The sequence below is a fragment of the Singulisphaera rosea genome (assembly GCF_054877945.1).
In genome coordinates, this window is record NZ_JBTYIP020000001.1 from 403,701 (window position 1) to 634,386 (window position 230,686).

Genomic DNA, 230,686 nt, shown 5'->3' on the forward strand with positions numbered 1-230,686 from the left:
CTGACCACGCTCTCCATTTAAGATCATGAACGTCTCGACCCTGTTCCTGGTATCCGCGGCCATGCTGGCCGGGCCCTGGCTTCTCATGAGGAGGCTAGGGCCGGCGCCGGAGATCCACGGGGGACTTCGGATCCTCTCCGGGCTCAACAAGATCTATTGCCGACTCTGGCATCAACTCGAGCTCGTCAATGCCGCCCCGCTGCCGGAGCGTGGCCCGGCGATCCTCATCGCAAACCACACGTGCGGCATTGATCACATGCTCCTCCAATCGGGTTGCGAGCGCGTGCTCGGCTTCCTGATCGCGAAGGAGTATTACGACTTCTGGCTGATCCGCCCGATCTGCCGATGGATCGGCTGCATCCCCGTCAAACGCAACGGGAACGACCTGTCCGCGACCCGAACGGCCTTGCGAGCGCTCGAGGAAGGCCGAGTCGTCCCGATGTTCCCCGAGGGACGGATCCTGCCGAAATCGGGCCGAGAGATCGGCGAAGGCAAGCACGGGGTGGCGTTCCTCGCGATGCATTCGAGGGTCCCGATCATCCCCGCGTATATCTGCGGAACTCCCGAGACCAACGACATCGTCAAGGGTCTGCTGACCCCGTCGAAGGCTCGAGTCGTCTTCGGTCCTCCGATCGACCTCTCCGATATCCCCGCCGATGCCTCGTCGGATCGGGCCACGCTGACGCTCATCACCGAGCGATTGATGGGCGCGATCCATGCGCTCAAGGATCAGTCGATGCCCATGCCGACGCCCCCGAGTTCCGCCGTCGCCTCTCGCGCAGTCTGACCCCGCGCGAGCGGCGGGCGAACCCGGAATCTCACCGAATGGGCCGAGGATCTCGACGTCGTTCTAGATCGTCGAGGTGTCTGTGAGGAGCCGTTGCGTCTCGGCCTGGTCGATGGCGACCCTTCGAATCGAGAGGGCCTGCCCGGTCGTGGGATCGACCTCGACCAGCGCCCCGTTGAGCCGGGTGTCGCCGGTCGCGACCTCGAAGAAGTGGGGGATGAATGTGAGCGAGGCCGCGAGGACCCGGTCGTATCGGCGACCGAGGATCGAGTCGTGCGGGCCGGTCATCCCGACGTCGGTTTGATAGGCCGACCCTTTGGGGAGGATCGTTTCATCGGCGGTGGTGACGTGGGTGTGCGTCCCGAGCACGGCGGAGACTCGACCGTCGAGGTATCGCCCCAGGAGTTGCTTATCGCTCGTCGCCTCGGCATGGATGTCGACGAGGATGACCTTGGCGAGGTGGCCGAGCCGTTCCAGGACGCGGTCGGCCGCAACGAACGGGCAATCGACGGGCCGCATGAAGGTCCGGCCGAGGAGCGTGAAGACGCCGACCTTGGTCCCGTCGCGGGCCTCGACAACGACTGATTCCTCGCCGGGCGAATCGCGCGGGAAGTTGGCGGGACGAAGGAGCCGGTCCGTCTGCTCGAACAGCGTAAAGACCTCGTCCTTGCGGTAGACGTGGTCCCCGAGCGTGAAGACGTCGACGCCCGCCTCCGCGAGCTCCTCGTGACACTTGATCGTCAAGCCCGATCCTCCGGCGGCATTCTCGGCGTTGCACACGACGAGCCCGAGATCCCAGCGCCGGATCAGTCGCGGCAGGACCTGGCCGACGATCCTGCGGCCCGGTGAGCCGACCACGTCGCCGATGAATAGGATCTTCAGGGGCATGAGACACTCACCTCGGATCAACTTGGCCACGGACTGAGCGGGACGGACCGAGCAAGGACGAGGGGCAATTTAGCGACGAATTGGACACGGATAAAAACATCAATTATTGAACTTTAAAACTCAACAATTACTAAATTTAATAGATTCTTGCTTCTCTTATCCGTGTTTCATCCGTGTCCAATCCGTGGCTAAATTGCCTCTCCCATCCGTGTCCAATCCATGGCGATCACCACTCATCGCGCGAATTCGACGTTGCGTGTCTCGCGGAGGACGGTGACCTTGACCTCACCCGGATAGGTGAGCTGTTCCTGGATCGCGCGGGCGATGTCCCGGCAAAGCTTCGCGGCGGCTTCGTCGCCGAGTTGATGGCTATCGGCGATGACCCGGATCTCACGCCCGGCCTGGATGGCGTAGGCCTGCTCGACCCCGGGGAAGCCGCACGCCACGGCCTCGAGCTCCTCGAGGCGGCGGACGTATTTGTCCAAGGTCTCGCGACGTGCCCCGGGCCTGCTGGCGCTGATCGCATCCGCGGCCGCGACAAGCACGGTGTAGGGGGTCTCGGGGCGGAGGTCGTCGTGGTGTCCCAGCGCGGCGTGGACGACTTCCGTACGCTCGCCGTAACGCTTGGTCAGCTCACCACCGATGACCGGGTGGCCCCCCTCCATCTCATGATCGGCGGCCTTTCCGATGTCGTGCAGGAGGCCGCAACGACGCCCGATCGACCCGCTGAGGCCGATCTCCTCGGCGAGCAGCCCCGTCAAGTAGGCGACCTCGATCGAGTGTCGGAGCACGTTCTGGGAATAGCTCGTGCGGAACTTGAGCCGGCCGAGCAGGTCGAGCAGCTTTTCATGAAGCCCGGGGACGTTCGCCTCCTGCGCGGCGGACTGGCCGACCTGTCGGATGTGTTGCTCCATCTCCTCCTGGGTCTCTTTGACGATCTCCTCGATGCGGGTCGGATGGATTCGGCCGTCGAGGATCAGCTTCTCGAGCGAGAGCTTCGCAATCTCGCGCCGGACGTTGTCGAAGCCGGTGACGATGACGATCCCGGGCGTGTCGTCGACGATGACATCGACACCGGTCGCCTTTTCGAACGCCCGGATGTTCCTCCCCTCGCGGCCGATGATGCGGCCCTTCATGTCGTCGGAAGGGATGTCGACGGTGCTGACCGTCGTCTCGGCGGTGTGGGAGGCGGCGTAGCGTTGGATGGCGGTCGCGAGGATCTCGCGGGCCCGTTGCTGGCTCGTTTCCTTGTAATGCTGCTCATGCCGGAGGATCAGCCCCCCGACTTCGTGTCGAAGCTCGTCGTCCAGCCGCTTCAGCAGGAGGGTACGGGCGTCGTCGGGCCCGAGCTGCGAAATCCGGTGCAGCATGTCGTTCTGGTCGGTCAGGAGTTGCTTGACCTCGACGTTCTTGCGCCGGACTTCTTCCTGTTGCTCGGCGAGGTATCGTTGGATGTTATCGAATTCGCGTTCTTTTTTGTTGATCAGATCGAGCTTCTGATCGAGCAGGTCGGTGCGCTTTTCGAGGCGTTTCTCCTGTTCGCGGAAGTCCTTGCGGGACTCCTCAGCCTCGAGCTCGAAGGCCTCGCGACGGTGGAATGCATCTTCCTTGGCGCGGAGGTCGGCCTCCTTGCGGATCGTCTCGGCTTCGCGATGCGCCGAGGAGAGGATCTCTCCGGCGAGGCCTCGGGCCGTCTGGGCCCTGACTCGCGCATAGACCAGGACCCCGCCAATCCCACCGATAGCCCCGACGAGCAGTCCGATCAGGCCCCCAATGGTTGCCCCGTCCACGTCGGCTCCTCGCCTTTCGACTTAATAGAATTCTTCCGAGGTGGGGTCGATCGACCTGGGTCGTGGGCAAGGGGACCCGGGCGGGTCTATCGACGCTCGGACCGACACCGACAACGACAACGACTCAGACGGGCACCCGCTCCGCTCGACGGACTCGAAGTTCCGGAAAGTCAGGAAGGGGGACCACCAGGGTCCGAGGTCCATGGAGGAGCGTACCGAACGTCAAGGGCGGACCCTCGCTCGTTCGAGGACACTTCGGGCGCCATCGAGGGTCGGGACCGCTCCGGCTCACGCCGTTGGGGGCACCGTACCGTCTGCGACGCTCAGGACCTTGTGAGTGGAAACCCCATCCCGAACCCGGGTCGGCCGACGTACTCGACGAAGGATGTCGAGCGGCGGCCCGGACGATCGTGACGATCGGAGGCACCAGAAGCGCCAGGATTAGGCCGATCAAGAGACTCGTCACGCCGCCACACCTCGGTCTCGGGAGGGAGGATTTGTCGTTATCAGCGACGGTCCGCTTCGCCTGATCCCGCCTGCGCCGAATCGGCCAGAGAAATCGGACCACGCCATCGAAAGTGGAGTTCAAGACCAATGCTCGGGCGAGCCCGACGTCGGCCACGTCCTCGACGCGACCGACGCGAAAATCTCGGCCCTCGCCGCACCCCGAGGCGAAACCGCCCTGGGAACGGACCCCTAATGTAACAGAACGACCGGGGGGGTCAATCACCCGTCGAGTCGATCGCCGACCCGTCGCAAGGGGTTACGGCATCTTCCATTCGAATCCGCCGCGATGTCGTGTGGGGGGAGGGGGCGAAGGAGGGTCGTCGGTATGATTCGACGGCCCCTCGCACTGACATGCACTCCGGGCCGCTCGAGGTTCTCAACCCTCGGAGCCAGGGACGGCTCCTTCGCTTTTGACCTCGACGGTCGGCGCGTGAAAGTAGGCCTGGTCGCGACGTTCCCAATCGGTGTAGCCGAGGAGGTCGTAGAGCTCGGCACGCGTCTGCATTCGTCCGAGCAGGTCCTGCTGGGTGCCGTGATCGCGCAGGTGCCTCAGGGTCGTTTCGGCCGCTCGCATCGCCGCTCGGAAGGCGGTGAGGGGATAGAGGGCCGCCCGATACCCGATCGCATCGAGGTCCGTCAGTGTGAGGAGAGGGCCCCGGCCGAACTCGGTCATGTTGGCGAGCTTCGGGCCTGGGACGAGCTCGGCGAACCGCGAGAACTCCTCGCGGCTCTCGAGGGCCTCGGGGAAGATCATGTCGGCGCCGGCCGCAACGTACTCCCGGGCGCGGGCGACGGCGGCGTCGAAGCCCTCGACCGACCTCGCGTCGGTCCTCGCGACGATCACGAAGTCGCGGTCGCGACGCGCGGAGACCGCCGCGCGGAGCTTCGCGACCATCGAGGAGGTGTCGACGAGCCCTTTCCCCGAGAGATGGCCGCAACGCTTGGGTAAGATCTGATCCTCGAGGTGGATCCCGGCCGCCCCCGCCTCCTCGAACAGCCGGACGGTCCGCTCGGCGTTGATCGCCTCACCGAAACCCGTATCCGCGTCGCAGAGCAGGGGCAGCGTCGAGGCGCGGGCGAGGACGGCCGCTTGCTCGACGAACTCGGTGAGGCTGAGCAGGCCGATGTCCGGCAGCCCCGCCCAACCCGCGGAAAGGGCCCCGCCCGAGAGGTAGATCGCCGGGAACCCGAGACGCTCGGCGAGCCTGGCGGTCAGGGCGTTGAAGGTGCCCGGGATCATGATCGGGCGCGAGGCCCACGCCGCGCGCAGGCGGGCTCCGGGTGAGGACATCGATCGACCTCGACGGCTGGAGAGGAACGGACTACCGGCCTTCGATCGTATCCCCGGACCGGTCGAGGAGGAAGGGCCCCTCGCCCGGCATCGCCTTGGCAAGGATACTCCCCCTGGGGCACACCCCCCTTGACGTTGACGGAACGTCGAGCGGTGGATAACTTTCGCAAACGATCACCAAGGACGGGGATCACGCGGACACGGAGGTCGTCAACGTGCGCATCGGTATCGACATGCTCGCCGTCCAGTCGCCGCACCACGGCCACCGGGGGATCGGGCGCTATAGCCGTCACCTGGTCTCGGCCCTCCTGGCTCGCGACGACGGCCATGAGTTCTTCCTCTACGCCCACGAAGGCCTCACCGAGGATCGGATCCCGCTCGCCCCCCACGCTCGGATCCGCAGGCTCGAATCAGGCCCGCGATACCTCGTCCCCTTCGCATCGAGGGCCGGCCGACGCTCGAGCACTCGGCAAACCGCAACATCCGCAACCCAGGCGATGGACCACCTCGTCCGCACGAACCCCGACGAGCTCGACCTCCTGCTCGTCCTCAGCCCGTTCGAGCACTGGACCGGCTACATGCCGCCGTCGAAGCCGCTCGAGGGCGGCCTGAAGCTCGCCGCGGTGGTCTACGACATGATCCCGTTCCTCTTCCAGGACGAGGATCAATTCAGCTCCGGCCTGATGCGATTCTACCGGATCCTCGAAGACCTCCGCCGATACGACGCGCTCCTCGCGATTTCCGAAGCGACGAGGGCCGACTGCCAGTTGCTCTTGGGCTTGCCCGAAGGACGGATCGTCAACATCGGCGCGGCGAGCGACCCGGAGTACTTCACGCCCATCCTCCTCGGCCCGGAGCGGGAGCGATCGAACCGCGTCCTGAGCGAGCTCGGGATCACTCGTCCCTTCGTCCTCAACGTCGGAGGGATGGACAAGCGGAAGAATAGCTGGGCCCTGATCGACGCCTTCGCCAGACTCTCGGAATCGCTGCGCACGGAGCATCAACTGGTCCTGACTTTCACCGTCCTCCCGGAGGATGCCGAGAAGCTCAGGCAGTACGCGAAGGCGGCCGGGGTCGGCGACGCGCTAGTCGTGACGGGCGAGGTCACCGACGATCAGCTCCTCGCCCTGTACCGGACCTGCAAGGTCTTCGCGTTTCCCTCGGTTTACGAAGGGTTTGGGCTGCCGATCCTCGAGGCGATGCACTGCGGCGCGGCGGTCGTCGCGGGCAACAACTCGTCCCAGATCGAAGTCGTCGGCGACGCCGGACTGCTCGCCAACGTCGGCGACCCCAGCGACGTCTCGGCCAAGATCGGCCGGATCCTCGAGGACCGCCAGCTCGCGGAGGAGTTCCGCGCGAAGGGCGTGGTCCAGGCCCAACGGTTCTCCTGGGCTCACACGGCGGAGCGGACCGCGGAAGTCTTCCAATCGCTTCCGCAGACCTCGAGCCCGAAATCCTCGCGACGGATCCGGGCCGATCACGCACACCCGACCAAGCCTCGGATCGCGTTCTTCTCGCCGCTCCCGCCGAGGAAGTCCGGGGTGTCGGACTATTCGTACCTCCTGCTCCAGGAATTGAAGCGGACGTACACGATCGACCTCTACCACGACTCCGGCTACGTCCCCGAGCTGGCCCTGGCGTCCGAGGACTTCCGGGCCCGGGACGCCCGCCTCTTCTCGAGCTTCGCTCCGCTGGAAGACTACCACGCCGTGGTCTACCAGATGGGCAATTCACGTTATCATAGTTATCTCTATGAGACGATGTTGAGCCATCCGGGCGTCGTCACGTTGCACGACTTCTGCCTGGCCGGCTTCCACCTCCATTTCGGCCACACGCGAGGCATGTCGCGCGACTATACCCGCAACGAGATGCTCCGCTGGTATCCCGAGGACGCCGAGGCGATCGAGGCCGGCTGGAAGTCCTGGCCCTGGGACTGGGAAGTCATCGCCAGGGAGTGCGCCCGGTCGGGTTGGTATCTCAACCGCAGGATCCTGGCCTCGCCCAACCATGTGGTCGTCCACTCGCCCTGGTGCATCGACCAGGTCGTCGCGAAGCAGCCGGAGATGGCCGAGCGGATGGTGATGATCCCGCACGGGATCAAACCCATGAAAGTCTCGGCCTCGCGTCAGGCGGAGATCCGCGACCGCTTCGACATCCCTCAAAACGCGTTGCTCGTCGCCAGTTTCGGCTTCATCCACCCCGACAAGATGAACCCGGAGGCGCTCGAGGCCTTCGGTGAGGTGGCTCGTCTGGACCCCTCGGCGCTCTTCTTCCTCGTCGGCGAGGACAACGACGGCGGCATTGCCCGACGACATGCAGCGTCGCTCGGCCTGCTCGACCGAGTCCGGTTCGTCGGGCGGACCTCGATCGAAGACTTCGCCGACCTTGCCTCGGTGACGGACCTCGGAATCAACCTGCGGAAGCCTCCCACCAACGGCGAGACGTCCGGGGCGCTCCTCTATCTCCTCTCGGCGGGAATCCCCACGATCGTCACCGACGTCGGGACGTTCTCCGACTATCCGAGCGAGGTCGTCTACAAGGTCCGTTGGGAGTCGCAAGGGATCGATGGCCTGAAGCGTGCCGTCCGCGAACTGGCCGGGGACCGCGTGGCCCGCGAGGCCCTCGGAAGGGCCGCGTGGTCGTACGTCGCAGAGCACCATGAATGGTCTCGGGTTGCGAGCCGCTACGTCGAGGTCATCGAACGCAGCCATCGCGACCGAATCGCGTCCCGAGCGAAGGGCGCCCTATCGCCCTCGGGCCAAGAGGCCTCTGCGAAATAAACCGCTCACGCACACGGACCTGATACGAACGTCCCCCCGGGGTCCACTCCCCAGACGAGGGGCACCCCCGGGCACCCGAAAGTCTTCGGCACGAATGCCATCCCGCGACGACCACGTTCAAGAGGCCCACTCATGAAACGATATCTGAAGGCGTGCTTGAAGACGATGTGGGGGTGGACCGAGCCCATCCGCCACCCGATCCTGATGAAGCTCGAGAACTTCTTCGGACGCTGCCTCAGCAACCACGACCGCCACGGCAACGACGAGTCGATGGCCCTGATGGACCAGGTCGTCCGGGAGCTCTTCCGGCTCCAACGGCAGGTCGAGATCCTCCAGGACATGGTCGAGGCGCAGTCGCAATCCCTGCCTGCCCCTTCGATCGCCGGAGCGATCGACGCGCCCGTCGAACATCTCAAGGCCGGCTGAGCTCCCCCCCCGGATCAATTCCAACGACCCGGCCTTTCAAGCTCGAAGTCGGGTTGTTGGTTTGCCGAAGACGGATCGAAGACAAACCAGAAAACTGAATCCATCAACGGATTACGCAGATCCACACAGATATAAACAAAATTACCATTTCAAAATTTCTTTAATTTTCTTGTATTATCCGTGTTCCATCCGCGTTCAATCCGTGGCTAAAAACTATCTTCGTCTCCGCTGATGATCGCCGCCCAACCCCACCGCCAGCCTCGACATCTCGATATCCTCGAGGCCTCGCCCGTCGTCGCCCGTGGCGGACCGATAGTCGGGGAGCGTTACCCATCTTGAATCGAGGGCGGCGCGGGAGCCCCGATCCAGGAGCGTCGCGACCCCGTCGGTCAGCCCGACCGATCCCGTGTGGTTCAGGTGAAGCGGGTCGATGAAGAGCTCGTGTCCATAGCCCGAGCGTCTGCCGTCGATGACGGTGAGTCGGGGATGCCGTTCGAGGAGTTGTTCGAGGAACCGGTCGAGTGACGCTTCGAGCCCAAGCTCGTCGCGACGCGCCTGGAACCGCGGCACCACGGGGGGGAGCAGCCAATAGACCCGGATTCGCTCCTGCGCGGCCAGATCGAGGAGCCTGTCTATGTAGTCGAGGTTGACCGGGTGGCACTTCCACTTCTTCGGGAAGTAGGCCGGGTTTTCCAGTTCGACCTCGCCTTGATACGACGGCCTCTCCGGAAAGAGCATGGCCCCGCGATTTTTTCGCCAATGGTGGCGATAGGCGGCGACCTCGCCGCGATGCGACTCGACACGCCCGTCCAGAGAAGCCTGGATGGCCACTCGGATTTCGTAGCGGTCCTTGAGCGAGGGAAAGATCATCCCGAGCGCCAACTCGCCGCAGAACCGCGCGTTCTTGGTGGCCCATCCGAGCTCGATGGCCTCGGTGGTGTCGAAAAGCTCCGGCCATTGGCGGAGATTATGCCTCGGCTCGGCGGAGAGCAGGTGGGGGGCGGCGTCGAGCACGACGGCCGAGGGCCGTGCGCCGGCGTCTAGTGCCCGACGCAGCATGTAGTAACTCGAGGTGACCTGGCCATCGCAGAGGGCGAGATTGTAGGCCTTCGAGCCCAGTCGAGCCTCCAGGACTCCGGGCGAGATCCCGAACTTGACCAAGCTGTCGCCGAGGCAGAGGACGCCGCAGTCGGTCGTCACACGACGGGCCGCACGGCCGTTGAACTTCCAGTCGTGGATCGGGAATCGGGTTAGCTCGCGACCGTGACTGGCGACGACGACCTCGACGATCGCGATGATTGCGAACGTGCCGAGCAAACCGCAGGGCAACCGGCGAGGCCTCATCGTCGCACCGTCCCGGCTTTCCCCAAGACGAACATCGACTCGGAGAAATCCTCGACGGGAAGATCACGATCGAGCGCTCGATAGCCAGGGAGGTCGATCCACCGGGAAGTCCCAAGCCCTGACGCGAAGGTTTGGCGGATCGCGGACCCGACGTCGAGACTGTAGCGCCCGCCGCCTTCTCGGTTCAAATGAACCTTGTCGACGAACGCCGACCGTGGATAGCCCGAACGCCTGGCATCGAGGACCACGAGATCCGGCGAACGAGACAGGGCCCAGTGGGCGACCCGGGTGAAATACTCGTCGATCCCCTCGCGATCGCGCTCGAATTGGGCCTCGGGCCCGACCGGCGGGATCAGCCAGAAGACCTTGATCCGGTGGGCGGCGGCGAGGTCGAGCAACCTCTCGCTGTAAGCGAGACTCAGCTTGTTCCGCACCCATCGGCTCGTCGAAAAGTCTGCGTGCGGCCCCGGCCCGGATGGCTCGGTCGGCGAGGGAGGCGGCACGGAGTTTCGGGCAACGATGTGCGTTCCCCGATTCACGAGCCAGTTGCGACGAAACGTGAGGATCAGGCTCCGCGACGACCCGACTTGACCCCGCAAGGCCGCCAGGACGTCGGAGCGGATCTCATAGCGGGCTCGATAGGACGGCAGGAGACGAGCCAGTGCCAACTCGCCGAAGAGCGATGCATCACTTGTCGCGACGGAGAGGTCGAGGAGATCCGCGAGGCCCAACAACTCAGGCCAGCACCGAAGGTTCGCCTCCACACCCTCGGGCCGCTGGTCCCGGAGTGGGCGGGGGACCGGCCCGTCCTGGCAATCGATGAGGATCGCGTTCGGCGTGGCCCTCGAATCAATGGCTCGCTTCAGCAGGTAGTAGCTCGAGGACATCTGACCGCTGAATACGGCGAGGTTCAGGGTCGACCGACCCGTCTCCCGTTCGACGACCCGCGACTGGAGCCCGTGCTTCACGAGGCTCGTCCCGAGCGCGAGCAGCTTGATCCCCTTGGTCTCCCGAGACGCCGACCATACCCCATACCGCCAGTTGGAGGGGCCCGCCAGCGAGAAGTCGACGTCGTGGCAGGCCACGTACCATTCGACGACGCCGACCAGGACGACCATGCCGAGGAGCCCTAGGGGCCATGAGGCCCGCTTGGCCGGGCGGACCGTCAGTTGCATAGGTCCATCGCCCCCGTTCAGAACTGGAAGTAGATGAACTGGCCCCCGCCGAACTGTCCGCCGAGGATGATCGCGTAGAAGCAGCAGGTGTAGAAGACGCTTCGGACGTACCACGGCGTCTTGGCCATCACGTCGAGGTCGCGTGAGAGATACTGGAGTGCCTGATAGATGATGAGCGGCAGGGTGACGATGGCCACCGGAAGGATGTAGGCCGACGCCGGAATGGCCGGTCGGAACACGATGGCGTCGATCATCCCTCGAAGTTGCTCGATCGACGAGGCGCGGAAGATCAACCAGCCGAAGCACACGAGATGGAAGGTGACGACGATTCGGACCGCCTTCCAGCACGCACGGTCGATCGGCTCCGTCGGATGGATCCGGTCGAGCCAAGGGCGAGACAACCGGTGGAGAACCAGGATCACCCCTTGGTAGAAGCCCCACAGGACGAAGGTCCAAGCGGCCCCGTGCCAGAGCCCGCCGATGATCATGGTCAGCATCAGATTGCGGTAGAGCTTGACCTGGCTCCCTCGACTCCCTCCAAGAGGGATGTAGAGATAATCACGCAGCCAGGTCGAGAGGCTGATATGCCAACGGCTCCAGAAGTCCTGCGGGCTCGTCGCGAAGTAGGGGAGGTTGAAATTCAGCGCCAGCTCCATCCCCAGGCATTTCGCGATCCCTCGGGCGACGTCCGTGTAGCCGGAGAAGTCGCAATAGATCTGGAAGGCGAAGCCGTAGATCGCGATCAACGCGAGGCCGCCGTCGATCGTCTGCCACTTTCCGAATAAGTCGTTCACGATCACCGCCAGATTGTCGGCGATGACGATCTTCTTCGTCAGGCCCCAGAAAATCAGATACGCCCCCTGATAGAACTGCATCAGGTCGAAGCGCCTGGGCTTCTCGATCTGGGGGAGGAGCGTCGTCGGCCGCATGATCGGGCCCGCGACGAGGTGGGGGAAGAACGAGACGAACGCCGCGAATTCGATGATGTTCCGAGTCGGCTTGATGTCGCGTCGGTAGACGTCGATGACGTAGCTCATCGACTGGAACGTGTAGAACGAGATCCCGATCGGGAGAACGACCTCGAGGTGGGCGAGCGGGACGGAAATACCCGCCCGACCCAGCGCCGCCTGGAGGCTTTCCGCGAAGAAGTTATAATATTTAAAGAAGCCGAGCATGCCTAGATTCAAGAACATGCTCAATGCGACGAACAGCTTCCGCTTTCGCGCGTCCTCGATGCGGTCGACCGCGAGGCCGCACGCGTAATCCATGACCGTCGAGAGGATGAGGAGCGCGAGGAATTTCGGTTCCCAGCACGCGTAGAAGTAGTAGCTCGCGATCAGCAGCAAGAGGTTCTGGGCCCTGTGGCGGAGCACCCAGTAGAGCGGGAAGAGGAGGGTAAAGAAGTAGGCAAAGTGGAATGAATTGAAAAGCATGCCCCGCCCTCATCCTTGAGAAGCCCTGGGGAAGGCCGAGGTCCCTCGGACCGTCCGACCGTCGCGCGAGGATTCTGACGACTCTCGCGATCATCCTCAAACTATCGGCAATCGAGGGGCGACGCCTTCAGCGCCCCACGCAGGGGTTCATACCCCGTCCGCCCGATTTCGACAATCCGAATCGCCCCCTCGTCAACAATCCGTGAGGGTGTCCTGGAGGCCGCCGACCGTGGCAAGACCTCCAGGCCGGGATGCGTCGCGGGGGATCAATTCTTCTTGAGCAGGGCGATGGCCTCGTGGGGACGGTGATCCTCCTCGAGCCTCGTCACGCGATCCCAGAGGAGCTTGGAGTCGACCGCGCCGAGGACCGGGTCGGCGAGCCCGTGGAATTTGACCGCGAGTTGATCGTCGGTCAGGGGGTTCTTGTCGTGGCCCGGGGGGAACGCGACCTCGGATTCGAGGACGGTCCCGTCGTCGAGCGTGACCCGGATCCGGTTGGGAATCCCCGCGGGGTATCCTGCCGTCAGCGCGGGGTCTTCGATCACCGTGGTACGAGCGACCAGGTCGAGCAGGGCGGGGTCCGCGAGCCGCTCGGGCTCGAACTGGGCGGCGGAGACCACACCGTCCACCAGCGCGACGGCCGTGCAATACGGGAGGCTATGGTCGGCCGTCTCCCTCGTCTTGGGCCGCCACTTTTCGGGGTCCTTGCCGATGATCTCGACCGCGGTCCGAAACGTCGCGATCTCGAGAGACTTGATCCGCGAGGGGTCGCCGATTCGGGGCCGCAGCTCGAACGCCGCGGCGATCGCCGACTGGCTGTGATACTCGGCGGGGACGAATTTGATCGACGTCTTGGGGAGCATCCAGTCGGCCGCCGTAGGTCCCCCGAGTTTGGGGAGTTGGAACGGTCCCGAGACCTGTTGCCAGAAGCCCATCTCCCCCTCGAAGAACGGGGCAGGGCCGGTCATCCCCTCGCCGGCCAGGAGCGCGGCGAAGACGCCATTGCGGGCCGCGTGGGCGAAGGCGCATCCCTTCCACATCGAGAGCTCGCCCGCCCTCGTCAGGCGGAGCGCCGTGCCGGTCGTCCCGGCGATGCCGAGGGCGTGGACGGTCTTCTCGTGCGAGTGTCCAAGTAACTTGGAGGCGGCCAGGGCCGACGAGATCGCTCCGTAGGTCGTGTGGTCCCAACCCCGGGCGCGGATGCTCGCGGCGTCGCAGAGGCGGCACTGGACCTCATACGCAACACTCGCCGCAACGATCCAGGCGCGGCCGTTGGCCGAGGCATGCTCGCCCGCCGCCATGACCGCCGCCCAGTTGTCGCTCGGGTGCGCCGGCTCGAGCGACAGATAGGTGTCATTGCAGTCGAGGTAACGGATGTGGACGCCATTGGCGAACGCCGCCCAGTCCGCCGACGACCGACCTCCGCCGATCAACGCCCCTCCCGGCTCGCCACTCATGCTCGCCGCAACGCGCCTCGCGATCATGGGGGCGGGTTCCCCCATCGCCGCCGCCGCACAACCAAAGGCGTCGATGAGCCGCCGCTTGGCCTCCGCGACCACTTCCTCCGGAAGGTCCTCGTACCGCGTCGCGATCGTGAAGGCTGCCAGGCGGTCGGCCAAAGTCTCGCTCATCGTGGAAGCTCTCTCTCCAATTGCCGGTTCACAACGACCCTATTGAGAATGGAAAGCTTGGCACAGCCCCCCGAGATTCTCAATCCTATTGGGACGTCCACGGCGAGTTCGTGGGACGGACGCACGTCGTCGGGCGAGTCCGAAGCTCGCCTTCTCCGCAGAAACCGGGATTCGGGGCGAAACTCAGTCGAGCTTCGGCGGATCGGCGAGCGCGTCCCGCCGCGGATTATTGGCGACGACCGCACCATCGTGCTCGAGGAGGATTCGGCGCACTTCCTGGATCGCCTCCGGGGCCTTCTGCACCCCATGATCCGAGTGGACGACCAACTCCGAGGCGGCCTCTTCCAGGTGGGAGCTGCTGTAGGGGACGACACCGTCGGTCGATTGCCCCACTACCGTCCCTGGTCGCACCGAACCGATGATCGAGTGGAAGACGACGCCGTCGGCGGGCTTCATCATCAGAATGGATCGGAGGATCGACGGGGTGCTGGGAGAAATCGGCTCGAGCGTTTCGATGCTCGAGGGCATCCGCCGGAACTTCCGCCGATCGAAGGCGGTCGGGTTTTCCTTGATCAACTGGGCCAGGAGGTCACTGATGTGGTCGGGCTCCGAGATCAGGCCCGAGCTCACGCGACCGACGAGCCGACGGCTCAGGTCCGAGCCCCGGTGCGGGGTCGCCAGGAAGACCACGCGACGGACGAACGGCAGAGGCCGGAAGAACAGGTAGCTCTCGATCTCCTCGAGGACTTCCTTCGGCCCTTTGATCTCTTCGAAGCGGCGATACGAGTTCAGCTCCCAGAGCTTGTCGCCGCTCTCGACCACGGTGGAGTGGCTGAGGAGTCCGCCCATGCTATGACCCAACAGGACCATCTTGTTGAAGGCGGGGTCGGAGTTCCCGGGGTTGTAAAGCTCTTCGGCGTGGTGAAGCGCGTCCCGCAAGCCGGCCGAGGCGATCGGAACCGGCACCCCGGTCGGGTACATGTAGAGGAGGAACTGGTAACGGTCCTGGATGGTCGGGTCGTGGAGCAGCTCGTTGATCATCGGGATCCAGGCGAGCGGGCTCGAGATCAGGCCGTGGACCATGACGACCGGGATCTTCCCCGGCTCATACGGCCTCAGGAGCATCAGGTTCGCCCGGCCTAGTGCCTCGCCCGGACGCAACAGGCCGGTCCATCGATAGCGATTGAGGTCGGTCTTGGACCACATATAGGCAAGTGGCGTGGTCACGTCCGACTCGGCCGGGATCTCCAGCGGCGGGGGACTGACCAGGCGATTGCGGAGCGGGTCGATCAACTCCAGGGTGCATTCTCTCGGCCCGTCCTCGCCGTTCGGCTCGTCCCGGAGGCGCGAGGTCGGCTTCAAGAACGCGGTGAGCGGGAATGCCATCTCGGGCGGGTAGAACCGTCCCGCGTCCTCCCCGGCTTGATCCGACGTGCGGATCCCGATCAAAGGGACGCCGAGCCCGTATTGGTACGTCAGGGTGGGCAGCCCCAGGACCTCGAAGTCCGACGAGAGGATGATCTTGTCGACGTCATCCGTGGTCCACGGAGAATCTTTGAGCGAGACGCGGAGCTTCTGCTCACCGCTGCGAACCCTCAGGGTGATCGTCCCCTCGGGCATCACCTGATTGTTCGACTTCGCCTGCGCCGCCCGGATGACCTTCTCGAGGCCCGCGTTGTAGAGCTCCATCGCGGTCCGATAGCGCGGGTCGGACGCGCGTTGCGGATTCACGAGCTCAGGGTCGGTGAGGAAGTCGTGCGCATAGGCGACGGCGTCGAGGTAATAGTCGATCGAGCCGGCCCTCCTCCAACGCTCGAGCCGACGAGCCTCGATCCACGAGAGTTCGGCGAGCGCATACACCAACTCGGGGTCGGGTCGGGCCTTGGCCTTCTTCTCGAGCGAGGCGACGGCGCGGTCGACGTTGCGTCGGTACTCACGCTCGAGGTCGTAGCGCTTGAGCGTCTCGGCCGTGCGTTCCGAAGGCTTATCGAGGGCGTTCACGCTCCGGTGATACGCGGAGTGTGCCCGTTCCCCTCGGGTCGGTTGTACGGTGATCTCGGCCCAGCCGAGCAGGGAGGACGCGACGATCGTCAAATGGGCGAGCAACATGGGCGGGCCACTCCATCGACCCAGGCGTGCGAAGTGCCAGGCCCGCCGCCCGATACGATCCGGCGGGCCCGCGAATCATACGTCGATACCGTGACGCGTCAAGGCCGCCCCGAGCGTCGACGTTTCCGCGACGTCCGAGACGGCCTTGGGATCGGCAGGGGCGGATGACCACCATGCCTTCAAATCAGCAGCCTTCGACGAGATACTGATCGATGATCTCGTCGATCGGGCCGTCGCCCACGACCTGCCCCTTGCGCATCCAGATGCCTCGCGTACACATCTGCCGAAGCGCGGCCATGTCGTGCGAGACGATGATGACCACGTTCGAGCGGTCGAGCAGCCCCATGATGCGGGCCTTCGCCTTCTCGACGAACGCCACGTCGCCCGTGCCGAGCGACTCGTCGATCAGGAGGATATCCGGGTCGATCTCGGTGGCGATGGCGAACGCGAGCCGCATGTACATGCCGCTCGAATAATACTTCAGCGGCAGGTCGGCGAACTCGCGCAGGCCGGTGAACTCGTAGATCCCGTCGACCCTGGCGAGCATCTCGCGCTTGCTGAAGCCGAGCATCGCGCCATTGAGCATGATGTTGTCGGCGCCCGAGAGCTCGGGGTTGAACCCGGCCCCCATCTCGATCAGAGGGGCGACGGACCCTCGAATCGAGAGCTGACCCGACGTCGGAGGGTAGATCTTGGCGATCAGGCGAAGCAGGGTGCTCTTCCCGGCACCGTTCGAGCCCACGATCCCGATCCGCTCCCCTTTGCCGATCCGGATGTTCACGTTCTTGAGGGCCCAGAACTCCGAGTTCGGGACGGGCGCCTCGCGTTGCAGCAGGAGGTCGAGGACCGCCCGCTTGATCGAGTATTGCTTGTCGAAATAGCTCACGAACTTGAGCGAGATATCGTCGAGCTCGATCAGCGCACCGTTCGCCGCCGCCGGGGCGCGGTCGCCCCGGAGGACTCGCCTAGAGTCGGAAGATGAGCTTGTTTTCATGAGACTTGAATGTGACATATCCGATCCCCAGGCTCGCCGTCGCAATGCCGGCAGCCGCCAAGAAGAGATACCAGGACGGCCAGTTCCCCTCGTATAGGATCACCTGGAAGAGCCTGATGAACGGGAAGGCCGGATTGATCCAGAATCGCCAGAGCGTGGTCTTCGGGCCGAGTTGGTAGAAGATCGGGGTGGCGAAGTACCACGCCTGCAAGAAGACCGAGACCAGGTGGCCGCAATCTCGGAAGAACGTATTCGTCGTCGCGACGACGAGGCCCAGGCCGAGGGTGAAGGCGGCGAACATCGTCACCACGAACGGCAGAAGCACCAGTGGCGCCGTGAATCGTGCGCCCATCGGCTTCAGGAGCACGAACAGGACCGACATCGACAGCAGCAGGGTGGTGAAGTTGATCAGGACGCGCGTCAGCGGAAAAATCAGTTTCGGCAGGTAGATTTTACGGATCAAGCCTTCGTTCGAGATGATCGAGAATGCGCTGTCGTTCAGGCTTGAGCTGAGGAAGTTCCAGGGGACCATCCCCGCGAAGAGATAGACAATGTAATTGGGTATCGGGCTGGGCCAGACGGTCGAGAAGACGAAATACAGGGTGGTCATCATCATGACCGGGTGCAGCAGGGTCCAGAAGAACCCGAGCACCGAGCGCTGATAGCGGACCCGAAGGTCCTGGACGACCATATTCTTGATGACGGGCCAGAACCGGACGAGTTGCTCGCGGTCGTCAGCGATCCGCGTCAGCCAAAGGTTCGGACCACGCGCGGCGCGAGGGGGCGGGAAGAACTCCGTATGCGGGATCGAAGGGCTTGTGCGAACATCCATGTCTTTACTTCGTCCGATGAACGCCACAGGTATGGGTCGGCCGGCATCCAGCCACGCGCGCCCCTGCCTGCATTCGGCGGGGCATCTTACGCTCCCCACCTTATTCCAGGAAGTCCAACCACCTTCCGATCGGTCCTTGGGTCCTCGCCAAAACTCCTCGCCGACCCAGCCTCTCGATCTCCCCGTAATGACATCGCCACGACCATTTTCAGATCGCACCGATGTTACAGGAGACGTTGTGTTTATCGGTCACTTGGTTCGGCAACTTTGACAATTGCTTGCCCTGACCCACCTAGTTCGCCAAAACTCCGCGAAACCCGCCATCTTCACGGTCTCAATCATTGTCATCGTCCCGATTCAACGAACGGACGCCCACTCTCGTCGCCATCCGTACCTTCTGCTCGGTCGAGAGGCGGCCGAGGTAGGTCGTCTTCAACGCATTCAGCCAGCGGATTTCTCGCCCCTCGTAGCTAATGACCACGCGGGTGAGCACCGGCCCGGGCATCGCCAGGGCTCGAGCGATCCCGCCGGGGACGTCGGGGTTCACGCAGACCTCGTTGTAGCCGAGGCCCACCCCCTGCGCGAACGCGGCGTAATCGATCCGGGCGATCTCGGTGGCGGTGGTCCGGCGATACACCGGTTCCTGGAGCATCTGCATGTAGTGGTAGCCGCCGTCATCGAACACGAAGAACTTGACGGGCAGGCCGGCGCGGGCGGCCGTCGAAAGCTCGATGGCGGACATCAAGAAACATCCGTCACCGGTCACCGCCACGACCTGGCGATCGGGACGGACCCGTTGCGCCCCGATCGCCGCCGGGAGCGCCCAACCCATGCTCTGGTTGTTCGCCGGGGTGAAGTACCGCCTCGGGCCCGGGACTTCGATCGCTTCGGACGCCCAGTGGGTCGACGCCGTCACATCCACGAAGAACAATTCCTCCGGCCCCAAAGCACATCGGAGCTGGACGAGGAAGAACATCGGGTCGACCCCGTGCGTGATCTTCGGGACCATGTTCTCCCGACGATCCACGGCCCTCGCATCGCTGATCTTGCGAACCAGCGGGTCGGATTTCGGTCGACAGACGGCCTGGGCATCGGCGAGCAGGCGGTCGAAGAAGACTCGAGAGTCGGCGTGCACCTTCACGCAGGTCGGAACGTTGCGTCCCAGGTTGTTCGGGTTCGCATCGACGTGGATCACCCGGCGCGGCGGGATCGCGTAGTTCGCGGTCGAGACTTCGCTGTAGCGGACTCCGACGGCCAGGACCAGGTCGACATCCTTGAAGACCTTCTCCGCCGCCCGAGTCCCTTGCTTGCCGTATCCCCAGCCGACGGCGAGAGGGTGGCCATCGGGGATGCACCCTTTGCCGCTGACCGAAGTCGCCACTGGCGCCTGGAGCATCTCGGCGGCCGCGACGAGTGCGGGACCCGCCTCGACGCAACCCAATCCGGCGTAGATCCCAACCCGGTATTTCCGATTCGCCAAGACGCCAAGCGCTTGTTGGTATGCGACCTCGTCGAAGGGGAGGGGAGGAGGGGGGGGCACCGGCTGGTTGTAGTCCCAGCTCTCGGTGAAGAACGGGAAGGGGATCACCACCGCGACCGGCCCCGGTTCGCCCGTCATCGCGATGCGATGGGCCTGATGGATCGCGCCGGGGATCTCGGCCTGGTGCCGGACCTCGATCACCGCCTTCGAGATCGGGCGGAGCAGCGCCACATTCGCGAGAGAATGGACCTGGCCGATCGGTGCCCCGTGAGACGTGTTCACGTCGGTGATGATCCCGACGATCGGCACACTGTCGAGGAGGGCCTCGCCGATGCCGGTCATCGCGTTCGTCAGGCCGGGCCCGGGGACGACGCTATAGACACCGACCTGACCGGTGACTCGAGCGGAGGCATCGGCCATCACGCTCGATGATGACTCGTTCGTAACGAGGAGGTAGGGGACTCGCCTGGCCTTCAAGGCATCCCAGAACTCATTGTTCTGGGCCCCGGGCACGCCGAAGACGCAGGGCACACCCTCGCAGCAGAGGGCTGCCGCCGCGGCCTGCGCCCCGGTCATTCGCCCCTGGACGCCCGGGCGTCGCACATACTTACCAACCTCGACGGGGCCGGCGCTGGCGGGGGAAGGGATGGAGGCCGAAGTGGCGACCGCACCCAACGCACCGAGGACGCCCAGCGCATCGCGCCGGTTCAGGTTCGGGATCACGATGTCGCCCCCTCCTTAGAGCTCGAGCCCGGATCGTCTCACTGTCTCGATCCGTTCGCCGCCCCTCGGCCTCCGATGCCGGTTCGGCTCTCGCCTTCATATCGGCACCGGCCGCGCCACCGCTTAGTCCGGCAGAAGCCCGCGCGAAGGGTTCGTCGAGCCCCTCCGTTGCAGCCCGCAAGGCCCGCAAGGCTTCACTCCGACAACCGGCAAAACCCCGATAATCCCGTCCCTCGAAAAGCCCGGCCGGGGCTCTCAGGCCGGGCCGATCCGGCACAATCGGTCGAGCAAATCCCTTCGGAGGCTCTCCGGATCCCTGCGGAGATATCTAATGCACTCCAACATGATCGGACCTTCATAACCAACCTCGTCCAGGCTGGCGGCCCAGGCATCCCAGTCGACGGTCCCGAGGCCCGGGGGATGATGGGTATCCTGTCGGCCGTCGTTGTCGTGGACGTGGGTCGTCTTGAGCCAACGCCCCGCGGCACGGGTCTCGGTCGCGGGATCGAGCGAGATCTGCGCATGACCCGTGTCGAGAGCCAGCGCGATCCGGTCGTGCCCGAGCTCGGCGACCAACCCCGCGAGCTCGGCCATCCGGCTGCCGGGGTAGACCCCTGGGGGCATGTTCTCGACGCAGACGATCACCTCGGAGCCCCGGGCATGTTCGCCGAGCGCCACCAGCCCACTCGCGAGTACGCCTCTTCGCTCCTCGGTATCCTCGGGGGCCGAGAGGCCGCCCGGATGGACGACGAGGCAGGTCCCACCCGCCTCGGACAGCCAGTCGATGCAGCTTTTGAGATCGTCCACGGACTCTCGACGAGTCCGCGAGTCTGGTCGGCCCAGGTCGACCCGACTTGCCCGGATCGTCTGGCCCCCCCAGCATCCGTGGGCGCTATGGATGGAAAACCCCGAGTCGGCGAGCCTCGAACGTAATGCGCGAGGGTCGGGTTCGGACTTCCACTCCGGGAAGATCTCGAGGACGGTCGCCCCGAAACGCCTCGCCAACCGCAGCTCAGCGTCGAGTTCGAGACCCTCGAAACCGTAGGCGATCATGGTGCCGAACGCTCGACCGATCACCGGTTGTATCCTCATGTCCGTGATGCTCTTGCGTCGTCTTGAGCGTGTAACCCCTTGTCGCCGGGGCGCGAGCAAGTCATGATAGCAAAAATCAGGCGCCGGCCTTGGGCTTCCCTCCGTGGATTGCAACGATCGCCGCGGCCTCGCCCTCGTGTTTTCTCGTTAATGACTCCCTGCGCCCGGGGAGTGCCGCGACGACTCTACCCGGTCCCCGGAAAGGACAGTTAGGAATGCCGCCCGTTGCCTTGGTCGATCCCGCGACCATTGATACTTCCCGAGTCCTCGTCGATAGGGAAGGGATCCGTCAGGGAAACCTGCAACGGTTCGAGATGGAGCAACTGACGGCGATCGTCGAGATCGATCCCACCCGACATCTTATCATCGGATACAAGGACGTCGATGAGTCCGAGTTCTGGGTCCGGGGCCACATGCCCGACTACCCGCTGATGCCCGGCGTGATCATCTGTGAGGCCGCGGCCCAACTCGCCAGCTATTATTGCCACGCCATCAAGCTCAACGAGAATGGCTTCATCGGGTTCGGCGGACTTGAAGCGGTGCGGTTTCGTGGGCAGGTCCGCCCGGGCGATCGGCTTGTCCTCGTCTCCCAGGCGACACGCGTCCATCGTCGTCAGACGATCTTCGAAACCCAGGGGTTCGTCGATCAGAACATGGTCTACCACGGTCGAATCATCGGCGTCCCCCTCACAAGCCGGGGAATGTAACCGCAACGTGCGAGCCGACCTCCCGATCAGCCAAGCTATCGAGGCTGAGGGCACAGTCACCACGAACGCGATGCCGGGCCAGAACCTGTGGGCTCGGGAGGACCTCCGCCGAAAGAATGGGGCTCACCCATCGGCGTTTCGAGGGATGGCTCGCCCCTGAGATCCGCTATTCCACTCGTCCGGTCTGGCGAGGCGCCGGGGCACCTCGCCACGTCGTTTTTTCGTTCCGGTTCCCCGCGCCCGCTCGGTCTCGAGTCGCCACGAGGTAAGCCCATGACCCAGGATTCGGGTCCCGATCAGGAATCCGCCCCGTTGCCCGAAGCAAGACCGCCGCGCCCGTCGGCCCCCGCCCGCCCCGGTATCGATGCCACCCCCTACACGTTCCTCCTCCAGGATTCCCCCATGCCGGTCTCCTGGCCGGATGTCTTCGGGAATGACCATCCCGTGGAGCTTGAGATCGGATCGGGAAAGGGGCTCTTTCTCGCAAATGCCGGGACGGCGATCCCTGGACACAACTTCTTCGGCATCGAGATCGCCAAGAAGTACGCCTGGAAGGCCGCGGAACGTGTCGCCAAGCAATCGCTGACCAACGTCAAGGTCCTGGCCGGCGACGCCCTCGTATTCATGGCCCGATACGTCCCCGATGCCAGCCTCCGAGCGGTCCACGTCTACTTTCCCGACCCCTGGTGGAAGAAGCGCCACAAGAAGCGTCGCGTCTTCGCGGACCCGCTGGTCAACGACATCGAGCGAACCCTGATCCCAGGCTGTGACCTCTGCGTCGTGACCGACGTCGAGGAGTACTTCGGCGTCATCCGCGAGCTCATGGCCTCGCGGACGAGCTTCGAGGACCTGCCGATCGAGGAACCGAAGGATCCGGAGCACGAGCTCGACTACCTGACGAACTTCGAACGCAAGTACCGGATCGAAGGCCGGCCGATCTACCGCGCCCACTACCGTCGGGCCTAATCCGAGGAGACCCGATGACAACGCCTCTCGGTCCAGGCCCGGGCGGACTTCGCCGCCAGATCGGGGAGTTCCTCAACCGGCTGGCCACGAGGTGGGCCACGCCCGGGACGGGACGGGTCGCCATTTGTAGTCCGCTCGTCGGAGTCGTCGCCGGCCTCGGGGCCGTGGCGTTTCTCCTCCTCCTGGACCTGGCGATCCGAGTGTTGCTCGGAGGCCTGATGCACTTCCACCTACCGCCGACGGGCGAAGGAGGTCCCCAGGTCATCACCTATCCGGGCCCCTGGTGGATGGTGCTGATCGTCCCGACCCTCGGCGGCCTCGTCTCGGGCCTGATCGTCTACACCTTCGCCCCCGAGGCGGAAGGGCATGGGACCGACGCGCTCATCCGGGCGGTCCATCGCGGTGGGGGCCGCATACGCACGAGGATCCCGATCATCAAGGCCGTGACTTCGATCCTCACCATTGGAAGCGGCGGCTCGGCCGGGCAGGAAGGTCCCATCGCCCAGATCGGGGCGGGGTTCGGCTCGGTCCTCGGCCGCCTCCTCCGCCTCTCGACCAGCGAACGCCGAGTGCTCTGCCTCGCAGGAGCCGCGGGAGGGATCGGTGCCATCTTCCGGGCTCCGCTCGGCGGAGCGCTCTTCGGCATCGAAGTCCTTTACTCAACCTCCGCCGTCGAGGCCGGGGCGCTCCTCCCCTGCCTGGCCAGTTCCATCGTCGCGTATACGACGTTCTCCCTGTTCATCAGCCCGAATCCGGTCTTCATCGTCCCCGACTTCGCCTTCCACGGATTGAAGGATCTCCCTCTGTTCACGGTCCTCGCCCTCGCGTGCTCGGGGGTCGGATGGCTCTACGTGCGGGTCTTCTACGGCCTCCGCGACCGAGTGTTCCACCCCCTCCCATTTCCGAACCAAATCAAACCGGCCATCGGCGGCCTCGCGGTAGGGTTCTTGGCCCTCGCCTTCCCCGAGTTGATGACCGGCGGCTACGGGTGGGTCCAATGGGGAGCGATCGGGCTCCCGCCGGGCCTCAACCCCGAAGGCATTTCTACGTTCACCCCGCCACAGCTCGGGATCACCTACCTGCTGCTACTGTCATTGCTAAAGATCGTCGCGACCGGGCTGACGATCAGTTCCGGCGGGAGCGGAGGCGTCTTCGGGCCCTCCGTTTTCATCGGGGGAATGTTGGGAGGAGCCTTCGGGCAGATCTTCAAATCCCTATTTCCCGCCTGGCCGATCGAACCCGCCGCGTTCGCCCTGGTCGGGATGGGCGGGTTCTTCGCGGGAGTGGCGAAGACGCCCCTCACCTCGATCGTGATGGTCTGCGAAATGACCGGCTCCTACAGCCTGCTCGTCCCCTTGATGCTGGCCTGCGGGATTAACCTCGGATTTTCCCGGCGCTGGAGCCTGTACGAGGAACAGGTGCCAAGCCCCGTCGACAGCCCCGCGCACCAGGGCGACTTCGTGATCGACGTCTTGGAACGCTTGTTCGTCGCACAAGTGCCCGTCCGGGTCGCAGGCCTTGAAGTGATCCCCCAAACGACTCTGTTCGAGGACGTCATCCGCAAGGTTGCGAATTCGTCGGAGTCGCTCTTCCCCGTCGTTGATGCCGCCGGGAAGCTCACCGGGATCTTCAGCCTGCGTGACGTGCGTCTTGCGTTGCTCGGATCCGACTGGGGTCCGCTCGTCATCGCGGCCGACCTCGCGAACCCTCGCGTGTTGACGGTCACCCCGCGCGACGACCTCCACACGGCCCTGCGCAGGTTGACCGAGCTGAACGTCGATCAGATCCCGGTCGTCTCACCGGAAGACCCCGCGCAACTGATCGGGCTCCTGGATCGGAAGGACGTGGTCGCCGCCTATTCGGAGACGATCCTATCCCTCCGCTCGGAGGAAGCGCCCTCGGGCGACACGCCCGCCAATCGACGCGCGTGACACCTCGCGGGATCGCCTCAAGCGGTCATCTCCCCGTCGGCGAGGCCTGGAGTTCGTAGGCGCGAACCCCACCCGAGCCGTTGGCGTGGTTGGATTCGTTGGCGTCGAGTTGGTAGAGACGCTGGCCGGTCGGGCTGGGGTAGGAGCCGGTGATGCACGCCCGGCAGAGATGGTCGGACGATAGCCCGACGGAGCGGGCGATCGACTCGACGGGTAGATACCGCAGGCTGTCGGCGCCAAGTTCCTTCGCCATCCTGGCCTGGGCCTCGATCGAGACCATGCCGTCTGGGCGGTCGACGAACCGGGCGGCGAAGAGCTCGGAGCGGCGGGACATGTCGATGCCGTAGAAACAGGGCGCGATGATCGGAGGACATGCGACGCGGAGATGGATCTCCCTCGCACCTCCTCGATCTCGGATCTCGTGGACGAGGGCACGCATCGTGGTCGACCGGACGATGCTGTCCTCGACGAGCAGCACACGCTTGCCCGACAGGACCTCGGGCAGCGGGGTGTACTTGAGCCGAGCCTTGGCCGCTCGGTCGGCGTTCCCTTCGATGAACGTCCGGCCGACGTAGCGATTCCGCATCAGACCTTCGACCGATCGGACGCCCAGGGAGAACGCCATCGCATCGGCGGCGGCCTTGGCGGTGTCAGGAACGGGCACGACGATCGTCTCGGCGTCTCGGGGGACGTCCTCGAGCCTCGCCAGCTCTTCGCCCAGGACGGCCCGGCTCAGGTACACCGACCGGTCGTCGAGCGTGCTCGCCACGTTGGCGAAATAGATCCATTCGAAGAAGCAATGGGCCCGACGCGTGGGCGGCGCAAACCGCTCGACCCGGACCCCCTGGGAGTTGGCGACGACCAGCGTCCCCGGTTCCAACGAGCGAACGTTCTTGAATCCCAGGTTGGCGAGGGGCACACTCTCGCTCGCGGCGGCGAAGAGCGGACCTTGCTCGGCGATACAGAGCGGGCGGAAGCCCTGGGGGTCCCGCGCGACGACGAGGTCCCCCTCGGCGGTGATCAAGACGATATTGTACGCCCCGTCAAGGCGGTCGGCGAGTCGGCTGAAGACCCCTCGCCAGTCGGTCGAACTCCCGGTTTCCCCCTGGAGCTCGTGGCTCAGCAGGTGCATCAGGATCTCGGTGTCGGTGTCTCGCTTGAGGTGGTAGTCCCCCTGCTCGAGAAGCTCCCGCTTGAGTTCCTGATAATTGGCGAGCTGTCCGTTGAACGCGAAGGCGAACCACTTCGCTTTCCGGCCGTGCTCACGCTCGAACGGTTGGGCGTAGCTGCGGTCGTCGCCCCCGCAGGTGGCGTAGCGGACGTGGCCGATGGCGGCCGGGCCGTCGCTTCCCTGCATGATGGCTTCGAACTTGTCCTTGTGGTTGAGCCGGAATGCCTCGGCGACGGTCCCGACCTCCTTGTGGGTCCGGATCAGTTCGTCGCGACCGGGGTGGAAGCTGCTCATCCCTGCGGCGAGCTGGCCCCGGTTCTGCATGTCGAGGAGCATTCGCGGGACCATCCGCGCGATGCTGTTGATGTCCCCTGAAATCGGGGCCAGCGAAGAAACAGGCTGGCCGAGAGCGTGGAAGACAGCCGCCACGCCGCACTCGTGGTTCAATTCGCCCATGAGCGTGATTTTGCCCCGTTGGCCAGTCCCCGCCCGGGTCGGGGAGGGGCACAACAAAAGGGTAGAGGAGACGCGGCCCTGCAAGACGCAACACAGAGTTGATCTAGGGCCAACCGCGCGTTGTGATTATAATGTCGACAGCCCCTACCGACAACCTTCATAACTCTCGGCACGCCCGGCGAACGACGCCGGGCGTGGGGAACCGGACGAGGATCTTCCGGCCCGGAATCGAGGGGCGATACCCCGGCGACGCGATCTCGACCCTCGGCCGGAGCCGACTCGGCGAACCCGTCCCGCGGTGAAATGAAGGGGCGGCGGCCGCGAGACCACCCATGGCCCTAGTGCGTGATTTGGTTCGAGACGACGTCGTCCTTTCGGCGAAAACCTGGGTCGTCAAGGTCGGGACCAGCGTCCTGACCGGCCCCGACGGCGTCCTCGACCCGGCCAGGATCGGTCACCTGGCCGAGCAGATCAGTGCCGTCATGCAAACCGGCCGGCGCGTGGCGCTCGTCAGCTCCGGCGCCGTCGGAGCCGGGATCGGCCAGCTCGGCCTCCCCCGACGCCCCGAAAACCTCCCCCAGCTCCAGGCCGCCGCGGCCGTCGGCCAGTCCTATCTGATCCGCGCCTACGACGAAGGACTCCGGAAACACGGACGACACGCCGCCCAGCTCCTCCTGACCCACGAAGACTTCGACAGCCGGCCGCGCTACCTCAACATGCGCAACACCCTCACGGCGCTCTTCGAATGGGACGCCGTGCCGATCATCAACGAGAACGACACCATCAGCGTCGACGAGATCAAGTTCGGCGACAACGACCGGCTCGCGGCGATGGTCACGAACCTGGTCCGGGCCCCCTTGCTCGTCATCCTCAGCGTCGTCGACGGCCTCTATCGCACCGACCCGGGATCGGGCGAAATCTCGGGCGAGGCTGTCCCGCTCGTCCCCGACCTCGACGAGCACGTCTTCGGACTGGCCGGCGACAGCAAGAGCAGCATGGGGACCGGCGGGATGCGCAGCAAGCTCCAGGCGGCCCGGCTCGTCACCCGCGCCGGCGGTTCCGTAATCATCGCCTCGGGGAAGAAGAATGAACCTTTGACTCGGATCCTGGCCGGCGAACCGGTCGGCACCCTGTTCCTCGCCAATGGCCAAACACAGGGCGCCCGCAAGCGCTGGATCGGCCTGACCGCTCGGCCGAAAGGCCACTACGTCGTCGACGCCGGCGCCCGACGCGCCCTGGAGTCAGGCACCCGTAGCCTGCTGGCGATCGGCATCGTCGAGGTCGTGGGCGAGTTCGACAAGGGAGACGTCGTCGGAATCCGCGACGCCGAAGGCCACGAATTCGCCCGAGGGCTCACCAACTACACGACCACCGAAGCCCGACAGGTCCGCGGCCTCCGCACCGAGCAGGCCCGCGAGACGCTCGGCCAGGCACTCTACGACGAGGTCGTCCATCGAGACAACCTCGTCCTCCTCGGCTGAGCTTGAGCAAAGCCATAAGATGGGGAGGATTCACCACAAAGACACAAAGAATGGCGAGAAAGAAATTCTAGGTTTCATTCTTCGTCTATTCTTCTTTGTGCCTTTGTGCTGAATCTTCCCTCATCTTCAAGGCATCGGGACGTTGGTGAACTCGAACCGGACCTCGGTCGCGGCCTTCGCCATCGTGTAGTAGCGGATCTCGGAAGGGGCCGCCTGATTGTGGGGGGCCAGGGTCAGGGTCATCCTCGACCCCTCGGCGTCGTTCGAGTGGTACCAGGGGATCGGGCGACCTTGCGCGTCAAGTACCTCGATCTGCTGCGGCTGGGCTTCTGTGCGATGCATCCCGGGCTCGACCTCGAATCCGGGAGGAGGATTAACCCCCGCCGGTGCATCCTGGCTCGCACGCAGCGAGATCTCGATGCTCGTCTGCCGCGTGGTCGGGTTCACCTTGATCTCCTGGACCCCCAGCGTGACCTCCTCGTTCCGGAACGACTTTCCCGCCGCATCGGTCAACGGGATCACGAGAGGCGACGCCTTACGGGTCGCCACGGTGACCGGGAGTGAGCCGCGAAGTCGTCGGATCGTCTTGCCCGGCTGTTCCGGTCGTCTCAAGGGCGCGTTCACATGCAGCGTCGAACCGGCCGTCATCCCGAAGAAACCTGAGTAACGCTGCGTCAGAGGTCCCCCCGAAGAGGCGACCATCAGCGACTGCCCGCGGTCGTCGACCGCCTCAAGGATCTTCAGGGCTCCGCTCTGGCTGATGGTGAGCCGGGGCTCGGCCGCGAATTGGATCTGGGCGAGGAAATCCTCGTTGACAGCGGGACCACCTCGCAACGGGCTCCCGACGGGATCCCCGATCGGCCCGATCCCGGCCCGGTTCGGGAAGACCGGCTGTGCCCCCATCCCGAACGTGAGATTCTTCTGATAGTTGAGGCTGATGAGGTTCGCTCGGAACGGGCCGCTATCATAGACCGGGCAGGAGGGGCGGCCGTTCCCAGGGAAGAGGGGGAAGACCGGCTCTCGAGAGTTAGGACTCCCTTGCATCCCGACGAAATTGTACTGGAGATGGCCCGCCTCGCACAGTCGGTCGAGGGCCTTCCAGAAGGGCAGGGGGCTTCGGTCCACCAGCGTGATCCGAGCGTCTCGAGACGCGGGGGCCGTCTCGGGATAGATTGCCAGTCGCATCCCGGATTGTTCGCCGATCGACTTCAAGACCTCGCTCAGTGGGCGATCCTGAAAGTTGAGGGCGATCATCGTCGGATGGGTCAGCAAGGCCCCCTCGATCTTCGCGATCAAGGCGGATGCCCGCGACCGGACTTCGGGGTCATTGACCTCCCGGGCCGATCGAAGAGCGGGCAGGGCACGCTTCCCGAGACCTTCCAAGGAAGACGCTGCGGCCTGCCGCTCGGCGTAGCGCGTCGCGCCCAGTTGGACGACGAGGCGCGAGGGGTCGGGCGAGGTCGGCGTCGGCGGGACCTGCCCAATCAGGATGACTAACGCGAGGCTCGCACCGAACATCACGAATTCCCCTGGGTGGCCCGTCCTTCGGCGAGGCAGTCCTCGAGTCGACGCCCACGAGTCAGGACGCGCGTCGACCCTCGTTGAGGTCCCACCATCATAGCCCATCCGCCCGCGAATTCCACCGCCTCAAGAGTGCAAGGAGGTTTCTCGACGCTTCCCTCGTCCCTTATCGAGGAGACGGACTGGACGGGAGCGTGGCTGCTCTGAAGGCGTTAACCGTTGCCCTCCAACGTCGAGATTTCCCCAGGGTCGTAGGATTCTGACCGAGCCCACCGAATCCGAGAGACGATCGCCAAAAAGGGTGAGTTAGATGAATGGTCGGATTTTCGTTGCGAGACGCGATGACCTCGACGCCTGGCAAGAACTCGGTCGGGCGGTCCAGGAGTGGGAGCCGACCCTCGAGCCCTACATTCTCCCTCCGCACGCCCAGCTCTTCGAGCCCGACGGGACCCTCTACGCGATCGCCCTGTCCGCCAATCACTCCGTCTCTCACAATCGTCGTGTCCGGTCGATCGGCCTCGGCGACATGATCGTCATCCCGAGAGGGCTGGCATTCGACGTCGAGCCCGAGGTCCGGATGCTCGGGATCCGACACGATGGGCCCCAACCGATCCACTTCCGGGAGCGTTTTATCCAGGTCTGGGGCTTCGAGCACGTCCCCATCCCTCGGACAGAGTCCGAAGCCTCCGTCAAGGGAAACATGGCGGAAGTCATCCCCACGTCCGACGTGAGGCACCGACTCATTTACGACGTCTGGAATTCCTCGGGGGGGTGCTCCGACACGTTCACCACGGAATTCAACGTCGTCCTCCTGATCGGCCTCACAGAGGAGACGCGGGTACTTCCGGCCGAGGGAGAGTCCACCGAACTTGCTCCCGGCGATTGCGTTGCGATCGGCCCAGGCCGGGGTTATCGCCTGGAAGGCCGCGGATCCCTGGCACGGGTCACGCTCTCGACGGAAATGGCACAGCAATCGCAAATACAAAAGTATCAGGCGACCGTCGACGCGTCGTTGAGCCCCGAGTATCGACCGGCGCCACCCCTCGAACCGGACGATCCCACCGAGTGTTCCGGGCAGAAATGATGTCGTAATCTGACGGACCGGCCTCGATATGCTAAGATACCAGATGGGCTTGGTATCCGGAGGGATTCAAACGACCCTTTCGCGAGCCGGCCGATGCGTTTGATCGACGGAGCCTCGTTTTCAAGGAGAGGCCAATGGCCGCGTCCCGCTCGACGTTCTCCCGGTCAGGCGTCCGGTTCTCGGCCCTGGCGACGATGATCTTCGGTCTAGGGCACGTGGCCTTGGGCCAGGATCACACGCCGGATCCCTACAAACCCTACAACGCCGCTTACGAATCCTTCGTTTACCCCGTGTATCCCACCGACGGGTATTACCCCAATCAGAGCGTCCTGAGCGGCCAGACCTCGATGAGCCGCGCCAACCAATTTCAGGACTTTCTCGACGACCTCGACGGGGCCGGGCGCTCCAGCCAGGGCGGGAGAAGACGAGGCGGGCTCGGCACTCCTTACTACGAAGCCTCTCGCGACGCCTATGATCCGAAGGCGGGTCGCGGCGGTAGCTCGAGTGCGGCACGTGACGACCAGTTCTATTCCGACCGGCAAGCCAGGCACGACAGCTACATCAATTACCTACGAGAACGCGACCCGAAAAAACGAGCCGAACTCTATCGCGAATTCACGCAAGGTTCGAGTCGACTCTCTCGCGAGTTGTCTAGTGTCCGAAACCGTCCCGAACCCCCCTTCGCGAAGAAATCGGCAACCAACCGTCCTTCGACCGAGTCCGGGGCATTGCGGTCCACCATGACCAAGCGAGGGGTGAATTCCAGGCTGCGAGGCTTGGACTCGCCCTCCGCGCGACGGGGGTCCGACTCCAAACGGGAATCCCCCACCGACATTTTGAAGCGAAGCAAAGAACTGGAGAGCAGACGAACGACCTCTCCCTCTCCTTCGGGTTTCAAGCCCCGCCCGACCGCTCCAACGTCGCTGACAGCCCCGCGTTGACCGCTGGCAGTTCCGAGCGCGGCCTCGCAGCAGCAGGGGAGATTGCGTCTCCTGGTTCATGCGAGGCCCGTCGGGATCTCTGCCATTCCCACCGAGGATCAGACAGGGTCCTCAGCCAAGTGGGCCGACGACGTTGTCGGTCCCCCCCCAACCATTCCTGAGAATGGTCGAACACCAGAGGTAACATCCCGGCCGTCAGGACGGAAACCCAACGGGTTTCGGACGCTACTGCGTTGACGGGCCGATTTCAGGGCTTACAATACGCTCCATGTCGAGAGCGTTCGACCGACGAGACACTCCCCCCTTGCGATTGCAATCTTGTCGCGTATGATCGAAGGCGTCTTCCGACGACGTCGTCCCGGCTTCATTGTAAGCTGGGATTTTTTTGGTCCGACTTTGTGAAACACTTCACAAAGATGGTCGCCGGCCCGAGGCGGGACAACGGGTCTCGCGAGCGATGGATACGGAATTCACACCGATTTTTCTCTTCATCCTGGTGGCGGTTTTCACCGCGATCAGCATGGTGGTTCTGAGCGCCATCCTCGGACCGAGGAAGACGACGGCGGTCAAGCAGATGCCGTACGAGTCGGGTATGGACCCGATCGGCGACGCCCGACAACGGTTCGACGTCCGGTACTACCTGATCGCGATCGTCTTCCTGCTCTTCGACGTCGAGCTCCTGTTCCTGTATCCTTGGGCCGTCGCCCAGTGGAGCCGAGAACAGCCGGTAACCGTGATCGTGCCGGCCGTCGCCGGGGCCCCGGCCACACCGGGGGCTGCGGCGGTCACCACCACGGTCCTCGCCGGGATCCCTGCCGACTTCCGAGGCGTGGTCTTCTTCGAAATCATGATCTTCGTCGTGATCCTGGTCGCGGCGTTCGCCTATGCCTGGCGCAAAGGGGTGTTCGAATGGCGATAGGACCGACCAAAGAGACCGGCGTCCCCACGACCTCTCCGCTGACCAAGGGCTCCATCCTCGAGGCCCAGCCCAAGGGCTCGGTCGAGGTCCCTCAGAACACGATCCTCACCACGATCGACTCGGTCGTGAGCTGGTGCCGTAAGTACAGCCTCTGGCCGATGCCGTTCGCGACCGCGTGCTGCGGGATCGAGCTGATGGCCGTCGGCGCCAGCCGATTCGACCTCGCCCGGTTCGGTGCCGAGGTCATGCGGTTCAGCCCAAGGCAGTGCGACCTCCTGATCGTCGCCGGCCGCGTGACCATGAAGATGATGCCCGTGCTCCAGCGCATCTGGCTCCAGATGCCCGAGCCCAAGTGGTCCATCAGCATGGGGGCCTGCGCCTCGACGGGCGGGATCTTCGACACCTACGCCGTGGTCCAAGGGGTCGACCGGTTCATCCCGATCGACGTCTATATCCCCGGCTGCCCCCCCAGGCCCGAGCAGATCCTCAGGGCGATCATCGACCTCCAGGAGAAGATCCAGCGCGGCGGGACGATGGCCGGCAACGTCGGCCTCCCCGAACTCCGCGAGCGGGAGCGGATGCTCGCCCAGAAGCGAGACCTGCCCCCCGGCTTCGCCCTCGCCACCGAACGCGGCGACGAAGACCGATTCGGTTATCGCCTCCCAGGCGGCCCCGGCTTGCTCGGGTCCGACGAGACCAAGTAACACCGCCAGGACCGGACCGTTCCCGCTTCGTACCGCGAGGGAGATCGTAGACCGAGATGAGTACCGCGAATCCGACGGATACCGGCTCTCACGCCGAAACCCTGACCACAATCCGGCGCGTCCTCGGCACCGAGTCCTTGACCACCGCGCGGTTCGAAGACAACCTTCGCGTCTACGTCCCGGCCGAACGACTCCTCGACGTGGCCCGGGCCTTGAAGACCGAACGCGGTTACGCTTTCCTCTCCGAAGTCGGCGGGGTCGATTATCTCGGCTACCCGGAGAAGAAAGCCAACCGCTTCGAGGTCCACTACGTCCTCCGCAACCTCGAGTCCGGCGAATGGGTCGTCCTGAAGGTCGGCCTCGATGACCCGGAACCGAAGCTCGACTCCGTCGTCTCGCTCTGGAAAGGGGCGGACTGGATGGAGCGAGAAGTGTTCGACATGTACGGGATCACGTTCGTGGGGCATCCCGACCTCCGCCGGATCCTGATGCCCCCGGAGTTTACCGCGTTCCCCCTGCGGAAAGACTATCCGCTCCGAGGACGCGGCGAGCGGCACAATTTCACCCGCATCATGCGAGGCGATTCGTAAGCTCCCATCCCTTCCAGTCGGCCCTCGGGCCGGCACCGAAGACGGACGAGCGTGGATCCTGGCGAACTCTTATCCGCAGGCGCGAGACCTATGCCGGCCAACTTGCTCGATGAACCCGAAGTTGGGGCCGAGTCCAAGCAGTTCACCTGGACCCTCAACTTCGGGCCGCAGCACCCCGCGACCCACACGACGCTGCGCCTGATCCTCGAGCTCGACGGGGAGCGGATCGTCAAGGCGACCCCCGACATCGGCTATCTCCACTCCGGGTTCGAGAAGCTCGGCGAGCACCTAAACTTCAACCAGTACGTGACGGTCGTCGACCGCAAGAACTACATCAGTCCCCCGATGAACGAGGTGGCCTGGCATAACGCCGTCGAGAAGCTCCTCGACATCGAGCTGACCAAGCGTTGCCAGTACATCCGCGTCATCATCGGCGAACTCTCCCGGATCAGCGACCACCTCCTCTGCACGGGGGCCGCCGCGCTCGACCTCGGGGCGTTCACCGCATTCCTGTTCGCCTTCAACCTCCGCGAGCAGATCTACGACGTCTATGAGGAGATGTCCGGGTATCGCTTCCACCCGGGCTTCACTCGCGTCGGAGGCGTCCTCTACGACTTCAACGACCGCGTCCTCGAGCGCATCAAGAGGGTCATGGAGAGCTTCCCCAAAGTCTATGCCGACATGGAGAAGCTCCTCTTCCGCAACCGGATCTTCCTCGACCGGACCCGCAACGTCGGCGTCCTCACCAAGGAAGACGCGATCAACTACTCGGCGACGGGGCCGATCGCTCGGGCGAGCGGCGTCACGAACGACCTCCGCAAGGACAAGCCTTACCTCGCTTACGCCGACTTCGACTTCGACGTCCCGTACATGACGGAAGGGGACTGCTTCGCTCGCTTCTTCGTCCGCATGGAAGAGATGCGGCAGAGCTACCGGATCCTCACCCAGGCCCTCGAGAACCTCCCAACAGGCCCGGTCAACGTCCCGATCGCCGACAAGTTCCCCCTGCCGGACAAGGGGACCGTCTACAACAGCATGGAAGGCTTGATCCAGCACTTCGAGCTGATCATGCCCAACCGTGGCTTCGAGACCCCCAAGAACGAGGTCTACGCTGCGATCGAGAGCCCCAACGGTGAGCTAGGTTATTACCTCGTCACCGACGGCAGCCAGACGGGTTGGCGGACCCGGACCCGGCCCCCTTCGTTCATCCACTTCCAGCTCTTCCCGCTCTTGATCAAAGACCACCTGATCGCCGACGTGGTGGCGATCCTGGGGAGCTTGAGCATCATCGCCGCCGAGCTGGATCGTTGAGTTGATCGGGACCTCGGTCGTTCCGCCAGGGCTTCAGACATTCGAGATTTGAGGAAACGGACTGATGGCCGCCGACGCGACATCCTCGACGCCGATGCTCTCCGACGCGATCCGGGAGAAGATCCGGGCCTATATCCCCCGGTACCCGAGCAAGCGGGCCGTGACCCTGCCCGCATTGCACATCGTTCATGAGCATCTCCGGTGCGTGCCGTACCAGGCCATGGCCGAGATCGCCGAGATCCTCGAGATCACGCCGGCCGAAGTCCACGACACGATGAGCTTCTACGGGTTCTTCCCGCAGGCGCCGATCGGCGATACCCGGGTCTGGATCTGCCGCTCGATCTCCTGCATGCTCACCGGCGGCGAGGAGGTCCTCGAGCTGGCCTGCAAGAAGTCCGGCATCCACCCGGGCCAGACCACGCCCGACGGCAAGCTGACCATCGAGTTCGCCGAATGCCTGGGGATCTGCGACTTCGCCCCAGCCGCGCTCGCCGACGACGGCCGGATCTTCGGCCCGCTCAACCCGGACAACGTCGACGCCATGCTCAACGAAGTGAAATCCGGCCCGAAGACCGGCGCCTGAGACAAAGACGCGGATCGTCGGATCGTCTCCCTCCGGTCGTCCCGAAAGCCGGGCCGAGGGCGACACCCAGGACCTCACCGAAGCGACAGAGAACCGTCCGAAACGATTGCAGGAGTCGAAGGCCGTGGCCCAATTCGAACCCGTTCTCACCCGCAATTGGGACGTGCCCGACAGCCACACGCTGAAGGTGTACGAGTCGCGCGGCGGCTATAAGGCGTCTCGCAAGGCCCTGACCGAGCTCGACCCGGACAAGGTCGTCCAAGTCGTCAAGGACTCCGAGCTCCGGGGCCGTGGCGGCGCCGGCTTCCCCTGCGGCCTGAAGTGGACCTTCCTTCCGAAAGATCGGAAGGAAACCCTCATGTGCATCAACGGGGACGAGAGCGAGCCGGCGACGTTCAATAACCGGATCCTGATGGAAAAGGATCCGCACCAGTTCATCGAAGGCATCCTGATCTCCTGCTTCGCCACCAAGGCCGCAACTGCCTACCTCTACCTCCGCTTCGAATACATCAACGCCTACCGGATCATGGAGGCGGCGATCGCCGAGGCGAGGGCGGCGGGCCACCTCGGGAAGAACATCTACGGGTCGGGCTTCGACCTCGAGATCTACCTCCACCGGGGTGCCGGGGCGTACATCTGCGGCGAGGAAACCGGGCTGATCGAGTCGCTCGAAGGGAAGCGAGGCTGGCCCAGGATCAAGCCGCCGTTCCCCGCGATCGAAGGGGCCTTCCGCAAGCCGACGGTCGTCAACAACATCGAGACCCTCTGCTGCGTCCCGCACATCATCGAGCGAGGCGCCGACTGGTTCAAGTCGATCGGCACGCCGAAGAGCTACGGGCCGAAGCTGTATTGCGTCTCGGGCCACGTCAACAAACAGGTCTGTGTCGAGCTCCCGCTGGGCGTGACGACCCGCGAGTTGATCGACGTCCACGCCGGCGGGATCTGGAAAGGCCGCAAGGCCAAGGCCGCCGTCCCGGGCGGGATCAGTATGGGCCTGCTGTCGGCCGACGAGCTCGACGTCCCCCTCGACTTCGAAAGCCTCCGCAAGCCGGGCTGTCTCGGGCTCGGGACCGCCGCGGTCACGGTGATGGACGACCAGACGAGCATGGTCGACTATCTCTACAACTGTGCCCGGTTCTTCGCCCACGAGAGCTGCGGCCAGTGCACCCCTTGCCGCGAGGGGACGGCCTGGATGTACAAGACGATCAAGCGGATCAAGGCCGGCGGCGGCCGGATCGAAGACCTCGACATCCTCCTCCAGATGGCCAACAACCTGGGGATCATCCCCGGGACCACGATCTGCGGGCTCGCCGACGGGGCCGCCTGGCCGATCAAGAACGCCCTGGCGAAGTTCCGACCGGAGTTCGAGGACTACATCAAGACGAATCAGTCGGCCTCCTACGAGGTCACCCCGCTCCAGTCGCGGATCGCCGAGGGCGTCACCGCCGTCTCGGGGAACTCGCCCTTGCTGCCGGTCCTGAATGGCCCGGCCGCCGTCCTGCGATCGCCGCACGCGGACTGAACCGAACCGAAGTGTCTCGGACCGACGAATTCACCGAGGTGACGTCACTGTAGGGCGTGGGATTTCACGCCGGACTTTCTCGCCGATTGGCGTGCGCGACACGCCCTACAAACGACTAAGGAAGCCGATGGCGACGATCATCATCAACGGCCTGGAACACGAGATCCCCGAGGGCGAGAAGCTCAACGCGATCCAGATGGCCTCGCGCGCCGGGGTCGACATCCCCTATTACTGCTGGCACCCCGCCCTGTCCGTGGTCGCCAACTGCCGGATGTGCGAGATCGAGGTCGGGAGCAAGGACCCGAAGACGGGCGAGATCAAGATGCTCCCGAAGCTCGTCCCCGGCTGCCAGACCCCGGCCAAGGACGCGACGGTGATCGTCACCGACAGCGCCAAGGTCAAGGAACATCAGCGGATGATCATGGAGTACCTCCTGATCAACCACCCGCTCGACTGCCCCGTCTGCGACCAGGCCGGCGAGTGCGGGCTCCAGGACTATAGCTACGAGTACGGCCAGGCCAACCACCGCTTCGTCGAAGAGCGGACCGTCAACCCACGCAAGGACGTCTCCGACGCGGTCCAGCTCAACCAGGACCGCTGCATCATGTGTACCCGCTGCGTCCGATTCACCCGCGAGATCACCCAGACGGGCGAACTCCAGGTGATGCGACGCGGCAATCATGCCGAGATCGACATCTTCCCCGGCCACCCGGTCGACAACCCCCTGGCCGGTAACGTCGTCGACCTCTGCCCGGTCGGTGCCCTCCTCGACAAGGACTTCCTCCACACCCAGCGGGTCTGGTTCCTCTCCAAGCACGACGGGATCTGCACCCGCTGCTCCACCGGTTGCAACGTCAATTCCGAGGAGAACCGCGGGGCGCTCTGGCGGTTCAAGCCCCGATACAACCCGCACGTCAACGACTACTGGATGTGCGACGAAGGTCGCTACGGGTACAAGTCGGCCAACGATCCGTCGCTCCTGAACGCGATGTACGTCCGCAAGAACGATGACCTCCAGCCGGCCCCGATGGATCAGGCCCTGAAGGCCGCCGCGGTGGGCCTCGAACGGATCGTCAACGCGAACGGCACCGTCGCCGGGCTCCTCTCCCCGTTCCTCACGGTGGAAGAGGCGTATCTGATCGCCTCGTACTTGAAGCACCTGAGCCCGACGAGCGTCCTCGCCCTCGGCCCCGTGCCGACCTCGGGCACCGACCAGACCTTCACGCCCGACCAGCACAAGGGACGCACCGGCGACACGAGCTTCGTCGTCCCCCGGCCGTTCACGATCCACGCCGAGAAGTGCCCGAACCGGAAGGGCGTTGAGGCGATCCTCGAGCACTTCCAGGGCGAAGTCATCTCCTACGACTCGTTCGCGACTCGCGCCGCCGCCGGTGAATTTCGGGGGGTCTTCGTCGCCTCCGACGCCATCGACCCGGCGTTCGGCGAGACCGACGTCCCCAAGCTCCGCAAGTCCGTCGAATTCCTCATCGTCCAGGATACTCACGTCACTCCGCTCGCCCAGGCGGCGGACGTGGTCCTGGCGGGGGCGACCTTCGCCGAGAAGGCGGGCTCCTACGTCAATGCCGACGGTCGGCTCCAGCACGCCGAGGCGGCCCTGCCGCCCCGAGACGGCTCGCTGCCCGACCTCGACCTGTTTGCCATCCTCCTCGGCCGCTCGCGAGGGCCGATCGCGTCCCGAGACGTCCTGGCCGAGCTGGCCGCAGCCATCCCCGCCTTCGCATCCGCGTCGGGCGGGACGCTGCCGGAATTCGGCGTGGCCCTGGAGAGCCCCGAGCCGGTCGGTGCCGGGGTCGGCTTCAGCGACCCCTGGTTGAAGCCGCGAGGCGCGAAAGGCGACCGGCCCGGCGAGAACAGCCCCAAGGGGGGCAAGGACGCCTGAGGACCGACGCCAACGAGTCGTCACCAGCGGTCTCGGAGAAGCGTGGTCGACACACCCTTCTCCGGACCGACTCGGGACCCCCGGCCTCGAATCACTTTGTCACGATCCCGGACGCCCCAGCCGCGGTTCCTTTGGCATCCTGAGGGAAGAGGTCTATGTCAGCGTTAATTGTCCTCGTCGGGATCATGATCAAGATCCTCCTCGTCGTGGGCATCACCCAGGGCGCGGTGGCCTATCTCATCCTCGTCGAGCGGAAGGTGGCCGCCTATTCGCAAGACCGGATCGGGCCGAACCGTTGCGGTCGCGACTTCGGCTTGCCGATGGCGCTGCTGCAACCCCTGGCCGACGGCGCCAAGATGCTCCTCAAAGAGGACATGGTGCCGGGGTACGTGGACAAGCCCCTGTACATCCTCGCCCCCATGATCGCGATCATCGCGGCGACGATCTCCTTCGCGGTCGTCCCGTTCGGCGTCGTCGGCCCGAACGGGCCCGACCTGTACAACGGGCCGATCCAGTTCCAGATCGCCCCCGGGATCGACGTGGGGATTGTTTATATCTTCGCGATCGGCAGCCTGGGTGTCTATTCGATCATCCTCGCGGGATGGTCGTCCAACAGCAAATACGCCTTCATCGGCGGCCTCCGCTCCAGCGCCCAGCTCATCAGCTACGAGATCCCGATGGGGATGTCGATCCTCGGGATCGTCCTGCTGACCAAGTCGCTCGACCTGAACACCATCATCAACTGGCAGGACACCAACCACGTCTGGGGCATCGTCGTCCAGCCCTTGGGATTCCTGCTCTTCTTGATCAGCGCGTTTGCAGAGACGAATCGTCTCCCCTTCGACCTCCCCGAGAGCGAACAGGAGTTGGTCGCGGGGTTCCACACCGAATACTCGGCGATGAAGTTCGGGATGTTCTTCCTCGGAGAATATCTGAATATCATCACAACCAGCTATCTAATCGTCATCCTCTTCCTGGGCGGTTGGGACGTCCCGTTCTTGACCGACCAGCACCAGACCGGCTTGCTCTGGGCGTTCGTGAAGATGGGGGCGATGATGGCCAAGGTCGGCTTCCTGATCTTCTTCATCATGTGGATCCGCTGGACGATCCCCCGGTTCCGCTACGACCAACTGATGGACCTGGCCTGGAAGTCGATGATTCCCCTGTCCATCGTCAACCTGGTCGCGACCGCCGGCATCGTCCAGTTGCTTTGGGGTTGGGGCAAGTAACCACAAACGGGTCGGCGGTCCCGAGGGCTGTACAGCCCGGGATCGTCCGCCATCCATATGAACACTCGTCCTGGCCGAGTGCGAGCCGATTACCGTGAGGGAGAACGCGACGTGCGTCCCGACGACCCGAGCCTGAAGCGACTGACGCCTCCGAAATTGACCCCGTTGGAGAACCTCTACATCCCCGCGATCCTTACGGGTCTCGCGGTGACGGCGAAGCACATGCTCGGGGTCGTCTTCGCGAATAAGGCGATCACCGTCCAGTATCCCGAGGAACAGCACGTCCCGAGCCCCAACTATCGTGGCGTGCACCGGCTCAACAAGGACGAACAAGGCCGGGTCAAGTGCGTGGCTTGCATGCTCTGCGCCACCGCATGCCCCGCCCACTGCATCGACATCGTCGGGGCGACCGCACCCGACACCTGGCCCGACCGTGAGAAATACTGCGAGAGCTTCGTCATCGACGAGCTTCGCTGCATTTACTGCGGGATGTGCGAGGAAGCCTGCCCCGTCGAGGCCATCGAGCTGACCGGGCTGTACGACTTGACCGGCCTCTCCCGCGAGCAGATGATCTTCGACAAGTCGAAGCTGCTTTCCGTCTTCGACGCGACCAAGGACGCCGAGCCGATGCGATTCGGCAAAGGTCCCCAGGGGATCGCCCACGACACCACCCAGACGACGTCCTGACCCTACGCCCGCTTCGAGAAGGACACAGGAAACGTGGAACTTCTGGCATTGAATGATCTGTCGCAGGCCATCGGGGTGGCCCTCGGGGCAACAGGCACTTATCTGTTGCTCCCGTACCGGCATGGCGGCGCGAAGCCGAAGCGGGTGCACATCACCGGCGGGATCCTCACAGCCATCGCTCTCCTCCTGCTGGCCATCCTCTGGAAGTCCCCCGGGCCGCTCCTGAGCAGCGTCTTCTTCTACGCCTTCAGCCTCGCGGCCATCGCCTGCGGGATCCTGACCATCACGTCCAGGAACCCGATCTACAGCGCCCTCTGGTTCGCGTCGGTCGTGCTGTCGACCTCGGGCCTCTTCCTCCTCGCAGGCGCCCAGTTCCTCGCCGCGGGGACGATCATCGTCTACGCCGGTGCGATCATCGTGACCTTCTTGTTCGTCATCATGCTCGCGCAGATGGAAGGGCGGGCGATCTACGACCGGGCCTCACGTTCGCCCTTCCGGGCCACGATGACGAGCTTCCTGCTTTTCTGGGCCGTGCTCTACAGCCTCGTGAGCATCACGCCGGGCGCGAAGGTCTTCAATGCCCCGCCCGGCCTGCTCCCCAACACCGCCGCCATCGCAGGGACTTCCCCGTCGGTGGAGGCGGTCGTGGCCCGGGCCGTGCGGCCGACCGCCAAATTCGTCGACGAAAACGGGGTGACCAAACCTCACGTCGCGAGCCTGGGTGAGACGCTCTTCACCGACCACCTGATCACGGTCGAACTGGCGGGGACGCTGTTGTTCGTCGCCTTGATCGCGGCCATCGCGATCGCGACCCCGAAGGCGCCGATCCGACCGGGCGACCGCTCGCCCGCCTGACGTCACCAACGCGACGGCCTCGAGACTGCAACCTCCCGAAATCGATCGACAGAGTCGGACCGGAACCGATCACGAAACGAGTACCGATATGCCCCCGGAAGACGTCCTCTTCGGCATCCTCAAGAACTATCTTCTCGTCGGCGCCGCGTTGATGAGCCTGGGGATGCTCGGGTTTCTCGCCCGTCGGAATATGATCGTCATGTTCCTCTCGGCCGAGATGATGCTCCAGGGGGTGGCCCTGACCCTCGTCGGCTTCGGCGCCTATCACGGCAACTGGACCGGACAGGTGTTCACTATCGTGATCCTGACCGTCGCCGCGTGCGAAGCGTCGGTCGCGCTGGCCTTGATCCTGATCCTGTTCAACCGGAAGTCGTCGCTGGACGTTACCCTCTGGCAAGAGATCCGGGAGGCGGGGCAGCCCGGCTTCTCCCCCGCCGCGGAGGAAGCCGAGGCCGAGCCGGTGATGGCGACCAACGGGCCCGACACCTACCCGCACCTGATCCCCGCCGGCCACGAGCCGGAACACCCGACCCTGCCGTGGACCGAACGGCGCGACTAACGGCCGAAGGGGCCGTGGGCCACTCCGTCCTGGACCGGGCGAAACCTCAGCGACTAGACACGAAAGAACGTTGGGAGCCGTGACGTGCCGAATTCTTTGGTGAGCAACGCCTGGCTGTTGCCCTTCTGCCCCTTGCTAGGGGCGCTGGTCGCGGCCGCTTTTGGGAACAAGCTCCGAGAGCGGGCCCACCTCCCGGTCGTCATCGGGATTTTCCTCGCGTTCCTGGTCTCGCTCGGGCTCCTGGCCTCGGCGAAGCCCGAGACCACCGTGGTCGTCTACGACTGGTTCGAGGTCAGCCGCCTCCACGTGCCGATCGAGTTCCGGATCGACGGCCTCACGACGATGATGCTGTCGATGGTCACGTTCGTCTCGACCTTCGTCGCCATCTTCGCCTCGGGCTACATGGCCGGCGACCCGGCGTATCCGAGGTTCTTCGCCTGCGTCGGGCTCTTCGTCTTCTCGATGACCGGGCTCGTCCTCTCGAACAATTACATTCTTACCTATGTCTTCTGGGAAGGCGTGGGTACGTGCAGCTACCTCCTGGTGGGCTTCTGGCACGCGAAGCCGTCGGCCGCCGCCGCGGCGAAGAAGGCGTTCCTCGTCAACCGCGTCGGCGACGTCGGGTTCGCCATCGCCCTCTTCTGGCTCTGGGTCGTCTCCAAGGGGAATGACCTGAGCTACGGGAACGTCCTGAGCCGAGAGAACCTCGAGCAGATCCCGGCCGCCGCGCTCGCGGGAATCGCCCTCTTGTTCGTCTGGGCGGCCACCGCCAAGAGTGCCCAGGTCCCGCTCTACGTCTGGCTCCCGGACGCGATGGAAGGCCCGACCCCCGTCTCGGCCCTCATCCACGCCGCGACGATGGTCACCGCCGGCGTCTATCTGCTCGCCCGCTCCGCCCCGATCCTGGTCCATGCACCCGGGGTGCAGTTGCTGATCGCCTCGATCGGCTGCCTCACCGCACTCCTCGCGGGAGCGATCGCGGTCACCCAGACCGACCTCAAGCGGGTGCTCGCCTACTCGACAGTGAGCCAGCTCGGCTACATGTTCATGGGGCTCGGCGCCGGGGTCGGCGAAGTTGCCCAGTTCGCCGTCGTCGCCGCGATGTTCCACCTCTTCACCCACGCCTTCTTCAAGGCCCTCCTCTTCCTCGGGTCGGGGAGCGTCATGCACGCAATGGGCGGGGTGCTCGACATGCGTCGCTTCCGGGGCTTGAAGAAACGCCTCCCCTACACCTACCTGACCTTCACGATCGGTGCCCTCACCCTGTCGGGCCTCCCGCCGTTCGCCGGCTTCTGGAGCAAGGACGAGATCCTCGCCGCCCTCAAAGCTGCGTCACACGCCTCGGGACACGACGGGTGGGGCGGCGGAGCCTACATGGCGATCTACTGGGTCGCCGTCTTCACCGCCTTCCTGACCGCCTTCTACACCGGACGGGCCTACTTCCTCACCTTCTGGGGTCCCGAAAAGCTCCCCAGCCCTGACGACCCCGAAGCCGTCGTCGAGGCCGACGCGGGTCACGGTGCGGCCCACGACGACCATGGCCACGGCCACGACGCCCACGGCGATAGCCACGGCCACGGACACGACTCCCACTTCGGGCACGAGTCGCCGCCGATCATGACCATCCCCTTGATGGTCCTCGCCGTCTGTGCCACGTTCGTCGGACTCGCCTTCGGGCCGACCGGCTGGTTCGAGGGCCATATCGAGCACACGCTCGGCTTCGAGGAACTCCCGACCTTCGCCCACCCGCACTCGTTCGATTACGCGACCGCCATCGTCGGCACGCTCGTCGGGGTGATCGGCATGGGCTTGAGCTTCGTGCTCTACGCGAAGCCAAGCCCGATCCCGGGCGACCTGGCCGCCAAGCTGAAGCCGCTGTATCTCGCCTCTTACCACAAGTTCGGGGTCGACGAGTTTTACGTCGCGTTCGTCGTCAAGCCGTTCCTTGTGCTCGCGAAGGTCTTCGCGTTCCTCGACCAGTATCTCGTCCACGGCGGACTCGTCCGAGGCACTGCGGGGATCCCACGGCTGATCGGGCGACGTGCGCTGGCCCCCCTGCAAAACGGCCTGGTCCAGTTCTATGCGGCCGCGACCGCTCTCGGCATTGCAGGGCTGCTCTGGTTCCTGCTGCTCTTCACCTGATCCATCGATCCTATGTCGGCCGGCGACGCGGCCCTCGCCGCGTCGGCCGATCGAATGGCCCGCCGGGCGGGCCGTTCGGAACTTGACCTCGCACGAGAGACCACGGATTCGTCGGGCGACGAGGACCTAAAGAGATGGCGACCCTGTTGGTGATCACGGCCTTCCTCCCGCTCGTCGGGAGCGTGGCCCTCTTCGTTTCGCCTCGGCTCGAGGTCAAGACGGCGCGGGTGCTCGCGCTCGCGACGGTCCTGGCCACGCTCGCCTTGAGCCTGATCCTGGCCTTCGCGTTCAAGCCTGGCGTGGTCGAACCCCAGTTCGCCTTCTCCGAAGGGGGCAAGCTCGGCCTTTCCTGGCTCGGTACGCCCGACATTCGGTTCGCCCTCGGCCTCGACGGCCTGAGCTTCTGGCTCTACATCTTGACCTCGGTGCTGATGATCCCAGCCGTCTTCGCGTCCTGGGAGTCGATCACCGAACGGGCCCCGCTCCACTACGCCTTCCTCCTGATGCTCCATTCGGGCTTGCTCGGGCTGTTCGCCAGCCTCGACGTCGTCCTCTTTTACATCTTCTTCGAGTTCTCGCTGATCCCGCTCTTCTTCCTGATCGGGCTCTGGGGAGGCTCGGAGCGCCGGCAGGCGTCCGTGACGTTCTTCCTCTACACGCTGGCGGGAAGCCTCTTGACGCTCCTGGGCGTAATTGCCCTGGTGATCGTCCACCAGCAACACTCGCCGAATCATACGCTGACCTTCTCACTCCCCGAGCTGACTCAAGGGCTGGCGAACCTCCCCTGGAACGACTGGAAGAAGACCACGCCCTGGTCGGCCAGCCCGCAGGTCCTGATCTTCCTGCTCCTGTTCGCGGGCTTCGCGATCAAGGTGCCGATGTTCCCGTTCCACACCTGGCTCCCCCTGGCGCACGTCGAGGCCCCGGCGGCGGGCTCGATCCTCCTCGCCGGCGTGCTCCTGAAGGTGGGGACCTACGGGCTCCTCCGATTCAACTTCGCGATGACGCCGATCGGAGCCCAGGTCCTGTTCCCGCTCCTGGCCACGCTCGCCGTGATCGGCATCGTCTACGGAGCACTCGTCGCACTCGCCCAGACGGACATCAAGCGGCTGGTGGCGTATAGCTCCGTCAGCCACATGGGCTTCATCGTCCTCGGCCTGTTCTCGCTGAACGCGACCGGGATGGACGGTGCCGTCATCCAGATGGTCAACCACGGGATCACGACGGGGGCACTTTTCGCCTGCGTCGGCGTGATCTACGAGCGATATCACACGCGGGAGATGGCCGAGTTGGGCGGGCTCTGGGAGCGGCTCCCGCTCTTGGCCTTCTTCCTGATCATGGCATCCCTGGGCTCGGCGGCGGTCCCGGGTCTCAATGGATTCGTCGGCGAGTTCCCGATCCTGCTCGGCATGTACTCGAAGAGCCCGAGGGCCGCAATCATCTCCGCGACCGGAATGGTCCTGGGGGCCTGGTACCTGTTCTGGATGCTCCAGCGAGTCGTCTTCGGGCCGCTCCACGAGCCCCACGGTCATGATCACGGTCACGGCTCGGACCACGGTCCCGCGGCGCCCGCCGAGGTCGTCCGCCCGATCGGCTGGCACGAAATCGCCGGCCTGACGCCCCTCATGGTCCTGATCGTCGGGATCGGCATCTACCCGCGGCCCTTCCTCGAGCGGATCCGTCCCGCGATCGCCCCGATCGCCGCCCAGTTCCCAACCCAAGAGGCCCAGAAGACCGAGTCGGTGGCGAAGGCCAAGACTCCGAAGGTTGCGCTCGAATCGGGCCCGACCCCGGCTTCTGTCACGTTCACCCAAGTTCCCACGAAGGGCCGCCGTTAATGCCTCCTCCCATCGCGTTGGACGTCGCCAAGCAAACGCTCCTGGTCTTGCTGCCGGAGTTCGTGATCCTGTTCGTGGCGGTCGCCATGATGACGGCCGGTGCCTTCGTCCGGCTCCCGCGACGCGTGTGGTCGGGGGCGTCGGCGGCCGCCACCGTCGTGGCCCTCTTGGTCTTGATCAGCCTGAAGGGCCAGGCGACCGGCTTGTACTCGGCGGTGGCTCTGAACGATGCCCTGTCGTTCGACTCGAGGCTCTTCCTGCTGCTCACGGGTCTCATCGTCCTCGCCCTGGCCCATGACCAGGTCGACGACGCGAGGGCGCCCGAGTTCTTCGGTTCGATCCTGATGATCAACGCCGGCGCGATGCTCGTCGCCGCCGCGAACGAACTGGTCTTCCTGTTCGTCGGCCTCGAGCTGGTGAGCATCCCGACCTACCTTCTCCTGTACCTCTCGAGGCGGAACGCGGAGACCCAGGAAGCGGCGACCAAGTATTTCTTCCTGAGCATCTTCTCCTCAGGGCTCTTGCTCTACGGTTTCGCCTTCCTCTACGGGCTGACCGGTGTCACGAACCTCAAGGCGCTCGCGTTCCTGGTGCAGCATGCCCCGAACGTCCCGCAGCCGCAGTTGGCCCTCATCGCGGTCGTCTTCATCATGGCCGGCCTCGGGTTCCGAGTCGCGGCGGTGCCGTTCCACTTCTACGCCCCGGACGTGTATCAAGGGTCACCGACGATCGTCTCGGCGCTCCTCGCCTGGATCCCCAAGGCGATCGGCTTCCTCGCGATCATCCGGACCCTGACCTCGGTCATCTCCGCGGACGGGATCTCCGGCGAGCTCTTGCACCGGGTCGTCATCCTCTCCTGGATCATTGCGGCCATCACGATGACCCTGGGCAATACCGTGGCCCTGGTCCAGAACGACCTGAAGCGACTCCTCGCATACTCGTCGATCGCCCACGCTGGCTACCTCATGATCGGCGTGGCCGCCGCTTTCTACAACACGCCGACCTCGTTGAATTCGCCGGGCGCGTCTCCTCCCTCGTTCCTCGGGGCTCAGGGGATCCTGCTCTATCTCGTCGCCTACGCCCTGATGACGCTCGGGGCCTTCGGGATCATCATCGCCTTGAGCACGCCCAAGCGAGAGATCGAGACCATCGATGACCTCGCGGGTCTCGGTTCGACCCACCCGCTCCTCGCCCTCGCGATGGCGGTTTGCCTCTTCAGCCTCGCCGGCATCCCGCCGATGGCCGGGTTCTATGGCAAGTTCGCGATCTTCATGTCCGCGTTCAACGCCACGGCCAACGAAGATGCAACCCTCTTCCAGTGGCTCGGCGTCGTCGGCGTGCTGAATGCCGCGGCTGGAGCGTTCTACTACCTGAGGATCGTGGTCCTCATGTATCTCGGGCCGACCCCCGCCACTCCGATCGCCTGCAAGGTAAGCTGGCCGACCGCCGCCGCCGTCGGCGTCTGTGCGGCCTTCTCGCTTATCCTCGGGATCTACCCGGCCCCGATTTCGCAGGCCTCGCGAACGGCGGCCGAAGCGGCGTTGTCCCTCCCCGACCCTTCCCCACAGCCGGTCGCCGCGGTCAATCTCAAGTAAGAAACGCACACGTCCCGGTCGAGAATCCTCTCGCCCGGGACGTTCCTTGCGCATCGCGGTCGTGCAACCTCGACTCTCCCTTCCACTAGCCTGGCCTGGCCTTCCTCTCTTCGTGTCATCTCGCACACGGGCTCATCCTTCGACTTGAGGCGACGAACGCGTGGCTTGAACGCGGCTCGGCGTGTCTTTGGCCCGCATTTGGAGGCGAAAGCGAGACAGGCTCCGCAGCGCGGTGGCCTGCCTCCAATTTCGCCGCAAAGGTCGATGGGGCTCCGGACGTTGGAACCGGTCACCCCACCTCGGTGTCGATCCGAGTGGGGTCCATTCTGACCCGCTGGGATCCAGTCCCAATTTCCTCCGACAAATACAGCACGTACGACAACCGCCGACCTCCGTCCGTCCCGGTTTCGATGTCGCCCCATCCAATTCGCTAATCTTCGGCGAGGCTGCGGCCTCGAGAACCTTTCGCATCTGAGAGATCCTCCCTCAAGTTGTGGCTCCTGATGTCCTGACGACGCCCGGGCGCTTTGTCCGTGCATAACGATCACGTCTTGCGTGAATGACCCGTGGATGCGTCGCGCCATGTTCTGTTGGCAAACCGCAGAGCCGTGGGCTGGCGCACGGTCGAGTCCCTCATGTCGCCCCATTCAGTTCGGCGGATACCGAGCACTCATTTCCTTCGCTTCGGTCGGGGTTGAATCCACCGTCTTCGAGGTTTGTATTCGCGCCGGCGCTCATGATTGCGTCGGAAACCGTCCGCGTGGGATCGGATCGTTCTCGGGGTGTGCATAACCTTGGATAGCACCAACAGCACGCACCCATGAGTCGATCATTGGAGTCGAGGACGCATTATTCCGAGCCGATGGGACAGGACAGTCGCGGAAGACGCTCCTTAGGAGGGGAGCTCTGTGATGGATCCTTTGGTTGGTCGGTCTGCGGAGTTTGATGACCCGATTCCCGACCCTCGTGGGAGTTCCTTTTTCCCACCATCCGCAAAAAAAAACGAGCGTCTTAGGATTTTTCTTTGGACACTCTCTGAAACCATTAGGTGATCCAGGCCTATTTATTTCGTCGACGACGATTTTGGGCTCTCCCACGAAAGTTGCTGTCGATTTGACCGATGAAAAAATTCGTCGAAACCTCATGGTGACCCCACCGAAAGTTCATCTCCAAGCCTCGTCATCGAGCCGTCTCGAGCATCCCGTCGGGACGATCCGCCCCTCAATGGGTTGCCCTAACACTTTAAAAAGCAACGAGATCCGTCGACTCGTCCGGCGTCTCTTTGGTGTGTTCCTCGGTCCGCGTGAGTTCCCTCGAGGACGATTCCACCCGTCGGCTCCGACCCTCGACATCACTGTTTTCTGAACACTTAATCACACATAGATTTCGAAATATTTCGTGAATTTTCTCTTCGACATACGGTTAACTTCCTAGGTTTATGCGCGTTGTTTTTCGACATGCGTATCGATGATCTGCGATCAGAGATGGCGTTCCACGCCCAAATTCTCCTTGACCCTGTCGTCGACGGAGTCATAAAATCCACATCGTTCAAGTCACGCTGTTCGGGGGCTGATTCACTCTCACTCCTCCCCTGGACGCCAGCCGATCCTGACTGATTGGTTCTACGCATCTTTCATCACGTTTCTCGTCCTGGGCCGCCCATGTCTGGTCGGCCGCCGTGTCGTCTCGTCCGAATTCGTTCGTGAATCGAGTCGTCTCCAATCCGCGACTCGGTCCTGCGTTAACCGCTCGAAGGGTTAATGAGGATGGTGTTGCGCCGTTCGTTCTCGTCCGTCCGCCTCATCTCGCGTCCGATGTCCATTCGATCCGTCATTTTCTGAAAGGGTCATGCATGCTCACGTCGTGTCAGGTGAAGGCCAAGCGAGCGTTCACGCTCATCGAACTGCTGGTTGTGATTGCCATCATCGCGGTCTTGATCGCCCTGCTGCTGCCGGCCGTCCAGAGCGCCCGCGAGGCCGCCCGCCGCATCCAGTGCACGAACAACATGAAGCAGATCGGCCTGGCACTGGCCAACTACGCCGACCTGTACCAGACCTATCCCCCGGGCGGCATCACCCAGGCGGGGAACCCGTGGGCCAAGGGTGCCAACTCGCTCAACTGGCGAGCCATGGTCCTGCCGCTCATGGAAGGGACGAACATCTACAACTCCTTGAACTTCGTCCTGAACGCGAACGACGGTGGTGCCTCGTCGGCCTCGTTCTTCACGGCCTACTCGGTCACGATGACCTCGTGGATCTGCCCCTCCGACGGCGAGAACGGCAACGGCAAGCTCCCCAACGGCCAGCTCGCCGCTTCGAACCCGAAGGGCCAGTTCTGCAACCAGGTCACCGACCCGAACACGGGTGTTGCCACCGCCATGGTCCCGGTCTCGAACTACGCCGGTAGCTTCGGCGACAACTACTGCGGCGGCGTCCTCTGCGGCAACCTGCCCTGGGAAACCGCTTGGAACGGCTCGCCGGCTCCGGGTGCCCCGCGCATCGGTTGGAATGGCTACTGGGGCACGAACTTCGGCCTCCCCGACGGGTTCACCGCCGGTGCCGGCACGATGCGTGGCTTCTTCGACTACCGCCTCACCCAGCCCCCGGCGTCGCAGGCCAGCGTGACCGACGGCACCAGCAACAGCATCGTCGTCGGCGAAATGATGCCGAGCCGAGCGGGTGACAGCAACTTCTGGTTCCAGAACGGTGGCCTCGCCGGCATGACCGTGCCACTCGGCTGGAACTCGAACACCGTCGACGCGGCCTCTGCTTCATGCAACCAGGCCTGGCAGGCCTCGTCCGCCCCGCTCGGCTGCCGCTTCGGTGCAGCCGCCAAGGGCTTCGTCAGCCTCCACCCGGGTGGGGCTAACTTCCTGTTCGCCGACGGCTCGGTCCACTTCCTCAAGACCAGCATCAGCATGGCGACCTACTGTGCCCTCGGCAGCCGGAACGGCGGCGAGGTCATCAGCGCCGACGCCTATTGATCGCGATCTCACCCACACGCGATCGGGGCCCCGGCCCCGGTCGCGGCCCGATGAATCCTGTTCCCCTCGGGCTTATGCCGCCCGGGGGGCTCCTCATTACGGACAGGGCCTCCGAAGGCCGACCACACCAAGGAAATCATCCGTCCATGTTTAAGACTCGCCTGCACGGGCCGTCCGGACTCCGGTCGGCCGCGGTTGTTTTTTCGTGGTCCCTGATCACCTGTCTGGGTTGCGGTGACGACTCCGGGCTCCCCCCCAGAATCCCGGTCTCGGGCAACATCACTTATAAGGGGACCCCCGTCGAAAACGGGATGATCAACTTCGCTCCGGTCGATCCCGAAGGCCGAGCGGCCTCCGGTCAGATCGAGAACGGTCGATATGCACTGACCACCATCAAAAATGGTGACGGCGCCTTGCCGGGCAAGTACAAGGTGACCGTGACGTCCAAGTCCATCGACACGACCGAGCTGAAAGCGATTGCGAAGGGGGGCCAGTTCCATCATGATAAGGCCTTCGCGAAATCCGTGAAGAACGCCAAGAATCTGGTTCCGTCGAAGTACTCTCTCGCCGATACCTCGGGTCTCGAATTCGAGGTCTCTCCGAGCACAAATAATTTCGACAAGGACCTCACGGACTAAGGTCGACGGCCGTCCTCTGCCCGAGGCTGGCCAGTCGGCCGGTGCCGGGCGGTCGGACGGCGGATCCTGACTCTTGGCTGACCCGTCCTTGGAGCTTCCGATCGATGTCCCGATTCGGTGCCCTCTTCACTCTCCTCCCCCTCCTTGCCACGGTCGGATGCACTTATGAGCCGGACGGCACGAAGGTCTTCGTGCCCGTGACCGGGAAAGTGACCTACCACAACTCCCCGGTGGAACTAGGAACGATCAGCTTCCTCCCCTTCGATCCGAAGGGAACCCCCGCCACCGGTCAGATCGCCGGCGGGGTCATTCAGAATGTCACCAGCGTGACCCAAAGCGACGGGATCAAGGTGGGACGCTACCGCGTGGCGATCTCCGCCTACAACAAGGAGTACCTGGAGGGGCAGTCCGAACGGGGACCCGAAGGACCCGATCCCGCCATCGTGACCAAGGCGGCGAACAAGGCGAAGATCGTCATCCCCGTCCGCTACAGCAACGCCCGGGACTCGGGACTCGTCGCCGTGATCAAGCCCGAGGGGACTGACCTCAATTACGTCCTAGAGGACTGACTCGCGGGGTCACGACGTTGAGATCGTCGTGACATCCCCACGGCTTTCCATTCGGGTCGGTTGTCTCGTAGGGTTGTCGCATCATTACCCCCGAGATCAACCGACCGACTCCGCTACTTCGATCCCGGGTCTCGGATCAGCCGCGCGATGAACATCGCGTCGGTGTCGGAATCCTGCGGCCAAATCAGGACTTTGCCGTCAGTCGATCCTTCCAAGAGTGGGTGTGGGAAGGGATCGAGGTGGAAGTCCGGGTGTGACTCCAGGAACGCACCGACGACCCCGGTGGTCTCGGTCGGGGTCAGGGTGCAGACCGAGTAGACGAGGTTTCCGCCGGGCTTGACGCCCGCGGATGCGGCGTGGAGCAGCTGGGCCTGGATCTCGGCGAGCCGCCGAATCGCCTCGGGCTCGGTCGTCCAGCGTGCGTCGGGATTACGCCGCCAGGTCCCGATCGCGGAGCAGGGGGCGTCGACGAGCACCCCGTCGAAGCTCTTGGGCTTGCCCGCGACGTGACGCCCGTCCCATTCCTTCGTGGTGATGTTCCGGAAGGGACTGCGACGGGCCCGTCGGACGGCTTCCTTGAGCCGGTAGGGATTGGAGTCGGTGGCGACAACCAGTCCCTTGCCGCGCATCAGCGAGGCGAGGTGGAGCGACTTCCCTCCGGCCCCCGCACAGGCATCCCACCAACGCTCGCCCGGATCCGGGTCGCAGGCCAGGCCGACGGCCTGGGAGGCGAGATCCTGAATCTCGAGCTCGCCCCGAGTGAAGGGTCCGAGATGATGGACGTCCGCCTCGGCGTCGATCTTGGCGGCGGTCGTGAGGCGGCGGTGGATCCAGGGGCGTTGCCCCCCTTCGGCCAGCTCGGCCCAGGTCTTCTTCTCGTCGGCCCCTTGGGCGCGGAGCCAAAGCGAAGGACGTGTCTGGAGACTGCGAATGAGCTCGAGGTATTTCGTCTTCGGCGAGGCCCCCCCGGGGGGAAGCGGCAGATGTTCGCGGAGCCAACCGGGGAAGAGCCGCCAGGGATCCGCCGTCACGGGACGGCCATCCATCCAGCGTTTCAAGCCTTCGGCGCGGGCCGTCCAGTTCGGGGCGTCGCCCAGGGCGTTGAGCCGCGCGGGGTCGTGACCGGTGGCCCGGGCCCAGGCCCGGCAGACGGGGTGGACCGTCGGGGCGTCGAGCAGCCAGGAGAGCAGGAGCCGATCCTCCGCCCGAGACAGGCGGAGCGGGTCGACCCACCCTCGCCAACGGAACAGGGCGAAGACGCAGTCGCTGATGAATCGATGATCGGGGGTCGCGAGGTCTCGCCTGGTCCGCAGCACGGTGGCAATCGCGCGGTCGGCTCGCTTCCCCTCCTCGAGCACGGTCCGCTCGACCCGAAGGGCGATCGACACGGCCGTTTCCGCCAGGACGTCGACCGAGGCGACGTGCGTTGCGTCGCGCACGCGGCCTCGATCCTTCGCGGGGGGAACACTCTGTGCCCGCCCGCGAGCCGCCTTTGGCTTCGGGGCTTCCGGCAATCGGACAAGATCGGGCTCGGGTGCGCCCCTCAACCGCCCTCCCGCCGACGGCGGGCGGGTCTTCTTCGGGCCGGGCTTGGATCGGGGAGCGGGTCGGGTCGGACGTCGGGTCATCGGAGGATCATCGATCGTGAAGAGAGGTCGGGGCGGGGAATGTCGGGAGTCACGACGAAGGTTTTAGGGAACCTGAAGACAAATCCCACTCTCGTCGTTCCCATCCGTCGGTTATAGCACGAGCGTCGGTATGCCGCCTTGCGAAACAGGCAACAATCGCCGTCGGTGAGACTGGGAAGGGAGACGTCCCGCGGTTCGCGGCAACTCGATCTCGTGGACATATCACCCCAGACCCAACGCACTATTATCTTGTATTTATACGTAATCACAAGTAACCACCACAGGGTCGACTAGATTGGGACTTAGATGCGAGGCTGATTGCGAACCTCGTGAACGAAGGTTTCGACAAACGGTTCGGCAACGTCTCGCGCAACCCTGGTGGCGTAATTTGCGCTGTTCTCGAACTTGCTCTTGTCGGCCAAACTCAGCACCGGAAGAGGCCTCTCATGCCACGAATCCAGAATCGTCGCATCGAGTGGATTCTCATTTTCGTGGTTTCGGTTATCTGTAAAGAGAACCCAGCCATGTCGCTGACAGTAGTGCCAGAGCGTCCGGTCATCCATACCCGCGTCGAGACCAAGGTCGGGAAAGTTCGCGAGAGAGATCCCCAGTTCCGTCAAGAATTCCAATAGGCCTTGCTTTTCCACAAGCCGTTTCAGATACGTCAAATGTCCCTGGACGTTGACATCGGCCAGCAAGCCTTGCATCCCGTGCCCCTTCACTCAATCCGTTTCTCTTTCCGCCAACCATTCGCGGAAGGTCGGGTACTGGTGGGGACTCGCCCGTCCCTCCATGTCATCGGACGCCGCGGCGTCCCGCTCGTTCAGCCATTCCTTGAACATCTTGAACGTGGACTTCGTCCGCTCGAACTGCTGTTTCACCTCCGGCGGATTACCTGCCGCAATTCTTTCTTCGATCCTGAGATGCTCCGCCAGGACGGTGTCAGGATTACTCAACACATAGGCACGTGCGGCGGCCACTTGTTCGGGCGTCAACTCATAGACGCGGCAGATTTCCATCTCCGTCGCGTTTGGATCCGGGAACGACTGAAGCAGGTTGTAGACCGTGATTCGAGTTCCTGCAATTTCGGGTCCCCGACCACGATCTTGGATAAGAGTTGCCGTCATGATACCCCCCATAGAACAGGGCCGACTCTATTCTTCTCCGATCACGCCTGGCAAGGCCGAGCCATCTTCGCCGGCTTACAGTCGAGGCCCGCCAGCTACAACGGAGGTTTTCTTGCGTTCCTCGTGAAGGATAAGGATGACGACCAAATGGGATCTAGCCTCATCCAGAGGCGACCCTACCGCCCAGTCCTCTTCCCCTGTCGCCTTTGGGCGGACTTCCGGCCGGGACGATAACCACCGTTGGAGGGGCTGGGCGTTCGATCACCCTCAATCTGGTGAACATACTTCCCGTCTCCCAGCGACTGATTCGCTTTTTCGATCCGGGCGCGGAGAGCTTCCTTCGGAGGGTTCGCCGCAATCAGGCAATCGCACCCGGAGCCGATCAGATCCTGACGACCGGCCTTCAGGAGGGCCTCGCGAACCATAAAATAGTTCTCGGGCTTGAAGAACTGCATCAACGCCCGCTGCATCTTCCTGTCGCGTAGCCCCTTGGCGACGTAGACCTCAGCCCCCGTAAAGGGATCGATCCCGGCGTAATACATGCACGTGGCGATGTCGAAAGGTGCGGGGATGAAGTCCTGGACCTGGTCGGGCCGGTAGCCGTTGCGCTTCAGGAAGAGGGCGAGATTGATCATCGCGTCGAGGTCGCTGCCGGGGTGCGACGCGATGAAGTAGGGGACGGTGTACTGGGCCTTGCCCGCGCGATTGCTCGCCTCGCGGAATGACCGATCGAACGACTGGTAGTCGTTGATCTCGGGCTTCTTCATGCGTTGGAGCACTTCGGGGTCGGTGTGCTCCGGGGCGACCTTAAGGTGGCCTCCGACGTGGTGCGCGGCGAGTTCCTCGAGGTATTCCGGGGAGAGTTGCGCGAGGTCCATCCGGACGCCCGAGGCGACATGGACTTTGCGGATGCCCTCGACGGCCCGGCTCTCTCGCATCAAATCGATGAGCGGCCCGTGATCGGTCCCCAGCAGCTTGCAGACCTTGGGATGGACGCACGAGAGACGTTTGCACTTGACCTCGACGTCGGGCCTGGTGCAGCGCATCTGGTACATGTTGGCGGTCGGGCCGCCGATGTCGGAGACGATCCCGGAAAAACCCTTGTCCTTCCCGAGACGACGGAGCTCGCCGAGGACCGACTCCTTGGACCTCGACTGGATGATCCGCCCTTGGTGGGCCGTGATCGAGCAGAAGGTACAGCCACCGAAGCAGCCTCGCATGATCGTGACCGAGTCCTTGACCGCCTCGAAGGCCGGGATCGCCTCCGACTTGTACATCGGGTGAGGCCGTCGAGTGAACGGGAGTCCGTAGACCCGGTCCATGTCGTCCTGGCTGATCGGCAGACACGGCGGGTTGACGACGACGGCCTGGCGGTCGTGGAACTGGACGAGGCGCTTCGCGTTGAGCGGGTTCGTCTCCTGGTGGATCAGGCGCGTCGCCCTGGCAAACTTCGTCTTGTCGGACTTCACGTCCTCAAACGACGGGAGGACGAGCGCATCGGTCGGGGGAGTGTCCTTGGCGCCGAGCGCATAGGCGACGCCTCGCATGTCCCGCAGGTCACGGACGGTCTCGCCGGCAGCGAGTCGTCGCGCGATCTCGACGATCGATTGCTCGCCCATCCCGAACGCGACGAGGTCGGCCTTCGAGTCGAGCAGGATCGAGCGCTTGACGGTGTCGCTCCAGTAGTCGTAGTGGGCGAGCCGGCGGAGGGACGCTTCCACCCCTCCCGCGATCACCGGCACCCCCGGGAAGGCCTCCCGGGCCCGCTGGCAATAGGGCATCGTCGCGCGGTCGGGCCGCAAGCCGATGCGGCCCGCAGGGCTGTAGGCGTCGTCGTTGCGGACCTTTTTATTGGCGGTGTAGTGGTTGATCATGCTGTCCATGTTCCCGGCGCTGATGCCGAAGAACAGGCGAGGCCGGCCGAACTGCCGCCAGGGGTCGGCGCTCCGCCAATCCGGCTGGCTCAGGATCGCCACCCGGAACCCGGCCGCCTCGAGGACCCGGCCGAGGATCCCCATCGCGAACGCGGGGTGATCGACGTAAGCATCCCCCGAGACGAGGACCACATCGACGTAGTCCCACCCCCGACGTTCCATCTCCGCGCAGGACGCCGGCAAGTGCGGCAGCATCAGCGGCACCAACGGCAGGATCGGCAACTGCGTCGGCGCGACGTTGGCCTCGGCCTTGCGCGAAGAGCAGGGGGGTGGGCTTGTCGTTTCGATGCTCATGACGTCGCCGATGGCCTTCCGCGGATGGCAGATCAATCCTCAAACTGCTATTATGGACAGATCCCACGGACGGCTACAAGGGAGGTTCGTACTGATGGCTACCGCGTCCCCGACCCGCCACTTGCCTGAAGACCTCTTGTCGACCGCCGATCGTCCCATGCCCGAGCTTATCGAAGGGCAATTCGTGGAGCGCGAAGCGATGGGACAAAAATCCGACGCGGTCGCCGCGAGAATTCTTATTCTCGTCGGTTATTTCGTGATGGAGCAAGGACTCGGACTGGTCAACGGGGCCCAGGGTAGTTACCAGATCTTCCAGGATGACCCAGACAAGGTCCGGATTCCCGACGTCTCGTTCACGAGCCGAGCACGACTCCCTAAGGGCGGCGAAGCCGACGGGCATGGCCGGGTCGCCCCCGACCTCGCGATCGACGTGATCTCGCCGAACGATAAAGTGGTTGATGTGAGCATCAAAGTCAACGATTTCTTGAACGCGGGCGTCCGACTCGTCTGGGTCGTCAATCCTTATTCGCTCGAGGTTCAAACGCACCACGCGGAGCGAAAAAGCCGGATCCTGCGCAAAGGGGAAATCCTGGAAGGTGAAGACGTCCTCCCCGGCTTCCGATGCCCGATCGATCAACTTTTTGACGTCTGACCGGAGGCATGCGGGACGGTCATCGGTTCGAAAAGACACGCCGCGCCACACCGGGTGCAACAGCCAGGACGGCCATCTGGGGGGCGAGCCGGGGGTCGGACGCGATCGTGGCCAAGATCGCGGGGCGAAGCGTGACGGCACGAAAGAGACACGTCCTGGCCAACGCGGGGTCACCGTTCTTAAGGGCGTCGTAGGATCGATTCAGGAACGCGCGGGCCAACCTCCGATCGGCGGCCTTCCTGAGAAAGTCGCCGTCAGCCCAGGACGCACCCTCTCGGGCGAAAAGTTCATTCACGAGACGGATCGTCTCGTCGAGGTCTTTCGTCCCCGTCTTGAAGCGATGGGTTTCGCTCGAGGAATGCCAGCGAAACGCGACGGTCGAGGCGGACCGCCAGACGATGGGCCACTCCCTCGCGACGCGGAGCCAGAATTCCCAATCGACGACGTACCGATAGGACGGGTCGAATCCGCCGAGCCGTCGATGGGCTTCCTCGGCGATCGTGACGCCCGAGCATCGGAGTGGGTTCGAGCCCGCCAGGAGGGGTAACGCGTCTCCCGCGGGAAACGTACGGTCCGGCCCAAGCCCGCCGCGTTCGATGAGCGAGTCAGGGACCGCCTCTCCGTTCTCGTCGACGATCCGGGCCGAACTCGCGATCAAGCCTGCCTCCGGAACGGCCTTGATCGCATCGAGGTGCGAGGCCAGGTGGCCGGGATCCATCAGGTCATCCTGATGGAAGATCGCGACGAATGGGGTCCGGCTCATCGCGACGCAACGGTTCCAGTTGCCCGCGAGCCCGAGTCGTTCGGGATTCACCACGACGCGGGCCCGGTCCCCGAGCTGCTCCGTCGCGAGCGCGACCGTGTCGTCGTCGGAACGGTCGTCGCAGAGGAGGAGATCGAAGGTCACCCCCTGCTGCGCCTCGATCCCTCGCAAGGCCTCGGCAAGGTGACGTGCGCCGTTGTAGGTCGGGATGGCGACCGTTAGCTTGGGGCGTTCCACGGCGCGCTCGGATTCTCTTCGTTGGGAACCTGATCCGATCGACTCGAGTTTCAACGGGAGTCGGGGGACGCGAGCCGCTTGAGGGCGTCCCACGTGTAGAGGCCCGAGGAATGGCCGTCGTTCCAGCTCAAGCGAACCGCGTAGTTGCCGATGAGCTCCATACCATCGAGGTTCAGGTCCTCGCGGATCGTCGCCGGGTCGAGGATCCGTTCGCCGGTCCACTCGTTCTGGCAGACGGCGCAGGGGCATTCGCCCCGCAGTCGCCGATACGGGAGGCGATCGACGGTGCCGCTCTCCCAGGCGAGCTCGAGGGTCTGGTCGTTCTGATGGGCGCGAATATTGGTGGGCGTGTCGCTCATCGCGGGGCTCGGCTCGGGAGTTCGGTCGGATCCGGTCGTCCGAGCCTAACACACGCAAGGCCGACAGGGGAACGGGGGTGGAGTATGGGTCGATTCTACGTGAGGGCACCGAGCGTCAACGCCGTGCGAAAGGCCCTCGGCCGGGCGCCGGGCGGCGTGCGGGTCGTGGGGAGGTATGACCGCGAGAAGATCGAATGCTCTCACACGATGGATTCGCATAGCTACGAGCGTCACTGGCCGGTCATCATGAGCCGGCTATCGAAGGCGGGGCTCAAGGCGATTGATCCGGGAGGGACGAGCCAGGGAGAACTCAAGGGAGGGGACTGAGGCGAGGAGGGCCCTCCAGGGACCGGTGAGGTCGACTTCGAACGAAGAGCGGGCGGCCCTTTCGGGCCGCCCGCTGGCGATTCATGGGTTGTTACTGACCTCCGACGCTCAGATGAAGCGATGGAGCAGGTGGGAGTTCATCGACGGGTGGGCCTGGGCATGCACCATCGTGGTGTGCATCTTGAACCGGGGCACCCTGACATGGGCCTTGGGACGAGCCACTCGCCGCACCGGGGCCTTGCGGATCACCTTGTGGACCGGGGCGTGCATCAGAGGACGATGACGCAGGCCACGGAAGGCACCGAAGAAGATCGGGGCCGAGACCGGGGCCGGGGCGGCCGGCGGGGTGTTCTGCGTGACCGTGATGGTCGAGGACGGAGTCGGCGTCGGGGTCGGGCTCGGGGTGGGCGTCGGGGTCGGAGTCGGCGTGGGCGTCGGGGTGACGCTCAGCCGGATCGTGTCGGAGTACCCACTCACCTGAGAATTCGTCTGGCTCAGGACCGAGCCGCCGGCGATCGACATGTTCACGACGCCGGACGTCTTGAAGCCTCCCGCGAGGTTGAATCGGACCGTGTGGTTATCGATCCACGTCAGGCTCGTGGCGTGGGCCGGGGAGGCCGAGTTCAGGCCGGTGCCCGAGAGCACCAGGTCGGCCGCGGTGACCGAGTTCCGGTTCACGTTGCCCGAGAAGTCGACGGTGATCGACGTCGGGGCCGTGGTCAGCGTGGCGCCCGCGGCCTGGGCCGCCCCGCCCACGGCGAGGGAGGTGGTGACCACCCGGAAGGAGCCACCGGCGGCGATGCCCGCGGCACCCTTGTACTCGAAGGCTCCGACGTCCGCCGGACCGGTGCCGGGGAAGCCTCGGCCCGGGATCGTGACGCGAGTCCTCGAGAGGAAGTCGGTCGCCGGGGCGGCCGAGTTGTTGCCCGAATCGATCGCCGCGGAGCCCACGGTCAGGTCGAAGTTGGCCTCGTTGTAGAAGACCGCCGGGCCGTCGACGGTCGGCCTCGGGTCGCGAGCGGAGACGAAACCGGGGGAACCGATGAAGTTCCCGAGCGAGTCCGGAGTGCCGGTGAGGGCCGCCGGATTGAAGCCCGAGCCGACGTTGATGGTGTCGTCCGTGTAGTTCGTCTCGCTCGGGCCGTTGCCCGAGAACATGTTGTAGCGCGGGACGATCTTGTTGGCCACCGTGGCCTGGATCGCGGAGCCTGCCCGGGATGTGGACAGGTCGTGGTTCTCCCAGAAGATGTTGTTCTCAGCCTGGGCCAGGAGCGGCGAGGTCGCCAGGGCGTTCACCAGGATGCCGGTCGTGTTCAACGCGATCGTGTTGTTCACGATGTCGATGAGCGACCCCGAGGCGAACGTGGTGCTGCCGAGGTCGTCGACCTGGATACCGATCAGGTTGCCGATCACGCCGTCGTCTTCGATCGTGGGCACCGCCGCGTTGGCGCCCGTGACCTGGACGTCGATGCCGATCCCCGAGTCGATGAAGTAATTCTTGTCGACCAGGACGTCGGAGTCCTGGATCAACATACCCACCGAGGAGGGGTTGATCGGACCCGCGGCGGAGCTGCCGATGAGGGAGTTGGCGATCGTGAACCCGCGGATCTCGGTCGAGAGGCCGGGGACGCTGAAGAGGCCAGTCGCCGTGACGGCCGGAGACCCGGACGACCCGACCGAGGGACGGATGATCGTCGCCTGGGCGTTGCCCGGCACCACGTTCGAGTCGGTGCTGCTCGGGTCGGCGGAGACGACCTGGACGAGCGACTTGAGCGTGATGTTCTCGCTGTAGACGCCCGGGAGCACCGCCACCACGTCACCGGCACCCGCGTCGTTGAGGGCCGCGGTGATCGTCGTGTAGGGGTTGGCCCTCGTGCCGAGGGCGGCCGTGGTGCTGGTCGCGGAGCCCGCCGGGCCGACGAACAGGGTCGCGGCGGTCGTCGGGTTGTTCACCACCACGGTCGTGCTGAAGTCCGAACCGCCACTGCCGGACTGCCCGTCGAGGGGGTTGCCGGCGATGTCGATGATCGGTGTCGCACCCGTCCCCTTGAGGACGATGGAGTAGAGGTTGCTCGCCAGTTGGCCGCCGATCGAGAAGGTGATCTGCTCGGAACCGAACTGGCCGGTCTTCAGCGGGGTCACCGTGACCGAGGTGGAGGCGACCGGCACCGCGACGTCGTCCGCCGTCCCCAGGACACCGTCGGGGCCCGCGCTGGTCACGATCAGAGAGTTCGTGTTCAGGCTGGCCGGGTCGATGTTCTTGTTGGTGACGAAGGTGAACTTGATGTTGCCGGACGAGTCGGGCTGGACCAGCGTCCCGGACGACGGGCTGAAGCTGGAGATTGCAGGCCCGCTCGTGTCGACGATGAAGTTCGCCTGGGCGTTCGGGTCGGTCGGGGTCGACGAGTTGCCGCTGCTGTCGATGATCCGGACGCGGACCTTGGAGTTGCCGGTGACGGTCGTACCGCCCGACCCGATGAGGGCGGAGTTGGCCGGGGAGTTCAGCAGGCCGTTCGCCCCGACGTTGTAGGACGAGTTCGGCAGCGGGCTGGTGTTGGTCACCAGGCCCGTGCCTGCCCCGTCGGTCCCGACGGTGACGGTGAAGGTCCCGTCCGCGTTCGTGAAGGCCGTGCCCGCGTTGGTGCGGTCGAAGACGCCGTTGCCCAGGGTCGAGATGTCGATCACGACCGTCTGGTTGCCGAGCGGGACGATCTGCGGAGCCACGTCCGTGATCGCACCGGTGAAGCTCGGCTGGTTGTTGTACGTGATCTGGTCGATCCGGTTCGTGTCCGAGGTCGGGGCGAGGGAGAGGCTCCCTTGCACGACCGAGGACGCGCTGGTGTTGATCACGAACGTCAGGAAGAAGTTACCGCCCGGCTTTCCGTCGCCCGACGGGAGGGCGAGCTGCGGATTGCTGGGATCGTCGTTGAGAGTGTTGTCGCCGTCGAGGGCGTTCCCCTGCGGGTCCCGGATGACGTTCGCGCCGCTGCCGTTGAGGAAGATGCGGTACTGGTCGGTCGGCAGGACGACTCCCGACGACCCGAGGCTGATCGTCAAGACGTTCGTCGCCGAATTGAAGGAGAGCTTGCCGGTCAGGTCGATGAAGTGGTCGAGAGGGCTGTTGTTGTTCCCGTAGATCCCGTCGCCGCCCGACTCCTCCAGCAACACCGTCTTGCTGTTGATCGTGCTCGGGTCGATCGCGTGGTCGAACTGGAACTGGATGGTCTGCGGCGTTTGGGCACTGCCCGCGATGCCGCCGACGTTGTAGATGTTGAATGCGGTCGTCCCGGTCCCCGAGGAGCTGGGCACGGTCGCGGTGACGGCCGTGACGTGAGGCGGGAAGAACTGCCGGAACTCGTAGGCACCGATGTCGTAGTACGGGTTGCTGCCGAACCCGACGTTCGCGCTCCCCGTGTCGTTCTGCCGGAGGAACCCGAACTGGTCGCTCACGCCGTTCACCGACTTGACGTAGGCGTAGGTCGCGAGGTTGAGGAGGTTATTGGGACCGAGGTTGGTCGACGCCTGCGCCACCGGGGTCCACTGGTCGATGTAGCCTCGCAAGGCGTAGCCCGGCAGGCTCAAGAAGGTCGAGGTGCCATTACCGCCGAAGAATCGGCCGCCGTTGCGGTCGTTCCCGTTCAGAATGCCGCCCGCGATCGAGAGCTGCTGGCTCGTGAGCGGCACCAGGTCGCCGAAGACTGTGGCACCCGAGACGCTGCTCTGGGTCGGGTCGAGGCCCAACTCGCTCCGGGCCGCGTCGATCGCGGGGGAACCGGCCGAGAGTTGGAAGTTGCCGGTCGTCGGGTCGACGAACATCGGGTTGCCGAAGATCGGCTGGGCGTTGTCGAACGGCCCTTGGAGAAATCCGGTGCTATTGACGATCGTCCCGTTGTTGAAGAACAGGCCGTACTGCGACATGCTGCCGTCGATCTGGCCCACGGTCTTGAAGACCGTGTCCGTCCCGGTGCCGTAGTAGATGCTGTCCATCGACACGAAGCTGACGGTCGCCCGTCCGTTCGTCCCGTTGAAGGCGACGGACTGGATGTCGTGGGCGAGTTGCACCTGGTAGAAGGTGTTGTTGAGGACGAGCAACTCCATCGAGTCGGGGTCGCTCGTGTCGGCATCGTTCTGCCCGACGACTCGGACACCCACCGGCATGTTCGAGAGGGTGTCGTTATACATCAGGAGCTCGACGTTCGTCCCGTCGATCGGGGCGCGGACACCGTCGAGGACGAGTTGGAAGCCGGGGTGGCTGAAGACGCCGACCTGCGAGAAGTTGGCCAGGTTCGAGTTCGAGATGGTCAACTGCTTGTTGGTGTTCTGCTGGTAGGCGGCGTTGGACTGGAACGTGCCGCTGACCGGGTCGAACCACTCTTGACCCGACTTGATCGCGTCGTAGAAATCGGTCAGGGCACTGGGATCGGCGGTCGTGGCGGCCGGCAGCGGCGGGACCGAGTCCGCCGTGATCAGGCCGTCCGTCAGGGCGCTACCGCCCTGGACCTCGATCCGGGTGATGTAGCGGATATCCGCGTTGTCGATCTTGCTGCCGTCGCGGATGTCGAAGGCGTTGTAGGTCGTCTGCGAATAGCTGCCGAAGTAGATCACACCGCCGTCGCCCTGGGCCGGGGCGGTCGTGTCTCCGGTGATCGTCTTCGACATGTCGACGCCGCGGACGTTGAGCGGCACGGTGGTGTCGTGGATCGAGGTCAGGACCGCGGGGATGCGGTCCTGGCCGGTCGTCTCGTTGCCGGGGATGCCGAGGATGCGGAGCTCGCTCTTATTGCCCTGGTCGATGATCTGCGACGGGACACCGTCGTTGCCATCGTCCACGCCGAAGAGGAAGCCTGCACCACCGAGCTCGGTGTTGCTTGCCGTGCTGTTGCCGTCGCCCGCGGGGGCGCCGTTGGTCACGTTAAGCAGCTTGACCACGACCGACTCGCCCGGCTTTGGGATCGAGGTGCCGTCGGCCAGGAGCGTATTGGGGAGGGCACTCTGGATCGTCAGCGTGATGAAGGGCTTGGACGAGGCGACCGAGCTGGACGTCGGTGCCGCCCCCACCGTCAGCGGGGCGTTCCTGGGAACGATCGTGCCGTAGAGGATGTACGGCAGGTCGGTCGAAGCCCAGACCGAGTTGACCGAGAGGTTGGTCGCGTCGATAGGCATCGGCCCGGTCAGGACTTCGAGGCCGTTCGCCCCGTTCCGCTGGAGGACGTTGCCGCGGAAGTACGGATCGCCCGAGTTGAGCGGCCGGAGCGGGTCGCCCGCCAGCAGGCCGTTGGGGTCGATCCCCATCGCCGAGTTGGCGTTGTCGAACAGGTTGTTGTTGGTCACCATGACCCTGGTGCCGAGACCGGGCAAGGCGACGATCGACTGATCCTGGGGCAGCTTCGGCAAGAACGCCTGGGTGTCGGTGGTCGCACCACCGTTGAAGCCGCCGGACGAGGTGGTCCCGACGATCTGGCCCGTGGTGTTGTTGACGATCGCGGCCCGGCTGTTCCCGCTCGCCCCGAGGAATGAGAGGACGTTGCGAGTGACGGTACCGCCGACGACGTTGGTCGGCCCGCCGCCGTACTGGAAGGTGGCCGAAGACACCGTCCCGTAGGAGCCCGAATCGTAGGTCACGCTGCCCCAGCGGGCGATGGAGGGCACGTTCCCCGGCGTCGGCTGGTTGGCACCATTGCTGTTGGTGGCGTCGTTCGCCGCTACGATGGTGTTCGTCTTGCCGGTCGTCGGGTTGGTGTAGGTCGTGCTCGACGTGTTGTCGTACAGCGAGGTGAAGAGCACCTGGGCGACGTCGGTCGAGTTCGCCTTGAAGTTGACGTTGGGAGTCCCGTCGGCGTTGACCGGGGCGTAGTCCGAGACCGGCAACGAGGGGAGGCCCGGCGTGTTCGCCGTGTTCGACATCGTCGCTCCGGCCTGCCAGCCCTGGATGTAGGTCTGGGGGCCGATGATCAGGCTCGAGCCGTCGGTGACGACCTCGATCCCCGCACCACGCTGCGACTTGATCATCCGGCCCGGCAGGATGCTGAGCCGGTTCATCACGCCGAAGATCGAGCCGAGCGGGAGTTGGCTACCGTTGTTGTCGACCTGGAGCTGCGTCCCGACATTGATGAGTGAGGTCAAGATATAGGGAAGAGTCGCGTCGAACACATAGTTCTGGACGCCTCCCATCTTGACCGGGTTGTTGGGATAGACGATCGCGTCGGAGGCCTGGGCCACGCCCGAGGCGTCGGGACGGACCCAGACGCCGTTCAGGCTGTTCTGGCTGACCGTGTCGTCGCGGATCAGCGGACCCCGGGCGGTGTCGTCGGCGCGGAACGAGTCGAGGTCGGCGGAGATCGCGGCCTGCGCCGAGCTGCCCGCGCTGCCGGTGAAGCTGATGTTGGTGTTGGTGATGACCGGCCGGCTGTTGGCCAGCATCACCGCGTCGAAGTGGACCGTCGGGTTGTTGGAGATCGCCCCGCCGGCGTACCGGATGTTGGCGTAGTTGAGGATCGTCAGGGCGTCCTGGGCCCCGGAGACCGCCGCCGCGCCGTTCACGCCCTTCAAGAGTCCGTCGACGGGGAAGGTCGTGAAGCCTCGGAGGTGGTTCGCCGAACCCTTGTCGTCGAAGTTGGTGATCTTGATGCCGCCCCAGTCGCCCGACTTCACCGGAGTGCCGGTCGTGGTCGAGCCGAGAGGCAGGGTGTCGTTCAGCGAGGTGAAGGTCACCTGCTGGTTCGGGTTCGCCCCGCCCAGGAGCTGCAGCGAGCTGCCCTGGTTCTGGACGTAGAGCGTGGCGTTCTGGAGCTTGACCGTCGTCCCGGCGGTCATGACCAGCATCGTGTCGAACGGCACCGATGCGCTACCGTCGTTGTAGCTGTTCGACCCGGCCGGAGCCTGGAGGACGTAGGTCGCCTGCTGGGACGCCCCGGTGATCGGGTTGCGCTGGAGGATGCCGGGCAGGGCGATGATGACCACGGGGCTGTTGTCCCGGGCCGTCAGTGCCTGGGCGGCGTAGAAGGCCGACCGCTCGAACTTCCCGTCGCCGTTGCGGTCGTAGTTCGCGTTGAAGGTCGTGTAGTTCGAGATGTCGTTCGGCCCGCCGAACGGGTCGGTCGGGTTGGTCGCGGTCTTGATCGACTCGGGGGCGAAGGTGGCGAACGGCGAGTCGACTGTCCCTTGCGCGGGGTTGGACAGCGTGTCGATGGCGTCGGGCCGGGTGTAGATGACGTCGCCCTGCTTGGCGACGACGAACCCGGTCATGAAGGCACCGCCGGGGGTGCCGTCGCCCGAGAGGCCCGCCCGTTCGTCGCCGGTGTCGAGCTCGTCCTGATAGGAGCCGTTGGCGGTCAAGGTCCCGAGGAACTCGCCGTCGAGCTGGTTGCCGTAGATGTCGGTGACCGTGCTCGCGCCGGCGTTCGGGAGGTAGAGCCGGTAGTTGTCGGCCGCCAGGTCGCTCGCCAGCGTGACGAGCAACTGGTTGGGGTTGATGAGCTTGACCGTCACACCCTGGAGGACGGTGAAGCCGGTGCCGGTGCTCCCGAGACCCGCGACGCCGAGGGTCCCGAAGTCACCGTCAGCCGTGCCGTTCGCCGAGTCTCGCGAGGCGATGACCTGGACCGAGTTGTTGTTGATCGAGGCCGGGTTCAGCGGGTTCGAGAAGCTGAGCAGGAACGACTTCGGCGGAGCATTGATGTACGCCGACTCGGCCGAGGTGGGGTTGATCTCATAATAGGACCTGGGCCCGCCGACGACCGCGGAGTTCGCCGTCGTCCCGGACAGGGCCTGCATCCCCGTGATGTAGACCGCCTGGGTCTGCACGCTGAAGGTGATCTTGAAGTCCGGCGACTGCGTCGCGTTCGTGTTGTTGAGCGCGTTGCCGGCCGCGTCGAGGATCCCGGTGTGGGTCGCGTCCTTCGTATGCGCGGTGAGGGTGTACGTCCCGGCGGGAAGGCCCGAGGCGAACGTCAGGAGGATCTGGCCGAGGTAGCTGTCGATCGGCAGGTTGTTCTGGGCGAGCAGGTCGTAGTTCGTCGTGTCGGCGAAGGTCGCACTGAGGAGGAACGAGCTCTCGTCCGTCTGCGTGGTGGTGTTGAAGAGGGAGTAGTTGGCGACGTTGGTCGCCGTGGCCGGGTCGAGGGGCCCGAGGTGGAGGCTGTTGGGGGTCGCGTGGCCGCCCGTCGAGGGGCTGCTGAGGTCCTGGACGTTCAGGACGATCGTCTGCAACGGGCCCGTGATGACCGAACCCGCGATGGGCAGGTCGGTGGTCCCGCCGTTCGCCATCGCCCCGAGGATTCGAGGGGCGCTCGTATCCACGCGGAAGGAGAAGGTCTGGGTGGCGGAGACGCCGGTCCCGCCGCTCGTCCCGGCCAGGCCGGTCACCGTCACGGTGACCGAGTAGTAACCCTGGGCGAGCGAAATCGGGGTCTGGAAGGTGAACGAGCCGTTGATGTCGGTCTTCGTCGTGACCGTCGCCCCGGTCGAGTCATTGAAGACGGCCTTGACCGTCAGTCCCGCCACGGCGCCCGGGAAGCTGGAAACGACCTGGCCGACGAACGAAGGCTGCGTGACCTTGGTGTTCGCGTCGCCAGCGAGCTCGGTGTCGGAGGTCGGCTGGAGCGTCAGCGTCGTGATGATCGGGGCGCCAAGCGTCTGGACGCCGAGATCCTGGACGAACTGCAAGCCGGCCGTCGTGCCGTTGGTCGGCGAGCCGGACGGGAAGACTCCGCTCGAGAACGACCCGTTGAGGGTGTTGCCGACCATGTCCGACGCACCCGTCCTCACCACGATCTCGTAGTGGTCGGTCGGGAGCGACGTCTGGGCGATCGCGGAGAGGTCGAGGGTGGCGGTGTTGGTCGTCGGGTCGTAGTTGATCTTGAAGTTCGGGTCGTTGCTCACGACCACCTGGCTCGACGTGCCGAACGGCGTGTTCGCACCGCCGGCGCGGATCACCTGGAGGTTCGCCGCGGTGATCGTCGACTCCCGCATCGGCTCATTGAACTGGATCGTGATCGTCCGGCCGGTGATGGTCGTGTTCGCGATCCGAGGCGCGGTGGTATCGCTAAGAGTGAAGCTGATCGGATTCGACGGGGTGAGCTGCTGGCCCGCCTGAGCGGTGATCGCCCCCTGGATCTTGTAGGTGTAGCTGCCGTTGGCCAGCGTGCCGGCCGAGGAGTTGATCGAGATCGGGAACGAGACGACCGTCGGGAAGGTCGGGTCATCGACGCCGATCGGGGCTCCGGCCGAGGTCACCGTCACGCCGGTGGGCAGGTTGGTGAAGACGAGGTCGGCCGCGGTGATCGAGGAGAGGACGACGGGCTTGCTGAACGTCACCGTGATGACGCCCGGTCCCTGGGTGATCGTCGAGCCGGCGGACGGCGTGGTGGTGACGACGCTCAGCGCGTTCAGCGACGCGAGGGCCTTGACGGCATTGATCATGCCGTAACCGCCCTGGGGATTCCACGAGTTCGTGCCGGCGCCGTTGAGTGGCGTGGCCGAGGCGATGAGGGCGTTGCGGATGTCGGTCGGCGTGGCGGCGGGATTCTTCTGGAGGATCAACGAGGCCACGGCCGCGGCGTTCGGGGCGGCCGAGGAGGTCCCGAAGAAGCTGGGGAGGTTCTGGGACAGGTTGGTGGACGTGGCGGGCTGACCGGGGAAAGGAGGCTGCGAAGTGCTGACCACTTCGCCGAAGAACGAGGTGTTGCCGCCGTCCGGGGCCGAGATGACCGGCGTCTGCCGCGACTGGGCCTGGGGCAGCTTATTGCCGAGAGAGTCGTATTCGATGAACGCGGGACCGAACGAGCTGTACGGCTCCGAGGCGAGGGGCGAGCTCGGCGTGGCCGTCGGGCTGGTGGCCCACCAGGGGACCGCACCGACGCCGATCGCGTCGTTCGAAGTCGGGTGTCCGTAGGTCGTCGGGTAGGTCGTCCCCCCCGCGCTGCCGTACGTCTGGGAGACCGAGGCGAGGACGTTGTCGCCCCACTGGATGAACTGGACGTGGCCCGGGGCCGACCCCGAGGCCACCTTGATGACGACCTGGTACGTCGTGTTCGGAGACAGGGCCGACAGGTCGACGAACTGGTACGGCGTCTGGGTCGCGACGTTGTTCGAGACGCCCGAGGCGACGGTTTTGCCGCTGGCGTCGAGGATGTAGATATCAACCTCCGAGGTCACGCCCGAAGTCGTGTACCACGGCTGGTCGAACTGCATCGTGATGCCGGTGCCGGGGGAGATCGCGAAAGGGCCGGTCGTGATCGCGAGCGAGGTCGCGACGCCACCGGAGTTCGGGTTGAAGTTCATGTACGTGCCGGATCCGAGCGACCCGACCGAGGCACTGACGGCGCGGAACTGCGACTGGTAGCCCAGGTTCCCGGCGTTCCCCGCGGCGCTGAAGTACGTGACCCCGTACTGTTTGGTCACGTCGGTGACGGCCTGGGAAACGATCCCGTCCTGGAACATCGGCTCCGTCAGGTAGCCCACGTCGTCGACGATGATCTTGGAATTCGCCTGGGAGGCGAGGGCGCGGATGTTGTTGGCGAAGTCGAGCTCACCACCGGAGCCGTAAGCGGTCGCGAAGGCGAGGTTGGCACCCGGAGCGATGTCGTAGATGTTCTCGAGCATCGCCCGCCCTTCGTCGGTGCCGTCGGTAGGCCCGTCCTGAAGGACCTTGACACCCGAGGGGAGGTCGCCCGAGGCCACCGACTGGGCGAGCCCCGTCCCGTTGTTGAGCTGGCTCACGCTGTCGGAAAGGACGCCGATGTTGACCCCGGCCCCGTTGACGCCGAACTGGGAGACCGCCGTGTCGGCCTTGATCGTCGTCGCGGCCTCGTTGTTGGCGACCCCCTTATAGTTGACCGACGGGGTGTAGACCGGGTTGAGGCCGACCGTCTGGGTCGCCTGTGCGACGTTCACCATCGCATTGATGGGCAGCCAACCCTCGGCGATCTGGCGGTTGGAGTCGGCCGCGGTGACCTGCATGCCGGCCGACTTGAGGGTGCTGAGGAACGTGGTGAAGTTCCCGTAGCCCTGGACGTCGACCCCGACGAAGTTCCCCTGGAACCGGATGCCCGGATACTTCGCCGCCACCTTGGAGCCGTCGCCGCTCGCGGCCTGGAACGCCTGATAAACGTTGATCAGGTCCTGGCCGGCATTCGCCAGCGGACCGTTCCTCACGTCGGAGACATTCAGATTCGTCGCGTGCCAGACGGGGGTATCCCCGGCGGTCGCGTTCAGGAGGGTCCGCTCTTCGAGCGCCTCGAAATTGAGGATTTCTCGCTCGCGACGGCTATGGCCCGGTCGGCGGCGATCAGGCCCTTGATTGCGGCTGTTCTTATCTCGGCTGTCCATCGACAAGCTCTCCGGAAAGCTTTCGGAGCCCCCCTCCCCGCAGTGCGCTCGCCGGAAAGGCGGCGACTCGACCCGAGGAAAGAACTCCAGATGATCAAGGTGATTCGACCTGTTTCTCGTTCAGGATCCGTCCCGGTGGAGATCGACGCCCCTCGCGACCGGCTTGGTCGCGTTCGCCCGCCTCTCCAAGGCAAGTCGCCGTCTAGCAACCCATCGACAAATGCAAATAATCTGAGACAGTGAGTCGCGGCCTTCCGCCCCAATCCCATGGGAGGGCCAGGGGGCCAATCCCCTTAGAAGCCTACCACGCCTGAGTGATTGGCTACATGCACGCAGTCAATCATCCACCGCGGTGATTGGGATGTCAAGAAGTTGGGGGAAAGAATTCGAAAGGTGTGGGTTCTGAGGGGTCGAGCAGGCGAATTCTGGCGCCCGCGATAGACACGGGCGACCGATCACTACGAGTGTGGACTCTGCCAATGGGAAGTCAAACAGGGCGTCGGAGGGGGCGCCATTTTTCTTAACATCGAGGTTGGGTCGCATCATGGCTCGTGCGTCACATCAAGGGTGCTCAGATCGCTCGGACGAGCCCATGCCGGTCTCGTCCGCGCGAGTTCCACGTACTCGAATCGACTTCGATCGGCCCCGGGTCGCCGTCGACGAGGGGGCGAGGCTCCGCCTGGAGCGGGCGAGGTGGACGCTGTTGCAGGCCCCAGGAGACCCTCGAGTCGCAACGCTAACGAGGGCAGACGACATGACCCTTCCGAGGCGCGCACCGCGTCTGTCCCCGGACAAAACACCGGGGCTCAGCGCCCTTGGCGCCCGAAACGGGCACACCGACTCCCGCCTTGGCGTTTCCGACCCTCGGGCGGCCTGGACACCGCCGATCCGTTGCAACCAGGCCCGACGCGCACGATGAGGATGGGGGAATCCCTTCCTAACGGCATCAATCGTTACAGATTCTTGATCATTAGAACCCGGCGCCGCTCCATTTGCAACGGACTATGTCCATCGGTTTGGCTATCGCCTCCGTCGATGGGAACCCAACCGTCGCGTCGTGGACTGATTACGTCGCGATCTCAGTTTTGGATCGGTGGGATTTCGACGCCGAGTCCGAGGAGCTCGGAGCGGAGAGTGGGGACGTCGCGAAACAGGAGGGATGAGAGACCGGCCGCCCGCGCCCCCTCGACATTCTCGGCCAGGTCGTCGATGAACACGCACGATCCGGGTTCGGTGCCCGCAGACTCGGCGCACGCGTGATAGAATGACGCCGACGGCTTGATGTGACCAATCTCGTACGAGAGGACCAAATGGTCGAAGTGCGCCAGAGTCGGGGCGAACTGGCTCCGGAACCGCGCCGCATGGAGATCGTTGGTATTCGAACCGAGGATCAGGGTATATCCTCGAGCCTTGAGCTCGCCCACGAGTTGGGCAACGGGTTCGTTGAGCTCGAAGATATCAGCCCAGGCTGACGCGAACTCCTCGTGCGGGATTTCCAGACTCGCGAGCGCGCAGACCTCCTTCGAAAACGCCCTCGAATCGATCCGGCCCGATTCATATTGCTGGACCAGTTCCGAAAAACCGACTCCTCGCACGCGCGTCAGGAATTCGTCGCCCGAGATCCCGAGGTGCCGACCGTAGACGTCGCACGCCTTGCGGTAATCGAAGAACGCGACCACATTGCCGAAGTCGAAGATCAGTGCCGGGGTGCGCGTCGCCATCGGGAAGTCTCTCAGGTGTGATCGAGTGGAGGGGCGCGTCAGGGGGCAGGGGGGGTGGCGGTTGAAGAACCAACACCCGCGAGGAAAGAGAGGACGTCGCGAACACCGTCTTCGCCGAGTACCCCGGCCAAACCGACGGGCATGATCGAGGTCGAGCTCGGGCGAAGCTCCTCGACCTGGATCCTCGGGATCGAAGTCGCCTTGGCGTCTGTGTCGGTGACGACCAACGTCTCAGCCCCATCGGCGCGGACGACGCCCACGACGACCCGACCATCTTTCGCCGCGACCGTGTAGGCGACGTAGTTCGGATGGATCGAGGCGCTGGGGTCGGCCAGGGCACGGTAGATTTCGGTCAGGGGCCGGCCTCGCATCTCGGCGAGGTCGGGACCGACGATCCCGCCGCGGCCGCCGACCTTGTGGCATTGCGAGCACTTCGCCTTGTCGCTGAAGAACGTCGCCTCGCCACGCGCCGGGTTGCCTCCCGTCAGCGCGAAGGGAGGAGGTGCCGCGGCGGCCTCTCGAGCCGGAGGTGCCGGGGCCCATGGGACGAGTTGTCGGAGGCCCTCGAGCGGCCGATCCGTCTCGTTCTCGACCCGATAGGTCACCTTCAGAGTAGGAGGCGGGGACCCCGCCTCAGTGCGCAGAGTCACGGTCAGGTCGATCGGGTCGCCGGTCGACTCGACCGTGAAGGTCGCGACTTTTCCCCCCTCGGTTTGCGCCTCCTCGCCACCGAGCAACGCCCCGATCGGCCCGTTCGCGGAGAGCCGAAGGACAACCTTGCCCACCGGGAGGGTCAACAGGGTATTCAGTGTCAATCGACCGGGCTTCGCCAATTCGGCGAACGCGGCGACGTGCCCGGCGGATCCTCTTGTCAATGATCGGCTTGCGTCGAGATCGAGCTCGGGAAGCCAGATCGTCGAGCTAGGCATGGCGCCTTCGGTGCCGTCATCGATCGAAGCCTCGACCCCACTCAGGTCGTAGCGTTGCGAGGGTCGAGCCCCAGCTCCACTCGTCCTGGAGGGAACACCCCCCGAAATCACTTGGGCGGGCAGGTCGAGTTCGTACGTCCCCACGCGCGTGTGAGGATCGGTGAACAGGCGGAGAGTTTTTCCGCCGTCGATCCGGCCGACCGCGGCGATCCGGACAGTACCCCTAGAGGAGGAAGTCCCTGCCGGTTGGCCGGACGCCTCCGAGCTCTCTCCTACGAGGCGGATCAGTCTCCCGACGAGTGAGTTCGCTCGGGACTCATCAAGTGGCGAATCGAGGGCAAGCCGCGCCTCCAGCGGTCCGACGGGCCAGGCGACGACGACCTTCGGCTCGGCCCGGGCTTCCCCCGAGGCAACGACGGCCGCGACGATCGCCACGAGGCGAATTCCTCGCAAGGACCGTCCGACGCGGCCAGAATTGCGATGGAACATGATACTCCGGTGACAGTTAGACAGATCGTCACGCTGCCGGCGTGCGCCGCCGAAGCGATCGGAAGTCGACGCCGGACCATCTTATCCAAGGGAAAGTGCCGGCGACAAGTTCGCGAGGATCGGGCCGCCATCGCCTGCCAAGAAATTCGGATGGTCGACCGGAAAAAACTGAAGCCCCGGGTAACCCCGGCAACCCGCTTAATCCGCTCAAGCCGGGCAAGACTCCGGGCCGATCGAAACCCTGTTGCCTGATTCGACGCAATCCCGAGGGGGCTGCGCGAGCACGGCTCGGCGTGACGGTACACTCAATGGCCGGCATGGACGCCCCTCCTCGCATCCGACCCTGGCTGGCCGCGTTCCTCGTGGCACTGGTGGCGGTCCCGGCCGGTTCCGAGGACGCCCGGCCCACCGGTGCGACCCCCTCGCCCTGGCGTTCGGGAGAACCCCTGCCGATTGCTGTCGTCGGTGGCAAGGCCCGGTTCCGGACGGCCGAGACCTTCCCGAAGCGTTCGACGCTCGTGATTGTCTCGACCCTCTCGCGGAAAGAGGGGCCCTTCCCGGTCCAACTCAACGCGCGAGTGACCTCCGAGCCCAAGCCTCCGGCGTTGACGGCAGACGGGCCGAAGCGAGCCCCCGACCTCAAGTTCCCACCCCTCGCCCCGATCGCCTCGCCGACTCGAAAGGCAGCGAAACCCGCGCGGACCTTCCACCTGCTCGTCCGGGACGGCGATGTCGCCAGCGCCCGGAACTATCAGCCCGTTCGGGCCAGGCTGCGTGCGGTCGGCGAACGGGTGCAGGTCTATGTGGACGAGCAGGACCTCGGCCGGGTCGGAGACGCTCTCGTCGCCGACGTGGTCTCCACCTTCGACCGTCGCGTGTTCCCGGTCGCCGCGCAGACGTATGGGCAAGTTCGCGACGTCGACGGCGACGGTCGATTCACGGTCCTCCTCTCAAGCTGGCTGTCCCGCCTGGCGAGTGGCAAGCATTCGGTCGACGGCTTCGTGAGGGGGGCCGACCTCGACCTGGAGATTGGCGCACCGTTCAGCAACCACTGCGACATGATGTACCTGAACGCGGCGATGGAGCCAGGGCCCCACCTCCGGACCGTGGTCGCTCACGAATACACCCACGCCGTCACCTATACCCAGAAGTCGTTCAACGGACCGGCCGGGGAACGGTTCGGTCTCGACGAGGAGGGCTGGCTCGACGAGGCGCTCGCCCACCTCGGCGAAGACCTGCATCATTTCTCCCGCTCGAACCTCGACTACCGGATCAGCGCCTACCTGTCTCGCCCCGAGGCCTACCGCCTCATCGTCGAGGACTACTACTCGGCCGACCTCTTCCGCAGCCATGGGAACCGAGGGGGAACGTACCTGTTCCTTCGTTGGTGTGCCGATCGGTATGGCCCGGCATTGCTCCCCGCCCTGATCCGTTCGTCGCGACGCGGCACGGACAACCTCGAGGCCGCGACGGGCCTATCGTTTCCCGCCCTGTACCGGCGATGGACCACGGCCCTGTACCTTAGCGGGCTGGACCCTCGCTACAACCGAAACGAGGGCTTCCGCTCGCTCGACGTCCGAAGCGCCATCGACGGGTGGCAGCTCGCAGGCCCCCGGACGGTCGAAGTCGTGCCGGGTGGACCTCCCGAGTCGTGGACGTCGGCCGGGACGAGCAGTCGTTACTTGATCGTCGAGGGGTCTTCCCGAGGTCCGGTCGAGATCGAAGTGCAAGGCCCCTCGGATGCGGAGCTTCAAGTCACGGCCATCCCGCTCCCTGCCGACCAGGCCCGTTTGGACCTGAAGGTGACGTCGACCGTCGGCCGAGACGGTAAGGTCGAGCTCCTCGCCCATGTCGGCGAGTCGCGTGGGAACCTCGTCCAGCTCACCGCGATGGCGTGGGAACCGCTGGTCCCGGCCGCGGATCCCCACTCGTCACCGTTCCGAAAAGGAGGCCTCGACCGCCCTTCGCTCGCGTTGGCGTTCGGCACCGCGACCCTTAACCCGGGCGGTCAACTCGCCTCTCACCCAATCCTCCTCGAAGGCGTGAAGCCCGGCCAGGGACCGGTCGTGGTCAAACTCATCGGCATCGACGCGCACGGCCGCCGAGTCTCCGCGTGGGCCGAGTTCAACCCGGAACGAGCGGACGGGGCGCAAGCGAACCGAACCGACCTCCTCGACATCCCGACGCGATAGCAGGGGAACACATTTCGGCTGTAGCCGACGCCCAACCCTACATCTCGAGCATTTGTAGGGTGGGCGCTGATTACCGGTATTTCGAACCCCCGACGAGCGATGCCCACCCCACGAGAGACTGACGCCCTCGACCGCGACAACCTCTCCCGGGATGTCGTCGCGGATCCCCACGGATTCCCGTTATTTAAGAAAAGCAGGCTTCGGGACCGACACGGACTCGGCCGACGCTCGCGGGTTGGAGTACCGGCCAGCGGCACCCGAATCCGGATCCCCCGCAGCGGCGCGAGGGACGGGATGGACGCCTTGATTTCAAGGCATCGGATCGGGAAAGTACACGTGCCTCGGGACGAGCTCGACGGCCCTCGCCCTCTCCGAGACGCCGGGCGAGGATTCGACCCGCGAGGTTCCCGGCGATCGGCCGAGCCGCGCGAATCGCAACTCCGCAAGGGACGGACATGAAGTCGCACACCGAGTATCTCACCTTCAACCTGCCGGCGAGGATGGCCTTCCAAAACATCACCCCGGCGATCGAGGAAGCGGTCCGCAAGAGCGGCGTGACCGAGGGCCTCGTCCTCTGCAACGCCATGCACATCACGGCATCCGTTTTCATCAACGACGACGAGCTCGGCCTCCACGAGGATTACAAGGCCTGGCTCGAAGGCCTCGCCCCCTTCGACGCCTCCCCCCAGCGCTATAGGCACAACCGCACCGGCGAAGACAACGCCGACGCCCACATGAAGCGACAGGTCATGGGCCGAGAGGTCGTCATCGCCATCACCAACGGCAAGCTCGACTTCGGCCCCTGGGAGCAGGTCTTCTACGGCGAGTTCGACGGACGACGACCGAAGCGGGTGTTGGTCAAAGTAATCGGGGAGTAATCGGAGAGCAGCAAGGGAGATTTCGGGGAACGGCAGGGGGAGGATATCGCTCGAAAGCGTTGCGGAAGCGATGGTGAAAGCGGCATCGTGCCGACGAAGCTGTGGCACCGTTCGGCCGCATAGCTCGGTGGATTATGCGATTCCGAGAGTGTTCAGCGAGGTCTGCGACGGGGACGATGGCAAAGCTTCATATTTAAATAAAATAACTATTTTTACAGTCCGGTGAAAACCCCCAGTTCCCGTGGGCCGAAGACCGCGTGAGGGCGCGGATTTCCGGTCGCACGGGATGGGAGATGTCTTAATCGACTCCGGTCACCGAGGCCGGGCGACTCCTCGGCGAACCGTGCCACGCCGCCGCGTGTTGGCGGTAACGGGCTTCGACACGACCGAGCCGCTCGGGACGAATCCCAGCCCGTTGGTGATGTAGACGCCGGACCCGAACGCGCCGCTCACCGCCGTGAAGGGTTCGCCAGTGGAAGGATCCGGGACGAACTGCTGTGCCAACGAGTCGAAGAAAGAAAACTGGAAAAAGTAGTTATTGCTCGATCCGTTGCTGACGTGCACGGTCCCCTGGAATCTGTATCGATAGGTCCCTGGGGCTTCGTTTTGCACCTCGGTCCTGGAGATCGCCACCCCTTGCTGGGCGAAGACGTTCGCCGGGACCAGGAGAGGGCCGGTCGGCGTCCCCTGATACATATACAAATACATAACATTTGGAGAGTAAATGGAATTCGAGAGATAAAGGGTGACGTCGACTGGGACCGCCACATACGTGGCGTGCAGGGCATTGTAGCTGTAGTACGCCCCGGAGGGAGGCGATGCTACGTTCGCGAGCTGGGCCACCGCGCCGGAGGCCGATCCCAGGACTAGAAAAGCGACTAACGAAGGAACGGCGAGGGACTTCATACGACAAATCTCCCGGTGGGGCCCCAACGCCCGCCCGCCGACCCGACGGCCGGGCCCGAGGCCCGATCCTCGATAGTTGGGAACGCATACCGACCCGGGGGGATGTCGGCACTCGATCACGTGATGAGGCATCAAGGTAAAGCGCCTCCACGGCCTTGTCAACAATGCAGGCTTAATTTAAAAATCAAGCCTGCCCGCATGTAGATCGAGCATTCCTGACGCGAACAACCAAAGACCATCGAGCACATCAAATCAATATTTAAATAAATTTTTAAATTCTCAAATTAATAATGTTTTCACTTTTCAATTTAAATTCGGTCCTCGTGCGTGCATGAGGTCGGCCTTGATCCGCCGAGAGAATTGATCGTAGATCCTGGGCATTGGATAAGCGAAGGCAGAGCCGACGACGGCCGAAGCGAATGCGAATCGAGCTCACATCCGGGGTAACCTGGAGAGAACGTGATGGACGTTCAATCATCATGGGGCCGGCTCCGCAGGATACGGGAGCTCGACTTCGTGGCTCAATCTCGTTCAACGAGACATACGGGTTGGAACGGTCGAGGCCGTGGAAGCGTGCGCGTCGAGGACCTGGATGCAGTGACCATGCTTTTCTACGAGAATGGGAGCTGGGCCCCTGGACCGGGCCGTGAACTTACCTTCAGCAACACCAACCGTTGGACCCTTCATATCTGACAATCAAAGGATTCGCCTCAAATACCTTCGGTTCGGCCTGCAGAACCCCGTCTACTTGTTCGACTTGGTTCCCGAGTCCCAGCGAGTCCTGACCTCAGCCGAGCCGCACGTCTGTCAAGAAGACCGCTGCTCGGCCCGGATGGAGGTCGGTGACGCAACGGTTCACCTAAGTTGGACCGTCATCGGTCCCAGGAAAGACGAGCGGATCGCCTACTCGTACAGGTAGATGACTCGTCCGTCAGTAGGGTTGTTGCCTCCCAGGGCAGGGTGTTCGACCTCTTCGCGTATGAGATCGGCGTAGACGATCCGACCATTCTCCGCCATGATGAGCCTCGGCTTAATCGAGCGGAGAGGTCGGCGGGGTCCGACAAGCCAACTTGATGGGTCGGGACGAATAACCTTGAGATTCCAGCACTCTTAATTCATGAACAAACCAATGCCCTACTGGCTCGAGGATCGGGCGGAGTGGCGACGGTTCGCCCGTCACGACGCTTCATCGTTAAATGGCCTGGTATGAACGTAAAAGGCTAGTTCAAGGCCAATCTCCACGGATTCAGCCTCGCGAGGGATGTGATGACAGGTTCGCAATCGTGATCGTCGGTCCCGCGTAATGCCCTAGTGTTTCCGTTCAAAACTCTTGCAATGAATTCGAGGCATGGTTGTCGAACCATTGTCACATCTTCTGGTTGGTCCAGGTCCATTCGATGGGATGGGATGGGATGGGCATAGCAGCGGTTGTATTCGGGCCAGGAGGCCAACACATGGCTCTTGAACTCCTCCTGGCTCTTCCATGACCTCCGCTGAAGGTAGTCGTGCTTGAAACAATGGATCAGGATCTCGCCCTGGTTCAACCACGAGGCATTGGCGGGCGTATGGCGGGGCCTCTACCAGCCGCCGCCCTCGGCGAAGTACCTCTGCGTATCGCCCGCTGTATGGCTCGGTCCCCCGTCCTGGATCAGGAAGGCCCCTCGCAGTTCCTGATGGTGCTTGCGAAAGAGCTCCAATTCGGGCAGGTAGTGCGCGGCGTCGATCTTCTCCAGGAAGGCCAACTCCATCAGCCCGCTATGCACCACCAGGAACACCAACATATTGACCGTCCCTTGCCGAGTATAGTCCTAAACCAAGCGTATCGAAAACCCTCTCACGCCCCTCCGACTTGGATTTAAGGGGTTTTGGCAACAGCACTTGCGCGAGCGTGTGCGTTTTCGAGTGAGCGCCTCTTCGATTTCCATAGTTTCGTGGCATGCCTTGTTTTATAGGGCGCAGACCGCTGTCATCCCTATGTCATCGTGCCGGGTACGCTTGTTTTAGGTATAGTCGAACTCCCGCTGCTCGATCGACCTGGGGATCGCCCGCCGGATCGGGTCCCGCTCCAGGACCTGGAAGGTCGGGATCTCATCGACGCATACCACCCAGATGCCCTGGCGGGTGAGCCGGGCCGCATTCCCGTAGCACCAGAGGACTTGCTCCGCCCGCTCCTTGAACCGGGCATCCAGCCGGGCCGTCTTCCAGTACCGAGTCCGATGGGGTTGGAGATCGACGTCGTGCAGGATGCGGCGGACAGTCGCCGGGCTGATCTCGGGGACTACCTTGTCGGCGACCGCCTGACGGGCCAGATCCTCACTGGACCAGTGGGTGATGTGCAAACCTTGGCGATCGGCTCCAGGCAGGCCAGCTGCACGATCTGGGCCCGTTGCACCGGGGAGATCCGCTGTGGGCGGCCCGTGCCGCCTCGCCGGCCATCGGCGAAGAGGATCGCCAGGCCGCCCCGACGATACCGTCGGCACGTCCGCCAGACCGTGGCCTCGTCACATTCGAGGCGGGCGGCGACCGAACTTTGATGCTCCCCGGCTGCGAAGGCCAGGACGATCCTGGCTCGCCGTACCTCGGACCAGGGCAAGGAGTCGCTATGGGCGGCAGCCAGCAGGGCATCCGTATTCCCTCGGGCGATCGTCAACCTCTCCGGTCGTCGTCCCCTCATCGGACGGCCCTCCCATGCTGTCGGAGCCGATCGTCAGCATAGGAGGCCCGTCGAATTCATTGCAAGAGTTGTGGGCGGAGACACTAGGATCCGGTCTTTTCGAGGCGAATCCGAGCACCGAGGCCCGAGTCGTTGGGAATCCCACCCGAAAGCTACCGGGTATCACAGGGAGGCGACCCATTTGGACGCACAAGCCGCCTGGTAACGACTCCGCACGATCCGGACGATGAGCTTCGAGGCCCGTTCACGATCGGGTGCGGACCTCGGTTGGAACGGGACGGGACGGGGGATCGTCCGCGTCGAGGAGGCGGGCCCGGAAACGCTTCTGTTTCACGAAAAGGGGAACTGGTCTCCCGAAGACCGCCCGTCGCTCACGTTCAACAACCTCTTCCGCTGGCACCTGCATCCTTCCTCGCCGCGGATCCGCCTCGAGCACCTGCGATTCGGGGCCGGCGACCCGCTCGGCTCGATCGACTTGGTGCAGGAATCCGGAGGGATCTGGGCCTCGCTGGAGCCGAACGACCACCGAGGGGACCTCTACTCGGCCCGGATGGAGTTGGGGCAAGGCGCCGTGATCCTCCGCTGGTCGGTCACCGGCGCAAGGAGGGACGATTGAATCACCTATAGCTATCAATAGGCGGTTCGCCGTTAGCCGCGTCGAGGCTCGGGTAGGGACACGAGGAGCCCGGCACGGTCGGGCGACTCCGCCGATTCGACCGATCGTTTCGCCTATGCGGCCGGGGGCGGAGGAGACGGATCAAGCGGGCTGGACGTCGGAATTTCGAGCGGCCGATGAATAAAGCCGGAGTGGTCCCGGGGCGAGTCTCATGATCCGCCCCGGATATTTCGGCAAGGTTCGCGGCCGAGGAGTCGCCGCGGGCGTCCCAGGGAGGGGACCGGCGATGGCTGCGAAATACGGACGTTGGACGCTGATCGTCTTCGGGATCTGGCTCCTCGCCGTCGATCGTGCAAACGGTCAGGGGCCGTCGCTGCCGACCGATGAGCACCTCATGCCCGGCGGCGAACGTTCGACGCTCGGGCCGCCCCTGGGAGGGATCTCGCCCGACGCCGGGGCAGGGGCCGAGGAAACGCTCGGGGGCCGACCGGGGCCGTCGACCCCTCGGGTGCCTGCCGAGATCACGTCGCCGGGACGTCGGCGTATGGGGGTTCCCGAGGAAGCTGGGATCTCGGCGCCCCCGACGCTTCCCCTGACCGAAGTCCCCGTGTTCGGCCCGCTGTCCATCCCGACGGGCCGCGAGGACGAAGGGCCGGCCGACGGGTTCACCCTCGACGCCGCCATCGACCGCCTCGTCCGCGAGAACCTGGCCCTCCGCGCCCGCGCCATGGAACTCCCCCAGGCCGAGGCCGATATCCTCACGGCGAGTCTCCGTGCCAACCCGCTCATCTACGCCGACAGCCAGCTCGTTCCCTACGGGAACTATTCCAACAATCGCCCCGGCGGCCCGATCCAGTATGACGTGAACATCACCTATCCCCTCGATGTCACCCGGAAGCGACAGGCCAGGACCCTCGTGGCCTGCCGTGCGAAGAGCGTCCTCGCCGCCCAGTACCAGGACGCCGTGCGGCTCCAGATCGACAACCTCTACTCGGCCTACAACGACGTCCTCGCCGCGCGCGAAACCATCCGTTTCGCTGGGGCTGCCCGAGAAGGGCTTGCCGTGCTCCTCGACCAGACCCGGCGGATGCACGAGCGGGGCTCCAGGACCATCGCCGACGTGAGCCGGATCGAAACGTTGTTCGAAGCGGCCGAGGTCGAGTTGATGGACGCGGGCGAGGTCCTCAGGGATACAACCCGCAACCTCGGGGTCCTGCTGAACATGCCCGGCCCCGAGGCCGAGTCTCTCAGGATCCGGGGCTCGATCCGGGACACATTCTCGCCACCCCCCTCCGCGGACGAGATGATCCGACTGGCGCTCGCAGGGCGTCCCGACGTCGTCGCCTACCGCCTCGGGATTGGGCGCGCCCAGGCCGAGGTCAAGCTCGCCGTGGCCAACCGGATGTCGGACGTCTATCTCCTCTACCAGCCCTACACCTTCCAGAACAACGCCCCATTCAACAAGAAGAGCGCGACGTCCTGGGCGCTCGGGATGACCATCCCCCTGCCGATCTACAACCGCAACCAGGGGAACATCCAACGCGCCAAGCTCAACGTCGGCCAGTCGCAGGTCGAACTCGCCGAGCGCGAGCAGCAGGTCGCCAACGAGGTCCGACGCGCCGAGCGTGAATACGCCTTGACCCGCGACGCCGTCCGACGGATCGAGACCAAGCTCATCCCCGCCGCCAAGCGCGTCCGCGACGACGCCTATCGCCTCTACACCCAGGGCGAGGAAGAGGCGCTCACCTACCTGAACGCCCAGCGCGAGTACAACGAGGCCGCCCGGCAGTATCGCGACATGCTCGTCCGCCACAGGAGGAGCATGCACCGCATCAACACAGCCGTCGGACAACGCATTCTGCCGTGAGTACTGATCCGAAACCGATTTTCCTGCTAGAGAACGAGTTTCGGGAAGAACACAAATCTCAGGCGTTATAAACGTCGATCTCCGCCGATCCCTGCCCCGGAGGTGTGATCCCGGGATCGAACCAGGGATAGATCGCGGGGAGGACGACGAGCTTCAGGAGCATGCTCGTCAACAAGCCGCCGATGACGACCGTCGCGAGGGGTCTCTGGACCTCGGCCCCGGCGCCGCTCGAGAAGGCCATCGGGATGAACCCGAGACTGGCGACCATCCCCGTCATGAGGATCGGCCTGAGCCGAGACATCGACGCGTCGTGGACGGCCTTGGGGACCGCGACGCCTTCCTCGATCAGGTGCCGGATCGCCGAGACGAGCACGAGCCCGTCGAGCACCGCCACGCCTGACAACGCGATGAAGCCGACGCCCGCCGAGATGCTGAAGTTCAGCCCTCGGAGCCAGAGCGCGAGGATCCCGCCGATCGCGCCGAGGGGGACCGAGAGGAAAATCAACGCCCCGAGTCGGATCGAATTGAAGGTCGAATAAAGCAGCAAGAAAATCATCACGAGAGCGACCGGGACGACAATCGTCAGGCGTCTGGTGGCGGACTGGAGGTTCTCGAAGGTCCCGCCCCATTCGAGGGTGTACCCCTTCTCCAGCGGCACTTCCGCGCCGACACGTCGCTGGACCTCGGCGACGAACCCGGCGAGGTCGCGGCCCCGGACGTTGGATTGGACCATGATCCGACGCTTGCGATCCTTCCGCCAGATCTCGTAGCTGTCCTCTTCGAGCTTCAGGTCGGCGAGGTCTTCGAGCGGGATCATCCGGCCTTGTGGGTCGGCGATCTTGAGCGAGCGGATGACCTCGATGTCGTTGCGGTACTGGGCCCCGAACCGGACCTGGAGCCCGAACCGCCTTTGGCCCTCCACGACCTGGCCGACCATCTTGCCCCCGAGCGCGGTGACCGCATCGAGGACGTCGGCCGCGTTGATCCCGTAGCGCGAGATCCGGTCGCGGTCGACCTCGACACGGAGGAACGGCAGGCCGCCGAGGACCTGGGCCTTCACTCCAGTCGACCCCGGCACCGAGCGGAGGAGGTTGGCAACGGCGTTGGCCTTGGCCTGGAGGACCTCAAGGTCGTCCCCGTAGATGCCGATCCCCAGGTCGGCTCGGACGCCGGACAGCAGCTCGTTGAACCGGAGTTCGATCGGCTGGCTGAAGCCGAAGAAGGTCCCGGGGATCTCCCGACGGCAGACCGCCTCGATCTTGCCGACGAGTTCCTCCTTCGTCTGGGCCTTCGTCCAATGCTCGGTCGCGTTCAGGAGCACCCAAGAGTCGGTGAGGTTCACGCCGGCGGCTTCGAGGCCGATCTCGGGGCGGCCGATCCGGCTCACGATCGTGCGGATCTCGGCCGGGAACTCGCGACGCAAGGCCGCTTCGAGTCGGGTCGAGTCCGCGATCGCCTCCTTGAGCGAGGCACTCGGCGGTCGGACCTGCGCGATGACGAGATCCCCCTCGTCGAGCTGCGGGATGAACTCCCCCCCGAGTCGCATGGCCACCGGGATGCACGCCGCGAAGGCGACGACCGCCGCCAAGGCCACAATCAATGGATGCCGGAGGGCCGACTTCAACGTCGGCTCGTAGATCCAGCGCGCCAGGCGGATCGGCAATGTGTCGCGCTCGGACAGGCCCGGCTTGAGGAAGAACGAGGCGAGTACCGGCGTCGCCGTGAGCGAGAGCAGGAGCGAACCCGTCAACGCGAAGATGACCGTCAAGGCCATCGGCTGGAACATCTTCCCCTCGACCCCCTGGAGGGCAAGCAAGGGCAGGTGCACCATGGTGATGATCGCCACGCCGAAGACGACTGGGCGGCGGACCTCGAGCGTCGCCTTGCGAATCACATCGACCGGTCGGGCCGCCGGATTCGCGTGGGCAAGCCGGCCGACACAATTCTCGATCACGATCACCGCGCTGTCGACGATCAAGCCGAAGTCGATCGCACCCAGGCTCATCAGGCTCCCGGCCACCCCGAAGTAGACCATCAAGTTCCCTGCGAAGAGCATCGAGAGCGGGATCGCCAGCGCAACGATCAATCCGGCGCGCAGATTCCCGAGCAAAACCAGGAGGACGGCGATGACCAGGACGCCCCCCTCGGTCAGGTTGTGGATGACGGTCCCGATCGTCTTCTCGATGAGGACGCTGCGGTCGTAATAGGGCTCGATGACGACTCCGTCGGGGAGGTCCCGCTGGATCTCGGCGACCTTTTCCTTAATCCGGTCGACGACGACACGGCCGTTCTCGCCGGCGAGCAAGTAAACGATGGCGGTGACCGCTTCGCCGCGTCCGTCGCGGGTCGCAGCCCCCTGGCGGATCATGGGAGCCAGGCGGACTGTCGCCACGTCCCTGACGTAGATCGGCGTCCCGCTCGAGGTCGTCGTGAGGATGACCTCCTCGAGATCCTTGAGGCTGTCGATGAGGCCGACGCCCCGGATGACGCGGAGCTCGCCGTTGCGCTGGATGTAGCCGCCCCCCGCGTTCGCGTTGTTACGGCGGATCGACTCGAAGACGCGGTCGAGCGAGATGCCTCGGGCCAGGAGTCGATTCGGGTCGAGCTCGACCTCGAACGTCTTCAACTCCCCACCGAGCGCGTTGACCTCGACGACTCCGGGGACGCTCTTGAGCCGACGCGCAACCTCCCAGTCGAGGAGGGTCCGCAGCTCCATCAGCGACCGGGGGTTCTTGGCGTTCTCGGCGTTGCGGAGCTCGAACTGGTAAATCTCGCCGAGTCCGGTGGCGATGGGCCCCATCTCGGGCTCGCCGAAGCCTTCGGGGATGTCCGACTTGGCCTGGTTGAGCCGCTCGCCGACCTGCTGGCGGGCCCAGTAGATGTCGGTGCCGTCCTCGAAGATGATCGTCACACCGGAGATGCCGAACTGGGAGAAGGAACGGACCTCCTTGATGTGAGGGATCCCGTTCATGGCATTCTCGACCGGGATCGTAATGAACTGCTCGACTTCCTCAGGCCCAAGAGCCGGGGCGCTCGTCAGGGCCATGACCTGGACGTTGGTGATGTCCGGCACGGCGTCGATCGGCAACCCCAGGAGCGAGGTCATCCCGGACGCGGTGAGCCCGACGAGTACCAGCAGGACAAACCCTCGGCTTTTGAGCGAATAACGGATCAGGTAGTCGAACAACGCTCCGTATCCTTCCTCTTTGTTCGCTTAATCGAGGCCGAGGAGTTGGCAGGTGTCTTCGTAACTGCCCTCGAGATCCGACGTCAGAGCCTGGTCCGGCGCGTCCCAGAGCGGCATCTCGGGACGGGGCTGTCCAATGACTACGGGGTAAGCCCAAGCGTCGAAACGGGTTCGAGGCTCGTTCGTCTGAGTTCGACAACTTGCTTCATACAGCGAGGGCACATCCACGCCTAGCGTCGGGTCGCTCACACCGAGTTCCCCAAGCAGTTCCGCATACAGATTCCCGCTGCGATGCGTCACGATATCCACGATGGCCACGCTGACATTTCGCTGAAGCAGCGCGATACACTTCGCCACGAACGCCTTGCGATGTTCAAACCGACCCTTGTTCCCAGGGCTGACAAACTCGACGGCCGCGTCCAACGTATTCTCACGCACCATACAGGAGATCAAAACTCCACACTTATGTTGATCGCCTATATCAATGTCGGCTGAAACCGTGGGTTCTGCGATGGCCTGCGAGATCGCCGCCATACCGCTGTTTGCATAACGGATATCGGGAGGAGGATTTTTGTGCTCAAAGGCACCGATATCCACTTCGAAATCGCGGCCCATCCGTGCCCGCGGTTCGGCGAGATAACCCGAGGGAGCAAGCTGCGGACGCGGCCGGCCAACATGCTGGGCCAAGTGGCATGAAATCCCTCCCACGCGAAGATTCGAGCGATCGGGGGATGAAAGTGATCGCGTAACGGCATCGGCAACCCTGCTCAGCTACGATTCTGTCTTGGCGATCTTTCTCGTTGGCTTACCTCCATCGATTTCGAGCCACAAATCCGCGTCCCATCCCCTGACACGGATGATCGAGAGTTCCATCGACATACTCAACGCCACGGACCCCGGTGTTACCCACCGGAGCTAGTGAGTTGCTCGGTCATCGCCTTGAGCTTGTATCCCCCCTGGATGACGATTTCATCGCCGTCTTTGAGGCCGCCGCGAATCATGACCTTGTCCCCGCGCGGGGCTTCGGCATCGACGACTCGACGGTCGAAGAGCTCGGGGCCACCTCGCACGAAAACGTAGGCCGAGCTCCCCTGCGTCAACAGCGCGGAGGTTGGAATCCGGGTCCCGACGGTCTCTCTCGGGCTGAGGATCTCGGCCTCGACGAACATCCCCGGCTTGAGGAGACGATCCGGGTTCTCGGCCTTCGCCAGGAGCTTGACCGAGCGGCTTTTCTCTTCGACGAGATCTCCGGAGTAGATCACCTCTCCCTCGAACTCGCGGTCGGGATAGGCGGGGGAGCGGAACCGGACCTTGCCCCCTCGACTCCGGCTCAGCATGTTGAAGTCGCTCTCCTGGACGTTCGCCTCGATCCAGACAGTTGAGAGGTTGGCCAGGGTGAAAATCCGGTGGGTTGTGTCGACGGCGACGCCCGGCACGATCATCTCGCGGTCGAGGATCGTGCCGTCGAACGGGGCCCAGATCGAATAGGTGCTGATCGGTGTGTGATGCTTGGCGATCGTCCCCTTCGCGGTCAGGGCCCCCGGTGGCTCGACGGCAACGCTCGACGACATCGCGGGTGAAGAAAGGATCGTGTCGGGACTCTCGGGATTGCGCGAGGCCGAGCTTCGGGGGTTGACGAGGGTGCCGTCGGTATCGACGCCCACCACGTGCCCTCGCTCGACCTGCGGCTCGGTACCGTCCGGCTTGACCCCCAGGATTCTGAGCCGCTCTTGCGCGGCCCTGACCGCGGTCTGGGCCTGCTTGAGGCTCTGCTGGGCTCTCGTATAGGCCAACTGATTTTCATATCCCATCTGGTCCATCAGGCTCTGATAGGTTGCCTGGGCGACTTCGTAGTCCGCCTTGACCTTCTCGAACTGCTTGGCGGTGATCAGCTTTTGGGAGATGAGGTCGCGGTTTCGGTCGATCGTCGTCGTGGCCAGGCGATACTGGGCATAAGCGGTCATCAGCTTTTCCCGGTTCTCGCCAACGGCACGCTCCGTGAACGCAGTATGAATTTGATCGGGAGTTTCTCCCTTCTGGAGCCTCCCGATCAACTCGATCGTGGTGGCGTGGATCTTCTCCTGCCAGGTCGCCTGGGCCTGCGCCACGTCGAGGACCTGGAGCCGGGTGTAGAGCTCCAACCGCGCCTCGCCCACCTCGGGGCTGTCGATCGTCGCGAGCAGGTCTCCGGCCTTAACGTCCTGACCGACGTGGGCCGTCACCGATCTCACGACGCCTCCGGCTCTCGGCGTGATGTAAGCGTATTGGGCCTCATTCGGGGCGACCCGCCCAGGCGCCGTCAGGACCTCCGCCGAGGCGCCGGCCGCAACCTTCTCGGTCATCAAGCCGATCGCCTTCTGCTGCTCGGTGGAGAGGCTCACTCGCTCCGAAGACGCGGCGACAGCAACCGGGTCGATCGTCTTCGCAACCTCGGGAGTGTCGGCCTCGACAATTATCGCCTTGTGTTGCCAGTACCAGGCCGCTCCGGCGCCGACGACGAGCAGGCCGACCACCACGATGGCTCCTCGCCGAAGAGTCGGGCTGCTCACAAGATCCGCGAATCCACCGAGGCGGCTATTCCCGCTGGCCGTCGAGACGGAAGGACTCATCGATGGCTCCGAAGATTTCGAAAAGGCCTGGACTGGGGAACAGTCTAGGCGCGAAGCCGATTGAAGCCCCGGCTCCGTTTTGAGGGGCGGCCGGTGGCGACTCATAACATCGGAAAGTCAAAAGACGACGTGCTCATGATTGAGCTACGTGCCATCTCTGACGGGCGCTTCCCCGCGACTCGGGAACGACCGGGAGGGAGCGCCGATGGTATCACGCCCCTGTCTCAGGCTCTCGCCCCACGAGTTCACGAGTCGATAGGCGCGAGGAACCATGCCAAACCAGGGTGGGAGAGGAGGAAAGGCAGATCTTCGCGCCCTCAGCGGCCCTCGCAGGAGCCGTCGAGCGGTTGGCGAGCGTCAGTGACAGGAGCCGCACGTGCTGTCGAAATCCACATCGGTCTCGTAGTCCCGGGGGGGTTGAACGACGAACCCTAGTCTCTCTCTCTATTATTTAATCGTGAGACCGAAATGGCAAGCGAGACGCTACGTTTCGATAACCTACGAATCCATTAAACAAACTATCTCGATGCCATTTTGTTCACAAACCTCTCGACGTACCACGCCCTAGCGTCGTCGTTCGGGCTGGGTTCCGCACGATTGGGGAGGCCGGTGATGGACGCGGACATGTCGCGGAGGCTCGGCCTCCTCGAGGAGAACCCCGGAACGTACCATGGCGGCTGGGCGCCCTTGTCGGATCGACGTTCGTTCGAGTCGATCAACCCGGCGTCAGGAAAATCCCTCGGTCGAGTCGCAGCGGCTTCGGGCGACGACTACGACCGGGCGGCCGAGGTGGCATCGGATACTTTTCGACGCTGGCGTGACGTACCAAGCCCTCGGCGCGGAGAGGTCGTCCGACAGATCGGTCAGGCCTTACGCGAACGGAAAGCCGACCTGGGGCGACTCGTCACCCTCGAGACGGGAAAGATCCTCGCCGAAGGGGAGGGCGAGGTCCAGGAGATGATCGACATCTGCGACTTCGCCGTCGGGTTGTCGCGACAACTCCACGGCCTGACGATCGCCAGCGAGCGCCCGGCCCACCGAATGGTCGAGCAATGGCACCCGCTCGGGCCGATCGGGATCATTACCGCGTTCAACTTCCCCGTCGCCGTCTGGGCGTGGAACGCGATGATCGCCGCGGTCTGCGGCGACACGATGATCTGGAAACCCTCGCCGGAGACGCCGTTGACGGCCGTCGCCGTCCAGAACATCGTCAACACCGTCGCCACCGAGAACGACTGCGCAGGCGTCTTCAACCTCGTCGTCGGCGACGCCGAGGAGGTCGGCGAGCGAATGATCGCCGACCCGAGGCTCCCCTTGATCTCCGCCACCGGGAGCTGCCGGATGGGGACGAAGGTCGGCGCCGTCGTCGGCCAGCGGTTGGGGCGAGCGCTCCTGGAGCTTGGGGGGAACAACGCGATCATCGTCGCCCCGAACGCCAACCTCGACCTTGCGCTCAGAGCAACCGTCTTCGCCGCGGTCGGGACCGCCGGCCAACGTTGCACGACCGCCAGGCGGCTGATCGTGCATGAATCGATCCTCGAGGGGTTCCTCGAGCGACTCGTTCGGGCCTATCGAAGCCTACCGATCGGCGACCCTTGCGATTCGAACACCCTGATTGGCCCGCTCATCAACGAGCGAGCGGTCGAGGCGATGTCGACGGCCCTCGCCCTCGCGAAAGAGCAGGGGGGAGAGCTCGTGATCGGCGGCCGGAGACTCGATCGCCCCGGCTTCTTCGTCGAGCCCGCGCTCGTCCGGGCCCGTCCCGAAATGGCCATCGTCGGCGAAGAGACGTTCGCCCCGATCCTCTACGTGATGGGATACTCAAACCTCGACGAGGCCCTGGCCATCCAAAACGGCGTTGCCCAGGGGCTCTCCTCAGCGATCTTCACCAACGACCTGGGGGAAGCCGAAACGTTTCTCTCGGCCACAGGTTCCGACTGTGGAATTGCCAACGTCAACATCGGCACCTCGGGCGCCGAGATCGGCGGCGCCTTCGGTGGTGAAAAAGCGACCGGAGGAGGCCGCGAGGCCGGTTCCGACTCGTGGAAAGCCTACATGCGCCGACAGACCTGCACGATTAACCGGAGTCACGAGCTTCCCCTGGCCCAGGGAATCCGGTTTGAGCTCGGAACGGAGAGTAAACAGTAGACAGTAGACAGAAGTGAGAAGGCGTACATTTCCTTGGCTTCCTGCTTTCCACAACCTCCCTGCTGTCCGCTGTCTACTTTCTACTGTCTACTCTTCCTTCCCCCCCCGCCGCCCGGACCAGGCGCTCCACGAGTGCCGAATCGATGGTTCCCTGGCGTAGGCCTGCGGCGCAGGCGGAGCCTCGGACGGCGAAGAGGTCGGGGGCGAGAGGGGAAAGGCGTTGGATCGCGTCGGCATCGAGGCCGCCGGCCAGGACGACCTTGAGGCCACCGGATCGGGCGTGGGAGATCCAATCGGCCCAAGACAGATCGAGAGGGCTCGGAGCGGCCTTGTCCCAGGTATCGACGAGGATTGCCGAGCAGTCTTCCGTTGCGAGTGCCGCGTCGAGGACGGCTCGAGGCGTCGGGGCCTTGGCCTTCTGCCAGTCAGCGTAGGCGACGGCTACCCAGGAAGGCCCGGATCCCGAGCGGCGACGGATCGCATCCCAATCTCGATGCCAATCAGGCTCGGCCCTGGCGAGCCCGAGCTTGCGGAAGGTAATTCCTTTGAAGGCGTCGACCCCGAGGTCGTCGGCTTCGGCCCACTCGCCGAGCTCGCCGAGGGCGACGCTGAGCGGGATGGAAGAGGGGACGACTCGGCGGATGTCCTTCCAGGTCGCGACGTCGGCCCGACCGAGCGGACCTCGGTCGGGCTCCTTGATATCGATGACGGCCGCGCCTCCGTCGAGTGCGGCTTTTGCTTCCAGGGGCGAACGCACGCTGACGAGGAGCCCTGGCACGATTACCCCGCGACAGAGGAGTCAGAGGCCGACGGGTCGAGCCGGGGGAGGAGCTCATAGCGACGGACTCGGTCGAGTCGGAACGACTTCTCGAAGGAATCGAGATGACAGAAGGCAACGAGGTAGGCGATTCCCCCCCGATGCGCGAATCGTCGAGGGCTGATCTCGCGGAGCGCGGAGCCTCGCGAGCCGCCGGCATACTCGATTCGGACCCGGTATCCGCCCGCGATGGCGTCGGCGATCCGATCCCAACCGGAAGGGATCGGCGTGTTCCCTTTCGGATCGAAAATGGAGTAGGCGACCTGCAACATGGAGGGCTCTTGACCCCCTTCGAGCGCGAGCCAGAGTCCCATGACCCTGAGGCTGTCCGCTAGGGCCCGGTGCGGCCCGGACGGGTCGAGCGAGAAGAGTGCAGCCAGTGTCTCGAGCCGATGGTTCCGCGCCTGGGGGACTCGCCGTCGCGAGAGGGCCAGCGTGTCGATGACCCGATGGGCCGGAAACTCGAGCCCGAGGCGGCCGAGCTCCCGCCCGAGGAAGCCGGCGTCGAAGGCGGCGTTGTGCGCCAGCAGGCTCGTCGTCGCGCCGTCCCCGAGGAACGCGAGGAACTCGGGCAGGACCACGCTTGCAGGGTCGGCGTCGGCGAGGAGGGCGTCGCCGATCCCGTGGATCGCCTGGGCGGAGGGGGACATCGGCCGGCCCGGATTCACCAGGCGCTCGAACCGACCGAGTTCCTGTCCGTCGGCGTCGAACCGGACCGCGCCAATCTCGACGATCCGGTCGCTCTCGGCCATCAAGCCGGTCGTCTCGAGGTCGAACGCCACGAATTCCCGGGAACAGACCTCCGACATCGACACCCCTCGTGAGAATGGTCGTCAACACCCTCAAAGTCATTATCGAACCGCACGCCCGATACGGCCAGCGGAATCGGCGGTTTCGCCGGGCGGTCTGTTCGGATTCAATGCCGGAGGTGACATCCTCTCGTCGAAGTATGCGACATGGGCCACTCACTCGACGTCGGCCGCGCCTTCGGCGTGGGGATTGTCATCTCGCTGGCCGCCCCGGGTTGCGTGACGATCCGTCCCCGACCCCTCGAGCGGCCAACCCGGCCGGCCGAATCGCCTGCGACGGTCGTCGAGGTCATCGAGGCGCACAACCGTGTGCGAGCGGAGCGGGGATTGGCTCCCCTCGCCCTCAATACAAGTCTCGAGCGGTCTGCGGTGCGGCACGCCCGCGACATGGCCGAGCGCCGAAGGATGAGCCATCGCGGAGGGGACGGTTCCTCCCCCTTCCGTCGGATGCAGGATGAAGGCTACCTATTCCGCCTTGCGGCCGAGAACGTTGCCGCTGGCGTCTTTACCCTCGAGACACTGATGGACGCCTGGATGTCGAGCCCGCCTCATCGCAGGAATATCCTCGGCGAATTCCGCGAGGTCGGCGCGGGTGTTGCGACCTCGCAAGACGGAAAAACCTATTGGTGCGTTACCTTCGGCGCTCCCTCCGGTCACTGAAAGCCGGCGCGATTGCCGTTCTTCGGCTATGCTTCAACGGATAGGACGCACGGCCTCCCCTTCGGCGAGGCAGTCCGCGTCCGAAAGGATTGATTGATATGCGAGGTCAACGCTGGTTGGCGGCGGGCTTCCTCCTGGTCGCCTCGGGATGTCACGCCGGCCCGTCGAAACAGATGGTCGCATCGACCGAGCCCACGCTGGCCGCCCCGAGCGAGCCGAACGTGACCGTCGTCGATACCCAACCGCCGCGGACGGTGACCTGGACCGATCGCCATCCCCTCTTCACCAAGCCGCGTGAGTATTACGCGAAGTCGGGCGACAACAAGGTCGTCAAGACCGCCGCCGCGACCGTGATCGGCGTCCCCGCCGGGCTCGTCGGCGAGTTGAAGCAGATCGTCGTCGGGGCCCCGCCGACCACGACGGCTCCTTATTGATTCCCAAAAGGCCCCCTTCGTCGGGTCGCGAGCTCCACGCCCCGACGAAGGCCAGCCAAGCACAAAGCCGGGCCGGCCGGAGACGTTGTCAAGCGTCTCCGGCCGGCCCGGCCTCGCGTTTGTGCCGAAAGTTCACTCGACCTCGATGGTCGAGTGGTAGCCCGAAAGTGTCGGAAGTGCTTCGAGGGAGCGCCGAAGGCTCCGCCGTTGCCAAAATCGCGAGGCCTTGCCGCGGATCGAGACGTTCTTGCCGACCACACGAACCTCGACCGACTTGAGTTGATCGCCGAACGTGTTCCGGATCTGTTTCTCGAGTCGGCGCTTGAGCGCGGCCTCGGCCGCGGGGTCCGACCTCGGCTCGACCGAGATCGAGTCGTCGGGGCCTCCGCGACCTCGGGGATTCATCATCGGCGGCAAGATCCGGCCGAACAGTCCGGGGGATCTACGAGTCGGTTGGCTTGGGGCAATCCGAGGGTCAGTCCGAGCGCTGCTGGAGGGAGGGGGGATCGGCTTCTCGCCTTCGCCCAGGGGCACCGACTCGAGGACGAGGGGTTGGCTGCCCGTCGAAGCTCGAGTCATGGGTGTGGTCGAAGGCCGTGCTGTCGTGGGAAGACCTCGGGCCGCCGGCATTTCGGAAGGACCGCTGATCGGCGGCAAGTCGGTGGGACTGGTCGCAGACGATGTCACACGTTGAGCGCCACGTCCACCGGGAACTGCCCGACTCCGGAATGGGATCCCCGGAACAGCCAAGATCGGTCCGGAGTCCTCTGGGCCAGGGGGAATCGCCCCGTGTCCGCTCACGCTCGGGCCGTCGCTCGTGCTCGGAGAGGGACGAGCCGCGGGGGCGGTCGTCTCGGCCGGACTCGAGTTCGGCGCCGTCAGGGGAGGGAGTTCATCCTGGGCGTACGCCGCACCGCCCCACACCAGCAAGGTCCCAAGCGATCCCGCCGTGACTATCCGACGCATGTCGCATTTCCTTCGCTGACGACGGCCGCCGCACTGAATCGGTTCTCACCCTATCCCGATTAATTCGGCGACGTCCTCGCGAAGAGTTCAGCCTTTCTCCATCCTCTCAAGATTGTGACGGCCCCGGCCTCTCCCGTATTCTCTCAAAACGCGCAGATTCCTGTCTCCGCACGAGCGGGTCTTTGCCAACGAGCCCGATACCGACTCAAAGGCGCAGAGCGAACCGGACCTGGGCGGATCACCCCGACCTCATTGAGAGAACCGAAAGTGGTAAGGCATTAGCCCAGGCGAAACCCTGAGGGCGATCAACACAGCGGACTGGTAACGAACAGCCGGGGAATGCCGGGGGCCATCATGGCCCGATCCCCGTGGCGACGACAGGTCGGCGTCGTCTCGATCAGGCTTCCTTGCGAGCTTCCGTGATCCTGGCCTCGCTCATGGCCGAGAGCAACCGCTTCGCTCGGCGCTTATTCGCCAGGGTGATCTCACCCTCGGAGATGATACGGAGCAGAAGTTGACGGGCCTGGTCGAGGAACAACCCGGTTTCGATGTGTCCCTGCCGTTCTCGATACCAGGCATCCATGATCTGATCGAGGTCTCCCGCATTACGATTGGGGTAGACGTCGACCGTCGCGGACGCGCCGTCACTTGCCGTCTTCAACAAAAGGTCATCGAATGGACCGAGCATCGTCGAGGCTCCTTCGCCTGGTGCCTAATCAAGGCAATCCGATCTCTTCCTTTCGTCGGGCGGCGTCAACTCGCCGTCCGGAGACGCGCAACAGTCGCGGCGGGCCGAGGGCAACACGCCGCCTCTCTCTCTCTACCGAACCTTAAATTTAGAAAGGCTTATAACACGATTCGTCGAGGATGGCCAGGTGCCGAACGGTTTCGACCAACCTATTTAAAGAATCCATCCATGCTGACCGGGGGACATTCTCCGACAGTGACTCGGGCAAGTCAACAAAAAAATCTGATCTGAGTGCGTCTGAGAGTCCTGGTCGGTTTCGGCCGCCGAAGGGAGCCCAGTGATTTGTAGGGATCGGATCTCTCGGACAATCACAGAACGAGAGAACCTGTCGCGAAACGTCGAAAATGAGGCACTCCCCGACCTCGGGGATTCAGGATACATCGCCGGAGGAGGCGGGGCGATCGGCCCGGAGGCCCCTGGGTCTGGGTATCGCCGAGGTTCCTGGCTCGACACCGGGCCGCGTCGCCCGATCCAACGCATCAATCCATGTCATCCGTCGCTCTTTCTGCCAAACCCCTTTCCCTTGACGCCAGTACTGCGCACCGCATGAGCCGCACCATCGCGTCTTCGCGGCGCGGTCCCCTAGCCGCCGGAATCGCGGCAGGGGGATCAAGGCCCAATGGCCGCAACGTGGGCAACGATCGGGTCTCGTGCTCAACACGAGGGCGACGAACGCCCCGAAGAGCAGGAAGTTGAGGACGACCGTCGCCCCGAGGTGCGGGGACTCTCCGGCCGTCCTCCATCGATCGAAGGTCCACCAATCGTACCAAACCGCAAGGCCCGGGAAAGTGATCGACAACAGGAGTGGCACGGCCCAGTATTTTCCGGGACTCTCCCGGTCGAGCAGCAAGATCAGGATCCCGACGACCCAGAGGGACGCGATGAGGCCGAGCACGAGCGAAGGGCCGCCCTGCCCGAAAGCCCCGGCCTGGTGGAGAATCAGGGAGAGGACCAAGAGGATGGGAACGAAGGCCACGACCCGGAGAAGGGCCGAGCGCTGGCGGAGGCGAACAGCCCATGAGGAATTCGAGTTCATGGTGCAGAGGCCCCACGGAGAGCTGGCCGCAACGTCGCGGCGGTATCCGTCAAGGATGTCGGCCGGTCAGGCATGTTGGAGCCTTTCGGACGACCCGCGAACGAAAATCCCTTCGATCAGCATAGGACAAGATTGGCTCGATTGAAAGAGGCCGGGGACGAATTCCGCGATTCAAAGCCGATGGGCGATCGGGCGGTTCGGGAGTCGGGAAAGGGATGAAAATCGGCGGGCAATCTGGCATCTTGAGGAGATCCTTCCCCCCTTGGGGCCCGCCGTCGGGCCCAAGGATCCGAGCCTCCCGGCCGCACACGTCCGGGAACCCCCAAGCATGAGGAGTATCGATGCCCGCCACCCCGGCCAGTGACCTGAAGATCGCATCCGTCGAGGCGATCTACTTGCGACTCCCGAGCGTGAAGTCGCAATGCGACAGCGGCCAGGATGCCCTCATCGTGAAGGTGGTCACCGACTCCGGGATCGTCGGCTACGGCGAGGTCGACTCGGCCCCGCTGGCGGCCAAGGCCGTCGTCGAGGGCCCATTCTCCCACACCGCCACCACCGGCCTCGCCCACGTCCTGATCGGCGAGGATCCGTTCCGGACCGAGTACCTCTGGCACAAGATGTATCGTGCCAACATCTATTCGGGACGCCGAGGGATCGCCATCCACGCGATGAGCGGCATCGACATGGCGCTCTGGGACATCAAGGGCAAGGCACTCGGCATGCCGATCTGGAAGCTGCTCGGCGGCGGCTTCACCACCTCGCTCCGGCCCTACGCCAGCTCCCTCTTCGGCCCCACGCCCGAGGAGACGGGGGAGCGGGCCAAGCGGTTCGTCGGCCAGGGCTTCACCGCCGTCAAGTTCGGCTGGGACCCGATGGGCAAGGACGCGAAGACCGACGTCGCCCTCGTCCGCGAGGCCAGGCGAGGCCTCGGCGACGACGTCGACCTGATGATCGACGCCGGGCTCGTCTTCGACGCCAAGACCGCCATCCAGCGGGCCAAGGCGTTCGAACAGTTCAACCCATTCTGGTTTGAAGAGCCGCTCATGCCCGACGACTACGAAGGGTACGCCAAGCTCTCGGCCGCCTCCACCCTCCGGATCGCGGCCGGCGAGGAGGAGAGCGAGCGGAAGTCGTACCTCCAGTTGATGGACCAGGGGAAGATCGACGTGGTGCAGATCGACCTCACCCGGTGCGGCGGCTTCACCGAGGGGATGAAGATCGCCTCGATGGCTGCCGACCGCGGCCTCCCGGTCGTCAACCACGGCTTCACCACGTATATCAACGTCGCCGCCTCGCTGCACTTCCTGGCGAGCGTCCCCAACACGCTCGACCTGCTCGAATTCGTGGTCGAGGAAGGAACGACGCTCCGCCACTCGCTCAGCGAGCCGATCCGCGCCGTCGACGGCCGAGTCGCGGTGCCGACCGCCCCGGGCCTCGGCCTCGAGATCGACGAGGCTCGCTGGGAGAAGTTCCGCGTCGGCTGATTGACGGGTTGGCCGCACGTCGCCTTCGAAACGAACGACGTCCCCGATCGAGCACTCGCTCGGCCGGGGACCTCTGGATTTTCGGGTTGGTCGTTCTCGAATCCGGACTCGTCGAACCTCGTCAGTCGTCCGCCGTCACCTCGGCCCATTCCTCGTGGCGGACCCGCCCGGAGCCGTGCGGAGCAGGCAGCCCTTCGGGTCGGTCGACCCGGCCGGGGATGACCAGAGGGGCCACGGTCGTACGGGGTCGTGCGAGCCAGGTCCTCGGGTTCAGGTTCTTGAGGATGATGTTGAGCTCGATCGGCGACAGGAAGAGCAAGTAGGTCGCGGTGATCGCCTCGCCGAAGATCGGGATATTGACCGTCAGCAAGATCGAGGCATGCAAGCCGAGCCCCGCGACCATCATCCAGCGCCTCGTCGAGCGGAACCAGAGCAGGAACCCCAGCGAGAACTCGACCAGGAGCGCCCCGTGGGTCATCAGGTTGATGATGACGGGATACTCGGTCAGCCAGGTCAACCACGGACGCCCGACCTCGGTGTTGCTCAGCACGTAGTGGATCGCCGTACCGTTGAGCCAGCTCGAGCCGCCCCCTTTCAGGATCGCCGTATTCACATAGATCATGGCGACCTGGAGTTGGATGAGGCGCTGGGCCCAGGGGATGATCAAGGGCTCGGCGGCGGTCCCACGCTTCTTCGCCGCCCGCCAGGCGTCGATCGAGAAGCAGGCGCCGCAGGGGGCGAGCATCGCATAGAAGGTGAGGATCGTCACCAGCGCGTCGGCTCCGCTGTTGGTGAGCACGTTGCGGTGGTGGAGGGAGACGGTCGCGAGGTAGACCAGCACCCCCATGACTCGGGTGTAGAAGCCGACCGTGAAAAGGACGATCGCGGCGGCGGTGGCGCAGAAGAAGACCCGGACCGACACCGGGTCCGTCAGCAGGAACAAGACCGACCCGCGTTGCGGCCCGGCGACCTCTCGAGCCTCGTTCCCCTGGAGGATCCCGGCGTTCGTGTACCAGTAATCCAGGTCGAACGCGAGGAAACCGAGGTTGGTGAGCAAGACCAGGCCGAAGACGATCCGGAAGGCCCCCAGCGGTCGGCCCGAGATCGGACCGAACCAGAACGTGTTCCAGGCTCGGATCGGGTTCATGGGCGCACCTCCGCGATGGAGTCGAAATGGAATGTCGTGAGCAAGTGTGGCTTCGTCGGCGTCATCGGGTCGGTCAGGGGCTGGCCCGGTTGAGACGTCTCGCGCACCTGGAAGAAGACGTGGGCATCGAGCGGGTAGGTGTCGGCTGAGAGGCCGAGCTGCCGGATGGCGTGTCTCGCGGCGAACTTGCGGAGCAGCTCCGAATCATTCGGCGCCAGGTTCGCGGTGTACTTGGAATAGCGGAACCGCGGGATCCCCTGCCAGGCCGTGTAGTCTGCCAGGCGGGGGAACATGAAATGGTAACGGAGGCCCTTCGAGTCGATCACCTCGGTCTCGAGGGTCAGCGTGTCGCGCACGGGTTCCGGGGCAAACATCGCCCAGTACTGCCAGAGGCCGAGAGGCATCATGTAGTACGAGAAGGAGCGGTACAGCCGCTCCTTGATCGGGCAGCCCGGCAGTACCCAGACGACGACCGCCGTCATGTGGAAGATCAGATAGGCCGAAATCACAAGCCGCCACGCGTTCCATCGCAAGGCCATGGGCCCTCCCTTCACTCCTTCGAATGGAGGGCGGTACCTTAGGAGATCTCCCGAACTCCGTCAATTCGACTTATCTCGAGGCGGCTGGAATGCCGACATACCGGGTTCGTCTTCGATCGAAGGCATTCCCGAGGCATTCGAGCGAGGGCCCAAGGCGCCCGACGCGCCGAGGGCCCTCAGCCAATCTCGATCACTTCTTCGCGGCCGGCTCACCTTCGGCCAGCAGTGTTACCAGGAGCTCGTCGAGCTCCCGGACCATCTCGGGGTCGAACCCCTGGACCCGGGCCCGAACCTTGCCCGCTCGGTCGATGAAGAGGGTCGTGGGGAACCCTTCGAAGTCCTTGACCTGCTCCGTGACCTTTTCGTTGGCGATGAGGCACGGGTAGGGGATTTTCTTCTCCTTCACGAAGTCCTCGATCTTGATCCGGACTTCTTCCGGGGGCACGCGCTCGAAGGTGAGGCCGACGACCTGCAACCCCTTGTCCTCGTATTTCTTCGAGAGCTCGATCAGGTGAGGGATCTCTCGGATGCAGGGGCCGCACCAGGTGCCCCAGAAGTCGACCATCACGACCTTGCCGCGGTAGTCGGCCAGGGAGATGGTCTTGCCGTCCGTGGTCGGGAGCGAGAAGCCGAACTCGAACGGCTTGTTCGTCTCGAGACGGATCTTGGCGCTCAGCTTAGCCGCGGCGATGGCACTGGTCTCGACCTTGGCCTCGAGGTCCTTGAACGTCGGGTCGTTGCGGAGCGGGGCGATGATGGTGTCTTCGTGGAGGAGGACGGCCTTGGAGAAGCCCGCCTCGACCGCCTCGGTCAGGCTCTTCAACCCCTGGACCGACTGCCCGTCATAGGTGGAAATCCGAGCCTCCTGGTAGAGCGCGTCGCGGAGCAAAATCTTCTCGGGCTCGTTGAGGTCTTTGTGCTCGTCGCGGAGCTGCCTCACGAGCTCGGCAGCCCGGTGGAGGGGCGGCCCGTTCTTGGGGGGCTCGAGCGAATTCCCGAAGTCGAAGCAGAGCGCGGCGAGGAAGCGGACGGCGTCGCGATTCTTCGGCTCACGCTTGAGCGCGGTCTCGAGGATCCCGATGGCTCTGGGGATGTCGTTGTTGTTCGCCATTGCGGCGGCCTGCTGGAGCATCGAAGCCACGGACTTGGGATCGACGGCATCCTTACCCTTCGGCTCGTCCGCGGTGCGGATCTCGACGGAGCCCGGGGCACCCGGCGGGGTGTACTGGAGGACGGGAGGGGACTCCATGCACCCGGCCAGGAGGATGCAGGTCGCGGCGAGTCGGGTCGAATGGGTCGACATGAAGACCTTCCGAAGAAAAAATGAGAGGGAGTCGACCCCCTCGGGCGGCCCCTCGCGTGGGCGGACGTCTCGCGCCGAGCTCGAGCGTCTCGCGGGGATCCATAAGAGCATACCGGAGATGCGGGTCTCGCAGGAGGGCCTCCGGCGAATTCGCGAGGCCTGGCGAACGACGGCAACACCTCCGGCCGCTGGCAAGGGGAGGGGGGTGAGACCGACCGCCTCGCGTTCCGCTTCCGATTCTCTCCGCGGGGCCAACGACGCGAGGACCGGGCTTCGGCTGCCTTGTCGCCGCCTCGGGAAGGATTTATAGTGATCGGGGCGGACGACCTGGCGGGTCCCCCCGAGACGGGTCGAGTGGACGTCACGAGGGATCGACCGTCGGTTTGGTCCGGCCGAGTCGCCTGGGATGTGATGTCCGCGAGGGGCGAGGAGCAGAACACGCCGATGACGCCAGGGGTCTCGTCCATCAACGTCGCCGTCCTCGGATCCACGGGGTCTGTCGGACGGAGCGCCTTGAGCGTGGTCGACCACGACCGCGGGGCCCGGCTGAAGCTCCGCAGCCTCAGCGCGCACTCGAGCTGGAAGCCGCTAGTCGAGCAGGCCCGAGCCTTCCGACCTCGCTACATCACGCTCACCGACCGTGAGGCCGCCGCGAACGTCGACGGCCAACTGAGGGGGACTGGGGTCGAGGTTCTGTGCGGCCCCGACGGCCTCGTCAAGATGGTCCAGGACCCCGAGACCGACCGCGTCCTCAACGCGATCGTGGGCGCCGCAGGCCTCCAGGGGACGCTGGCGGCGCTCGAGGCGGGCAAGATCGTCGCCTTGGCGAACAAGGAGACCCTCGTCGTCGCCGGCCCGATGATCATGGAGTTGGCGAAAGCCCGGGGCGGGTCGGTCTTGCCGGTCGATAGCGAGCACTCGGCGATCTTCCAGGCGCTACGGGCCGGGACGGCCGCCGAGGTCCGCCGCGTCATCCTCACCTCCTCCGGCGGCCCCTTCCGTGGGAAGACTCGCGGCGACCTCGCCAATGTAACGCGGGAGGAGGCGCTTCGGCACCCAACCTGGAACATGGGGCCGAAGATCTCGATCGATTCCGCGACCTTGATGAATAAGGCCCTCGAGGTGATCGAGGCTCGCTGGCTCTTCGGCCTCGAGCCCGAGCAGATCGAGGTCGTCGTCCACCCCGAAAGCGTCGTCCACTCGATGGTCGAATTCGTGGACGGCAGTGTCGTCGCCCAGCTCTCTCCGCCCGACATGCGACTCCCCATCCAGTACGCGCTCACCTATCCCGAGCGGGTCGAGGGTCCCTGTCCCCGCATCGATTTCTCCCGAGCGACCTCGTTTACCTTCGAGCCTCCCGACCGCGAGACGTTCCCTTGCCTCGAGCTCGGGTTCGAAGTGATGCGGCGGGGCGGCACCGCGGGCGCCGCGCTGAACGCCGCCAACGAAGCGGCCGTCGCTCGTTTCCTCGACGGCGGGATCGGATTCCTCGACATCTCCCGCGCCTGTCGCGCGGCGCTCGACCACCATTCGTTTGATCCCCGGCCCACTCTCGATGACCTCCGGAAGGTCGATGCCTGGGCCCGTCAGGAGGTAGGACGTTGGCGACCCTGACTACGTTGTTCAATATCGTGAAAGTGGCCCTCGGCCTGGGTTTCGTCATCTTCCTCCACGAGCTCGGGCACTTCCTCCTGGCCAAGTGGAACGGGGTGAAGGTCGAGAAATTCTCGATCGGCTTCGGCTGGACGCTCTTCGGCTTCAGCCGAGGGGAGACCGAGTACGTCATCGCGGCGATCCCCCTCGGCGGGTTCGTGAAGATGCTCGGCGAAGGGGCCGAAGACGAGCCGAACGCGACGGCGGATCCCCGAGCCTATTCGAACAAGTCGGTCTGGGCCCGGATGGCGATCATCTCCGCGGGGGTGATCATGAACGTCTTCCTCGGCCTGGCGTGCTTCGTCTACGCATTCGGCCAGGGAATGGACGAAATCCCCCCGCTCATCGGCGGCGTGATCCCCGGCTCCCCGGCCTATGCCGCCGGATTCCGGCCCGGCGACGAGATCGTCTCGATCGACGGCCGCCAGGACATCAGCTTCAACACGATGCGGCTGATCATCCTCCTCAGTGGTTCAGGGCAGAAGGTCCACTTCGAGATCAAACGACCGGGAGTCGAGGCCCTCGTCCCCATCGACGTCGAGCCGAAGCGGAACGACTCGTCGCCCGTCCCGAGCATCGGCGTCGGACCGGTCCGGAGCGCCAAGCTCGCCGACCCGCCATTCCACGCCCCGGCGGGCATGGCCGTCGAAAAGGACTGGAAGCCCGGTTTGCGGGTCGACGACCGACTGGTCGCGTTCGGTCCCGCGGGTGAGGAACCGAAACCCGTCAAGGACGGAGACGACTGGCAACGCCGGTTCGTCGCGGAACGTTCGCGTCCGCTGTCGATGGTCTTCGAACACCATCCCGATCCGAACGAAGGGCGGAAGACCCAGGTCGAAACCGTCAAGGTCACGGTCCCGCCCGAGCACTTCGTCGACTTCGGCTTCCGGTTGGCAATCGAGCCGATCACGATGATCCGACCCGGATCTCCCGCCGAAAAAGCCGGGTTCCATGTCGGCGACCGGATCGTCAAATTCGACGGCAAGGACGACTTCGACCCCATGCGCCTGCCGGATTACTGCGACCAGCGCTCCGGCCAGACCATTTCGTTCGAGGTGGAACGGACGTCGTCGGGCAACACGACCCAACGCCAGGTCATCGAGGTCGCCACCGACTCGACTCCGCTCCAATTCTATGGTGATGACCTCACCGACGAGTTGATGGAGATTCCGAACGTCGGCTTTACCTACCCGGTCCGCGCCAAGATCGCGGGCGTCGTCCCCGGTTCTGTCGCCGAGAAGGCGGGCTTCAGGGTGGGCGATGAGTTCACCAAGCTGACGATCCCCGCGACGCCCGGTGAGAAGAAGGCCAAGGCCCGCGAAATCGAGTTCTCCCCGGAGGGTCGGGGATGGCCCGGGTTGTTCCTCCGCCTTCAACAAGACCCCGTCTCCGAGGTGGACATCTCGATCAAGGGGAAGGTGAAGGCCATCGCCGTCCGACCCGAGGCGGTTTTGGATTGGTACAACCCGAGGCGCGGGCTGTACTTCCAGGACCTGATCCGCAGGCTGCCTCCCCAGGGGATCGCGTCGTCCTTGCGCCGAGGGACCGACGACACGATTGCAAATATTCTCAGGATTTACGCCATGCTACGCAGCCTGGCGCAGCAGCGGGTCAGCCCCAAGTTGCTGGGCGGGCCGCTCATGATCGCGCAGGTCGCGTATACCCAGGCCGAGACCGGGCTGACCGAGTTCGTCCACTTCCTCGGGATCCTGAGCATCAATCTCGCCGTCCTCAACTTCCTGCCGATGCCGCCCCTCGACGGCGGCCAGATGGTCTTCCTGATCGCCGAGAAGGTCCGGGGCCGACCCCTCCCGGCTTCGGCCCAGAACGTGGTGATCTGGATCGGCGTGATCCTGCTCATTTGCTTGATGGTCTACGTGCTCTTCCAGGACGTGGTCCGGACCTTCTTCGCGTCCTGATCCGGCCTTGCGAGCCCGTCGAGGGCCACCCGTCTCGAGGTCGATCGGAATGACGAAGCCAGGGCTTTGGGACAGGATCACCTTCCTCGGGGAGGGCCCCGTCGTGGGGCCCTCCAGTGTCCCGGCGCACGCGGTCCTCGACCGACTCGCCGGCGGGCAATCACCGGCATCCGTCGCCGAGGAAACGGCCCTCGATGCGGCCGATCTGATCGCCGCGGTGGCTTCCAACGCCCTGGGGGACGAGCGATCGCTCGGCCTCCCCCTGGTCACGAGTGCCCCGGTCGGACCGATCTCCGAGAGAGCGTTCCGGGAGTCGAGTTGGGCCAGCCTCTTGCCCAGCTCGGCGACTCCGGGACGTCTCGCGCTGATGGCGGGAATGCTCCAGATCCTCGACCACTGGGACGCCAGCCACGAGGCCGCCCAGCGTGCCGACGACCTGGGCGAGCGCGCGGCCTCAGCGTACTGGCACGGTATCGCTCACCGGCGCGAGCCGGACTCGGGCAACGCCTCGTATTGGTTCCGCCGCGTCGGCCGGCATTCCGCCTTCGGAGCCCTCGCGAAGGCCGCAGGCTCGTTGCTCGAGGCACACGGCGACCCCGGCCTAACCTCGCGCCTACTCCGCAACGGCGAGTGGAATCCCCAGGCGATGATCGACCTCTGCGCCGACGGCCGGCCATCGGCGAGGGTCGAAGGGCTGGCGCGTCAACTCCAGCGACTCGAGATGATCACCCTGCTCGAGGCGACGGCTGAAGCCCTGGGAATACTCTAGCGCGTTTCGCCGAGGTATGGACCAGAAATGCGGGGCACTCCTGCCCCGCGAATTGGTGGGGGGGGCACTCCTGCCCCGCCTGGGTGGGCAGGCAAAGGTGCCTCACCCTATTCTGAAACAGTTGCGGTCCACGTCGACTCCGAACGGCTCCACGCCAAAAGGCCTCGAGCCGCTGGGCGGCACTCCGTGACGAGTTCACTTCGTTCGGGTCGCCGGAGCGACGACCGGCGAATAGCCCGGGATCCCGAGCAGTTGGTGGAGTTGGCCACACGTCTGGCCGATCGGGGTGAGTGTCCCGCCGGTCAGGCTGCCATCGACGCGGCCGGCCCGACGTGCGAGCCGTTGCCAGAGGGCGTCGACCTCGCGGAACTCGAAGGCGAGTTGCCCGGCGTTCATCCCCTGGGCGGAGCTCTGTCGGAAGCTCGTGGCCTCCAGTTGGAGTCGCCGGGCATCGTCCAGGATGACGTCACCCGCCCCCTGGGGGAGCTGTCCGGCATTGGGTGTAAAGGTATTGATAAATTGGTCGATCTGCTGCGCGAGCTGGTCGGCCAGCCCACCCAACGGTGAGGCCCCTTCGGTCGGGATCGCCGAGCCCGCGAGGTTTCCCGGCTCGTTCGACAGGCCCAGGTTCTGACGGAGCAAGACTTCGACATTGACGAGGGACGTCCACGCCGAGCGGACCCGGGGGGTGACCTGGACCGCGTTGATGTCGGCGGCGAGCGACTTCATGACGACGGAAATCCCCGCGAAGCCGGTGCGGGCCAGGTGGACGTTCGAGGTGAGGTCGATCCCGTCGTGGAAGGCGTCCGCCATCTGGGCCACGCTGACGGCCCCCTGGAGCAGCCTCGTCCCGACGTCGCCCGGGATGTCGGCGCGGATGTCGGCCACGAGTGCTTCGGCACGGTCAAAGAGCGCGTTGGCGAGCCGACGCGTCTCGAGGAGCCCGGTCGGCGCGGAGGTCGCGCCGTAGTAACTCGACGGGGTCGGGTTCGCGCCCAGGGCCTGGTGGATCTTGTCCTCGAGTTGATCGATTCGGTCGAGGTCCCTGCGAATGTCCGGCGAGGCGAACGCGGGCTGACGCAGTTGGGCTTCGAGGTAGTTCCAGGATGCGTCGATGCCGGCGAACGCCCGGCGCGCGAGGTATCGATCGGTCTTGGGATTGAGCGTCGACCCGTATTCAGTGACCGACTGGGCCAGCTCCGTCGTATCTCGTGCGAGGACTTGTCCGGCCGCCGCGGGCTGGACCTCGGCGCCCAGGTCCTTGCTCAGGCTCGCCAGTTGGTCGGTCAGGTTACCGATCAGCCCCGGCAGATCAGGTGAGATGACGCGAGGCGCGGAGGGTGGGACCGTTTGTCCCGCCGAGAGAGGGGGGAGGCAAAGCGTCGACCCGATCGCCAGGGCGATCCCGAACCGCGAAGACCACAGCATCATTGCACCCCTTGATCTCGACCCGGTGAGGAGCGTCTACGACTCTCCTCAATCATACCCCAGGCGGAGCGTCGAGACGCCCGTGGTCTGCGACGAACTTTCGCGGAGGACGTGGACAGACCTCGCGCGAGGAGGGGACGTCTTCGACGAGTCGAGCGATTCGGGGGAGTTTCACCGATCCACGAAGACACCGCATTCGGACGTCGGCAGACGTCGAATAACGCTCCTGCGGATCGGAACCTCAGCGCACGAATTTCGCGGCCGAGGAGTTCTCCGGCCGCGACTCGTTTTCGATGGACGGGAGTGTGGGGCGAGCTCGGGATCGATTCCCGAGTGGTGCGGAAGCGCCGAAGCGAAGCTCAGCGCTCGTTGAGGATCTTCTGCGTAATCTCTCGTTCGCAGATCTTGCACCACTTCCAACGATTCGCACCGACCGCACCATCCAGATGTTCCTTGGCGATTACGATCGTCCGGAACCAGATCTTGGACTCGGTGTCGCCAGCCTTCTCAATCTTGGCGCATCGGGCGAAGTGGAGGAGATTCGTGCCGGCCTTGACCGCACCCCGCTTGCCTTCCGCCGCCGGGACGGCGCCATGGAAGATGTATCCGACCGCTTCAAGACGTGCCTCATCGACATCGTCTGAGGAATCGAGGATACGAACCGCCGCCTGATCCTGGATGGGCATGAATGTGTTCCCGTTCCCAATGCCTTGCAGCATTGCAGATTACAGTCTCGAAAGTACCGCAATCTTGCGACGAAGGCAAGGCCGAGATCGCAATGCGCCGATCCGAACGCCGTTGTCGATCGTGGCGATGAGCGGGTAAGTTGGGAGCGAAGGCCCCTACGTGAAGTGGTCGGAAGGCCCCCGAGAGCATCCATCGCCGTTGATCCGAGAAACCGTCAACCACCTCCGCGACCTCCCTCGATATCGCCAGATCCTGGCGAGCCTGGTCCGGTACGGCTACCAGGACGTCGTGTCGGCGTTGCACCTTGAGGGGATCGTCCGACCGTTCGAGCGGGTCGCCCTCGGCGATGACGTCCCCCCTCAAGACCGAGCGCGACGCCTCCGCCTCGTCTGCGAGGATCTCGGCCCGACCTTCGTCAAACTTGGCCAGCTCCTGAGCACCCGCCCCGACCTCTTGTCCGAGGCCTATACGACCGAGCTCGCCGCCCTCCGCGACGACGTCAAACCGTTCGCATTCGACGAGGTCGAAGCGATCCTCTCCGAGGAATACGGGAGACCCGCGTCCGAGGTCTTCGCCTCGCTCGACCCGGTCCCCGTCGCCTCCGCCTCGATCTCCCAGGTCCATCGAGCGACCCTGCACGACGGCCGGGTCGTCGCGCTCAAGATCCGCCGGCCGGGCATCGAGAAGATCGTCCAAGCGGATCTGGATATCCTCAAAAACCTGGCCCAACTCGCCGAGCGTCGGCTGCCGTTCCTCATCCCCTATGCCCCGGTCGCCATCGCCCACGAATTCGAGCGGACGATGCGCCGAGAGCTCGACTTCAACATCGAGAAGCGGACGATTACTCGTTGCCAGGCCCAGTTCCGGCGCGATCCGACGGCGCACATCCCCCAGGTCTATCCCGAGCACTCGACGGTACGCGTCATCGCGATGGAGTTCGTCCGGGGCGTCGGGGTCGACGACCTCGAAGGGATGAGGAGGATCGGAGTCGACCCGGCCCTGGTCGCGGTCCGAGGGGCCCGGATCCTCCTGACGCAGATCTTCGACTACGGCTTCTTCCACGCCGACCCGCACCCGGGCAACCTCCGCGTCCTCCCCGGAGGGGTGATCGTCCCGCTCGATTACGGGATGTTCGGCAACCTCGACTCGAGGACCCGCGAGCGGATCGCCGACCTCCTGGCCGGCCTCCTGGCGCAGGATACCGACCGCGTCTTGCGGGCCCTTGACGCCCTCGAGATCCGGGGCGATCACGTCGACCCCCGCGCCTTGAGGCGCGATGCGGCCGAGCTGGTCGCGTCCTACTCCAACCTGACGCTCGACTCCATCGACCTGGGCCTCTTACTCCAGGAGCTCGTCGCGTTCATCAGGACGCACAACCTCCGGATCCCGCCCGACCTCGTCCTGCTCATCCGCTCGTTGGTGACCATCGAAGGGGTTGGCCGTTCGCTCGACCCCCACTTCGACATCGCCGCCGAGCTCTACCCGTTCATCCGCCAGCTCTCGCTGAAACGGTATTACCCCTGGCGGCTCCTCAGCACGACAATCCGCACCGGCGAGGACCTCCAGCGGATCGCGACGCTCCTGCCCGACGTCCTGGGCCAATCGCTCGAGTCGTTCAAGCGGGGCGAGCTCACCGTCCACTTCGACCTCCAGCACTTCGAGAGCCTCGTCAAGCAGATCGGTCGGGCCGCCAACGTGATCGCCTTCGGGATCGTGATCTCCGGCCTCGTCGTCGCCTCGGCACTTGTACTCCGGGTCGGCCCGGCCTCGCTCGCCATCGCCGGGTTCATCACCGCGATCGTCCTCGGCCTGGCGATGCTCTGGAATGTCCTCCGGGGGAGCTGAGCACGACAACGCCCCGCGTGGCCACGGTCGTGGCCACGCGGGGCGTCTCAAATCGAAACGAGCTCGATGCGTCCCCGGCCGATTCAGCGGGCGGCCGAAGTCGCGGCGGCCGCGGGCTTGGCCGTGGCGGACGGCTTCACCGGGGGAGCCGGCAGGGCAGGGGCCGAGGTCTCCGGCTTGTGGGTCAGGAGCTCGTCGAAGACGAACGCGTGGAACGGCTGCGTGACGGCCGGGTCCCCGTCCTTCGAGGCGTTGGCGACCCAGAGTCGGCTCGTCTTCGTCTCGAAAAGGACGCTGTGGAGGTTCGACTTCATCGCGACCGGCCGATCCATGAGCGCCCGGGCTTTGTCGGCGTCGAACGTCCCGAACCCGTCTTTCACCCGGCGGACGAGCTCCTGGTAGCGGTCGCCCGCCGAGAGGAGGACCGCGTCCTTGACCGCGACCGGCAACTTCTCGTTGGCCGTCCCCATCTCGACGATCATGAACTTGTTCCAGGAGGCCTCCATCCCGACCCCCTTGCCCGTGTCGCCGTCGGCGATCACGTAGTAGTATTCACACGTGCGGGGATGATCACGGAAGACGGCGACGGCCTCGTCGAGGTCCTTCGCCTCTTCGAGGGCCATGCGGACGAGGAAGGCCATCGGGACCCCGTCCCAGTGGCCGAGCCCTTTGCCGCCCATCTCGCCGATCGACACGCGCTCGGCGTTCATGCCGGTCACCGAGCCGATGAACCCGGCATAAGTCACGTTGACGAACGGGATCTTGCCCTTCGGCTCGGCGACGGTCAACACGGCGTGGTCCTGGAGCTTCCAGTCGCAGCCGTAGTCGAGGATCCTGCCGTGGTAGAGCGTGCCGTCCTTGGTGGCCGACCCGCTGAGGGCGAAACCCGAGCAGTGGAACATCTCGGGGATGAAGTTGGCCGCGACGATGTCGGCTTCGGGGACGCCCGAGCCGTCGGCGAGGCCGCGGAGCTCTTCATAGAACCGCTCCGGGATGTACTTCCGCTGGGTCCCCGCGATCCCCATGATCGCCCGCTTGGGATTCAAGAGCGGGATGCCGGCCACCTCGACCTTCAGTTCCTTGGCCTTCTCCTCGAAGAGGAACCGGACATTCTCGCGGACGTCGTCCTTGAGGAGGACTCCCTGCTGGTAGCCCATCTCATAGGCCGTCCCCTTGACGTGGAGGACGCGGTATCCGTCGACCTCTTCCAAAAACCCTTCGCCGCAACGGGCGACGGTCTTCGTCTCGGCGTAGGCGGCCGAAGCCCCGAACGCCACCATCATGGCCAAGCCGAACGTGCGACAGGTGGACCTCAGCATCCGCCGACCTCCTCGCCTTCGAGTCAGGAAATGTCAATCCGGCTCATCATACACGTATCGGTGGGATCGATCGACCCTCGACTTCAATCGTCGTCCCAAAAACCAAGGATGCGGGGCAGGAGTGCCCCGCCTACCGGACCTTCGCAGCGAGGCGCGGTGGGCGGGGCAGGAGTGCCCCGACCGAACGCCACATCGGGCGAACTTCGCTTGGGATGCGGAATGGCCGAAGACGGAGGCCTCATTCCCACTCGATGGTGCCGGGGGGCTTGCTGGTGATGTCGTAGGCCACCCGGTTGATACCCTTCACCGAGTTGATGATCCGGGTCGAGGCGCTCGCCAGGACCTCGTGGGGTATGCGAGACCAGTCGGCGGTCATGAAGTCGTCGGTCTCCACGGCGCGGAGGGCGACGACGCTTTCATAGGTCCGCCCGTCGCCCATCACACCAACCGACTGGATCGGCAGGAGGACGGCGAACGCCTGCCCGATCTTCCGCTCGAGCCCCGCGTTACGAAGCTCGTCGAGGAAGATGGTGTCGGCCTGACGGAGAATATCGAGCCGATCCGCCGTGACCTCCCCGAGGCAGCGGACCGCGAGGCCAGGGCCCGGGAACGGGTGCCGCCAGACGAGGCTATCCGGCAGTCCGAGCTCGAGGCCGAGCCGCCGGACCTCGTCCTTGAACAGGTCGCGGAGCGGCTCGATCAGCTCGAAACCGAGCTCGGCGGGAAGGCCGCCGACGTTGTGGTGGTGCTTGATCGTCGCCGCCGGCCCGTCGCGGTCGCCGCCACTCTCGATCACGTCGGGGTAGAGCGTCCCTTGCGCCAGATACTTGGCCGCGGGGATCGACTTCGCCTCGTCGCGAAAGACGTCGACAAAGGTGTGACCGATTCGGATCCGTTTCTCCTGCGGGTCGGTGACTCCCTTGAGCACATCAAGGAACCGCCGTCGGGCGTCGACAACCCGAAGCTCGGCGCTCGAATGCTTGCCGAAGGCGTCGGCCACCGCGTCGCGCTCGCCCGCCCGCAGGAGGCCGTTGTCGACGAAGACGCAAACGACGCGAGGTCCGAGCGCCTTCGCGAGCAAGGCCGCGGCGACCGCCGAGTCGACCCCGCCCGACAGGCCGCAGACGACGCGGTCGGTCTCGCCGACCCGTTCCCGGATCTCGGCGACCGAACGCTCCACGAACGCGCTCATCGTCCAGGCGCCCGGGCTCTTGCAGATCCGGTCGAGGAAGTTGCCGAGGATCAGGGCGCCATAAGGCGTGTGAGCCACTTCCGGGTGGAACTGGAGGCCGTAGACCGGCCTCGAGCGGTGCTTGACCGCGGCGACCGGGCAGGTCGAGGTCGTCGCCAGAGGGACGAAATCGGCCCCGGCGTCCATGACCTGGTCGCCATGGCTCATCCAAACGGTCATCGTCGCGGGGACGTCGTGGAGCAGGTCTTCCGAGCGGTCGATGACCTGGCATTCGGCACGGCCGAACTCGCGAGCGGGGCCCGGTTTGACCGTCCCCCCCATCGCCATGCACGCGAGTTGCATGCCGTAGCAAAGACCCAGCACCGGGACGCCGAGGTTGAATAGCTCGGGGTCACACTGCGGGGCACCCGCCTCGTACACGCTGGAAGGCCCGCCCGAGAGGATGATCGCCAGGGGATTGAGCTCGCGGGCCCGTCCCACGGTCAGGTCATGCCGGACAATCTTCGCGAACGCATGTCGCTCGCGGACCCGACGCGCGATGAGTTGAACGTACTGCGAGCCGAAGTCGACGACGAGGACGGGGCGTTCGGCCAGTCCGGGGTGCTCCATGGACACCGATCTCTCCTTTGGCGTTGAGCTGTTGACGGACGACGCGGGCCGGACCAAAACGTCAGTCTAACAGACTCCCGCCCGCGCGAGTATCGCAAGTCTGCGAAGTCTCGGGGGTTGGGCAGAGTCGTCCCGTCGACTTCGATTCAAACCGGGTGGGACGGACCCTCGAGGTCGGACCAGGGCTCGATTGCCAGAGGGTCGCCCGTCTCCACGTCATGAAAGCGGACCGACATCTCGGACAGGTCCACGAATGCAAAGGACCTCGACGTCTTCACCACCGGCATCGACACCACCGACCCGGGGTTGACGATCAGGCCTTGCGCACACCGATACCACATCGGCTGGTGGGTGTGGCCGACCACGAGGAGGTCGGCGCTCAACGAGGCCAGGTCGTCCTGTAGGACCTCGGGCGGGTGGGTCTTCCGGGTGACGAACTCCATGTCGCTCCGGGGAGACCCGTGGACGACGACCCCGACCCGGTCCATGTCGGCGAGGAGAAGGTCGAACGGGAGCGTCGCGAGATATCGGAGCGTGGAAGGCGAAGGGGTTCCCCCGCCGTACTCGTCGGCCCGGCCGAGCCCTCGTTTCAAGGCCCAGCGATCGTGGTTCCCCCGAACCGAGGCGATTTTGCGATCGGCGAGGAACTCGACCACCCGGTCGGGGAAGGGGCCGTAGCCGACGAGGTCCCCCGCGCAGACGATCCGGTCGACTCCGAGGACGGTGAGGTGCGACCACGCCAGTTCCAGGGCGACCGGGTCGCCGTGGATGTCGGAGATGAGCCCGAGCTTCACGGCCGGACCTCTCCCGACGTGGAACGAGCCGCCTGGGCGGCCAACTCGGCCGAACGCTTGGTCGCCGCCTCCACCGCGTCGATGAGGGCCGCTCGGATCCCGCCACGTTCGAGGGCGTGCAACCCCGCGATCGTCGTCCCGCCGGGGCTCGTGACCTGATCCTTGAGGACCCCGGTGTGCAATCCCGTCTCCAGGACCATCCGCGCGGCGCCCATGACCGTCTGGGCGGCCAGGGCGGTCGCCACGTCTCGAGGCAGGCCGACCCGGACGCCCCCGTCCGAGAGGGCTTCGATCATGACGTAGACGAAGGCCGGGCCGCTGCCGGAGAGCCCCGTCACCGCGTCGAGTTGCGATTCAGGGACGCTATAGGCTCGCCCGACCGCCCCCATGCAGGCCCGGACGATCGCCTCATCCGCTGCCCCGGCATTGGCACCGAGGCAGAATCCCGAGGCGCCGGCACCGACCAGGGCCGGCGTGTTCGGCATCACCCGCGCGAGCTTGCGGTCGCTCCCCAGGGCCGAGGCCATCGTCGAGAGCGACACCCCCGCCGCGATCGAGATGACGAGGTGGTCGGGGGTGATCACCCCTTTGATCTCCTCGAGGACCTGCGGCATGCTCTGGGGCTTCACCGCGATGACGACGACGTCGCTCCGGCGAACGACCTCCTCGTTCGTGTCCAGGACCGTGATGCCGGTGTCGGCCGCGAGGCCGGCCCTGGCGGCTTCGACGGTATCGCTGACGACGACCGAGGCCGGCGAGCTAGTGCCCGTGTTCAACATCCCTCGGATCAAGGCGGCCGCCATCTTGCCCGCACCGATGAATCCCCAACGCACGCTCGACGGATCCGGTCTCGACATCCCGCCTCATCCTCTCCGGTCGTTAACCCAACCCCACCGCCGTCCGACAGTCCCCTGCAGAGGACCTGCGGCGGGAAACCTCGAATGGAACACGTCGGCGATGATAGCACGGAAGCCCGCCACGCCTGACTTCAGAAATGCAAGGCTTTCCATCTCGCCAAGGACGACTCCCCTTGATCGACCGTCATTCTCGGAAATCTCGGCGTCCCGGCAGACTTCCCCTTGAAATGGCCGGACGAATTTGGATAATCATCCTCTTTTCCCCAACAGCTTGGTTGTTTGGTCTCCGGGAGAGTCCGTCGTGGCCGTACCAAAGAGGCGAAAGTCCAAATCAGCCAAAGGAATGCGTCGGAGCCACGACTTCCTGGTTGCTCCCGCCCTGAATGTTTGCCCCCAGTGCAAGCTCGCGGTTCCGCCGCATAAGGTTTGCAACCTGGTGGAGGAGTGCGGCAACATTCAGCGCAGCAAGCCGCACAATCCCATGGCCAAGGAAAAAGCTTAACACGTCGCCTGTTGGCGAAACGCTAAGGAGCGAAGACCATGGGACGCGAGTGCGAAGTCAGCGGGAAGAAGACCTCCTTCGGCAACCACGTGACGACACGCGGTAAGGCCAAGTACCTCGGCGGCGTCGGCAAGAAGACCACCGGCGTGAGCCGTCGCGTCTTCCGGCCGAACCTGCAGCGGATCCACATCTGGCTGCCGAACGGCACAACTCGGCACGTCCGGGTCGCCACCTCGGTGATCAAAGCCGGGATCCTCACCCTGGAAGTCGATGGGACCGTCCAGACGTTCCCGTTGATCAAGGCTTCCAAGGGAAGCGCCAAGGCCCGCGCCGAGCTCAAGAATCTGTATCCGATCTGAGCTCGGATCGGCCCGGCCCCCAAAAAAATCAGCGACTGCTCCACGAGAGATCGGCTCGAGATCGACATCGATCGAGCCCTTCTCTCGTGTCTTTTTGCGCGCCCGCCCAAAGACCTCGAGCGATGCTCGCACGCAATGTGCGCGTCGGAGGATCGCATTAACATATCGTCCCGTGCGCCAGCCACATCTCAGCCGCACTAAGGCAAAGCCGGCGACCGCGGCTTCGGGCTCGACGAAGTCGGGCTTGGGGGACGGTGCTTCTCCCAGACCTTGAAGCGTCCGACGTTGAAGATCAAGTCATAGCCGAGTTCCGGGAGGGACTCGGACAGACCCGGGATGACCGGTGGATCCAACTCCATCGCGAACGGGGGATCGACCGGGACGATCACGTATCGGATCGACCCTTTCGCGAATTCCGATCGAAGCCAGCGGGTTCTCGGTTCCGCCATCCTCGCGTTTTCGAATTGGCCGTAGAGCCATTCGTCGTGCGCCAGCTCGGCGCGTCCGGCGAGGCGATTGTACTGGGGCTGGCCGGCGAAGTAGACCTCCTCGACCGAGCCAGGTCGGAAACGGGGCTCTCGAAAGAGCGCATTGAGCGACGCGACGTTCCCCAGCTTGGATTCGACCGATCTGTGGAGCGAGTCGAAGTCTGCCACCAGGATCGCCACGGCGGCGATTCCCAGGGGGACAATCCTCCAGCGCCCCCCTTGGGGCACGGCGACGATCCTCGAGAGCGCCCGCCCTAACAGGACGCTCGCGAAGACAACCGACTGGATCGCGTAGTTGGCCCACGATCCAGGGTTGTTGTACACGAGAACCATTTGGATCAACACATCCGTGGCCAGGTAGGCCCAGGCCAGGCGATCGGCGCGACTCCCGCGAAAGGCCCGACGGTCCGACAGGAGGGCTCCTATCCAGAGCCCGAGGATGATCGTGGAGCATGCGCCGACGATGAAGAAATATCCGGGGATGCCGACCCAACCGATGGGATTCGACCGACGGATCAGCGACGGCATCAAGAAGACCGAGCGGGACATGCGACCCGTCGTGAAGAGTTCTTCGCCGAGGTAGTACAAGGCGACGAGGCTAAAACCGGCGAGGATGGCGCGCTCGATCGATCTCCTCAACTCGGGCCTTCTCATCCAGGCCCCGGAGAGCACGACGAGGCTCGTGGCCCAGGCCGAGACGTTATGCTGCTTGACACAACAGGCGAGCGCGAACGAGAGGAAGGCCGGTATGAGCCAACGCCCCGAGTCGCTCGGGCCGCAGAGGGTCCGCAGGACGAGGTAGGCCCCGAGAGTCTGGAGCGCGACGCCGAGCATGTCGGGCCTCGTCATCACGGGGTAGTTCGCGAGGACGTTCGACGACATCACCAGGAACATGGCCCAGATTCCCGCACGCTTGGGCCTATCCTCAAGCCTGGCCATCCTCGCGACGAGGGCGAGCAACGCGAGCGTGCTGAGGAGGGAGATCGCACGCCCCGCGAGGAACGAGGCCCGGACCGGGTGGAATCCCAATCCGATGAGAGGCCAGGCCGACAGTCCCGCCAGGCGGTAGTAGAGGGGAGCCTGGATCAGGACCCGGGGGTTCGCCCGGGAGTAGGGACCGTACAACGAGTCGAAGCCTCGGGCGAATTGGCCCGCGATCACGTTCGCCAGGGTCGTCTCGAGATTCTCGGTATCGTCGAGGTCGGCGACGATCAGGATGTTATAGGAGAAATGGAGGAGGGCCAAGAGGCCGAGTACCCCCCAGAGCTCGACGCGAAGCCAGCGCCCGGGTTCCCGATCAGGTACGTGATTGTCCATGGATCATGGAGACTCGGCGGGTCTATTCCGTCCGCGGCGGCGAGGCCCGTCCCGACGTCGCGTCGGAACGGACCCGGCCGCGTGGCGGTCGGTCGAGGGCGGGGTGGAAAGACGAGAGCGGACCTCAGACCTCGTCATCCTCGCGGAGCTTGGCGACGACGCTCAGGTCCTCGAGGGTGGTCGTGTCGCCGGTGCTCTCACGTCCTGCGGCGATGTCGCGGAGGAGCCGTCGCATGATCTTGCCGCTCCGGGTCTTGGGCAAGCTGTCGGTGAACCGGATGTCGTCGGGGCGGGCGAGGGCGCCAATCTCCTTGACGACGTGGGCCCGGAGCTCCTTGCGGAGCTCTTCGCTCGGGGTCTGGCCGGACTCGAGGGTGACGAACGCCGAGATCGCTTGACCTCGAAGCTCGTCGGGCTTGCCGACGACGGCGGCCTCGGCCACCTTCGGGTGGCTGACGAGGGCGCTCTCGACTTCCATCGTCGAGAGGCGGTGTCCGGCGACGTTGAGCACGTCATCGACGCGACCCAGGATCCAGTAGTTCCCGTTCTCGTCGCAACGGGCGCCGTCGCCCGTGAAGTAGGCGCCGGGGATCTCGCTCCAGTAGGTGCTCTTGTAACGCTCGTCGTCGCCGTAGAGCGTCCGGAGCATCGAGGGCCAGGGCTGCTTGATGACGAGGAATCCCCCCTCGTTCGGGCCGACGGCCACGCCGTCCTTGGTCACGATCTCGGGGACGATCCCGGGGAGGGGGCGGGTCGCCGAGCCCGGGACCGTCGGGGTTGCGCCGGGGAGCGGCGAGATCATGATCGAGCCGGTCTCGGTCTGCCACCAGGTGTCGACGACCGGGCAACGCTCGCCGCCGATGACCCGGTGGTACCAGATCCAGGCTTCGGGATTGATGGGCTCGCCGACGCTCCCCAGGAGCCTGAGGCTCGAGAGGTCATGGCGTTTGGGGAACTGTTCGCCCCACTTCATGAACGCACGGATCGCCGTCGGGGCCGTGTACAGGATCGTGACGCGGTAGTCCTCGATCAGCTTCCAGAACCGCCCTTCGTCGGGCCAGTTCGGAGCTCCTTCGTACATCACGGAGGTGGCGCCGTTGGCGAGCGGTCCGTAGACGAGATAGGAGTGGCCCGTGACCCAACCGATGTCGGCCGTGCAGAAGTAGGTGTCATCGGGCTTGAGGTCGAAGACCCACTTCGTGGTCATCGCGGCGCCGAGCAGGTAGCCCCCCGTGGTGTGGAGGATCCCCTTCGGTTTGCCGGTCGAGCCCGAGGTGTAGAGGATGTAGAGCGGGTGCTCGCTGTCGAGCGGCTCGGGCGGGCAGTCGGCCGAGGCCTTGGCCGCGAGATCAGCCCACCAATGGTCGCGTCCCGCGGTCATCGAGATGTCGTGCCCGGTCCGCTTGTAGACGACCATGCTCTGGAGCGTGGGACAGAGGGCCGCCGCGCCGTCCGCATTCTCCTTGAGCGGAACGACCTTGCCACGACGATACCCGCCGTCGGCGGTGACCAGGACCTTCGCCTGGCAGTCCTGGATCCGGCCGGCCAGGGCCTCGGCACTGAAGCCGCCGAAGATCACCGTGTGGGGCGCCCCGATCCGGGCGCAGGCGAGCAGGGCGATCGCCAGCTCGGGGATCATCGGCATGTACACGGCGACGACGTCGCCCTTCTTGACGCCGAGCCCCTTCAGGACGTTGGCGAAGCGGGAGACCTCGCGCTGGAGGTCCTGGTAGCGGAGCACGCGACGATCGCCGGGCTCGCCTTCCCAGATGATGGCGGCCTTGTTCTTGTTCGGCCCTTCGCAATGGCGGTCGATGCAGTTGTCCGCCACGTTGATCGTGCCGCCGACGAACCACTTGGCAAACGGCGGATTCGTCCAGTCGAGGACCTTGGACCAGGGCTTGGACCATCGCAGTTGCTGTGCCATCTCGCCCCAGAAGCCTTCGGGGTCGTCCTTGGCACGATTCCAGAGTGTCTGGTACTCCTCGAGGCTGCCGATGTTGGCCTGCTGCGCGAACTCGGGAGGCGGTGGGAACACCCGGCTCTCGTTCAAGACGCTGACGATCGATCCTCCGCTATCCGCCGACATTGCTCACTGCCTCCGCGATCGAGTGTCATAACGCCGAGGGTCGGGCCCGCCGCGCACGCGAACCCAAAAGGAGGGTGCGTCTCAGGGTCGAGTCGGATCCGTCATCGGTCGGGAAAAACTGGATGATAAGGGGCAGATCCCCCGGTGGCAAGCCGCGACCCGCTCCTGGCATGGGAGTTGCCCAGGAGAAAATGTATGGTCACGACAACCCTCAATCGGCGAAAAGCCCGCACATCGATCGACGACGCCTGTCTCGACTCGGCGAAGGTCGCGGGCCTGCGTTACATGACGGACGACCGGCCGGGGATCCGACGCCGGCGCTGCGGCAAGGGGTTCGTCTACCTCGACACCGAAGGCCGGCGAATCCAAGATCGCAAGCTTAACGACCGGATCGCCTCGCTCGCGATCCCGCCCGCCTGGACCGACGTCTGGATCGCGCCGAGCCCGAACGGGCACATCCAGGCGACGGGCCGCGACGCCAAGGGGCGGAAGCAGTACCGTTACCACCCCCGCTGGCGGGCCGTCCGCGACGAGACCAAATACGGGAGGATGATGACCTTCGGCCGCATCCTCCCCCGGATCCGGGCGCGAGTCGATCACGACCTCGCGCGGCCCGGGCTCCCTCGCGAGAAGGTCCTGGCTACCGTAGTCCGACTCCTCGAGACGACGTTGATCCGCGTCGGGAATGAAGAGTACGCCCGGGCCAACCGCTCATTCGGGCTGACGACGATGCGAGACCGGCACGTCGCCGTCGACGACTCGACGCTCCAGTTCGACTTCCGAGGCAAGAGCCGCGTGCTCCACAAGATCGAACTGAGCGACCGTCGGCTGGCGAAGATCGTCCGGAAGTGCCGCGACCTCCCCGGCCAGGAGCTTTTTCAATTCCTCGACGACGACGGCCAACCTCACACTATCGAATCGGCCGACATCAATGCCTACCTCCGCGAGGTCTCCGGCCTCGACATCACCGCGAAGGACTTTCGGACCTGGGCGGGGACCGTCCTGGCGGCGATCGCCCTCCGCGAGTTCGAGACGTTCGACTCGAAGGCCCAGGCGAAGAAGAACGTGGTGAGCGCGATCGAGTCCGTCGCCGAGCGATTGGGCAATACGCCGACGGTCTGCCGGAAGTGTTACATCCACCCCGAGATCATCGAGTCGTATTTCGATGGCTCGATGCTCGAGTCGCTCAAACAGGTCGCCGATCGTGAGATGGCGTCGTCGCTCAGGGAATTGAAGCCGGAAGAGGCCGCGGTGCTGGCCCTCCTCCAACAGCGGCTGGCCCAGGAAATCGATCACGTTGAAGGATAAAACGTCGACGGCCCAGACGATCACAGGATCGCCTGAGCCGATCGGTACAACTCGTGCCGAGCTTCGGATCCTTCCGAACTACGATCAATACGAGTCGCTACTAATGACCTCGCCCATCGAGCGTGTCGAGAGGGCCTGATAGACCTGGGGCCGGGTACTGCCCCACTGGTACTCGCTGTAGTCGCCGTAGCTCACCCCGACGGGATCGCCCGAGTTGTTCGGGTCGTTCTGCCAGGTCGCGATCGTCTCCTTGATGAAGTGGACGGAGCCGTCGCAGAAAGCAAAGTTGGCCCCGCCGGGGTGGAAGCTCGAGGCCGCCTCCAAGGGGACCCACCACCACCCGCCGTAGGGGTCGCTCGGGTCGTTGAGGTCGAGCTGGCCCGCCAGTTTGCGATGGGCGTTGATCGGAAAGAGGGTGTCCATGAACGTGTCGCCCCACCAGCCCGAGTTCCACATGCAATAGAAGAGAGAGTCTTCACCGCCGAAGATCCCGTGGGCCTTCTCGCCGAATAGCATCGTGTTGCTCGTGCCGTCGGTAATCGAGCTGATCCTCGTCGCGGCCTGCGAGTAGATCACCCCATTCGTCGACGACACCCAGGCCTGGAACGTGGGCTGGCCATCATTCGGGTCTTCGTACATCGCCCAGGCGCCCTCGCATCCCGAATAGCTGGGATACGCCTGGGACACCGAATTGACGCCGTAGAGGTTCTGGGAGTCGCTCTGGTCGAGGGCGACCGTCTTGGCCCCCGAGTCGCTCGGGCACCAGAGCGAGGACATGCCGATTCCCGCCACCGTGGAGTTGATCGGCCCTTCCCAACCGACGCTGAAGTTGAACGCGTTGAATGCCGCGCCCTGCTCGAGATACTGCGACATGTTCACGAACACACTTGGCCCGTAAATATAGTTACCCGCTTTGTTCCGCCTCCAATAGTTGCCCGTCGGCAGCACGCCGTTGGCACTCTCGTAGTTGGCCGCGGCCAGCGCCAGTTGCTTGAGGTTGTTGGTGCACTGGGCACGCCGGGCGGCTTCACGCGCCGACTGCACCGCGGGCAAAAGCAAGGCGATGAGGAGCGCGATAATTGCGATGACCACCAGCAACTCGATCAGCGTGAAGCCCGCATCTCTCTTCCGAGTGAGGGGACGATGGGACATGAGACGGACCTTCCCCCGGCCTTGCGCCGGTCTCGGCAGAAGTTATGGATCTAGGTGGAGATGAGAAGTGCCTCGACGGAGTCAACGACCGTTTTTCACCAGGGGCTTGCCCGGTGACAGCCTGCGGTTCCGTCCGGCCGACCGGCTATTCCCGGGCTTGGCTCCGTCCGGGTCCTTGCCTTCGGCAAAGCCGCGTTCCTTCGCCACGGACTTGATCGACGACATGTTCACCGAGCCGGCGCCATCGTTGGCGCCACAGCCGCCGAAGAAGAGCACACACGCGGCCCACATCCCTCCCGGCATGCCGACACTGCGAATCCAGGCCTTGGCTCGTAGTTGCGTCCGCGTTACTACCACGGACACTTCATCCTTCCCTGCTGCCTGGACTTGGTGGATTCGCACGCGACAGAGTCCTAAATGAATGAGAGAAAAGAGGCCATGAATGGAACGACGCCACGCCCGGTGTCGAGACCGCACCGGCGTGGGATCGATCGCTCTCAACGAAATCGTCGCTTGTGTCAACAGTCTCGGAGCAGACAGGGCAGGACTCGAAGCTCACTACCAATGCAAGAATGGTTCCCTTGCAATCTTATTAATTTTCTCGGAGTCGTAAGTTTCTAATAATGCATTGCTTGCCACGAATACCGGCTGCAACGCAAGACTTCGACCAATTGTGGCCGACTGTCTTGAAGCTGTGCGTGACCGCCCAGAAAACAGGCGACGCTCATCTCAAGGATTCAGGCCATCTTCGATAAGCTCAACCCGGTCCTTGCCATTCAATATCCCGGGCATCAGAACGCCCCGATCCTCGATGGAACCGGATTCGCTATAGATGTCGACGACACCTACCTGGCGCGGCTCGGGATTTCAGCCGGGTTTAGCGACAGGGAAGGCCGCCAGGGCCAGGTCGACCGATCGTGTTTTGCATGACGATGCTTATGTACGTTAGGTTCGTGCGAGTGGCGGGAAAGGACGATCTGTGTCCTAAGTAATGAAAGCATATCGAGGGCCGACCAACGAGCCGAATTGCTGCCGGATGGGATGACACTCCGAGGGTGAGGAGTGCCGCGGCGTCCGTTCTCAGCCGAGCCTGCGTGGACCGCTTCGTTCACGAAGCCGGATGCTCGCTGGCAACATGATCGACGTCCTCATGCACTAACCCTCGGGTCGAGTTTCGACGCGATCGAAGGTCGATGAGGGCCGACCCCAGTGGTCCTCGAAGACGAGCGGGCTCAAGTCGATCCTGTCGAGCCAACCGAGGCGTTGGAGTTCGGGGACGGGGGGGAATCCGGGGACTCGGCCCACGCAGAGATAGGCGACGACGACGACCTGCTCGGGGAGCCCAAGGATTTCGCGGAGGTCGGCCTGGTCGATGATGCTGACCCAACCGACACCCACGCCCTCGGCCCTGGCGGCGAGCCAGAGGTTTTGCACCGCGCAGACGGTGCTATAAAGGTCCATCTCGGGCTGGGCCGTCCTGCCGAGCACGACCGGGCCGTGCCTCGATCGGTCGCAGGTCACGCAGACGTTCAGCGGAGACTCGAGGATCCCCTCGAGCTTCAGCGAGCGATATTGCTCGCGACGTGGGCCCGCGAACTCCTCGACCGCCCGCTCATTCGCTCGTGCGAAGGCGGCCTTGATTCGGGTGCGGACCTCGGTCGAGCGAATGAGGAGAAAGTTCCAGGGCTGCATGAACCCGACCGACGGGGCATGGTGCGCGGCGACGATCAGCCGGGCGATGAGGTCGTCCGGCAGGGGATCGGGGAGGAAGTGCCGGCAGTCCCGACGTTCGAAGATGGCCCGGTAAACTGCGTCCCGCTCGGGTTCTGAGAATGCCGACATGGATCATTCCGACTCATCAGGCCGCGGCGATGGACGCGGGGCCTGCGAGGGCCGCGAAGGCCTCGTCGGCCGCGGCTCGAGCCCCTCGGATGCAGTCGGGAATGCCGACGCCGTCGAAGGCGTTACCCGCAATGACGAGTCGCGAATGACTCACCAGGTGGCCTCGGATGGACGCGACACGCTCGAGGTGCCCGAGCGTGTACTGCGGCATCGCGCGAGGGTGCCGGGCCACTTCGACCAAGAGCGGCTCGCCGGACGCTCCGAGCAATTCCGCGAGCTCACGACGGACCAGGTCCAGGATCTCGTCGTCTTCGCGGTCGAACAGGTCGGGCTGGGTCGCCCCCCCGACGAAGACGCGCATCAGGGCCGTCCCGGCGGGGGCCCGACGGGGGAACTTGACGTTGAGGAACGAGATGGCCAGGATCGACCGCCCCTCGATCGCCGGCACGACGGCTCCGAAGCCGTCGAGCGGGTGGGAGACCTGGTCGCGCCGATAGGCAAGGCTCACGATCGCCGACGACGCATAGGGGATCGATCGAAGCTGGAGCGCCAGGTCGGGGTCGAACCCATCGAGCAGCCTGGCCGAGGCGTGGGCCTCGGTCGTGAGGACGACCGCCTTGGCCTCCATCGTCGGGCCGCTGAGGAGCTCCACACGCCAAGGGGAGTGGGGATCAGGCCGGCCGATCCTCCGCACCGGAGAATTGATCCGGACCGTCCCATGGGGCAGGGCGTCGGCCAGGGCGCGCGGGAGGCCGTCCATCCCGTCCTCGAGCGTCACGAAGAGGCCGTAACGTGCCCCTGACGCCTGCTTCTCCTCCGCGCGTGCCCGACGGGCCCGGTGCAGGCCGGCCCGGATCAGGCTGCCGTGCTCGCGTTCCATATTGAGGAATTGCGGCAAGGTGGCCTTCAGGCTCAGCTCGTTGGGGTCGGCGGTGTAGATCCCCCCCACCAAAGGTTGGACCAACCGTTCGAGCGCCTCCCGGCCGAGACGTCGCTTCACGAACGCGGCGAGGCTCTCTTCCCCCTCCTCGTCGCGTCGAGGGATGAACGGCTCCAAGAGCATCCTCAACTTACCCCGCCAGGACAGAACCGGAGTCGTGAGGATCGGCCCGAGTCGGTTCGGCGCCATCAGCACGAAGCCTTCGGGGACGGGCAACAGCCGACCGTTGCGGACCACGAACGAGCGGCGGTTCGAAGGCTCGGTCCCGATCAATCGGTCACCAAGACCGAGTTCGTTGCAGAGCTCGACGCCCCAGGGCTTGTTGGTGATGAACGAGTCCGCCCCCCCTTCGATCGTGAACCCGTCGACTCGGTCGGTCCAGATCGCGCCGCCGACGCGGTCCTTGGCCTCGAGGACGACGACCTCGACCGGCCGCCTCGACTGGGCTGCTCGCTGGGCGAGCCGGTGGGCCGCCGCGAGCCCGGAGAGCCCACCGCCGACGACCACGACACGTTCCGGGCTCGACGGATTCTCGGTCAAAGCGACAACTCCTCTCCAATCGCCGGTCGGGTCGCCTAGCCCGAATCTCGGCGCCAGCACTTCGAGTCCCACGCCCCTCCGTGTTCCGAGGAGGATTCGGGACGGCCGAGGGGTGGATGAAACCCCGACAGGCCTTGTCAGTGGACTGGCACCATTGGGCGTTGGTCCGCGACCACAAGACCGATCATACCCAATTCAGGCGTGATCGGGAATAAACCCGATCCGCTCCGTCACGGGTCCCATGACGAGTCAGGATTGTGGCCCGGCCCGGCGATCGTCCCGAGGATTGGGAGCCGTCGGGAACCGTTCGAGGAGGGAGAGCGGAAGCGATGCACCCGGGGCTCGATCCGGGTGCCGAATGGTTCAGGACTTCAAGAAGGAAGAGAAGCCGCTCGTGCCAAGGCCCGAGCAGCGGGTCGAGGACTCGCCGAGAATCCGCGAAGGACCGCGCTCAGAAAGCGGTGTCAATAACCTCGCCGGCCGCGCGAGTACTCAAAGCCCGATAGGTCGCCATGTCCATTGTGTCTTTTACGAACCTGACGGACCCGTCACCCAGGAGGAAGTTCGCGCCTTCCGGATGCTGGCTCCGGAATCCCATCTGACCGAAGTTGTCGTTCAGGCGATCGCTCCTCCAGGAAATCGGGCTGGTCGTCGGGTTGTCGGGGAGCCTCAGGTTCGCATTGATTTTCGGGACCGAGGTCGCCATGCCCTGGGGTCGATGGACACCGGCCAGGCTCGAGGAGTAGTAGAGGGCGCTGTTCCACTGGTTGAAATTCTGGTCGGGATCATTCTTGAATCGGGAGAACTCGCCGATCAGGATCGTTTGGCTCAGGCCGTCCTTGAAATCGACCGTTCGGAAGTTGTAGTTGTTTCCGAAGGCCCCGTCGGGCATCAGCTCGATGCGCCCCAGGCAGACCACCCCGTCCTGGTACGTCGGCGGGCAACCGCACCACCAGCGGAAGATGTCGACGGTGCCGACCATCCCCGCGTAGGAGCCTTGCGAATAGAAGTTGGGCGACGGGGTCGGCAGGGCGGCGCCCGCGGCCGAGTGGGGTTGCGATATCGAGTCCGATGGACAAACGTATGCACGAATCCGCGTCGAGAAGGCCGTGGAATTCACGGCCCCCGCCGAGATCGTCCCCTGGGTCCCGACCGCGGCGTAGGCGAAGTTGATCGAGTTGTAGACGTTGTTCTGCTCCACGTTGCTCAGCATCAGCGTGAACAGGCTGTGCCCTCGCTTGAGCCACGTCGCGGAGCAATTGAGAGGCGACTCCTGATACGTGATCGAACCCGGCGGGAAGCACCCCTGGCTCGACTCGTAGTTAAGGAGTGCCAGGCCGCTCTGCTTCAGATTGTTCGTGCACTGGACGCGGCGGGCGGCCTCCCGGGCCGCCTGGACGGCCGGCAAGATCAACGCGATCAGGATCCCGATGATGGCGATGACGACGAGCAACTCGATCAAGGTGAAGCCAAGCCGCCGTCGGCTCTTGATGTGCATCTCAAGGTCTCCATCAGGTTCATGGATGTCGACGTCGACTGTCGAACCGAAGGAATCTCGACGCACGTCCCCCGGGTCGAAAGCCCTCGGGCAGAGGGTGACACGGGTTCAGAAAGGTCCTCTTTCGTAGTGGTCGCAGCCAACTCTAGGTCGAATTCCGGCAAAGTGTACCGATCTCGAGTGCCCTATCCCCGCAATTTATCGCAATGATCCGCAACAACCGTCGGCAATGCCCGATCCCAAAGCGCAGCTAACCCCCGGCGCTCGGATCGAGCACGAACCGCCGAGCGTTGATCCCGTCGATTTCAAGATATCGGCAAATCATCCGCTGAGCGAGGGCGATTCATCTTCGCCTGTTGCTGGATGGCGAGGATGTTATTTTTTCAGGATCAAGCCCGGAATTCAACACGTCCGGGCAAAATGTCCGTTTTTCTCAACACGGGAGCCCCCAAGATCAACGGGATCCCATCCCTGGATTCAGTTTGATCACAGGACTTGTGTCACCAAAGTGACACAATCTAGGCCCGGACGGGGCCCTGAAAGAAAAGTCGGGAAACCGCCAGGATCGCCGTCAACGCCCCTCCCGCGCCCGAACTCATCCTGGGCTCGAATCCCGAGAGGCGGGGTGACCTCCACCCGACAGCGATCCCCTCCGATGGAACTCATTCCCCCGTCGGGCCCGTGCCGCCGACGACTTGACCGGTTTTCAAGGCCCGTCCTTGGCCGAGAGACTTGGGGACGCCATTCGGATACTCTCGAGCCAGGATCGACCGGATGTTCTCGAGGCGGGTCTCGGGGAGTGGATGCGTCGCCAGGATCTCCGGCTGACGAGCGCCGCGACTCGCCTCCTTGAGAATGTTCATCACGTCGAGCATTCCGGATGGGTCGAAACCCGCTTGGGCCATGTAGCGGAGCCCGAAGCCGTCGGCCTCCGACTCGTCTTCGCGGCTGAACTTCAACTGTGACATCTGGTTGACCAGGGCGGCGGCCATCTGGGCCCCCCGACCTCGGTCGTCGTTGCTGCTGCCGGCCCCGACGCCGACGGCCACCGTGAGCAACTGCCCGAGCCTTCCCTTGGCCATCTGTTGCGCGGCATGCCGGCTGACGACGTGCCCGATCTCATGGCCGAGCACCCCGGCGAGTTGACCCTCGGTCCCGAGCTTGTCGAGGAGGCCTGCCGTGATGAAGACCTGGCCCCCTGGCAAGGCGAATGCGTTGACCGTCTCCGGGTCTTCGAGCAAGACGAAGTGATAGTTGCCGACATAAGGACTTCGGCTGGCGTCGCTCCGCTCGACGAGCCTGGCGCCGACCTCGGCGACGAGCCGGGCGCGGGGGTCGTCGCGAGGGACGGCGCCACCCATTTTGGCAGCCATCTCGGGAGCGGCCTGGAGGCCGATCGCCTTCTCCTGATCGACGTCCATGGCAACGTGTTGCGACTTGCCCGTGACCGGGTTGACCTGCGTCTGGGTCATGTACATCACGATGCCGATCAGCGCGACCACCACCGCGCCGACCAACCGAAGGTTGAGCCCGTTGCGTCCGCCCGCGCCCTCATCACCGCCGAATGACATGGTTGCCTCGCAATTGCCTCGGGGTTTCCCCGAATTGATCGGGAGCCGTCGCCGCCCCACTCGCTCGCCCGAAAGGGTTGTAGCAAACCGGGGGCCGGAACGCTGATCGAGGCGGGAATCCCTTGGAGCTCGAAGGCCTGAACCTACCGTCTCCGACCTGCGGAGGCTCGAGTGGGAGCCCGGGTATTCCGGCCTTGCGGCGGGGGGGAGGACGGATAAAATGAGCGAAGATTGATCGGCCCAAAGCGGCCATCGGGATGAAAGGGAACGGCGTGCGCATCGGCTACTTCGACTGCTTCAGCGGGATCTCCGGCGACATGACGCTCGGGGCCGTGGTCGATGCCGGGGTCGATCCCAGGGCCATCCAGTCGGCGGTTGCAAGCCTGGGCTTGCCTTGCGAGGTGACGTTCGAAACGGTCCGTCGGGCCGGCTTCCGGGCGACCTATGCCAAGGTCCTCGCCCCTCCCGAGCAGGCGCACCGCTACCTGCACCACATCGAGGCGATGATTGAACGGAGCGCATTGACCTCCCGCCAGAAGGATCTCGCCAAGCGAATCTTTCAAAGACTGGGGGAGGCGGAGGCGACCGCCCACGGGATGGACATCAAGCGGGTCCATTTCCACGAGGTAGGGGCCGTCGACTCGATCGTCGATATCGTCGGCGCGGCCGTCGGCCTCGACTTGCTCGGACTCGACCGGTTCGAGTCGAGTCCCGTCCCTCCCGGACGGGGCTCGGTTACCGCCGCCCACGGCCGGATGTCGATCCCTGCACCGGGGACGGCCGAGTTGCTCAAGGGGGTCCCCCTCGCCGAGTCGAACGTCGAGATGGAGCTGACCACGCCCACCGGCGCCGCGATCGTGACGACCGTCGCCGAGCGATTCGGTCCACTCCCCGCGATGACCATCGCCTCGATCGGCATCGGCGCGGGGACCCGCGACCTGCCCAGTCAGGCGAACATCCTCAGACTGTTCGTCGGGACGGTCGACCTACCCGCCGACTCCGACCGGATCTGGGTGCTCGAGACCAATCTCGACGACCTCCCGGGCGAGGTTGTCGGGTATACGACCGAGCTACTCATGAAGGCCGGGGCCCTCGACGCGTTCCTCACCCCGATCCAGATGAAGAAGAATCGGCCCGGGGTCATGGTCTCCGTGCTCTGCGACGAACCTCGGATCGCCGACATGGAAGAGATCCTCTTCCGCGAGACGACGACCCTGGGTGTGCGGCGCTATCCGGTGAGCCGGCACAAGTTGAAGCGTCATGCGACGGAGGTGGAAACCCGATTCGGGGTCGTCCGCGGGAAGCTCGGCTGGATCCAAGGACGGCCCCCGGCCTTCAGCCCCGAGCACGACGACTGCGCCCGGATCGCGTCCTCCGAGGGCGTCTCGCTCCGCGAAGTCCATGAGGCGGCCCATTCGGCCTATCGGCAGTCCCTCGGGTCGTCGCCAGGCGTCGCGACGCCCCGCGAAGGCGCCTGATTGATGCCGAGCGCCGGGACCCAAGCCAGGTCTGCCCCAGGCCAAGACTCGGCCTCGAAGCCCGGACGAGGGGCCATCACCGTCAAGCCCGAAGGTCGTCCGACTCCGCCATTCCAAGGAAGGAATCGCGTCATGTCTCCCTCCGTTCGGCTGCTGCTGCTGGTCGTCCTGCCGGTCCTCGGCCTTGGGCTCGGGCTGGCCCTGACGATCTCGGCAATGGCCTGGTCCCGCACCCGCGCCTTCGCGAAGCGACTCGAAGAGCTTACGGGCCGACTACACACCCTCGAGCAAGCCGAAGCCGTCGCAGGCGAGGGCGAGGGCGAGGGTGGGGCCCAGAAGTTGAAGACGACCCCGTTCCCTCGGCGCAACGGGCGTTTGACGTTCCGGCCCGCGACTCCCACGCTCCGGGTGGACCCGGCGGAGCCTGCCACGCCACCGGGGCCGACTTTGATTACGATCCCCAGCCTGAGCCGGCCGGCGACCGACTCGACCGAGTCGGCCGCGGAGGACCTCGGCCGCCGCTTCGGCCCGATTTGGGAGCTCTCCGACTCGGGGGCCGTCCCCGAGGCCATCGCCCGGACCACGGGCCAGCCGATCGGTCAAGTCGAACTGATCCTCGCCCTCCGCCGCCAGGTCTCGGCCGGGGCAGGGGGGCGTGACTGACATGACCACGCCCGAGACATCGCCCCGGGCCTGCCTGGAACGGACCCGATCGGCCGTCTTGAACGTGCTGATCGGGGTCGGCGCCGCCATTGCGTTGAGCGGCTTGCTGCTTCGTTGGCGCGACGGCGCCGCGGCCTGGCGCGCCCCCGAAAACGTGCGACGCGCCATGCTCGGGGCCCTGGCCGTGCTGGCGATCCTGAGTTACGCGATCAGGAGATCCGGGAGCCTCGGCACGAGCTTCCTCGACCGCGCCGAACGCGATGAGCGGTTCTATCGTGCCCATCTACGGGCCGCGGTCGTCGGGGCCCTGGCAGTCCCGCTCGGCCTGGCCTACGGCTGGACGATCCGGCCCCGCCTCGACGCCGTCAGCCCCTTCTGGGTCGCGGCCCTCGCCCTCGGCTTCCTGGCACTGCCCAGGGCCGGCGAGCTCGAAACCTTACCCCCCCTCGAATCCGACCCCAGCGAGTCCAAACCATGACGACGACCCAACGGACGATCCTTTGGGTCTACGCTGCGATCATCGCCATCTGGCCGATCCGACACCTGGTCCTCTGGTATGTCTATCGGAGGATCGACCTGCTGACTCCCGAATCGCCGCGCTACGAAGGGCCCGACCCGCCGCTCGTCACCGCGCTGATCCCGGCGAAGGACGAGGAAACGACCCTGGGCGACTGCCTCGCGTCGGTCTGTGCCCAGTCGTACCCGAACCTCGAAATCATCGTCGTCGACGACCGGAGCACCGACGGGACCGCCGACATCGCGCGCACGTTCGCCGCGAAGGACCCTCGGGTCCGCGTCCACACGATCGAGAACCTCCCCGAAGGTTGGACCGGCAAGACGCATGCCCTCCAGGTTGCGAAGGAACACGCCCGAGGCGAGTGGTTCTGGTTCCTCGACTCGGACACGCGGCACGCTCCCGAGAACCTCTCCATCGTGATGGAGTACGCCACGTCGAGGGGGGCGGCCCTCGCGAGCCTCATCCCCGAACTGCGCTGCGAAACGTTCTGGGAGAACGTCGTCCAGCCCCTCGCGGGCATCGTCCTGATGCAATCGTACCCGCTCTTCCTCGTCAACAGCGACCGGAGCTCGCTGGCCTTCGCCAATGGCCAGTACATCCTCATCAGGCGCGACGCCTACGATGCCGCGGGGGGCCACCATGCGGTCCGCGACCGGTTCGTCGAGGATATCGCGATGGCGGAGCGCGTGAAGTCGCTCGGCTTCCCGATCCGCGTCGCCCTGGCCCAGGGGATCGGGTCGACCCGGATGTACGCCTCGCTCGACCAACTCATCCGAGGGTGGAGCCGGATCCTCTACGACGCACTCGGGCGCAGCACCTTGAGGCTGGTCGGGCGCGTGCTCGACCCCTTGATCTTCAGCCAGTCCGGGCACGTGTCCCTCGTGATCGCGATCGGATTACTCGTCTCGGGCGACCTCGGGGCATTCCCGTTGACCCTCCTGGCCATGGCGGTCGTCCACCATATCCTGACCTACACCGTCTTGCGGCGGGTCTATGATATGTCAGTCCCTCGATCCCGATATGTGGCCTGGTTCCCGCTGGCCAACCTCGTCATGGACTGGATCCTCTTCCGATCGATTCGGATGGTCTTGACCGGGCAGGTGACCTGGCGGGGCACCGCATATGGGAAGGCCGGCTCACCTTCCCCTTCGGTATCGAAGTCCGCATGACAAACCATCGGCAGAGTCTCGCCCCTCGACCAAGCCACCACCGGAGCCTCCACCCTTGGATACCCGCACGGAGTTGCCGACGCGTGAAGAGGTCTTGATCGCGAGGAATCCGGCCGACGGGGATGAGATCGGACGGATCGCGACGACCCCGCCGGGAGCCGTCGCCGAGGTCGTGGGGCGGGCTCGCTCGGCCCAGCGCGAGTGGGCGCGGCAGCCCTGGACGGAGCGTCGCAAGGTCCTCCGACGCTGGTGGGGGATTCTTTCCGCCGAGTCCGATCGCTTCGCGGAACTCATCCGCAAGGAGATCGGGAAGCCTTCGAACGAGGCGATGGCGGAGGTCGTCATCAGCCTCGACGCGATCCGATGGACCGTGCGCCATGGAGGCTCCACGCTTCGCGACGAGCGGATCGGGCCCGGTTGGCAGCGGTTGATGCTGATGCCTTCCGCAGCCCTCCGCCACCGGCCTTTGGGCGTCGTCGGGATGATCGGGACCTGGAACTACCCCGTCTTCCTCAACGCCCCGGTCATCGCCCAGGCGCTCGCGACGGGAAACGCCGTCGTCTGGAAACCCTCGGAGCTGGCGACGGCGGTCGGCGAGGCGATCCAGGAGACCGCGGATAAGGCCGGATTCCCCGACGGGTTGGTCTCAGCCGTCGTCGGCGGGGCGGAGGTCGGCCGGGCCCTCGTCGAGGCGCCGCTGGATAAGGGGGTCTTCACGGGAGGCCTCGAGAACGGACGTCGCGTGCTCGAAACGCTCGCCGGGCGAGGGATCCCGGCCGTCGCGGAGTTGTCGGGCTTCGACCCGGCGATCGTCCTTCCCGACGCCCCCCTCGAGTCGACGGCGCGAGCCATCGTCTGGGGTGCCTTCGTCGGTTGCGGCCAGACCTGCGTCGCGGTGAAGCGGGTTTACGTGGTCGGCGACCCGACCCCTTGGGTCGAACGCCTGGCGACGCAGGCATGTGCCCTTCGTATCGGCGACCCGTCGGCGTCGATGGTCGACGTCGGGCCGATGATCTCGGAGTCTGCGCGAGCGCGGTTCGACGCCACGATCCGCCGAACTGTCGCGGCGGGGGCGACGGTCGTCGCCGGGGGCGAGGCCCATCCCGGCCCCGGCTGGTTCTACAGCCCGACGGTGCTTTCCGCCCAGGACGCCGGGCCCGAGGCGGTCCTCTCGGGCGTCTTCGGCCCGGTTGTGCTCGTGCGAGGGGTTGCCGACGTGGCCGAGGCGGTCGCCTCGGCGAACGCCGGCCCGTTCGGCCTCGCGGCGAGCGTCTGGGGCCGCGACCTTCGTCGGGCTCGCGAGGTCGCCGAGCAAATCGAGGCGGGGACGGTCACGATCAACGACGCCGTCACCCCGATCGGCCACGCCTCGGCCCCATTCGGCGGGACCAAGGCGAGCGGCTTCGGCCGGACGCACGGGCCGGTCGGGCTCCGCGAGTTCGTCCAGCCCCACGTCGTCCTCGGCCGACGGGCTGGCGGGTTCCGCCCGCAGCTCTTCCCGTACTCGGCGAAGCTCGATCCGTTGTTCGACTGGTATCGTCGCCTCTTCCACCCTCGGGGCTGAACTCGGGAGGAAGGTGCTCCGGAGGGCTCGAGGGCCCAGAACACCGAGATCGATGTTGGCCCGGGGTCCTTACACTCGGTACAATGAGACCGTCCGACGGGCCGTCGGCAGGCTGATCCTGCGGCGGCGGGACCGCGAGGGACGGAACGTAACGGAGTGGACCCCACGATGGCAAAGCTGCGCCTGCTCAAGACCGGCCACGGCGACCTCTGCCTGGCCGAGTGGGACTCGAAGCGCCCCGAGACGATCGCCGATGCCGAGTCGGCCTTCGCCGAACACTTCACCCCCGGCCGTCTTGCGTTCCGGCTCGACGGGCCCGGCCAGACCCGGCCGATCCGTGAGTTCGACGCCACCGCGCCCGAAATCCTCCTCGTCCCGGCGATCCAGGGGGGATGATTACCCGAGCCCGCGTCGAGCCGGACTCGCCGTCGCCGACGATCGGGCCGGCGACTCGGCTCCGCCTCCTCACGCCTGATGCCCCATGATTCGCACCGGTTATCTCCGCTGGGAGCTCGACGTCACCGACGAACGGAGTCGCGTCGATCCCCGGGCCCGCGAGGTCATCTTCCGGGCCCGTCCGAGCTATCGCGTCGTCCGCGTCAAGAACACTCATCAAAACGACGCCGCCAAACAGTTCGTCGACGGCGAGGCGACGTACGATGAGGTCCTCCGCGCCTTGAAGCAGAACGGGGAGCAGACCGACCTCGTCATCCCCGACGTCGGCCCGCGCCCTTTCCGCTACAGCGAGAGCGACCGCGCCGAGACCCCGCGATTCTGGATGGCCAAGCTCCAGCGCGAGGCGAACGCCTTCGCGCACGAGGTCGTCCGCATCGCCGGTTCTTTCCCCCAGATGGTCATTTCCAGCGCCGCACTCCGGGCCGGTTACGCTCGTCTCGTGGAGTGGGAGATCTTCCGGGTCATCGAGGGGAAGAGCACCCCCCAGCCGACCCGCGAGGACGAGCCGATGCAGCTCGACGACACCGCCTATCAGAGCGGCGTCCCTGAGCTCGTCGCCGCCGAGCTCGTCCGCGACGTCGTCGAACCCAAGGAATTCGACGAGTTCTGCCGGTTCGACTGCGTGACCGTCCAGAACGGCGGCAAGTTCTACCGAATCCCGCGCCGACCTCACGGCCTGATCGAAGTCTGGGACGCCAAAACTTATCGACCCGAGGCCCGACTCTGCGTCGTCTTCCAGGACCCCGGCATGCCCCCCTCCGACGAGGTCGTCATGAAGTACCTCCTCGCCAAGCACCAGCCCGACCTCCTCTGGCAAGTCGGCATCAAGTTCAGCGCCCCCACCGGCCGTTTCGAATCCGTCCCACCGAGGCGCTGGCGGGACGGCTGAAAACGGGTCGAAACCCTTCCGAAGCCCGCCCATCATAACACTTGCATGAAAACTTGTTTTTTCGGAATGCAAGTTTTTGAGCCGCAGGCTCGGCGTTCCCCGCCTCTGAGTCCGAGCATTTCGTAGGGTGGGCATCGCCCACCGACATAGCGGAAGGCCTGGTGGACAGAGCCCGCTCTACACAGATCTACTCAGCACCATATCAACCAGATTCCGCAGAAAAAGCCTGGGTTCCGGAACAGAAATTAGCGGGGATCCTCGACCCCGACCTGCCAGCACATGCTCAGAAGCAGGCAGCTCGCGCATTTCGGTCGGCTTGATGTGCAGCCATGTTTTCCGAATGGAACCAGCCGCTCGTTGATCTCAATCCAGTAACGCTTCGGGAGCCTTTCCGCGAGGGCCTTCGCGGTGGCGTCCGGCGAGGTAGTCTCGACGTATCCCCAGCGGTTCGTGATCCGATGGACGTGGACATCGACCGCGATGGCGGGTTTGTCGAAGCCGACCGCCAGCGTGAGTGCCGCGATCTTCGGCCCGACGCCTCGGAATGCGGTCAGCCCTTCGAGCGTGTCCGGGACCTGCCCCCCGTGCTCCTCGGCGATTCGGCGAGAGAGCTCGAGGATGTCCCGGGCCTTGACGTCGGCGAACGCGGCCCCGTGGAGCTCTCGGGTCAGGCCGTCGGCCCCCAGGGCCCGGGTTTCGTCGGGGGTCCTGGCCTTGGCGAAGAGTCGCAGGCAGATGGCCAGGGTCGTTTCGTCACGCGTCCTGGCCGAGATCAGGCTCCCGACCAACTGCTCGAACGGCGCGCCGAATCCTCGGTCGCGCAGGTCGAACATCGCAGCCTTGGTCAGCCCCTCGACCGCCCGGCGAAGCCTGCGGAAGGCCTCGTCGATGTCAAACGGTTCTTTTTCCATTTCCGAACCTCCCCGGCCTACCGCCGTTCGGATCGACGCCGGCTCGAGCGGCGACACGATGGCTGGGATCCACCAAGTTTCGGCGAGCGGGTTTCATGCCATTTTGTCAGTCGATTCGCGGATTCGACGCGGATGGCAGCCGATCTCTCCCCGACCCAAAACAGCCACTCCCCACAAGTCATTTCGGATCCTGGACTTGAGCAGCCTCCCAAGGTTGGTACGTCGCTTGCGTCCCGGGAATGGGAAAGGCTCCGTGCCGGCCCATCGATCCTAGCCGGAGCCGGCGAGGCGTTAAGCCTGGGATTCGACCATCCCCTCATCGTGACACGACGCCCCGTTTCACGCATCAAGAGGTTGCCCGATGTCAGCCGCCCCGGATCAGCAAGAATTCACATTTCAGGCCGAGATCAAGCAACTGCTGCATCTGCTCGCGCACTCGCTCTATCAGAGCAAGGAGATCGCCGTCCGCGAGCTGATCTCGAATGCGTCGGATGCGCTCGACAAGATGCGTTACGTGGCGTTGACCGACGAATCCCAGCGCGATAGCGTCCCGCTCGAGATCGCGATCGAGGGAAATAAAGAGGCACGTCAGCTCATCATCCGCGACAACGGCATCGGGATGACGCACGAGGAGCTCGTGACGAACCTGGGGACGATCGCGCACAGCGGTTCGCTCGAGTTCCTCAAGACGGTGGCGAGCCGAGAGAAGTCCGACCTCTCGCTCATCGGGCAGTTCGGCGTCGGCTTCTACTCGGCGTTCATGCTCGCAGACACCGTTCGCGTCCGGACCCGGAGTTACAAGGGGCCCGAAGGGTGGGAGTGGGAGTCGGACGGCTCCGGGACGTTCCGGATCGCGCCGACCGAAGGGCTTGGGCGAGGGACCGAGATCATCCTCCAGCTCAAGGAAGACGTGGCGGACTTCGCCGAAGACTCTCGGATCAAGTCGATCGTCCGCAAGTATTCGAGCTTCGTCCCGCACCCGATCCGGGTCGACGGCCAGGTCGTCAACGACCAGAAGCCAATCTGGGTCGAGCCGAAGAGCCAGGTGACCGAGGAGCAATACACCCAGTTCTACCGGCACCTGACCCACCACTCGGACGAGTCTCCGCTCTGGCACCTCCACCTGTCGGCCGACTCGCCGATCCAGTTCCGGTCGATCCTGTACTGCCCGCCGACGAACATCGAAGCCCTGGGATTCGGCCGGCTCGAGCACGGCGTCAGCCTCTGTGCCAAGCGGATCCTGGTGCAGAATGACTGCAAGGATCTCCTCCCCGAGTATCTCCGGTTCCTGTACGGGATCGTCGACTCCGAGGACCTTCCCCTGAACGTCTCCCGAGAGACGCTTCAGGACAACACCGTGATCCGGCGGATCCGGACCACCTTGGTCAAGGGAGTCCTCGACCGCCTCACGAAGTTCGCCGAGGAGTCGCCCGACCAGTATCTCGGCTTCTACCAGCAGTTCAGCGCGATCCTGAAGGAAGGGGTCCCCACCGACCACGCCAACCGCGAGCGGATCGCCAAGCTCCTCCGCTTCACCACGTCGCACGCGGAGACTTCGGGCCTAACCTCGCTCGACGACTACATCAAGCGGGCCCACCCCGACCAGAAGCCGATCTATTACCTCGGCGGCCCCGACCTGGCGTCGATCAAGAAGAGCCCGAACCTCGAGATCTTCCAGCGTCGAGGGATCGAGGTCCTCTACCTCGTGGATCCGATCGACGAGTTCGTCGTCACCAATCTCGGGACCTACGACGGTCACCCCCTGACCTCGATCGACTCCGAAGACCTGGAGTTGCCCGGCACCGATCCGGAGCCGACCGAAGCCGACGAAGGGACGAAGGCCGGCCTGGGCCGCGTCATCGAGCTCATCCGCTCGGCACTGGGCGACCGCGTCAAAGAGGTCCGCGAATCCAAGCGCCTGACCGACAGCCCGTGCTGCCTGGTCAACGCCGAAGGTGGCCTCAGCACCCAGATGCAGCGCCTCCTCCGGATGAGCCAAAAGGACTTCCCGACCACCCCGCGGATCTTCGAGATCAACCCCTCCGCACCGTTGATCAAACGGCTTGCGCGTCTCGCGGCCAACCCCGACCAGGATGAGTTCATCAAGAAGTGTGCCCTCCAGCTCTGGGCGAACACCCTGATCCTCGAAGGTACGATCACCGACCCCGAAGAGCTCGTCGCCCGCAGCCAGTCGTTCATGGAGGAAGCCGCGGAGAAGCGTTCTCCGCTCATTCTCTGAGCACCACATACCTCCCCCCGGGGGGTCGGGGCACGCTTGCCCCGCGCTCCCCGGAGTCGACCTCGACAACTCGCGGACGGCTCGCCCTTACGGAGGATCGTGGATGCGGGGCAGGAGTGCCCCGCCTACAGGGGGGAAGGCGAGAACTCGTCGTCACCCCGGAATCAGTTCAAGGGGAAGGCACATCATAAGGTCGAGATTGCTTTTCAGGGACGGTCTCGACAGATGGAGCGACCGGCGCGGGGACGGGCTCGGCCATGCCCTCGCGACGGGCGGAGACGACCTTCCAGCCGGTGTCGATACCTTCGAGTCGGAAGCGGACGAGCTTCAGGATTAGCTTCGACGGCGGGTCGCCGGACGAGGCGAGCTTGTCGGCGACCATGGCGGTCACCTCGGCGCGGTCGAGGACGAAGGGGCCGTCGGCCTTGAGGCTGGGGAACGGGCGCTTGAGCAGGGCGTCCCACGTCTCGCGGTTCGTCCCAAAGTCGAGCGCGAGCTCGCGTTCCTCCGGGGGCAGGGGAGGCTTCGCGTCCTGGATGAGCTGTGCGTAGGTGGGCACGAGCTTCTTCGGGGCCAGGACGCCCTCGGCCATCTTCTTGAAGACACCTCCGAGGTTCTCGGCCGCGTCGAAGATCTCCTCGGGGTCGCCGCTCTGGATCTTGTTATAGACGTCGTCCTGCTCGGCCTTGGCCTTGGCGTCGTGGAGAGCGTCGAGAGTCTCGGCGGCGGGTCCGAGAGGATTACGCGTCTTGAATCGGCCGATCTCGGGGTCGTATTCGAAGGTCTCGTTGATTCGCGCGTGGAGCGCGGCGATGGGTCGGAACGACCCCTTGACCCGAACATCGCGGGCGGGCTCGTGAGCGACATCGTGGTACGAGCGGAGCGCCGGCGGGTCGGCAACCGTCGAGACGCGACTCAGACCTTCGCCGTCCCCGGCAACAGCCGCGTCGAGGAAGGTCGCGGCCGTGACGGCGATCGGGTCGGGGGGGACGGGATGCCACCAGGCCCGGAGCTTCGGCCAGGCCACCACCCCGGCGATCACGAGGGCGGGGATCAGCAGCACCAGGGACCAGACGAGCGGTCGTCGACGGGCCGGTCGTCGCTCCTCGGCCGTGGAGGGGATGAAAACCGACGTCTCCGAGGGCGCTTCGGCGGGTAGCAGGACCGTCGTCGGCGCTTTCTGGGAGGTCCCACACTTGGGACAGGCGACTTCGCGGCCGACCTGGTCGTCGGACGTCAGATACGCGGCGCCGCACGATCGACATTTCAGGCGGATGCTCATGGGAGATCCTTCGGGGTCGGTCCCCGGGACGTCGACGAAGGGCGCGCCGCCCGGGGATCGGTCAAGCAGACGGGACACGCGGCGTCGGGCCCGCGATAGGGGCGACCGCAACGGGGACAAAGCCCGGCGTCCTTCCTCAGCTTGGCGAGCAGGGCGGCGAGGTCGATCCCTTCGGGGCTCTCCCCGAAACTCTCGACCATCCGCGAGACCAAGGTCGCCAATTCATTCCCCGCAATCTTCGAGCCGGAGCGCTGGCGGATCCAGGCGACGAGCCAACGCAAGAGTTGGCGGTCGAGATCGGAGAGGACCTGTCCACGCAAATGCATGGTGAGCTCGTCCCGGACCTCGATTGCCTGAATCGGGTCGTTGCCGTCGCGGGCCTGGTCGAGGCGTTCGCGGAGGCGGGCGACGACCTCGCCGCGGGCCTCGTCCAGATCTTCACGCAAGGTCGAGGCGTCGGGAGAGCCGGGGAAGTCTCGAGCGAGGCCCGAGACGAGGCGTTCGGCCTGCTCCCAACGCCCCCCCGCGATCGCACGGCGGACGGCGTCGACGGCCTTCGACGAGTCCGCGTCGTCCGGCCGAGGCGCCGAGCGCTCTAGCGCCAGGGCGATCCTACCCAGGGCCGGGACCATTTGGAGCTCGATCAGGTCGGCCGTCCTCCAGGCCGCGTCGGCCCCGTCGATGAGGAGGTCGATCAACTCCGACGAGGCCCGCAACAGCCGACCCGCCACCCAACCGCCGAGCCCGAAGCCTCCGAGGGTGAAGAGCGCGACGATCCCCATGACCCGACGCTCTCCCCAGGTGAACTGTGCGTCGGAGAGCATCGGGCGGACCTGATCCATGAAGAGCGACAGCCCGGCGCTGAAGACACCGAAGCGGACCCATGGGGCCATCCGCCTCAGGACGTGGCCCGAGTTCCGGAGCGAGTCATAGCGCTGCTTGGTTCGGCTGCGTCCGGCCATGACGCTTGAGGACCCCTTCGGGGTGCGCGGGTAGGTTTCCGTCCCAAGACCCATTATGGCTGTCGCCATCGACGCCCGCCAGGACGGGCCCCGACCGATCTTCTATCCTGTTGGCTCGGCAACACTTGGCGCGATCCACCCGGCCCAGAACTGCAACGCATACGGATCCGGCATTCCCTTGGACAATCGTTGCGCACGATGCGTATGTTATGAGGCGGAGGCGGCGTCGCGGCGTTTCGGGCCGTATCGCTTCCGAGTCGGGTGGGAGACGAGGTTTCGTGTACGGATCGCTGTGCAACGAGGACCTGGCACGGAGTCTGCCCCTCCCGCTGGGCAAGCTCTACCGCCGCGCCTTCAACGCCAAGGCACCGACTGAACGCCACAATGCCGCCTGCTATCTCTGGGAAGCGGCTTTGAAGCTCCTCGGCTCGGTCGCGGTCATGGCGTACGCCGACCTACCGGACCATGACGCGGAGCTGATCGAATCCCTCAAGAAGCTGGCGAGGCCTTCGCTCGGAGATTGGTGGGCGTTGACTCGCCGGCTCATCCCGATCCTCGCCGACTCGGGCGACCCGGGATTCCGGAGGATCCGCATCGAGCTCCTCGACCGCAAGCCTCGAAGCGACTTGCCGCTGGTCGTGGAACTCGACCGTGCGCTCGGCGAGGCGCTCGGGGTCCAGGAAACGTCGAGGGGGACCGTCCGCCTCGCCGACCTGTTCGACCGGGTGATCCGCTACCGGAATCGAGAGCTCGGCCAGGGCGCCACCGGCATTCGCCTGGGGGAGTTTTATGAGGCGATGGGTCGGACGATGCTCGTCGGCATCGCCGAGCTGCTCGACCGAGTCGACGTCCTGGCCGGCCGCCGACTCGTGTACATCGACGAAATCCGACTCCAGAAGTCGGGGAACTTCCTGATCGACCGCTATCTCCTCGCCGGGGAGTCGGCGCGTCGGCTCGAGTCGCTCGAGCGACTCGCCTCAGACCCGGATTCGGGACATTACCGCCCGGGACAGGTTTATGCCGTCAGGTCGGAACTGGCGCCCCAGACTGACGACACCTCGTCCTCTCTTCCCACCGAACATCCTCCCCCGTCGAAACTGAGCCCACTGGTCGTCTATGAGCCGAAGCTGGACGACATCCTCTTCCTGAATGCCAGACGAACTCGGCAGCGTTGCGAATACCTCTGCTATACAACGGGAATGCACGAGGAGCGTGCCGAACTCGAGGGCGAGCATCGACAGCTCCTGGCCCTGGTCCTCGGCGTCGAGTTCGACGAGGGGACGGTCGAGTCCTTGACCTCACCCCCGCCTCCCCCCACGGTCGTCGACGAAGGCCAAGGGGCTGAGGCGACGGCCCCGAACCCCGGCAACGGCCGGAAGGTCGGCGAGTTCGAGCTCCTCAGCGAGCTCGGACACGGAAACATGGGGAAAGTCTACCGGGCCTGGCAGCCTTCGCTCGGTCGTCAGGTTGCCTTGAAGATGATCTCGAGAGCCGACGATGCCAGGGCCCGCGCCCGTTTCCACCGCGAGATCCGCGCCCTGGGCCGAGTCGACCACCCGCACCTGGTGAAGATCTTCACGTCGGGTTTTGACGAGGATCCGAGCTTCTACACCATGGAGCTCGTCGAAGGCGTCACGATGGCCGCGATCTGCGAGCGGCTACACTCCCAGACGTCGAGCGCATCGTGCATCGACCTCGAGACCTGGCAGGCCTCGCTGGGCACGGCCTGCGAGGCTTCCAGGCGCTCGGAGAAGCCGCTGGGAGCAAGCGGGGCGTCCAACCCGGCCCCCGGGGTCCGGCAAGGTGTGTCGGGCGTCTCGCCGCAGTCGACGGCCGACCGCGGCTACGTCCGCCAGGTCGTCGAGCTCATGCGCCAGACGGCCCTCGCCGCCGACGCACTCCACATGGCCGGCGTCATCCATCGCGACATCAAGCCCGGCAACATCATGGTCCTGGCCGATGGTTCGCAGGCCGTCCTGATGGACCTCGGCCTCGCCCAACTCGCCGACGACGTCGACGGTCGGCTGACCCGGACCCGGCAGTTCGTGGGGACCCTGCGCTACGCGAGCCCCGAACAGGTCCTCTCCGTCGGCGAGATCGATTGCCGGAGCGACGTCTATAGCCTCGGCGCCACCCTCTGGGAGCTCCTGACGCTCCGACGGCTCTACGACGCCGACGAGTCGACGCCGACCCCTGAGCTGATGCGCCGGATCACCTCGGTGGAGGCCGACCGGATCCGCAAGCACCACATCGGGATCGCCCGGGACCTCGAGTCGATCGTGGCGAAGTGCATGGAGAAAGACCCGTCGCGTCGATACGCGACCGCGGGTGCCCTGGCGAGCGACCTCCAGCACTGGCAGAGGGGCGAGCTCGTCTCGGCCCAACCGCTGACGACGCGGTATGTGCTCGGCAAATTCGTCCGGCGCAATCGAGTCTGGTTCGCCGCGGCGGTCCTCTTCGGGCTCCTCGTCAACGCCGGGATCGTCTTCGAGTTCTGGAGCATCGAGAAGTCACGCCACGGTGCCGAGCAACTCCGGGCCCAGGCCGAGGCGAACGCCGCGAAGGTCATCGAGGCGAACCTGAAGCTCCAGGCAGCCCTGAAGGACGTCGAAGCCCGACGCGCCGAGGCGGTCCTCCATCATCGAGAAGCGGAAGCGGCCCGGACCCAGGCCGAGAAGTCGGGTGCCGAGGCGAAGCGGGCGGCGGAAAAGTCGGAGGCCGTCAACGACTTCCTGCGACATCTCCTGAGTCACGCCGACCCGGTCGACAACACCCTCAAGCACCGGGTCTCGGTCGAAGAAGTCCTCGACCGGGCGCTCGTCCACCTCAGCGAGACGCTCGCCGACCGCCCGGAACACGAGCTTGAGATCCGCACGACGATCGTCGAGACCTATCATTCGCTCGGCCAGGACCACAAGGCCGAGCGGCTCCTCCGCCAGGTCATCTCCGACCGGAGACGCATCCAGGGGGCTGAACACCCCGACACCCTCAAGGCGCTCGAGCAACACGCGATCGTGCTCATCGACCTCGGCCGGGCCATCGAGGCCGAGCCGCAGCTCCGAAAGGTCGTCGACGACTTCCGGCGGATCGAGGGTCCCGAACACCCCGACACCCTCTCGGCCATGAACAGCCTGGCCATCGCCCTTCGGGACCTCGGTCGCCCGGATGAGGCGGAGCCCTTGCTCCGCAAGGTCGTCGAGGTCCGCACACGTTCCCTGGGCGCCGAGAATCTCGAGACCCTGGCCTCGATCAACAGCCTGGCGATCCTGCTCGGCGAGTCCCTGGGGAAGCCCGAGGAGGCCGAGCGGCTCCTCCGCAAGCTCGTCGAGGACCGGAAACGGATCGAGAGGCCCGACCACCCCGACACGCTCAAAGCCATCGAGAATCTCTCGCTGCTCCTCATTCACCTCGGCAAGCCCGAGGAGGCCGAGACACTCCTCTTCGAAGTCGCCGAGGACCGCCGACGCCTCCAGGGGGCCGAGCACGCCGACACCCTCGCCTCCGTCGACCTCCTCGCGAGAGCCCTCACGGACGTGGGCAAGCCCGCCGAGTCCGAGACGATGCTCCGTCGGCTCGTGGACGACCGCCGGAGAGTCCAGGGTCCGGACCATCCCGAGACCCTCTCGGCCCTCAATCACCTCGCCTGGTTACTCATCGGGCCACTCGACCGCGCCAACGAGGCCGAGCCCCTTTTCCGCCAGGTCGTCGAGAGCCGCAGACGCACCCAGGGTCCCAACCACCCGGCGACGTTCGAGGCCCTCGAAAACCTCGCCGGCGCCCTGACCCGCCAGGGGAAGGCCCGCGAAGCGGAGCCCCTCTTCCGCCAGGCCTTCGAGAGCCGCCGCCGCGTCCAAGGGGAGGAACATCCGAGGACGCATGAGGCGACCCAGGCCTTGACCGAAAACCTCCTCGACCAGGCCGAAGTCGGGCAGGCCGAGTCCCTGCTCCGCGAGCTCCTCAGCGTGCGGAGATCAGTCGCTCGAGAGCCGCTCGAGCTCGCGCGGACCCTCTCCGCCCTCGGTTGGGCCCTGACCGACAACGGCAAGCCCAAGGAGGCCGAGCCGATCCTCCGCGAGGCCCTCCAGATCCGCCGCTCGCTCCTGCCCGCCGGGCGCTGGGAAACGGCCCATACCGAGAGCCTCCTCGGCGCCTGCCTCACGAAACTCGGCCGCTACGACGAGGCCGAGCCCCTCCTCCTCGACGCCTACTCGAGTTTGAAGAAGGCCCCAGGCCTCCCGCCGCTCCGCCTGCAACTGTCACTCGACCGCATCGTCGCCCACTATGACGCCCGCCAAAAGCGCGAAGAAGCCGAGCATTGGCGTGCCCTCCGCGCCGAGCTCAACGTCCCCGCCAATCCCCCGCCTCGATGAGCCCGAAGCCAACCGGACGTTCGCTCGTGGCGTGGGTGGGCGCCTCAGGAATGGCCATGCCCGACATGCGAAGGTGTCGAATGCGCGGGCGACGGCTTATTGGGGAGGTGCCCCTCGGGATGAATCTTCCCACAAAGGGCGATCAGGAGCATCAGCACGATCCAGAGCGAAAACGCAATGCATAGGTAGCGCACGGATCGTTGGATCGCTCGGAATTTCGCCACGCTGAGGGTCGCCAGGCTGTAGTTGTAGTGGAGGATGTCTCGCAAAGCCCGCCCATGCGACATCCCCCGGATCTCGCGCGCGTAGTCTTCGGGCGCGGTCGCGGCGATCACCTTGAAGAACGCCAGAGACTGTGGCTCGTGGTCGGGCAGCGGCGGGAGCGGGATCGGCAACGTCAACGCGACGTATGCGTTCCATCCACAGAGGAGCAACACGGCAAACCAGACGACCAGGACGAAGGTCGTGGACCAGCCCAGGAGATCGTTCCCGTGCAGGAGCATCTCCAGCCTCGAAGAGAACAGGCTCACGCAGGTGATCATCACGGCGGTGACGGACAGGAGCGTGCTCGCCTTCTTGTCCCCGAGCGGAGGGTACTCCCGCACGGGCGTAAAGTACGCCAAGCGGGCCGGCCCCAGCAACCGCAAGGTCTCGCGATCGGTTTCTTCGTGCTTCGACATGGGCATCAATGGAATTCGTGGGAGCCGATCAGGAGGATCAGGACCAGCCAGCAGCCGAAGGCCCACTCGAAGAGCTGGAGCGCCCACCGCAACTGGGCGAACTTCTCCACGCAGATTTTCGACAGATTATGATTATACGAGAGGATGTTCTGCAACGCCTGGTCGTGCGTGAGACCGGCGACCGCCTCGAGATACTGCTCTCGGCTGAGCGAGGCGATATCCCCGAAGAACGCGAGGCTCGGCTCGGCCCTTGGGAGCCTCGGGGAGAAGGTCCGGAACGCCTGGACCAGCGCGGCGACCGACGCGACCACGAACCCGACCAGCGCCACCCAGGCCGCCACGGTCACGAGGATCGTCCAGAACGTCATCGGCTCATACGCGAATCGCCAGAGGATGTGCGAGAGCTGCGATCCAAATTTCGCGAGCAGCGGAAACATGATCCCGAGCGCCGTGAGGATCGCGGCCGCCTTCGTATCCGCCGCCGGCGTGTGCTCCTGCAACGGCGTCCGAAACGCGAGCGCCGCCGCCGGGTCGAGGTGGCGATACAGCGGCGGGTGATCGGGCAGGAACGGAGGCGTCAGTGAGAGTTCCTCCAAAATCTCCTCGACACCGGCCCCAGGGGATGAGGGTTCGGCGGGTTCGTCTCGACTCACGGTTGACTCCATCGCCTCGATATCGGGCAGGATGCGACCTTTCGTTTTAGCGAGGGATCTTCACCCTCAGACGTCAGCATCACGGACGACGACTCGCCCCGTCCCGACAAGGTTCACGGCCTCCATTGCAACGTGGGTAAATCCAACCTCCGGGATTCGAGCATCCGGTTGTTGGGGAGACACTCGCCAGTGTATTTCGCGTGATTCGGCCTTGCAAGGCAAGGGGTCGATTCCTCGCCAGCGTTGGGGTGCTCCCCGCCCGAATGACCAGAGCGAAGGGCAACAAGAAAACGGGCCGGCGCAAATCGCGGGCAGACCTTACACCGAGAAACAAATCGGAGACGGAGGGCAAGGCGAGAGCAGGCTGGAGTCTGGACGCCTGCCGAGTTGGAATCGATCCTCCGAGACACGATCCGTTCGCAGGAGCGGTTCCGGAGTCGCCAAGCTTTCGGGTGAGTAGGTCCGCTGATTAGCGGACTAAACCGCCCCTACACCTAATTATCCGACGACGACCCTAGCTCCGATCGCCTGAGACCGTGACAACTTCGTGATACGGTGAAGGAGGAGGAGGGGCAACTGGCCTTCAGAGGATGGACGGTCTGGGATAAACTTCGTCCGAGTCTTCGACGAAGATCGTGGGGGGGGCTGTGAGCCGAGAGCCTAGAAATCGGTTCATGAAACGGCGTACTCGCGAGCATATCATCGCCGATCTCTGCGTCAATTTCGTTGAACGCTTCATCTTGCTCGGCGGGCATTCCAGCGAAGTCGTCCGGAGAGACCACGGCATCGATCTGTTAATGTTCACGTATAATGAAGTCGGCGAAATCGGGAATGGGCATATTCTTCTTCAGTTGAAGGCGACCGAACGTCTGAAGATCCTGAGCGGCACGGGCAAGGTCGCATTTTCCATAAATCTTGCGGACTTGGATCAACTTGGATCATTGGAACCACGAGCCGTGGCCGGTGGTCCTGATCGTCTACGAGGCGACGGCGAGCGATCGAGCTTTCTGGCTGCACGTGCAGCAGTACGCAAACCTCATGGAGAACAAGGCGCGTTTCGCGGCCAGTGGCCAGGATACGATGACTTTGCACATCCCTTCCGAGAATCAACTCGACGGAACGACGATCGCCCGATTCCGGGGTTTTCGCGAACGGATCTTGGCAGAGGCGAAAGGATCTATCGATCATGATAAAAAAACGCATGACCTATCTATAATGATTTGGACGCAATGCTTAAAAGGCTTGGCTTCACCGGGACCATCCTCGAGAATCGCTGGCGAACCTACCGTCACGACGCATCCGATATCTTGATCGTTCTGGCGGCCGGCGACGGCCGCACCATCGCACGGGAGTCGGATGTGATTTCGGTTCGTCGATATTTAGTCGACAACGAACTTGTCGAAGCCAATGCGTTCGATGACTTTGTTTTTTGCGGCCATTGACCCCCTGGCGGTCCTCGACATGGCAAAGCTGAAATACGCAGCACTACGTGGCCATCTGCAATCGCTCGGATTCGCCGAAGGGCCGTCCACAACCTCTCATTTCGCAGTTACGCACGAACCCCATCCTATGGTTTTTTCGTTTCGAACCATGCGATAATCCGAACATGTTTTGCAATAACATATCTTCTCTATCCAAAGACATTTTGCAGAAAACGGACTGGTAACCGATGAGGAATTCGCAAGCTTCCTGAGGACGTCCGCCAAAACCACGAAGCGATGATAGCCGCTTGAGTTCTGAGGAAGACGCGAAAAGGGTCTGGCCGAGCTCTGGGACGCTTGATTGGGCCAACCGGGCCCAAAGTCAGTCGCGACGTAAACGACTCTGCCTCAGGCCGCTTGAGGTCATCGAGCGGGGAGATCAATCGGCTACGGACCATGATCATCGAATTGGGGTCGGGTATCGCAAGCCGATAATCGTGGCAAGCGAACGGAAGAGACAGGCGACTGGCCAGGACGCAGCCTCAACCCAGAGATTTGGAGCTTCGGGCGGCGGTCGACATCGCTCTGCGGAAAGACCCGGACGACATCATTCAACCCGTTGGCTGCTTGTCAGGCATGGGCGGACTCCCGGCGTGAGTATCATCCTGGCCCTGATCGGCATGGTCCGATTCCGATGACGACGAGGGCAGTTCCTCAGGGGTTTCCACGGGAACCGGCGGGGCAAGCACAAGCTGGTCACCGCGTCGGGCCAGTCGCCCGGAGTCGATCATCGACGTGACGGCGAGTTCGAAGCGCTCGCGGATCTCATCGGACGTCCTCGGGAATCCGAGCAATCGGCTGGCAGGGGCAGGGATGTCGCCCGACTCGATCCCGAAGGAGTCGCCAACCACTTTCTCGACGGCCTGCTCGATCTCTTCGGGGGCAATCAGCTCGATCTTGCGCGAGGCCGCCGGCAGATCGCTGCGGTCCCGCACGGGGGGTTTGCTCATCTCCGGTAGCCAGCAATATTCGCCCTGAAGGCGGATCAAGCCGCGACCCGCTGCATCCTCACAGGCAGATTCCAAGGTGGTTTGGAACTTCTGGCTCAGACGTTTTACCCCCAAAGCCTCGGCAACCCTCCTCACAACCTCCTGCATGTGGACCGGGCTTTCCACCTTGACGACTTTGACCACCAAGGACGCCAGGCGCTTCGAGGTGACCGTCTCGACGTCGACGCCCTCGAGATCGTTACCGAGGACCGCAAGGCGGTAAGCCAGGACGGACGCCCGATCGCTTTCGCCCCCTACGCCCCCATCTCGCGAAAACGGGAGCGTATCGACTTCCGGCGAAACGTCTAGACTTCCTGTTTCGTTCTTGGTTTCGGTCAGGGCGGGAGATGTGGAGGGAGGGGCCGGTACCGCGGAGGTGGTCGCTTTCCGGATCGCGTCTTCGATCACCGAGATCGTCCGCTTGCGTTCGCCGTCAGGGTTCCGGACCCAGTCGGTGCTCCAGATCCGGCAGAGCGTCCAGCCCAGCGATTCGAGGACCTGGGGACGGAGTCGGTCGCGATCGCGGGCGGATCGTGCCTCCTGGTAATTGGCCCCGTCGCATTCGATGCCGAGGAGATACCGATCGGGTTGGGCCGGGTCGATGACCGCCAGGTCGACCGACGATCCCGACGAGCCGAGTTGGGAGCGGACGGAGTAGCCCGAGGTGACGAGCGTGTCCTTCACAAACTGCTCGAATGGAGCCTCGGCATCCGAGAAGGCCTCCGAATCGAGGGGATTCGACGACGTCCCCTGTTCGGCGTATGCGAGGAACGCCTTCAAAGCACGGACGCCCCGCGACTGGGTCTTGCCGAGGTCGATCTCGCTCGAGGTCAGATTCGTGAACACCTCGCAACGGACGCGGGCCCTCGTGATGAGGACGTTCAACCGTCGTTCACCCCCCTCGCCGTTGAGCGGGCCGAAGCTCATGGCGAGGTCGCCCTCGGCCGTGCGACCGTAGCCGATGCTGATGTAGATGACGTCGCGCTCGTCGCCCTGGACGTTTTCGAGGTTCTTGACGAAGAACGGGTCGGGAGCCCCAGGCGCGAAGAATTCTTCGCAGGACGGGTCGTCGCGCCGGAGTCGTTCGACCCGGTCGCGGATCGCTTCGGCCTGGGCGATGCTGAAGGCGGCGACCCCCAGGCTCAGGCGTTGATCCGGCGGTCGGCCGAGTTGGGCCTTCGCGTGCTCGAAGGCCGCGGCCGCGACCGCCTCGGCCTCGGCGGCGTTGGTCCGAGTCTTGCCGCGGTCGTAGGCCGTCTCCGGGAGGTGGCGGACGACCAGACCAGCTCCTTTTCGCCCGGCGTCGGGGCTCGGGAAGACGACGAGGCGGTCGTCGTAGAACTCGCGGTTCGAGACGGCGATCAGCGACTCGTGGCGGCTCCGATAGTGCCAGCGCAAGAGACGTTGGGGGGCCCCTTGCGAGGTGAATAGCCCGAGGACGCTCTCGACGTCGGCCAGGACCTCATCCTCGTCTTCTTCGGTCGAGTTGAGCCGGTCGAAGAAGTCGGTCGGCGGCAACTGGCGGCTGTCGCCGACCACGACCACCTGCTTGCCTCGCGCGATCGCCCCGAGCGCATCGACGGGCCTCACCTGGCTCGCCTCGTCGAAGATGACCAGGTCGAACGAGAGTTGGCCGGGTGCAAGATACGCGGCCACGGACATCGGGCTCATGAGGAAGACGGGCTTGATCGCCTTCACCGCGTTCCCCGCCCGGTTCAGGACCTGCCGGACGGGGAGGTGGCGGGTCTTCTTCTCGAACTCGCGTTTCAGGGTCGCAAGCTGGCCGCCGCCGGAGTGCCGCGGAAGTCGCTGCCAGTGCTCGAACGCGAGCCTGGCCTGGTTGTGCCGCAGCGAGAGCCGATCGAGATCGCGGAACGATCGGATGACATGTTCATGCCCCCTCCCGTCGAACCCCGCGAGCGCCTCGCGCTCGCGGAACGACCGGGCGAGCAGGACTTCGAGACGGTGGCGGCGGAAGAGGGTGACGAGGTGCCGGGCGGCCCCCGGCCACCCTTCGGCAGCGGCCACGACGCCGTCGAGGGCATCTCCTCGGCAACGCTCCGCAAGGTGGTTGAACGAGATCAAAGGGGGAAGGTCGCTGATCTTCTCGGCCCAGAGTCGGAAGAGGATCTCTTGATCGGCAAACGGGCGATCCTCGAGCGTCCCTTCGCCGCCGAACCTAGTGGGGGCGTCGAAATTGAGGAACTCGACGACCCGACGAAGCACAGCCTGGTGCTCATCGAGGGCTGACTTCACCGCGTCGGCCAGGGGGAGGGCCTTGTCGACCTTCGGGTCGTTCGCCAGGAACTCGAGGATCCCGGCGGGGAGCCGGTTGGCCCGGATATCGAGGTGGATCTGGGTGATCCCCTTGGCGAGGCTCGCGAGGGAGGCCCAGTTCGACCGCTCACCATTCCAGCGCGAGGAGAAGAGGTCGGCTCCCAGGTTCTGCCGGAGCCGGACGACCTCGCGTTGCGCCTTCGCGGCGCCGATGGAGTCGATGAGCCCGAGCCGGTCTTCGAGCTTCGACGGAAGCTCGGACTGGCAGAGGGACGCGAGCCGTCGCCGAGCCCGAAGATAGCTCGGGGACACGAACCTCCACCACTGCCGCCCGTGGGCATTCAGGTCGCGGCGGGTCTCGGCGAGATCCGCGTCCCAGGCCTCCGCGACCACGACTTTGTCGAGTTTCTCATGGGCCTCGGCGAGCGCGGTGCCGGCCTCGAGCAACTCCTGGACGTCACCTCGGCGAGCCAGCCACTCGCTCCGCGAGACCTCGACCCCATGCTGCTGCGCGACCTTGACGACCCGACGCGCCGCCTTGGCGAGCGCGTCGGCAGTGGCCCTCGAGGCCGGGGCCTCGAGCCCGAGGAATCGCGCGAGTCCTTCGGCCGAGGCCCGCAGCGCCGACGTCGAGCGGAGCGCCGCGGCGACCGAATCGCGCAGGCGGTCGATCTCGGTCGGAAGCAAGACCGACCGGCGCGTCCCCCAGAACGGGTGCTGGCGGGGGACTCCCACGACAGCCAACCGTGACTGGAGCTCCTCGACCAGGGCCTCGCGCCGTTTGAGGTCGTACTGAGACCACCCTGATGGATCCGGGAGCGTCAGCGGGGGGACGTCCTCCAGCCGGTGTTCCTGGAGCTTCAGCAGTTCGCCGAAGGCCTGGTAGGGGCTGACGTCGCTCTCGCCGATCGGTGCCTTGATTGCCCGGCAGTAGGCGTTGAGCCGTTCGCGAGTCTCGGCGAGGATCCGGAAGTCGTCCTCGATGCGACCGAGCTTGGGACGGCCCAGTTCCAGGGTCCGCCGGAGTTCGTCGAGGAAGACTCGCTTGTGCGTCTTCTGGCTATGCAGCTCGAGGCAGGCGTCGCCGAGGCCGACGCGATCGAGCCGTTGCTTCACCACCTCGAGCGCGGCCATCTTCTCCGCGACGAAGAGCACCGACTGGTTCCGCCCGATGGCTTCGGCGATCAGGTTCGCGATCGTCTGCGACTTGCCGGTGCCGGGCGGCCCTTGGACGACGAGGTTGCGCCCTTGGGCGACGTCGAGGATCGCGAGGGTCTGGGTGCAGTCGGCGTCGACGACCAGGTGGCTCTCGGCCGGCGGCATGATCGGGTCGAGGTCCGCATCCTCATCGACGGCCGGGGCGGGCTCTCGAAAACCGTCCTGGAGCAAGGCACGGAGGATCGGGTGTCGGCTCGGCTTCGATTCCTCGGGCCAGGTGGCGTCCTCGAGGTCGCGATACATCAGGAACTTGCCGAACGCGAAGAACCCGAGGACGGCCGCACCGCGATCCACCGACCAGTCCGGCCGATCCTCGATCGCCACTTCGAGGGCGGTGAAGAACGCGTCGAGGTCGAGTTCCTCGGTCTCGGGGCAATCCGGGAGCGTGATCCCGAAATCGATGCGGGCCTTGGCGATCAAGGACAGGTTGGCGTCGACCTCATCGTCGGTATAGCGAAGACGAAATCGGTCGCGGGCATTCGAGCGTTCGATCGTCGCGGGGACGAGCAGCAGGGGAGCCCGGAGTCGTCGGGTCGGATTGTCGGGTTCCGACCAGACGAGCATCCCGAGGGCGAGGAACAGGGTGTTCGCACCTCGCTCCTCGAAGGAAGTCCGGGCCGCGTAGTAGGTCGCCAGGAGGCGAGCCTGAAGCTGATCGGCGGGGAGTGCGACGTCGAGGGAGAGGTCGCCCTGGCTCGAGGTCTTGCGGGTCTCCTGGGCCTCTCCCGCGGGGGCTGAGACTTCGATGGGAGCCGGGACCGAGGCCGCCTCAGTTCCAATCTCCGGGGCCGAGTCCGACCCGATGTTTGGGACCGACTCAGGTTCCAGGGCCGGGGCAGTCTCAGGGGCAGGGGGCTGTCCCCCGGTCGGCTTCACCGACCGGAACGACATCCGTTTCCGTTCTTTCACCAGGATGCGGAAGAGCTGGGCGGGCGACTCGCCGACGAACTCCAGGCTTCGCGCCCGGGGCACGTAGTTCAGCAGCGGGTTCCGAAGGCTGAGGTCGAGCAAGCCTCTCCGCTCGGCCTCGAGCCGAGCGGCGACGGTGTTCTCGGCGGTCGACATGATGGTCAGCACACCTCTCGGGGCCCCGAAGCTCGAGACAGGGTTTCCGCAAGTTCCCTGCGACGTTCGACGGTGAAGATCACCGGCGGTCGGTCGCCAGGGTCATCAAAGGGCGGCTCGGCCGGGATCAGGATCCGGGCACGCTCCCGAAGGACTTCGTCCTGAGCCTCGGCTTCTCAACACCATCCGACCGCCGCCGACTCAACGGCTCCCATCCGAATTCGCCAAAACGAGAGGGTCGCGGTCCTCGGCGACCAGGTTTTCCAGGATCTTCAACGGTTCGTGGAAGTCGGTCAGGTCGGCCTGGAGCTCGGCCCGATAGCTCGCGAACCAGCCGCCGAGCCTCTGTCGGACGACGTGCTGGACGGCCCTCGCCCCGATCGCCGGGCCGATCCGCTGGCTCCCGCCGGGGAGGAGGACGTTGACGACCCCCTGGAGCGCGATGAAGAAGAGCAAGGTCATCGCGAGCAGGTGCCAGAGCATGGGCAAGCCTGAATAGTTGCCGATGAAGACGTCGCGCGTCATCACGACGAGCCCAATGATCACGAGGCCCGAGGGGACGAGGCTGCCGAGAGTGCTGGCGACCTTGACGATGCCCTGACCCTCGTCGGCGACCCGGGCGCTGGAGAGGTCGAAGTTGACCTCGATCTCGGCCGCGATCTCCTTGACGAGGTCCGAGGCGTCGACCTGCGAGCTGATCTGCCGCCAACGATCGATCGGCAACCCTCGGCTGTAGAGCCGATCCTGGAACGCGTGCGCCTCGACATGGAGCAGGTCGTCCGCGGCCAAGATCCCCCCTCGGGAGAGGATCCGCTCGATCAGGCCGGTGCGGTCGTTCGTCGGGCGACCGACGGTGCGCCGGATGAGGTTCGTCAGGCCGAAGCTGAGGAAGTCGCCGGCGGCGAGCCAGATGCGGAACGGTCCCCAGAAGCGTTCGTGCCGTCGGAGCTTGAGGAGCGGCGCGAGCTCCGACTCGATCGCGGAGAGCTGGTCGGAGAGGGCCTCGGTCAACCGGTCCGCGGCGGCCTCGGCTCTAGAGCCTGTGTCTCGGGCCAGGGCGAGGAACTGGCCGAGGGCCCCTTCCGGGGCGACCCGGTCGACCTCGCCGCGGAGGTGGGCGATGACGGTCCTGCGCTGGCCTCGGAGGAGCCGGGCGATCTCGCTCGCCTGGAGCTCTCGCTCGATGAAGGCGCGGAGGGCCTCCATGTCGTCGACGAGGGCCGAGGAACCCGGCAATCTCCCGTCGTGCTCGGGGACGTGCGCCCGGGCGCAGACCCGGAAGATCCGGATTTCCCCGAGCCCGACCCCCTTGAAGTGCTCGCGGAGGTCTTCCGTGATCTGTTCGAGCTCGTCGGGCGACCCGATCCGGTCGGACTTGTTCAGGACGGCCGCACAGGCGCTGAACTCGGTCTCCTGACGCAGGACCGACCAGGTGCGTTCCTCGAGGTAACGCTCGGGGCTGAAGACGTAGAAGACCAGGCCCGCGCGTTGGAGGAGGGCCTTGGTCGTCGCGCGGTGGCGGACGACGAAGCTGTCGAGGTCGGGGGCGTCGACGAGCATCTTGTGGCGGAGCTCGGGCCGATCGTGAGCGACGAAGCTCGCCTCGGTCGCAAGCTCTTCGGTGAGGCTCCCCAGCGAGTCCTCACGGTGATGGTAGACCTGGATGTGGCGGGTGGTCGGACGGATCTCGCTCGCTTCGGCGATCACCTTCCCGGCGAGGGCGTTGATCAGCGTGCTCTTGCCGGCACCGGTGCCCCCGGCGAGGGCGACCGTCAGGACGGGCTCGGAAGGGCCGAGCCACTGGCCCCGCACGCGCTCGAGGGCGACGTCGAGGAGTGCCTGGTCATCCGCCGAGAGCGTGAAGGCCCGGGGCTCCTTGACCCTGGCCGAGAGGCGGTCGAGGGCCGCGGCGATCTCGCGCTTCGTCCGGTCGTCGGTCATCCCACGCCCCCTTCGGCCACCCGGGTCGCCTCGGCCCGGACCACGGCGAAATCCTCGCGCGAGCCGGCGAGGTCCCGGCCGCTGACAGCCCCGCGGAAGAGCTCGCGCACCGGCTGCTCGAGGCCCGTCGCGACGAGCGTTCGGACGGCCCTGAATTGACGCTCGACCAGGTCGACCCGCTGGCCTTCGAGGTAACGTCCGAGGCCCCACTCCAGCAGGTTGTGCCAGAGGCCGGCCACAACCGGGCCGACGACCGCGTCGGACCAACTCAGGCCGACGGTCTTCAACGCCAGGACCACCGAGGTCGCCCCGGCGAACAAGTTCGCCCCCCGCAGGGCGTTGAGGCGCGTCGGGCTCTCACGGAGCTTTTCAAAGATCCGCTCGGCGTGGAGCCGGATCTCCTGCTCGATTTCCACGCGGTAGACGGCGAGGTCGCGATCGAACCGAGAGAAAAGCCCTTCGCGAAATCGGGGCGTCTCGATCTCCCGGGCAACCTCGGCCCAGGAGGAATTCGGAGAGGCGGCGGCTCGGGCCTGGGCCTCCGCCTTCAAGGCTCCGATCCAGGACCCCAGCGCCTTGCGAAGCACCTCGTCTTCGGGGGCCTCCTTCGGACGTTCGGCGGTCGTGCCGAGCACCTTACCCACCCAATTCCCCAGCCAACGCATCGGGACCCGTACGATTCGCCCGACGACGACCACCACCGGCCCGACTCCGGGGACCTGGAGGAGGTCGACGACCTTTTCCAGGGTCTTGTTGAACTCCTCGTAGCGGACCCCCTCGAGATACTCCGTGCGATACGGCACGAGGATCCGTTCTTCGGCGAGCCGTTCGACGGTCTTCGCCCAGCCGTCGGCCACCCCAGCCTCGGCGGCGAGGGGGCGGAGGATCGTTTCGAAGTGGCGATCGAGGAAATCGACCGAGCCCCGCAAGGCCTTCCGCTTCAGCTCCTTCCCCCGGACGACCTCGCGGCCGACCGCCGCGCGGAACGTGCCGGCTTCGGAAGTGCCGAGGAGTCGACCCAGCCGGTCGGCCGGCGAGGTCCCGCGGACTTCAGGCAGGCGGAAGAGCGCCGAGGCCCGGTTGTTCCCCGCCTTCTCGAGCGTCCGGGCGATGTCGTCGAGCAGCGTGGGGCTCTCCGGCAGCTTGTTCGCCACCACGCGAAGTTCCACCCCCGCGTCGCTGACCATCCGCAAGAGCCCGTTGCCCCGGTCGTCGGCATAGGATTCGTCGGTGACCATCATCAGGACGAGGTCGGCGAGGGCTAAGAGGTCGATCACGGTCCCCATGTACGTCCCGGCTTCCTCGGTCGAGAAGTCGGGACCGTCCCAGACGACCGCCTCCGTCGAGACCGGCGAGCAAAATGGTGGGGACGGGAGTCGTTCGGGGTCGAGGAGGGCGAGCGCGGGGCGGTAGCCGTCACGCCTCAACTCGTCGTCGGACTGCCGAGGAGGGTGCTCGTCGCGATACCGGCGGTATCCGGCGAATCTCGAGCCCGACTCGTCGAGCCAGGCATCTCCGAGCGAGGCGACGCGGTAGCCTTCCGGGTGCTGGCTGAAGCGTGCGCGAATGCCCATCCCCGCGGCATCCCGGCCCAGGAGCACGTTCAACGCGGTCGACTTGCCGGTATTCGTCCCCCCGAGGAGGGCGACATGAACGGGGTCCGAGGCGATCCAACCCGGAGAAAGCGCGGGGCGCACCCGCATCCGGAGCTGGGCCAGCGCGTAGGCCGCGAGCGGGGCGTGGATCGCGTCGTCGGTCGTGGGCCGATCCTTGACGTCGAGGGCGAGCGCCCGCTCCAGGATCCGCACCAGCCTGTCGCACGCCGCAATCGGATCGGTCCCGCTCATCTCATCCTGGTCCACCTGGTCCTTCCCTGAACGTCCGGTCGCCAAGCCAATCCCCTCGGTCACGCTCCTTGGGCTCACTTCCCCCGGAAATCCTCCGCGAACGCTTTCGGATTCAGCGATGCCCCCGTCGCGTGCCGGGTCAGGTCGTCCCAGCTCAGCCGCCGGCCCATCTCGAAGACCCGCTCCTTCATGAACCGGCCGACCGCTTTCTTCCCGACGTAGCTCGCCTCCGACGGGTCCACGCCCCCGAGGACCTCGCGGGAGATCGCGTGGTGGACCTGCGCGGCGAAGAGCTCGCCCATCATGTAGTTATGATAATAGGCGGGGGCACTGACGACGTGGATCTTGCTCGCGTAGTCGGGGGCGTTCCGCCCCTCCGGCCGCTTGAGCCCCTGGTATTTTTCGACGAGGTTCCACCAGAGGGCGTTGAGGTCCTGTTCGGGGTTCTCGTAGAGCGCCTTCTCGAACCGGAGCATGACCTGGCACCACCTCGAGAAGATCAGCAGCTTGTTGCGCCTCATGAGGGTCCCGGCATCGTCGAACCCCCGGGGATCGGCAAGCTTGACCCCCATGTTCTGGAGCCAGTCCGCATCCTTCGAGAACCGCTCGAAGAGCATCGCCACGCCTTCAGTCGTCAGGATGTGGGCCTCGGTACGCAGGACGTACGGGATGCTCGCGGGGATGTTCTTGCTGCTGTAAACCGCATGCCCGAGCTCGTGGAGCATCGTGCCCATCCAGTACTCGTTGGGCACGATGTTGGCGAGGACGCGGACGTCCCCTTCGCGGTCGATGTCGGTGCAAAACGCGTGCGGGCTCTTTCCGGCCTTCTCGTAGAGGTCGCTCCGCTTCAAGACGTCGTCGATCGGCAGCCCGATCCCGTCATAGAACCGTCGCGAGAGCTCGAGCAGGTCGGCGTTCTTGTAGGCGACGTCGAGATCCGTCTTGAAGACGGCGGGGGTCTCCTGGAAGAACGGGTCGTGGTAGTGCCAGGGTCGGAGCTCATCGACCGTGATCCCGTAACTGTCAGCAAGCCCGGAGTCGATGGCGGCCTTCGCTTCGAGGAACGGCGTGCGGGTCAGCTCGTCGAGTTCGTCGAACAGGGCAAGGACCTTGTCCTGCGACTGCTCGTTGAGCGAGAGCATCATCGCGTGGAAGTCCTTGAACCCCAAGGCGTGCGCCGCCTCGTTGCGGAGGAGGATCAGCGCCTTGAGGTCGGCCTCGAGGAGCGGACCGACCCCCTTGCTCGCCTCCCAGACCGCGCGTCGGCGAGCCGAGTCTTTTGACTCTTTGAGGACTCGGCGGACCTCGCTGTCGGTCATCGCCTGGCCGTCGACCTGCGCCCGGTACGCGTTGAACGCCTTATCAACCGCGTTCGCCTTGGCCGTGATCTTGCGAAGGAGTTGCGGGTCGACCTGCTTCTCGAGGTACAGAAGGTAGAGAACGTCGACCTGACGGGACAGCAAGGGGTCGGCGACCTTCGCGGCCTTGATTGCCTTGAGCTCGGCGAATCGCGCGGAGTCCGACAGGGCGGCGTCGAGGAGGTTCTGGGAGTCTTCCTTCTTCTGGAAGTCTTCGTCCTTGCCGGTGACGTTGGCGTTCCACCACGCCAGCGCCGACTCTTTTTCGAGCGGCCGGAGCTTGGCCACGTGCGACTCGATGAACTGCCGGGCCCGTGCGTCGGCATCCCGGGCGTTCGCGGTGTCGGGCATCGTCGTCACGGCGAAGGCTCCCAGGAGCAGGGCCACGGCTCGGACTCGGGCGACGTAACGTGTTGCCATCCTAAGACGTTCCCTGGGCACTCGTGGTCGGTTCCCAAACCCGCGTCGTCCGGTGGCGTCAGGTCCTTCGGCGCGACCGAGGCCGACTCATCCTCGTCAGTTCGCCCGTCTCCGCCCCTTCGGAACTCGAGGGACATACGGGCGTCACGATCGTCCGCGGAGAGGAGTTGTCGGCCGGACCTCCGGTCGAGGTTGGTCATCATGACACGGGAGGGTTCCCGATGCCAAGACCGCTTGAACGGTCGATTCTTGACATAAGGTCCCGGGACAAGCGGATCCGCGACGCAGAATGCCGGGTCGATGCTATCCCCGGACGATGTTAGAATCGGCCGAGCCGGGTCGAGTTCCTCGACTGGGCCGCTCGACGTCAGCCCAATCCCCTCAATCGTCCTTTGCGGAGGCCTTCCGAGTCATGCCGTCGAGTTACATCGTGGACATGGACGGCGTGATCTATCACGGCAACCGGCTGATCCCCGGCGCCCTCGATTTCCTCGGCCGGCTCCAGGCCGGGAAGCATCCGTTCCTATTCCTGACGAACAACAGCCAGTGGACCCCGCGCGACCTCCGCCACAAGCTCGACCAGATGGGGATCGGAGTCGAGGAATCCGCGTTCCACACCTCGGCGCTCGCGACGGCGGACTTCCTCCGCCTCCAGAAGCCCGGCGGCACGGCGTACGTGATCGGAGGGGCGGGGTTGACCCACGCGCTTTATAGCGTCGGATTCACCCTGACCGAGCACAACCCCGACTACGTCGTCGTCGGCGACACCCGGAGCTACGACTTCGAGAAGATCGAGCGGGCCATCCGCCTGATCCTCGGCGGGGCCCGGTTCGTCGCCACCAATCTCGATCTGACCGGCCCCTCGGAGCAGGGGATCCAGCCCGCCTGCGGGGCCCTCGTCGCCCCGATCGAGCTCGCGACCGGGCGAAAGCCTTACTTCATCGGCAAGCCCAACCCCCTGATGATGCGCACCGCACTCCGGAAGCTCGGGGCGCACTCGTCCGAGTCGTTCATGGTCGGCGACCGCATGGACACCGACATCCTCGCCGGAACCGAGGCCGGGATGCGGACGATCCTCGTCCTCTCGGGCGTCAGCACCCCCGAGACGATCGAAGGCTTCCCGTATCGTCCCACGCACGTCTTCGAAGATGTCGGCCACATCCCGGTCGATAGCCTGTCTTGATCGGCCCGAGGACAAACAAATACCAACAACAAAACACAATAGCATCAAATACAAACAACAACATTAAATACAAATATTTCCCCCCGATAGGCGGGGCACTCCTGCCCCTCGGCCTTCGCCGCGGCTTCGGCAGCGAGAGCGGGGCAGGAGTGCCCCGCCTACCGGGGGGAAGTCCGAGCGGTTGTTCGCGTAAGATGTCGACAAAAGCAGCCACGTCACATCCCAGATCAAGGCATGACGGAGCATCCGCTCACCACGCGGCCTGAGAACTGGGTCCCTTGGGCGGACCTTCCGAGAACTTGCCCCCTCCGTTGGTCTCAGGCAGGGTCTCGGGCATCGCGAAGCCGAAGAAGAGCAAGGCCACACCAGCGATCGCGGCGAGCGTGACGAAGCCGACGTCGAAGCCCGCGGCGCCGACGAGGAAGCCGGTCATCAGGTTGCTCGACGACGCCCCGAGGCCGACCGCGGTCGCCTTGGCGCCCAGCACCAGGTTGAATCGCCCGGTCCCGCGCGTCAGGTCGGCGATGATGAGGGTTCCGACGACCCCCTCGATCCCTGCGCCGATCCCGTCGAGCAACTGCACGGCGACGAGGTACGACGGGTTCGTGCCGAGCGTGTACAGGAGCCCTCGGATCGGCAGGACGGCGAACCCGATCAGCATGACGGGCTTCCGTCCCCAACTCTGAGCGTACCGGCTCGAGAGGATCGAAACGGGGATCATCACGAGTTGGGCCGCGATGATGCACTTCGACATATCGAAAGAAACTCCGCTGGTCTTGCCGTGCGTGAGCTTCTGGCCGACGAGCGGGAGCATCGCCGCGTTCGCGAAGTGGAAGAGCGTGACGGCGAGGACGAAGATTGCGATCCGACGGTCGCTGAACACGGCCCCGATATCGGCGACCGGTGCCTGGACCTCGTCGTCGGGGAGGGCCCCTCGCGCGAGAGCATAGTCGATGTCGCGGCCTCGAATCAGCAAGGTCGAGATCATCGTGGCAACCGCCATGCCCGCGACGAGGTAGAAGATCCCGTCGAACGAGATGTAGTCGCCGATCAGGCCCGCGAGCAGCGCGGCGAGGACGTTCCCCGAGTGGTTGAACGCCTCATTCCGCCCCATCCGCCTCGCGAATTGTTGGTGCCCGACCAGGCCCAGGCTGATCGCGGCGACGGCCGGAGGAAAGATCGCGGCCGCCACCCCGATCGTCGCTTGCGAGGCGAGGATGACTGTAAACGTCGGCCAAACCGCCATCGCGATGGCCCCGAGCGCGACCGCGAGGGCGGCGAGGACTACGATCCCCCGCTTCGATCGGATCCGGTCGAGGAGCGCCCCGGCGGGCGTCTGGGCGATGACGGTCGCGAACGTCATCGTCCCGAGCACGATCCCGATCCGCCCGGGATCCCAGTGCCTCGACCCCAGGACGATCGCCAGGTAAGGCCCCAACCCGTCGCGAACGTCGGCCATGAACATATTCATGGCGTCGAGCGCGGCCAAACTTCGGGTGTTCGCGCGAGCAGCGTCCGGCTTCATCTCCGTCATTTCTCCGTTCGTCAGCAGTAGGAGGTTCGGTCCACGCGTGGGTGGGCGGCCGGGACGGCCGTGTATCGGCCGGTGGGATCGACGACGAAATCGATCCGGTGCTCTCCCTCGGCACCGTTGGCGTCGACGGCGTGGGCCTCGATGGAATGCCTCCCCTTCTCGAGACGGTCGCCCGGCAACAGTCCGGTCCAAAGTCCGTGCTCACCCCGGTGGAGGTCTTGCCAGTCTCCGTCGTCGAGACGGGCGGACACCGAGGCGATCTCCACCCGAGACCAGACCTTGACCTCCAACCGATCCGGGCCGCTCACGATGTGGCGAGGGCCGGTCGCCATGATCCCCTCGCGAGGATGGGTCACCAGGACCAGAGGCCCGCGATCCTCGACCGAGCGAAAGGTCGCCGCCAGATCCTCACCCCAGGCCCAGACGACCAGGTATCCCGGAGGGCCTCCTTCCGGATCGCCGATGGAGCGCGTCGCGATCGTGACGTTGCGTCCGTCGTTCGCGACTTGCAAGTAGTGCGTGTGCCCGCAAAAGATCGCCGAGACCCGGCGAGTCTGGACGACCTCTCGCCATTCCGCCAGACCGGGACCGTCAAAGTTCTCCCAGATCTGAAACGGATAGTTGTGTTGAAACACGATGATCCGTTCGCCGACCGCCGCGGCTCGATCCACTTGCTCGCGAAACCAGGCGACCTGCGTCGGGGAGATCCCGAGCGGACGAAACTCCTGGGTGTCGAGGCGAAGGAACCGGAATCCTCGGACCACGAAGCCCCCGGTCGGCTCGCCGACGAATTCGCGGAATGTGGACAGACCACGATCGCGATCGACGTCGTGATCGCCGACGAGAACCTCGTGGTGGACGCCCAGGGATGTCCGGAGGCGGTTGAAGAGCAGGAACTCGGCGTCCTTCGCATTCTGGACGTTGTCGCCGATGAACTGGACGAAGTCCGGTCGGACCAGATCATTCACCTCGTCGACGACCCATTCCGCCACGCGATGGTTCTCGAGCCCGGGTCCCGTCAGGTGCAAATCGCCGGGGATCACGAAGGTGACCGGGCCGTCGGGGGAATCCATTAAAATCTCCTACTTGGTCGAGTTCGAGGATTCAGTAGCGGACGAGCAACAACCAGACGATCCCCGTGGCCGTCGTCACGATCGTGAGCGGGATCCCGACCTTCAGGTACTCGACGAACCCGAGTTCCGTCCCGGCGCGTCGGGCGTTCTCGACCACGATCAAGTTCGCCACCGAGCCGAGCACCGTCAGGTTCCCCGCCAGGGTGCTCGACATCGCGAGCGCCAGCCAGGCGAGCTCCTGTTGGGGCATGACCCGCATCAAAGGTTCGAACAAGAGCACGGCCGGGACGTTCGAGACGAGGTTGGAGAGCGCGACCGAGAGCAAGCTGACGAGGACGACCGGAGAGTCCAGGATCGCGCGCCACTGGTCCAGGCCCCAGGTCCGGACGACGTGGACCTCGAAGGCGTGGACGACGACGAACAATCCCGTGAACATCAATAAGAGCGGCCAGTCGATCGACGAATAAACCTTTTCCCTGCGGACCCGGTCGAGCATCATGATCGCCGCCGCCCCGAGGGCCACGAGCGCGATCGGCTTCCCCGCGAAGAAGCAGGCGACCGTGACGAGCGTCACGATGATGCTTTTGATGAGCAGCCCCCGATGGACCCGGGGCCGGGGCCCTTGGACGGCAACCGTGCGTCCCCTCGAGGCGGCGAGAGTCTTCCTGTAGACGGCGGCCACAACCAGGAAGTTGAAGCCCAGGCCGAGGATCGCGATCGGAGCGAGGTGCATGGCGAAGTCGAGGTACGAGATTCGGGAGAGGGTCCCGATGATGATATTTTGAGGATTCCCGGTGATCGTGGCGACCGAACCGACGTTCGAGGCGGTCGCCAGGCCGACGAGGTAGGGGATTGGCGGGCGTCCCAGACGCTGGCAGAGGTGGAGGACCAGAGGCGTCAGCGCGACGCAGACCACGTCGTTCACGAGGAAGGCCGAGAGGATGCCCGAGACCGCGATCGTCACGGCCAGGAGAGAGAAAGGGCCGTAGAACTTCGAGGCGATCCAGTCGGTGGCCAGCGCGAAGAACCCGGCCATGCGGAGATATGCCACCAGGGTCATCATCCCGAAAAGCAGGATCAGCGTCTCGTAGTCCACGGCGCGGGCCGCGTCGGGGAGAGTGAGGGCACCGCAGGCGAGCATCGCCGAGGCGCCGACCATCGCAATTCCCGCGCGGTCGATCCGGAGGCCGGGCACCTTGCCGACCGCCAGCGCGAGGTAGGTGAGTCCGAAGATCGTCGAGACCAGCGGGATCGAGCCGGTCGTCGCGTTGGGCAGGGTCACGTCAGGGGAGCTCCTCGGTCATCGGGCTTATGATCAATTGGATTGTTCCGAAGTTTGTTTTCTTCTTAGAAAACGGGCTTCTGACGCACTCGACGTCGATCTGCCACTTGCGGGATGGCGTCGTCATACCCTCACGTGGGTTGTCGCCGTCTCCTCCCACAGAAACCCGTTTTCTAAGAAGAAAACAGGATTCGGGACAGGTTCACGGAGTGGTCGAAAGCTCGGGCAGGGAAGCGTTCGTCCCGTTGGTCAAGGAGGGCGTGGGCGAAGCCTTGCTGCCAAGCGTTTCGGGGACGAGGGTCACCACGATCGCCGTCCCCAGGGCGCCGATCATCGCCAGCAGGGCGAACGTCGAGCGGTAGCCAAGGGACTCGACGACCAGCCCCGAGAGGGCCGGGCCGATGGCGGAACCAAGCACCAGGGACGTCCCTACAATCACCTGGGCCTCGCCGGCCCGTCGCGGGTCGGCCAACCGATCGGTGACCCAGGCCGCGGCGAGCACGGCGAAGATCCCATTGGAGAGGCCGTCGAGCGCCTGGTTCGCGACGACCTGCGTCGGAGTCTGGGCCAGGGCGACGAAAACGAGCCGCAGCGTCATCACCGCCCACCCGACGATCAAGAGCGGCTTGCGTCCCATACGATCGGCCAAACGGCCCGCCGGCCAGACGACCAGCATCCACGCGACCATACTGACCATGAACGCATAGGCGAGCCAGCGGTCGGAGGCATGCAGACCTCGCTTCAAGAACAGGCCGAGATACACGCCGCCGGGGGCGTTCGCCGAATGATACAGGACCATCGCCGCCACGAAGGCCCAGAGTCCCGGGTCCTTCGGGATCCATCCTCCCTTGGGCGTCGGTTCGAGGGCGGGAGACTGGTCCTCGGGTCGCGAGCCGGCCGGTTCGTGGATCAAGAATGAGAGCGCGGCGGACAGGGCCTGCACGATGACGAGGGGGACCAGGATCGACTTCACGCCGTAACTTTCGGAGAGCCAGCTCCCGAGGAGCGCGATGAGGACGATGCCGATGGGCTTCCAGAAGCGGAGCGCCCCGAGGGCAGCCCCGACCTGGCCCTTCGGGGCCAGGGCTGTGGCCTCGGCGCCCGAGAGGCTCTCGACGATGGCGCGACAGATCCCGTTCTCGGCGAACAGGATCACGAGCAGACTGAGCGCGACAACCCCGTGTGCCCCTCGCAAGAGCACGGTGGACAACGCGAGCACGATCAGCGAAGTCACCAGGAACGGTTTTCGCCAGCCGAGTCGGTCGGACCAGAGCCCGACCGGGAATTGCAACAGGCCGGCCACGGCCGCCAGGGTCGAGATGATCCCGATCGCCCGGTCGGAGAGCCCCTCCTGGCCGAGGTAGAGCGGGAGATAGGGCAGGGTGAACCCGATGCCCGACATCCCCAGGAAGTACGAGCCATAGAGTCCGACTCGATTACGCCAGTCCATCAGATCAGGTCTCGCTCGAAGGAGAGGCCTCGAGGCGCCCGAGACAGGATCGGGCGACTCGAGGTTGGGGGAATTCCGGTTCAAGGTCACAGGTGACCCTGACCAGGCTTGGGTGAACACGGTTCGATCAATCAACAGGGAAATGCGCGTTCGTCCTCGAGATCACAGGGGAGGGGGCAAGTCATCCTCGGCACGGTCCGCCTTGGGGTCGGGGGGGGCAGGGGGGCGTTTCGGCTCGGGGCCTTCACCCTTCCGCTTGGCCTTGGGGCGTTCGCCCTTGCGCTTCGGGGGCTCGGGGCGTTCGCCCTTCGCATGCGCCAGGTGCTCGGGGACGTGGGTCAGGGCCTCGGCCGCCCGGGCGAGTTCCCCGGCACGTTCGTCTCGGCCGGCGACGGCGTCGCGACGCGCGGCGTTATAAAGGTCTCGTGCGGCATCGAGGTAGTACTTCGCCTCGGCACCACCTTCGTCATCGGCCCCCTCGCGGATGCGGTCGTAGGCCCGTCGCAGGTCGAAGCCGAGCCGCTCGTTGCGACCTTCGGGGCCGGGGCCTGCGGGGGGGGCGGGGAGTTCGACATCGGGTCCGTCGTAGAGGGCCGCGTTTCGGGTATGGTCCACCGCCCGGGCAAGGTCGTGCGACGCCGTGCCGTATTCGTGGGCGAGCCGAGGGTCGCCGGCTTCGAGCGCACCGAGGCCTTCTCGGTAAAGCTTGGTGGCCCGATCCGTCCAGTCGCGGAGCCGTTCCTCGGGGCGGCCGGTGGACCGGCTGTCGGCCCGGATCCTCCTCAGCAAATCGTAGGCCTTTCGAAGGTCACCCTCCGGCCCCGCCTCTTTCTTCTTCGGTGGGGGGGGCGGTCCACCCGGTCCTTCGGGGTCGGGCGGGGGGAGGAACGTGGCCGCGGCCAGGCTGAGAAGGCTCGAGGCTCCCAGCGTGAGAAGCTTCCACATGGTCAACACTCCTTTACATTGGTTGGCATCAACTCTTGTCGTGGGACGACACGATTTGTCGCCTCGATCTCGGAGTAACGCACGACCGATGCCAACGTCGAAAACACGCCGTTTTCGGGGCTTTGGGCCCGAAACCCGCAAGTCCTGGGCGGAATCCCCCCGAAAGCAGCGGGGGGATTCCGCCCAACTCCAAACGTGGGCCGGGGCCCGCCCGCCGAACTGCCGGGAGAATCGATGGTCTCGCGACTCGTCGAGGCTTGGCCCGATGATTGCTAGACTCTGTGGAGGCCGCCGCCACTCGTAAGCATGAGGTCGTTCGGAATGCCGAGAGTCCATGTCTCGATACCATTGAAGGCCCAGCTTGGCGTGGTGCTCGCGCTCTTCGTCGCGGCGTTGCTCACGCTATGGTCGACGTCGATGTCGGCGATCGAGCGGGAGGGGAGAAGGGCCTCGGCCAAGGGTCTCCTCGAGCGTGCCGGCCTGGCCCTGGCCGCGGAAGGGCGATCCATCCTCGACCAATCCTCGCCGCTCAGCCCGTTCGAGTATGTGGACCCCGAGTATCGTCGGGAACTCGACCGCAGGCTCCGGGAGGTGGCCGGCAACGTGCTCCGGCCGATGCGAGGCGTCGAAGGGGGCTACTTCCTTTCCGACTCCAAGCAGTTCGTCGGCTCCTCCCGACCGATGGGCCCGGCCGAACCGAAGAAAGCCGGCGACCGAGCCGAGCCCGTCCCACCGCTCCCCGAGGCCGACCTGATCGAGATCCAGGTCCATGCCGCGATGCGGAAGATGGAGCCCCGGTTCGTGGTCGAAGAAGTCCAGGCGGACACGGTGGCGATCCGCACGGCCCCGGTGATCGTCCGAGGCCAGGTGATCGCGGCGACCTGGACGCTGACGAGGTTGGCCGACCCGCTCTTTCTCGACCGCTCGACGCGCGGGTATCGACTGGCGGCCGGGCTTGCTCTCGGAGGGATGGCACTCGCCCTTGGCTTGATGGTGGGCCTGACCCGGACGGTTCGTCGCCAGGCGGTCGAGCGGGCGAGGCTCGAGGTCGAGCTCCGGCGTTCCGAACGTCTCGCCGCGCTCGGCAAGATGCTGGCGGGGGTCGCGCACGAGGTGCGGAATCCGTTGGCCGGGATCCGGTCGACTGTCCAGCTCTGGCAGCGCGGGATCGGGCCCGACACCGAGTCGTTCGCGGACCTCGTCGCCGAGGCCGATCGCCTCGAAGGGATCGTCGCCCGGCTCTTGCAGTTCACCAGGGCCGACGCCCAGACGCTCACGCTCGGCGACCTGAACGCCGTGGTTTCGGAAGTCGGTCGCCTCGCTCGGATCCAGGCCGAGACCCAGCGTGTCGTCGTCGAGCTTGACCTCGACAAGTCGCTCCCCCAGGTCTTGATGTCGCCCCCCGCGCTCGTGCAGGTCTTCCGCAACCTGACGACGAACGCCCTCCAGGCAATGCCCGAGGGGGGGACCATTCGGCTCTCGACCCGACGAAGTCCCCGAGGAAATTCGGTCGAGGCGAGCGTCGCCGACACCGGGCCGGGGCTCGGCCTCGACACGCTCGAGCACCTGTTCGAGCCCTTCTACACGACCAAGTCGGGCGGGACCGGGCTGGGCCTGGCCATCGCCCGCGAGATTGCCCTGGCCCACCGGGGAGAGATCCGGGGAGGGGCCGGTCCGAATGGTCACGGCACGGTCTTCACCTTGAGCCTGCCCTCCGCGAAGGGAGATCCCCATGGGGACGCATCCGACGGCCTCCGGTGAGTTCATCCTCGTGGTCGACGACGACCACACGATCCGCCGGAACCTCGTCCGGCTCCTCCATGCGGAGGGCTACCGGACGGCCGAGGCCGCCGATGGCGAGGCCGCACTCGCGGCGATCCGGGCCGAGACCCCCTCGGCCGTCCTGCTCGACCTGAAGATGCCCGGACGCGACGGCCTCGACGTACTCGGCGAGCTCGGGCCGATGCTCGACGACCTCCCGGTGATCGTCATCACCGCGTTCGGCGGATCCTCGCCGGCCATCGAAGCGATGCGCCGGGGGGCCTACGACTACCTCGCCAAGCCGTTCGACCTCGACGAAGTCCTACTGACCCTCCGCCGTGCGCTGCACCAACGGGCCCTGGCCGCCGAGGTCCGCGCACTACGCCGATCGGCCGAGGACGACTCCGGTGAGGAGTCCTCGAATGAGGCCGAGTTGATCGGCCGCAGCCCGGCGATGCGCGAGGTCTTCAAGTCGATCGGCCGCGCCGCCGCGACCGACGAGCCCGTGCTCGTCTTCGGCGAGAGCGGCACGGGGAAAGAGTTGGTCGCCTCGGCGTTGCACGGTCACTCGCGCCGGGCCTCGGGTCCGTTCGTTCGAGTGAACTGCGGCGCCTTGCCCGAAGGGCTGATCGAGAGCGAGCTCTTCGGCCACGAGCGGGGCGCCTTCACCGGCGCCGACAGGCAGCGACCGGGACGCTTCGAACGAGCCTCCGGCGGCACGATCTTCCTCGACGAAGTCGGCGAGCTCCCCCTCGCGGCCCAGGCGAAGCTCTTGCGCGTCCTCCAACGTCAGGAATACGAGCGGGTCGGCGGGACCGAGACGCTCAAGTCCGACGCACGGGTCGTCTCCGCGACCCATCGCGACCTCCCGAAGGAAGTCGCCGCGGGCCGCTTTCGCGAGGATTTGTACTACCGCCTCAACGTGATCCGGATCGCGATCCCCCCGCTCCGCGAGCGTCCTGAGGACATCGAGCTCCTCGCCGATCACATTCTGAGGAGGCTGGAACGAAAGTACGGCTGGGCCGACCTCTCATTGACCAGCGAAGCCAAATCATCGGTCATCGCCCGCCCCTGGCCGGGCAACGTCCGCCAGCTCGAGAACGTCCTGGCCCGCGCCGCGATCGCCGCCCGAGGCCGTGCGATCCTCCCCGACCACCTCGACGTCGACGATCCCGCCGGGGTCCCACTCCCCCCCGAAATCGAGCCCTCGGGCGAACCCCTTCCCCTGAGGGCCCTCCTCGCCGAGGTCGAACGTCGCGCCATCGCCGCCGCCCTGAAAGCCTGCGGAGGCCACCGCACCAAGGCGGCGGAACGCCTCGGGATCAGCCGAAGACAGCTCTTCGATAAGATTCGCGAATACGACCTTCAGCCGTGACCCCTCATCTCGCGAAACCCGGTTCTTTCTTCAAAACCGGGTTTCTGCCGCGGTCGCCGACCACCTTCGGCTCACCAAGACACCGCCGTCTCTTCATCTCGATCGTCCATTATCGAGAGCAAACGTGTTTTGCAGATAAATTGTTGGACAATGCCCGCCCTACGGGGAATTAGGCCTCCCGTAGGGCGGGCATCGCCCACAAGCTCTGCCGGGAGTCTCTATCCGGGGGGATATGACTTGCCTCGCGAGTCGAAGGTGCGTGGGAAGTCCTCGGCGGGACGTCGAGGAGGGTTGAACTACCGAGGATCCTTCGACTCGTCCTTCGACTTGGAATCGTCCTTAGGGGCCCCTTCATCCATCGGAGCCGCGTCGTCCTTCGGAGCCGCGTCGTCCTTCGGAGCCGCATCGTCCTTCGGAGCCGCATCGTCCTTCGGAGCCGCATCGTCCTTCGGAGCCGCATCGTCCTTCGGGGCTGCGTCATCCTTCGATGTCGCCTCGTCCTTCGACATCTCATCTTCTTTGGGGGCTGCCTCGCCCTTTTTCGTCTTGGAGGTGGCCTTCTTCGTGGTCTTGGCGGCGGTTTTGGTGGCCGATTCCCTGACGAACTTGAGGGCCAGGGAGTTCATGCAGTAGCGAAGGCCGGTGGGGGGAGGGCCGTCGTTGAACACGTGGCCGAGGTGGGCGCCGCAGGTGTTGCACATGACCTCGACGCGTTCTTCCGCTTCGCGGTAGTCGAGCGCCGTGTCGATCGCTTTTTGCGAGATCGGGCTCCAGAAGCTGGGCCAGCCTGTCCCGGAGTCGAACTTGGTCCGCGACGTGAAGAGGTCCGAGTCGCAGCAGACGCAGCGATACGCCCCCTTGAGGTGGTTGTTCACCAACTTGCCCGAGAACGCCGGCTCGGTTTCCTTGAGGCGGGTGACCAGGTATTGCGGGCGGGTCAGGATCTTCGCCCACTCGCGATCGGTCTTCATGACCTTGCGGCGGACGATCGGGAATTCCTGTTCGGCACCGACCGACAGCAGGCCCGCGGCACACACGATCAGAACCGTTGCGCACGCCGAAAGCGTCTTCATGTTCGGTAGCCCCTCAACCTCTCAAGGATTCTGATGAGAGCAAGTCCAAAACGCTCGGATCGGGGGGGATGGCGTCCCGGGGGCCGGCGATCCGCATCCCGGCCCCCGACGGACGTCGATAATTCATGTCCCATCATAGGCGTCCCCGATCCGGGAGGAAACTCTCCCGAGCCGCCGGGGGTCGAATCATGCCCAGGATCCAGGGACGTCGGGGGGAAAGTGTCAGCCTGATCCTCGGATCGAGGCGACGGCGGCCTTCACGTCTTGCGAGTCGACCTGCTGGCCAGCAAGAGCCTTCATGGCGATCCCCATCGCGATCCCGTCCTTCGCTGCGGCATGGATCGCCTCCCGGGACGGGGCGAGGAGTTCGACGACCTGTTCCTGGGTCAAGCTCGGCGGGACCCACTCCTGGAGTAACGCGATTTCTTCCGCGGTGAAGGTCGTCGTGCCTCCTTTAGCCTCCTTGAGGACGCCGCGCATCTTGTTGACCGCCTCGGTCTCGGACATCTCCGTCCCGTCGCTCTTCGTGAGGGCGGCGATCCAGTAGCGGAGGAATTGCGTTCGGGTCGCGTCACGCGCCCTCATCGCCTCGGTCAGTTTGGCTCGCATGCGCTGGACGATCGTCATATCCGATCCTTTCGCGACGACATTCCTCGAAACCTACTGCGGGTCTGCCTCGACCTTCCGCATCGTAGACAAAGCATACCGCCCGTGTGTTCGGCCGGGACAACCTCGCCTGATTCAGCCCACGACCGAGACCGTCACCTTCCTACGATGGGGGGCGGTCCGATGTTCCCATAGGTAGACGCCTTGCCAGGTCCCGAGGTCGCAGCGGCCGTCCGCGACGGGGATGGCGAGGGAATTCTGAGTGAGGATCGACCGGACGTGCGCAGGCATGTCGTCGGGTCCTTCCGCCGTGTGGCGGAAGACTGGGTCGCCATCGGGGACCAGGCGGGCGAAGTAGCGCTCGAGGTCGCTCCGCACGCTCGGGTCCGCGTTCTCGCAAAGGATCAGCGAGGCGCTCGTGTGGTGGAGGAAGACGTGGCATAGCCCCCGTTCGATCCCGGCCTCGCGCACGACGCCTTCGATCTCCCCGGTGATCTCGTTCGTCCCTCGCCCTCGGGTCGCGACGACGAAACTCTTCGAGTGGAACATTTTCGCTGGCATCCTCCCGGCCACGGACTCGGAGACGTCGGCGAGGGCACCCGGCCCGGGTCGCCCCCAAAACCTTCAGCATAGCGGGCCGAGCCGCGCCCGCGAACCCCGTCGCCGGGGCTTGGGGACGCCGCGCAGGGGGTTGGGTTGCCCGAGGGGATGGATCTGCGATAATCACGCCGCCGAGGAATCGGACCGAATTTCCCCGGCCTCGTCGACGTCGCATTGCCTCTTGCTTTGAGGAAACATCATGAGCGATCGGATCGTGTTGCGGACCGGAGAAGCCCTGGTCGAGGGTTCGGCGGATTACCTCTGCGCCGAGCCCGAGGTGGTCATCGGAGAACTCGACGGGCCGGTCGGCCACGCCCTCGCAAACCTGATCGGCGACCAGGTCAAGGGGCACACGCGCGTCTTCGCGATCCTGAACAGCGACGTCCAGGTCCGCCCGGCGACGGTGATGGTCAGCAAGGTCACGGTCGACGACTCGAGGTACACGAACATCCTGATGGGGACCGTCCAGGCCGCGATCGCCAACGGCGTCCTCGACGCCGTCCGCGCCGGCGACTTGCCCAAGGACAAGGTCAACGACCTGGGGATCATCTACTCGGTCTGGCTCGACCCCAGCGTCGTCGACCTCCCCCCCGGCGAGCTCGACCATCGCGCCCTCTTCGACGTCCACCGCGAGGCGACCGCCAAGGTCATCCGCAAGGCGATGAACAACGAGCCCTCCATCGACTGGCTCCTCGAGAACCAGGACCAAGTGGAGCACTACTTCCACCAGCAGGGGATCGAAGGGAACCTCTGAGGGTCCTGAGGATTCTCGTCCCTTTCCTTTCAAACCCGGCTTTTCCACAAAGCCGGGTTTTTCGCGTACCCCACCCCGACGCCTCGTCTGACCAGGACACGACCTATCTTTAGCCCATAAACTCGCCCAAAACCGGGTTTTCGGAAAAAACCCCGACGATTTGCAGGGATCATGCCGACCTTGCAGTCCTAAGGAACCCATTCAGAGCATATTCGGATTCGCAATTCCCTCGCCTCTTCGTCCCTGTTATAACCTCATCCCAGGCAATCGGCTTCAAGAGCGCGACAGGTTCCTGCCGATAGGCGAAGCGATACGGAGATCGCGACGCGGATCCGGCGGTGGATGATCCGGCAGGGCAATGCGCCCGCGCCCGGACCAGAACTCGTACCTTCCCCCCCGGCCTTCCCGCGGGATCGGACGAACTCGTTCGAGTCCCCGGACCCGGCCTTCGGCGTTCAAGGATGAGAAACCATGCCTCACGATAGGGACGTCGAGGAGCTTGCCCCGGCGGCGGGGAAGCTCGGGTGGAATTCGTTGATCCTCATCGTCGCGTTCCAAGCCGTGATCGCCTTGATCGCGACCTTTCCTGCGATCCTCACGTTTCAGACGGCCCTCCCCGACGCCTTCGACTCGCTCCAGCATCTTTGGGTCATGAAGTGGTACAAGACCTGTTTGTTCGAAGGGCGTGCGGTGTTCCACTGCCCCGACCTCCAGTACCCCGCCGGGGCACCCCTCGGGAATTTCTCGGCCCTCCACTTCCAGGCCTTGCTGTACTTGCCGCTCTCACTTTTCCTCGCGAACGACATCCTCTGCTACAACATCATCTGGTTCCTGGGTCTGGTGCTGACCGGGGTAGGGACCTCGCTCCTGGTCTGGCGGGTCGTCGGCGACCGTGCGTCTGCAGCGTTCGGCGGCGTGCTGGCGATGCTCAGCGCCCCGATGATGGCCCACGCGAACGGCCACCTGGAATTGATCTATGTCGGCTGGTTCCCGATCTTCCTACTCGCTTGGATGAACTTCATCGACAATCCCAACAAGCGGAGGATGGTGGCGGCGGCGCTCGGCTATGTCCTCGTGGCGATGAGCGCGGCGTACTTCATGATCTTTGCGATCTTCCCGGCCGCCCTGTACGTCGCCTGGAGCGTCGCGAAGGCGGGGCGCGTCGAGTGGCGAGCCTGGATCAAGGGTCGACTGCCCTGGTTCCTCGGGTTCGTGGCGACGAGTCTCCCGTGCCTCCTGGTCTTGTTCTCGAGCCAGTTCTGGATCCTGTTCCACGGCCACTCGCTCGACCGGCCTCGCGATGAGTTCGACCTCTACGGATCGCCGCTCTGGAGCTACCTCACGCCGACCTCGCTCCATCTCCTCGGGTCGCTCCTCCCCTCCGACCCGTATCAGGCACTTGGAGCCTCGGCGGGGGAGCGGACTTCGTACCTCGGGGCGGTGACGATCCTGCTGTTGGCCTACGCCGCATTCCAACGGGCCGGCCTCCGCCGCGCCTCGTATCTGTGGATGACGTTCGGGTTGCTCGTCGTGCTCTCGTTGGGGTCGTCGTGGAAGGTCGGAGGGTGGAGCATCAGCCTCCCCTCGGCCTGGCTCTGGGATTACTTCCCCGTCTATCGGATGACCCGGGTCCCTTCGCGGTTCAACCTTTTCGCGGGGGTTCTCGCGGGCGTCCTGGCGGCGGCGGGACTGCGACACCTCCTGGCCCGGCTACCGAGCCGGAACGCCCGCGTCGCGGTGTTCTCCGCCCTGACCGTCCTTGCGGTGGCCGACATGGCGAAGGTGCCGTTCTGGAAGGTTTCACCCCCGAGGATGCCCGACTGCTACGCATTCTTGAAGCAGCAGGACCCGAAGGCGACGATCCTCGAGATTCCCCACATGGGGTCCGGCGGCTCAGCCTTGAATGCCGCCTGCACCTACTGGCAGTCGATCCATCGCCTGACGACCTCGTCGGGATACAGCGGGCACGTCAACGTCGATCAGGACAACCAGATCGGCCACAACTCGCCGTTCCAGGCCGAACGACTCGCGGACGAGGATTACCTCGAAAACGCCTCGCGAGTCGACTTCAACATCCACACCGACCTCGACTTCAAAGACTTCCTCTGGCTCTACCTGACGGTCAACAAATACGACTACGTCGTCCTCCACCAGTGGGAAGGGTCGATGCCCGAGCATCCGGTGCGACTCGACCGGATCAAGGCCATGCTTTCGAGTTGCAAGGTCTACGAGGATTCCGACACGATCGTCTACGACCGCTCGAAGCTCGCTCCCCCCGCGCACCCCGTTCAAATCAACGTCGGCGAGTGGCGGGCCCAGGGCCTCTGGCAAGACCGCGCGAACAGCATGATCCCCAAGGTCGGCCGACTCGCGATCTATAACCCCGACGCCAACCAGGATCTTCGGCTCTCTCTCGACGCGGCCGCGATCCGAAGGCGCCGAGGGGTGACCCTCCGCTCCGAAGGTCGTGTCCTGGCCCGCTGGGACGTGGAGCTCTACGAGTTCCAGAGCTTCGTCAGCCCCGCGTTCCGGCTCCCCGCTGGCCTCCAGGAACTGACGCTCGAGAGCGAGATCCTCGAGCCCGAGGCGCCGAGGTCCGGGCACAAGAAGGATCGTCCCTACCCCTTACGAGTCGCCAGGGTGAGCCTCCAAACCGCCGAGGTGGATCGCGCCATCGTCCGCGAGGACTCGACCCGAGCCTCGGGGGCGACAAAGACGCGTTGAATGGCGAACCGCCTGCCCCGAAACCCGGCTTTCCTTCAAAACCGGGTTTCAGGACAGGTCTTCATGCCTGGATGAGATCCCAGTAGAAGTCGACCGTCCAGCGGGCAATGCTCGTCCAACTGAAGAAGTGCTCCACGCGCTCACGCGAGTGGATGCCCATTTTCTTGAGCCGCTCGGGGTCGGCGAGCAGGGTGTCGATCGCCGAGGCGAGGTCTCGGGCGAACTTGTCGGGGTCGACGGGTTCGAAGTCGGTCAGCCCCACCGGCTCGAACGGGACGAGGAGACCGGTCTTCTCCGGGACGACGACCTCTTTGATGCCCCCGACCGCCGAAGCCACCACGGGCGTCCCGCAGGCCATCGCCTCGAGGTTGATGATTCCGAACGGCTCGTAGACTGACGGGCAGACGAAGAGCGAGGCGTGTGAGTAGAGCGTGATGATGTCGTCCTTGGGGACGATCTGCGGGATCCAGATGATCTCGTTCGAGGTTTGGAGCCTCGCGTGCTCGATCCGTTCGGCCATCTCCCGCCCGATCTCCTCCGTATCCGGGGCCCCCGCGCAGAGGACGACCTGGATCCCGGGCTTGAGATACTTGATCGCTTCGACCAGGTGGATGATCCCCTTCTGCCGCGTGATCCGGCCCACGAAGAGGATGAACGGCCGCGTCGGGTCGATCTTGTAGGCCTTGAGGATCGCCGGGTCGGGGGTCGGCTTGTACTGGTCCGGGTCGATGCCGTTGTGGATGACGCGGATCTTATCGTTCGGCACGCCATAGAGCGAATGGACGTCCTCGCGCATCGACGCGGAGACGGCGATCACGCCGTCGGCATTCTGGTAGGCAGTCTTCTCAACCCACGAGCTCGCGTGGTAGGCGGAGCCGAGCTGCTCGACCTTCCAGGGCCGGTGCGGCTCCAGGGAGTGGGTCGTGAGCACGAGCTTGGCGCCGGTGAGCTGCTTGACCAGGCAACCCGCGAAGTGGGTGTACCAGGTGTGGCAGTGGACGATGTCGACGTCCGAGAGCATCCCGGCCATCACCAAGTCCCGGAGCATCGTGTCCGCGAACTTGCGGTGCCGGGGATCCTGAGACGGGATCGTAAAGCTCGGATTGACGCCCTGGACCTTCAGGTTCCCGTCCTCGATCGACTGGTCGCCGAAGCAGAGGATCTCGACCGAGTGGTGTCCCCGCTCGACCTTGGCCAGCTCTCGAGTGAGATATTCCACGTGGACGCCCGCCCCCCCATAGACGTGGGGTGGGTACTCGTTCGTCAAGATCGCGATCCGCATCCGGGGATATCCTCTCAAGCAGGATCTCGCCTGGCCGCGCCGAGCTGGTCGAGAAAACCGCCCTCGACCCATTCCCAACGATCGGCGCGGCGCCGACGGCTTCGAGGTCTATCGACCATAATGGCGCCAGCCCCCAGCGGCTACTGGACACTCCCCGAAGCCCGTCGAAAGCGAGGACGGTCGTACGGGTGAGCCCGAGTCCCCCACGTGACGCGCCGAGAGGACCTCCGCCCGATGGACCAACAAACGACCGTCGACGAGTTGAAAGCCTGGGTGCGGACCTTCTCCCGAGAACGCGACTGGGAGAAGTTCCACAACCCCAAAGACCTTGGCCTCGCCCTCGCGATCGAGGTCGGCGAAGTCCTCGAGCACTTCCGCTACCGCACCGACGCCGAAATCGAAACCCATCTCCGCGACGACTCAAAGCGCCGCGACCTCGCCCACGAGCTCGCCGACTGCCTCTGGCTCCTCCTCCGGATGGCCGACGTCTGCGGGATCGACCTGGCGTCGTCGCTCCGCGAGAAGCTCGCCCTCGCCGCCGAGAAGTACCCGATCGACAAGGTCTACGGTCGGTCGGACAAGTACACGCACTATCAGTAGGCTCCGTAAGCCGCTGTGCCCCTCCCTGCACCTCGGGCCTGTGGGATCCCGGCGGCATCGCCTGTTTTTCCAGATTTCGGGACGCGCCCGCCCGTCGGTGGCAGATCCACGGTAGAGACGCAGGTTGAACGTCCCCGGAGTCGCTCCGATGGTCCATGAGTCCGGAAATCAGGCCCTCCGACAGGTCCGAACCCTGTATGCCCTCGGGGCGGTGGGTGGCCTGACGGATACCCAGTTGATCGAACGATTCCTGGACGGCGACGGGGACGACCGAGAAGACGCCTTCGCGGCGTTGGTGCAACGGCACGGAGCAATGGTGCTGCGGGTCTGCAAGCGGATGCTCCCGAACTCGGCCGACGCGGAGGACGCCTTCCAGGCGGTCTTCCTCGTGCTGGCCAGGAAGGCTGGGACCGTCCACCGGTTCGGCTCGTTCGACGCCTGGCTCTACGGCGTGGCGGTCCGGGCCGCCCCAAAGCGCCTTCGGCATTCGAGCCCTCCCGACCTGCGTCCTCGTCGACCCCAACGGCAAGATCGTCGCCCGAGGGATGCGCGTGGACGCCGTCCGAGCCGAAGTTGCCAAGGCCCTCGCCAAGAGGCCATGACGGAAGACGGGGAGGATTTATTCCAAAGGCGCAAAGGAAAAGACGACAAATAAACTCCAACGATTGCTTTCTTGATATTCTTTGTGTCCTTTGTGGTGAATCCTCTCTCACAGGACCAACGCCACCCAGACTGACCTAGCATCGCACTCATGCCGAGCGGAAATACTTACGTTTCAGAAGGAAGGCGACGTTCACCAGGCCGATCATCACAGGCACTTCCACGAGCGGGCCGATCACGGCCGCGAAGGCGGCCCCCGAATCGATGCCGAAGACCGCCACAGCCACGGCGATCGCCAGCTCGAAATTGTTGCTCGCCGCCGTGAAGGCGAGCGTGGCCGTCCGGGCGTAATCCGCCCCGAGTTTGCGGCCCATCCAGAACGAGATGAGGAACATCGCCACGAAATAGATGAGCAGCGGCACGGCAATCCGCACGACGTCGAGCGGGTTGCGGAGGATGTATCCGCCCTTGAGCGAGAACATGACGACGATGGTGAAGAGCAACGCCACCAGCGTCAGCGGGCTGATGCGGGGGAGGAATCGGCCTTCGTACCATTCCCGGCCGCGTGCTCGCAGGAGCACATATCGCGTCACCATCCCGGCGAGGAACGGAAGGCCCAGGTAGATCAGCACACTCCGAGCGATCGCCCCCACGGTGATCGCCGAGAGATCGACACTGCCGAACCGGACGCCGAACAGCGGCGGCAACAGTTTGATGAAGAGATAGGCATAGGCCGAATAGAAGAACACCTGGAACATCGAGTTGAACGCGACGAGGCCCGCGGCATACTCGGTATCGCCCTCGGCGAGCTCGTTCCAGACGATCACCATCGCGATGCAACGGGCCAGGCCGATCAGGATCAAGCCGATGGCGTACTCCGGCGCGTCGGCCAGGAACGCCAGGGCCAGGCCGAACATCAGTAGCGGCCCGATGACCCAGTTCTGGACGAGCGACAGGCCGAGCACCCGCGTGTTGCGGAAGACCTCTCCCAGCTCTTCGTACTTCACCTTGGCCAGGGGCGGATACATCATGAGGATCAGCCCGGCCGCGATCGGAATCGATGTCGTCCCCACCGACAGTCGGGTGATAGCCTCGGCCAGGCCAGGGAGGAAGACTCCCAGCCCGATTCCGAGCCCCATCGCCAGGCCGATCCACAGCGTCAGGTAGCGATCGAGACAGGACAGGCGTTTGACGCGGGCCTCCATGCCGTTACCTACCCCCTTCGACCGAAGTGTCCATCGCGGCCAGTCGCTGGCGGGCCTGCATCATGACCGCCAGCATCAGCCGGCCCATGTCGTCTCGCCGTTCGGCGTATTTGGCCGCCTCGTACGCCCCGTCGTCGAAGATCTTCGGGTCGAGGTAGGGCATCGACACCCGCAACGTCGCCCCCTTGACGATGGGACAGCCGGAGTCGGCCTCGCTGCACACCATCAGGGCGGCGAAGCCCCGCTGGGGATTGGCCGGATCGTCGTAGTGCTTGGAGTACTCGATCGATTCATAGGTCGGCTCGGCAGCGGACGGGGTGCCCCAGCGGACGCGATAGATCGGATTCGCCGTCTGCTGATCGCCGCGGGGTGCGTCTTTGCCCGTCGGCTCGATTTCGACTCCGATCGCTTTCAAAGCCTCCACGGTGCGCCCGTTGAAGGCCGTGGGAGCGGTGCCGCCGCTATGGAAGCGAACCTCCGGCATCCCGTAATAGGCGGCCGCGACGTTTCCCATCGTCGCCCCGAGGATGCTCCGCCGGGAATTGCCGGTGCAGACGACGGTGATGTGCAAAGGCTGGCCCGGCCTGTAATGCTCGGCGATCCAATCGGCCAGCGTTCGCCCCGCTAGCCGATGTTCGACATCGACCATGTCGAACGACGTGGTGAGCCGGTCAGCGTGCCCTCGCACCGAGGGCAACAGCCGCCCGCGGCTTTCCGGCACGACATTCGTCACGCTCCGAATCTCCGCCGAGTCGAGGCGAGAGTCGTCTCCTGCGAGTTGTTCAAATGTCTCCGGTTTCATCCATCCTCCCAGTTCGGGTTGTGTCAGCTCTCCTTCCTTGCCGAGGGCCTTGAACAAGGCCACTTTGAGCCGTTGATCGTTGGCCGGATCGACGGCCTCCGCCGTCCCGTATCGCTGCACCAGCCACAGGGCCCTCACCAGCGGCCCCGGATCGCTCTCGGGAGCCGCCGCCAACGTCAGGACCGCGAGCAGAGAAACCGACATCACCGTAGATCCTCCCCCTCATTGAGGCCGTGTTCAAAACGCCTACCTATATCCGTCCAAGCGGATACATGGGTCCAAAAAAACACAACGACCGAACCTCGAGGCAGTATCCGCAACCGACAGGGGCAAAGTTTTACGGACAAATTGAAAGATCAGGGAATTTCGTCAACAGATGAACGCGAATTAGAAATTCAATAAAATTTCAAAATTTTCAATGAATCATCTGTGCCAATTTGCGTCATCTGTTGACCGTTCTCTTTCTTCGTCCTATCCGTGTTCCATCCGTGTTTCATCCCTGGCTAATAAACTTCTGACCTCCATCCGCGGCTATTCCTCGCCTGAGGTTGGCTCGCTGGAAGTTCGGCGACGCTCATTCCCCACAGCAACTGCGGAGGGCGAGCCGTTGCCGGTCGCGTTCGACCACCTCGCCGCAACAGCCGCCCAGGCAGTCGAGAAGCTTGCGAGGCAGCTCACCCGCCGGCTTGGCCAGGCGGTAATGCACCCACAGACCGTCCTTCCGGCCGATGACCAGCCCGCGCTTCCGCAGGTAGGCCAGGTGCCGGGAGACCGTCGATTGAGGCAACTCCAGGGCCTCGTGCAGGTGGCAGACGCAAACCTCGCCGGCGGACAGCAGGTTCAAAAGCCGCAGGCGGACCGGATCGGCGAACGCCTTGAAGAGTTCGACCGAGTCACCCAAGGTATCGGACGTTTGATTCTTTATCCGCATAGCCGAATATAGGCATGACGTACAGATGAAGTCAATCCGGCTGTCCATGTGTCGGCGGGAGACCCAGTCTTTCTGAAAGCGCCTCTGATATGATGCGGGCGGTCCGCCCGGACTCTTTCCAGGCGGCGCGGGTCGAGCCGATGAGGAGACGACGATGAATCGATTTCGAACGATCTGCGGGTCGGTCGCCGTGATCGCGTCGACCTGGGGCATGCCGACGAGTGCCCAATCACTCGCCGCGGCGATGCCCGCCGAGATCCCGCTCTACCAAGGGACCGCACCGGGGTCGGAGACGTGGGATTGGGAGGAGAAACTCACCACCTCGCCGAAGGGCCTGCCGATCATTACCGACGTCGTACGGCCGGTGCTGCTCCACTACCCGGCCGAGAAGGGCAAGGCCGTCGGCGCGGCCATGGTCGTCGCGCCTGGGGGCGGATTCCGGGCCCTGATGATGAGCTACGAGGGGGCGGATATCGCAAAGAGACTCAACGCGATGGGCATCGACGCCTTCGTCTTGAAGTATCGGCTCACGCACAACGGTCCGGGCGCCCCAGGGCGCGAAGAAGTCGTCAAGATGGCGGGCGAGGATGGGCGGAAGGCCGTGTCGCTCGTCCGAGGGAAGGCCGGCGAATTCGGGTATCGACCCGAGCGGGTCGGGATGATCGGGTTCTCGGCGGGCGGCATGGTCACGTCCGATGCCCTCTTCGGCCCCGCGGATTCACGCCCGAATTTCGCGGCGATCGTCTATGGAGCCCGGGCAGTCAACGAGATTCCGAGCCCCGCGCCCCCGCTCTTCCTGGCGGTCGCGGCCGACGACGCCGGTTCGGTCGTCCGGACTGTTGACCTGTTCTCGGCCTACCGGAAGGCCAAAGGTCCGGCGGAACTGCACGTGTTTCAGATGGGTGCGCATGGTTTTGTGAACAAAGGCGGCGGGGCCGATCATTTCATGGACCGACTGGAGGAGTGGCTCGGGGCGAATAAGCTCCTGACGAAGTCTGAATCGCCCTGACGTCGACGTCGCGACAGAGAGTCGTGAATAAGACTGAGCGGCATTGTCTCGGGGTGCGGGGCAGGAGTGCCCCGCCTCCCGGGGGTCGTTTATTTCGCGGGAGGATTGGTCTGGCCACGACAGGAGACGGAGGACGGAGATCACAGGGGGGAAAACACACGAGGCCGGCTCGCCTTGCGGCGGGCCGGCCCCGTGGACCCCAGAGACTGATTCGACGTCGGTTAGAATAGGACGAGGGCGATCGCCAAGGCAAGCGGGATGGCGTTGAAAACCAGGCCCGCGATGGCGAATCGCGAGATCGGCTCGCTGCTCCACCGGGCAATCATCAGGGCCAAGGCACCGATCGCCATGCCGATCAACGGCGGGCCGAACGGCAGGGTATACGTCACTCCGGCGGTGCCGACACCCAACCTCGACGAAAGGATCAGGCCGAAGGCTAACGTCCAGCCGAGGCCGATCATCAGGCCAAGGATCGCCGAGGCCTGACCGAGCAAAAGGGCAAACCACCACGCCGACTGATGGGCAATCCGTTCGATACGCATGGGCGACCCCCTTTCTGAGGCCGCAAGGTTTTGCGAAGAGGAATGTCATCCGGCCAACCAGGCCGGGACGTCCTCAGTCGCCGGGTCGTCCCTACGACAGAACGCGAGTGACGACCGAGAGCGGATAAATCCGCCTCACGCTCCCGAGGCCCGGCGAGGCCGATAGGGCCTCCCCGTCAGGGTTTCGATCAAGTGACGACGCTTGTATTTGCTCCCGTCATCGGACGCCAGCCGTGTCATGATCCGATACAGCTTGGGGCCGTGGACGGGGCCGTACTTCTCGACGTAGGCCTGCACCGTATTCACGATGGTCGTCTCCCGAGCGTGCCTCGAAGACCCTTCGACCTACAGGCTATTCTACGATCGCGCCCAAGGTCGGGTTCAAATATCTTCCCGAGACGGGCCCTCTCCGAAACCATTCACGGCACCGACCGACGAACCCTGCTCGGGCCCGGACGGGTTCGGCTAACATGACACCCGACCGTGGCACCCGGTCGGCGAACGCCCCGGTGCTGCGGTCCATCCAATCCCGACACGACCCGGCGACCCGAGCGGAGGACGGGGGTCCCATCTCCACTCACCAAGACTTGAGTGTCCCTTTAGAGATCGCCGACGTTGTGACACGACCGGAGGCGAGGGGAAACTCCCTGCGCCACACGCCCCTCGCCGTCTGAGGAATGAGACTGCGAACCGCGGCCACCGCGATGCCTGAACGCCAGATCGCGCCGACCTCGGAATCGACATCCGAGACTGACGCCCCGGCCCGAATTCGAGTATCATCCTTGCGGACGTGCCCGCGAAGCTTGCCGGATGATCCCCGAGCGGCCGGGCGTCCCCGAATTCAAAGGCCGGGATCGGAGTCGCGGAGTCGAGCGAGAATGCGGGTCTCCCTGTTCATCACGTGCTTCAACGACACGCTCTTTCCGCAGACGGGCCGCGCGGTCGTGCGGCTTTTGGAGCGACTCGGCCACGAGGTCGACTTCCCGCTCGAGCAGACCTGCTGCGGGCAGATGCACTTCAACACCGGCTACCAGCGCGAGGCGATCCCCCTGGTCCGGAACTTCCTCAAAGTCTTCAAGGACGCCGAGGCCGTCGTCTCCCCCTCCGCCTCCTGCGTGGGCATGATCCGCGACCTCTACCCCAGGGCGGCCGAACTGGCCGGCGACGAGGCGCTCGCCGAGGAAGTCCGGGCCGTCACCCCTCGGGTCTACGAGCTCTCCGAGTTCCTGGTCAACCGCCTGGGCCTCGAAGACGTCGGCGCGTATTACCCGCACAGGGTCACGTACCACCCGACCTGCCACTCGCTGCGGATGCTCAAGGTGGGCGACGCCCCGCTCAAGCTCCTCCGCGCCGTCCGGGGGATCGACCTCGTCGAGCTGCCCCAATCCGAGGAATGCTGCGGGTTCGGTGGGACGTTCGCGGTCAAGAATTCGGATACCTCGATGGCGATGCTCGGCTCGAAGCTCCGCTGCGTCCTCGAGACCAAGGCCGAATACTGCGCCTCGGCCGACAACTCCTGCCTGATGCACATCGGCGGGGCGCTCCATCGCCAGCGGACCGGCGTCGGGGCGATCCACCTCGCCGAGATCCTCGCATCCACCGAAGAGGAGGTCCGATGACCTACGAGCCGATTCCCACGAAGCCGGCCGTCCGGTTCGAGGACGCCGCGCGGATCGCCCTGGGCAACACCCAGCTCCGGCGCAACATGGGGAAGGCGACCCAGACGATCCGAGGCAAGCGCGCGGCGGTCGTCTCCGAGCTCCCCGACTGGCAGGAGCTCCGCGAGGCTGGGCGAGCGATCAAGGAGCGGACCCTCCGCCACCTCGGGACCTACCTCGAGCAACTCGAGGCCTCGGTCGAGCGGGCAGGGGGGCACGTCCACTGGGCCCGGGATGCCGCCGAGGCGAACCGGATCATCGGCGAGATCGCGACACGTCACGAGACGAAAGATGTCGTCAAGATCAAGTCATTGACCACCGACGAGATCTCCCTCAACGAGCATCTTGCCGAGCTCGGGATCGAGGCCATCGAGACCGACCTCGCCGAGCTCATCATCCAGCTCGCCGGCGAGCGTTCCTCTCACATCCTCGTCCCGGCCATCCACAAGAATCGCTCCGAGATCCGTGAGCTATTCGAGCGTCGCCTCGGGGCGAAAGGGCTGACCGACGAGCCCAAGGCCCTCGCCGCCGTCGCCCGCACCCACCTGCGAAGGAAGTTCCTCGAAGCCAAGGTCGCCGTCAGCGGCGCCAACTTCGCCGTCGCCGAGACGGGGACGGTCTGCATCGTCGAGTCCGAGGGGAACGGCCGGATGTGCCTGACCCTCCCGAAGGTGTTGATCTCGGTCATGGGGCTCGAGAAGATCATCCCGAGCTGGCAGGACTTCGAGGTCTTCAGCCAGCTCCTCCCGCGCTCGTCCACCGGCGAGCGGATGAACCCCTACACCTCGTTCTGGACCGGCGTCACCCCCGGCGACGGCCCGAGCGAGTTCCACCTCGTCCTCCTCGACAACGGCCGGACGAAAGTCCTGGCCGACCCGATCGGTCGCCAGACCCTGAACTGCATCCGCTGCAGTGCCTGCCTCAATATCTGCCCGGTCTACGAGCGAACGGGGGGCCACGCCTATAACTCGGTCTACCCCGGCCCGATCGGTGCGATCCTGACCCCGCTGCTGGCCGGGGTCGAGAACGCCGGGTCGCTCCCGTATGCCTCCTCGCTCTGCGGGGCCTGTTATGAGGTCTGCCCGGTCAAGATCAACATCCCCGAGGTCCTCATTCACCTCCGGGGCGAGATCGTCCGACACAAGCAAGACTCTCCGGAACGCGGTCATTGGCCCGACCCGGAAGGGCTCGCGATGAAATACCTCGCGCACGTCTTCGCCGACCCCAAACGGTTCGAGAGGATCCAGAAGATGGGCCGCTTCGGGCAGAAGCTCCTGCTGCGCCGGGGTTATATCGAGTCGCTGCCCGGCCAGCTCGGCGGCTGGACCGCGATGCGCGACGTCTACCCCGTCGCCCCCCAGACCTTCCGAGAGTGGTGGAGGACCCGGTCGTGAGCGAGGCCAAAGCCGAGATCCTCCGTCGCATCAAAGGGGCCCTGGCGGACGTCCCCGCCAGCGAGTTGCCCACGGATGTCGTCGTCGAACGCCACTACCGGCAATCCGACCCGGCCGGTCGGGACGCACTGCTGGAACAGTTCATCGAGCGGGTCACGGAGTACAAGGCCGTGGTCCACCGTGTTCAGCCGGCGGGCCTCTCCGAAGCGATCGCCACGGCCTGCGCCTCCCGAGGCGTGAAGCGCCTCGTCGTGCCGCCGGACCTGCCCGAGGATTGGAAGCCTCAAGGGGTCGAGATCCTCGTGGATCGGGCCTCGTCGAACGCCGAGCTCGACTCCTGCGACGGCGTCCTCACCGCTTGTGCCCTCGGCATCGCCCAGACCGGGACGATCGCCCTCGACGCCGGCCCCGGCCAGGGCCGCCGCGCGATCACGCTCGTCCCCGACTACCACCTCTGCGTGATCCACGAAGACCAGGTCGTCGGCCTCATCCCCGAGGCCGTCAGTCGTCTCGCCCCTTCAGCCCAAGGGCCGGGACGTCCGATTACCTGGATATCCGGCCCCTCGGCGACGTCCGACATCGAGCTCAACCGGGTCGAAGGGGTGCACGGCCCCAGGACCCTCGAAGTGCTCGTTGTGATGAATCCTTGAAGACTCGAACCTTTTCAAAACCCGGCTTTTTCTTCAAGGCCGGGTTCCTGTCATCAGCCGACGCCGTCCCTCAGCCCCCAGAGCTTCCGCCGACTCTCCCCGCTCAGAACCCCCGAAAACTCGACAGCCAGCCTCCCCGACTTCCCAAGCCCACCCGCCCGTCGACAGCCCCTGTGGACTTGTCAGCAAGGATGCGTTAGAGTTCCAGTAGCGATGTTGATCGAAGGTTAAACATCGCCTCCCGCCCGGAACGATGCCGTCTTGGCAGAGGAACCTCGAACGATGAGCGAAACCAATGGGACCTCCCCCACGGGATGTCGCGCGTTCCGCAAGGGCCTTCGCACCCGTCGCGAGGCGTTGAAGGCCGGCGCCTTGACGATGACCGGCCTGGGCTTGCCCCAGCTCTTCCGGGCCAAGGAGGCGGTCGCGGCCGGTCGCATGCCATCGGGGTTCGGGCGGGCGAAGGCCTGCATCCTGATCTTCCAATGGGGCGGGCCGAGCCAGCTCGACACCTGGGACCCGAAGCCGGATGCGCCCGATGACATTCGAGGCGAGTTCGGGACGATCGCGACGAAGACGCCCGGCGTCCGGATCAGCGAGCACTTCCCCAAGCTCGCCGCCCTGACCGACCGCCTGGCGATCATCCGCTCGATGACCCACGACGACCCGGCGCACCTCTCGACCGCGCATCGGCTCCTCACGGGCCACCTCGCCCCCACTCCCTATTCCGACGCCGCGGGCCCGTCTCCGCACGACTGGCCTTCCCTCGGCTCGATCGTCGCGCGCTGCCACCCGCAGAATGGGGCGATGCCCCCGGCGGTCACGATGCCCTGGACGGTCGCCCACCCGGCCGCTCCCGGCGGCAAGGCCCCCGGCCAGCACGGGGGATGGCTCGGCAAAGGCTTCGACCCCTTCCGCATCGACGGCGACCCTAATGTCAGCGGGTTCCGCGTCGGCGGGCTCGACTTGCCCGAAGGGGTGACGACCGACCGGCTCGTCGATCGCCGCTCCTTGCTCAATAGCCTGGGATCCGGCTCGGATCTCTCCGGCACCGGTCCCCGGTCGTGGTCCGGGTTCCAGGGCAGGGCCCTCGACGCACTCGCCTCGGCCGAGGCACGAGGGGCGTTCGAGCTCGAACGCGAAGACGCCAAGACCCGCGACCGCTACGGCCGGCACATCCACGGCCAATGCCTCTTGATGGCTCGGCGCCTGGTCGAAGCCGGTGTCGGGCTCGTCACCGTGAACTGGCACGACGACGGCCAGAACTTCTGGGATACCCACGGCGAGAACTTCCACCACCTGAAGAACCGGCTCATGCCCCCCGCCGACCAGGGATTCGCCGCCTTGATCCAGGATCTCGAAGAACGCGGACGACTCGACGACACGTTGATCGTCTGGGCCGGCGAGTTCGGCCGGAATCCGAGGATCACCCGGGCCAACGCCGGTCGGGAGCACTGGCCCCGCTGCTATTCGGCGGTCCTCGCCGGCGGCGGGATCAAGGGCGGACTCGTCCACGGCGCCTCGGACCGCTGGGCCGCCTACCCGGCCCGGGACCCGGTCAGCCCCGACGACCTCGGCGCGACGATGCTCTACGCCCTCGGAATCGACCCCTCGCAAGAACTCCTCGATCCCGTCGGCCGGCCGCTGCGTATCAATAATGGCGAGCCCCTCGCCTCGCTCTTCGCCTGAGGCCCGGCCCCGAAACCCGGTTTGTGAAAAAACCGGGGTTCGGCGCAAGCCCAGCTGCTTCTGCCGTCAAACGACTTACGACGCGCGAAAGTCCGAGGCGGGCACAACGACAGCGACCGTTCCGTCGAGGTCGATCTTGCTGGCTGGCGAAAAAAGATCGAGACCCTCTTTGGAAATGACGCGCGCTTCGGTTATGATTGTTCAACATGGCGCAAACCCGCCATGCCCAAGCCCTCGATATCTTCCACACGATCGTGCCCGCCCCGGGGATCTCCGATTCGCGACCGACCCGCCTCATCTTTGCGGCGGACCGGGTACGCCTGCCTTTGTTCGGGTGATTGAAGTCGTCCTCACCTGATTTCCGGCCATCGGATGCGTCGCCGAGTGACGTCTAGGAGCCGAACGAGATGCTTGTCGAGACCTCCCGTATCCGCAACACGACGTTTCTTCTCGGCCTCGGCCTGGCTTTACTCGCGCCGGTCGCCAACGCCGCCGATGTCGCCGCGAAGCCGGCGGAGAAGGTGAGCTACTACAAGCAGGTCCGCCCGATCTTCCAGGGCCAGTGCCAGGGGTGTCACCAGCCCGCGAAGCCGAGCGGCGGATATGTGATGACGAGCTTCGACCGGCTCCTGGCGGGGGGCGACTCGAAAGAGGCCGCGATCCTGGCGAAGCGGCCTGCGGAGTGCCACCTGATCGACCAGATCACGCCGCACGACGGCAAGGCCGAGATGCCCCAGGGCAAGCCCCCGCTCACTCCTCCCGAGCTCGAGATCATCAACCGATGGATCGCCGAAGGGGCGACCGACGACACGCCCCCGGCGGCCAAGATCCGCTATGACATGGATCATCCCCCGGTCTACAGCCGGCCGACCGTCATCCCGGCCCTCGACTTCTCGCCCGACGGCGGCCTCCTCGCGGTCGCCGGGTTCCACGAAGCCCTCTTGTGGAAGTCCGACGGCACCGAGCCGGTGGCCCGGCTCGTCGGCCTCTCCGCCCGGATCGAGTCGCTCCGGTTCTCGCCGGACGGGACGAAGATCGCCGTCACGGGGGGAAGCCCCGGCAGGATGGGCGAGGTCCAGGTCTGGGACGTCGCCAAGCGGAAGCTGGCCCTCTCGGTGCCCGTCACCTATGACACCGTCTACGGGGCGAGTTGGTCACCCGACGGGACGAAGATCGCGTTCGGTTGCGGCGACAACAGCGTCCGGGCGATCGACGCCAAGACCGGCGAACAGGTCCTGTTCATGGGGTCCCACACCGACTGGGTCCTCGACACGACCTTCTCCGCCGAGGGGACGAATGTCGTCTCGGTCGGCCGCGACATGTCGTCCAAGCTGACCGAGGTGGCGACTCAACGGTTCGTCGACAACGTCACCTCGATCACCCCGGGGGCCCTCAAGGGAGGGATCCTGTCGGTTGCCCGGCACCCGAAGGAAGACCAGATCGTCTTCGGCGGCTCGGACGGGATTCCCAAGCTCTACCGGATCTTTCGGCTGATCCCCCGCGTGATCGGCGACGACGCGAACTTGATTCGCGCGTTCGAGCCGATGAAGGGCCGGGTCAACTGCGTCGCGTTCAGCGGCGACGGGAAGCGGATCGTCGCCGGCAGCAGCCTGGATGGCTCGGGCGAGATCCACGTCTACTCGTATGAGTTCGACACGACGCTCAACGACAAGATCAAGGCGATCTACGCCAAGCCGACCGCCTCGCGATCGGCCGAGGAGAACACGGCCCTCGCCGCCTACAGCCAGGCCGGGAGCAAGCTGATCTCGAAGGCCGACCTGCCCCAGAGCGGCGTCTTCGCCGTCGCGTTCCGGCCCGACGGCCAACTCCTCGCCGCGGCGGGCTCCGACGGCAAGGTCCGACTCATCAACCCCGAGACCGGCTCGGTCGTCAAAGAATTCCTCCCGGTCACCCTAGGCGACGGCGGTTCCTCCGCCGCCGAGGCGACCGCGACTGTCGCGCCGAAGACCGAGGAAGCCGTCGAGTCCGAAACGCTCCCCGCCGGCGTCTCGATCGCCTCGCTCCAGGCGAATCCTCCGGCCATCACCCTGACGAACCGCTTCGCCTACGTCCAGTATCAGGTCACGGCGAAGCTCGCCGACGGCGACCAGATCGACGTGACCCGGATGGTCGAGCCGAAGCTCTCCGAGCCGCTCGTCGACGTCTCCCGCTCGGGCCTGGTCCGGCCCAAGGCCGACGGCAAAGGCGTCCTCGCCTTCAGCCTCGGCGGGCAGTCGCTCGAGGTCCCCGTGACCGTCTCCGGCCTCTCGACCGACTACCGGGTCGACTACGTCCATGACGTGAACCCGATCCTCTCGAGGCTCGGCTGCAACCAGGGGACCTGCCACGGCTCCGCCCAGGGCAAGAACGGGTTCAAGCTCTCGCTCCGAGGCTACGACCCGATCTTCGACGTCCGGGCCCTCACCGACGACCAGGCCTCCCGGCGTGTAAACCTCGCCTCGCCCGATGACAGCCTGATGCTGATCAAGCCGACCGGCATCGTCCCCCACGTCGGCGGCCAGTTGATGCACCCCGGCGAGCCCTACTACGAGACGCTCCGCGACTGGATCGCCCGGGGCGCGACGCTCGACTCGAATTCGCCCAAGGTCACGAAGATCGAGCTCACCCCCGCCAACCCGATCGTCCAGAAGATCGGCCTGAAGCAGCAGATGCGGGTCCTCGCGACCTACGCCAACGGCGAGATCCGCGACGTCACGCGGGAAGCGTTCATCGAGAGCGGCAACGGCGAGGTCGCCACCGCGAACCGCTCCGGCCTGATGTCGGCGATCCGACGCGGCGAAGCCCCGATCCTGGCCCGCTTCGAGGGGGCCTACGCCGCGACGACCCTCACCGTCATGGGCGACCGCACCGGCTTCGCCTGGAAGCAGCCCGCGAGCTACGGCAAGATCGACGACCTCGTCGCGTCGAAGTGGGAGCGGATGCGGATCCAGCCCTCCGAGCTCTGCAACGACGTCGAGTTCCTCCGCCGCGTCTACCTCGACCTCACCGGACTCCCCCCGACCGCCGAGCAGGTCCGGGCCTTCCTCGCCGACACCCGCGAGACCCGCGTCAAGCGCGACGCGGTGGTCGATCAGCTCGTCGGCAATAAGGAATATGTCGAATACTGGACGAACAAGTGGGCCGACCTCCTCCAGGTCAACCGCAAGTTCCTCGGCGTCGAAGGGGCCGTGGCCTTCCGCAAGTGGATCCGCGAGCAGGTCGCCAGCAACGTCCCCTACAACAAGTTCGTCGAGTCGGTCCTGACCGCCAGCGGCTCGAATCTCAAGAACCCGCCCGCGTCGTACTTCAAGATCCTCCGCGACCCGGCCGCGACGATGGAGAACACCACCCAGCTCTTCCTCGCCATCCGGTTCAACTGCAACAAGTGCCATGACCACCCGTTCGAGCGCTGGACCCAGGACCAGTACTACCAGACGGCCGCCTACTTCTCGCAGGTCGGCCTGAAGGCCGACCCGGTCAGCGGCAACCGCCAGATCGGCGCGACCGACGTCGAGGCGGGCAAGCCGCTCTTCGAAGAGGTCTACGACACCGGCTCCGGCGAGATGAAGCACGAGCGGACCGGCAAGCTCACCCCGCCCCAGTTCCCATACCCGACGCCGGCCGCGACCCCGACGAACGCGACCCGTCGCCAGCAGTTGGTGGCCTGGGTCACCTCGAAGGACAACCCGTACTTCGCCAAGAGCTACGTCAACCGCCTCTGGGGTTACCTGTTCGGGATGGGGATCATCGAGCCGCTCGACGACATCCGCGCGGGGAACCCCGCGACGAACCCGGAGCTGCTCGAGTACCTCACCGCCGAGTTCATCCGCAACGACTTCAACCCCCAGCACATCATCCGACTGATCTGCAAGTCGCGGGCCTATCAGCTCGCCGTGTCGACCAACAAGTGGAATGATGACGACAAGATCAACTTCTCCCACGCGAGTGCGAGGCGGCTGCCCGCCGAGGTCCTCTACGACGCCGTCTATCGCGTGACGGGCGCCGTGTCGAACATCCCCGGAGCCCCTGCCGGGACCCGGGCCGCCGAGCTGTCGGACTCGGGCGTCGAGCTCCCCAGCGGCTTCTTCTCCACCTTCGGCCGGCCGGTCCGCGAGAGCGCCTGCGAGTGCGAACGGTCGAGCGGCCTCCAGCTCGGGCCCGTCATGGCCCTCGTCAGTGGCCCGACGGTCGGCGACGCGATTGCCGACCCGAACAACGAGCTCGCCAAGCTCTCCCGCCGGGAGCCGAGCGACTCGGCCCTGATCAACGAGCTCTTCACCAGGATCCTCAACCGTCCCGCGACGCAGGCCGAGATCGACGCCTGCCAGCAGTCGTTCGCCGCCGTGGACGACGACCACAAGCGCCTCGCCGAAGCCCTCGGCAAGCGCGAGGTCGAGGTCGCACTCCAGCGCCCCCAGGCCGAACGCGAGCGCGAGGCTGCCATCACGGCCGCCAAGGCGGCCCTGGCCGACTATCAGAAAGAGGCAGTTCCCAAGGCCGCCGAGGCCCAACGCCTGCAGGCGACCAAGACCGCCAAGCTCGAGGCCGAACTCAAGACCTATGAGGCGACCGTCCCCGCCAAGCTCGCGGCCTGGGAGAAGTCGCAGTCGACCACGAACCGATGGATCCCCCTCAACCCGGGCTCGCTCCAGGCCTCAAATGGCGCGATGCTGACGAAAGAGGCCGACCTCTCAATCACGGTCTCCGGCAAGAACGAAAAGGGCGTCCTCACCGTCGTCGCCGATACCGATTTCACCGGGATCACCGGCGTCCGGCTCGAGGTCCTGACCGACGACCGATACCCTCAGAAGGGACCGGGACGAGCCAGCGACGGCAACTTCGTCCTCAACGAAGTCGAGCTGACCGCCACCTCGAAGGCCGACCCCAAATCGTCGAAACCCGTCGCCTTCCAGGCCCCTCTCGCCGACTTCAGCCAGGCCGGGTTCGAGGTCGCGAAGGTCATCGACGGCAACCCCAACGACCCGAACAGCGGCTGGGCCGTCTCGCCCACGACCGGAGTGGGCCACTGGGCCACCTTCGAGACGAAAGAGCCCGTCGGCTTCGACAAGGGGACCGTCCTGACCTTCAAGCTCCACCACCAGTTCGACGCTCCCTACATGCTCGGCCGGTTCCGACTCTCGGTCACGCGAGTCGCCCACCCGGTCGGCCTGGGACTCTCGGAGGAGCTGCGATCGATCGTCTCGACCGTCCCCGAAGTCCGGACCGAGGCGCAGAAGACCACCCTCCTGGCCTATTTCCGGGCGCTGGACCCGGAACTCCGGCAGCGGAACCAGGCGATCGCCGAGAGCCGGGTCGCCCCGCCGGCCGATCCTCGCATCGCCGAGCTCCAGGCCAAGCTCGACGCGGCGAATCGCCCCGTCCCGCTCGACCCGAAGCTTGCCCAACTGCGACAAGACCTGGAGATGAGCGTCCGGCAATCCACGTTCCGGCGGCTGACCGCCGCGCAGGATATCGCCTGGGCCTTGATCAACAGCCCCGCGTTCCTGTTCAATCATTGAGCGCGGGCACGCCGAATATGACTCGAGAGGTCCCTCAACCCCCAACCCGTCGACGAGGAGTACCGCGATGATCATCGTCCCCGGTCAACCTGGAAAAGACCTGTGTGACCGCTCCCTCGGCGTCACCCGCAGAGACCTGCTGCGGGTGGGCGGATCGGGCCTGCTCGGCATGTCGCTCGGCTCGATGCTCGAACTGAAGGCTGCCGTCGGCGCCGACCAGGCGGGGATCGCCGGCCGGCCCGGTTGGGGAAAGGCCAAGAGCATCATCATGGTCTACCTCCAGGGGGGACCGAGCCACCTCGACCTCTGGGATCCCAAGGACAACGTCCCGGACAACGTCCGGAGCTCCTTCAAGGCGATCCCGACGAAGACCCCCGGGACCCACTTCACCGAGATCCTCCCCAAGCTCTCGCAGATCACGGACAAGTTCACCTTGCTCCGCGCGATGAGCTATACCCCCAACGGCCTCTTCAACCACACGGCCGCGATCTATCAGATGATGACGGGGTATACGACCGACAAGGTCAGCCCGTCGGGCCAGCTCGAGCCCCCGAGCCCGAAGGACTTCCCGAACTTCGGCTCGAACATCATCCGGCTCCAGCCCCCCACGCAGCCGATGCTCCCGTTCGTCATGCTCCCGAGGCCGCTCCAGGAAAGCGGCGTCGTCGGCAAAGGCGGCACGGCGGGCTTCCTGGGCAAGGCGTTCGACCCGTACACGCTCTACCCCGACGGCGACGACATGGATCTGGCCAAGATGGACCGGATCAAGATCGACGACCTCCAGCTCCGCCCCGAGGTCTTCTCCGTCCGCCTCGAGCGCCGGGCCAAGCTCCGTCAGGCGATCGACTCGGGCATGCCCGAGCTCGAGAAGGCGGTCTCCGACTACAACCTGAACCAGTATTACGACAAGGCCCTCCGCCTGATCATCTCCGGGCGCGCCCGCGAGGCCTTCAACATCGCCGCGGAGCCGGACAAGATCCGCGACATGTACGGCCGCAACACGTTCGGCCAGAGCTGCCTCCTCGCCCGACGCCTGGTCGAGGCCGGGACCCGAGTCGTCGAGGTCGTGTGGCCGAAGGTCGCCAACTCCGACAACCACTCGTGGGACCACCATAGCGGCCTCTCCGAGCGGATGAAGAACCAGTCGGGCCCGATGCTCGACGCCGGCCTCTCGGGCCTCTTGACCGACCTCGATAACCGCGGCCTCCTCGACGAGACACTCGTCGTCGCCGTCGGCGAGTTCGGCCGAAGCCCGCAGAAGGGCATCAGCACCTCCGGCAACGGCAACTCGGCCGACGGCCGAGACCACTGGCCGTATTGCTACACGGCCGTCGTCGCGGGCGCGGGCATCCGCCGAGGCTACGTCCACGGCAAGTCCGACAAGACCGGCTCCGCCCCGCTCGACAGCCCCGTCCACCCCGGCGAGCTGCTCGCGACCATCTACCACACCTTCGGCATCGACCCGGCGACCATCGTCTACAACCATCTCAACCAGCCCCGAGAGCTGGTCAAGGCCGAGACCGTCACCCGGCTCTTCGCCTGACCGACGCTTTCCAAACCAAAGCAACACGAGCCCGGACGACGCCAGTCGCCCGGGCTTTCCTATTTTCAAAGGCCACACGATTTGGCCTTGATCGAATTCCCCCCTCCCGGCATCCTCAACGATCCGATCGCCCAGTCGCGGGGCAGGGGCCCCACCACCTGAGATATCAAATCCGAACGAGGTTTAAAGGACGCTACGCGCACGATCCATACGCATTTCGTAGGGTGGGCACCGTCCACCAGCATTCCGGAAGGCGAGGTGGGCGATGCCCACCCTACACGGATCTCACGGGTTCACGTCCCAACTTGTCGCGCTCGCAACGGTCCACGATCCATGCCCGCCGGAGCGGGTCCTCGAAGTCCGATCTGCCCAGGGAAGGAGTCCGACATGCACAAGGTCCTGTTCGTCATCCCGGGGCTCGACCACAAGATCTACGGCTTCGGCGCGATGCTCCTCCTGGGATGCTTCGGGGCCTTGTACCTGACGGCCTGGAGGGCCCGCCGCGAGAGGATCGAACCCGGCGTGGTCTTCGAGCTCGCCATCTGGCTGATGGGGGGAGGCTTCGTCGGTGCCCGACTCCTCTACATCGCCCAGCACCGCGAATCGATCAATCATCTCTGGGATATCTTCAAGATCTGGCAAGGGGGCATCGTCTTCTACGGCTGCATCATCGGCGGCCTGATCGGTTCGGTGATCTACTGGTACCGCCACCCGTTCCCCTTCCGCGCGATGGCCGACGCCGTCGCCCCGGCCCTGGCCCTCGGCGCGGCCCTCGGTCGGCTTGGCTGCTGGTTCAACGGCTGCTGCTTCGGCGGCCGATGCGACCTCCCCTGGGCCGTCCGCTTCCCCTCGGGCTCGTTCCCCTGGATCCACCAGGTCTACCTCGGCCTCATTCCCCCGTCCGAGCTCCACTCCCTCTCCGTCCACCCAACCCAGCTCTACTCCGTCTTCGACGGCCTCCTGCTCCTCGCCCTCCTCACCGCCTACTTCCCCCTCCGTCGCCGCGACGGCGAGGTCATGGCCCTCCTCATGGTCACCTATCCCGTCACGCGGTTCCTGATCGAAGGCCTCCGCGACGACGAACCCCCGATCTTCGCCGGGATGACCCTCTCCCAAAACATCAGCGTCGCCATCCTCGCCTGCGGGCTCGTCGCCTGGTACCGCCTCTCGCGACTTCCCGTCGGAGTCTATGCCTATCAAGTCGAGACCAGACCTAGCCTCGATGCCTCGAAGGAGCCGGCGGTCGTGACATCGACGGCTTGAACAAGCGAATCGCCACGACAATACTCATGGCATAAGTCGAGTGCGACGTGACGGAGTCCTCTCCAAGCCGGTCGACTGGGACGAGGTACCTCATCTCGCCAGCTCCGGAGCGTCGCGAACCTGGACTGGCCTCAGGGCAAGGCCAACCATGCAGTTCCGCCTCGTCGGTTACCAGAAGCTCATCGCCGTTGTGGCGCTGGTCCTCCTCGCAATTCGAGCAAGGATCCTCAACGAATACTCGCCGATCCTGAACTGTGCCGCCTTGGTGGCATGCCTCGCGTCATGCCTCACCACGTCGCGATGGATCACGATTCTCACCTGGATATCAGCCTGCTACCCCATTCTGTCAACGCTCGCCATCGTCGGCACGTGGCTTATCGCCGCAATCGAACTCGGACACCTCCCGCGTCCGAATCTGGACGATCCCACGAACATCGGCAGAGTCACCACGACTTCGCACGCATTGACTTGGATTGCACTACATCTGGCCCCCGAGATGCTAATTCTCAGCCTAGTTGCAGTGATATTTAGGCTATTAGAATCATCAAGGCAAGCAATAAACAACGACAAGCCCGAATTTCAACAACACACGACCATACTAATCCATTTACTAATCGCATTCGCCCCGTGGATGGCGGCGATAAGCTTCTCCGCGTGGGACCCAGGATGGATCGCGACTTGGTTTTTCGGCTGAGATTCCCCAACAGAGGATGGCCAGCGGTCGCACATGAGGCGGAGGTAGATTCAGAAACCGCCGCAGGACGTCCCCAGAGCGTAGGCTGCCTTCCCCTCACAAACCCTTGCTCCTTCCTTCGGCGGAACAACTCGCGACACACACTTTGGTCAAGTCGACACACCACAGCGTCTAAGACAACGTTACTCGGGAGGAGTACTTGCCCTCTCGAGTGGGCCGACTACGGATCGGTCTGATTGGTTTGATTTGAGGCCGAACATCAACCCCGACATAGAGATGGATCCGAGGGCAAGTAATCCCAGGACGAAGCCGACGGTCGGATATTCTCCATGGAGTTTCAGAATCCCGGGAGCCGCCGGTCTCCGAGCGTCGAACCACCGCTCGAGCGAGTTGATCGCCGAGTCAGGATAAGGAAATCCGTGACCGAGTCCGTGAATGTACAAGTGCATGCAGCGGTATTGCACCCACCCCAAATACACGGATGCAATGAGCGTCAAGCCGAACAGTCCCGTGATTGCCGAGCGTCGCCACCTTCCGAGAATGACAGGCCCGAACAAGCGGGCCATCCCCAAGGTTGCAGCGAAACAAAGGCCCCTGGCGATATTCAAATGCGAAACGGCGATCAGGGCATGGCTGAACGAGCCCTGCGATCGAACCCATGAGAGCATGAGAGCCGAGGCGGCTATGACCGCCATGCAGGTTCGGAGCGTGATGCGCCGACGATCCACCGAGCGATTCCCTCAAATAATGATTCGTATCAATGGAGTCTAACCGCCTGAGCGTTAGTTCGGCTCCGAGAACCGATTGAAGTCCACTCGCTGTCGCCTTGGTGATCGTACCAGCGGACGCCGCCTTTCGCTTGCGTCGCTCACACACTTCGATCACGATTAACGCGATAGGAACGTCGGTCGATGGCCCAACGTCCGTTCTTCGTCGAAATCTCCTGGGTCCGATCGTTTCCATGCTTGTCCCAATTCTGATGGCTTTCCCGAGGACGGACCTCACTGGGGATTTTCGACGCTTACTTGCACGTGGTTGGCGTTCACGGAGGCAGAACCCCGGCTTTGAAGAGACCCATGGTTCGGAGAAGTCCGTGATTCCCGGAAGACCACCGAGAGCCCGCCCGTTGGAGCGATGAGAAGAACCTCGCCGAGTCGGGACGTTGAGAATTGGGCCGGGGCAACGTTGGGAGATTGGAACCAATGCACGGGTTGCGAATCGTCTTCCTGATCGGGCTGCTCGGAGTGGGGTCATCCGTACGGGCCAACCCGCCCCGGCTGACGGGAAACTCGCCGCTCGGCGTGCGTCGGGGTGAAATGACTGTAGTCACGTTCCAGGGTGCGGGGCTGGGCGAGCATCCGAGGCTTCATGCACCGTTCGCGTTCCGGGTCGAGGAGTCGGGCAACAGCGGAGGTGATGGAACGCGATGGAAGGTCCGGCTGGCCGTCGAGGACGGGACGGCGGTGGGGGTGTATCCGGTACACGTCGTCACGGACTCGGGGATCTCGAACCCGATTCTGTTGGCCGTCGGGCAGGTGGGGCAGGTCGCGGAGGTTGAGCCGAACAACGCTCCGGGAAACGCACAGGTCATCGCCAACCCTGCGATCGTCGAAGGGGAATGTCCCGGGAACGACCGGGATTTCTTTCGATTCGAGGCGAAGCGGGGTCAGCGGGTTGTGGTCGATGCGTTGGGCGCGAGGATCGGGTCGGAGGTGGACCCGATGGTCAGGCTGACGACCGCCGACGGGAGACTCGTGGCTTCGGCGGATGACACGCCGGGCTTGCTCACGGACGCGTATCTGGCCGCGGTCTTGCCCGAGGACGGGGCGTATCTGGTGGAGTTCTGCGACTCGCGGTTTGCGGGGGCGGGACGTACGGCGTATCGGCTGACGATTGGGGCTGTCCCGTTTGCGGGAGAGGTCCACCCGTTCGTGGCTCCTCGAGGCCAGAACACGGCATTCGAACTGCGAGGCGGAACATTGTCCGTCGGGTGTCTCTTCGCAATGCGGACGCCATCGGATCCTCGCCTGGCGACATTCCACCCAGCGATCCCGGCCCGGTCGATCGGGGATCCGGCATGGGCCGGGTCGGACCTGGATGTGGAGTTCCCCGCGCCGATCCCTCTCGGGTCGCCGTTTGCGGTGCTCGAGTCGGCCGATCCTGGGCAACGACTCCCCGCGCTCTCGCCTCCGGCGTCGATCGTGGGCCGGCTCTCGGACGCTGGAGAGCGGGACGAGTACACAGTCGCGGCGCCGAGCGGGAGCAAGCTCGAGGTCCGCGTCGAGTCCTGGGGACTCGGCTCCGCGCTCGACGGGCAGTTGCGGGTCTTCGCGGAGTCTGGGAAGCCCCTGGGCGAGAGCGACGACGGCAAGCTCGCGCCGGGGCGTCGCCAGGGGGGCGGGGGAGGAGGGCGCCGAGCGGGGCCGACCTCGACGGATCCGGCGTTCGACCTGACGATGCCCAAGGACCAGGGGCGGGTCAAGCTGGTGATCAAGGACCTGGCGGACCGAGGCGGCGTCGGCTTCTCCTATCGACTGGTCGTCGAGCCGGCCGTCCCCAGCTTCCGACTCGCCCTCGACGATTGGCAGGTCTCCGTCCCTCGCAATGGCCTCGCGTTGATCCCCGTCACGGTGACGCGGTCAGGGTATGAAGGCCCGATCTCGCTCGACGTCCAGGGGATCGCTGAAGGGACCGGACTGTCGGCCGTCCCAGCCACGGTGCCCGCCGGCCACGCTCGCGGAATCCTCGCATTGAAAGCCGGAGCCGAAGGGACTTCGCAGGTTCAAGAGCTTCAGGTCGTGGGCAAGGGAGAAGACGGACGGGTTGTCGTCGCGAGCGGGTCGGTGGTCTTCGCGAAGCAAACCATGGCGGATCCCGGATTCGGGATGTCGGGGACGATCCCGAGTTACTCGAGACCGGTGCTGAGCTTGGTCGCAGCCATGGCCAAGGCGAGCCCGATCCGTCTGGTCCCCACGGCCGAACGACTCGCCGTCACACGTGGCGGGTCCGTCGAAGCCACGCTCAAGGTCGAGAGGACGGGGAACGACCGGGCCACCTACAAGGTTGTGGCCTTGGCCCCCCCAACGGGGCTGAGCGTCGCGGAGGCGAAGATCGGCGAGGACACGTCGAGCATAACACTCAAGATTTCGGCGGCGAAGGATGCCCCCGTCGGGTCCATCCCGCTCGGACTGGTCGTGCAAGCAGCGAAGTCGGACGTCGCGGTCGCCTCGGCCCTGATTGCGGTGGACGTCGCCCGCGCTCCTTGAGCGCGAGCATACCGAGAAGGCAGGGAAGGCGTCAGGCGAGCAGCGGGAGGATCGGCGACCCGTACGACACGGGGACGGGTTGATCGAGGTGGTTGCGCAGCTCGGTGGCGGGGTCGATCCCCATGCAATAGAACATGGTCGCCGCGACGTCGTCGGGCGTGCAGGGGTCGTCGGTCGGGTAGGCCGCGGACCGGTCCGAGGCGCCGTAGACGAACCCGCGCTTCATGCCGCCGCCAGCCATGAGGAGGGTGTAGCACTGTGGCCAGTGATCTCGGCCGCCGTCCTTGTTGATCTTGGGGGTGCGGCCGAACTCGCCCGTCCAGACGACGAGGGTGTCGTCGAGCATGCCGCGGGCCTCGAGGTCTTCGATCAGGGTCGGCAAGGTCTGCTCGGTCGCCGGCAGGAGCTTGTCGCGAAGCAAGGGGAAGTTGTCGCTGTGGGTATCCCAGCCGACGATCCCCGGCGAATAGAAGACGGTCACGAACCGGACCCCCGCCTCGACCAAACGTCGGGCCATGAGCACGCTCTGGCCGTAGGGGGTGCGGCCGTAACGCTCTCGTAGGCGAGGGTCCTCGGCCTGGATGTCGAACGCCCTTTGGGTCTCGGTCGAGGTTAATAGCGAGAGGGCCTTCTGCTGGTAGGCATCGAGGCGGCGGACCGCCGCGAGCGAGGTCTGGAGCCGAGAGTATGCGGAAAGACCCGCGGACAACGCCTTGCGCGAGGAGACTCGCTCCAACGGCACCTCGATCGGCAACGTCAGTTCCTCGACCGAGAAATCCGAGGCGTTGGGGTTCTTGGTGATGAACAGCGAGTCGTGCTCGCTGCCGAGGTAGCCCGCGAACTGCCCGGGGGTCCGGAACACGCCGTCGGCGATCATCCAGGGCAATGAGACGAACGTGGGCACGCGCTTCGTGCTCGGCGCAAGCTTGCTGACGATCGAGCCGTAGGCGGGGTAGTCCGAGGCCGACGCCGTGGCCGAGACGATGTCCACGCGAGGACGCTGGCCCGTGAGCGAATAGTACGCCGCCGAGTTGTGGGCGCTCGTGCGGTGGTTGACGGAGCGGACCACGGTCATCCGGTCCATGATCCGCGAGACCTTGGGGAGCAGCTCGCAGACGCCGAAGCCGGGCAGGCTCGACGAGATCGGCTTGAACTCCCCGCGAAGCTCGGTCGGGCCGTCCGGCTTCATGTCGAAGGTGTCTTGCTGCGGCACGCCGCCGAACTGGTGCAGGAAGATCACCGACTTCGCCCGCGTCTTCAGGCCCGACGTGGCCTCGGCACGCAAGGCCGAAGACAGGGTCAGGCCGAGGCTCCCCAGGGCCCCGACCTGGAGCATCTGCCGGCGCGAGAACCCTCCGCGCCGAAAGTCCAAGCACGCTCGCCCTTCGGACATCGTCGTCGCCCTCACGAGGAGCCACCGCCCCGGCGTCGCATCCGTTCCGGCTTGGCCGGTGAGCTCGAGTCCTCGATCGATGCCGAGGATCGCTCGTTCGCGGCGATTCATGGGGCTTACGAGATCGCCGATGCTTTAGTATAACAAATTATCGAGCCTCGATACCATGCGCCTCGACCTCTGACTTCCCGCAGTGATTTCCTCCGACCGATCTGTGTGGGGTGGGCATTGCATACCGGGCCTCCCCATGAATCCGGTGGGCAATGCCCACCCTGCAAATGCAATCAATACTTTCGGCAGCGAACCCGGCTCGGTAAGCCTGGCGAACGAAGTCGGCTCGTGTCGATCATGACGATGTCGACCTCCACCGCAATTGTCTCGGCATCACAACGAATCCGCTGACCACCCGCCTCGCCGTGGAGAGCCCGCCCATGTGCTCGCGCCTGGTCCGACTTTCGAGCTGGCTCGTCCTCGGGTGGTGCCTGGCACCGGCCGGAGCGGAGGAGACGGCTTCGGGGCCAAACCGCATCGTCGTCGAGCCGGCCGACACGCTCCTGGACGGTCGGCGAGGCTCGGCCCAATTGATCGCGACCGGGCACTTTCCCGGCGAAGCCATTCAAGACCTGACCACTCCGGCCGAGTGGTCGAGCTCCAACCCGGCGATCGTCGCGGTCCTGCCCGGAGGTCGAGTCGAAGCACGAGGCGACGGCGAGGCCGAGATTCACGCGCGAGTCGGTTCGACCGAGGCGATGGCCGTCGTCCGGGTCCGGAACTCGGCCAACGTCCGCCCCATCGCCTTCGCCAGCGAGGTCCTGCCCGCGCTGACCAAGGCGGGATGCAACATGGGGGCCTGCCACGGCACGCCGACGGGGAAGAACGGCTTCCGACTCAGCCTCCGCGGCTACGACCCCGCGCTCGACATCACGACGCTGGCCCGAGAATCCGGCGGCAGGCGTACAGACCCGTTGGCCCCCGACGCGAGCCTGATCCTCCTCAAAGGGACCGGGCACGTCCCGCACGAGGGCGGGCCCCGACTCAAGCCCGGGGGTGACCTCTACGCCGTCCTCCGCGACTGGGTCGCCGAAGGCGCCCACCCCGATCGAGCGGGTGCCCCCTCGCTTGTCGGACTCGTCGTCACCCCTCCGTCACGCACGCTCGAGGCCCCAGCCCGCGAGCAGCAGTTGGTCGTCCGCGCCCGATTCGCAGACGGCTCGAACCGGGACGTGACTCGGCTCGCCCGATTCGGCACCACCGATGCCACGATCGCCGACGTCGACGAAGGAGGCCGGGTCGTCAAGGTCGCGCGGGGCGAGGCGACGATCCTCGTTTCGTTCGAGCACCTCGTCGCCACGGTCCGCATCCAGTTCCAGGAGCCTGTGCCGGGGCTCGCCTGGGTCGACCCGCCCGAGAACAACGTCATCGATCACCATGTCTTCGCCAAGCTCAAGAGCTTACGAATTCCTCCGTCCGAGCTGAGCGACGACGTCGAGTTTTGCCGGCGGGTTCACCTCGACACGACCGGGCTCATCCCCTCGCCCGAGGAAGTCGTCGCATTCCTCCAGGACGCGAGGCCGGACAAGCGGTCGCGTCTCATCGATTCGCTTCTCGAGACGCCGGAATACGTCGATTTCTGGACCCTGAAGTGGGCCGACCGGCTCGGATGCAATCGTCGGTTCGTGGGCGTGAAGGGGGCGATCGGATTCCACCGCTGGATTCGCGACCAGGTCGCTGCGAATGTGCCGCTCGACCGGTTCGTCCGCGACATCGTGACCGCCAAAGGGCCGAACTTCACCCACCCGCCGGCCAGCTTCTATCGCCGGATCCGGACGCCCGAGGACGCGGTCGAGTCGGTCAGTCAGCTCTTCATGGGCGTCCGGCTTGGCTGTGCCAAGTGCCATAACCACGTCGCCGAGCGCTGGACGCAGGACGACTATTACAGCATGGCCGCCTTCTTCAGCCAGGTGGCGTACAAGAACGGGCCGCAGACCTTCGCCCAGTACAACAAGGAAGAAACGGTCTACCTGCGACCCGACGTGGACATCCGCCAGCCCCGGACCGGCGCCGTGATGCCCCCGAAGCCGCTCGGCGCGGAACCGGCCAGGATCCCGCACGATGGTGACCGCCGCGAGGCCCTGGCCGACTGGCTCCTCTCGCCGACGAACCCGTTCTTCGCCAAGGCGGCCGTGAATCGGATCTGGTATCATCTGATGGGGCGTGGGATCGTCGAGCCGGTCGACGACTTCCGCGAGTCGAACCCGCCCGCCTCGGCCGAGTTGTTGCAGGCTCTCGCCGACGACCTGGTTACCCACGGATTCGACGGCAAGCGGACCGCCCGGCTGATCCTCAACAGTCGGGTTTATCAGCTCTCCTCGCGTCCGAACCGATTCAACGAGTCCGACCGGCGTTACTTCTCGCACGCAACCGTGCGCACCCTGTCCGCCGAGCAGCTCCTGGACTCGGCCTGCCGCGCCACGGGGGTCCCCGAGCCCCTGTTCAACCTCCCGGAAGGGTCGAGGGCCGCCCAAGTACCCGACGGAGAGCTCGTCCATCCTTTCCTCAAGGACTTCGGCCAACCGGCCCGAACCGAGGCCTGCGAGTGCGAACGCGGGACCACGGCAACCCTGGAGCAGGCGCTCCAACTCGTCGGCGGCCGCACGCTCCACAGCAAGGTCATCGCCCCCGGGAACCGAATCGGGGCGTTGCTCAAGTCGGGCGTGGACGACTCGACCCTCGTTGACCAGCTCTTCCTCGCCACGCTCTCCCGCCACCCCGAACCTGCCGAACGCTCTCTCGCCGTGGCCGAGCTCACGGCCCGCTCGCACGAACGCCGACGTGCCGCCGAGGATCTGCTCTGGACCCTATTGAACCACCCCGAGTTTTTACTCCAGCACTGAGCCCCTTCCCCGAATCCCGTTATTTTCTTAAATAACGGGTTTCTGATATTATCGATGGGGACGACTCTCTTGGAGACATCGTCGTCGCGCCCCTCGGAAACCCGTCGCTTAAGAAAACAACAGGTTTCGGGGAAATTACCGACGTGACGACCGCTTCGCCACTTGCCACGTATCGCCCGGGAGCTCGACCTGGGACAATGGCTCCCGGTTCGGGATCGGCGCCTCGAGCGGTCATCCGACAGGGGACCGACTCCACCGGAGCCGTCTCCTCCAACCCCGAGACACGAGGTTCACGGGGTTGACCCAGGCAAGAGGGTTGCCGAGGGCAGCGTTCACGCGACTTTATTTATACGATCATTGATTTATGTCTATCCCCATAAAACATTTACCTTTGATTCAGAATTGGGATTGCCAGGGCTGCGGCGACTGCTGCCGGACGCTCGAGGCCGTGATCACCGACGAAGATAAGCGTCGGATCGAGTCCCTCGACCTGACCGACGATCCCCAGGTCGGCCCCAAGCCGTGGTTTTCGCCCGCAGGTCGGGGTTCCAAGCAATGGAAGCTGGCGCATCGGCCCGAGGGGGGATGTGTCTTCTTGACGGCGAACAACCGCTGTCGGCTCGAGGAACGATTCGGCGCCGGCATCAAACCGTTCGTATGCCGCCTGTTTCCCTACATCCTCATCCCGGCGGGTAGTCACTGGCGCGTCGGCATGCGCTACTCTTGCCCCTCGGCCGCGGCCAATCAGGGCCGACCGTTGGTCGAGGCCGAAGATGACCTGGTGTATTTCTCGGGCTTGTTGGAGAAACACGTCGGCAGGTCGGGGGAAAGTGCGCCGCCCCCCCAGCTACGGGCCGATCAGAACATCTCATGGCCGGATTTGCACCGAGTCGTCCAGGTGTTGGTTGAGATCGTTCAGGACCGCAGCGATCCCCTGGAACGGCGACTCCGCAAGTGTCTGGCCGTCGCCCGCGTCTGCGGCTACACCCAATTCGATAACCTCCAAGGCAACCGGCTTAGCAAATACTTGCAGGCGGTGCGCTCGGCCGTCGATACGGAACTCCCCCGGGCGGCCGAGGACCTGTCGCCCCCCGACCGGTTGTTTGGCGGGATCCTGTTCCGCGTCTTCCTGGCGATCTGTGCCCAACGGGATCTGAACGTCCGTCGGGCCTCGGGCCTTTGGAATCGCTTGGTCCGGGTGATCTCGGGCTGTCGCTTCGTCAGGGGGCGTGGATCGGTCCCTCGCGTCAACGAGTTTCTCCCGAAAATCACCTTCGATGATGTCGAGCAGCGGGTTGGGAGACAACCGGATTTGGATGAGACGTTGGAACGATACTATGTCGTCAAGCTGAACTCGCTCCAATTTTGCGGCCCACCCAACTTCAATCTTCCGCTCCTGGCCGGCCTTGAATCGCTCATCCTCACGCTGCCGATGATCCTTTGGCTGCGTCGTGCCCTCAGTGACCGGCCACCAAAAGAGGCGGTTCAGCTGGCGATTCAGATCGTTGACAACCACTTCGGTGGTAACCCCATGCTCGGCTTCCCGCACATCCAGTATCTGCTGCGGACCATGGCGCAGCGTGGTGAGCTGGATAAACTCGTGGCCTGGTACAGCCGCTGAACTTGCCCTCTCGATCAACAATCAAGGTCATCGATGGCCGCTTTCCCTGTCATCACACGAGCAACGCATTATCGACGTCCCTCCGCTCGGCGGGGCACTCTTGCCCCGCTTTTCCGAATCTCCCCCCGCTCGGCGGGGCACTCTTGCCCCGCTTTTACTGCAGAAGCCCTGACAAAAGCCGAGGGGCAGGAGTGCCCCGCCGACCGGGGGATCATCCTGATCTGATATCGGGCGAGACCTCGACGGACCCTCCCACCACTTCGCCCACACCAAAATGCTTGCACGCACCACCCTTCATCGATTATTCACAGAACCCTCTCATTTCCTGATTGACAAAATTCACGCAACGCTTCTAGAATTTTGCATCGATAGGTTAACACAACCCCATTCGACATCGAAGAGAATCCATGTCGTGGAGCGTGGTTGACTCCTCGACGAGTCTGCTCCCCAGCGTGCGAGCACCGGGTCGGTGACGGACCTGGGCTCGCGACTCAATCGGTCGGCCAAGATCTCATTGCTTTCATATTTCCAACTTTTCCTTCGGTCGGCTCTGCGGGGCCTCAGGAGTTGCGACGTGGATAAAACCTCATCTTTGAAGCGTGATCGGCGTGGATTCACGCTGATCGAATTGCTCGTCGTGATCGCGATCATCGCGATCTTGATCGCGCTCCTCCTCCCGGCCGTGCAGGCGGCGCGCGAGGCGGGCCGGAGGGCGCAATGCACGAACAACCTCAAGCAGATCACGCTCGCGATCGCGAACTACATCGACGTCTACGGCACGACGCCAATGCACGAATATCGCTATGCGAATGAGATCACCAGCCCGAACCCCCGAGGTGCCTCGGGCTGCCATTCCTGGCTCTGCGGCCTGACTCCGTTCTTCGAGCAGTCCAACCTCTACAACGCGATGAACTTCTCCTACACCGAGGAATGGAGCGGGTTGGTCACCGGGGTCGACGCGACCGTGCACAAGGCCAGGGTCGGGACCCTGATCTGCCCCTCTGACGGGATGACCAGCACGGGGTTCGGGTATGAGAACGTCGCGTATGACGTCGGCAACTTCAGCTACGCCGGGAACACGGGCCACCCGCGCAACATCCTCCTCCCGGGCGACTCTCCCATCGGTTCCGGGACGCCCCCGTACCTGACCGGCATCATGACGATGGCGAGGATGTACAAAGAGAAAGGCTCGTGTCGGAGCGATGCCTTCGCCGCGACGACCGACGTCGTCGTCTCCCTGGCGAGCATCACCGACGGCACCTCGAACACGGCGGCGGTCTCGGAGTCGCTGATCAACGACGGCTCGGGCAACTCGCCCGACCCGCGCCGGAATCTGAACTACACCAACTCGGCCCTCGTCGAGCAGATCGACGTCGCCGCGATGGACGTCGTCCGAGACGGGCTCGCCAACTACGTGAACTGGCAGCCATGGAGCAGCGTCAAGGGGTTGACTTGGTCCTACACCGACGCCTGGGAGCGTCACGTGTACGCCCACCTCCTCCCGCCCAACGCCCCGCCGATCGTGAGCTACTACAGCGACACGTTCCGCTGCTCCGAAGGCGACGGCGCCATGAACCCCACCGGGAACCACCCCGGCGGCGTCAACGTCTCGATGATGGACGGCTCGGTCCGCTTCATCAAGAACACGATCAACCTCCAGACGTGGTGGGCCCTGGGGACCCGAGGTCGCGGCGAGATCATCTCCGCCGACTCGCTCTGATCTCGGCCCCGGCACGTCCTTTCCATCCCAGGACGGACGACGTCGTCCGCCAATCCGTTGCAACCGTACCCCGGCGCCGGTGAGTTTCCCCCCTCACCGGTCTCGCGGGGATCGTCTCATCCTGGACCGAGCGGCACGCGGCCCGCGCGGGCTGGTCAATCCCCATCGAGGTCCATCGCGGGGATGGCGACCCATCCGCTCGATCTTGCCTCGAAGGCTCCGCGATCCCGACAACACGAACTCCGCCCAGGGACCCTCGGAATGAATCGCTCGGCTCGGAAACTCCTGACCATCGTCATCATGAGGGGCGCCACCCTTCTCGTCGCCGGCTGCGGTCAGCCCGTGGAGTTCGATCCCGCCACCCAGTACACGCCCGAGGCGCTCGCGCAGGAGTTGATCTTCCGGGTGAAGACGTTGAAGCGAAGCTCGAAGTCTACTCCGAAGAACGCCCAGGCCAAGATCGCCAGCCGACTCCCCGAGAAGAAGGGGAAGGCGGCAGGGTCCGAGGCGACCAAGCGCGAAATCGCCACGACGATCGGCGACGTCGTCGAGGAGACGGTCGAGAAGTTCTCTTTGATTAAAAAGACATCTTCATCCGAAACGCGGAAGATCGTCGCGGGGGTCGTCTCGAAAGACAAGAGCCTCGGCGAAGAAGACCGGAAGGAGATCCTCGGAGAGCTGGAGCCGGCCGCGGGATCTCCGACCAAAGAGAGCCGGTAGTGGCCCGTCAAGCCTTGATTCGAGAGTGTCAAGGCCGCTTTCGTAGCCATCAGACTCACAATACCCCACGGACGTTCCCCCGGCAGGTGGGGCACTCATGCCCTCGGCTTCCGCGGCAAGAGCCGGGCAGGAGTGCCCCACCGACCGGGGGAACATCATTATCCGAATGAGGCCGCAAATAGGACCTCAACTGCTTGGCGTTGACGCATCCGTCGTTTCGAATTGAGGAAAGCCATCGCGTCAATGCGGATGCGGGAGAGGAGGGTCGGCCTCCGCATTGCGAGCGAGGATGGTGGGTCGACGGATCGTCAAAGTCCCTCGGAGCGCGAATCCGGTCACGGCGACCGGGAGGGGGGGACTCGCACTCCGCTCGGGTCAATGGCAGGGGGGAGCGGTCATGAGCCCCTTCAAGGTCTTCAACAGGAGATCATTCTCCTCCATCTTGCGGACGCAGAAGCGGAGGTGCCCCTGGGTCTCGAACTTCTGGCCGTGCCCACTGATGATGGAGCCGATCTCGAGTCCGCGATAGTTGGAGCATTCGCGAGGGAGGATGCCACGCCTGGCGAGGGCGTCTTGCAACTGGGTCGACGTCCAGGGGGTGTCGACCAGGCTGACCAGGACGAAGTTGGGCATGGCGGGAGCCGACTCGGGACGCTTCTCGCTCGGCCAGACGGGCCGAAGTCCCGGGATGTCCCACAAGGCTTCCGTCAGGCGAACCGACTCGGCCTTGATGAACTCGACGGTCCGCTTCAGGTAGTCCTCGTCGTCCACGGCGGCGAGGGCGGCCAACTCGGCGGCGGTCGTCACGGTCCAGGGCTGCTGGGCCCGCCGGAGCCGCGTGATGACCTCGGGAGACGCGACCACGTACCCGATCCGAAGTCCGGGGAACGCGTAGATCTTGGTCATCGAGCGGAGGACGACCAGGTTCTCTCGCGTGAGGACGTCGCGAACGAGGGTCCGATCCGCCTCGTCGGGCAGGAACGGGAGGTACGCTTCGTCGACGACCGTCATCAGGTCCGGGTGATGGTCGATCAGGCTGAGAAGACGCTCGCGTTCCCAGGCCCGGCCCGTCGGGTTATTCGGATGTCCCGTCCAGAAGATCCCGGACGCGTGGTGCGGCAGGACGTCCTGCTCCCAGCCGAGGATGTGGTGTCCCCAGGTCTTCAGGGGCAGCCCGTTCTGGGCCGAGGTCCGGCGATATTCGCCGTAGGTGGGCTCGGAGAGGTGGGCGAGCGGGACCTCCGGCTCCTCGGGGTCGCGAGGATCCAGGTCGAGCTTCTCCCGGTAGATCTGGCCGATCAGGCTGATCAGCTCGGTCGTCCCGGCGCCGACGAGGATCCGATCGGGCGGGACGTCATGATACTCGGCCAACCGATGCAAGAGGCGGGGCGAGCCCGGCTCAGGATATCGGTCGATGCTCTCGGTCGCCGCGCGTACGGCTTCCCGAGCCCCCTGGGGCGGCCCCAGTCCGTTCAGCGGAGCGGAGAAATCCAGCAAGGGCTGGTTCCCCAGCTTCAGCCTCGCCCGGATCGCCGATTGATTGCCACCGTGTTGGATGGGGAGGGTCGCCCGCTGGTCGACCTTCCGACTTTTGTCGGTGAATAACGGGTGAAGTATGGAAGTGCTCCTCATATTCGCGCGGACTGAGGTAAGAAGCCTGGCCGAACGATGACTCCCTCAAGTCCCCGAAGGACCGAAACCGTGAAAATCCGCGGAGTCGAGCCGACCTGGGGCCTTGGCGCTCCGTCTTTTCACGACCGAATTTAACAACCCGGACCATTATTGCAAGGGCCGGCGTCGCGCCTTTTTGAAGACGAGGTGAACAGCTCGTGAGGATCGCCGCCGGGAGCCATTTGGGGCTTGGAAGGACCGACATCGCCTGGGTACAATCTCTCCTTTCCGCGACGCTCGCCCACCGCGTCCCGGACTGTCCATCTGTCCGACCCGCCCGTCCCGTGGACTCCCTGCCGCGTCCGACGACGGACTGCGTACGGCGGTGCCCCTCAGAATTTCAAGGAACCCCATGACAACGCCGAGTCCCGCAACCGATTCCGCAGCACCCACCTACGACAACAACGGGCAGTACACTCGGACGGGCATCCTGAGGTACGAGAAGGTCTTCGGCGAGGGATACATCAGTACCGGTGGCCATGAGACCACCGAGTATCTCGTCTCGAAGCTGGGCGACGCGCTCCGCCCCGGGGTCCGCATCCTCGACGTCGGCAGCGGTATCGGTGGCGCGGCGTTCTTCCTCGCTCGGAAGTATGGGGCCGTCGTGACGGGGATCGACCTCGCCCCCGAGATGATCAACATCGCCCTCGAACGCGCCACGGAAACCGACGCCCCGAAGACCGTCACGTCCATCCTCGGCGACATCCTCGCCGAACCGTTCCCGGACAAGTTCGACATCATCTGGAGTCGAGATGCCTTGATGCATCTCCCGGATAAGGCCGTCCTCTTCTCGAGGCTCTACTCGCTCCTCGACCCGGGCGGCAAGCTCATCATCACCGACTACGCCAAGGGGACCGGCCAGCGCTCCCCCGAGTTCCTGGCCTACGCCGAGAAGACCGGCTACAACCTGACCGACCCCGCGAGCTACGGCAAGTTCCTCGAAGCGGCCGGGTTCCAGGACGTGGTCGTCGAAGATGCGACCGACAGGTTCGTCGACATCCTGACCCGCGAGCTCGGCCGGATGGAATCGGAGCGGGCCGACTTCCTGAAGTCTTTCAGCGAGTCCGACCTGGACTACCTGGTGAAGCGCTGGGAGATGAAGGTCCGATTCTGCAACGCCGGCGACATGAAGTGGGGCATCTACCTGGCCACCCGCCGTTGATCCAATCGAGCGGATCGAGGGCATGACCACCCCGACGACCTCGAACGTTGTCGGGGTACCTCGTGCAACCGGATGCCCGCCTCGGGAAGAATCGAAGAGGGTCCTGCGATGAGCGAGCGCTTCGACGATGCCGTTGTCGGGGCGGGGATCATCGGTTTGGCGCACGCGTTCCATCTCGCGCGACGGGGGCGAAAGGTCGTCGTCTTCGAGAGGAGTCCCCGCGCGGCCGGTGCCTCGGTCCGGAATTTCGGGATGCTCTGGCCGATCGGCCAGCCGCCGGGTGCCCTCAGGAGCCTGGCCGTCCGGAGCGTCGAGATCTGGCGCGAGGTCCTGGGCCTGAGCGGCCTCTGGCACGACCCCGTCGGCTCGCTCCACGTCGCGTATCACGACGACGAGATCCAGGTCCTCCGCGAGTTCTCGACCTTCGCCCGCGAGTCCGGGATCGACTGCGAGATGCTCGACCCGAGGCAAGTTCGCGAGCGATCCCCGGGCATCAAGTCCCAAGGTCTCCTCGGCGCTCTTTGGAGCTCGACCGAGGTCTGCGTCGACCCTCGGCTTATCGTCGGGAGTCTCCCCAAATTCCTGGCGGACACGTACGGGGTCCGCTTCGAGTTCGACCGTACGGTGGTCGGCTACGACCGGCCTCACGTGCTCGCCGGCGGGATGGAATGGCGGGCCGACACCCTCTGGGTCTGCGCCGGGGAGGACTTCCAGACCCTCTACCCGGACGCCTACCAGGCCAGCCAGCTCTTCCGCTGCAAGCTCCAGATGATGCGGTCGGAGCCCGTGGGCGGGGGCTGGCGGCTCGGCCCGATGCTCGCGGCGGGGCCGACGCTCCGGCACTATCGGGCCTTCGAAGCCTGCCCCGGCCTCCCCGCCCTCCGGGCCCGGATCGCGGCGGAATATCCCGAGTTCGACCGATTCGGGATCCACGTGATGGCCTCCCAGAACGGCCGGGGCGAAGTCGTCGTCGGCGATTCCCACGAGTATCGCGGCGAGATCGAACCTTTCGACAAGCGAGAGATTGACGACTTGATCCTCGGTTACCTCGCCACGTTCCTCGAGGTCCCGGGCTTCCGCATCGCGTCGCGCTGGAATGGCACGTACCTCAAGCATCCGTCGGAGCCTTATCTCGTGACGGATCTCGCCCCCGGAGCCACGTCGATCATGGCGACGGGGGGGATGGGCATGACTCTCTCGTTCGGACTGGCAGAGCAGGTCGTGAACAAGACCCTCGGGGAGTGCTGAGATGGCGATCGAACTCGTGGTCTTCGACATGGCCGGGACGACCGTCGTGGACGAAGGGGCCGTCAATCGCTGCTTCCGCGAGGCCCTGGCCGGCGCGGGGCTCGAGGTCGAGCCCGCGGCCGTCGACGCCGTCATGGGCTTTCACAAACCCGAGGCGATTCGGACCCTGGTCGACGGGGCGAACGCGTCGCACCTCAAAGGCAAGGTCGACGCGATCCACGACGACTTCGTCGCGAGGATGTGCCGGTTCTACGAATCCGACCCGTCCGTGGGAGAGATGCCCGGCGCCCGCCGACTGTTCGAGTCGCTCCACGCGCGGGGGATCAAGATTGCCTTGAACACCGGCTTCAGCCGCAAGATCGCCCAGATCATTATCGACCGCTTCGGTTGGGCCGAACAGGGCCTCGTCGACGCGAGCGTGGCGAGCGACGAGGTCGCCCGCGGCCGGCCACATCCGGACATGATTCACCATTTGATGAAACAACTCCACGTCGACGACCCTCGACACGTGGCCAAGGTGGGCGACACTCCGGTCGACTTGCAGGAAGGCCAGAATGTCGGTTGCGGGATCGTGATCGGCTACACCAGTGGGACGCACAGCCGGGAGGAGCTCTCCCGGTATCCCTCCTCGGCCTTGATCGGCTCGCTCGACGAGCTGCCCGCAGCCCTCGGGCTCGGGACCACCGTAGATTCTGATCTCTCCTGACGATCCACCCAACGCGCCCGGCGCAAAGGTGAGCCCAAGTTGAATCCGTTCGACCTCACGGGGAAAGTGGCCATCGTGACCGGGGGCAACGGGGGACTCGGCCTGGGGATCGCCCGAGGCTTGGGGCAGGCCGGGGCGAAAGTCGTGATCGTGGCGAGAAACGCGGAGAAGTCACTCGCTGCCGCCAAGGACGTCATCGACTCGACCGGTGCCGAAGTCCTCACGCTCAAGGCCGACGTCACCCAGCCGGATCAAGTGGCCTCCACCGTCGCCGCCACGCTCGAGCGATTCGGCCGGGTCGACATCCTCGTCAACAACGCCGGGACCTCGATCCGGAAGCCGCCGCATGAACTGACCCTCGAAGACTGGCACACCGTGATGGACGTCAATCTCACGAGTGCTTTCTTGATGTCCAAAGAGGTCTACCCGGCGCTCAGGCAGGCCGGGGGCGGCAAGGTCATCAACATCGGCAGCATGGCCTCGACGTTCGGGATCGCCTACGCCCCGGTCTATGCCACGAGCAAGGGGGGCATCGTCCAGTTCACCAAGAGTTGCGCCCTGGCCTGGGCTGCGGATCGCATCCAGGTCAACGCAATCCTCCCCGGCTGGTTCGAGACCGAGCTGACCGACCGCGCCCGGAATGTCATCCCGGGGCTTTATGAAAAAGTCCTCGCCCGGATCCCCCAAGGGCGTTGGGGCGACCCGCGCGACATCGCCGGCACGGCCGTCTGGCTCTCCAGCCCCGCGAGCGACTACGTCACGGGCGTCGCGGTCGAAGTTGACGGCGGGTTCTCTTCGGCGATGATGTGATCAAGAAGAAGGGGGTCTTTTACAGCGGTTAACATCCGGGTAGCACCTCATTGACACAAGCCCGAAGCGCCAGCGAGTGAATCCTCTTCGATTTCTTGCGATGGGATTCACTCGCTGGCGCTTCGGCCTGGTAAAAGTCATCACGAGGGAAGCACCAGGTGGATGCAATCCGATCGTGATCCGCTCTAGCCACGGATGGAACACGGATAAGAGAAGATGGCTTTTTCAACAGATGGCACAGATGGTCACAGCTGAAATGAAAATCGCAAGAGATATTTAAAATTAAACATTTTAATTATCCGTGTTCAATCCGTGGCCAAGAATCCCTGATCGAATCCGAGGTAAAAGCCCCGTCCCCTCGCTAGCGAGGGGCCGGGGCCTTGATGTTTCGTCGGATCAGTGGATCGAGAAGCCCGGTCGGTACTCGCGGCGGATGTATTGGTCGGCCGCGGAGTTGTTCTTCACCTTCATGGCCGCGGGATCCCACTCGATCTTGCCGCCGACCTTGAGGGCGACGACGCCGAGGAGGACGGTCTCGGTGAGTCGGCCGGCGTACTCGAAGTTCGAGAGCGCCTTGGTCGAGTCGCCGGTCTTGATCGCGTCGACCCACTCGGTGACGTGGCCGGGGGAGCGGGGGAGGGTCGGCTTGGGGGGCTTGAAGTCCTTGAACCGCTCCTTCGGGAGCAGCACGTACTCCGAGCCGTAGTCGTCCTTCGAGAAGAAGGTGCCCTTGTCGCCGACGATGATCAGGCCGCTGCCGGCGAGCTTCTCGTCGTGGATGAGGTGCTTGAATGCACGTTTGTCCTCGGGGAGCTTGTTGCCGCCGTCGTACCAGGTCATGGTCAGCGGGGGTCGGCCGTCGCGCTCGCCGAACTGGGTGCGGATGATCGACCAGAGGGGGTAGGTCTCGTGGTCGACGATCCCCGAGGTGTCAACGACCTCGACCGACTCTGGGTCGAACAGGTTCAGGGCCATGGCGGCGATGTTGATCGTGTGGCAGGCCATGTCGCCGAGGGCGCCGGTGCCGAAGTCGACCCAGCCGCGCCAGTTGAAGGGGAAGTAGCTGGGGTGATACGGCCGGTCCGGGGCGGGGCCGAGCAGTTCGTACCAGTGGACGCCGTTGGGGACGCCGGGGGTGGACTTGGGGCGGGGGACGCCTTGGGGCCAAATCGGGCGATTGGTCCAGACGTGGATCTCCTTGATCGTGCCCAGGGCGCCCGACCGGATCACCTCGATGCCTTCGCGGAACCCGTCCTTCGAGGTCCCCTGGTTGCCCATCTGGGTCGCCAGCTTCTTCTCGGCCGCGAGCGTCCGCATGACGCGGGCTTCCTCGATCGACCAGGTCAGCGGCTTCTGGCAGAAGCAGTGCTTGCCCATCTTCATCGCCATCACGCTCGCCGGCGCATGGCTATGGTCGGGCGTGCTGACGGTCACCGCGTCGATCTTCTCGCCGAGGTCTTCGAGCATCTTCCGATAGTCGAAATACTTCTTGGCCTTGGGGAAGCGCTCGCCCATCTTGTCGAGTCGTTCTTCGTCGACGTCGCAGAGGGCGACGATCTCTCCATGCCTCCCCGCCTCGCGGGTGTCGCTATCACCCTTGCCACCGACGCCGATGCATGCGAATCGCACTTTTCCATTCGGCGAGTCGGCCTTCGGCTCCTGGGCGGCGGCGGGGTTCTGTCCCAGCAGGGCCGAGCCCGCGGCGCCGGCCACTGCGCCCTGCACGAGAAACTTGCGACGAGTGTGGACGAACATCTTCAAGGTTCTCCTCGGAAGATTCGCGCGGCCCGATCGTCGGGGCCGACCTTCGCGCAAGCGCGAGCCCGAACGGCGACCCAAACTTTCCGACTTTCCGGCGCACGGAGTGGTAAGGAGCTCGAACGCCCCACAGTATGTCGCGCCCGAAGTGCGGCCGCAATCGACTGACGCCCCACCCGTCACGATCCCCTAAATTGATCCGAGACACCTCGACATCCCGAAGAATGCCCGAGGTGTCCACTTCCTGAATTGAGCAGACCCTCCCGGGCCGATCGGCTCACGATCGGCCCGGGAGTGCCGAATATCGTTCAAGGGGCTTCGATGAGGACAACCGAACGGCTCCTCGCGGGGATCTTGACCTCGACCAGGGCCCGACGTTCCGGATCGAGAGTCACGTCCTGGGTAGCCCCCTCGTCGACGCGGACGCGGGCCCGGTCTTTCAGACCCGATAAGGCCAAGGGGAGCGAGATCTTCCTGACGATCGCGACGTCTCGAGGGTTGTAGACCAACGCAAGTCCTCGTTCCTTCAAGCGAGGGTTGATGTGCAGCCAGCCGTCCCAATCCCGGCCGTCCGCGCGTCGCAGGTGGATCAGGTCCGAGTCGAGGATGGCGCGATGGGCCTTGTAGAAGCCGACCCACTTCTTGACCACCGCTTTCGTCTCCTCCGAGTCGTAGAGCCGAGGGCCCCGATAGCACGCCTGGACCCCGGCGCCGAAGAGGTTGGCGAGCCGACTCTCGTAGTGGTCGAGGTGCTCGTGGAGCGGTTCGATCGTCGCCGAAGGGCCACCGCCGTGGTACTCCGTCAGCGGCACGAACATCCAGCCCATGCTCGGCGTCTTCTCCCAGGTGCCGTCGAAGATGTTCTGCCGCTCGATCAACTCCTGCTGCGCCCTGGGCAACGACCAGTTCGTCTCGCGATAGCCCATCGCGCACTTATTTGATCCGTTCAAATAGTACCAGTCGGGGACATTCAAGTAGATTCCCCGGCCGCGGCACCAACGATAGAAGTCCCGGATCCGCTCCCACTGCTTCCACTGCGAATCCCCCAGCCCGCGGTGCCCAGGGTGCGACGTGGAGGCGCAGACATCCCCCGGATACGAGCCGTCATGCTCGAGGATGCCCGCCCCGGTCGTCTCGAAGAAGTGGTAGAGCTTGGCGAAATACCCTTCGCCCCATCGACTGCACAGGCAGGGCGACTCGCCGAAGGTCATGCCGCCGGTCTGGCCCGTGGCGGGGTTGATGCAGTCGGTGGCCGGCCCGATCGAGCGGCTCGCGAGGAGCGAATACCCCCCGATCTCGATCCCCTTGGAACGGGCGTACTCCTCGAGCGACTTGATCGCGGCGAGATACTTCGGGTCGGGGTTCTCGATGTTGAACCCGCTCCCGAACGTCATGATCACCATCTCGAAGCCGACCTCCGCGCACTGGTCGATGGCCGCCTTCACCGAGGCGGGGTCGGCGCTCCGCACGTGCATCAAGATCGGGTTCTCGGTCACCCAGGGGGCCAGGGCCCGATAGGCCTTCCGGACGGCCAAACCTCGACGCTCGCGGTCGGTGCCGTCGTGGAGGATTTCGAAGACCCGGAAGGATTCGAACGTATCCCCGGGGGCGACGTCCACATCCGGCCCGAGCTTCGGCGAGCATTCTAGCAAGCACGGGGTCTGGCGTTCGTAGTGGACCTGGGTCTCGTAGAGGGGGTCGCTCTTCCAGGCCACGGCGGGGTCGTCGACCTCGCGGGTCATCCCCCCGCCGAACGAGTAGTCGGTGAACGCTTCGAGGTTTCGGAGCGAGCGGCGGAAGTCGGCCGCCTTGCCGCCGACGTTCGACTCGGGTTCGACGGCCGCGAGTTGCTCGGCGACGAAGGCGTTGATGTGCGCGGAGCTGTTGGATTCGTTGTGGATGGTAAGCCACTTCGAGAGGAGCGGAAGGCCGTCATAGAGCTCGTAGTGGACTTCGACGCGCAGGCCCGAGAGCGAAGAGCGTGGCGGCTTCGTCCCCGCGTCGGGGTCACCATAGGCTGAGAAACGCTCGACCCGACAGCGTTCGAGCGGGCCTTTCTCGGGATAGTCGACCGAGGCGCCCCGATCCGAAGTCTTGCCGAGTCGGACAGAGGAGGGACTCCCCAAAGGCTGGGCGAAAGAAAGGGTTCGACCGACCTGCCAACGCGAGCCGTCCTTGGAAAACTCGCAAATCAAGGCCCCGTCGACGACCCTCATCCGGAGCCAGTAGGGTTTGCCCGGCTCGATATTGGAAACGTCCTCCTGGTGCCCGTCGATCGTGACCCCGAAGTGGCCGGGGGCGATCCGGAGGTACCACTTGATGACATGGTCCGGCCAGATCAGGGTCATGCCGGGTCCCCACGTCGTGCTCTTGTCGGTCCCCGGGTCGACTCGGCACTCGACGACCCGGGTGCCGGGAGGCAAAGGCCGTTCGGCGAACACGCAGGTGTTCTCGCACGCCATGATCTCGCCGAACTTGCCCTCGTTCCGGAACGACGACCGATCCGACGCGGCGCTCGCGTGGATCTTCCACTCGGGCGAGGCCTTCAAGAGGTCGTCTTCGAGGAGGATTTTCCGGTTCCCCGTCGCGGCCTCGGCGACCGCCTTGATCATCTCCGGGGTCGCTCGGTACGCGAACGTCAGCCTCGCCCCGGGCGCGGGCCAGACTGCCGGACCGCTCATCCAGTTCTTGCGAGGCTTCCAATCGAATCGGGGCTCGGTGGCACCGATCCGGATCCCGACGCAATGCCAGTCGACGGGGTCGTCCTTCATCAACTCGAGCATCGACGGAGTCAGGAAGTTGTGAACGGGCTGGCCGCTCAATCCCCCGACGTCGAGGCGGTGTCCGTCGACCTCGATGATGGCCTCCGGGCGAACACCCCTGAGGAACGACTCGCCAGTGCCGAGGTGGTCAAGGCCGACCGTCGCGACGTTCGGTTGCAGCCGAAACGTTCGGCGCACGAGGCCGTTATCCAGGACCAGCTCGCGGTCCGATTCCCCTCGATAGACCTTCGCCTTCGAGAACGAGCCGTCGACCAGCCAGTCCTCGCCAACCTTGGTCTCGCCCAGAGGGCTCGCCTGGGGCAGCCCCCTCGCGTCGAGGGCCCGCAGTTCCCCTTCGGCCTGCGAGGCCCTCGGCGTTCCCAGGACGGCGAATATGACAATCCACGCGGCGATTGTTTGTCGGAACACTTTTGGACGATCCCCACCTGCCGTTGAATCACGACCGTTCGACGTCCGACATCGTACAAACTCTCGACCAACATGCGAGAGGCTCAATCCTCGCAATACGGCCTCCTTAATTCATGAACCATAAGATCCGCAGTCGTCATAAATCCACCAAATCTACACGTTCTTTCGAGACCAACCCCCGCTTCGGAGCCGGCCTTCCGCCGAAATCTCCCGCTCAGAGGCCGACCCTCGCGAGAGGCCCTCGACCGTTTGACCGACGACGTCCTCCCCATCCTTCCCTCGGCATCGTTCAGGGCGCGGGGATCGCCTTCCAGATCTTGGCGATGCCTCGCAAATGTTTGAGGTGGTCGGGCCCTTCGACGCCCGAGAAGCCCAGGACGAGAAATCGTCCCTTCGCGGCACGTCGGGTTTGTGACCAGCCGTCGCCCCAGTCGATCCCGGTTGCCTCCACGGGGGCACCGACTTCGCGGATGAGGTCGTCGGCCGTCTCCGTCGTGCTCGCGTAACCCTCGGGGACCTGGGCGGAATGCGTCAGGAGCATCGTACGGCGCCCCGCCGCGGCCTCGTCGGCAAACCGTCGAAAGCCTTCCATGAGCGTGTGGTCCACCTGTTTCTTCGACGGGTCGCCTTCGTACCCGCAATACAGGGAGTCGGCCATCACCAGGGCGTCGATCCTCGCGACGTTCGCCGGAACCTTGAGGATCTCGCGGACGCCGCCGAAACCCGCGCTGAAGGAACTCACGACGACCCGCCCCTCCTTCGGTTCTCGGGTGAGCCCGGCGGATTTCGTCGCCTGGAGAGTCGAGTCGAGCAGGCGAGCAAACAGGCGTTCGTCCTTGAACGGCTCGGTATAGACCCGCGAGAGTCCCTTTCGATTGAACTCGATCAGGACCGCGCTCCAACCGGTGTCGACCAGCGCCGGCTCGACTGTCGTGGGAGCGCCATGGAGATGGAGCACGACGTCGACGGTGTCGCCGACCGGCCGATACGCCGGAGGGATGAAGAGCGTGGCATCCCCGAGGTCGACGTGACGGCCAAGCGCGTTGGCCTCGGGTGCCTGGGCCGCCAGTGTGACCGCGATCCAGAGTCCAATCGTACTCATCGGTTTCTCATCCGGTAATGATGGCCCCAACACGTCCCAGCCCCACGCGCCGGGAACGCGTCATCGTTTCATCCGCCCTTCGAGTGGCGTGGAACCCCGTCCTCGAGTCAAGGAGTTACCCCCTCGAAGACGTGGGTTTGCCTGGCGCCCCGGGTCTCGACGAAAAACTGGGACTCGAGGGGGTCACTGACCTCGCGTCCGAGGGCCTATCAACGCATACTGGGCGTGCAGGCTCGAACGTCGGGGAGGGAACGTCGCCCGACTGCGATCACACGGAGGTGCCTCATGCTGGACTTGCACACACGTTTGCGGCGAGAGTCGCCGGCGACTCGGCTCCCGTTCCTGGATGGGATGCGCGGGCTGGCCGCGCTGTACGTGGTGCTCCACCATGCCGCCTTGATGGTGCCCCCCTCGGGATTATCGGGGCCTTCCGTCGCCGCGAGGTTCCTCCTCCGCCACGGGCACTACGCGGTGGCCGTCTTCATCGTCCTCTCGGGCTATTGCCTGATGCGCCCGATTGCGGACGACCCGTCGGCGGGGCTCCAGGGCGGATTCTTGAAGTATCTCGGTCGAAGAGCCAGGAGGATTATTCCCCCTTACCTGGCGGCGCTCCTCCTCTGCTGGGTCGCCATCGCCATGATCCCGGCCCTGGGACGAGCCGCCCAGGGGCGTTGGACTCGCGCCTTGCCCGCCAACGACACGGGGGTCGTGGTCTCGCACCTGCTCCTCGTCCATAACCTCGACGAACGCTGGATTTTCAGGGTCGATCCCCCGATGTGGAGCGTCGCCACGGAATGGCAGATTTATCTCCTCTTCCCGCTTTTGCTGGGCATCCGGCGGCGAGGGGGTATTCTAGCGGCCGTAGGCGCGGGGTTCGCGATCGGATTCGGGGTCGCGGTCCTCTCGGGACCGCTCCGGAATCCGGCCCTCCGACAACTCTGCCCCTGGTATCTTGGCCTGTTCGCACTCGGAATGGCGGCGGCCGTCGCTTCGACGAGACCGAGGTTGGTTGTCGTCGAGCCCCGAACGAATGGGCCGATGCTAGGGCCAGGCCTCGTCCTCGCCGCCGTGATCCTCGCGGGAGCCGCGTTCGCGGGGCAGAATGATCGCGATATCATGATCGCCGATCCCCTCGTCGGTGCCCTGTCGGCCGCTTTGCTCGTCCGCCTGTCACGCCTCTCGATGCTCATGACCGCAGGGCCGAAGCGTCCCGTCCTCCGACTCCTGGAATCTCGAAAGGTCGTCGCGCTCGGCTCCATCTCCTACAGCCTGTATCTCACCCATTTCCCTGTGCTTGCCCTTACCGATGCGTTCCTGATCCGAGCGGGGATGGGGACGGATGCCCGGCTTTGGGCCCTGATCTTGGCGGTCACGCCGCTGTGCGTGTTGGCCGCAACGGGGTTTTCTCAGGTCTTCGAGCGACCGTTTCTTCGAGGAGAACCGGTGTCCTCCCCGATCCGTCGCATCCTTTCCACGCGAGGCCATACCTCGATCTCGATCGGCCGGAGCCCGGGGGCGTGAGCCGAAAGGTTGAGGAAGCGAGGCGACGACTTTACAGAGCTTTACGCCGTGCTTTGCCCCAGGCCATCATAATGGAAGGCCCGGGCTCGCCGAGGCTTTCTCCGATCGAGGACCGGTCTTCACGCGTCCACCTCGAGGTTCGATCGACGGGAGGCACACTTCGATGGGACTGTCCGAGGACTCGACGAGGGTCGTCACCGAACCAGGCGAGGCCTCGATGGGACGCGCCGCCTCGAACGATGCCCGAGTCGGGCCGGAGATGGGCCACGAGCCGATCTCGGTCCTGCTCGTGGACGACGACCTCGAGCTCTGCGAGCTGATGCAGGAGTTCTTCGGCCGCAGGAACCTCCGACTCGAGATCGCCAATGACGCCGGGCTCGGCCTGGCCAGGGCACTCAAGGGGGGACACGACCTCGTCCTGCTCGACGTCATGATGCCGGGAACGGATGGGTTCGAGTTGCTGAGGCACGTGAGGCGGCAAAGCCTGGTGCCGGTCATCATGCTGACCGCCAGGACTTCGCAGGTCGATCGGGTCGCCGGGCTCGACGCGGGTGCCGACGACTATCTCCCCAAGCCCTTCGGCCCCGAGGAGCTGCTGGCGCGGATCCGGGCCGTCCTCCGCCGCTCGAGGAGGGCCCCGGAACGAGTCGAGGTCCTCGAGACGGATGGGATCAAGCTCATTCCCTCGGCGCGCGAGGTCCTCTGCGAAGGGACTTCGGTGCCCGTGACCGCCATCGAGTACGACATCCTCGAGGCCCTGGTCCGCTCGGCGGGCCGGACGGTCACCCGTGAAGAACTCACGACGACGATCTATCGGCGCAAGGTGTCGCCGTTCGACCGGGCGATCGACATGCACGTGAGCAACCTCCGGAAGAAGCTCGGGGCACGGAGCGAGATGATCCACACGGTGCGAGGGACGGGCTACTTGTTTCGCGCAGGGCTCCCGGACAGGGCGGGGCGATGAGCTCGATCTTCTCCAAGATTGTCCTCTGGGCCATCGGGATGACCGTTTTGTCCCTCGTCGGGGTCTTCGCGACCTCGCGAATCCTCGATATGTACCAGCCGAGACGAGTCGACTTCATCTCCCGAACCCTGGCGCTCCAGGTCGAAGGGGCCCGACGCGCCTTCGACGAAGGAGGGCAGGGGAGGCTCGCCGACTACCTCCGGCGTCTCGACGAACTCTTCGAAGCCGAGCACACCCTGATTGATGCCAAAGGACGAGACCTCGTCACGGGGGAGGATCGCTCGGACCTACTCAACCGCGCGACGACACCTCCCCAGCCTCCGAGCCCCTTCGGCGGCCGTTTCATGCTCGCGAGCAAGCCGGAAGCCAAAGGGGCTCGCCTCCTCGTGAGGGTTCCCCCGCCTCGAGGTCCTGGCACATTCCTGCCGTACTACCTTTGGATCCTCCTGGTCATCGGCGTCTTCGGCTACGCCCTGGCCCACCACCTCGCTCGGCCGCTTCGACGGCTCCGCGACGCGGTCGATCGGTTCGGGCATGGCGACCTCGCCACCCGGATCGGCTCGAAGCGCCGAGACGAGATCGGCGAGCTCGGTCGGGCGTTCGACCTCATGGCCGGGCGCATCGACAGCCTGATGACCTCGGAGCGCCGGCTCCTGCAAGACATCTCGCACGAGCTCCGCTCGCCCCTGGCCCGGCTGGGCTTCGCGGTGGCCCTGGCCCGCTCGAGCGACGACCGCGACGCCGCGATGGACCGGATCCAGAAGGACGTCGACCGCCTCTCGACCCTCGTCGACGAGGTCCTCCAACTCTACTCCGCCGAAGGCGACCCCCAGACTCGTCGGATGGGAGACGTCCCGCTCGACGAGCTCCTCGGGTCCCTGGTCGAGGATTGCGGCCTCGAAGCCGAAGCCAAGGGGTGTCGCCTCGAACTCCTCGCCGAGGATCCGGTGGTCGTCCAGGGCGACCGAGAGTTGCTCCACCGGGCCTTCGAGAACGCCCTCAGGAATGCGATTCGTTACGCCCCCGACCGAACGCCGGTCGAGATCGCGCTCCACGTGCAGGGCAACTCGGCCTTGATCTCGATCCGGGACCACGGCCCCGGCGTCCCCGAGCCGATGCTCGACGCGATCTTCGAACCCTTCCAGCGCGTCGCCCGCGACCGCAGCCGCACCAGCGGCGGCGTCGGCCTCGGCCTCTCCATCGCCCGACGCGCCGTCGAGCTCCACCGGGGCCACGTTCAAGCCCGCAACGCCCAACCCGGTCTCCATATCAACTTCACCCTCCCCGGCGCCCTGGTGAGACCACGACTCGAGGTCGGCAGCCACGCCGGCCACCCGGATGAAGCCGAGGCCCTCACACCGCGAATCCCGTAAATTTGGTGCGAGGTTGTCGATATCGCATTGTTCTCCTCGACAACCCGAAGTGCCAGATCGTCGATGGTGAGCCTCGATTCGAGGCCCGATCGGCCATCAACTCAAATTTCCATTATTTTTCACATAATAACTCAAAACATCAAGCGCAAGGGACCATAGGAGTTACGCAGCAGTATTCGCCCGTCCGTTGATTTCGATCGGTTGGGCCGCTCCCGAAACAGCCGGGGAACCCCAACGGTCGCAAACTCTCCACGGATGGGCAGATTTCAAGAACGAAAGTCTAGACTGCCTAACTCCTACGAGATTCACCCCTGCTCGCTTTGTGGTGCGTAAGACCGTAGTGCGAGAGCCCGGTGGAGTGTGGAGATCGGGGAGGAGTGTCGATACCCGGGGAAGGTCGGCGATCCGGCTCCTGACGTGCTCAGATTCGAAGCCGGTACTGCTGCCTGGCTCCACGGGCTTGGTCGATGGCGTCCGTCACGGAAATCGTGCCGCCAAAGGTCCGCGAGCCCCATTTGGAGCGGCGGACGAGGTCGTCCCCCGTGTCCAGGTCGAGGAAATGCACGGCTTGGACGATCACCGCGTGAAATCCGGTCAGATCCGCGCGAATCTCGGATGCGACAGCAGACCACTCCGCCTTCGGGCCAGCGACGACCAGGTAGAGGCCCACCTGATAGAAGTAAGGTATCGTCAAGAAGTGCCTCTTCGTCGCCCTTCGGGCCGCAAGCAGAAGATCCGGCTGGTCCTTGACGGCCTCCCAAGACAGGACGCCCAAGGCGTATCGCCCTAGAGCCAACCAGTTTACATCACGCAGCAAAAGCGTGAAGGGATCGGCATAGAGGCTTGCTCCTGAACGGTATTTCGAGGGGTAGAGGAGGCCGCTCAGGTTTTTGGAGAATTCGTGAAGATCCACCGACAGCCTCCGAAATCGTGTCACTCGTGCGGGGTCCTACTCCTCTGACATTCTTTGACAACGAGTCATTCCAAGCCCGAACCTTCTGTGGTCATTCCTTTGATGAACCAGATCTTGAGGACGGCTTCCGAGTCACGCGGCAGATGCGGGCCATCTTGGAATGGGATCCAGCGTCCGGGCGATGAACCTCGTGTCCCCCGGATTTTATGTGCATCAAAGAGTACAAACTTCATCAAATATGACTGAATAGCAAACACAAGATGCCGGCGAATGACCGCGCCTTTTGGCTCTCCTGTGCCGATCCACTCGTCGGCACTTCCTCGATGGCGTAGAGCCCTGGGGAACGACACGTTAGCGCTTCTCACACGCGTTGCGCACGTCTGAGGAAAACGGGGACTGGCTCCCGGCAGGATCAGGCCGGGGCTCTCGCGAATCGACGTCGAGGCCAGGTGCCTGTCTCAATCTTCCGGGCCATCGCCGTCCGCTGCGGCGAAGACGGGGACAGGCAACCGCTCCTCGCTCCGGAGCCAGTCCCCGTCTTCGCCTCCGCTCTCGGATCGTAGGCTGGTCATGCCGTGTGCTAGCCACATATTAGCCGATCTAGAGCGGCATACGGTAGGGATGCACACGGCAGGTCGTGTCCGTCACCCGAGAGCGGAGGCGAAGACGGGGACTGGCTCCGCTGCGCAGCGGAGGCGCCTGTCCCCATCTTCGCCGCAGCGGACGGCGATGGCCCGGAAAATGGGGACAGGCACCCGGCCTCGAGGTTCCTCCGCGAAGAGCCCGGCCTGATCCTGCCGGGAGCCAGTCCCCGTTTTCCTCAGACCTGCGCAACGCGTGTGAGATCCGCTCTAGAATAGGAGCAAGCCCGGACGGTCAGGTCAATGTCGCGAGCGACTGGCCTCGTCCATCGTCGAGAATTCCTCGGCTCTTAGCTCCTTAAGTCGTGGACAAGGGAAGGCGCGAGTTCAAGCCTCGAGGGTTGCGTCCAGAGTGATCTCGGCGTTCAGGAGTTTGGAGACCGGGCACCCAGCCTTGGCCTTCCCGGTCAGTTCCTCGAACTTCGCCTGATCCGCGCCCGGGATCTTGGCTTTCAAGGTCAGGTGGACGGACGTGATAGCGAAGCCATCGCCGACCTTGTCCAAGGTCACGTCCGCCTGCGTTTCCATCCGCTCAGCCGTCAGGCCGGCCTCTCCGAGGATCAGCGAGAGGGCCATCGTGAAGCATCCGGCGTGGGCCGCCCCGATCAGTTCCTCGGGGTTCGTACCCGGCTTACCCTCGAAGCGGCTGCTGAAGCCGTAAGGATAATCCTTGAGCGCCCCGCTCCGGGTCGAGATCGCGCCCTTCCCGTCCTTAATCCCGCCCTGCCAGACGGCCGAACCGTGAGTCTTCATCACTTCGATTCCTCGAGATGTCCTGCCTTGTTAGGGCGATCCCCGATCGTCCCAATCGGTGCCATTCTACAGAGATCGCCCACGCGACGCCCCAGCCAGGTCGAACGATTCCTCTGTACGACGATACGGCATTGATCGCGACGAGGATCGGGTCTCAGGTGCGATCACGCGTTCGGCGTCTGCCGACCGGGACGACGTCATCCTAAAGAACAAGCAACTTACTGGACCATTCGAAAACGGATACGAGACGACCTCGGCAGTTCACCAGGAAGGACCTATGATTGGCGAGGTCAACCGCAATCCTAACCCGGCTCGGTAGGATCGACGGTCCGGGTCCACCAAAGGCCGGCGAATAGCTTTGCCCCCGTGTCCTTGGCGTAATTGGAGGCGCTCGTCAGGGCGCCACCGACCTTGTCGACCGACGCGTGGAAGAGAGCCTTGGCGATTCGCGCACTCCCCTCGGTCACGATGGTACCGAGATGCAACGCGGCTTCCGCGGTTGCGACCCGACGCAGGGCGGCTTTCCGCGGCACCACAAGTGCTCCGCAGTACTTCTTGGCGATCATGCCGACCCGGAGAGTGAGGAATGCGTTCGCGCTGCCGCTCAGGACGCAGTGGGTGAAGACGGTCCCCGCGGTGTGAAATCCCGGCACGCTCGCCCCGAGGGCACCAATGGCCGAAGATAGGATGGGTTCAACCTGTTCGCTCAGGTCGATGTCCTGGATCTCTCCAGCCGCGAATGCGGTACCGACGACATTTGCATACAGATAAGATAGGTCTTTGACGCTAGGTCGTTGGTAATAGAGATGGGCGATTGACCAGACCATTCGCGTCTGCGCGGCTAGGACCAGGAGGCTGTCGAGCCGCCCGCTTTGCGAAATGGCCGTCGAGATGAAGACGGTCGACGCCGCCTGTTCGATGATCTTGTTCGACTTCTCACCCAGCACCCCGATCGCGGCCTCGACACCCATTCGACCGGCAAGGTCGTGGTCCTTCAAGTGCGGGTTGGTCGCCAGTCGCTTGCGGAGTCGGCCGAGATGGGCATCAAACTCCGGACCTTCGTCGGTCAGCGGAGGTTCAAGTGGGCTCGGGAGCCTGAGGATCATGACAATCGGCGTTCCGATCAGCACGCTATACGCCGTCAAGAGTGTCAGTAGCGTCACAGTCCCGCACAAGGGGTGCAAGGTTGTCGCGAGTTGGACGACCTGAGCGGTCTGGTTGACCACCAGGACCACGAAGCTCAAGAGTATGGTCCCGCTCGCGAAGACGGCGATCAAGCGAATCGTTCGGGCCATATCCACTCTCCCAGCCCAGTGCATCCCAGTTTGGCCACATGCTCCGAGGCCACCGTGGGAGCACCTCTTGACTCATTTCCGCATGTCGTCAAATTGTCGACCCGTTATTCTTTTACAATATCTAACGGATGTCGAGCCGGCAACCCGGGCACGTGGAAAGTGGCGACCACCCACGGGGTTCGACTTGGGTTCGGCTTTATTGAAACTTGAGCCTGGCCCGTAACTCGACGATATCTCCCTCAAACTCCTTCGACTCCACCTCGAGGTCATCTCCGCCAAGGCCGTCAGAAGCCCAGCCAAAATTCGAGTTGGACGGATTACCATCAAATGTTAAACTTTAGACAGACGGGGTCGTCCTTCGGCCCGGCACGTACCCCGATTGGGTCCTAGCTTTCGGAGGTGTTCGATGGGCCATCGCGAGATCAACTGGGCGGACGGCTTCGCGACGAGACGGGGTTTCCTTCAGGTGGGATGCTCCAGCCTCCTGGGGATGGGTTTGCCGGGCTTGCTCGCGGGCCGGGAGGCGGTGGCCGCGTCGGGGACGGCGACGGGGCGGGCGAAGTCGGTGATCGTGATCCTCCTCAGCGGAGGCTTGGGTCAGCACGACTCGTTCGATATGAAGCCCGAGGCCCCCGAGGCGTTGCGCGGCGAGTTCAAGCCGATCGCCACGAAGGTGCCCGGGATCCGGATGTGCGAGCACCTTCCCGGCCTCGCGGCGCGTTCGGAGAAGCTCGCGATCGTCCGCTCGATGTCCCACCCCGACGGGAACCACCTGACCGCCGTCCACCGGATCCTCACGGGTCAGGCCTCCGCACCCCGAGGCGCCACCGACCTCGACCGGGTCGCCTCGCGCGACGACTTCCCCTGTTACGCGGCCGGGGTCGACTTCGCCCGCCGTCGTAGCGACGGAATCCCCAACGGTGTCGCCCTTCCGCTTCGCCTGGTCGAAGGGCCACTGACCTGGCCGGGTCAGGACGCCGGCTTCCTCGGCCCCCGTCACGACCCCTGGCAGCTCCGACTCGACCCGGCCCGCCCCGAGGCGAAGGACGACAGTCTCTCCTTGCCCGAGGGCCTGGACCCCGCGCGGCTCCATCGCCGCCGCCACCTGATGAGCCAGTCGTCGCTCACCTCCAGCGGCGACTCATTCGTCGACCAGCAGGACGCCGCGCTCGCGCTACTCTGCAACGGTGAGGTCGGCAAGGCCCTGGACCTCGACCACGAAGACCCCCGCCAGCTCGATCGGTACGGCCGGCATCTCTTCGGACGCTCGCTCCTGATGGCCAGGCGCCTCGTCGAAGTCGGCGTGCCGATCGTCCAGGCGACGATGGGGATCGTCCAGACCTGGGACACCCACGTCGGCAACTTCCCCAGGCTCCGCGACGAGCTCATGCCGCCCCTCGACCGGGCCGTCTCGGCGCTCCTCGACGACCTCAGCACCCGGGGGCTCCTCGACGAGACCCTCGTCGTCATGCTCGGCGAGTTCGGCCGCACGCCCCGGATCGCTCCTCTCACCCCGGGCGACGTCCCCGGCCGCGACCACTGGCCCGCGGTCTTCCCGGCCGTCTTCGCCGGCGGAGGAGTCGTCGGCGGACAGCTCATCGGCAAGTCCGACCGTCTCGGCGCCTACCCGATCTCCCGAACCTTCGGCCCCCCCGACCTCGCCGCCACCATTTACCACGCCCTCGGCGTCGACCCCGAGACCGAAGTCCGCGACCGCCTCGGCCGACCTCTTCGACTCACCAGCGGCGAAGTCATGACCCCGCTCTACACGACGGCGGCTGTCTGACTCCGAAATCAAATCCGTTGAGGTACTCGGACGGTACTGCGATCCTTCTCAGACCGTCGCCCCAGGTTCGCTCCGACGACGCTCCAGTAGATCTCCCAGCGCACCGTCGAGCCTTGGGAATCGAAATTCGAATCCCTCCTCCTCGAGTCGCTTCGAGACCACATACCGTCCATAGAGGGCGAGTTCCGGATCGGTCCGCAGCAACCATCTCGCTCCGATTCGGACCATCCAGGGAAACGCCGGTAGCCCGAATGGCATGCCGACGGCGTGGCGTAGCTCTCGCATGAATGCCCGCTGGGGGACTGGGTTTGGCGAGGAGGCGATATACGGCCCATGCATGGCACCGTCGGAGAGGGCGCGTTCGAAAAGGCGATTCATGTCCAATTCATGGATCCAGCTCATCCCTTGAGTTCCCGATCCAATCGCTCCACCCAGGCCCATTCTCGTCAACTTCACGAGCCGGGACAACGCACCACCCCCGGCCCCTCGGTCAGGCCCCAGGACAAAACTCGTCCGCAAGAGGACCGACCGCTGCGAGGGCAGGACGCTTGCGTGGAACTCCCCCTCCCACGCGCGCCCGACGAACGGCGCAAGCCCGTATCCGAAGGGTGACTCCTCCGTGCAAGTGACCTCCGGCGGGTCGCCGTAAATGTGGGCTGTGCTCATCTGCACCCAAACCGGAGGTGGGTTGTCGACCCCTCTGAGGGCCAAGCCCAGCACTCGCGTCGCCTCGACCCGAGAACGAAGGATCTCGTCCCGATGGTCAGGTGTCTTGACGCAGTCGATGCTTCGTCCCGTCAAGTTCACCAGGCCGACAGCACCATCCAGTTCTCGGCGCCAATCGCCAACCGTGCGACCATCCCAACAGACGTGGCGCCACGGCCCGCTCAACTTGGGGGGCTGGCGAGAAAGCAGGACGACCGACGTCCCGGCTTCGGCCAAATGGGCGGCGAGAGCAACTCCCAGGAAGCCACTACCCCCCGCGATCACCACGCGGCCAGGTTGCAAACGCTCAGTCATCGCGTCATCCTCTCCTCGCGAGGAGCCCGGGGTCGCACAACAAGCCCATCCCCGGCAAAATCCAAGAAAGCTGCAAGCATTTATCCAACGGTCATGCCGACGCCTTGTAATTCATTGGATAGACCGTATCTTTGAAAGGCAGCCAGGTATTCGAGGGCTCTCATTTCAGCCGATTTCTGCACAGCGACCGTAACGGTGCGACGTGGACTGATTCAATCGGATGTCACTTGGGCCCTAATTTCATCAGCTATTCTCATTTTATAAAAGGTGTTGATCCAATGCCAACGCCGAGAAGATCTCACTTCGAATCTCGACGCGCCTTCCTGCGATTCGCTGGGGCAATGGGCTTAGCCTCTTTCTCAAGTGTGAGAGCGTCCTTTGCCATCGACGGACTGCCGGCCCTTGGGAACCAAAGAACCCCCGGGCAGCTCGTGACCATCACGGAGGGCGAAGAGGGGACGCTCTCGATCATCGCTCTCGATTCGGAAACCGCGAAGTGGAGAGAAGTCACGACCTCGGCCTTTTATTGCCGCCTCTCGCCCGACGGAACGATGGTTGCCTACGCGATCGGGACGGAACTCTGGCTCTGCGCATTGAAACCCGGTTCCAAGCCGGCTCTGCTCGGAAACGTCGGTAACCCCAACGCCGCCGACGACCCATCCAGGACATTGGCCTGGATGCCCGATGGGAAAAGTGTGATCGCGAGCGCCCCACTGAAAGAATTCGAATCGCGGTTTACCACGTTCCGTTGCGAGATCGACGGAGGAAACTTCACGGCGTTGCGCTTACCGGAAACCCACTGCATTCTTGATATTTCCCGCGATCGCCGTTGGATCTTAACTTGGGGAAGGCGAAATGACAGTGAGGCGGGCCAGCTCTACCGAATGCGCCTGGATGGCACCGAAGAACGCCAGCTCACGAGGGAACCCGCGATGGGCGGAGCCACGGGAGGCCGCTTGTCCCGAGACGGATCCAAGATCATCTATACCCACGCGGACGAAGACCCCAAGAATCATGGCTTGTTCTTGATCAATGCGGACGGATCGAACCGGCGCCGAATTCATCACGCATCCGCGTTGGCGTGCTGGTCGCCCGAAGGTGATCGTCTTGCCATCGCGACGGACGACTACGCGGCCAAGCCTTTCGCCCCCCCACGTAGGGTTGAAGACGCGGCAGTAGCCCCAGCACCCGTTGACGCCCCTCCCAAAGAGAACGAAAGGGCAAATCTCGCCGACGGGGAACTGGATGTGCCCCCCCACGGACGGATCGAGATCATCGATCTACAAGGTAAAAAGCTGGCATCGTACCCCTTGCCCCAGGGCAAAAGACCCTATGGAG

The 230,686-nt window shown here is 65.0% G+C and carries 169 protein-coding genes (1 of these 169 running past the window's edge); 85 read left to right on the forward strand and 84 right to left on the reverse strand.

Features of this window, described 5'->3' with window-relative positions; genetic code table 11:
* Nucleotides 1–25 precede the first annotated feature (25 nt).
* Nucleotides 26–787: a lysophospholipid acyltransferase family protein gene (locus ACYOEI_RS01595; RefSeq protein WP_462847504.1), complete on the forward strand. Its 762-nt coding sequence runs from the start codon at nt 26–28 to the stop codon at nt 785–787.
* A gap of 63 nt (nt 788–850) precedes the next feature.
* Here ACYOEI_RS01595 and ACYOEI_RS01600 read toward each other — a convergent pair whose 3' ends face one another.
* The 3 genes from ACYOEI_RS01600 to prpB all read right to left on the reverse strand — a co-directional run bounded on the left by ACYOEI_RS01600 (nt 851) and on the right by prpB (nt 5,263).
* Nucleotides 851–1,675 carry a TIGR00282 family metallophosphoesterase gene (locus ACYOEI_RS01600; protein WP_462847505.1) on the reverse strand — a complete coding sequence of 275 codons (825 nt, stop codon included), beginning with the start codon at nt 1,673–1,675 and terminating at the stop codon, nt 851–853.
* Nucleotides 1,676–1,908: 233 nt separating this feature from the next.
* Nucleotides 1,909–3,465, reverse strand: a complete 1,557-nt coding sequence (rny, locus tag ACYOEI_RS01605) for a ribonuclease Y (RefSeq protein ID WP_462847506.1) — start codon at nt 3,463–3,465, stop codon at nt 1,909–1,911.
* An 883-nt stretch (nt 3,466–4,348) separates the two neighbouring features.
* Nucleotides 4,349–5,263, reverse strand: a complete 915-nt coding sequence (gene prpB / locus ACYOEI_RS01610; RefSeq protein WP_462847507.1) for a methylisocitrate lyase — start codon at nt 5,261–5,263, stop codon at nt 4,349–4,351.
* Between the two features lie 215 nt (nt 5,264–5,478).
* On the opposite strand from prpB, the gene ACYOEI_RS01615 reads away from it, so the two are divergent.
* Both ACYOEI_RS01615 and ACYOEI_RS01620 read left to right on the forward strand, forming a co-directional pair.
* Entirely contained in the window at nt 5,479–8,043 is a 2,565-nt protein-coding gene (locus tag ACYOEI_RS01615) for a glycosyltransferase (RefSeq protein ID WP_462847508.1), read from the forward strand.
* Between the two features lie 132 nt (nt 8,044–8,175).
* Nucleotides 8,176–8,469 carry a hypothetical protein gene (locus ACYOEI_RS01620; RefSeq protein WP_462847509.1) on the forward strand — a complete coding sequence of 98 codons (294 nt, stop codon included), beginning with the start codon at nt 8,176–8,178 and terminating at the stop codon, nt 8,467–8,469.
* Nucleotides 8,470–8,682: 213 nt separating this feature from the next.
* Here ACYOEI_RS01620 and ACYOEI_RS01625 read toward each other — a convergent pair whose 3' ends face one another.
* The 9 genes from ACYOEI_RS01625 to ACYOEI_RS01665 form a co-directional block, all read right to left on the reverse strand.
* Nucleotides 8,683–9,813 (reverse strand): hypothetical protein, encoded by a 1,131-nt coding sequence (locus ACYOEI_RS01625; RefSeq protein WP_462847510.1) that lies wholly within the window; start codon nt 9,811–9,813, stop codon nt 8,683–8,685.
* Nucleotides 9,810–10,988, reverse strand: coding sequence for a hypothetical protein (locus ACYOEI_RS01630; protein WP_462847511.1), 1,179 nt, complete (start codon nt 10,986–10,988; stop codon nt 9,810–9,812). The genes ACYOEI_RS01625 and ACYOEI_RS01630 overlap by 4 nt, the downstream gene beginning before the upstream one ends.
* A gap of 17 nt (nt 10,989–11,005) precedes the next feature.
* A complete protein-coding gene (locus ACYOEI_RS01635; RefSeq protein WP_462847512.1) occupies nt 11,006–12,421 on the reverse strand; it encodes an MBOAT family O-acyltransferase in 1,416 nt (471 codons plus the stop codon).
* 266 nt (nt 12,422–12,687) lie between these two features.
* On the reverse strand, nt 12,688–14,052 hold the full coding sequence (locus tag ACYOEI_RS01640; protein ID WP_462847513.1) for an MmgE/PrpD family protein: 1,365 nt from the start codon (nt 14,050–14,052) through the stop codon (nt 12,688–12,690).
* 183 nt (nt 14,053–14,235) lie between these two features.
* On the reverse strand, nt 14,236–16,161 hold the full coding sequence (locus ACYOEI_RS01645; RefSeq protein ID WP_462847514.1) for an esterase/lipase family protein: 1,926 nt from the start codon (nt 16,159–16,161) through the stop codon (nt 14,236–14,238).
* Nucleotides 16,162–16,345: 184 nt separating this feature from the next.
* Nucleotides 16,346–17,173 carry an ABC transporter ATP-binding protein gene (locus ACYOEI_RS01650; RefSeq protein WP_462847515.1) on the reverse strand — a complete coding sequence of 276 codons (828 nt, stop codon included), beginning with the start codon at nt 17,171–17,173 and terminating at the stop codon, nt 16,346–16,348.
* Nucleotides 17,127–17,987 (reverse strand): ABC transporter permease, encoded by an 861-nt coding sequence (locus tag ACYOEI_RS01655; RefSeq protein ID WP_462847516.1) that lies wholly within the window; start codon nt 17,985–17,987, stop codon nt 17,127–17,129. The genes ACYOEI_RS01650 and ACYOEI_RS01655 overlap by 47 nt, the downstream gene beginning before the upstream one ends.
* A 334-nt stretch (nt 17,988–18,321) precedes the next feature.
* Nucleotides 18,322–20,190 carry a thiamine pyrophosphate-binding protein gene (locus ACYOEI_RS01660; protein WP_462847517.1) on the reverse strand — a complete coding sequence of 623 codons (1,869 nt, stop codon included), beginning with the start codon at nt 20,188–20,190 and terminating at the stop codon, nt 18,322–18,324.
* Nucleotides 20,191–20,445: 255 nt separating this feature from the next.
* Entirely contained in the window at nt 20,446–21,282 is an 837-nt protein-coding gene (locus ACYOEI_RS01665; protein WP_462847518.1) for a sugar phosphate isomerase/epimerase family protein, read from the reverse strand.
* Between the two features lie 215 nt (nt 21,283–21,497).
* Between ACYOEI_RS01665 and ACYOEI_RS01670 the strand changes: the two genes are divergently transcribed.
* From ACYOEI_RS01670 to ACYOEI_RS01680, 3 genes are all read left to right on the forward strand, one after another.
* The gene (locus tag ACYOEI_RS01670) at nt 21,498–21,989 is read left to right on the forward strand and encodes a 3-hydroxyacyl-ACP dehydratase FabZ family protein (RefSeq protein WP_462847519.1); all 492 of its coding nucleotides are present in this window, start codon (nt 21,498–21,500) and stop codon (nt 21,987–21,989) included.
* 273 nt (nt 21,990–22,262) lie between these two features.
* On the forward strand, nt 22,263–22,955 hold the full coding sequence (trmB, locus tag ACYOEI_RS01675; protein ID WP_462847520.1) for a tRNA (guanosine(46)-N7)-methyltransferase TrmB: 693 nt from the start codon (nt 22,263–22,265) through the stop codon (nt 22,953–22,955).
* A 14-nt stretch (nt 22,956–22,969) separates the two neighbouring features.
* A complete protein-coding gene (locus ACYOEI_RS01680; protein WP_462847521.1) occupies nt 22,970–24,886 on the forward strand; it encodes a chloride channel protein in 1,917 nt (638 codons plus the stop codon).
* A 25-nt stretch (nt 24,887–24,911) separates the two neighbouring features.
* Here ACYOEI_RS01680 and ACYOEI_RS01685 read toward each other — a convergent pair whose 3' ends face one another.
* Nucleotides 24,912–26,513 carry an amidophosphoribosyltransferase gene (locus ACYOEI_RS01685; protein WP_462847522.1) on the reverse strand — a complete coding sequence of 534 codons (1,602 nt, stop codon included), beginning with the start codon at nt 26,511–26,513 and terminating at the stop codon, nt 24,912–24,914.
* Between the two features lie 332 nt (nt 26,514–26,845).
* Here ACYOEI_RS01685 and proB point away from each other — a divergent pair, with 332 nt between their 5' ends.
* Nucleotides 26,846–27,994, forward strand: a complete 1,149-nt coding sequence (gene proB, locus ACYOEI_RS01690; protein ID WP_462847523.1) for a glutamate 5-kinase — start codon at nt 26,846–26,848, stop codon at nt 27,992–27,994.
* A 126-nt stretch (nt 27,995–28,120) separates the two neighbouring features.
* On the opposite strand, the gene ACYOEI_RS01695 is transcribed toward proB, so the two are convergent.
* Nucleotides 28,121–29,512, reverse strand: coding sequence for a hypothetical protein (locus ACYOEI_RS01695; protein WP_462847524.1), 1,392 nt, complete (start codon nt 29,510–29,512; stop codon nt 28,121–28,123).
* 313 nt (nt 29,513–29,825) lie between these two features.
* Here ACYOEI_RS01695 and ACYOEI_RS01700 point away from each other — a divergent pair, with 313 nt between their 5' ends.
* The 19 genes from ACYOEI_RS01700 to ACYOEI_RS01790 all read left to right on the forward strand — a co-directional run bounded on the left by ACYOEI_RS01700 (nt 29,826) and on the right by ACYOEI_RS01790 (nt 52,164).
* Nucleotides 29,826–30,599: a hypothetical protein gene (locus ACYOEI_RS01700; protein ID WP_462847525.1), complete on the forward strand. Its 774-nt coding sequence runs from the start codon at nt 29,826–29,828 to the stop codon at nt 30,597–30,599.
* 134 nt (nt 30,600–30,733) lie between these two features.
* Nucleotides 30,734–31,540 (forward strand): hypothetical protein, encoded by an 807-nt coding sequence (locus ACYOEI_RS01705; protein ID WP_462847526.1) that lies wholly within the window; start codon nt 30,734–30,736, stop codon nt 31,538–31,540.
* Between the two features lie 457 nt (nt 31,541–31,997).
* Nucleotides 31,998–32,459: an NADH-quinone oxidoreductase subunit A gene (locus tag ACYOEI_RS01710; RefSeq protein ID WP_462847527.1), complete on the forward strand. Its 462-nt coding sequence runs from the start codon at nt 31,998–32,000 to the stop codon at nt 32,457–32,459.
* Nucleotides 32,450–33,163 carry an NADH-quinone oxidoreductase subunit B gene (locus tag ACYOEI_RS01715; protein WP_462847528.1) on the forward strand — a complete coding sequence of 238 codons (714 nt, stop codon included), beginning with the start codon at nt 32,450–32,452 and terminating at the stop codon, nt 33,161–33,163. Before ACYOEI_RS01710 ends, ACYOEI_RS01715 begins: the two co-directional genes overlap by 10 nt.
* A 56-nt stretch (nt 33,164–33,219) precedes the next feature.
* The gene (locus tag ACYOEI_RS01720; RefSeq protein ID WP_462847530.1) at nt 33,220–33,753 is read left to right on the forward strand and encodes an NADH-quinone oxidoreductase subunit C; all 534 of its coding nucleotides are present in this window, start codon (nt 33,220–33,222) and stop codon (nt 33,751–33,753) included.
* 90 nt (nt 33,754–33,843) lie between these two features.
* Nucleotides 33,844–35,064, forward strand: coding sequence for an NADH dehydrogenase (quinone) subunit D (gene nuoD, locus ACYOEI_RS01725; protein WP_462847531.1), 1,221 nt, complete (start codon nt 33,844–33,846; stop codon nt 35,062–35,064).
* 64 nt (nt 35,065–35,128) lie between these two features.
* A complete protein-coding gene (locus ACYOEI_RS01730; protein ID WP_462847532.1) occupies nt 35,129–35,647 on the forward strand; it encodes an NADH-quinone oxidoreductase subunit NuoE family protein in 519 nt (172 codons plus the stop codon).
* A 124-nt stretch (nt 35,648–35,771) separates the two neighbouring features.
* Entirely contained in the window at nt 35,772–37,169 is a 1,398-nt protein-coding gene (gene nuoF / locus ACYOEI_RS01735; RefSeq protein WP_462847533.1) for an NADH-quinone oxidoreductase subunit NuoF, read from the forward strand.
* A gap of 127 nt (nt 37,170–37,296) precedes the next feature.
* A complete protein-coding gene (locus ACYOEI_RS01740) occupies nt 37,297–39,069 on the forward strand; it encodes an NADH-quinone oxidoreductase subunit G (RefSeq protein ID WP_462847534.1) in 1,773 nt (590 codons plus the stop codon).
* A 155-nt stretch (nt 39,070–39,224) separates the two neighbouring features.
* Nucleotides 39,225–40,298 (forward strand): NADH-quinone oxidoreductase subunit NuoH, encoded by a 1,074-nt coding sequence (gene nuoH, locus ACYOEI_RS01745; RefSeq protein ID WP_462847535.1) that lies wholly within the window; start codon nt 39,225–39,227, stop codon nt 40,296–40,298.
* A 111-nt stretch (nt 40,299–40,409) separates the two neighbouring features.
* Nucleotides 40,410–40,985: a NuoI/complex I 23 kDa subunit family protein gene (locus tag ACYOEI_RS01750; protein ID WP_462847536.1), complete on the forward strand. Its 576-nt coding sequence runs from the start codon at nt 40,410–40,412 to the stop codon at nt 40,983–40,985.
* Between the two features lie 33 nt (nt 40,986–41,018).
* Complete coding sequence (locus tag ACYOEI_RS01755; protein WP_462847537.1) at nt 41,019–41,840, forward strand: NADH-quinone oxidoreductase subunit J family protein; 822 nt, start codon at nt 41,019–41,021, stop codon at nt 41,838–41,840.
* Nucleotides 41,841–41,928: 88 nt separating this feature from the next.
* Entirely contained in the window at nt 41,929–42,399 is a 471-nt protein-coding gene (gene nuoK, locus ACYOEI_RS01760) for an NADH-quinone oxidoreductase subunit NuoK (RefSeq protein WP_462847538.1), read from the forward strand.
* An 84-nt stretch (nt 42,400–42,483) separates the two neighbouring features.
* Nucleotides 42,484–44,541: an NADH-quinone oxidoreductase subunit L gene (nuoL, locus tag ACYOEI_RS01765; RefSeq protein ID WP_462847539.1), complete on the forward strand. Its 2,058-nt coding sequence runs from the start codon at nt 42,484–42,486 to the stop codon at nt 44,539–44,541.
* Nucleotides 44,542–44,675: 134 nt separating this feature from the next.
* Nucleotides 44,676–46,379, forward strand: coding sequence for a complex I subunit 4 family protein (locus ACYOEI_RS01770; protein WP_462847540.1), 1,704 nt, complete (start codon nt 44,676–44,678; stop codon nt 46,377–46,379).
* The gene (locus ACYOEI_RS01775) at nt 46,379–47,974 is read left to right on the forward strand and encodes an NADH-quinone oxidoreductase subunit N (RefSeq protein ID WP_462847541.1); all 1,596 of its coding nucleotides are present in this window, start codon (nt 46,379–46,381) and stop codon (nt 47,972–47,974) included. Before ACYOEI_RS01770 ends, ACYOEI_RS01775 begins: the two co-directional genes overlap by 1 nt.
* Before the next feature lie 1,852 nt (nt 47,975–49,826).
* Nucleotides 49,827–50,957 (forward strand): DUF1559 family PulG-like putative transporter, encoded by a 1,131-nt coding sequence (locus tag ACYOEI_RS01780; RefSeq protein WP_462847542.1) that lies wholly within the window; start codon nt 49,827–49,829, stop codon nt 50,955–50,957.
* A 146-nt stretch (nt 50,958–51,103) separates the two neighbouring features.
* Nucleotides 51,104–51,595, forward strand: coding sequence for a hypothetical protein (locus tag ACYOEI_RS01785; RefSeq protein WP_462847543.1), 492 nt, complete (start codon nt 51,104–51,106; stop codon nt 51,593–51,595).
* Between the two features lie 104 nt (nt 51,596–51,699).
* Nucleotides 51,700–52,164 (forward strand): hypothetical protein, encoded by a 465-nt coding sequence (locus tag ACYOEI_RS01790; RefSeq protein WP_462847544.1) that lies wholly within the window; start codon nt 51,700–51,702, stop codon nt 52,162–52,164.
* Between the two features lie 113 nt (nt 52,165–52,277).
* Here ACYOEI_RS01790 and ACYOEI_RS01795 read toward each other — a convergent pair whose 3' ends face one another.
* From ACYOEI_RS01795 to ACYOEI_RS01810, 4 genes are all read right to left on the reverse strand, one after another.
* Nucleotides 52,278–53,603, reverse strand: coding sequence for an RsmB/NOP family class I SAM-dependent RNA methyltransferase (locus tag ACYOEI_RS01795; RefSeq protein ID WP_462847545.1), 1,326 nt, complete (start codon nt 53,601–53,603; stop codon nt 52,278–52,280).
* Nucleotides 53,604–54,094: 491 nt separating this feature from the next.
* A complete protein-coding gene (locus ACYOEI_RS01800) occupies nt 54,095–54,499 on the reverse strand; it encodes a DUF5615 family PIN-like protein (RefSeq protein WP_462847546.1) in 405 nt (134 codons plus the stop codon).
* A gap of 15 nt (nt 54,500–54,514) precedes the next feature.
* Nucleotides 54,515–54,919 carry a DUF433 domain-containing protein gene (locus ACYOEI_RS01805; protein ID WP_462847547.1) on the reverse strand — a complete coding sequence of 135 codons (405 nt, stop codon included), beginning with the start codon at nt 54,917–54,919 and terminating at the stop codon, nt 54,515–54,517.
* 176 nt (nt 54,920–55,095) lie between these two features.
* Nucleotides 55,096–57,048, reverse strand: a complete 1,953-nt coding sequence (locus tag ACYOEI_RS01810; protein WP_462847863.1) for a YgiQ family radical SAM protein — start codon at nt 57,046–57,048, stop codon at nt 55,096–55,098.
* 193 nt (nt 57,049–57,241) lie between these two features.
* On the opposite strand from ACYOEI_RS01810, the gene ACYOEI_RS01815 reads away from it, so the two are divergent.
* Nucleotides 57,242–57,799, forward strand: coding sequence for a Uma2 family endonuclease (locus ACYOEI_RS01815; RefSeq protein WP_462847548.1), 558 nt, complete (start codon nt 57,242–57,244; stop codon nt 57,797–57,799).
* Nucleotides 57,800–57,818: 19 nt separating this feature from the next.
* Here ACYOEI_RS01815 and ACYOEI_RS01820 read toward each other — a convergent pair whose 3' ends face one another.
* Nucleotides 57,819–58,799: a glycosyltransferase family 2 protein gene (locus ACYOEI_RS01820; RefSeq protein WP_462847549.1), complete on the reverse strand. Its 981-nt coding sequence runs from the start codon at nt 58,797–58,799 to the stop codon at nt 57,819–57,821.
* A 50-nt stretch (nt 58,800–58,849) separates the two neighbouring features.
* Complete coding sequence (locus ACYOEI_RS01825) at nt 58,850–59,158, reverse strand: DUF971 domain-containing protein (protein ID WP_462847551.1); 309 nt, start codon at nt 59,156–59,158, stop codon at nt 58,850–58,852.
* Between the two features lie 84 nt (nt 59,159–59,242).
* On the opposite strand from ACYOEI_RS01825, the gene ACYOEI_RS01830 reads away from it, so the two are divergent.
* On the forward strand, nt 59,243–59,485 hold the full coding sequence (locus tag ACYOEI_RS01830) for a hypothetical protein (RefSeq protein ID WP_462847552.1): 243 nt from the start codon (nt 59,243–59,245) through the stop codon (nt 59,483–59,485).
* A gap of 108 nt (nt 59,486–59,593) precedes the next feature.
* Here ACYOEI_RS01830 and ACYOEI_RS01835 read toward each other — a convergent pair whose 3' ends face one another.
* The 3 genes from ACYOEI_RS01835 to ACYOEI_RS01845 form a co-directional block, all read right to left on the reverse strand.
* Entirely contained in the window at nt 59,594–70,813 is an 11,220-nt protein-coding gene (locus ACYOEI_RS01835) for a choice-of-anchor Q domain-containing protein (protein ID WP_462847553.1), read from the reverse strand.
* A 1,079-nt stretch (nt 70,814–71,892) separates the two neighbouring features.
* Nucleotides 71,893–72,534, reverse strand: a complete 642-nt coding sequence (locus tag ACYOEI_RS01840; RefSeq protein ID WP_462847554.1) for an HAD family hydrolase — start codon at nt 72,532–72,534, stop codon at nt 71,893–71,895.
* A gap of 38 nt (nt 72,535–72,572) precedes the next feature.
* Nucleotides 72,573–73,898 carry a heme-binding domain-containing protein gene (locus ACYOEI_RS01845; RefSeq protein ID WP_462847555.1) on the reverse strand — a complete coding sequence of 442 codons (1,326 nt, stop codon included), beginning with the start codon at nt 73,896–73,898 and terminating at the stop codon, nt 72,573–72,575.
* Nucleotides 73,899–74,245: 347 nt separating this feature from the next.
* On the opposite strand from ACYOEI_RS01845, the gene ACYOEI_RS01850 reads away from it, so the two are divergent.
* Both ACYOEI_RS01850 and ACYOEI_RS01855 read left to right on the forward strand, forming a co-directional pair.
* On the forward strand, nt 74,246–76,144 hold the full coding sequence (locus ACYOEI_RS01850; RefSeq protein WP_462847556.1) for a hypothetical protein: 1,899 nt from the start codon (nt 74,246–74,248) through the stop codon (nt 76,142–76,144).
* Nucleotides 76,145–76,599: 455 nt separating this feature from the next.
* On the forward strand, nt 76,600–77,022 hold the full coding sequence (locus ACYOEI_RS01855; protein WP_462847557.1) for a secondary thiamine-phosphate synthase enzyme YjbQ: 423 nt from the start codon (nt 76,600–76,602) through the stop codon (nt 77,020–77,022).
* 312 nt (nt 77,023–77,334) lie between these two features.
* Here ACYOEI_RS01855 and ACYOEI_RS01860 read toward each other — a convergent pair whose 3' ends face one another.
* A complete protein-coding gene (locus ACYOEI_RS01860) occupies nt 77,335–77,928 on the reverse strand; it encodes a hypothetical protein (protein WP_462847558.1) in 594 nt (197 codons plus the stop codon).
* A 619-nt stretch (nt 77,929–78,547) separates the two neighbouring features.
* Between ACYOEI_RS01860 and ACYOEI_RS01865 the strand changes: the two genes are divergently transcribed.
* Nucleotides 78,548–78,847, forward strand: coding sequence for a DUF6314 family protein (locus ACYOEI_RS01865; RefSeq protein ID WP_462847559.1), 300 nt, complete (start codon nt 78,548–78,550; stop codon nt 78,845–78,847).
* 658 nt (nt 78,848–79,505) lie between these two features.
* Here the strand turns inward: ACYOEI_RS01865 and ACYOEI_RS01870 are convergent.
* The 3 genes from ACYOEI_RS01870 to ACYOEI_RS01880 form a co-directional block, all read right to left on the reverse strand.
* Complete coding sequence (locus tag ACYOEI_RS01870; RefSeq protein WP_462847560.1) at nt 79,506–79,709, reverse strand: hypothetical protein; 204 nt, start codon at nt 79,707–79,709, stop codon at nt 79,506–79,508.
* Between the two features lie 219 nt (nt 79,710–79,928).
* Nucleotides 79,929–80,267 (reverse strand): hypothetical protein, encoded by a 339-nt coding sequence (locus ACYOEI_RS01875; protein WP_462847561.1) that lies wholly within the window; start codon nt 80,265–80,267, stop codon nt 79,929–79,931.
* Nucleotides 80,207–80,602: a helix-turn-helix domain-containing protein gene (locus ACYOEI_RS01880; protein ID WP_462847562.1), complete on the reverse strand. Its 396-nt coding sequence runs from the start codon at nt 80,600–80,602 to the stop codon at nt 80,207–80,209. Before ACYOEI_RS01880 ends, ACYOEI_RS01875 begins: the two co-directional genes overlap by 61 nt.
* Nucleotides 80,603–80,828: 226 nt before the next feature.
* On the opposite strand from ACYOEI_RS01880, the gene ACYOEI_RS01885 reads away from it, so the two are divergent.
* Both ACYOEI_RS01885 and ACYOEI_RS01890 read left to right on the forward strand, forming a co-directional pair.
* The gene (locus ACYOEI_RS01885) at nt 80,829–81,218 is read left to right on the forward strand and encodes a hypothetical protein (RefSeq protein ID WP_462847563.1); all 390 of its coding nucleotides are present in this window, start codon (nt 80,829–80,831) and stop codon (nt 81,216–81,218) included.
* 286 nt (nt 81,219–81,504) lie between these two features.
* A complete protein-coding gene (locus ACYOEI_RS01890; protein WP_462847564.1) occupies nt 81,505–83,085 on the forward strand; it encodes a TolC family protein in 1,581 nt (526 codons plus the stop codon).
* A gap of 58 nt (nt 83,086–83,143) precedes the next feature.
* On the opposite strand, the gene ACYOEI_RS01895 is transcribed toward ACYOEI_RS01890, so the two are convergent.
* From ACYOEI_RS01895 to ACYOEI_RS01905, 3 genes are all read right to left on the reverse strand, one after another.
* Nucleotides 83,144–86,272 (reverse strand): efflux RND transporter permease subunit, encoded by a 3,129-nt coding sequence (locus ACYOEI_RS01895; RefSeq protein WP_462847565.1) that lies wholly within the window; start codon nt 86,270–86,272, stop codon nt 83,144–83,146.
* Between the two features lie 27 nt (nt 86,273–86,299).
* On the reverse strand, nt 86,300–86,959 hold the full coding sequence (locus tag ACYOEI_RS01900) for a hypothetical protein (RefSeq protein WP_462847566.1): 660 nt from the start codon (nt 86,957–86,959) through the stop codon (nt 86,300–86,302).
* A 215-nt stretch (nt 86,960–87,174) separates the two neighbouring features.
* Nucleotides 87,175–88,881 carry an efflux RND transporter periplasmic adaptor subunit gene (locus ACYOEI_RS01905; protein WP_462847567.1) on the reverse strand — a complete coding sequence of 569 codons (1,707 nt, stop codon included), beginning with the start codon at nt 88,879–88,881 and terminating at the stop codon, nt 87,175–87,177.
* A 612-nt stretch (nt 88,882–89,493) separates the two neighbouring features.
* Between ACYOEI_RS01905 and amaB the strand changes: the two genes are divergently transcribed.
* The gene (gene amaB, locus ACYOEI_RS01910) at nt 89,494–91,029 is read left to right on the forward strand and encodes an L-piperidine-6-carboxylate dehydrogenase (protein WP_462847568.1); all 1,536 of its coding nucleotides are present in this window, start codon (nt 89,494–89,496) and stop codon (nt 91,027–91,029) included.
* 73 nt (nt 91,030–91,102) lie between these two features.
* On the opposite strand, the gene ACYOEI_RS01915 is transcribed toward amaB, so the two are convergent.
* Nucleotides 91,103–91,807: a (5-formylfuran-3-yl)methyl phosphate synthase gene (locus ACYOEI_RS01915; RefSeq protein WP_462847569.1), complete on the reverse strand. Its 705-nt coding sequence runs from the start codon at nt 91,805–91,807 to the stop codon at nt 91,103–91,105.
* A gap of 2 nt (nt 91,808–91,809) precedes the next feature.
* Nucleotides 91,810–92,655, reverse strand: coding sequence for an exonuclease domain-containing protein (locus ACYOEI_RS01920; RefSeq protein ID WP_462847570.1), 846 nt, complete (start codon nt 92,653–92,655; stop codon nt 91,810–91,812).
* A gap of 147 nt (nt 92,656–92,802) precedes the next feature.
* Here ACYOEI_RS01920 and ACYOEI_RS01925 point away from each other — a divergent pair, with 147 nt between their 5' ends.
* Both ACYOEI_RS01925 and ACYOEI_RS01930 read left to right on the forward strand, forming a co-directional pair.
* Entirely contained in the window at nt 92,803–93,315 is a 513-nt protein-coding gene (locus ACYOEI_RS01925; protein WP_462847571.1) for a CAP domain-containing protein, read from the forward strand.
* 98 nt (nt 93,316–93,413) lie between these two features.
* Complete coding sequence (locus tag ACYOEI_RS01930; RefSeq protein ID WP_462847572.1) at nt 93,414–93,749, forward strand: hypothetical protein; 336 nt, start codon at nt 93,414–93,416, stop codon at nt 93,747–93,749.
* A 132-nt stretch (nt 93,750–93,881) separates the two neighbouring features.
* Here the strand turns inward: ACYOEI_RS01930 and ACYOEI_RS01935 are convergent, their stop codons facing one another.
* From ACYOEI_RS01935 to ACYOEI_RS01945, 3 genes are all read right to left on the reverse strand, one after another.
* Entirely contained in the window at nt 93,882–94,157 is a 276-nt protein-coding gene (locus tag ACYOEI_RS01935) for a hypothetical protein (protein ID WP_462847573.1), read from the reverse strand.
* Nucleotides 94,158–95,112: 955 nt separating this feature from the next.
* Complete coding sequence (locus tag ACYOEI_RS01940) at nt 95,113–95,403, reverse strand: hypothetical protein (protein ID WP_462847574.1); 291 nt, start codon at nt 95,401–95,403, stop codon at nt 95,113–95,115.
* A gap of 430 nt (nt 95,404–95,833) precedes the next feature.
* Nucleotides 95,834–96,499 carry a hypothetical protein gene (locus ACYOEI_RS01945; protein ID WP_462847575.1) on the reverse strand — a complete coding sequence of 222 codons (666 nt, stop codon included), beginning with the start codon at nt 96,497–96,499 and terminating at the stop codon, nt 95,834–95,836.
* A gap of 341 nt (nt 96,500–96,840) precedes the next feature.
* On the opposite strand from ACYOEI_RS01945, the gene ACYOEI_RS01950 reads away from it, so the two are divergent.
* On the forward strand, nt 96,841–97,983 hold the full coding sequence (locus tag ACYOEI_RS01950) for a mandelate racemase/muconate lactonizing enzyme family protein (RefSeq protein ID WP_462847576.1): 1,143 nt from the start codon (nt 96,841–96,843) through the stop codon (nt 97,981–97,983).
* Between the two features lie 121 nt (nt 97,984–98,104).
* Here the strand turns inward: ACYOEI_RS01950 and ACYOEI_RS01955 are convergent, their stop codons facing one another.
* The 3 genes from ACYOEI_RS01955 to ACYOEI_RS01965 form a co-directional block, all read right to left on the reverse strand.
* Nucleotides 98,105–99,130, reverse strand: a complete 1,026-nt coding sequence (locus ACYOEI_RS01955; RefSeq protein WP_462847577.1) for an HTTM domain-containing protein — start codon at nt 99,128–99,130, stop codon at nt 98,105–98,107.
* A complete protein-coding gene (locus ACYOEI_RS01960; RefSeq protein WP_462847578.1) occupies nt 99,127–99,669 on the reverse strand; it encodes a hypothetical protein in 543 nt (180 codons plus the stop codon). The genes ACYOEI_RS01955 and ACYOEI_RS01960 overlap by 4 nt, the downstream gene beginning before the upstream one ends.
* A 190-nt stretch (nt 99,670–99,859) precedes the next feature.
* On the reverse strand, nt 99,860–100,972 hold the full coding sequence (locus tag ACYOEI_RS01965; RefSeq protein ID WP_462847579.1) for a redoxin family protein: 1,113 nt from the start codon (nt 100,970–100,972) through the stop codon (nt 99,860–99,862).
* Between the two features lie 444 nt (nt 100,973–101,416).
* Here ACYOEI_RS01965 and ACYOEI_RS01970 point away from each other — a divergent pair, with 444 nt between their 5' ends.
* The 3 genes from ACYOEI_RS01970 to ACYOEI_RS01980 all read left to right on the forward strand — a co-directional run bounded on the left by ACYOEI_RS01970 (nt 101,417) and on the right by ACYOEI_RS01980 (nt 105,313).
* A complete protein-coding gene (locus ACYOEI_RS01970; RefSeq protein ID WP_462847864.1) occupies nt 101,417–102,586 on the forward strand; it encodes a 1-deoxy-D-xylulose-5-phosphate reductoisomerase in 1,170 nt (389 codons plus the stop codon).
* Nucleotides 102,574–104,544 (forward strand): site-2 protease family protein, encoded by a 1,971-nt coding sequence (locus ACYOEI_RS01975; RefSeq protein WP_462847580.1) that lies wholly within the window; start codon nt 102,574–102,576, stop codon nt 104,542–104,544. The genes ACYOEI_RS01970 and ACYOEI_RS01975 overlap by 13 nt, the downstream gene beginning before the upstream one ends.
* 103 nt (nt 104,545–104,647) lie before the next feature.
* Nucleotides 104,648–105,313: a DUF433 domain-containing protein gene (locus ACYOEI_RS01980; RefSeq protein ID WP_462847581.1), complete on the forward strand. Its 666-nt coding sequence runs from the start codon at nt 104,648–104,650 to the stop codon at nt 105,311–105,313.
* Between the two features lie 195 nt (nt 105,314–105,508).
* Here the strand turns inward: ACYOEI_RS01980 and ACYOEI_RS01985 are convergent, their stop codons facing one another.
* Both ACYOEI_RS01985 and ACYOEI_RS01990 read right to left on the reverse strand, forming a co-directional pair.
* Nucleotides 105,509–106,744, reverse strand: coding sequence for a hypothetical protein (locus tag ACYOEI_RS01985; RefSeq protein WP_462847582.1), 1,236 nt, complete (start codon nt 106,742–106,744; stop codon nt 105,509–105,511).
* A 356-nt stretch (nt 106,745–107,100) separates the two neighbouring features.
* The gene (locus ACYOEI_RS01990) at nt 107,101–107,427 is read right to left on the reverse strand and encodes a hypothetical protein (protein ID WP_462847583.1); all 327 of its coding nucleotides are present in this window, start codon (nt 107,425–107,427) and stop codon (nt 107,101–107,103) included.
* Nucleotides 107,428–107,587: 160 nt separating this feature from the next.
* Between ACYOEI_RS01990 and ACYOEI_RS01995 the strand changes: the two genes are divergently transcribed.
* The gene (locus tag ACYOEI_RS01995; protein WP_462847584.1) at nt 107,588–109,273 is read left to right on the forward strand and encodes an ABC1 kinase family protein; all 1,686 of its coding nucleotides are present in this window, start codon (nt 107,588–107,590) and stop codon (nt 109,271–109,273) included.
* 83 nt (nt 109,274–109,356) lie between these two features.
* Here the strand turns inward: ACYOEI_RS01995 and ACYOEI_RS02000 are convergent, their stop codons facing one another.
* From ACYOEI_RS02000 to proC, 4 genes are all read right to left on the reverse strand, one after another.
* Nucleotides 109,357–110,592, reverse strand: a complete 1,236-nt coding sequence (locus ACYOEI_RS02000; protein ID WP_462847585.1) for a C45 family autoproteolytic acyltransferase/hydrolase — start codon at nt 110,590–110,592, stop codon at nt 109,357–109,359.
* Nucleotides 110,593–110,830: 238 nt separating this feature from the next.
* On the reverse strand, nt 110,831–112,393 hold the full coding sequence (gene guaA, locus ACYOEI_RS02005; protein WP_462847865.1) for a glutamine-hydrolyzing GMP synthase: 1,563 nt from the start codon (nt 112,391–112,393) through the stop codon (nt 110,831–110,833).
* 146 nt (nt 112,394–112,539) lie between these two features.
* Nucleotides 112,540–113,187: a metallophosphoesterase family protein gene (locus tag ACYOEI_RS02010; protein ID WP_462847586.1), complete on the reverse strand. Its 648-nt coding sequence runs from the start codon at nt 113,185–113,187 to the stop codon at nt 112,540–112,542.
* A complete protein-coding gene (proC, locus tag ACYOEI_RS02015; RefSeq protein WP_462847587.1) occupies nt 113,184–114,044 on the reverse strand; it encodes a pyrroline-5-carboxylate reductase in 861 nt (286 codons plus the stop codon). The genes ACYOEI_RS02010 and proC overlap by 4 nt, the downstream gene beginning before the upstream one ends.
* Before the next feature lie 343 nt (nt 114,045–114,387).
* On the opposite strand from proC, the gene rpmF reads away from it, so the two are divergent.
* Both rpmF and rpmB read left to right on the forward strand, forming a co-directional pair.
* Complete coding sequence (gene rpmF / locus ACYOEI_RS02020; protein ID WP_462847866.1) at nt 114,388–114,546, forward strand: 50S ribosomal protein L32; 159 nt, start codon at nt 114,388–114,390, stop codon at nt 114,544–114,546.
* A 38-nt stretch (nt 114,547–114,584) separates the two neighbouring features.
* Nucleotides 114,585–114,905 carry a 50S ribosomal protein L28 gene (rpmB, locus tag ACYOEI_RS02025; protein ID WP_462847588.1) on the forward strand — a complete coding sequence of 107 codons (321 nt, stop codon included), beginning with the start codon at nt 114,585–114,587 and terminating at the stop codon, nt 114,903–114,905.
* Between the two features lie 197 nt (nt 114,906–115,102).
* Here the strand turns inward: rpmB and ACYOEI_RS02030 are convergent, their stop codons facing one another.
* Both ACYOEI_RS02030 and acs read right to left on the reverse strand, forming a co-directional pair.
* Nucleotides 115,103–116,710 carry a hypothetical protein gene (locus ACYOEI_RS02030; RefSeq protein WP_462847589.1) on the reverse strand — a complete coding sequence of 536 codons (1,608 nt, stop codon included), beginning with the start codon at nt 116,708–116,710 and terminating at the stop codon, nt 115,103–115,105.
* 124 nt (nt 116,711–116,834) lie between these two features.
* Complete coding sequence (gene acs / locus ACYOEI_RS02035) at nt 116,835–118,799, reverse strand: acetate--CoA ligase (RefSeq protein ID WP_462847590.1); 1,965 nt, start codon at nt 118,797–118,799, stop codon at nt 116,835–116,837.
* A gap of 195 nt (nt 118,800–118,994) precedes the next feature.
* Between acs and ACYOEI_RS02040 the strand changes: the two genes are divergently transcribed.
* Nucleotides 118,995–120,107, forward strand: a complete 1,113-nt coding sequence (locus ACYOEI_RS02040; RefSeq protein ID WP_462847591.1) for a DNA topoisomerase IB — start codon at nt 118,995–118,997, stop codon at nt 120,105–120,107.
* Between the two features lie 84 nt (nt 120,108–120,191).
* On the opposite strand, the gene ACYOEI_RS02045 is transcribed toward ACYOEI_RS02040, so the two are convergent.
* From ACYOEI_RS02045 to ACYOEI_RS02070, 6 genes are all read right to left on the reverse strand, one after another.
* A complete protein-coding gene (locus ACYOEI_RS02045; RefSeq protein WP_462847592.1) occupies nt 120,192–121,259 on the reverse strand; it encodes a DUF1559 domain-containing protein in 1,068 nt (355 codons plus the stop codon).
* 81 nt (nt 121,260–121,340) lie between these two features.
* Nucleotides 121,341–121,616: a hypothetical protein gene (locus tag ACYOEI_RS02050; protein ID WP_462847593.1), complete on the reverse strand. Its 276-nt coding sequence runs from the start codon at nt 121,614–121,616 to the stop codon at nt 121,341–121,343.
* Between the two features lie 798 nt (nt 121,617–122,414).
* Nucleotides 122,415–123,101 carry a 5,6-dimethylbenzimidazole synthase gene (bluB, locus tag ACYOEI_RS02055; RefSeq protein WP_462847594.1) on the reverse strand — a complete coding sequence of 229 codons (687 nt, stop codon included), beginning with the start codon at nt 123,099–123,101 and terminating at the stop codon, nt 122,415–122,417.
* Nucleotides 123,102–123,117: 16 nt separating this feature from the next.
* Nucleotides 123,118–124,581 carry a protoporphyrinogen oxidase gene (hemG, locus tag ACYOEI_RS02060; protein WP_462847595.1) on the reverse strand — a complete coding sequence of 488 codons (1,464 nt, stop codon included), beginning with the start codon at nt 124,579–124,581 and terminating at the stop codon, nt 123,118–123,120.
* Nucleotides 124,582–125,032: 451 nt separating this feature from the next.
* Nucleotides 125,033–126,079 carry a DUF1559 family PulG-like putative transporter gene (locus tag ACYOEI_RS02065; protein WP_462847596.1) on the reverse strand — a complete coding sequence of 349 codons (1,047 nt, stop codon included), beginning with the start codon at nt 126,077–126,079 and terminating at the stop codon, nt 125,033–125,035.
* Between the two features lie 662 nt (nt 126,080–126,741).
* Nucleotides 126,742–127,650 carry a M48 family metalloprotease gene (locus ACYOEI_RS02070; RefSeq protein WP_462847597.1) on the reverse strand — a complete coding sequence of 303 codons (909 nt, stop codon included), beginning with the start codon at nt 127,648–127,650 and terminating at the stop codon, nt 126,742–126,744.
* 257 nt (nt 127,651–127,907) lie between these two features.
* On the opposite strand from ACYOEI_RS02070, the gene larC reads away from it, so the two are divergent.
* The 7 genes from larC to ACYOEI_RS02105 all read left to right on the forward strand — a co-directional run bounded on the left by larC (nt 127,908) and on the right by ACYOEI_RS02105 (nt 134,386).
* The gene (larC, locus tag ACYOEI_RS02075) at nt 127,908–129,128 is read left to right on the forward strand and encodes a nickel pincer cofactor biosynthesis protein LarC (RefSeq protein ID WP_462847599.1); all 1,221 of its coding nucleotides are present in this window, start codon (nt 127,908–127,910) and stop codon (nt 129,126–129,128) included.
* Between the two features lie 132 nt (nt 129,129–129,260).
* Complete coding sequence (locus tag ACYOEI_RS02080; RefSeq protein WP_462847600.1) at nt 129,261–129,791, forward strand: hypothetical protein; 531 nt, start codon at nt 129,261–129,263, stop codon at nt 129,789–129,791.
* 1 nt (nt 129,792) lies between these two features.
* Nucleotides 129,793–130,269 (forward strand): hypothetical protein, encoded by a 477-nt coding sequence (locus ACYOEI_RS02085; RefSeq protein WP_462847601.1) that lies wholly within the window; start codon nt 129,793–129,795, stop codon nt 130,267–130,269.
* The gene (locus ACYOEI_RS02090) at nt 130,266–131,477 is read left to right on the forward strand and encodes a glycosyltransferase (RefSeq protein ID WP_462847602.1); all 1,212 of its coding nucleotides are present in this window, start codon (nt 130,266–130,268) and stop codon (nt 131,475–131,477) included. Before ACYOEI_RS02085 ends, ACYOEI_RS02090 begins: the two co-directional genes overlap by 4 nt.
* Nucleotides 131,478–131,532: 55 nt before the next feature.
* Complete coding sequence (locus ACYOEI_RS02095) at nt 131,533–133,041, forward strand: aldehyde dehydrogenase family protein (protein WP_462847603.1); 1,509 nt, start codon at nt 131,533–131,535, stop codon at nt 133,039–133,041.
* A 168-nt stretch (nt 133,042–133,209) separates the two neighbouring features.
* A complete protein-coding gene (locus ACYOEI_RS02100; RefSeq protein WP_462847604.1) occupies nt 133,210–133,437 on the forward strand; it encodes a hypothetical protein in 228 nt (75 codons plus the stop codon).
* Between the two features lie 85 nt (nt 133,438–133,522).
* Nucleotides 133,523–134,386: a hypothetical protein gene (locus ACYOEI_RS02105; protein ID WP_462847605.1), complete on the forward strand. Its 864-nt coding sequence runs from the start codon at nt 133,523–133,525 to the stop codon at nt 134,384–134,386.
* 245 nt (nt 134,387–134,631) lie between these two features.
* Here ACYOEI_RS02105 and ACYOEI_RS02110 read toward each other — a convergent pair whose 3' ends face one another.
* Complete coding sequence (locus tag ACYOEI_RS02110; protein ID WP_462847606.1) at nt 134,632–135,297, reverse strand: endonuclease III domain-containing protein; 666 nt, start codon at nt 135,295–135,297, stop codon at nt 134,632–134,634.
* A gap of 361 nt (nt 135,298–135,658) precedes the next feature.
* Here ACYOEI_RS02110 and htpG point away from each other — a divergent pair, with 361 nt between their 5' ends.
* Nucleotides 135,659–137,536 carry a molecular chaperone HtpG gene (gene htpG, locus ACYOEI_RS02115; RefSeq protein ID WP_462847607.1) on the forward strand — a complete coding sequence of 626 codons (1,878 nt, stop codon included), beginning with the start codon at nt 135,659–135,661 and terminating at the stop codon, nt 137,534–137,536.
* 169 nt (nt 137,537–137,705) lie between these two features.
* Here htpG and ACYOEI_RS02120 read toward each other — a convergent pair whose 3' ends face one another.
* Nucleotides 137,706–138,818: a zinc ribbon domain-containing protein gene (locus tag ACYOEI_RS02120; protein ID WP_462847608.1), complete on the reverse strand. Its 1,113-nt coding sequence runs from the start codon at nt 138,816–138,818 to the stop codon at nt 137,706–137,708.
* On the reverse strand, nt 138,815–139,780 hold the full coding sequence (locus ACYOEI_RS02125) for a hypothetical protein (protein ID WP_462847609.1): 966 nt from the start codon (nt 139,778–139,780) through the stop codon (nt 138,815–138,817). Before ACYOEI_RS02125 ends, ACYOEI_RS02120 begins: the two co-directional genes overlap by 4 nt.
* A gap of 278 nt (nt 139,781–140,058) precedes the next feature.
* Here ACYOEI_RS02125 and ACYOEI_RS02130 point away from each other — a divergent pair, with 278 nt between their 5' ends.
* Nucleotides 140,059–144,150: a tetratricopeptide repeat protein gene (locus ACYOEI_RS02130; RefSeq protein WP_462847610.1), complete on the forward strand. Its 4,092-nt coding sequence runs from the start codon at nt 140,059–140,061 to the stop codon at nt 144,148–144,150.
* A gap of 44 nt (nt 144,151–144,194) precedes the next feature.
* Here ACYOEI_RS02130 and ACYOEI_RS02135 read toward each other — a convergent pair whose 3' ends face one another.
* The gene (locus ACYOEI_RS02135; protein WP_462847612.1) at nt 144,195–144,836 is read right to left on the reverse strand and encodes a Pycsar system effector family protein; all 642 of its coding nucleotides are present in this window, start codon (nt 144,834–144,836) and stop codon (nt 144,195–144,197) included.
* The gene (locus ACYOEI_RS02140; protein WP_462847613.1) at nt 144,836–145,483 is read right to left on the reverse strand and encodes a Pycsar system effector family protein; all 648 of its coding nucleotides are present in this window, start codon (nt 145,481–145,483) and stop codon (nt 144,836–144,838) included. The genes ACYOEI_RS02135 and ACYOEI_RS02140 overlap by 1 nt, the downstream gene beginning before the upstream one ends.
* Nucleotides 145,484–146,157: 674 nt before the next feature.
* Here ACYOEI_RS02140 and ACYOEI_RS02145 point away from each other — a divergent pair.
* Both ACYOEI_RS02145 and ACYOEI_RS02150 read left to right on the forward strand, forming a co-directional pair.
* The gene (locus ACYOEI_RS02145) at nt 146,158–146,673 is read left to right on the forward strand and encodes a DUF4365 domain-containing protein (protein ID WP_462847614.1); all 516 of its coding nucleotides are present in this window, start codon (nt 146,158–146,160) and stop codon (nt 146,671–146,673) included.
* A 39-nt stretch (nt 146,674–146,712) separates the two neighbouring features.
* Entirely contained in the window at nt 146,713–146,925 is a 213-nt protein-coding gene (locus ACYOEI_RS02150) for a hypothetical protein (RefSeq protein WP_462847615.1), read from the forward strand.
* Nucleotides 146,926–147,515: 590 nt separating this feature from the next.
* On the opposite strand, the gene ACYOEI_RS02155 is transcribed toward ACYOEI_RS02150, so the two are convergent.
* The 4 genes from ACYOEI_RS02155 to ACYOEI_RS02170 form a co-directional block, all read right to left on the reverse strand.
* Entirely contained in the window at nt 147,516–152,513 is a 4,998-nt protein-coding gene (locus tag ACYOEI_RS02155) for a DUF3320 domain-containing protein (RefSeq protein ID WP_462847616.1), read from the reverse strand.
* Nucleotides 152,514–152,714: 201 nt separating this feature from the next.
* Nucleotides 152,715–154,454: a GTPase gene (locus tag ACYOEI_RS02160; protein ID WP_462847617.1), complete on the reverse strand. Its 1,740-nt coding sequence runs from the start codon at nt 154,452–154,454 to the stop codon at nt 152,715–152,717.
* The gene (locus ACYOEI_RS02165; protein WP_462847618.1) at nt 154,451–156,346 is read right to left on the reverse strand and encodes a hypothetical protein; all 1,896 of its coding nucleotides are present in this window, start codon (nt 156,344–156,346) and stop codon (nt 154,451–154,453) included. Before ACYOEI_RS02165 ends, ACYOEI_RS02160 begins: the two co-directional genes overlap by 4 nt.
* A gap of 29 nt (nt 156,347–156,375) precedes the next feature.
* Entirely contained in the window at nt 156,376–158,079 is a 1,704-nt protein-coding gene (locus ACYOEI_RS02170) for a M2 family metallopeptidase (protein WP_462847619.1), read from the reverse strand.
* A gap of 412 nt (nt 158,080–158,491) precedes the next feature.
* On the opposite strand from ACYOEI_RS02170, the gene ACYOEI_RS02175 reads away from it, so the two are divergent.
* Entirely contained in the window at nt 158,492–159,262 is a 771-nt protein-coding gene (locus tag ACYOEI_RS02175; protein ID WP_462847620.1) for an HAD-IIA family hydrolase, read from the forward strand.
* 250 nt (nt 159,263–159,512) lie between these two features.
* Here ACYOEI_RS02175 and ACYOEI_RS02180 read toward each other — a convergent pair whose 3' ends face one another.
* The 5 genes from ACYOEI_RS02180 to ACYOEI_RS02200 form a co-directional block, all read right to left on the reverse strand.
* Nucleotides 159,513–160,787 (reverse strand): MFS transporter, encoded by a 1,275-nt coding sequence (locus ACYOEI_RS02180; RefSeq protein WP_462847621.1) that lies wholly within the window; start codon nt 160,785–160,787, stop codon nt 159,513–159,515.
* A 20-nt stretch (nt 160,788–160,807) separates the two neighbouring features.
* A complete protein-coding gene (locus ACYOEI_RS02185) occupies nt 160,808–161,869 on the reverse strand; it encodes a metallophosphoesterase family protein (RefSeq protein WP_462847622.1) in 1,062 nt (353 codons plus the stop codon).
* 31 nt (nt 161,870–161,900) lie between these two features.
* Complete coding sequence (locus ACYOEI_RS02190) at nt 161,901–163,151, reverse strand: anion transporter (protein WP_462847623.1); 1,251 nt, start codon at nt 163,149–163,151, stop codon at nt 161,901–161,903.
* A 202-nt stretch (nt 163,152–163,353) separates the two neighbouring features.
* A complete protein-coding gene (locus ACYOEI_RS02195; RefSeq protein ID WP_462847624.1) occupies nt 163,354–164,601 on the reverse strand; it encodes an MFS transporter in 1,248 nt (415 codons plus the stop codon).
* 162 nt (nt 164,602–164,763) lie between these two features.
* Nucleotides 164,764–165,546 (reverse strand): hypothetical protein, encoded by a 783-nt coding sequence (locus ACYOEI_RS02200; RefSeq protein ID WP_462847625.1) that lies wholly within the window; start codon nt 165,544–165,546, stop codon nt 164,764–164,766.
* A gap of 321 nt (nt 165,547–165,867) precedes the next feature.
* Between ACYOEI_RS02200 and ACYOEI_RS02205 the strand changes: the two genes are divergently transcribed.
* Entirely contained in the window at nt 165,868–167,307 is a 1,440-nt protein-coding gene (locus ACYOEI_RS02205) for an ATP-binding protein (RefSeq protein WP_462847626.1), read from the forward strand.
* Nucleotides 167,279–168,682, forward strand: a complete 1,404-nt coding sequence (locus ACYOEI_RS02210) for a sigma-54-dependent transcriptional regulator (RefSeq protein WP_462847627.1) — start codon at nt 167,279–167,281, stop codon at nt 168,680–168,682. Before ACYOEI_RS02205 ends, ACYOEI_RS02210 begins: the two co-directional genes overlap by 29 nt.
* Before the next feature lie 296 nt (nt 168,683–168,978).
* Here the strand turns inward: ACYOEI_RS02210 and msrB are convergent, their stop codons facing one another.
* The 3 genes from msrB to ACYOEI_RS02225 all read right to left on the reverse strand — a co-directional run bounded on the left by msrB (nt 168,979) and on the right by ACYOEI_RS02225 (nt 170,910).
* Nucleotides 168,979–169,755, reverse strand: coding sequence for a peptide-methionine (R)-S-oxide reductase MsrB (gene msrB / locus ACYOEI_RS02215; RefSeq protein WP_462847628.1), 777 nt, complete (start codon nt 169,753–169,755; stop codon nt 168,979–168,981).
* Nucleotides 169,756–169,977: 222 nt separating this feature from the next.
* Nucleotides 169,978–170,364: a GatB/YqeY domain-containing protein gene (locus ACYOEI_RS02220; protein WP_462847629.1), complete on the reverse strand. Its 387-nt coding sequence runs from the start codon at nt 170,362–170,364 to the stop codon at nt 169,978–169,980.
* A 132-nt stretch (nt 170,365–170,496) separates the two neighbouring features.
* Complete coding sequence (locus tag ACYOEI_RS02225) at nt 170,497–170,910, reverse strand: secondary thiamine-phosphate synthase enzyme YjbQ (protein ID WP_462847630.1); 414 nt, start codon at nt 170,908–170,910, stop codon at nt 170,497–170,499.
* 250 nt (nt 170,911–171,160) lie between these two features.
* On the opposite strand from ACYOEI_RS02225, the gene fae reads away from it, so the two are divergent.
* Together fae and ACYOEI_RS02235 are read left to right on the forward strand one after the other, a co-directional pair.
* Nucleotides 171,161–171,715, forward strand: a complete 555-nt coding sequence (fae, locus tag ACYOEI_RS02230) for a formaldehyde-activating enzyme (RefSeq protein ID WP_462847631.1) — start codon at nt 171,161–171,163, stop codon at nt 171,713–171,715.
* A gap of 471 nt (nt 171,716–172,186) precedes the next feature.
* Nucleotides 172,187–174,439: a DUF6311 domain-containing protein gene (locus tag ACYOEI_RS02235; protein ID WP_462847632.1), complete on the forward strand. Its 2,253-nt coding sequence runs from the start codon at nt 172,187–172,189 to the stop codon at nt 174,437–174,439.
* 61 nt (nt 174,440–174,500) lie between these two features.
* Here ACYOEI_RS02235 and glgA read toward each other — a convergent pair whose 3' ends face one another.
* Nucleotides 174,501–175,721, reverse strand: coding sequence for a glycogen synthase (gene glgA / locus ACYOEI_RS02240; protein ID WP_462847633.1), 1,221 nt, complete (start codon nt 175,719–175,721; stop codon nt 174,501–174,503).
* Between the two features lie 234 nt (nt 175,722–175,955).
* On the opposite strand from glgA, the gene ACYOEI_RS02245 reads away from it, so the two are divergent.
* Nucleotides 175,956–176,321, forward strand: a complete 366-nt coding sequence (locus ACYOEI_RS02245; RefSeq protein ID WP_462847634.1) for a nucleotide pyrophosphohydrolase — start codon at nt 175,956–175,958, stop codon at nt 176,319–176,321.
* Nucleotides 176,322–176,469: 148 nt separating this feature from the next.
* Nucleotides 176,470–176,976 (forward strand): RNA polymerase sigma factor, encoded by a 507-nt coding sequence (locus ACYOEI_RS02250; RefSeq protein WP_462847635.1) that lies wholly within the window; start codon nt 176,470–176,472, stop codon nt 176,974–176,976.
* A 94-nt stretch (nt 176,977–177,070) separates the two neighbouring features.
* Here ACYOEI_RS02250 and arsB read toward each other — a convergent pair whose 3' ends face one another.
* The 3 genes from arsB to ACYOEI_RS02265 form a co-directional block, all read right to left on the reverse strand.
* Nucleotides 177,071–178,126: an ACR3 family arsenite efflux transporter gene (gene arsB, locus ACYOEI_RS02255; RefSeq protein WP_462847636.1), complete on the reverse strand. Its 1,056-nt coding sequence runs from the start codon at nt 178,124–178,126 to the stop codon at nt 177,071–177,073.
* A gap of 4 nt (nt 178,127–178,130) precedes the next feature.
* Nucleotides 178,131–179,132, reverse strand: a complete 1,002-nt coding sequence (locus ACYOEI_RS02260) for a low molecular weight phosphatase family protein (protein ID WP_462847637.1) — start codon at nt 179,130–179,132, stop codon at nt 178,131–178,133.
* A gap of 370 nt (nt 179,133–179,502) precedes the next feature.
* Nucleotides 179,503–179,829, reverse strand: coding sequence for an ArsR/SmtB family transcription factor (locus tag ACYOEI_RS02265; RefSeq protein ID WP_462847638.1), 327 nt, complete (start codon nt 179,827–179,829; stop codon nt 179,503–179,505).
* A gap of 184 nt (nt 179,830–180,013) precedes the next feature.
* Between ACYOEI_RS02265 and ACYOEI_RS02270 the strand changes: the two genes are divergently transcribed.
* Nucleotides 180,014–180,868, forward strand: coding sequence for an alpha/beta hydrolase (locus tag ACYOEI_RS02270; protein ID WP_462847639.1), 855 nt, complete (start codon nt 180,014–180,016; stop codon nt 180,866–180,868).
* 221 nt (nt 180,869–181,089) lie between these two features.
* Here the strand turns inward: ACYOEI_RS02270 and ACYOEI_RS02275 are convergent, their stop codons facing one another.
* On the reverse strand, nt 181,090–181,410 hold the full coding sequence (locus ACYOEI_RS02275) for a hypothetical protein (RefSeq protein WP_462847640.1): 321 nt from the start codon (nt 181,408–181,410) through the stop codon (nt 181,090–181,092).
* Between the two features lie 135 nt (nt 181,411–181,545).
* Nucleotides 181,546–181,716 carry a hypothetical protein gene (locus ACYOEI_RS02280; protein WP_462847641.1) on the reverse strand — a complete coding sequence of 57 codons (171 nt, stop codon included), beginning with the start codon at nt 181,714–181,716 and terminating at the stop codon, nt 181,546–181,548.
* 572 nt (nt 181,717–182,288) lie between these two features.
* Here ACYOEI_RS02280 and ACYOEI_RS02285 point away from each other — a divergent pair.
* The 9 genes from ACYOEI_RS02285 (at nt 182,289) to ACYOEI_RS02325 (ending at nt 199,086) form a co-directional block, all read left to right on the forward strand.
* Nucleotides 182,289–183,029 (forward strand): (Fe-S)-binding protein, encoded by a 741-nt coding sequence (locus ACYOEI_RS02285; RefSeq protein WP_462847642.1) that lies wholly within the window; start codon nt 182,289–182,291, stop codon nt 183,027–183,029.
* Nucleotides 183,026–184,462 (forward strand): LutB/LldF family L-lactate oxidation iron-sulfur protein, encoded by a 1,437-nt coding sequence (locus tag ACYOEI_RS02290; protein WP_462847643.1) that lies wholly within the window; start codon nt 183,026–183,028, stop codon nt 184,460–184,462. Before ACYOEI_RS02285 ends, ACYOEI_RS02290 begins: the two co-directional genes overlap by 4 nt.
* Nucleotides 184,459–185,112: a LutC/YkgG family protein gene (locus ACYOEI_RS02295; protein ID WP_462847644.1), complete on the forward strand. Its 654-nt coding sequence runs from the start codon at nt 184,459–184,461 to the stop codon at nt 185,110–185,112. The genes ACYOEI_RS02290 and ACYOEI_RS02295 overlap by 4 nt, the downstream gene beginning before the upstream one ends.
* A gap of 282 nt (nt 185,113–185,394) precedes the next feature.
* Nucleotides 185,395–186,801, forward strand: a complete 1,407-nt coding sequence (locus tag ACYOEI_RS02300; RefSeq protein WP_462847645.1) for a DUF1501 domain-containing protein — start codon at nt 185,395–185,397, stop codon at nt 186,799–186,801.
* Nucleotides 186,802–187,208: 407 nt separating this feature from the next.
* The gene (locus tag ACYOEI_RS02305; RefSeq protein ID WP_462847646.1) at nt 187,209–192,320 is read left to right on the forward strand and encodes a DUF1549 domain-containing protein; all 5,112 of its coding nucleotides are present in this window, start codon (nt 187,209–187,211) and stop codon (nt 192,318–192,320) included.
* A gap of 67 nt (nt 192,321–192,387) precedes the next feature.
* Complete coding sequence (locus ACYOEI_RS02310; protein WP_462847647.1) at nt 192,388–193,863, forward strand: DUF1501 domain-containing protein; 1,476 nt, start codon at nt 192,388–192,390, stop codon at nt 193,861–193,863.
* 387 nt (nt 193,864–194,250) lie between these two features.
* Complete coding sequence (lgt, locus tag ACYOEI_RS02315; RefSeq protein ID WP_462847648.1) at nt 194,251–195,126, forward strand: prolipoprotein diacylglyceryl transferase; 876 nt, start codon at nt 194,251–194,253, stop codon at nt 195,124–195,126.
* Nucleotides 195,127–195,274: 148 nt separating this feature from the next.
* Nucleotides 195,275–195,820, forward strand: a complete 546-nt coding sequence (locus tag ACYOEI_RS02320) for a hypothetical protein (protein ID WP_462847649.1) — start codon at nt 195,275–195,277, stop codon at nt 195,818–195,820.
* Nucleotides 195,821–197,022: 1,202 nt separating this feature from the next.
* On the forward strand, nt 197,023–199,086 hold the full coding sequence (locus ACYOEI_RS02325; protein ID WP_462847650.1) for a PPC domain-containing protein: 2,064 nt from the start codon (nt 197,023–197,025) through the stop codon (nt 199,084–199,086).
* Between the two features lie 31 nt (nt 199,087–199,117).
* Here ACYOEI_RS02325 and ACYOEI_RS02330 read toward each other — a convergent pair whose 3' ends face one another.
* A complete protein-coding gene (locus ACYOEI_RS02330) occupies nt 199,118–200,590 on the reverse strand; it encodes a DUF1501 domain-containing protein (RefSeq protein WP_462847652.1) in 1,473 nt (490 codons plus the stop codon).
* 320 nt (nt 200,591–200,910) lie between these two features.
* On the opposite strand from ACYOEI_RS02330, the gene ACYOEI_RS02335 reads away from it, so the two are divergent.
* The 4 genes from ACYOEI_RS02335 to ACYOEI_RS02350 all read left to right on the forward strand — a co-directional run bounded on the left by ACYOEI_RS02335 (nt 200,911) and on the right by ACYOEI_RS02350 (nt 207,434).
* A complete protein-coding gene (locus tag ACYOEI_RS02335) occupies nt 200,911–203,373 on the forward strand; it encodes a DUF1549 domain-containing protein (protein ID WP_462847653.1) in 2,463 nt (820 codons plus the stop codon).
* A 364-nt stretch (nt 203,374–203,737) separates the two neighbouring features.
* Nucleotides 203,738–204,994 carry a YkgJ family cysteine cluster protein gene (locus ACYOEI_RS02340; protein WP_462847654.1) on the forward strand — a complete coding sequence of 419 codons (1,257 nt, stop codon included), beginning with the start codon at nt 203,738–203,740 and terminating at the stop codon, nt 204,992–204,994.
* Between the two features lie 574 nt (nt 204,995–205,568).
* Nucleotides 205,569–206,714, forward strand: a complete 1,146-nt coding sequence (locus ACYOEI_RS02345) for a DUF1559 family PulG-like putative transporter (protein ID WP_462847655.1) — start codon at nt 205,569–205,571, stop codon at nt 206,712–206,714.
* A 261-nt stretch (nt 206,715–206,975) separates the two neighbouring features.
* A complete protein-coding gene (locus tag ACYOEI_RS02350; protein ID WP_462847656.1) occupies nt 206,976–207,434 on the forward strand; it encodes a hypothetical protein in 459 nt (152 codons plus the stop codon).
* Nucleotides 207,435–207,809: 375 nt separating this feature from the next.
* On the opposite strand, the gene ACYOEI_RS02355 is transcribed toward ACYOEI_RS02350, so the two are convergent.
* The gene (locus ACYOEI_RS02355; RefSeq protein WP_462847657.1) at nt 207,810–208,931 is read right to left on the reverse strand and encodes a pyridoxal phosphate-dependent aminotransferase; all 1,122 of its coding nucleotides are present in this window, start codon (nt 208,929–208,931) and stop codon (nt 207,810–207,812) included.
* 526 nt (nt 208,932–209,457) lie between these two features.
* Here ACYOEI_RS02355 and ACYOEI_RS02360 point away from each other — a divergent pair.
* From ACYOEI_RS02360 to ACYOEI_RS02375, 4 genes are all read left to right on the forward strand, one after another.
* On the forward strand, nt 209,458–210,267 hold the full coding sequence (locus ACYOEI_RS02360; protein WP_462847658.1) for a methyltransferase domain-containing protein: 810 nt from the start codon (nt 209,458–209,460) through the stop codon (nt 210,265–210,267).
* 108 nt (nt 210,268–210,375) lie between these two features.
* The gene (locus tag ACYOEI_RS02365; protein ID WP_462847659.1) at nt 210,376–211,515 is read left to right on the forward strand and encodes a TIGR03364 family FAD-dependent oxidoreductase; all 1,140 of its coding nucleotides are present in this window, start codon (nt 210,376–210,378) and stop codon (nt 211,513–211,515) included.
* Between the two features lies 1 nt (nt 211,516).
* Nucleotides 211,517–212,221 (forward strand): HAD family hydrolase, encoded by a 705-nt coding sequence (locus tag ACYOEI_RS02370; protein ID WP_462847661.1) that lies wholly within the window; start codon nt 211,517–211,519, stop codon nt 212,219–212,221.
* Between the two features lie 39 nt (nt 212,222–212,260).
* The gene (locus ACYOEI_RS02375) at nt 212,261–213,031 is read left to right on the forward strand and encodes an SDR family NAD(P)-dependent oxidoreductase (RefSeq protein WP_462847662.1); all 771 of its coding nucleotides are present in this window, start codon (nt 212,261–212,263) and stop codon (nt 213,029–213,031) included.
* A 396-nt stretch (nt 213,032–213,427) separates the two neighbouring features.
* On the opposite strand, the gene ACYOEI_RS02380 is transcribed toward ACYOEI_RS02375, so the two are convergent.
* The 3 genes from ACYOEI_RS02380 to ACYOEI_RS02390 form a co-directional block, all read right to left on the reverse strand.
* Entirely contained in the window at nt 213,428–214,786 is a 1,359-nt protein-coding gene (locus tag ACYOEI_RS02380; RefSeq protein ID WP_462847663.1) for a Gfo/Idh/MocA family protein, read from the reverse strand.
* Between the two features lie 311 nt (nt 214,787–215,097).
* The gene (locus tag ACYOEI_RS02385) at nt 215,098–217,980 is read right to left on the reverse strand and encodes a hypothetical protein (protein ID WP_462847664.1); all 2,883 of its coding nucleotides are present in this window, start codon (nt 217,978–217,980) and stop codon (nt 215,098–215,100) included.
* A 289-nt stretch (nt 217,981–218,269) separates the two neighbouring features.
* Nucleotides 218,270–219,082 (reverse strand): hypothetical protein, encoded by an 813-nt coding sequence (locus ACYOEI_RS02390; RefSeq protein ID WP_462847665.1) that lies wholly within the window; start codon nt 219,080–219,082, stop codon nt 218,270–218,272.
* 285 nt (nt 219,083–219,367) lie between these two features.
* On the opposite strand from ACYOEI_RS02390, the gene ACYOEI_RS02395 reads away from it, so the two are divergent.
* From ACYOEI_RS02395 to ACYOEI_RS02405, 3 genes are all read left to right on the forward strand, one after another.
* Complete coding sequence (locus ACYOEI_RS02395; protein ID WP_462847666.1) at nt 219,368–220,603, forward strand: acyltransferase family protein; 1,236 nt, start codon at nt 219,368–219,370, stop codon at nt 220,601–220,603.
* A gap of 163 nt (nt 220,604–220,766) precedes the next feature.
* Entirely contained in the window at nt 220,767–221,567 is an 801-nt protein-coding gene (locus ACYOEI_RS02400) for a response regulator transcription factor (RefSeq protein ID WP_462847668.1), read from the forward strand.
* Entirely contained in the window at nt 221,564–222,940 is a 1,377-nt protein-coding gene (locus ACYOEI_RS02405) for a sensor histidine kinase (protein ID WP_462847670.1), read from the forward strand. The genes ACYOEI_RS02400 and ACYOEI_RS02405 overlap by 4 nt, the downstream gene beginning before the upstream one ends.
* 421 nt (nt 222,941–223,361) lie before the next feature.
* On the opposite strand, the gene ACYOEI_RS02410 is transcribed toward ACYOEI_RS02405, so the two are convergent.
* The 3 genes from ACYOEI_RS02410 to ACYOEI_RS02420 all read right to left on the reverse strand — a co-directional run bounded on the left by ACYOEI_RS02410 (nt 223,362) and on the right by ACYOEI_RS02420 (nt 226,542).
* Entirely contained in the window at nt 223,362–223,853 is a 492-nt protein-coding gene (locus tag ACYOEI_RS02410) for a hypothetical protein (RefSeq protein WP_462847671.1), read from the reverse strand.
* Nucleotides 223,854–224,821: 968 nt separating this feature from the next.
* A complete protein-coding gene (locus tag ACYOEI_RS02415; protein ID WP_462847672.1) occupies nt 224,822–225,247 on the reverse strand; it encodes an OsmC family protein in 426 nt (141 codons plus the stop codon).
* 302 nt (nt 225,248–225,549) lie between these two features.
* Nucleotides 225,550–226,542, reverse strand: coding sequence for a DUF697 domain-containing protein (locus ACYOEI_RS02420; RefSeq protein WP_462847673.1), 993 nt, complete (start codon nt 226,540–226,542; stop codon nt 225,550–225,552).
* A 406-nt stretch (nt 226,543–226,948) separates the two neighbouring features.
* On the opposite strand from ACYOEI_RS02420, the gene ACYOEI_RS02425 reads away from it, so the two are divergent.
* Nucleotides 226,949–228,328: a DUF1501 domain-containing protein gene (locus ACYOEI_RS02425; protein ID WP_462847674.1), complete on the forward strand. Its 1,380-nt coding sequence runs from the start codon at nt 226,949–226,951 to the stop codon at nt 228,326–228,328.
* Between the two features lie 48 nt (nt 228,329–228,376).
* Here the strand turns inward: ACYOEI_RS02425 and ACYOEI_RS02430 are convergent, their stop codons facing one another.
* Entirely contained in the window at nt 228,377–229,348 is a 972-nt protein-coding gene (locus ACYOEI_RS02430; RefSeq protein WP_462847675.1) for an epimerase, read from the reverse strand.
* A 431-nt stretch (nt 229,349–229,779) separates the two neighbouring features.
* Here ACYOEI_RS02430 and ACYOEI_RS02435 point away from each other — a divergent pair, with 431 nt between their 5' ends.
* Nucleotides 229,780–230,686, forward strand: the 5' portion of a protein-coding gene (locus ACYOEI_RS02435; protein WP_462847676.1) for a TolB family protein. 14 nt of this gene lie beyond the right edge of the window; the window shows 907 of its 921 coding nt (coding positions 1–907); it begins with the start codon at nt 229,780–229,782; its stop codon lies off the right edge, out of view.

Excerpts from the sequence above, each read along its gene's own strand:
- ACYOEI_RS01595 (WP_462847504.1), top strand. The coding sequence starts at position 26 with ATGAACGTCTCGACCCTGTTCCTGGTATCCGCGGCCATGCTGGCCGGG.
- ACYOEI_RS01600 (WP_462847505.1), bottom strand. The coding sequence starts at position 1,675 with ATGCCCCTGAAGATCCTATTCATCGGCGACGTGGTCGGCTCACCGGGC.
- prpB (WP_462847507.1), bottom strand. The coding sequence starts at position 5,263 with ATGTCCTCACCCGGAGCCCGCCTGCGCGCGGCGTGGGCCTCGCGCCCG.
- ACYOEI_RS01620 (WP_462847509.1), top strand. The coding sequence starts at position 8,176 with ATGAAACGATATCTGAAGGCGTGCTTGAAGACGATGTGGGGGTGGACC.
- ACYOEI_RS01625 (WP_462847510.1), bottom strand. The coding sequence starts at position 9,813 with ATGAGGCCTCGCCGGTTGCCCTGCGGTTTGCTCGGCACGTTCGCAATC.
- ACYOEI_RS01630 (WP_462847511.1), bottom strand. The coding sequence starts at position 10,988 with ATGCAACTGACGGTCCGCCCGGCCAAGCGGGCCTCATGGCCCCTAGGG.
- ACYOEI_RS01635 (WP_462847512.1), bottom strand. The coding sequence starts at position 12,421 with ATGCTTTTCAATTCATTCCACTTTGCCTACTTCTTTACCCTCCTCTTC.
- ACYOEI_RS01640 (WP_462847513.1), bottom strand. The coding sequence starts at position 14,052 with ATGAGCGAGACTTTGGCCGACCGCCTGGCAGCCTTCACGATCGCGACG.
- ACYOEI_RS01645 (WP_462847514.1), bottom strand. The coding sequence starts at position 16,161 with ATGTTGCTCGCCCATTTGACGATCGTCGCGTCCTCCCTGCTCGGCTGG.
- ACYOEI_RS01650 (WP_462847515.1), bottom strand. The coding sequence starts at position 17,173 with ATGTCACATTCAAGTCTCATGAAAACAAGCTCATCTTCCGACTCTAGG.
- ACYOEI_RS01655 (WP_462847516.1), bottom strand. The coding sequence starts at position 17,987 with ATGGATGTTCGCACAAGCCCTTCGATCCCGCATACGGAGTTCTTCCCG.
- ACYOEI_RS01665 (WP_462847518.1), bottom strand. The coding sequence starts at position 21,282 with ATGAGGATACAACCGGTGATCGGTCGAGCGTTCGGCACCATGATCGCC.
- ACYOEI_RS01670 (WP_462847519.1), top strand. The coding sequence starts at position 21,498 with ATGCCGCCCGTTGCCTTGGTCGATCCCGCGACCATTGATACTTCCCGA.
- trmB (WP_462847520.1), top strand. The coding sequence starts at position 22,263 with ATGACCCAGGATTCGGGTCCCGATCAGGAATCCGCCCCGTTGCCCGAA.
- ACYOEI_RS01680 (WP_462847521.1), top strand. The coding sequence starts at position 22,970 with ATGACAACGCCTCTCGGTCCAGGCCCGGGCGGACTTCGCCGCCAGATC.
- ACYOEI_RS01685 (WP_462847522.1), bottom strand. The coding sequence starts at position 26,513 with ATGGGCGAATTGAACCACGAGTGCGGCGTGGCGGCTGTCTTCCACGCT.
- proB (WP_462847523.1), top strand. The coding sequence starts at position 26,846 with ATGGCCCTAGTGCGTGATTTGGTTCGAGACGACGTCGTCCTTTCGGCG.
- ACYOEI_RS01695 (WP_462847524.1), bottom strand. The coding sequence starts at position 29,512 with ATGTTCGGTGCGAGCCTCGCGTTAGTCATCCTGATTGGGCAGGTCCCG.
- ACYOEI_RS01700 (WP_462847525.1), top strand. The coding sequence starts at position 29,826 with ATGAATGGTCGGATTTTCGTTGCGAGACGCGATGACCTCGACGCCTGG.
- ACYOEI_RS01705 (WP_462847526.1), top strand. The coding sequence starts at position 30,734 with ATGGCCGCGTCCCGCTCGACGTTCTCCCGGTCAGGCGTCCGGTTCTCG.
- ACYOEI_RS01710 (WP_462847527.1), top strand. The coding sequence starts at position 31,998 with ATGGATACGGAATTCACACCGATTTTTCTCTTCATCCTGGTGGCGGTT.
- ACYOEI_RS01715 (WP_462847528.1), top strand. The coding sequence starts at position 32,450 with ATGGCGATAGGACCGACCAAAGAGACCGGCGTCCCCACGACCTCTCCG.
- ACYOEI_RS01720 (WP_462847530.1), top strand. The coding sequence starts at position 33,220 with ATGAGTACCGCGAATCCGACGGATACCGGCTCTCACGCCGAAACCCTG.
- nuoD (WP_462847531.1), top strand. The coding sequence starts at position 33,844 with ATGCCGGCCAACTTGCTCGATGAACCCGAAGTTGGGGCCGAGTCCAAG.
- ACYOEI_RS01730 (WP_462847532.1), top strand. The coding sequence starts at position 35,129 with ATGGCCGCCGACGCGACATCCTCGACGCCGATGCTCTCCGACGCGATC.
- ACYOEI_RS01740 (WP_462847534.1), top strand. The coding sequence starts at position 37,297 with ATGGCGACGATCATCATCAACGGCCTGGAACACGAGATCCCCGAGGGC.
- nuoH (WP_462847535.1), top strand. The coding sequence starts at position 39,225 with ATGTCAGCGTTAATTGTCCTCGTCGGGATCATGATCAAGATCCTCCTC.
- nuoK (WP_462847538.1), top strand. The coding sequence starts at position 41,929 with ATGCCCCCGGAAGACGTCCTCTTCGGCATCCTCAAGAACTATCTTCTC.
- ACYOEI_RS01770 (WP_462847540.1), top strand. The coding sequence starts at position 44,676 with ATGGCGACCCTGTTGGTGATCACGGCCTTCCTCCCGCTCGTCGGGAGC.
- ACYOEI_RS01775 (WP_462847541.1), top strand. The coding sequence starts at position 46,379 with ATGCCTCCTCCCATCGCGTTGGACGTCGCCAAGCAAACGCTCCTGGTC.
- ACYOEI_RS01780 (WP_462847542.1), top strand. The coding sequence starts at position 49,827 with ATGCTCACGTCGTGTCAGGTGAAGGCCAAGCGAGCGTTCACGCTCATC.
- ACYOEI_RS01785 (WP_462847543.1), top strand. The coding sequence starts at position 51,104 with ATGTTTAAGACTCGCCTGCACGGGCCGTCCGGACTCCGGTCGGCCGCG.
- ACYOEI_RS01790 (WP_462847544.1), top strand. The coding sequence starts at position 51,700 with ATGTCCCGATTCGGTGCCCTCTTCACTCTCCTCCCCCTCCTTGCCACG.
- ACYOEI_RS01800 (WP_462847546.1), bottom strand. The coding sequence starts at position 54,499 with ATGCAAGGCTTGCTGGCCGATGTCAACGTCCAGGGACATTTGACGTAT.
- ACYOEI_RS01805 (WP_462847547.1), bottom strand. The coding sequence starts at position 54,919 with ATGACGGCAACTCTTATCCAAGATCGTGGTCGGGGACCCGAAATTGCA.
- ACYOEI_RS01810 (WP_462847863.1), bottom strand. The coding sequence starts at position 57,048 with ATGCTGCCGCACTTGCCGGCGTCCTGCGCGGAGATGGAACGTCGGGGG.
- ACYOEI_RS01815 (WP_462847548.1), top strand. The coding sequence starts at position 57,242 with ATGGCTACCGCGTCCCCGACCCGCCACTTGCCTGAAGACCTCTTGTCG.
- ACYOEI_RS01825 (WP_462847551.1), bottom strand. The coding sequence starts at position 59,158 with ATGAGCGACACGCCCACCAATATTCGCGCCCATCAGAACGACCAGACC.
- ACYOEI_RS01830 (WP_462847552.1), top strand. The coding sequence starts at position 59,243 with ATGGGTCGATTCTACGTGAGGGCACCGAGCGTCAACGCCGTGCGAAAG.
- ACYOEI_RS01835 (WP_462847553.1), bottom strand. The coding sequence starts at position 70,813 with ATGGACAGCCGAGATAAGAACAGCCGCAATCAAGGGCCTGATCGCCGC.
- ACYOEI_RS01840 (WP_462847554.1), bottom strand. The coding sequence starts at position 72,534 with ATGGCGACGCGCACCCCGGCACTGATCTTCGACTTCGGCAATGTGGTC.
- ACYOEI_RS01855 (WP_462847557.1), top strand. The coding sequence starts at position 76,600 with ATGAAGTCGCACACCGAGTATCTCACCTTCAACCTGCCGGCGAGGATG.
- ACYOEI_RS01860 (WP_462847558.1), bottom strand. The coding sequence starts at position 77,928 with ATGAAGTCCCTCGCCGTTCCTTCGTTAGTCGCTTTTCTAGTCCTGGGA.
- ACYOEI_RS01865 (WP_462847559.1), top strand. The coding sequence starts at position 78,548 with ATGGGAGCTGGGCCCCTGGACCGGGCCGTGAACTTACCTTCAGCAACA.
- ACYOEI_RS01870 (WP_462847560.1), bottom strand. The coding sequence starts at position 79,709 with ATGTTGGTGTTCCTGGTGGTGCATAGCGGGCTGATGGAGTTGGCCTTC.
- ACYOEI_RS01880 (WP_462847562.1), bottom strand. The coding sequence starts at position 80,602 with ATGAGGGGACGACGACCGGAGAGGTTGACGATCGCCCGAGGGAATACG.
- ACYOEI_RS01885 (WP_462847563.1), top strand. The coding sequence starts at position 80,829 with ATGAGCTTCGAGGCCCGTTCACGATCGGGTGCGGACCTCGGTTGGAAC.
- ACYOEI_RS01890 (WP_462847564.1), top strand. The coding sequence starts at position 81,505 with ATGGCTGCGAAATACGGACGTTGGACGCTGATCGTCTTCGGGATCTGG.
- ACYOEI_RS01905 (WP_462847567.1), bottom strand. The coding sequence starts at position 88,881 with ATGAGTCCTTCCGTCTCGACGGCCAGCGGGAATAGCCGCCTCGGTGGA.
- amaB (WP_462847568.1), top strand. The coding sequence starts at position 89,494 with ATGGACGCGGACATGTCGCGGAGGCTCGGCCTCCTCGAGGAGAACCCC.
- ACYOEI_RS01920 (WP_462847570.1), bottom strand. The coding sequence starts at position 92,655 with ATGTCGGAGGTCTGTTCCCGGGAATTCGTGGCGTTCGACCTCGAGACG.
- ACYOEI_RS01925 (WP_462847571.1), top strand. The coding sequence starts at position 92,803 with ATGGGCCACTCACTCGACGTCGGCCGCGCCTTCGGCGTGGGGATTGTC.
- ACYOEI_RS01930 (WP_462847572.1), top strand. The coding sequence starts at position 93,414 with ATGCGAGGTCAACGCTGGTTGGCGGCGGGCTTCCTCCTGGTCGCCTCG.
- ACYOEI_RS01935 (WP_462847573.1), bottom strand. The coding sequence starts at position 94,157 with ATGATGAATCCCCGAGGTCGCGGAGGCCCCGACGACTCGATCTCGGTC.
- ACYOEI_RS01940 (WP_462847574.1), bottom strand. The coding sequence starts at position 95,403 with ATGCTCGGTCCATTCGATGACCTTTTGTTGAAGACGGCAAGTGACGGC.
- ACYOEI_RS01945 (WP_462847575.1), bottom strand. The coding sequence starts at position 96,499 with ATGAACTCGAATTCCTCATGGGCTGTTCGCCTCCGCCAGCGCTCGGCC.
- ACYOEI_RS01950 (WP_462847576.1), top strand. The coding sequence starts at position 96,841 with ATGCCCGCCACCCCGGCCAGTGACCTGAAGATCGCATCCGTCGAGGCG.
- ACYOEI_RS01955 (WP_462847577.1), bottom strand. The coding sequence starts at position 99,130 with ATGAACCCGATCCGAGCCTGGAACACGTTCTGGTTCGGTCCGATCTCG.
- ACYOEI_RS01960 (WP_462847578.1), bottom strand. The coding sequence starts at position 99,669 with ATGGCCTTGCGATGGAACGCGTGGCGGCTTGTGATTTCGGCCTATCTG.
- ACYOEI_RS01965 (WP_462847579.1), bottom strand. The coding sequence starts at position 100,972 with ATGTCGACCCATTCGACCCGACTCGCCGCGACCTGCATCCTCCTGGCC.
- ACYOEI_RS01970 (WP_462847864.1), top strand. The coding sequence starts at position 101,417 with ATGACGCCAGGGGTCTCGTCCATCAACGTCGCCGTCCTCGGATCCACG.
- ACYOEI_RS01985 (WP_462847582.1), bottom strand. The coding sequence starts at position 106,744 with ATGATGCTGTGGTCTTCGCGGTTCGGGATCGCCCTGGCGATCGGGTCG.
- ACYOEI_RS01990 (WP_462847583.1), bottom strand. The coding sequence starts at position 107,427 with ATGCCCATCCAGGATCAGGCGGCGGTTCGTATCCTCGATTCCTCAGAC.
- ACYOEI_RS02000 (WP_462847585.1), bottom strand. The coding sequence starts at position 110,592 with ATGCTGAGGTCCACCTGTCGCACGTTCGGCTTGGCCATGATGGTGGCG.
- guaA (WP_462847865.1), bottom strand. The coding sequence starts at position 112,393 with ATGGAGCACCCCGGACTGGCCGAACGCCCCGTCCTCGTCGTCGACTTC.
- proC (WP_462847587.1), bottom strand. The coding sequence starts at position 114,044 with ATGTCGAGACCGGATCCGTCGAGCGTGCGTTGGGGATTCATCGGTGCG.
- rpmF (WP_462847866.1), top strand. The coding sequence starts at position 114,388 with ATGCGTCGGAGCCACGACTTCCTGGTTGCTCCCGCCCTGAATGTTTGC.
- rpmB (WP_462847588.1), top strand. The coding sequence starts at position 114,585 with ATGGGACGCGAGTGCGAAGTCAGCGGGAAGAAGACCTCCTTCGGCAAC.
- ACYOEI_RS02030 (WP_462847589.1), bottom strand. The coding sequence starts at position 116,710 with ATGGACAATCACGTACCTGATCGGGAACCCGGGCGCTGGCTTCGCGTC.
- acs (WP_462847590.1), bottom strand. The coding sequence starts at position 118,799 with ATGTCGGCGGATAGCGGAGGATCGATCGTCAGCGTCTTGAACGAGAGC.
- ACYOEI_RS02040 (WP_462847591.1), top strand. The coding sequence starts at position 118,995 with ATGGTCACGACAACCCTCAATCGGCGAAAAGCCCGCACATCGATCGAC.
- ACYOEI_RS02045 (WP_462847592.1), bottom strand. The coding sequence starts at position 121,259 with ATGTCCCATCGTCCCCTCACTCGGAAGAGAGATGCGGGCTTCACGCTG.
- bluB (WP_462847594.1), bottom strand. The coding sequence starts at position 123,101 with ATGTCGGCATTCTCAGAACCCGAGCGGGACGCAGTTTACCGGGCCATC.
- ACYOEI_RS02065 (WP_462847596.1), bottom strand. The coding sequence starts at position 126,079 with ATGCACATCAAGAGCCGACGGCGGCTTGGCTTCACCTTGATCGAGTTG.
- ACYOEI_RS02070 (WP_462847597.1), bottom strand. The coding sequence starts at position 127,650 with ATGTCATTCGGCGGTGATGAGGGCGCGGGCGGACGCAACGGGCTCAAC.
- larC (WP_462847599.1), top strand. The coding sequence starts at position 127,908 with ATGAAAGGGAACGGCGTGCGCATCGGCTACTTCGACTGCTTCAGCGGG.
- ACYOEI_RS02080 (WP_462847600.1), top strand. The coding sequence starts at position 129,261 with ATGTCTCCCTCCGTTCGGCTGCTGCTGCTGGTCGTCCTGCCGGTCCTC.
- ACYOEI_RS02085 (WP_462847601.1), top strand. The coding sequence starts at position 129,793 with ATGACCACGCCCGAGACATCGCCCCGGGCCTGCCTGGAACGGACCCGA.
- ACYOEI_RS02090 (WP_462847602.1), top strand. The coding sequence starts at position 130,266 with ATGACGACGACCCAACGGACGATCCTTTGGGTCTACGCTGCGATCATC.
- ACYOEI_RS02100 (WP_462847604.1), top strand. The coding sequence starts at position 133,210 with ATGGCAAAGCTGCGCCTGCTCAAGACCGGCCACGGCGACCTCTGCCTG.
- ACYOEI_RS02105 (WP_462847605.1), top strand. The coding sequence starts at position 133,523 with ATGATTCGCACCGGTTATCTCCGCTGGGAGCTCGACGTCACCGACGAA.
- ACYOEI_RS02110 (WP_462847606.1), bottom strand. The coding sequence starts at position 135,297 with ATGGAAAAAGAACCGTTTGACATCGACGAGGCCTTCCGCAGGCTTCGC.
- htpG (WP_462847607.1), top strand. The coding sequence starts at position 135,659 with ATGTCAGCCGCCCCGGATCAGCAAGAATTCACATTTCAGGCCGAGATC.
- ACYOEI_RS02120 (WP_462847608.1), bottom strand. The coding sequence starts at position 138,818 with ATGAGCATCCGCCTGAAATGTCGATCGTGCGGCGCCGCGTATCTGACG.
- ACYOEI_RS02125 (WP_462847609.1), bottom strand. The coding sequence starts at position 139,780 with ATGGCCGGACGCAGCCGAACCAAGCAGCGCTATGACTCGCTCCGGAAC.
- ACYOEI_RS02135 (WP_462847612.1), bottom strand. The coding sequence starts at position 144,836 with ATGCCCATGTCGAAGCACGAAGAAACCGATCGCGAGACCTTGCGGTTG.
- ACYOEI_RS02145 (WP_462847614.1), top strand. The coding sequence starts at position 146,158 with ATGAAACGGCGTACTCGCGAGCATATCATCGCCGATCTCTGCGTCAAT.
- ACYOEI_RS02150 (WP_462847615.1), top strand. The coding sequence starts at position 146,713 with ATGCTTAAAAGGCTTGGCTTCACCGGGACCATCCTCGAGAATCGCTGG.
- ACYOEI_RS02155 (WP_462847616.1), bottom strand. The coding sequence starts at position 152,513 with ATGTCGACCGCCGAGAACACCGTCGCCGCTCGGCTCGAGGCCGAGCGG.
- ACYOEI_RS02160 (WP_462847617.1), bottom strand. The coding sequence starts at position 154,454 with ATGACCGACGACCGGACGAAGCGCGAGATCGCCGCGGCCCTCGACCGC.
- ACYOEI_RS02170 (WP_462847619.1), bottom strand. The coding sequence starts at position 158,079 with ATGGCAACACGTTACGTCGCCCGAGTCCGAGCCGTGGCCCTGCTCCTG.
- ACYOEI_RS02175 (WP_462847620.1), top strand. The coding sequence starts at position 158,492 with ATGCCGTCGAGTTACATCGTGGACATGGACGGCGTGATCTATCACGGC.
- ACYOEI_RS02180 (WP_462847621.1), bottom strand. The coding sequence starts at position 160,787 with ATGAAGCCGGACGCTGCTCGCGCGAACACCCGAAGTTTGGCCGCGCTC.
- ACYOEI_RS02185 (WP_462847622.1), bottom strand. The coding sequence starts at position 161,869 with ATGGATTCCCCCGACGGCCCGGTCACCTTCGTGATCCCCGGCGATTTG.
- ACYOEI_RS02195 (WP_462847624.1), bottom strand. The coding sequence starts at position 164,601 with ATGGACTGGCGTAATCGAGTCGGACTCTATGGCTCGTACTTCCTGGGG.
- ACYOEI_RS02200 (WP_462847625.1), bottom strand. The coding sequence starts at position 165,546 with ATGTGGAAGCTTCTCACGCTGGGAGCCTCGAGCCTTCTCAGCCTGGCC.
- ACYOEI_RS02205 (WP_462847626.1), top strand. The coding sequence starts at position 165,868 with ATGCCGAGAGTCCATGTCTCGATACCATTGAAGGCCCAGCTTGGCGTG.
- ACYOEI_RS02210 (WP_462847627.1), top strand. The coding sequence starts at position 167,279 with ATGGGGACGCATCCGACGGCCTCCGGTGAGTTCATCCTCGTGGTCGAC.
- msrB (WP_462847628.1), bottom strand. The coding sequence starts at position 169,755 with ATGAAGACGCTTTCGGCGTGCGCAACGGTTCTGATCGTGTGTGCCGCG.
- ACYOEI_RS02220 (WP_462847629.1), bottom strand. The coding sequence starts at position 170,364 with ATGCGAGCCAAACTGACCGAGGCGATGAGGGCGCGTGACGCGACCCGA.
- ACYOEI_RS02225 (WP_462847630.1), bottom strand. The coding sequence starts at position 170,910 with ATGTTCCACTCGAAGAGTTTCGTCGTCGCGACCCGAGGGCGAGGGACG.
- fae (WP_462847631.1), top strand. The coding sequence starts at position 171,161 with ATGAGCGATCGGATCGTGTTGCGGACCGGAGAAGCCCTGGTCGAGGGT.
- ACYOEI_RS02235 (WP_462847632.1), top strand. The coding sequence starts at position 172,187 with ATGCCTCACGATAGGGACGTCGAGGAGCTTGCCCCGGCGGCGGGGAAG.
- glgA (WP_462847633.1), bottom strand. The coding sequence starts at position 175,721 with ATGCGGATCGCGATCTTGACGAACGAGTACCCACCCCACGTCTATGGG.
- ACYOEI_RS02245 (WP_462847634.1), top strand. The coding sequence starts at position 175,956 with ATGGACCAACAAACGACCGTCGACGAGTTGAAAGCCTGGGTGCGGACC.
- ACYOEI_RS02250 (WP_462847635.1), top strand. The coding sequence starts at position 176,470 with ATGGTCCATGAGTCCGGAAATCAGGCCCTCCGACAGGTCCGAACCCTG.
- arsB (WP_462847636.1), bottom strand. The coding sequence starts at position 178,126 with ATGGAGGCCCGCGTCAAACGCCTGTCCTGTCTCGATCGCTACCTGACG.
- ACYOEI_RS02260 (WP_462847637.1), bottom strand. The coding sequence starts at position 179,132 with ATGTCGGTTTCTCTGCTCGCGGTCCTGACGTTGGCGGCGGCTCCCGAG.
- ACYOEI_RS02270 (WP_462847639.1), top strand. The coding sequence starts at position 180,014 with ATGAATCGATTTCGAACGATCTGCGGGTCGGTCGCCGTGATCGCGTCG.
- ACYOEI_RS02275 (WP_462847640.1), bottom strand. The coding sequence starts at position 181,410 with ATGCGTATCGAACGGATTGCCCATCAGTCGGCGTGGTGGTTTGCCCTT.
- ACYOEI_RS02285 (WP_462847642.1), top strand. The coding sequence starts at position 182,289 with ATGCGGGTCTCCCTGTTCATCACGTGCTTCAACGACACGCTCTTTCCG.
- ACYOEI_RS02290 (WP_462847643.1), top strand. The coding sequence starts at position 183,026 with ATGACCTACGAGCCGATTCCCACGAAGCCGGCCGTCCGGTTCGAGGAC.
- ACYOEI_RS02300 (WP_462847645.1), top strand. The coding sequence starts at position 185,395 with ATGAGCGAAACCAATGGGACCTCCCCCACGGGATGTCGCGCGTTCCGC.
- ACYOEI_RS02305 (WP_462847646.1), top strand. The coding sequence starts at position 187,209 with ATGCTTGTCGAGACCTCCCGTATCCGCAACACGACGTTTCTTCTCGGC.
- ACYOEI_RS02310 (WP_462847647.1), top strand. The coding sequence starts at position 192,388 with ATGATCATCGTCCCCGGTCAACCTGGAAAAGACCTGTGTGACCGCTCC.
- lgt (WP_462847648.1), top strand. The coding sequence starts at position 194,251 with ATGCACAAGGTCCTGTTCGTCATCCCGGGGCTCGACCACAAGATCTAC.
- ACYOEI_RS02320 (WP_462847649.1), top strand. The coding sequence starts at position 195,275 with ATGCAGTTCCGCCTCGTCGGTTACCAGAAGCTCATCGCCGTTGTGGCG.
- ACYOEI_RS02325 (WP_462847650.1), top strand. The coding sequence starts at position 197,023 with ATGCACGGGTTGCGAATCGTCTTCCTGATCGGGCTGCTCGGAGTGGGG.
- ACYOEI_RS02330 (WP_462847652.1), bottom strand. The coding sequence starts at position 200,590 with ATGAATCGCCGCGAACGAGCGATCCTCGGCATCGATCGAGGACTCGAG.
- ACYOEI_RS02335 (WP_462847653.1), top strand. The coding sequence starts at position 200,911 with ATGTGCTCGCGCCTGGTCCGACTTTCGAGCTGGCTCGTCCTCGGGTGG.
- ACYOEI_RS02340 (WP_462847654.1), top strand. The coding sequence starts at position 203,738 with ATGTCTATCCCCATAAAACATTTACCTTTGATTCAGAATTGGGATTGC.
- ACYOEI_RS02350 (WP_462847656.1), top strand. The coding sequence starts at position 206,976 with ATGAATCGCTCGGCTCGGAAACTCCTGACCATCGTCATCATGAGGGGC.
- ACYOEI_RS02360 (WP_462847658.1), top strand. The coding sequence starts at position 209,458 with ATGACAACGCCGAGTCCCGCAACCGATTCCGCAGCACCCACCTACGAC.
- ACYOEI_RS02365 (WP_462847659.1), top strand. The coding sequence starts at position 210,376 with ATGAGCGAGCGCTTCGACGATGCCGTTGTCGGGGCGGGGATCATCGGT.
- ACYOEI_RS02370 (WP_462847661.1), top strand. The coding sequence starts at position 211,517 with ATGGCGATCGAACTCGTGGTCTTCGACATGGCCGGGACGACCGTCGTG.
- ACYOEI_RS02380 (WP_462847663.1), bottom strand. The coding sequence starts at position 214,786 with ATGTTCGTCCACACTCGTCGCAAGTTTCTCGTGCAGGGCGCAGTGGCC.
- ACYOEI_RS02390 (WP_462847665.1), bottom strand. The coding sequence starts at position 219,082 with ATGAGTACGATTGGACTCTGGATCGCGGTCACACTGGCGGCCCAGGCA.
- ACYOEI_RS02395 (WP_462847666.1), top strand. The coding sequence starts at position 219,368 with ATGCTGGACTTGCACACACGTTTGCGGCGAGAGTCGCCGGCGACTCGG.
- ACYOEI_RS02400 (WP_462847668.1), top strand. The coding sequence starts at position 220,767 with ATGGGACTGTCCGAGGACTCGACGAGGGTCGTCACCGAACCAGGCGAG.
- ACYOEI_RS02405 (WP_462847670.1), top strand. The coding sequence starts at position 221,564 with ATGAGCTCGATCTTCTCCAAGATTGTCCTCTGGGCCATCGGGATGACC.
- ACYOEI_RS02415 (WP_462847672.1), bottom strand. The coding sequence starts at position 225,247 with ATGAAGACTCACGGTTCGGCCGTCTGGCAGGGCGGGATTAAGGACGGG.
- ACYOEI_RS02420 (WP_462847673.1), bottom strand. The coding sequence starts at position 226,542 with ATGGCCCGAACGATTCGCTTGATCGCCGTCTTCGCGAGCGGGACCATA.
- ACYOEI_RS02425 (WP_462847674.1), top strand. The coding sequence starts at position 226,949 with ATGGGCCATCGCGAGATCAACTGGGCGGACGGCTTCGCGACGAGACGG.
- ACYOEI_RS02430 (WP_462847675.1), bottom strand. The coding sequence starts at position 229,348 with ATGACTGAGCGTTTGCAACCTGGCCGCGTGGTGATCGCGGGGGGTAGT.